General features: G+C 59.9%; 215 protein-coding genes, 6 tRNA genes, 3 rRNA genes, 1 other RNA gene and 1 CRISPR repeat array (2 of these 226 only partly in view). Of the genes, 105 read left to right on the plus strand and 120 right to left on the minus strand.

Translation table 11 applies throughout. The annotated features are described in order from the left end of the window. Window positions 1-146: the 3' end of an aldo/keto reductase gene (locus tag PW792_12445; protein MDE1162741.1), read on the plus strand. The gene continues 847 nt to the left of window position 1, outside the view; the window shows 146 of its 993 coding nt (coding positions 848-993); its start codon lies beyond the left edge, outside the window; its stop codon occupies window positions 144-146. Between the two features lie 80 nt (window positions 147-226). On the opposite strand, the gene PW792_12450 is transcribed toward PW792_12445, so the two are convergent. The 3 genes from PW792_12450 to dprA all read right to left on the minus strand — a co-directional run bounded on the left by PW792_12450 (window position 227) and on the right by dprA (window position 5,112). After that, window positions 227-634: an OsmC family protein gene (locus PW792_12450; GenBank protein MDE1162742.1), complete on the minus strand. Its 408-nt coding sequence runs from the start codon at window positions 632-634 to the stop codon at window positions 227-229. Between the two features lie 8 nt (window positions 635-642). Continuing rightward, entirely contained in the window at window positions 643-3,561 is a 2,919-nt protein-coding gene (gene topA, locus PW792_12455; GenBank protein ID MDE1162743.1) for a type I DNA topoisomerase, read from the minus strand. A gap of 375 nt (window positions 3,562-3,936) precedes the next feature. Next, window positions 3,937-5,112 (minus strand): DNA-processing protein DprA, encoded by a 1,176-nt coding sequence (dprA, locus tag PW792_12460; GenBank protein ID MDE1162744.1) that lies wholly within the window; start codon window positions 5,110-5,112, stop codon window positions 3,937-3,939. A 201-nt stretch (window positions 5,113-5,313) separates the two neighbouring features. Between dprA and PW792_12465 the strand changes: the two genes are divergently transcribed. The 14 genes from PW792_12465 to yacG all read left to right on the plus strand — a co-directional run bounded on the left by PW792_12465 (window position 5,314) and on the right by yacG (window position 16,154). After that, a complete protein-coding gene (locus PW792_12465) occupies window positions 5,314-6,189 on the plus strand; it encodes a menaquinone biosynthesis protein (protein ID MDE1162745.1) in 876 nt (291 codons plus the stop codon). A gap of 57 nt (window positions 6,190-6,246) precedes the next feature. Further along, window positions 6,247-6,930: a membrane-associated protein gene (locus PW792_12470; GenBank protein ID MDE1162746.1), complete on the plus strand. Its 684-nt coding sequence runs from the start codon at window positions 6,247-6,249 to the stop codon at window positions 6,928-6,930. A gap of 65 nt (window positions 6,931-6,995) precedes the next feature. After that, window positions 6,996-7,094: signal recognition particle sRNA small type (ffs, locus tag PW792_12475), an RNA gene on the plus strand. Between the two features lie 128 nt (window positions 7,095-7,222). Beyond that, entirely contained in the window at window positions 7,223-8,239 is a 1,017-nt protein-coding gene (locus PW792_12480; GenBank protein MDE1162747.1) for a ketoacyl-ACP synthase III, read from the plus strand. Window positions 8,240-8,277: 38 nt separating this feature from the next. Beyond that, complete coding sequence (locus tag PW792_12485; protein MDE1162748.1) at window positions 8,278-8,631, plus strand: hypothetical protein; 354 nt, start codon at window positions 8,278-8,280, stop codon at window positions 8,629-8,631. Continuing rightward, entirely contained in the window at window positions 8,628-8,909 is a 282-nt protein-coding gene (locus tag PW792_12490; GenBank protein MDE1162749.1) for a type II toxin-antitoxin system RelE/ParE family toxin, read from the plus strand. Before PW792_12485 ends, PW792_12490 begins: the two co-directional genes overlap by 4 nt. A 16-nt stretch (window positions 8,910-8,925) precedes the next feature. Next, window positions 8,926-9,966 carry a pectinesterase family protein gene (locus PW792_12495; protein ID MDE1162750.1) on the plus strand — a complete coding sequence of 347 codons (1,041 nt, stop codon included), beginning with the start codon at window positions 8,926-8,928 and terminating at the stop codon, window positions 9,964-9,966. Between the two features lie 47 nt (window positions 9,967-10,013). Further along, on the plus strand, window positions 10,014-12,059 hold the full coding sequence (locus PW792_12500; GenBank protein ID MDE1162751.1) for a M13 family metallopeptidase: 2,046 nt from the start codon (window positions 10,014-10,016) through the stop codon (window positions 12,057-12,059). 106 nt (window positions 12,060-12,165) lie between these two features. After that, window positions 12,166-12,507, plus strand: a complete 342-nt coding sequence (locus tag PW792_12505) for a hypothetical protein (protein ID MDE1162752.1) — start codon at window positions 12,166-12,168, stop codon at window positions 12,505-12,507. A gap of 38 nt (window positions 12,508-12,545) precedes the next feature. Continuing rightward, window positions 12,546-12,869 (plus strand): type II toxin-antitoxin system prevent-host-death family antitoxin, encoded by a 324-nt coding sequence (locus PW792_12510; protein ID MDE1162753.1) that lies wholly within the window; start codon window positions 12,546-12,548, stop codon window positions 12,867-12,869. After that, window positions 12,859-13,191 carry a type II toxin-antitoxin system RelE/ParE family toxin gene (locus PW792_12515; GenBank protein ID MDE1162754.1) on the plus strand — a complete coding sequence of 111 codons (333 nt, stop codon included), beginning with the start codon at window positions 12,859-12,861 and terminating at the stop codon, window positions 13,189-13,191. Before PW792_12510 ends, PW792_12515 begins: the two co-directional genes overlap by 11 nt. Before the next feature lie 27 nt (window positions 13,192-13,218). After that, window positions 13,219-14,817, plus strand: a complete 1,599-nt coding sequence (rimO, locus tag PW792_12520) for a 30S ribosomal protein S12 methylthiotransferase RimO (GenBank protein ID MDE1162755.1) — start codon at window positions 13,219-13,221, stop codon at window positions 14,815-14,817. Window positions 14,818-15,134: 317 nt separating this feature from the next. Beyond that, entirely contained in the window at window positions 15,135-15,911 is a 777-nt protein-coding gene (locus PW792_12525) for an SDR family NAD(P)-dependent oxidoreductase (protein MDE1162756.1), read from the plus strand. Window positions 15,912-15,926: 15 nt separating this feature from the next. Further along, window positions 15,927-16,154: a DNA gyrase inhibitor YacG gene (yacG, locus tag PW792_12530; GenBank protein MDE1162757.1), complete on the plus strand. Its 228-nt coding sequence runs from the start codon at window positions 15,927-15,929 to the stop codon at window positions 16,152-16,154. A 57-nt stretch (window positions 16,155-16,211) separates the two neighbouring features. Here the strand turns inward: yacG and dcp are convergent, their stop codons facing one another. Further along, the gene (gene dcp / locus PW792_12535; GenBank protein MDE1162758.1) at window positions 16,212-18,338 is read right to left on the minus strand and encodes a peptidyl-dipeptidase Dcp; all 2,127 of its coding nucleotides are present in this window, start codon (window positions 18,336-18,338) and stop codon (window positions 16,212-16,214) included. Between the two features lie 43 nt (window positions 18,339-18,381). Here dcp and PW792_12540 point away from each other — a divergent pair, with 43 nt between their 5' ends. From PW792_12540 to PW792_12565, 6 genes are read left to right on the plus strand one after another with little or no spacing between them, the layout of a single operon-like run. After that, on the plus strand, window positions 18,382-18,933 hold the full coding sequence (locus PW792_12540) for a phosphatidylglycerophosphatase A (GenBank protein MDE1162759.1): 552 nt from the start codon (window positions 18,382-18,384) through the stop codon (window positions 18,931-18,933). Between the two features lie 42 nt (window positions 18,934-18,975). After that, entirely contained in the window at window positions 18,976-20,055 is a 1,080-nt protein-coding gene (locus tag PW792_12545; protein ID MDE1162760.1) for a gluconolaconase, read from the plus strand. After that, window positions 20,052-20,867, plus strand: coding sequence for a hypothetical protein (locus PW792_12550; protein MDE1162761.1), 816 nt, complete (start codon window positions 20,052-20,054; stop codon window positions 20,865-20,867). The genes PW792_12545 and PW792_12550 overlap by 4 nt, the downstream gene beginning before the upstream one ends. Window positions 20,868-20,907: 40 nt before the next feature. After that, window positions 20,908-22,161, plus strand: a complete 1,254-nt coding sequence (locus PW792_12555) for a competence/damage-inducible protein A (GenBank protein ID MDE1162762.1) — start codon at window positions 20,908-20,910, stop codon at window positions 22,159-22,161. A gap of 56 nt (window positions 22,162-22,217) precedes the next feature. Beyond that, window positions 22,218-22,832 carry a glycerol-3-phosphate 1-O-acyltransferase PlsY gene (plsY, locus tag PW792_12560; GenBank protein MDE1162763.1) on the plus strand — a complete coding sequence of 205 codons (615 nt, stop codon included), beginning with the start codon at window positions 22,218-22,220 and terminating at the stop codon, window positions 22,830-22,832. A gap of 40 nt (window positions 22,833-22,872) precedes the next feature. Further along, the gene (locus PW792_12565; protein ID MDE1162764.1) at window positions 22,873-23,868 is read left to right on the plus strand and encodes an NAD(P)-dependent glycerol-3-phosphate dehydrogenase; all 996 of its coding nucleotides are present in this window, start codon (window positions 22,873-22,875) and stop codon (window positions 23,866-23,868) included. Here PW792_12565 and PW792_12570 read toward each other — a convergent pair whose 3' ends face one another. Further along, a complete protein-coding gene (locus PW792_12570) occupies window positions 23,869-25,047 on the minus strand; it encodes an ATP-grasp domain-containing protein (protein ID MDE1162765.1) in 1,179 nt (392 codons plus the stop codon). Window positions 25,048-25,168: 121 nt separating this feature from the next. Between PW792_12570 and PW792_12575 the strand changes: the two genes are divergently transcribed. The 6 genes from PW792_12575 to PW792_12600 all read left to right on the plus strand — a co-directional run bounded on the left by PW792_12575 (window position 25,169) and on the right by PW792_12600 (window position 31,275). Further along, window positions 25,169-26,383 carry an NAD(P)-binding domain-containing protein gene (locus tag PW792_12575; protein MDE1162766.1) on the plus strand — a complete coding sequence of 405 codons (1,215 nt, stop codon included), beginning with the start codon at window positions 25,169-25,171 and terminating at the stop codon, window positions 26,381-26,383. A 16-nt stretch (window positions 26,384-26,399) separates the two neighbouring features. Beyond that, the gene (locus PW792_12580) at window positions 26,400-26,708 is read left to right on the plus strand and encodes a DUF503 domain-containing protein (GenBank protein ID MDE1162767.1); all 309 of its coding nucleotides are present in this window, start codon (window positions 26,400-26,402) and stop codon (window positions 26,706-26,708) included. A 101-nt stretch (window positions 26,709-26,809) separates the two neighbouring features. Continuing rightward, entirely contained in the window at window positions 26,810-27,238 is a 429-nt protein-coding gene (rbfA, locus tag PW792_12585) for a 30S ribosome-binding factor RbfA (protein ID MDE1162768.1), read from the plus strand. Beyond that, window positions 27,238-28,239 (plus strand): bifunctional oligoribonuclease/PAP phosphatase NrnA, encoded by a 1,002-nt coding sequence (locus PW792_12590; protein MDE1162769.1) that lies wholly within the window; start codon window positions 27,238-27,240, stop codon window positions 28,237-28,239. Before rbfA ends, PW792_12590 begins: the two co-directional genes overlap by 1 nt. Window positions 28,240-28,452: 213 nt before the next feature. Beyond that, window positions 28,453-30,249 (plus strand): glycosyltransferase family 39 protein, encoded by a 1,797-nt coding sequence (locus PW792_12595; protein ID MDE1162770.1) that lies wholly within the window; start codon window positions 28,453-28,455, stop codon window positions 30,247-30,249. A gap of 36 nt (window positions 30,250-30,285) precedes the next feature. Next, window positions 30,286-31,275, plus strand: coding sequence for a GNAT family N-acetyltransferase (locus tag PW792_12600; GenBank protein MDE1162771.1), 990 nt, complete (start codon window positions 30,286-30,288; stop codon window positions 31,273-31,275). Between the two features lie 113 nt (window positions 31,276-31,388). On the opposite strand, the gene guaB is transcribed toward PW792_12600, so the two are convergent. Then, window positions 31,389-32,909, minus strand: a complete 1,521-nt coding sequence (guaB, locus tag PW792_12605; protein ID MDE1162772.1) for an IMP dehydrogenase — start codon at window positions 32,907-32,909, stop codon at window positions 31,389-31,391. Window positions 32,910-33,030: 121 nt separating this feature from the next. Between guaB and PW792_12610 the strand changes: the two genes are divergently transcribed. The 5 genes from PW792_12610 (at window position 33,031) to PW792_12630 (ending at window position 42,134) form a co-directional block, all read left to right on the plus strand. Continuing rightward, entirely contained in the window at window positions 33,031-35,499 is a 2,469-nt protein-coding gene (locus PW792_12610; GenBank protein ID MDE1162773.1) for a prolyl oligopeptidase family serine peptidase, read from the plus strand. 257 nt (window positions 35,500-35,756) lie between these two features. Continuing rightward, on the plus strand, window positions 35,757-36,344 hold the full coding sequence (locus tag PW792_12615) for a ribosome maturation factor RimP (GenBank protein ID MDE1162774.1): 588 nt from the start codon (window positions 35,757-35,759) through the stop codon (window positions 36,342-36,344). A gap of 99 nt (window positions 36,345-36,443) precedes the next feature. Then, on the plus strand, window positions 36,444-38,081 hold the full coding sequence (nusA, locus tag PW792_12620) for a transcription termination factor NusA (GenBank protein ID MDE1162775.1): 1,638 nt from the start codon (window positions 36,444-36,446) through the stop codon (window positions 38,079-38,081). A gap of 206 nt (window positions 38,082-38,287) precedes the next feature. Next, window positions 38,288-41,491 carry a translation initiation factor IF-2 gene (gene infB, locus PW792_12625; GenBank protein ID MDE1162776.1) on the plus strand — a complete coding sequence of 1,068 codons (3,204 nt, stop codon included), beginning with the start codon at window positions 38,288-38,290 and terminating at the stop codon, window positions 41,489-41,491. Window positions 41,492-41,633: 142 nt separating this feature from the next. Next, window positions 41,634-42,134: a hypothetical protein gene (locus tag PW792_12630; GenBank protein ID MDE1162777.1), complete on the plus strand. Its 501-nt coding sequence runs from the start codon at window positions 41,634-41,636 to the stop codon at window positions 42,132-42,134. 239 nt (window positions 42,135-42,373) lie between these two features. On the opposite strand, the gene aqpZ is transcribed toward PW792_12630, so the two are convergent. After that, the gene (gene aqpZ, locus PW792_12635; protein ID MDE1162778.1) at window positions 42,374-43,096 is read right to left on the minus strand and encodes an aquaporin Z; all 723 of its coding nucleotides are present in this window, start codon (window positions 43,094-43,096) and stop codon (window positions 42,374-42,376) included. Window positions 43,097-43,282: 186 nt separating this feature from the next. On the opposite strand from aqpZ, the gene PW792_12640 reads away from it, so the two are divergent. Then, on the plus strand, window positions 43,283-43,987 hold the full coding sequence (locus PW792_12640) for a Crp/Fnr family transcriptional regulator (GenBank protein ID MDE1162779.1): 705 nt from the start codon (window positions 43,283-43,285) through the stop codon (window positions 43,985-43,987). Window positions 43,988-44,046: 59 nt separating this feature from the next. On the opposite strand, the gene PW792_12645 is transcribed toward PW792_12640, so the two are convergent. Beyond that, window positions 44,047-45,705, minus strand: coding sequence for a cbb3-type cytochrome c oxidase subunit I (locus tag PW792_12645; GenBank protein MDE1162780.1), 1,659 nt, complete (start codon window positions 45,703-45,705; stop codon window positions 44,047-44,049). Next, window positions 45,702-45,932, minus strand: a complete 231-nt coding sequence (locus tag PW792_12650; protein ID MDE1162781.1) for a hypothetical protein — start codon at window positions 45,930-45,932, stop codon at window positions 45,702-45,704. The genes PW792_12645 and PW792_12650 overlap by 4 nt, the downstream gene beginning before the upstream one ends. Window positions 45,933-46,050: 118 nt before the next feature. On the opposite strand from PW792_12650, the gene PW792_12655 reads away from it, so the two are divergent. From PW792_12655 to PW792_12665, 3 genes are read left to right on the plus strand one after another with little or no spacing between them, the layout of a single operon-like run. Beyond that, on the plus strand, window positions 46,051-47,226 hold the full coding sequence (locus tag PW792_12655) for a M24 family metallopeptidase (protein MDE1162782.1): 1,176 nt from the start codon (window positions 46,051-46,053) through the stop codon (window positions 47,224-47,226). A 27-nt stretch (window positions 47,227-47,253) separates the two neighbouring features. Next, the gene (locus PW792_12660; GenBank protein MDE1162783.1) at window positions 47,254-47,673 is read left to right on the plus strand and encodes a hypothetical protein; all 420 of its coding nucleotides are present in this window, start codon (window positions 47,254-47,256) and stop codon (window positions 47,671-47,673) included. A 4-nt stretch (window positions 47,674-47,677) separates the two neighbouring features. Continuing rightward, window positions 47,678-47,851 (plus strand): hypothetical protein, encoded by a 174-nt coding sequence (locus PW792_12665; protein ID MDE1162784.1) that lies wholly within the window; start codon window positions 47,678-47,680, stop codon window positions 47,849-47,851. Between the two features lie 73 nt (window positions 47,852-47,924). Here PW792_12665 and PW792_12670 read toward each other — a convergent pair whose 3' ends face one another. The 10 genes from PW792_12670 to PW792_12715 all read right to left on the minus strand — a co-directional run bounded on the left by PW792_12670 (window position 47,925) and on the right by PW792_12715 (window position 57,870). After that, on the minus strand, window positions 47,925-48,818 hold the full coding sequence (locus PW792_12670) for a type II secretion system protein (GenBank protein MDE1162785.1): 894 nt from the start codon (window positions 48,816-48,818) through the stop codon (window positions 47,925-47,927). A gap of 9 nt (window positions 48,819-48,827) precedes the next feature. Beyond that, window positions 48,828-49,508, minus strand: coding sequence for a hypothetical protein (locus PW792_12675; protein ID MDE1162786.1), 681 nt, complete (start codon window positions 49,506-49,508; stop codon window positions 48,828-48,830). Beyond that, the gene (locus PW792_12680; GenBank protein ID MDE1162787.1) at window positions 49,505-50,206 is read right to left on the minus strand and encodes a GspMb/PilO family protein; all 702 of its coding nucleotides are present in this window, start codon (window positions 50,204-50,206) and stop codon (window positions 49,505-49,507) included. Before PW792_12680 ends, PW792_12675 begins: the two co-directional genes overlap by 4 nt. Next, on the minus strand, window positions 50,203-51,084 hold the full coding sequence (locus PW792_12685) for a PilN domain-containing protein (GenBank protein ID MDE1162788.1): 882 nt from the start codon (window positions 51,082-51,084) through the stop codon (window positions 50,203-50,205). The genes PW792_12680 and PW792_12685 overlap by 4 nt, the downstream gene beginning before the upstream one ends. Then, window positions 51,081-52,316 carry a hypothetical protein gene (locus PW792_12690; protein ID MDE1162789.1) on the minus strand — a complete coding sequence of 412 codons (1,236 nt, stop codon included), beginning with the start codon at window positions 52,314-52,316 and terminating at the stop codon, window positions 51,081-51,083. The genes PW792_12685 and PW792_12690 overlap by 4 nt, the downstream gene beginning before the upstream one ends. A 145-nt stretch (window positions 52,317-52,461) precedes the next feature. After that, on the minus strand, window positions 52,462-54,099 hold the full coding sequence (locus PW792_12695) for a GspE/PulE family protein (protein MDE1162790.1): 1,638 nt from the start codon (window positions 54,097-54,099) through the stop codon (window positions 52,462-52,464). A 30-nt stretch (window positions 54,100-54,129) separates the two neighbouring features. Next, complete coding sequence (locus PW792_12700) at window positions 54,130-54,519, minus strand: type II toxin-antitoxin system VapC family toxin (GenBank protein MDE1162791.1); 390 nt, start codon at window positions 54,517-54,519, stop codon at window positions 54,130-54,132. Further along, window positions 54,516-54,776 carry a type II toxin-antitoxin system Phd/YefM family antitoxin gene (locus PW792_12705; protein ID MDE1162792.1) on the minus strand — a complete coding sequence of 87 codons (261 nt, stop codon included), beginning with the start codon at window positions 54,774-54,776 and terminating at the stop codon, window positions 54,516-54,518. Before PW792_12705 ends, PW792_12700 begins: the two co-directional genes overlap by 4 nt. A 45-nt stretch (window positions 54,777-54,821) precedes the next feature. Continuing rightward, window positions 54,822-56,021: a type II secretion system F family protein gene (locus PW792_12710; GenBank protein ID MDE1162793.1), complete on the minus strand. Its 1,200-nt coding sequence runs from the start codon at window positions 56,019-56,021 to the stop codon at window positions 54,822-54,824. A gap of 133 nt (window positions 56,022-56,154) precedes the next feature. After that, on the minus strand, window positions 56,155-57,870 hold the full coding sequence (locus tag PW792_12715; protein ID MDE1162794.1) for a 30S ribosomal protein S1: 1,716 nt from the start codon (window positions 57,868-57,870) through the stop codon (window positions 56,155-56,157). Between the two features lie 184 nt (window positions 57,871-58,054). Between PW792_12715 and PW792_12720 the strand changes: the two genes are divergently transcribed. Then, a complete protein-coding gene (locus tag PW792_12720; protein ID MDE1162795.1) occupies window positions 58,055-59,080 on the plus strand; it encodes a hypothetical protein in 1,026 nt (341 codons plus the stop codon). Between the two features lie 85 nt (window positions 59,081-59,165). On the opposite strand, the gene PW792_12725 is transcribed toward PW792_12720, so the two are convergent. Next, window positions 59,166-59,561, minus strand: a complete 396-nt coding sequence (locus PW792_12725; GenBank protein ID MDE1162796.1) for an iron-sulfur cluster assembly accessory protein — start codon at window positions 59,559-59,561, stop codon at window positions 59,166-59,168. Window positions 59,562-59,702: 141 nt separating this feature from the next. Here PW792_12725 and PW792_12730 point away from each other — a divergent pair, with 141 nt between their 5' ends. The 3 genes from PW792_12730 to PW792_12740 all read left to right on the plus strand — a co-directional run bounded on the left by PW792_12730 (window position 59,703) and on the right by PW792_12740 (window position 60,815). Further along, window positions 59,703-59,873, plus strand: a complete 171-nt coding sequence (locus PW792_12730; GenBank protein MDE1162797.1) for a hypothetical protein — start codon at window positions 59,703-59,705, stop codon at window positions 59,871-59,873. A 183-nt stretch (window positions 59,874-60,056) separates the two neighbouring features. Further along, window positions 60,057-60,341, plus strand: a complete 285-nt coding sequence (locus PW792_12735; GenBank protein MDE1162798.1) for a hypothetical protein — start codon at window positions 60,057-60,059, stop codon at window positions 60,339-60,341. Between the two features lie 195 nt (window positions 60,342-60,536). After that, complete coding sequence (locus PW792_12740; GenBank protein ID MDE1162799.1) at window positions 60,537-60,815, plus strand: hypothetical protein; 279 nt, start codon at window positions 60,537-60,539, stop codon at window positions 60,813-60,815. A gap of 74 nt (window positions 60,816-60,889) precedes the next feature. On the opposite strand, the gene gnd is transcribed toward PW792_12740, so the two are convergent. Beyond that, complete coding sequence (gnd, locus tag PW792_12745; GenBank protein ID MDE1162800.1) at window positions 60,890-62,350, minus strand: decarboxylating NADP(+)-dependent phosphogluconate dehydrogenase; 1,461 nt, start codon at window positions 62,348-62,350, stop codon at window positions 60,890-60,892. A 336-nt stretch (window positions 62,351-62,686) separates the two neighbouring features. Beyond that, entirely contained in the window at window positions 62,687-63,544 is an 858-nt protein-coding gene (locus PW792_12750) for a prephenate dehydratase domain-containing protein (protein MDE1162801.1), read from the minus strand. Window positions 63,545-63,696: 152 nt separating this feature from the next. Between PW792_12750 and PW792_12755 the strand changes: the two genes are divergently transcribed. Then, window positions 63,697-63,846: a lmo0937 family membrane protein gene (locus PW792_12755; GenBank protein ID MDE1162802.1), complete on the plus strand. Its 150-nt coding sequence runs from the start codon at window positions 63,697-63,699 to the stop codon at window positions 63,844-63,846. 105 nt (window positions 63,847-63,951) lie between these two features. Next, a complete protein-coding gene (locus PW792_12760; protein ID MDE1162803.1) occupies window positions 63,952-64,272 on the plus strand; it encodes a CsbD family protein in 321 nt (106 codons plus the stop codon). A gap of 83 nt (window positions 64,273-64,355) precedes the next feature. Here the strand turns inward: PW792_12760 and ubiA are convergent, their stop codons facing one another. From ubiA to PW792_12785, 5 genes are read right to left on the minus strand one after another with little or no spacing between them, the layout of a single operon-like run. Then, on the minus strand, window positions 64,356-65,222 hold the full coding sequence (gene ubiA / locus PW792_12765; protein MDE1162804.1) for a putative 4-hydroxybenzoate polyprenyltransferase: 867 nt from the start codon (window positions 65,220-65,222) through the stop codon (window positions 64,356-64,358). Window positions 65,223-65,253: 31 nt separating this feature from the next. Continuing rightward, complete coding sequence (locus tag PW792_12770; GenBank protein ID MDE1162805.1) at window positions 65,254-66,012, minus strand: BON domain-containing protein; 759 nt, start codon at window positions 66,010-66,012, stop codon at window positions 65,254-65,256. Between the two features lie 36 nt (window positions 66,013-66,048). Continuing rightward, window positions 66,049-70,422 carry a translocation/assembly module TamB domain-containing protein gene (locus PW792_12775; protein MDE1162806.1) on the minus strand — a complete coding sequence of 1,458 codons (4,374 nt, stop codon included), beginning with the start codon at window positions 70,420-70,422 and terminating at the stop codon, window positions 66,049-66,051. After that, the gene (locus PW792_12780) at window positions 70,419-71,195 is read right to left on the minus strand and encodes a peptidylprolyl isomerase (GenBank protein ID MDE1162807.1); all 777 of its coding nucleotides are present in this window, start codon (window positions 71,193-71,195) and stop codon (window positions 70,419-70,421) included. Before PW792_12780 ends, PW792_12775 begins: the two co-directional genes overlap by 4 nt. Before the next feature lie 2 nt (window positions 71,196-71,197). Continuing rightward, a complete protein-coding gene (locus PW792_12785) occupies window positions 71,198-74,473 on the minus strand; it encodes a POTRA domain-containing protein (GenBank protein ID MDE1162808.1) in 3,276 nt (1,091 codons plus the stop codon). Between the two features lie 268 nt (window positions 74,474-74,741). Here PW792_12785 and PW792_12790 point away from each other — a divergent pair, with 268 nt between their 5' ends. The 10 genes from PW792_12790 (at window position 74,742) to ndk (ending at window position 82,799) form a co-directional block, all read left to right on the plus strand. Continuing rightward, complete coding sequence (locus PW792_12790) at window positions 74,742-75,803, plus strand: ThiF family adenylyltransferase (GenBank protein ID MDE1162809.1); 1,062 nt, start codon at window positions 74,742-74,744, stop codon at window positions 75,801-75,803. A 164-nt stretch (window positions 75,804-75,967) separates the two neighbouring features. Continuing rightward, window positions 75,968-76,612: an RNA polymerase sigma factor gene (locus PW792_12795; protein ID MDE1162810.1), complete on the plus strand. Its 645-nt coding sequence runs from the start codon at window positions 75,968-75,970 to the stop codon at window positions 76,610-76,612. After that, on the plus strand, window positions 76,609-76,893 hold the full coding sequence (locus tag PW792_12800; GenBank protein MDE1162811.1) for a hypothetical protein: 285 nt from the start codon (window positions 76,609-76,611) through the stop codon (window positions 76,891-76,893). Before PW792_12795 ends, PW792_12800 begins: the two co-directional genes overlap by 4 nt. A 101-nt stretch (window positions 76,894-76,994) precedes the next feature. Next, window positions 76,995-78,014: an anthranilate phosphoribosyltransferase gene (gene trpD / locus PW792_12805; GenBank protein ID MDE1162812.1), complete on the plus strand. Its 1,020-nt coding sequence runs from the start codon at window positions 76,995-76,997 to the stop codon at window positions 78,012-78,014. A 26-nt stretch (window positions 78,015-78,040) separates the two neighbouring features. Further along, window positions 78,041-78,388 (plus strand): YbjQ family protein, encoded by a 348-nt coding sequence (locus PW792_12810; GenBank protein MDE1162813.1) that lies wholly within the window; start codon window positions 78,041-78,043, stop codon window positions 78,386-78,388. Window position 78,389: 1 nt separating this feature from the next. Next, complete coding sequence (locus tag PW792_12815; GenBank protein MDE1162814.1) at window positions 78,390-78,806, plus strand: VOC family protein; 417 nt, start codon at window positions 78,390-78,392, stop codon at window positions 78,804-78,806. Window positions 78,807-78,909: 103 nt separating this feature from the next. After that, window positions 78,910-80,088, plus strand: a complete 1,179-nt coding sequence (gene sucC, locus PW792_12820) for an ADP-forming succinate--CoA ligase subunit beta (protein ID MDE1162815.1) — start codon at window positions 78,910-78,912, stop codon at window positions 80,086-80,088. After that, a complete protein-coding gene (sucD, locus tag PW792_12825) occupies window positions 80,089-80,979 on the plus strand; it encodes a succinate--CoA ligase subunit alpha (GenBank protein ID MDE1162816.1) in 891 nt (296 codons plus the stop codon). Between the two features lie 158 nt (window positions 80,980-81,137). After that, entirely contained in the window at window positions 81,138-82,265 is a 1,128-nt protein-coding gene (locus tag PW792_12830) for a nucleoside hydrolase (protein ID MDE1162817.1), read from the plus strand. A 117-nt stretch (window positions 82,266-82,382) separates the two neighbouring features. Next, window positions 82,383-82,799, plus strand: a complete 417-nt coding sequence (gene ndk, locus PW792_12835) for a nucleoside-diphosphate kinase (protein MDE1162818.1) — start codon at window positions 82,383-82,385, stop codon at window positions 82,797-82,799. A gap of 70 nt (window positions 82,800-82,869) precedes the next feature. On the opposite strand, the gene PW792_12840 is transcribed toward ndk, so the two are convergent. The 4 genes from PW792_12840 to PW792_12855 form a co-directional block, all read right to left on the minus strand. After that, a complete protein-coding gene (locus PW792_12840) occupies window positions 82,870-84,102 on the minus strand; it encodes an SGNH/GDSL hydrolase family protein (GenBank protein MDE1162819.1) in 1,233 nt (410 codons plus the stop codon). 70 nt (window positions 84,103-84,172) lie between these two features. Further along, on the minus strand, window positions 84,173-84,724 hold the full coding sequence (locus PW792_12845) for a periplasmic heavy metal sensor (GenBank protein ID MDE1162820.1): 552 nt from the start codon (window positions 84,722-84,724) through the stop codon (window positions 84,173-84,175). A 54-nt stretch (window positions 84,725-84,778) separates the two neighbouring features. Continuing rightward, window positions 84,779-85,369, minus strand: coding sequence for a hypothetical protein (locus tag PW792_12850; GenBank protein ID MDE1162821.1), 591 nt, complete (start codon window positions 85,367-85,369; stop codon window positions 84,779-84,781). Continuing rightward, a complete protein-coding gene (locus PW792_12855; GenBank protein ID MDE1162822.1) occupies window positions 85,366-85,950 on the minus strand; it encodes an RNA polymerase sigma factor in 585 nt (194 codons plus the stop codon). Before PW792_12855 ends, PW792_12850 begins: the two co-directional genes overlap by 4 nt. Before the next feature lie 143 nt (window positions 85,951-86,093). Here PW792_12855 and PW792_12860 point away from each other — a divergent pair, with 143 nt between their 5' ends. After that, window positions 86,094-87,230 (plus strand): AI-2E family transporter, encoded by a 1,137-nt coding sequence (locus PW792_12860; protein MDE1162823.1) that lies wholly within the window; start codon window positions 86,094-86,096, stop codon window positions 87,228-87,230. A gap of 27 nt (window positions 87,231-87,257) precedes the next feature. On the opposite strand, the gene PW792_12865 is transcribed toward PW792_12860, so the two are convergent. From PW792_12865 to PW792_12880, 4 genes are all read right to left on the minus strand, one after another. Then, window positions 87,258-87,788, minus strand: a complete 531-nt coding sequence (locus PW792_12865) for a shikimate kinase (GenBank protein ID MDE1162824.1) — start codon at window positions 87,786-87,788, stop codon at window positions 87,258-87,260. Between the two features lie 56 nt (window positions 87,789-87,844). After that, on the minus strand, window positions 87,845-89,821 hold the full coding sequence (locus PW792_12870; GenBank protein MDE1162825.1) for a PAS domain S-box protein: 1,977 nt from the start codon (window positions 89,819-89,821) through the stop codon (window positions 87,845-87,847). 167 nt (window positions 89,822-89,988) lie between these two features. Further along, window positions 89,989-91,863: a DUF1570 domain-containing protein gene (locus PW792_12875; protein ID MDE1162826.1), complete on the minus strand. Its 1,875-nt coding sequence runs from the start codon at window positions 91,861-91,863 to the stop codon at window positions 89,989-89,991. Between the two features lie 42 nt (window positions 91,864-91,905). After that, window positions 91,906-92,511: a thymidine kinase gene (locus PW792_12880; GenBank protein MDE1162827.1), complete on the minus strand. Its 606-nt coding sequence runs from the start codon at window positions 92,509-92,511 to the stop codon at window positions 91,906-91,908. 142 nt (window positions 92,512-92,653) lie between these two features. Here PW792_12880 and PW792_12885 point away from each other — a divergent pair, with 142 nt between their 5' ends. Continuing rightward, window positions 92,654-93,202 (plus strand): superoxide dismutase family protein, encoded by a 549-nt coding sequence (locus PW792_12885; protein MDE1162828.1) that lies wholly within the window; start codon window positions 92,654-92,656, stop codon window positions 93,200-93,202. 26 nt (window positions 93,203-93,228) lie between these two features. Here PW792_12885 and PW792_12890 read toward each other — a convergent pair whose 3' ends face one another. Then, on the minus strand, window positions 93,229-93,459 hold the full coding sequence (locus PW792_12890; GenBank protein ID MDE1162829.1) for a hypothetical protein: 231 nt from the start codon (window positions 93,457-93,459) through the stop codon (window positions 93,229-93,231). 28 nt (window positions 93,460-93,487) lie between these two features. Here PW792_12890 and PW792_12895 point away from each other — a divergent pair, with 28 nt between their 5' ends. The 4 genes from PW792_12895 to PW792_12910 are packed head-to-tail and all read left to right on the plus strand — an operon-like array spanning window position 93,488 to window position 98,070. Beyond that, window positions 93,488-94,138, plus strand: a complete 651-nt coding sequence (locus tag PW792_12895) for a sigma-70 family RNA polymerase sigma factor (protein ID MDE1162830.1) — start codon at window positions 93,488-93,490, stop codon at window positions 94,136-94,138. Between the two features lie 2 nt (window positions 94,139-94,140). After that, window positions 94,141-94,962 (plus strand): anti-sigma factor, encoded by an 822-nt coding sequence (locus PW792_12900; protein MDE1162831.1) that lies wholly within the window; start codon window positions 94,141-94,143, stop codon window positions 94,960-94,962. Window positions 94,963-94,965: 3 nt separating this feature from the next. Next, window positions 94,966-96,420, plus strand: a complete 1,455-nt coding sequence (locus tag PW792_12905) for a hypothetical protein (protein MDE1162832.1) — start codon at window positions 94,966-94,968, stop codon at window positions 96,418-96,420. 3 nt (window positions 96,421-96,423) lie between these two features. Continuing rightward, on the plus strand, window positions 96,424-98,070 hold the full coding sequence (locus PW792_12910) for a DUF4097 family beta strand repeat-containing protein (protein MDE1162833.1): 1,647 nt from the start codon (window positions 96,424-96,426) through the stop codon (window positions 98,068-98,070). Between the two features lie 189 nt (window positions 98,071-98,259). Next, a CRISPR array of direct repeats spans window positions 98,260-99,301; the repeat unit is 33 nt; unit sequence GTTTCAATCCACGCTGCCCGTGAGGGCAGCGAC. Window positions 99,302-99,599: 298 nt separating this feature from the next. Here PW792_12910 and rrf read toward each other — a convergent pair. From rrf to PW792_12940, 6 genes are all read right to left on the minus strand, one after another. Continuing rightward, window positions 99,600-99,716, minus strand: a 5S ribosomal RNA gene (rrf, locus tag PW792_12915). Between the two features lie 164 nt (window positions 99,717-99,880). Beyond that, window positions 99,881-102,822, minus strand: a 23S ribosomal RNA gene (locus PW792_12920). Between the two features lie 342 nt (window positions 102,823-103,164). After that, window positions 103,165-103,240: transfer RNA gene (locus PW792_12925), tRNA-Ala, on the minus strand. Between the two features lie 34 nt (window positions 103,241-103,274). After that, a tRNA-Ile gene (locus PW792_12930) sits at window positions 103,275-103,351 on the minus strand. Between the two features lie 287 nt (window positions 103,352-103,638). Then, window positions 103,639-105,140: ribosomal RNA gene (locus PW792_12935) — 16S ribosomal RNA — on the minus strand. The 16S, 23S and 5S rRNA genes sit together here with 2 tRNA genes alongside, the layout of an rRNA operon. Window positions 105,141-106,074: 934 nt before the next feature. After that, window positions 106,075-106,767, minus strand: a complete 693-nt coding sequence (locus tag PW792_12940) for a MarC family protein (GenBank protein MDE1162834.1) — start codon at window positions 106,765-106,767, stop codon at window positions 106,075-106,077. A 176-nt stretch (window positions 106,768-106,943) separates the two neighbouring features. Between PW792_12940 and PW792_12945 the strand changes: the two genes are divergently transcribed. Both PW792_12945 and PW792_12950 read left to right on the plus strand, forming a co-directional pair. Next, complete coding sequence (locus PW792_12945) at window positions 106,944-107,870, plus strand: branched-chain amino acid transaminase (GenBank protein ID MDE1162835.1); 927 nt, start codon at window positions 106,944-106,946, stop codon at window positions 107,868-107,870. 171 nt (window positions 107,871-108,041) lie between these two features. Continuing rightward, window positions 108,042-108,638, plus strand: coding sequence for an outer membrane beta-barrel protein (locus PW792_12950; GenBank protein MDE1162836.1), 597 nt, complete (start codon window positions 108,042-108,044; stop codon window positions 108,636-108,638). Between the two features lie 74 nt (window positions 108,639-108,712). Here the strand turns inward: PW792_12950 and PW792_12955 are convergent, their stop codons facing one another. Then, window positions 108,713-110,062 (minus strand): NAD(P)/FAD-dependent oxidoreductase, encoded by a 1,350-nt coding sequence (locus PW792_12955; GenBank protein MDE1162837.1) that lies wholly within the window; start codon window positions 110,060-110,062, stop codon window positions 108,713-108,715. Window positions 110,063-110,276: 214 nt separating this feature from the next. Between PW792_12955 and PW792_12960 the strand changes: the two genes are divergently transcribed. The 5 genes from PW792_12960 (at window position 110,277) to PW792_12980 (ending at window position 115,163) form a co-directional block, all read left to right on the plus strand. Continuing rightward, the gene (locus PW792_12960; GenBank protein ID MDE1162838.1) at window positions 110,277-112,115 is read left to right on the plus strand and encodes a phosphoenolpyruvate carboxykinase (GTP); all 1,839 of its coding nucleotides are present in this window, start codon (window positions 110,277-110,279) and stop codon (window positions 112,113-112,115) included. Between the two features lie 207 nt (window positions 112,116-112,322). Beyond that, window positions 112,323-112,937 (plus strand): hypothetical protein, encoded by a 615-nt coding sequence (locus tag PW792_12965; protein MDE1162839.1) that lies wholly within the window; start codon window positions 112,323-112,325, stop codon window positions 112,935-112,937. After that, the gene (locus PW792_12970; GenBank protein ID MDE1162840.1) at window positions 112,927-113,313 is read left to right on the plus strand and encodes a transcriptional regulator; all 387 of its coding nucleotides are present in this window, start codon (window positions 112,927-112,929) and stop codon (window positions 113,311-113,313) included. Before PW792_12965 ends, PW792_12970 begins: the two co-directional genes overlap by 11 nt. A gap of 67 nt (window positions 113,314-113,380) precedes the next feature. Then, window positions 113,381-114,106 carry an inner membrane CreD family protein gene (locus PW792_12975; protein ID MDE1162841.1) on the plus strand — a complete coding sequence of 242 codons (726 nt, stop codon included), beginning with the start codon at window positions 113,381-113,383 and terminating at the stop codon, window positions 114,104-114,106. 91 nt (window positions 114,107-114,197) lie between these two features. Further along, window positions 114,198-115,163 carry an aldo/keto reductase gene (locus PW792_12980; protein ID MDE1162842.1) on the plus strand — a complete coding sequence of 322 codons (966 nt, stop codon included), beginning with the start codon at window positions 114,198-114,200 and terminating at the stop codon, window positions 115,161-115,163. Window positions 115,164-115,227: 64 nt separating this feature from the next. On the opposite strand, the gene PW792_12985 is transcribed toward PW792_12980, so the two are convergent. Both PW792_12985 and PW792_12990 read right to left on the minus strand, forming a co-directional pair. Next, window positions 115,228-116,781, minus strand: coding sequence for a VWA domain-containing protein (locus PW792_12985; GenBank protein ID MDE1162843.1), 1,554 nt, complete (start codon window positions 116,779-116,781; stop codon window positions 115,228-115,230). A 254-nt stretch (window positions 116,782-117,035) separates the two neighbouring features. Further along, window positions 117,036-118,643, minus strand: coding sequence for a VWA domain-containing protein (locus PW792_12990; protein MDE1162844.1), 1,608 nt, complete (start codon window positions 118,641-118,643; stop codon window positions 117,036-117,038). A 137-nt stretch (window positions 118,644-118,780) separates the two neighbouring features. Between PW792_12990 and PW792_12995 the strand changes: the two genes are divergently transcribed. Next, window positions 118,781-119,701 carry a S1/P1 nuclease gene (locus tag PW792_12995; protein ID MDE1162845.1) on the plus strand — a complete coding sequence of 307 codons (921 nt, stop codon included), beginning with the start codon at window positions 118,781-118,783 and terminating at the stop codon, window positions 119,699-119,701. Between the two features lie 151 nt (window positions 119,702-119,852). Here the strand turns inward: PW792_12995 and PW792_13000 are convergent, their stop codons facing one another. The 27 genes from PW792_13000 to PW792_13130 form a co-directional block, all read right to left on the minus strand. Continuing rightward, a complete protein-coding gene (locus PW792_13000; protein MDE1162846.1) occupies window positions 119,853-123,659 on the minus strand; it encodes a carboxypeptidase regulatory-like domain-containing protein in 3,807 nt (1,268 codons plus the stop codon). A 95-nt stretch (window positions 123,660-123,754) separates the two neighbouring features. Further along, a complete protein-coding gene (locus PW792_13005) occupies window positions 123,755-126,343 on the minus strand; it encodes an Ig-like domain repeat protein (GenBank protein MDE1162847.1) in 2,589 nt (862 codons plus the stop codon). A gap of 354 nt (window positions 126,344-126,697) precedes the next feature. Continuing rightward, on the minus strand, window positions 126,698-127,447 hold the full coding sequence (gene map, locus PW792_13010) for a type I methionyl aminopeptidase (protein MDE1162848.1): 750 nt from the start codon (window positions 127,445-127,447) through the stop codon (window positions 126,698-126,700). A 96-nt stretch (window positions 127,448-127,543) separates the two neighbouring features. Further along, the gene (locus tag PW792_13015; protein MDE1162849.1) at window positions 127,544-128,248 is read right to left on the minus strand and encodes an adenylate kinase; all 705 of its coding nucleotides are present in this window, start codon (window positions 128,246-128,248) and stop codon (window positions 127,544-127,546) included. Window positions 128,249-128,332: 84 nt separating this feature from the next. Next, complete coding sequence (gene secY, locus PW792_13020) at window positions 128,333-129,745, minus strand: preprotein translocase subunit SecY (GenBank protein MDE1162850.1); 1,413 nt, start codon at window positions 129,743-129,745, stop codon at window positions 128,333-128,335. Between the two features lie 189 nt (window positions 129,746-129,934). Then, complete coding sequence (gene rplO / locus PW792_13025) at window positions 129,935-130,399, minus strand: 50S ribosomal protein L15 (protein MDE1162851.1); 465 nt, start codon at window positions 130,397-130,399, stop codon at window positions 129,935-129,937. Window positions 130,400-130,559: 160 nt separating this feature from the next. After that, window positions 130,560-130,745 (minus strand): 50S ribosomal protein L30, encoded by a 186-nt coding sequence (gene rpmD, locus PW792_13030; GenBank protein ID MDE1162852.1) that lies wholly within the window; start codon window positions 130,743-130,745, stop codon window positions 130,560-130,562. Between the two features lie 92 nt (window positions 130,746-130,837). Continuing rightward, window positions 130,838-131,344, minus strand: coding sequence for a 30S ribosomal protein S5 (gene rpsE, locus PW792_13035; protein ID MDE1162853.1), 507 nt, complete (start codon window positions 131,342-131,344; stop codon window positions 130,838-130,840). A gap of 97 nt (window positions 131,345-131,441) precedes the next feature. Further along, on the minus strand, window positions 131,442-131,807 hold the full coding sequence (gene rplR / locus PW792_13040; protein ID MDE1162854.1) for a 50S ribosomal protein L18: 366 nt from the start codon (window positions 131,805-131,807) through the stop codon (window positions 131,442-131,444). A 125-nt stretch (window positions 131,808-131,932) separates the two neighbouring features. After that, window positions 131,933-132,472: a 50S ribosomal protein L6 gene (gene rplF, locus PW792_13045; protein MDE1162855.1), complete on the minus strand. Its 540-nt coding sequence runs from the start codon at window positions 132,470-132,472 to the stop codon at window positions 131,933-131,935. A 146-nt stretch (window positions 132,473-132,618) separates the two neighbouring features. Then, on the minus strand, window positions 132,619-133,017 hold the full coding sequence (rpsH, locus tag PW792_13050) for a 30S ribosomal protein S8 (protein ID MDE1162856.1): 399 nt from the start codon (window positions 133,015-133,017) through the stop codon (window positions 132,619-132,621). Between the two features lie 201 nt (window positions 133,018-133,218). Further along, the gene (locus PW792_13055; GenBank protein ID MDE1162857.1) at window positions 133,219-133,404 is read right to left on the minus strand and encodes a type Z 30S ribosomal protein S14; all 186 of its coding nucleotides are present in this window, start codon (window positions 133,402-133,404) and stop codon (window positions 133,219-133,221) included. A 59-nt stretch (window positions 133,405-133,463) separates the two neighbouring features. Continuing rightward, complete coding sequence (rplE, locus tag PW792_13060; protein MDE1162858.1) at window positions 133,464-134,012, minus strand: 50S ribosomal protein L5; 549 nt, start codon at window positions 134,010-134,012, stop codon at window positions 133,464-133,466. Window positions 134,013-134,102: 90 nt separating this feature from the next. After that, a complete protein-coding gene (gene rplX / locus PW792_13065; GenBank protein MDE1162859.1) occupies window positions 134,103-134,438 on the minus strand; it encodes a 50S ribosomal protein L24 in 336 nt (111 codons plus the stop codon). A gap of 118 nt (window positions 134,439-134,556) precedes the next feature. Further along, window positions 134,557-134,928 (minus strand): 50S ribosomal protein L14, encoded by a 372-nt coding sequence (gene rplN / locus PW792_13070; protein MDE1162860.1) that lies wholly within the window; start codon window positions 134,926-134,928, stop codon window positions 134,557-134,559. 45 nt (window positions 134,929-134,973) lie between these two features. After that, complete coding sequence (rpsQ, locus tag PW792_13075; protein MDE1162861.1) at window positions 134,974-135,306, minus strand: 30S ribosomal protein S17; 333 nt, start codon at window positions 135,304-135,306, stop codon at window positions 134,974-134,976. After that, entirely contained in the window at window positions 135,306-135,515 is a 210-nt protein-coding gene (gene rpmC / locus PW792_13080) for a 50S ribosomal protein L29 (protein ID MDE1162862.1), read from the minus strand. Before rpmC ends, rpsQ begins: the two co-directional genes overlap by 1 nt. Window positions 135,516-135,567: 52 nt before the next feature. After that, window positions 135,568-136,002, minus strand: a complete 435-nt coding sequence (rplP, locus tag PW792_13085) for a 50S ribosomal protein L16 (protein ID MDE1162863.1) — start codon at window positions 136,000-136,002, stop codon at window positions 135,568-135,570. Window positions 136,003-136,365: 363 nt separating this feature from the next. Continuing rightward, the gene (gene rpsC, locus PW792_13090; GenBank protein ID MDE1162864.1) at window positions 136,366-137,040 is read right to left on the minus strand and encodes a 30S ribosomal protein S3; all 675 of its coding nucleotides are present in this window, start codon (window positions 137,038-137,040) and stop codon (window positions 136,366-136,368) included. A 103-nt stretch (window positions 137,041-137,143) separates the two neighbouring features. Next, the gene (gene rplV, locus PW792_13095) at window positions 137,144-137,638 is read right to left on the minus strand and encodes a 50S ribosomal protein L22 (protein MDE1162865.1); all 495 of its coding nucleotides are present in this window, start codon (window positions 137,636-137,638) and stop codon (window positions 137,144-137,146) included. An 11-nt stretch (window positions 137,639-137,649) separates the two neighbouring features. Further along, the gene (rpsS, locus tag PW792_13100; GenBank protein ID MDE1162866.1) at window positions 137,650-137,934 is read right to left on the minus strand and encodes a 30S ribosomal protein S19; all 285 of its coding nucleotides are present in this window, start codon (window positions 137,932-137,934) and stop codon (window positions 137,650-137,652) included. A 120-nt stretch (window positions 137,935-138,054) separates the two neighbouring features. Further along, window positions 138,055-138,879, minus strand: coding sequence for a 50S ribosomal protein L2 (gene rplB / locus PW792_13105; GenBank protein ID MDE1162867.1), 825 nt, complete (start codon window positions 138,877-138,879; stop codon window positions 138,055-138,057). Window positions 138,880-138,998: 119 nt separating this feature from the next. Further along, a complete protein-coding gene (locus PW792_13110; protein MDE1162868.1) occupies window positions 138,999-139,295 on the minus strand; it encodes a 50S ribosomal protein L23 in 297 nt (98 codons plus the stop codon). 2 nt (window positions 139,296-139,297) lie between these two features. Next, window positions 139,298-139,951 carry a 50S ribosomal protein L4 gene (gene rplD, locus PW792_13115; GenBank protein ID MDE1162869.1) on the minus strand — a complete coding sequence of 218 codons (654 nt, stop codon included), beginning with the start codon at window positions 139,949-139,951 and terminating at the stop codon, window positions 139,298-139,300. Window positions 139,952-140,126: 175 nt separating this feature from the next. Next, window positions 140,127-140,852, minus strand: coding sequence for a 50S ribosomal protein L3 (rplC, locus tag PW792_13120; protein ID MDE1162870.1), 726 nt, complete (start codon window positions 140,850-140,852; stop codon window positions 140,127-140,129). A 135-nt stretch (window positions 140,853-140,987) separates the two neighbouring features. Next, the gene (gene rpsJ / locus PW792_13125) at window positions 140,988-141,305 is read right to left on the minus strand and encodes a 30S ribosomal protein S10 (protein ID MDE1162871.1); all 318 of its coding nucleotides are present in this window, start codon (window positions 141,303-141,305) and stop codon (window positions 140,988-140,990) included. Between the two features lie 544 nt (window positions 141,306-141,849). After that, the gene (locus PW792_13130) at window positions 141,850-142,731 is read right to left on the minus strand and encodes an oxidoreductase (GenBank protein MDE1162872.1); all 882 of its coding nucleotides are present in this window, start codon (window positions 142,729-142,731) and stop codon (window positions 141,850-141,852) included. Window positions 142,732-142,803: 72 nt separating this feature from the next. On the opposite strand from PW792_13130, the gene PW792_13135 reads away from it, so the two are divergent. Continuing rightward, on the plus strand, window positions 142,804-143,469 hold the full coding sequence (locus PW792_13135) for a TetR/AcrR family transcriptional regulator (protein ID MDE1162873.1): 666 nt from the start codon (window positions 142,804-142,806) through the stop codon (window positions 143,467-143,469). 110 nt (window positions 143,470-143,579) lie between these two features. Here PW792_13135 and PW792_13140 read toward each other — a convergent pair whose 3' ends face one another. Beyond that, window positions 143,580-143,924, minus strand: a complete 345-nt coding sequence (locus PW792_13140) for a helix-turn-helix domain-containing protein (protein ID MDE1162874.1) — start codon at window positions 143,922-143,924, stop codon at window positions 143,580-143,582. A gap of 147 nt (window positions 143,925-144,071) precedes the next feature. Between PW792_13140 and PW792_13145 the strand changes: the two genes are divergently transcribed. After that, on the plus strand, window positions 144,072-144,803 hold the full coding sequence (locus tag PW792_13145) for an SDR family oxidoreductase (protein ID MDE1162875.1): 732 nt from the start codon (window positions 144,072-144,074) through the stop codon (window positions 144,801-144,803). A 392-nt stretch (window positions 144,804-145,195) separates the two neighbouring features. On the opposite strand, the gene tuf is transcribed toward PW792_13145, so the two are convergent. From tuf to PW792_13175, 6 genes are all read right to left on the minus strand, one after another. Next, a complete protein-coding gene (gene tuf / locus PW792_13150) occupies window positions 145,196-146,383 on the minus strand; it encodes an elongation factor Tu (protein MDE1162876.1) in 1,188 nt (395 codons plus the stop codon). Window positions 146,384-146,724: 341 nt separating this feature from the next. Further along, the gene (locus PW792_13155) at window positions 146,725-147,042 is read right to left on the minus strand and encodes a hypothetical protein (GenBank protein ID MDE1162877.1); all 318 of its coding nucleotides are present in this window, start codon (window positions 147,040-147,042) and stop codon (window positions 146,725-146,727) included. 40 nt (window positions 147,043-147,082) lie between these two features. Continuing rightward, window positions 147,083-147,157: transfer RNA gene (locus PW792_13160), tRNA-Gly, on the minus strand. 38 nt (window positions 147,158-147,195) lie between these two features. Beyond that, window positions 147,196-147,270: transfer RNA gene (locus PW792_13165), tRNA-Thr, on the minus strand. Between the two features lie 229 nt (window positions 147,271-147,499). Then, window positions 147,500-147,586, minus strand: a tRNA-Tyr gene (locus PW792_13170). A gap of 92 nt (window positions 147,587-147,678) precedes the next feature. Then, window positions 147,679-147,754 (minus strand) — tRNA-Thr (locus PW792_13175). Between the two features lie 282 nt (window positions 147,755-148,036). On the opposite strand from PW792_13175, the gene PW792_13180 reads away from it, so the two are divergent. After that, window positions 148,037-149,026: a hypothetical protein gene (locus PW792_13180; protein MDE1162878.1), complete on the plus strand. Its 990-nt coding sequence runs from the start codon at window positions 148,037-148,039 to the stop codon at window positions 149,024-149,026. Between the two features lie 331 nt (window positions 149,027-149,357). On the opposite strand, the gene PW792_13185 is transcribed toward PW792_13180, so the two are convergent. Next, complete coding sequence (locus PW792_13185) at window positions 149,358-151,406, minus strand: hypothetical protein (GenBank protein MDE1162879.1); 2,049 nt, start codon at window positions 151,404-151,406, stop codon at window positions 149,358-149,360. Window positions 151,407-151,567: 161 nt separating this feature from the next. Between PW792_13185 and PW792_13190 the strand changes: the two genes are divergently transcribed. Next, window positions 151,568-153,034, plus strand: coding sequence for a PQQ-dependent sugar dehydrogenase (locus tag PW792_13190; protein ID MDE1162880.1), 1,467 nt, complete (start codon window positions 151,568-151,570; stop codon window positions 153,032-153,034). 63 nt (window positions 153,035-153,097) lie between these two features. Here PW792_13190 and PW792_13195 read toward each other — a convergent pair whose 3' ends face one another. The 7 genes from PW792_13195 to PW792_13225 all read right to left on the minus strand — a co-directional run bounded on the left by PW792_13195 (window position 153,098) and on the right by PW792_13225 (window position 159,138). Further along, window positions 153,098-153,481 (minus strand): DUF3037 domain-containing protein, encoded by a 384-nt coding sequence (locus PW792_13195; protein MDE1162881.1) that lies wholly within the window; start codon window positions 153,479-153,481, stop codon window positions 153,098-153,100. Beyond that, the gene (locus PW792_13200) at window positions 153,459-154,235 is read right to left on the minus strand and encodes an aminotransferase class I and II (GenBank protein MDE1162882.1); all 777 of its coding nucleotides are present in this window, start codon (window positions 154,233-154,235) and stop codon (window positions 153,459-153,461) included. Before PW792_13200 ends, PW792_13195 begins: the two co-directional genes overlap by 23 nt. 25 nt (window positions 154,236-154,260) lie before the next feature. Continuing rightward, window positions 154,261-154,959, minus strand: a complete 699-nt coding sequence (locus tag PW792_13205) for a PspA/IM30 family protein (protein ID MDE1162883.1) — start codon at window positions 154,957-154,959, stop codon at window positions 154,261-154,263. A 205-nt stretch (window positions 154,960-155,164) separates the two neighbouring features. Next, window positions 155,165-156,592, minus strand: a complete 1,428-nt coding sequence (locus tag PW792_13210) for an SPFH domain-containing protein (GenBank protein MDE1162884.1) — start codon at window positions 156,590-156,592, stop codon at window positions 155,165-155,167. Window positions 156,593-156,765: 173 nt separating this feature from the next. Beyond that, window positions 156,766-157,377, minus strand: coding sequence for a hypothetical protein (locus PW792_13215; protein MDE1162885.1), 612 nt, complete (start codon window positions 157,375-157,377; stop codon window positions 156,766-156,768). Further along, window positions 157,374-158,006, minus strand: a complete 633-nt coding sequence (locus PW792_13220) for a helix-turn-helix transcriptional regulator (GenBank protein ID MDE1162886.1) — start codon at window positions 158,004-158,006, stop codon at window positions 157,374-157,376. The genes PW792_13215 and PW792_13220 overlap by 4 nt, the downstream gene beginning before the upstream one ends. Before the next feature lie 130 nt (window positions 158,007-158,136). Then, on the minus strand, window positions 158,137-159,138 hold the full coding sequence (locus PW792_13225) for a M23 family metallopeptidase (GenBank protein MDE1162887.1): 1,002 nt from the start codon (window positions 159,136-159,138) through the stop codon (window positions 158,137-158,139). Between the two features lie 283 nt (window positions 159,139-159,421). On the opposite strand from PW792_13225, the gene thiL reads away from it, so the two are divergent. Both thiL and PW792_13235 read left to right on the plus strand, forming a co-directional pair. Then, window positions 159,422-160,378: a thiamine-phosphate kinase gene (gene thiL, locus PW792_13230; GenBank protein ID MDE1162888.1), complete on the plus strand. Its 957-nt coding sequence runs from the start codon at window positions 159,422-159,424 to the stop codon at window positions 160,376-160,378. Beyond that, window positions 160,375-160,959 carry a hypothetical protein gene (locus PW792_13235; GenBank protein MDE1162889.1) on the plus strand — a complete coding sequence of 195 codons (585 nt, stop codon included), beginning with the start codon at window positions 160,375-160,377 and terminating at the stop codon, window positions 160,957-160,959. The genes thiL and PW792_13235 overlap by 4 nt, the downstream gene beginning before the upstream one ends. A 156-nt stretch (window positions 160,960-161,115) precedes the next feature. Here the strand turns inward: PW792_13235 and rsmD are convergent, their stop codons facing one another. After that, window positions 161,116-161,709 carry a 16S rRNA (guanine(966)-N(2))-methyltransferase RsmD gene (gene rsmD, locus PW792_13240; GenBank protein ID MDE1162890.1) on the minus strand — a complete coding sequence of 198 codons (594 nt, stop codon included), beginning with the start codon at window positions 161,707-161,709 and terminating at the stop codon, window positions 161,116-161,118. Between the two features lie 39 nt (window positions 161,710-161,748). Between rsmD and PW792_13245 the strand changes: the two genes are divergently transcribed. Together PW792_13245 and rsmI are read left to right on the plus strand one after the other, a co-directional pair. After that, window positions 161,749-162,852, plus strand: a complete 1,104-nt coding sequence (locus PW792_13245; protein ID MDE1162891.1) for a CBS domain-containing protein — start codon at window positions 161,749-161,751, stop codon at window positions 162,850-162,852. Beyond that, the gene (gene rsmI, locus PW792_13250; protein MDE1162892.1) at window positions 162,849-163,724 is read left to right on the plus strand and encodes a 16S rRNA (cytidine(1402)-2'-O)-methyltransferase; all 876 of its coding nucleotides are present in this window, start codon (window positions 162,849-162,851) and stop codon (window positions 163,722-163,724) included. Before PW792_13245 ends, rsmI begins: the two co-directional genes overlap by 4 nt. Window positions 163,725-163,778: 54 nt before the next feature. Here rsmI and PW792_13255 read toward each other — a convergent pair whose 3' ends face one another. After that, window positions 163,779-164,204: a hypothetical protein gene (locus tag PW792_13255; protein ID MDE1162893.1), complete on the minus strand. Its 426-nt coding sequence runs from the start codon at window positions 164,202-164,204 to the stop codon at window positions 163,779-163,781. 104 nt (window positions 164,205-164,308) lie between these two features. Between PW792_13255 and PW792_13260 the strand changes: the two genes are divergently transcribed. The 4 genes from PW792_13260 (at window position 164,309) to moeB (ending at window position 167,779) form a co-directional block, all read left to right on the plus strand. Continuing rightward, window positions 164,309-165,307 (plus strand): cysteine synthase family protein, encoded by a 999-nt coding sequence (locus PW792_13260; protein MDE1162894.1) that lies wholly within the window; start codon window positions 164,309-164,311, stop codon window positions 165,305-165,307. A 15-nt stretch (window positions 165,308-165,322) separates the two neighbouring features. Next, window positions 165,323-165,772, plus strand: coding sequence for a M67 family metallopeptidase (locus tag PW792_13265; protein MDE1162895.1), 450 nt, complete (start codon window positions 165,323-165,325; stop codon window positions 165,770-165,772). Window positions 165,773-166,115: 343 nt separating this feature from the next. Then, entirely contained in the window at window positions 166,116-166,421 is a 306-nt protein-coding gene (locus tag PW792_13270) for a MoaD/ThiS family protein (protein ID MDE1162896.1), read from the plus strand. A 128-nt stretch (window positions 166,422-166,549) separates the two neighbouring features. Then, a complete protein-coding gene (gene moeB, locus PW792_13275; GenBank protein MDE1162897.1) occupies window positions 166,550-167,779 on the plus strand; it encodes a molybdopterin-synthase adenylyltransferase MoeB in 1,230 nt (409 codons plus the stop codon). Between the two features lie 72 nt (window positions 167,780-167,851). Here moeB and PW792_13280 read toward each other — a convergent pair whose 3' ends face one another. The 3 genes from PW792_13280 to PW792_13290 are packed head-to-tail and all read right to left on the minus strand — an operon-like array spanning window position 167,852 to window position 170,912. Beyond that, a complete protein-coding gene (locus PW792_13280; protein ID MDE1162898.1) occupies window positions 167,852-169,105 on the minus strand; it encodes an ectonucleotide pyrophosphatase/phosphodiesterase in 1,254 nt (417 codons plus the stop codon). Between the two features lie 21 nt (window positions 169,106-169,126). After that, on the minus strand, window positions 169,127-170,407 hold the full coding sequence (locus tag PW792_13285) for a homoserine dehydrogenase (protein MDE1162899.1): 1,281 nt from the start codon (window positions 170,405-170,407) through the stop codon (window positions 169,127-169,129). 22 nt (window positions 170,408-170,429) lie between these two features. After that, a complete protein-coding gene (locus PW792_13290) occupies window positions 170,430-170,912 on the minus strand; it encodes a nucleoside deaminase (GenBank protein ID MDE1162900.1) in 483 nt (160 codons plus the stop codon). 70 nt (window positions 170,913-170,982) lie between these two features. Here PW792_13290 and allB point away from each other — a divergent pair, with 70 nt between their 5' ends. The 8 genes from allB to PW792_13330 all read left to right on the plus strand — a co-directional run bounded on the left by allB (window position 170,983) and on the right by PW792_13330 (window position 178,998). Beyond that, window positions 170,983-172,383 carry an allantoinase AllB gene (allB, locus tag PW792_13295; protein ID MDE1162901.1) on the plus strand — a complete coding sequence of 467 codons (1,401 nt, stop codon included), beginning with the start codon at window positions 170,983-170,985 and terminating at the stop codon, window positions 172,381-172,383. Between the two features lie 10 nt (window positions 172,384-172,393). After that, entirely contained in the window at window positions 172,394-172,960 is a 567-nt protein-coding gene (gene uraD / locus PW792_13300; protein ID MDE1162902.1) for a 2-oxo-4-hydroxy-4-carboxy-5-ureidoimidazoline decarboxylase, read from the plus strand. Between the two features lie 2 nt (window positions 172,961-172,962). Beyond that, a complete protein-coding gene (gene uraH, locus PW792_13305; GenBank protein MDE1162903.1) occupies window positions 172,963-173,298 on the plus strand; it encodes a hydroxyisourate hydrolase in 336 nt (111 codons plus the stop codon). A gap of 6 nt (window positions 173,299-173,304) precedes the next feature. Continuing rightward, on the plus strand, window positions 173,305-174,168 hold the full coding sequence (gene pucL, locus PW792_13310; protein ID MDE1162904.1) for a urate oxidase: 864 nt from the start codon (window positions 173,305-173,307) through the stop codon (window positions 174,166-174,168). A gap of 102 nt (window positions 174,169-174,270) precedes the next feature. Further along, the gene (locus PW792_13315; protein ID MDE1162905.1) at window positions 174,271-175,503 is read left to right on the plus strand and encodes an allantoate amidohydrolase; all 1,233 of its coding nucleotides are present in this window, start codon (window positions 174,271-174,273) and stop codon (window positions 175,501-175,503) included. A 17-nt stretch (window positions 175,504-175,520) separates the two neighbouring features. Continuing rightward, complete coding sequence (gene allE, locus PW792_13320) at window positions 175,521-176,261, plus strand: (S)-ureidoglycine aminohydrolase (protein MDE1162906.1); 741 nt, start codon at window positions 175,521-175,523, stop codon at window positions 176,259-176,261. Between the two features lie 23 nt (window positions 176,262-176,284). After that, window positions 176,285-177,607 (plus strand): M20 family metallo-hydrolase, encoded by a 1,323-nt coding sequence (locus tag PW792_13325; GenBank protein ID MDE1162907.1) that lies wholly within the window; start codon window positions 176,285-176,287, stop codon window positions 177,605-177,607. A gap of 32 nt (window positions 177,608-177,639) precedes the next feature. Beyond that, the gene (locus tag PW792_13330) at window positions 177,640-178,998 is read left to right on the plus strand and encodes an NAD-dependent succinate-semialdehyde dehydrogenase (GenBank protein MDE1162908.1); all 1,359 of its coding nucleotides are present in this window, start codon (window positions 177,640-177,642) and stop codon (window positions 178,996-178,998) included. 67 nt (window positions 178,999-179,065) lie between these two features. Here PW792_13330 and PW792_13335 read toward each other — a convergent pair whose 3' ends face one another. From PW792_13335 to rph, 7 genes are all read right to left on the minus strand, one after another. After that, the gene (locus tag PW792_13335) at window positions 179,066-182,146 is read right to left on the minus strand and encodes a TonB-dependent receptor (GenBank protein MDE1162909.1); all 3,081 of its coding nucleotides are present in this window, start codon (window positions 182,144-182,146) and stop codon (window positions 179,066-179,068) included. A 158-nt stretch (window positions 182,147-182,304) separates the two neighbouring features. Further along, window positions 182,305-183,450, minus strand: a complete 1,146-nt coding sequence (locus PW792_13340; GenBank protein ID MDE1162910.1) for a hypothetical protein — start codon at window positions 183,448-183,450, stop codon at window positions 182,305-182,307. A 294-nt stretch (window positions 183,451-183,744) separates the two neighbouring features. Then, window positions 183,745-185,640 carry a CocE/NonD family hydrolase gene (locus tag PW792_13345; GenBank protein ID MDE1162911.1) on the minus strand — a complete coding sequence of 632 codons (1,896 nt, stop codon included), beginning with the start codon at window positions 185,638-185,640 and terminating at the stop codon, window positions 183,745-183,747. Between the two features lie 62 nt (window positions 185,641-185,702). After that, window positions 185,703-185,933, minus strand: a complete 231-nt coding sequence (locus PW792_13350) for a CDGSH iron-sulfur domain-containing protein (GenBank protein MDE1162912.1) — start codon at window positions 185,931-185,933, stop codon at window positions 185,703-185,705. A gap of 68 nt (window positions 185,934-186,001) precedes the next feature. Continuing rightward, window positions 186,002-186,274: a UBP-type zinc finger domain-containing protein gene (locus PW792_13355; GenBank protein MDE1162913.1), complete on the minus strand. Its 273-nt coding sequence runs from the start codon at window positions 186,272-186,274 to the stop codon at window positions 186,002-186,004. Window positions 186,275-186,304: 30 nt separating this feature from the next. Then, window positions 186,305-186,694, minus strand: a complete 390-nt coding sequence (locus PW792_13360; GenBank protein ID MDE1162914.1) for a hypothetical protein — start codon at window positions 186,692-186,694, stop codon at window positions 186,305-186,307. A gap of 2 nt (window positions 186,695-186,696) precedes the next feature. Beyond that, window positions 186,697-187,437, minus strand: coding sequence for a ribonuclease PH (gene rph, locus PW792_13365; GenBank protein ID MDE1162915.1), 741 nt, complete (start codon window positions 187,435-187,437; stop codon window positions 186,697-186,699). 382 nt (window positions 187,438-187,819) lie between these two features. On the opposite strand from rph, the gene PW792_13370 reads away from it, so the two are divergent. The 4 genes from PW792_13370 to PW792_13385 all read left to right on the plus strand — a co-directional run bounded on the left by PW792_13370 (window position 187,820) and on the right by PW792_13385 (window position 191,853). After that, window positions 187,820-188,599, plus strand: a complete 780-nt coding sequence (locus PW792_13370) for an ATP-binding protein (protein ID MDE1162916.1) — start codon at window positions 187,820-187,822, stop codon at window positions 188,597-188,599. Next, window positions 188,586-190,166 (plus strand): sigma-54 dependent transcriptional regulator, encoded by a 1,581-nt coding sequence (locus tag PW792_13375; protein MDE1162917.1) that lies wholly within the window; start codon window positions 188,586-188,588, stop codon window positions 190,164-190,166. The genes PW792_13370 and PW792_13375 overlap by 14 nt, the downstream gene beginning before the upstream one ends. Window positions 190,167-190,198: 32 nt before the next feature. Next, window positions 190,199-190,687 (plus strand): hypothetical protein, encoded by a 489-nt coding sequence (locus PW792_13380; protein ID MDE1162918.1) that lies wholly within the window; start codon window positions 190,199-190,201, stop codon window positions 190,685-190,687. 176 nt (window positions 190,688-190,863) lie between these two features. Next, entirely contained in the window at window positions 190,864-191,853 is a 990-nt protein-coding gene (locus PW792_13385) for a tagatose 1,6-diphosphate aldolase (GenBank protein ID MDE1162919.1), read from the plus strand. A gap of 66 nt (window positions 191,854-191,919) precedes the next feature. Here the strand turns inward: PW792_13385 and PW792_13390 are convergent, their stop codons facing one another. Further along, window positions 191,920-193,002: a hypothetical protein gene (locus PW792_13390; protein MDE1162920.1), complete on the minus strand. Its 1,083-nt coding sequence runs from the start codon at window positions 193,000-193,002 to the stop codon at window positions 191,920-191,922. A gap of 70 nt (window positions 193,003-193,072) precedes the next feature. Next, complete coding sequence (locus PW792_13395; GenBank protein MDE1162921.1) at window positions 193,073-194,125, minus strand: hypothetical protein; 1,053 nt, start codon at window positions 194,123-194,125, stop codon at window positions 193,073-193,075. Window positions 194,126-194,199: 74 nt separating this feature from the next. On the opposite strand from PW792_13395, the gene PW792_13400 reads away from it, so the two are divergent. After that, window positions 194,200-195,219 carry a glycosyltransferase gene (locus PW792_13400; GenBank protein ID MDE1162922.1) on the plus strand — a complete coding sequence of 340 codons (1,020 nt, stop codon included), beginning with the start codon at window positions 194,200-194,202 and terminating at the stop codon, window positions 195,217-195,219. Here the strand turns inward: PW792_13400 and PW792_13405 are convergent. From PW792_13405 to PW792_13435, 7 genes are all read right to left on the minus strand, one after another. Next, the gene (locus tag PW792_13405; protein MDE1162923.1) at window positions 195,216-196,313 is read right to left on the minus strand and encodes a hypothetical protein; all 1,098 of its coding nucleotides are present in this window, start codon (window positions 196,311-196,313) and stop codon (window positions 195,216-195,218) included. The genes PW792_13400 and PW792_13405 overlap by 4 nt on opposite strands. Then, window positions 196,310-197,257, minus strand: coding sequence for a glycosyltransferase family 2 protein (locus PW792_13410; protein MDE1162924.1), 948 nt, complete (start codon window positions 197,255-197,257; stop codon window positions 196,310-196,312). The genes PW792_13405 and PW792_13410 overlap by 4 nt, the downstream gene beginning before the upstream one ends. Continuing rightward, on the minus strand, window positions 197,254-198,708 hold the full coding sequence (locus PW792_13415) for an O-antigen ligase family protein (GenBank protein MDE1162925.1): 1,455 nt from the start codon (window positions 198,706-198,708) through the stop codon (window positions 197,254-197,256). The genes PW792_13410 and PW792_13415 overlap by 4 nt, the downstream gene beginning before the upstream one ends. Then, window positions 198,705-200,030, minus strand: a complete 1,326-nt coding sequence (locus PW792_13420) for a lipopolysaccharide biosynthesis protein (protein ID MDE1162926.1) — start codon at window positions 200,028-200,030, stop codon at window positions 198,705-198,707. Before PW792_13420 ends, PW792_13415 begins: the two co-directional genes overlap by 4 nt. A 4-nt stretch (window positions 200,031-200,034) precedes the next feature. Then, window positions 200,035-201,288, minus strand: coding sequence for a glycosyltransferase (locus PW792_13425; protein MDE1162927.1), 1,254 nt, complete (start codon window positions 201,286-201,288; stop codon window positions 200,035-200,037). 41 nt (window positions 201,289-201,329) lie between these two features. Next, window positions 201,330-202,064 carry a polysaccharide biosynthesis/export family protein gene (locus PW792_13430; protein ID MDE1162928.1) on the minus strand — a complete coding sequence of 245 codons (735 nt, stop codon included), beginning with the start codon at window positions 202,062-202,064 and terminating at the stop codon, window positions 201,330-201,332. A gap of 85 nt (window positions 202,065-202,149) precedes the next feature. Continuing rightward, a complete protein-coding gene (locus PW792_13435; protein MDE1162929.1) occupies window positions 202,150-204,210 on the minus strand; it encodes a lipopolysaccharide biosynthesis protein in 2,061 nt (686 codons plus the stop codon). Window positions 204,211-204,655: 445 nt separating this feature from the next. Between PW792_13435 and PW792_13440 the strand changes: the two genes are divergently transcribed. The 6 genes from PW792_13440 (at window position 204,656) to PW792_13465 (ending at window position 210,283) form a co-directional block, all read left to right on the plus strand. Continuing rightward, on the plus strand, window positions 204,656-206,125 hold the full coding sequence (locus PW792_13440; GenBank protein ID MDE1162930.1) for a sugar transferase: 1,470 nt from the start codon (window positions 204,656-204,658) through the stop codon (window positions 206,123-206,125). Window positions 206,126-206,211: 86 nt separating this feature from the next. Then, window positions 206,212-207,204, plus strand: a complete 993-nt coding sequence (gene ftsY, locus PW792_13445) for a signal recognition particle-docking protein FtsY (protein MDE1162931.1) — start codon at window positions 206,212-206,214, stop codon at window positions 207,202-207,204. 265 nt (window positions 207,205-207,469) lie between these two features. Beyond that, entirely contained in the window at window positions 207,470-207,694 is a 225-nt protein-coding gene (locus PW792_13450; protein ID MDE1162932.1) for a hypothetical protein, read from the plus strand. Next, on the plus strand, window positions 207,643-208,836 hold the full coding sequence (gene ribD, locus PW792_13455; protein ID MDE1162933.1) for a bifunctional diaminohydroxyphosphoribosylaminopyrimidine deaminase/5-amino-6-(5-phosphoribosylamino)uracil reductase RibD: 1,194 nt from the start codon (window positions 207,643-207,645) through the stop codon (window positions 208,834-208,836). Before PW792_13450 ends, ribD begins: the two co-directional genes overlap by 52 nt. Window positions 208,837-208,880: 44 nt before the next feature. Next, window positions 208,881-209,633, plus strand: a complete 753-nt coding sequence (locus PW792_13460) for a riboflavin synthase (protein ID MDE1162934.1) — start codon at window positions 208,881-208,883, stop codon at window positions 209,631-209,633. A 26-nt stretch (window positions 209,634-209,659) separates the two neighbouring features. Continuing rightward, window positions 209,660-210,283: an HAD family phosphatase gene (locus tag PW792_13465; protein MDE1162935.1), complete on the plus strand. Its 624-nt coding sequence runs from the start codon at window positions 209,660-209,662 to the stop codon at window positions 210,281-210,283. Here PW792_13465 and PW792_13470 read toward each other — a convergent pair. The 4 genes from PW792_13470 to PW792_13485 all read right to left on the minus strand — a co-directional run bounded on the left by PW792_13470 (window position 210,280) and on the right by PW792_13485 (window position 212,810). Beyond that, window positions 210,280-210,696, minus strand: coding sequence for a PIN domain-containing protein (locus tag PW792_13470; protein MDE1162936.1), 417 nt, complete (start codon window positions 210,694-210,696; stop codon window positions 210,280-210,282). The genes PW792_13465 and PW792_13470 overlap by 4 nt on opposite strands. After that, a complete protein-coding gene (locus PW792_13475) occupies window positions 210,693-210,938 on the minus strand; it encodes a hypothetical protein (GenBank protein ID MDE1162937.1) in 246 nt (81 codons plus the stop codon). The genes PW792_13470 and PW792_13475 overlap by 4 nt, the downstream gene beginning before the upstream one ends. A gap of 149 nt (window positions 210,939-211,087) precedes the next feature. Beyond that, on the minus strand, window positions 211,088-212,338 hold the full coding sequence (gene rho / locus PW792_13480; GenBank protein ID MDE1162938.1) for a transcription termination factor Rho: 1,251 nt from the start codon (window positions 212,336-212,338) through the stop codon (window positions 211,088-211,090). A gap of 268 nt (window positions 212,339-212,606) precedes the next feature. Next, on the minus strand, window positions 212,607-212,810 hold the full coding sequence (locus PW792_13485; GenBank protein ID MDE1162939.1) for a DNA-directed RNA polymerase subunit omega: 204 nt from the start codon (window positions 212,808-212,810) through the stop codon (window positions 212,607-212,609). Between the two features lie 504 nt (window positions 212,811-213,314). On the opposite strand from PW792_13485, the gene PW792_13490 reads away from it, so the two are divergent. Then, window positions 213,315-213,746, plus strand: a complete 432-nt coding sequence (locus PW792_13490; protein MDE1162940.1) for a hypothetical protein — start codon at window positions 213,315-213,317, stop codon at window positions 213,744-213,746. A gap of 9 nt (window positions 213,747-213,755) precedes the next feature. Here the strand turns inward: PW792_13490 and PW792_13495 are convergent, their stop codons facing one another. Together PW792_13495 and PW792_13500 are read right to left on the minus strand one after the other, a co-directional pair. Then, window positions 213,756-215,342: a YifB family Mg chelatase-like AAA ATPase gene (locus PW792_13495; GenBank protein MDE1162941.1), complete on the minus strand. Its 1,587-nt coding sequence runs from the start codon at window positions 215,340-215,342 to the stop codon at window positions 213,756-213,758. A 275-nt stretch (window positions 215,343-215,617) separates the two neighbouring features. Beyond that, window positions 215,618-216,562 (minus strand): glycosyltransferase, encoded by a 945-nt coding sequence (locus PW792_13500; GenBank protein ID MDE1162942.1) that lies wholly within the window; start codon window positions 216,560-216,562, stop codon window positions 215,618-215,620. A 248-nt stretch (window positions 216,563-216,810) separates the two neighbouring features. On the opposite strand from PW792_13500, the gene PW792_13505 reads away from it, so the two are divergent. The 4 genes from PW792_13505 to PW792_13520 all read left to right on the plus strand — a co-directional run bounded on the left by PW792_13505 (window position 216,811) and on the right by PW792_13520 (window position 221,704). Continuing rightward, window positions 216,811-217,737 carry a HEAT repeat domain-containing protein gene (locus PW792_13505; GenBank protein ID MDE1162943.1) on the plus strand — a complete coding sequence of 309 codons (927 nt, stop codon included), beginning with the start codon at window positions 216,811-216,813 and terminating at the stop codon, window positions 217,735-217,737. An 83-nt stretch (window positions 217,738-217,820) separates the two neighbouring features. After that, a complete protein-coding gene (locus tag PW792_13510; protein MDE1162944.1) occupies window positions 217,821-219,320 on the plus strand; it encodes an L-serine ammonia-lyase in 1,500 nt (499 codons plus the stop codon). Window positions 219,321-219,392: 72 nt separating this feature from the next. After that, window positions 219,393-220,652 carry a glycosyltransferase family 87 protein gene (locus tag PW792_13515; protein ID MDE1162945.1) on the plus strand — a complete coding sequence of 420 codons (1,260 nt, stop codon included), beginning with the start codon at window positions 219,393-219,395 and terminating at the stop codon, window positions 220,650-220,652. Window positions 220,653-220,966: 314 nt separating this feature from the next. Next, a complete protein-coding gene (locus tag PW792_13520; protein ID MDE1162946.1) occupies window positions 220,967-221,704 on the plus strand; it encodes a 16S rRNA (uracil(1498)-N(3))-methyltransferase in 738 nt (245 codons plus the stop codon). 231 nt (window positions 221,705-221,935) lie between these two features. Here the strand turns inward: PW792_13520 and dnaJ are convergent, their stop codons facing one another. The 5 genes from dnaJ to PW792_13545 all read right to left on the minus strand — a co-directional run bounded on the left by dnaJ (window position 221,936) and on the right by PW792_13545 (window position 226,373). Continuing rightward, on the minus strand, window positions 221,936-223,081 hold the full coding sequence (dnaJ, locus tag PW792_13525; protein ID MDE1162947.1) for a molecular chaperone DnaJ: 1,146 nt from the start codon (window positions 223,079-223,081) through the stop codon (window positions 221,936-221,938). A gap of 107 nt (window positions 223,082-223,188) precedes the next feature. Further along, on the minus strand, window positions 223,189-223,815 hold the full coding sequence (locus PW792_13530) for a nucleotide exchange factor GrpE (GenBank protein ID MDE1162948.1): 627 nt from the start codon (window positions 223,813-223,815) through the stop codon (window positions 223,189-223,191). Between the two features lie 17 nt (window positions 223,816-223,832). After that, window positions 223,833-224,924, minus strand: coding sequence for a heat-inducible transcriptional repressor HrcA (gene hrcA, locus PW792_13535; GenBank protein MDE1162949.1), 1,092 nt, complete (start codon window positions 224,922-224,924; stop codon window positions 223,833-223,835). Window positions 224,925-224,987: 63 nt separating this feature from the next. Beyond that, window positions 224,988-225,818 (minus strand): Mrp/NBP35 family ATP-binding protein, encoded by an 831-nt coding sequence (locus PW792_13540; protein ID MDE1162950.1) that lies wholly within the window; start codon window positions 225,816-225,818, stop codon window positions 224,988-224,990. Window positions 225,819-225,848: 30 nt separating this feature from the next. Continuing rightward, on the minus strand, window positions 225,849-226,373 hold the full coding sequence (locus PW792_13545) for an acyl-CoA thioesterase (GenBank protein MDE1162951.1): 525 nt from the start codon (window positions 226,371-226,373) through the stop codon (window positions 225,849-225,851). 62 nt (window positions 226,374-226,435) lie between these two features. On the opposite strand from PW792_13545, the gene PW792_13550 reads away from it, so the two are divergent. Continuing rightward, window positions 226,436-226,744 carry a tetratricopeptide repeat protein gene (locus PW792_13550; GenBank protein ID MDE1162952.1) on the plus strand — a complete coding sequence of 103 codons (309 nt, stop codon included), beginning with the start codon at window positions 226,436-226,438 and terminating at the stop codon, window positions 226,742-226,744. Here the strand turns inward: PW792_13550 and PW792_13555 are convergent. Further along, window positions 226,741-227,877: a mechanosensitive ion channel gene (locus PW792_13555; protein ID MDE1162953.1), complete on the minus strand. Its 1,137-nt coding sequence runs from the start codon at window positions 227,875-227,877 to the stop codon at window positions 226,741-226,743. The two genes, PW792_13550 and PW792_13555, sit on opposite strands and share 4 nt — an antisense overlap. Window positions 227,878-228,031: 154 nt before the next feature. Here PW792_13555 and PW792_13560 point away from each other — a divergent pair, with 154 nt between their 5' ends. Together PW792_13560 and PW792_13565 are read left to right on the plus strand one after the other, a co-directional pair. After that, complete coding sequence (locus PW792_13560) at window positions 228,032-229,597, plus strand: sigma 54-interacting transcriptional regulator (GenBank protein ID MDE1162954.1); 1,566 nt, start codon at window positions 228,032-228,034, stop codon at window positions 229,595-229,597. A 226-nt stretch (window positions 229,598-229,823) separates the two neighbouring features. Further along, a protein-coding gene (locus tag PW792_13565; protein ID MDE1162955.1) for an aldehyde dehydrogenase family protein crosses the window boundary here: on the plus strand, window positions 229,824-230,686 show its 5' portion. Its footprint extends 661 nt past the window's final position; 863 of the gene's 1,524 nt are visible here — the first part of the coding sequence; it begins with the start codon at window positions 229,824-229,826; its stop codon lies off the right edge, out of view.

Consider the following 230,686-nt stretch of genomic DNA (forward strand, 5'->3'; position numbering starts at 1 on the left):
AGCTCTCGCGGCTGGAGGAGAACACCGGCGCAATCGCTGTCGTGCTCACAGAGTCGGACCTGCGCGAGATCAGCACCGCACTTTCCACCCTGCAGGCCGAAGGCAACCGCTATCCCGAGCACCTCGAGAAGCTCGTCGGACGCTAACGCCTCATCCACAAATGCGAAAGGCGACGGAATCATCCGCCGCCTTTTGCTGTTTCAATCTTCGTTGTTTCAGTCTTTGTCTATGCCCAGCTGATTTCGATCGGCGCATCCACCTCAGGATGCAGGCTCCGATGCACCGGGCAGGTGTGCGCCGCGCGCTCCAGCTTCACGCGGTTCAACTCGTCCACCGGCTTTGTGATCTGCACCTTCACCGCCAGACGGGCGATCTTGCGCGGAGGCGCGGCAGACATTTCCTTCTCCACCGTTGCCGTCGCGCCGTCCATGTCGATACCCAGCGTGCGTGCCTGAATCGCCATCGTCGTCAGGATGCAGCTCGCAAGTCCCGTTGCGACCAGGTCCGTCGGGGAAAAGCTCTCGCCCAACCCCTGATTGTCCTTCGGTGCATCCGTGAAGAGCACCGTACCGGAAGGCTCATGCACGGTCTTGCAGTGCAGTTGGCCTTCGTACTCCAGCGAAATCTTTACCATCGTTTCCTCTACGCCAACGCCACCGGGCGCGTCTTCTCAGGGTCCGGTTTGGCGAGCTCTTCCTTCACCTTCGGCGGACCAATCTTCTTCTCGAACGAGCACTCCGGCGTGGTCTGCACCACCTCGGCCTCACCCTTCTTTGCGCGACGCTTCGGCATCTTCTCCGAGTTGTTCGGGCAGACGAGGAACGTTCCCTCGCTGTTCGACACCTCGACCAGGTACGCCGAGTCGCACTGCGGGCAAGTCTCGTTCACGAGCTTCTGATTGCTCGTGAAGTCGCACTTCGGATAGCGCGTGCAGCCGTAGAACGTATCGCCGCGACGGTTCTTACGCACCGCCACTTCGCTGCCGCACTTCGGGCAAGGCACGTCGAGCAGCTCCTGCTTCACGTACTTGCACTTCGGATAGCCAGAGCACGCAATGAACTCACCGTACTGACCATCACGCTGCAACAGCGGCTTGCCACACTTTGGGCACGGCTCCTCAAGCTGCACCGGAGGCTTCGACTGCACCTTCTGCGTGAGCTTGCGGATGGTCTTGCACGGGGGATCTTCGTTGTAGCCGGGGCAAGCCATGAACGGCCCCCAAGGCCCGTTGCGCAACACCATCGTGCGGCCGCAGTTGTCGCAGGCTTCTTCCTGTTCGTCGGCAGCGTCCGCACCCGGAACCGTGAGGTCGGGCTTAGCCTCGATGTTTTCCTTCGTGAAGTCGCAGCTGTCCGGGTCGACAACAACCTTCTTCCACTGCTTGATCGCTGTCTGCAGCGTAGCGCCCAGCTTGCTGCGGTCGCTGACGTCCACATGCTGCTCGTCGCCGTCCTCATCCAGACCGCGGACGACAACGTCCATCGGGCCAAACTTGTCTTCGACCTTCTGGAGCACCGCCTGAACGTCCTTCTTCATCGCCGCGGCGCTCACCGCTACCGGCTTCTCCTTCGAGAAGTTTGAGCAGGAGAAGAACGATCCAAACTTGCCCCACTTCAACACCAGCGGAGCGCCGCACTTCTCGCAAACTTCGCCAGAAGGCTTCTCCCACGCCTTGATGTCTTCCATGTCGTTCTCGGCCACCTTGAGCTCTTTCTCAAGATGCCCGTAGAAGCCGTTCAGCAGCTCCGTCCACTTCTCCGTGCCAGCTTCCACGGCATCCAACTCGTTCTCGAGCCCGGCCGTGTACTCCACCTTGAAGATATACGGGAAGTTCTTTACCAGCAGGTCCGTCACGACCATGCCAATCTCCGTCGGCACCAGCTTCGCGCGGATCTTTTTGACATAGTCGCGCTCCTGGATGGTGTTGATGATCGACGCGTATGTCGACGGGCGGCCGATACCGTTCTCTTCCAACGTCTTCACGAGCGAAGCTTCGTTGAAGCGTGGTGGCGGCTGCGTAAACTTCTGCTGCGTATCGACCGAGATCTTCCGCAGTGCGGCGCCGTTGTCCAGTGCAGGCAGACGACGGTCCGCCGAGCCTTCTTCGCTCGTCGCATCCTTCGCGGCTTCCGCATCCGCATCGCCGTCGGCTGCGCTTTCTGCGGCCTTCGCTTCAAGCTTTGCCGCAGCCTCGGTCGCACGCGTATCGCGTGCCGCCTTGGCCTTCTTCGTCTCTTCCTCGTACCACAGGAAGCCCGCAAACTTCAGCACCGAACCCGTCGTGCGGAAGTCATAGCTAAGTTCGGCCTTGGCCTGGATATCGACTGTCGTCTGGTCGAAGACAGCAGGAACCATCTGGCTCGTTACGGCACGCTCCCAGATCAGCGAGTAGAGCCGGAACTGCTCGTCGCTCAGGTACTTGCGCACAAACTCCGGCGTGTACGTCACGCTCGTCGGGCGGATGGCTTCGTGCGCATCCTGCGCGTCTTTCTTGGACACATAGACGTTCGGCGTCGCTGGAATGTACTGGTCGCCGAGTTGCTTGCGAACATGCTCACGGATGGCATCAATAGCGTCCGGGCTCATACGCGTCGAGTCAGTACGCATGTAGGTGATCAGACCGACCGTACCTTCGGCGCCGAGCTCGATACCTTCGTACAAACGCTGCGCCACGCCCATCGTGCGACGTACGCCAAAGCCCAACCGGCCTGCGGCCTGCTGCTGCAGTTGCGAGGTCGTAAACGGGGCCTTCGGCTTGCGGCGAACTTCCTTCTTTTCGACGGAACGGACGTTCCACGTTGCGCGCTCAAGCTGCGCCAGAACCTCGTCCACTGCCGCCTTATCGGGCAACGCGTTGGCGATGTACTTGCCCGCTTCCGAGCGGTCTTCCACGCGCACCGGCTGACCGGAAACACCGACCATGCGTGCCGTAAACTCTCCGCCACCAGACTGCGGCGTCAGCACCGCATCTATATTCCAGTACTCGGTTTCGGGGAACGCCGCGATAGCCCGCTCGCGCTCCACGATCAGGCGCAGCGCCACGGTCTGGACGCGGCCAGCGGAGAGCCCACGCTTCACCTTGTCCCAGAGCAGCGGGGAGATCTGATACCCCACCAGACGATCGAGCACACGGCGCGTCTGCTGGGCGTCCACGCGGTTCTCATCGACCTCGCGTGTGTGCTTGAACGCTTCGTTGACGGCCTTCTTCGTAATTTCGTTGAAGGTCACGCGCTTAACCGGCGTGTTCTTCTTTACCGCGGGCAGGAGCTGCATCTTCAGATGCGCAGCAATCGCTTCTCCTTCGCGGTCAGGATCGGGCGCCAGGAAGACGGCGTCAGACTTCGCCGCCAGCTTCTTCAGGCGGTCGACCACCTTCTCTTTGCCCGGCGACACGATCAGCGTCGGCTCAAAGGTGCGGCGCTTCAACTCCACGCCAATGTCGTTCTTTGGCAGGTCCATGATGTGCCCAATCGAGGCTTCCACCACGTAATCACTGCCGAGATATTTGCCGATCGTCTTCGCCTTTGCCGGCGACTCTACGATGACGAGATTCTTTGCCATTGTTCCCCTTCACCACACGCGGCTCACACCGCCTTCGACGTTCCCATCCGCCAGCTGTCACCAGCCATTCGGTACGTCGGTCACACTTCGAAACGCTTCCGTCAGCACTCCCGGGGGAGTATTGCCGCCAACTTCGGCCAATGAATAAGGAAACTAACACGTCGCTCCGACGCCAAGTCAATCTCCCTGCTGAAAACTCTTCAGCCAACGACTCCAGTCCCTCCACTAGACGCACGCCCAGCGAATTCGTTGCATCGTGTACCGATAAACGTTCAGGAATCCCTGCGTTTATTAGCCTTCTGCTCGCTACATTGGTGGCCACGGGACAGGGCAATGGGGGGCGGGTCTCCGATCAAACGACCAAACCACCCCACCCTACATTGACCGCAAATAATTCTTCCCGGGCATCTGCCGTACCCTGCCCGCGAGCTCCAACTCAAACAGTGCGGTAAAAATCTCGCCGCTTGCCAGAGTGCCCGCCAGCGCCTCGATCAGTTCATCCAACTGCACCGGCTCATCCGCGCGCAGACACTCCAGGACGCGCCGCTCATTCTCCCCCAAAGACAGCGCTCCCTCGCGATCGAACAACGACGGCGCCGTGTCTGCCTTCGCAGCAGAAGAGGAGATCTGCCGGTCTTCCAACTCCACCCGCACCTGCGAGGGCAGGTCCTCCCACACATCCTCCCAGGTCGCCGTCAGCTTGGCTCCCTGCTTGATGAGCGTGTTCGGTCCCCACGAGTTCTTGTTCGTCACGTTGCCCGGTACGGCGTACACATCGCGGCCCTGCTCCAGCGCGCAACGCGCCGTAATGCGCGTGCCAGAGTACTCCGCGGCCTCGATCACCAGAACGCCGACGCTCATGCCGCTCAGCGTCCGGTTGCGGATCGGAAAGTTCTGCGGCGCGGGAAAGGTGCCCATTGGGAACTCGCTGAGCAGCGCACCACCGGCGGCCACAATTTCTTCGGCCAGCCGCTTGTTCTCCTTGGGATAGATCACGTCGATCCCTGTTCCCCAGACGGCAACGGTCTTCCCTTTGGCTTCCAGTGCGCCACGATGCGCGGCCGTATCCACGCCACGCGCCATGCCGCTGAAGATAGCCACACCGCGGGCAGCCAGATCGCGACTCAACATCTGCGCCATGCCCTGTCCGTAGGGCGAAGGCTGTCTCGTCCCCACCACGGCAATCCCTGGCGCGTTCAGCACTGCAAGATCGCCCCGCACCCACAACACCGGCGGCGGGTCATAGATCTGCAGAAGCCCGCCGGGATACGCTTCATCCTCGGGACAAACAATCGCTGCGCCAGAGTCGGTCGCCCTGCCGTACTCCGCCAGCGCCGCCGACCGTGCACGGCCGTCGGCTACGAACTGGGCTGCTTTTGCCGTCATCCCGGAGCCTTCGAGCTCGGTCAGAGACATGGCAAAAACTCGTTCCGGCTCCACGGCGCGCTGCATCACGCGCCCAATCCTCGTCGGGCCCATCTCCGGCGACAACGCCAGCGCCAGCCAGGCTAGACGACGCTCCTCCACCACGGCAACACTCACCGCACCCATACGCGCAAACCTCTCAGCAGCGATTCGATGCGGCCAGAGTAACAGAGGGGCGAGGGTTTAGGGCGCAGGGTTTAGGGCGCAGAACTCAGAGAGCGGAGAGTTGCCACACCTTGCCCTTTACGACGAAAACATCAACGCCGCGGCCCTACACCCTAAATCCTGAGCCCTAAACCCTCGCTTCTCCAGGCGTATCCTTAACCCGTGCCGTTACGTGTTGCTGCCATCTCGTTTTTGAATCCTGCTCCGCTCCTGTACAACTTCGAGCACGAGCCCGCCGCCACCGAACTGCATACCCGTTACAAGGTGCGCTACACCGTCCCCTCGGCCTGTGCGCGGTTGCTACATACGGGCGAGGCCGACCTCGGCCTGATCCCCATCGCAGCCCTTACGCCAGAGCTGGTCGTCGTCCCGGGTTGCACCATCGCCTCGCTGCATGATGTTCGCTCGATCCTGCTGCTGGTGAAGAACCCCGACAACCTGCCCGCGCAGGAAGCCCTGCAACGCGTTTGCACCATCGCCGCCGACAGCGCCTCACGCTCCTCGCAGGCCTACACGCATCTGCTCTTCGAACTTTGGAACGCCACCCGGCCGCACTTCGACGAGGCCTCCGCCGAGCCGCTCGCCATGCTCGCGCATCACGACGCCGCGCTACTCATCGGCGACCCCGCCCTCCGGGCCCGCGAGCGTCGTACCGCCATCGACCAGGCCCATGGCCGCGAAAACCTCCTCTGGCTCGATCTTGCCGAGTTGTGGAACGAGCACACCGGCCTGCCCTGGGTCGCCGCCGTCTGGGCCGCCCGACCCGAAGCACTCGAGCCGAACGGCTTCACCCCGGCTTCGCTCACAGCCGACCTGCTGGCCAGCCGCGATGCCGGCATGGCCAACGTCGCTGCGCTCGTCGCCGAATGGGCTCCGCGCCTGGACCTCCCGCACTCCGTCGTCGAGCATTATCTAACCAAAAACATCCACTACGTTCTCGACGATCGCTGCATCGAAACCATCGGGCTCTTCCGCAAACTCGCCGCCGAAAACGGTACGCTTCCCCCGCTGCCGGAGCTGCGCTTTCTTGGTGCCTGACGATTTGCCTCTCAATCTGCGAGTCTTCCAGCCGCTAATTCGCGTCCTAACCAGAACGTGATCCATGCGCCCCAAGCCGCGAGCGCTGCTCTCTTCGGTTTCTTTGCCGAGGCCGGGAGTCCCCTGCTTCGAAAACTCTTCCACTTCGGCCTCGCCGGTCTCTTCCTCGTCTCTGCCGTGGACAGCTCCTTCGTTCCGCTACCGATTCCCGGCGTCACCGACATCATGCTGCTGCTCTACGCCGCTGCCAAAAGCAATCCGATCCTGCTGCTCACGCTCAGCACCGCGGGCTCTGCGCTGGGTGGGTTCGTCTCGCACTCGGTGGGCCAGGCGGGCGGCAAGCAGTTTCTTGAAAAGCACGTCCCTGAGCGCATTCTCGGTCGCGTTACCGGCTGGATGGAGCACAACGCCATCCTCTCCGTCGCGCTGCCCGCGATTCTGCCGCCGCCGGTTCCGCTCGCGCCCTTCGTGCTCGCCGCAGGTGCGGCACACATGTCGCGCAAACGGTTCATGACGGCCTTTACGATCAGCCGCTGCGCCCGGCATGCGATCGCCATCTGGCTTGGCATTTCCTACGGACGCAACGTTCTCCACCTTTGGGACTCCTTCTCAAGCAAGTGGGGAGTCACCATCCTGATCGCCTTCTGGAGCATCACGCTGCTCTTCACCGGCATCGGCATCTACAAGCTCATCAAGACCTCCCGCGCCGTGAGCCCGCAAAGCAACAAAGCCGCCGCTTAGCCTTCTTTGCCCGCTCTACCGCTGGTCCCGACTTTTCCACCCACACCCTGATAGAATCATTCGTGTGCCGGGTCCTACGCGACGCGGTCCCGCCAACCCCGCCAGGTCCGGAAGGAAGCAACGGTAACGGGTCACCACGGGCGCAGTAGGTCAACCCGGCGCATATTTCCATCCCCCTACAACTCATGCTGTGCAAAGCGGTTACGGCCTCTGTGCGCGCCGTCACCTCATGACGAAACGCATATCCGCTACAATCCTCCTTGGCCACCGCGCATTTGGAGGAGTTTTCGTTTTGAGCCTGCAGTTGAAGCCCCGCACTACCGTTCGCGCCAAGATTTCGTCCGTCGGAAACTATGTTCCACCGCGCGTACTGACCAACGCAGACCTTGAAAAGATGGTCGACACCAACGACCAGTGGATCACCGACCGCACCGGCATCAAGGAGCGTCATCTCGTCGACGCTGGCGTCGCCACCTCTGACCTCGCTACCGAGGCCGCCAAGGTCTGCCTCGCCCGCGCTGGCGTCAAGCCGGAAGAGGTCGAGGTCATCATCGTCGCCACGGTCACGCCGGACATGATGTTCCCAGCCACCGCCTGCCTGGTGCAGAACAAGCTTGGAGCTACCGGCGCCTGGGGCTTTGACCTCTCCGCAGCCTGCTCCGGCTTCCCCTACGCGCTGCAGGTCGGCGCAAAGCTGGTCGAGTCCGGAGCGCACAAGAAGGTGCTCGTTATCGGCGCCGACGTGATGAGCTCCATCATCGACTACACCGACCGCACCACCTGCATCATCTTCGGCGACGGCGCTGGCGCCGTGCTGCTCGAGCCCTGCAAAGAAGGTGAGGTCGGCCTTATCGATTTCCACCACGAGATTGACGGCTCCGGCGGCGTTTCGCTGAACATGCCCGCGGGCGGCTCGTTGCACCCGGCCTCGGCCGAAACCGTCGCGAACAAGGACCACTACGTCCACCAGGACGGCCAGGCGGTCTACAAGTTCGCCGTGCGCAAGATGTCGGAGTCGACCGAGAACCTGCTCACCCGCAACGGCCTCACGGGCACGGACCTCGGCTGCTTTATCCCGCACCAGGCCAACAAACGCATCATCATGTCCACGGCCGAACGCCTCGGGATGCCCGAAGACCGCGTCATCATCAACATCGATCGCTTCGGCAACACGACCGCAGGCACCATTCCGCTGGCGATGAACACCGCGCTGGAAGAAGGCCACCTGAAGAAGGGCGACCTCGTTCTGCTGGCCGCCGTCGGCGCAGGCTTCACCGTAGGAGCTACGCTGCTGCGCTGGGAGTTCTAACGCGCGGCAACAGCGAAGAAAAGCCAAGGCACGCTGCCTTGGCTTTTTCTTTGCAGGAGCGGCGTATTTCCCTTTTGCCCAGGCCCAGCAAAAGCATTGCGCTGCCTGACGCCTTCCCCTATCCTCTCGGTATGCCAGAACAGGCGATCACCGTAAACCTCGCAGAAGAAACCCTTTCCGCACTTGCAGACGCGGCGCAGCGGGAAGGACTCTCCGTGGAACAACTCGTGCCGTTAGTCCTGGACTCATACCTCGCTGAGATGTTGTCTCTCCAGGAAGATCTGGCAGAAGCCGACCGCCAAATCGCTGCGGGCAATACCGTCTCACACGAAGAGATGGTCGCGGAGTTCGAGGCCCGATTTGCCGCACGAAAGAGAACCGAAGCGGCGTGATCCGGTGGACGCGGACAGCCATCCGCCATCTCGAGCAAATTCATGACAAGATTGCGGTCGATCAACCTCTAGCAGCAGCAAAACAATGCCGGTTGGTCTACGAGGCCGTGCAGAATCTCGAAGCATTTCCGCTGCTCGGTGAGATCACCACAGCACCACACGATCGACGAGTCTCTGTCTCAGGCACACCCTATCTTGTCTATTACCGAGTGACCCCAGCCGCGATCTATATCCGCGCCGTCTGGCATAGCGCACGTTTACCGCCGTCGCTGCATTAGCCCGCATTGCCAACCCTTGTCTGACAGCTTTACCCTGCTGCACATGCGCTTCCCCGCCATTGTGCTCGCCATCGCTGCCGTTACGCTGCCCGCAGCAGCCCAGGACATTCACGTCCACGTTGATCCGCACGGCGACGGCTCCATCGCCTCCAGCACCGACTACAAGACGATTCAGAACGCGCTGGACCACGCCCCGCAGCCGCCTGCGCCCTATCGCCTCGTCATCGAGATCACTCCCGGCACGTACAACGAGCGCGTCAACGTCACCCGGCTTCGCCCGCGCGTCACCCTCCTCGGCATGGGCAAGCAGCCGCAGGACACCGTCATCACCGCGTCGATGAACGCCAAAGAGGCCGGTGGCACCTACTTCACCGAGACGCTGCAGGTAAACGCAGACGACTTCGCCGCCGACAATCTCACCGTCGCAAACACCGCAGGCAATACCGGCCAGGCCGTTGCCGCGCTCGTCCGCTCCGACCGCGCCGTGTTCAAGCATGTCCGCTTCCTCGGCAACCAGGACACGCTCTTCGCCGACTTCGGACGTCAGTATTACCTCGACAGCTATATCGAAGGCGGCGTTGACTTCATCTTCGGCAACGCAACCGCGGTCTTCGACCACAGCGAGATTCATTCCATCAGCCACGGCTACCTTACCGCGCAGTCGCGCACCGAACCCGACCAAACCACCGGCTACGTCATCACGAACTCAACGGTCACAGCCTCCGCACCTACACCCCAAGGCACCGGACTCTACATGACGCGACAGGGCTTCTTCCTTGGCCGCCCGTGGCGTCCTTACTCCCGCGTCATCGTCATGCATACCGAGCTACCCGCCACGCTGCAACCAGCAGGCTGGTCCAAGTGGAAGACCAACGACCCCACACCCAAAGCCTTTTACGCCGAGTATGAAAACTCCGGCCCCGGCTGGAAGCCCAAAGACCGCGCCTACTGGTCGCACCAACTTACGGCAAAAGAAGCTGCAGCCTTCGAGCCGCAACGCTTCCTCAGCGGCAACGACCGCTGGGCCCCCATCACGGCAGCCGCCCACCTGCCGTAAAACGTTCTCCTGTCCTACAATCCATCGTGGATAGGAGAACCACCCGCATGACGCGTTCCCGCAGCATCTTCCTCGCCGCCACGCTCGCCCTCACCGCCAGCGCAGCGCTCGCCCAGGACGGCATCAAGGTTAACGACATCGATCACGGCGTCAAGCCCGGCGATGACTTCTACCTCTTCGCCAACGGCAACTGGCAGGCTCGCACCGAGATTCCCGCCGACCGTACCAGCGTTGGCAGCTTCACCATCGTCGCGGACAAGACCGACAAGCAGCTCAAGACCATCTTCGAGCAGCTCGCTTCCAGCCAGCCTGCTCCCGGCACCGACGCCCGTCGCGTCGCCGACCTCTACGCCAGCTTCATGGATGAGGCCAGCATTGAGCAGAACGGCAAGAACTCGCCCGCGGTGAAAGAGCGCCTCGCCGCCATCGCCGCCGTCCACGACCGCAACAGCCTCGCCACCATGCTCGGCCGCATGCTGCGCGCCGACGTGGACCCACTGAACAACACCAACTTCCACACCGCGAACCTTTTCGGCATCTGGGTTGCACCTGGCTTCAACGACTCCGAACACTACGCGCCGTACCTGCTGCAGGGCGGTGGACTGCTGCCCACTCGCGACTACTATCTCAGCGACAGCGAGCACATGAAGTCCGTGCGCACGGCGTACAAGATGCACCTCGCGAAGATGTTCGCACTAGCGGGCTTCAGCGAAGCAGACGTCCGTGCAGAGCGTGTGCTCGCGCTCGAAACAGCGCTCGCCAACGTCCAGATCTCACTCGCTGAAAGCGAAGAGATCCACCACGCCAATAACGTCTGGACGGCTGCCGACTTCGCCCGCAAGGCACCCGGCCTGAATTGGCCTGCGTACTTCGCCGCCGCCAAACTCACCCAGCAGAAGAGCTTCTACGTCTGGCAGCCGACAGCTTTCGCTGGTGAAGCCAAGCTCGTAGCCTCGGAGCCACTCGACGCGTGGAAGGACTGGCTCGCGATCCGCGTGATCGAAAGTGAAGCCATCGGCGTCTCTAACGCCATGGCCGAGGAGCGCTTCGCCTTCTTCGGTACTGTGCTCACCGGCGCACCGCAGCAGCGACCGCGCGAGCAGCGCGGCATCGCTCTCGCCAACGCTATGCTCGGCGACGCCGTCGGCCAGATCTACGTCAAGCAGTACTTCTCGCCGGAAGCAAAGGCTCGCGCTCAGGCCATGGTCAAGAACCTGCTCGTGGCTTACCACGCACGCCTCGAGCACCTGGACTGGATGACGCCTTCGACCAAGGCTGAGGCCCTTCGTAAGCTAGACGCACTGCGCGTCGGCATCGGCTACCCCGACCGCTGGCAATCGTATGCTGGTCTCGAGATCAAGCCCAACGACCTCGCCGGCAATCTCTACCGCGCTGCAATCTTCGACTACCACTACAGCCTTTCGCGCATCGGCAAACCCGTCGACCGCAGCGAGTGGTGCATGGAGCCGCAGACCATTAACGCGGTGAACCTTCCGCTGGACAACGGCCTGAACTTCCCTGCCGCGATTCTGCAGCCGCCGTTCTTTGACGCCAGCGCTCCGGACGCCGCCAACTACGGCGCCATCGGCACCGTCATCGGCCACGAGATCTCGCATACCTTCGACAGCGAAGGCGCAGCGTTCGACAGCAAGGGCAAGGTGCGCGACTGGTGGACACCGGCCGACTTCGACCACTTCAAGAAGGCCACGGCCGCGCTCGCCGCACAGTACGACGCGTATGAGCCCTTTCCCGGAGTTCACGTCAATGGCAAGCAGACTCTCGGCGAAAACATCGCCGACCTGGGTGGCGTGGCGGCATCGCTTGACGCCTTCCACGCCGCACTGAAGCTCAAGCCCGAGACCAACGTCGGGCCCTACAACCCCGACCAGCAGTTCTTTCTCGCCTTCGGACAGATCTGGCGCAGCAAGATGCGCGAGGCGACCTATCGCTCACGCATCGTCGGCGACCCTCACGCCCCGGGCAACTACCGGGCCGACATCGTCCGCAACTCCGACCTCTGGTACAAGGAGTTCGAGGTGAAGCCGGGCGACAAGCTCTACCTCGCTCCCGACCAGCGCATTCGCATCTGGTAAGCGCCCGGAAGCTGCACCCAAATCAACAGGCTCCCCATCCAATGGGGAGCCTGTTCAACATCTGGCCGCAACGCTCTACACTTTAAGCTCGACACCCTCTGCTGCTATGCGCCATATTCTCGTCGCTCTCGAACCCGGTACCGAACCACTCGCTCCCCTGCCTCCGGCGGCTTTCCACCGCACGCTGGAGGAGCCGATCTACTGCCCGAAGTGCGAGGCCACGTACTACCTGACCGCGGACTACGACTGGGTCACGTCGCGGCACTTCGACGAAGAATCGCGACGCCACATCTCCATGCTGAAGAAGGCAATCTTTCTCGAACACGGCACGAACCATCGCACCAAGCACTTCGAGACGAACGGGGTGGTGATCGTCCGACACCAGAAGCCGCGCGAAGAGCCGCTAAACATTCTCGAGATGAAGCCCCTGAATCGTCGCCCGATCTAACGCAGCCAGCAGGGAATTCTCTGCGTATAATCTGCTGCATGGCGAAAGCGATCAGCATCGACGTCCGCGACATTCACTCCGTCACCGATTTCCAGCGCAACGCGAAGGCCCATATCAGCCGTCTGCGCAAGACCAAGTCCCCGATGGTGCTCACCGTCAACGGCACGGCGTCGATCGTTGTGCAGGACGCGGAGACGTACCAGGAACAGATGGACCGCCTGGAGCAGCTTGAGGAAGAGCGCCGCTTTGTTGTCGCGGTCAATGAAGGTCTGGCCGATGTAGAAGCAGGCCGCACTATGTCGCTGGAGCAGTTCCGAACCCGGATGGAGAAGCTGAAAACGAGATCCGGCCATGCAGCATAAGCTCCAGTTCACGGAGGGGGCTGCTCAAGACGCGGAAGCGTACCGTGAATACATTCTTTCGCAAAGCAACGACGACGTTGCGGCAGACACATGGGTTTCCGGCCTTCTCGTCGCAGCCGACTCCTTGAAACAGCTACCTCAACGCTGTGCCCTCATCCCGGAGCATAAGAGCTTTCGTTTTGAACTCCGCAGCCTGCTCTACTCCTCGCACCGCATCATCTTTCGTATCGACGGAAACACAGTTCACGTGCTCCGCATCTACCACGCAGCGGCACGCCCTTTGCGGTCGCTGCGCCAGCGCCCATCACCGCCGAAGAAGTAACCGATAATCGTGCTAAAATGAGAGATTGTGAGCCTTTCTTCCACTCTCGCGCCCCAGGCAGACAACCAAAACGATAAACCCCGCCCGAAGGTGGGCTTTATCTCGCTCGGTTGCCCCAAGAACCTCGTCGACAGCGAGGTCATGATGGGCCTGCTGCATCATGGCGGCGCAGAGATTACGCCGCGTGCGGAAGACGCCGACATCCTCGTCGTTAACACCTGCTCCTTCATCGACTCCGCCAAGCAGGAGTCCGTGGACACCATCCTCGAGATGGTGAACCACAAGGTCGGCCAGGGTGGACGCGCGCAGAAGCTCATCGTCGCAGGCTGCCTCGTCGAGCGCTACCGCGACGAAATCCAGAAGAACATTCCCGAAGTCGATGCCGTCGTCGGCACCGGCGAGCTGGAGGCGATCATCGCCGCCGCGGGCCTCAAACGCCCTGCCCCCGCCGAGCTTGCTCCGTCGCCGTTCAACGTGCTAACGACTGCGCAGATTGAGCGTCACGCCTCGGCCGTAAACCAGCATTCGCGTCCCGAAGGCACCGGCGCACAGATTGTGAACGAAGTCGGCAGCCGCCCCGAAGGAGACGCTCGCGAAGCCGCTGGCCGCTTCTCCCGCGAGACCTGGGACGGCGCCACCGCCGCGCTGCCCACCTATCTCTATACCGCCGAAACGCCGCGCATCCTCGCGACGCCTAAGGCCTCGGCCTACATCAAGATCGCCGAAGGCTGCGACCATCCCTGCAGCTTCTGCATCATCCCGCAGCTTCGCGGCAAGTTCCGCTCGCGCTCCATCGAGTCTGTGGTGCGTGAGGCGCAGCAGCTCATCGCGCAGGGCGTTCGCGAGATCACCCTCATCGGCCAGGACACCACCTGCTTCGGCGAGGACATGCCCAAGGACGAAACCACCGGCCGCCGCCCCGAACTCGCCGACCTGCTCGACGCGCTCGCACCGCTCCCCGGCCTCAAGTGGCTGCGCTTCCTCTACGCCTACCCGAACAAGATCACCACGCGCCTGCTCGAAGCCATCGCGCGCCACGATAACGTCGCCAAGTACCTCGACGTCCCGCTGCAGCACGCCTCGGCCTCCGTCCTACGCCGCATGAAGCGCGGCGGCACCGCTGACCGCTTCCTGCAGATCATCGACAAGGCCCGCAGCATCGTCCCTGGCCTCGTGCTCCGCACGAGCTTCATCGTCGGCTTCCCCGGCGAAACCGAAGAGGACTTCGAAGAACTCTGCGCCTTCGTCACGGCAGCGAAGCTCGACTGGCTCGGCGTCTTCAGCTACTCGGACGAAGAAGGCGCTGGCGCTTTCGACCTCGACCAGAAGGTGCCGAAGCGCACCATCGAAGCACGCCGCCGCAAGCTCATGCGCCTGCAGAACAAGATCAGCCGCAAGGCTCGCAAGGCATGGATCGGTCGCGTGGTCGATGTACTGGTCGAAGGCGAAAGCGAAGAGACCGAACTCCTCTGGCAGGGTCGCACACTCGACATGGCCCCGGAGATCGACGGCAAGGTGCTCATCAACGACTTCGGCCCGCACGAAGAGTTGGTTCCCGGCACGTTCTATCGCGCCGAGATCACCGAAGCCCATGATTACGATGTGGTGGCGACGATCCTCGAATAGACTGCTTGGATGACTCGAGTGAAATCGAAGACACTAGCGGTTCTACTGATCGCAATCGTCGACGCCGTGATTCGCCACACAATGAACGTTCGGCTGTTTCGACTTGGACGGGATGCTTACCTCGCGAAGCAAGCGCACTACTTTGACACAGTGCTTACCCATCATCATTGGATCACTTCGTTTCTTATTGCCTTCATTGGGATATCGTTGGTCGCGCTAGCTTACGAGGGCATCCAGTGGCTATTGCCTCGTCCGGACAAGTCATAGCTGCATCTTTCCAACCGTACTCGTCATCTCCTCTACTGAAGGAGAACTTCATGGACCTGCAACTCAAAGGCAAGACCGCGATCGTCACCGGCGGCTCCACTGGCATCGGCCTCGCGATCACCAAAGCCCTCGCCGCCGAAGGCGTGATCGTTACCGTCCCCGGCCGCTCGAAGGACAAGCTCGAAGCCGCGCTCCAGGGCATTCCGCACGTGCAGCCTCTCGTCGCTGACGCTGCCACGGCAGAGGGCTGCGACGCCATCATCGCCGCCGTGCCGAACACCAACATCCTCATCAACAACCTCGGCATCTACGAGGCCAAAGAGTTCGCCAAGATCAGCGACGCCGACTGGCTGAAGCTCTTCGAAGTGAACGTGATGAGCGGCGTGCGTCTCTCGCGCCACTACTTCCCTCTCATGCTCGCGAAGAACGAAGGCCGCATCCTCTTCATCTCCTCCGAGTCCGGCGTGAAGACGCAGTCCGACATGATCCACTACGGCATGACGAAGTCTGCACAGCTCGCCGTCTCGCGCGGCCTCGCCGAAGCCACCAAGGGCACGCGCGTCACCGTCAACAGCATCCTGCCCGGCCCCACGCGCTCCGAAGGCATCGTCGGCTTCCTGCAAGGCCTATTCCCCGGCGAAAACCTCACCGACGCGCAGGCCGAAAAGAAGTTCTTCGACGTCTACCGCAACACCTCGCTGCTGCAGCGCCTCATCGAAAGCGAGGAGGTCGCCAGCCTCGTCGCCTACATCGCCAGCCCGCTTTCCGCTGCGACCAACGGTGCCGCATTGCGTGTCGAAGGTGGCCTCATTAGCACTATGATTTAGCTGGAGTCACGCATCATGTCCAAAGCGCTTTTCTGTCCTACGTGCAAGACAACCGTCCTCGCTGAAAACGAGAACTTCCCTTTCTGTTCCGATCGCTGCCGTTTGATCGACCTGGGCAAGTGGGCGTCGGGTGACTACAAGGTCTCCTCGCCGATCATGGATCCGGACCTGCTTGAAGAGCTCGAACATCAGCAGCTCAAGTCGGAGCTGAACGGCGACCTCGACACAAAGTGGAAGAACTAAAAACAGGAAAGCCCTGAGCGCGATGCTCAGGGCTTTCTTCGTTGTGACGGATGCGAGCTACTGCTTCAGGCCACGCTCTTCGAGCATGGGCTCCACGTCCGGATGGCTGCCGTGCCAGCGGTCGTACATCGTTTGCAGGTCTTCGGTGTTGCCACGCGAAAGAACCATCTTGCGGAAGCGCTCGCCGTTCTCGCGCGTCATGCCGCCGTGCTTCTCGAACCAGTCAAACGCTGCATCGTCGAGCATTTCGCTCCACAGATACGCGTAATAGCCAGCCGAGTAACCGTTCGACCAGATGTGCTGGAAGTAGCTGGAGCGATAGCGCGGCGGCACCTTCGCCATGTTCATGTGCGTACGCGCAAGCGCCTGCTTCTCGAACGCATCGACGTCCGTCACATGCGCGTCCGTGCCGATAGTGTGCCATTGCATGTCGAGCTGCGCTGCAGCCAGAAGCTCACCGAACATATAGCCTTCGTTGAACTTCGAGGCTGCGTCGATCTTCTTCTTCAACTCTGCAGGCATGGGTGCGCCGGTCTTGTAGTTCTTCGCATAATGCGCGAAGACCGTCGGCTCACTCGCCCAATGCTCGTTGAACTGCGAGGGAAACTCAACGAAGTCGCGCGGAACGCTGGTGCCGGAGAGCGAAGGGTATTCGCTATCGGCAAACATGCCGTGCAGCGCGTGGCCGAACTCGTGGAAGAGCGTGCGCACGCCGTCGAAGTCGATCAGCGCAGGCTCGCCAGGGGCAGGCTGCGGCAGGTTCAGCGTGTTCTTCACGACAGGTAGAGTGCCGAGCAGCTTTGACTGTCCGACGAAGCTGCTCATCCATGCGCCACCACGCTTGTTATCACGCGCGAAGTAGTCACCATAGAAGAGCGCGAGCGGCTTGCCGTCCTTATCGAAGACCTCCCAGACGCGAATCTCCGGGCGATAGACGGGGATGTCTTTGCGCTCCTCGAACGTGATGCCGTACATGCGATTCGCGGCGTAGAACACGCCATCTTCGATCACTCGATCGAGCAGGAAGTATGGCTTCACCTCAGAGCTATCGAAGCTGTACTTCGCCTTGCGCACCTGTTCGGAGTAGAACTCCCAGTCCCAGGGCTGAAGCTCGAAGCCACCCTTCTGCTCATCGATCAACGCCTGAATGTCCTTCGCTTCTCCGTCGGCCTTTGCAACCGTCGCCGGGACGAGATCGTTCATGAACTTGAGCGCGTTCGCAGGCGTCTTCGCCATCTGATCCTGCAGGTTCCATGCCGCGAAGTTCGGAAAGCCAAGCAGCTTCGCCTTCTCGGCGCGAAGCTCGGCGAGGCGAAGCACCGTGGCGCGCGTATCGTTCGCGTCGCCATGCTCATTGCGCAGCCAGGAGTTCTCAAAAATCTGCTTGCGCGTGTCGCGGTTGGAAAGCTCGGCGAGGTCCGGCTGCTGCGTCGTATTCTGCAGCGGCACCACGTAGCCATCCACCTTGCGCGTCTTCGCTGCCGTCTGCGCGGCGGAGAGCTGTGCTGGGCTCATGCCCGCGAGTGCGGCCGCATCGGTCGTATGGAAGGCACCGTCCTTCGTGCCTGCAAGCAGCTTCGTTACGAAGCTTGTCGAAAGCGAAGCAAGCTCTTCGTTGATCTTCTTCAGCTTCTCTTTGTCTTCAGGCGAGAGCTTGGCACCGGCCTTGATAAAGCGCTGGTACTGCACCTCGAGCAGGCGTTCGCTCTCGGGGTCGAGATTGAGCGTGGCGCGCTCGTTATAGATCGTCTCCACGCGCGCAAAGAGCTTCGGGTTCAGGTAAATCGAATCGCTCAGTGCAGCCATCTTCGGCGAAGAACGCTTTTCCAACGCCTGCAGTTCGGGGTCGGTGTTCGAACCGGAGAGATCGGAGAAGACAGCCATCACGCGCTGCAGTAGGCGGCCTGTACGCTCCATGGCGACGAGCGTGTTCGCGAAGGTCGGCGCGGCAGGATCGTTCGCAATCTTCTCCATCTCCGCACGCTTCTGCGCGATGCCTGCGTCCATCGCCGGTTCAATGTCGCTATCGTGGATGCGATCAAACGGAGGTGCCTGGAACGGCAGCTTGCTCTCTGCATAGAACGGGTTGTCCGGACCGAACGCCTTCGCGTTGTCCGCTGCCTGAGCGATCACCGTTGCTGATCCCATCGCGATACACACTCCCAGCTTCTTGAGCTTGTTCATTCTCACAGTCTCCACTTTTGCAGGCCTCGATACAATCGTGTTGATGAAAGAGAATGCAATCAAACGAACGCCGTGGGCGTGGACCATTGGCACTTTTTTCGGCGTGGGCAATTTAAAGCCCGGCCCGGGCACGTACGGCTCCGTGGCTGCGATGCTGCTGTGGATGCTTGCGGGGCATTTCCTCGTAGTAAGCAACGAGCACACCGTAAGCGTGGGCAGCACTACGGTCGTGCTTCACACTCACTTTGTGCTGTTTGCGTTGTTGACCGTTCTCGCGATGATTGCTGTCACGCTCATCGGCATTCCGGCCTCAACGATCGTCGCCCGCGAAGCTGGCCGCGAAGACCCTGGCTTTGTGGTCATCGACGAGGTTGCGGGGCAGTTCTTTGCGCTGGTCGCGCTGGCTCCCTCGTGGAAGCACGCGTTTCTCGGCCTCGCCCTGTTTCGCCTCTTCGACATCTGGAAGCCGTGGCCGATTCGCCGATTCGAAGATTTGCCCGAAGGTACCGGCATTATGCTCGACGACGTCGTCGCCGGAGCGATTGCCTTCGTGGTGGCACAACTGCTCGTTCACTTCGTTCCTGCTCTGCGGTAGTTGCACGCAGAGCGTTGCCGCACTAGCCTTGAGAGACAAGCGATGAGCCTTCTGCACCCATCCCGCACTGCACTGATGCCGCACCTCTCCGCCATCTCACCCCACGCGGCCATCCCCGGCGGCGTCTTCGAGGTGCTGGGCGAACACCTGGTGTTGAACACCAACGACGGGCCGCAGATGCCGCTAGCGTACTTCGGCCAGCTTGCGGCGTCGCTCGACATGGTGCGCCCGACGCGCCTGCTGGCCCGCGTGCCTGAAGGCGCGATTTCGTCTGAGTTCACGCTGCGCACCTCGCCTGATGTCAGCAATCATGCGGCGACGTCGAATCCGATCTTCGCCAATATTGGCGTGTCCATGGCCGAGAACCTGCACCTGATCGCGAACCCCTGCGTTGATGCCACGGGGAACGTCTATGCAATGGTTTCCGGTTCACGCGGGCAGAAGGTTCCGGTCAGCATCTATCGCATCGACCGCGATATGCAAATGCGTCCGTTTGCGCGCGACCTGCTGAATGTTTCAGCGCTGGCTATCGGCCCGACCGGAGACCTCTTCGCCAGTTCGCGCTCGGAAGGCACGGTCTACCGCATCACGCCCGAAGGCCATATCAGCATCTTCGCCGAGGGCATGGGTACAGCCACGGGGCTGGCCTTCGATAGCCAGGGAAACCTGTTTGTCGGCGACCGCTCGGGCACGATCTTCAAGATCCATCCTGATGGCGAGATCTTCGTCTTCGCCACGCTGGAGCCTTCTGTCGCGGCCTACCACCTCTGCTTCCAGGCCGATGGCGTTCTGCTGGTGACGGCCCCCACAACGTCGTCACAGCAAAGCATTCACGCAATCGAGCCGGACGGCACGACGAGCGTTTTTTTTCGCGGACTGGGTCGACCGCAAGGCATGGCGCTCGATACAGACGGCAACCTCTACGTTGCGGCTTCACTACAGGGTCAGCGCGGCATTGTGCGCATCACACACTCCAAGCAAGCCGAGCTGTTCATCTCCGGCAACGACCTCGTCGGCATGTGCTTCATGGAAGATGGCTGCGCCGCGTTAGCTACCGCGCACACTCTCTTCTATGTCGATCTTGGTGTCGATGGACGACCGCTGACGCAGTCTTCTCTGTGAAACGCGAACTCCATCGAGAGCCTTCAGACGCGGAACTGGAGCTTGCCGCACAGCGTCGCAAGCTTCGCGCGTTGCAGAGAGTCTTTGCAGAGAGCGAACTAGCTCTTGGCGAAGTGCGCGATCAGTTGATGAGCTTTGAAGGACGCTACATTCGCCAGGTCGGACGCTTGTACAAAGAGCTGGACGAGTGGCACCGCAAGCGCGAAGCGTTGCATAAAAAGCCGGGTAGTGAGGAAGACTTTTCCGACATCGCCGATGAGCCGCTGGAGGCCGAACGCGTGCAGATTGCGCAGACGATTCGCTCTCTCTTTCGCGAGGTCGCCAAGCGACTGCATCCGGACTTTGCTTCCGATGCGGCGGATGAAGTTCGCCGCACACGCCTGATGGCACAAGCCAACGACGCGGCCCGACGTGGCGACCGCGCAGCGTTGGAGCGCATGTTGCGCGGCTTCGAGCTTCCCTTCGCGGCAAACTCCGCAGAAGCGATGGTAGCCGAGCTGGCGTATCTGAAAGCGCAGACGGAAGAGCTCGCGAACTCCATCGCGAAGGCAGATGCTGAACGCGAGAAGCTGACTCACTCCGAGATGGCAGCGTTGCAGCGGCAGTGCATTGCTGCGGCTCTTGAAGGCCGCGACCAGTTGGCCGAAATGGCCGTGCGCGTGAAGGGGCTGATCGGGATCGCCATGCGGCAGTACGAACTGGACCTCGACCGCATCAAGCGGCCGCCGCGCGGCGCCATGGCCGAGTCCCTGCTCACGGCTGAAACAGCCACCACGTTTCGTTTCGTGAACGGCAAACGCCAAAACCGCTAACACATCCCCACGCGGCGGGCGTACCATCCAAGCTGACAATATGCTTGCGGAAATCATCGCGATCGGCAGCGAAATGCTGACGCCGGATCGCCAGGACACGAACTCGCTTTATCTCACGCGCGGCCTTAACGGGCTGGGCGTTTCCGTCGCCTTCAAGACCATCGTCGGCGACAACCGCCAGCACCTGGCCTATGCGATTCGCATCGCGCTGCGCCGGGCAGACGTTGTTCTTCTTTCGGGCGGTCTTGGTCCCACAGAAGACGACCTGACGCGCGAGTGCGCCGCCGAAGCTCTGGGCGTTACGCTGCACCGCGACCCTGACCTCATGGTCGCGCTGACTCGGCGCTACGCTGAACGACGCACAACGATGCCGACCAACAACGAGCGTCAGACCGAGGTGCTCGACGGCGGTGTCGTGCTGCCGAACGCCAACGGCACGGCACCGGGCCAGTGGCTCGACACGACCGTGGAAGGGCATCGCAAGATTCTCATCCTGCTGCCCGGACCACCGAAGGAACTGAAGCCGCTCTTCGACACCGAGTGCGTGCCACGGCTAGCGGCGACGCTGCCGCCGCGCTTTATGGCACGCCGCCAACTGCGCATGGCGCTGATGCCGGAGTCGCAGGTGGACGCCCGCACAGCGCCGATTTACCAGAAGTTCACCGACGTAGAGACGACGATCCTGGCCGGTCACGCGGAGATTCAACTGCACTTCGTCTGCTCGAAGCCAACGCAGGAAGAGGCCGACCGCCGCGTCAACGAAGTGACGGAGCTGGTCGAGCATGAGATGGGCGATGACATCTTCTCCTCGCACGGCGAGTCGCTCGAAGAGATCGCCATCCTGATGCTTGGCCTGCAGGACATGACGCTGTCCGTCGCCGAAAGCTGCACCGGGGGCCTGCTCTCCGAGCGCCTGACCTCGGTGGTCAACGCCTCGCGCAGCTTCTTTGGTGGAGCAATCGTGTACTCCAGCGAGCAGAAGACGCGCCTTTGCGGCGTGCCAGCGGAGCTGATCGAAGAGTACGGAGCGGTCTCCGAACCAGCCGCACGGGCGCTCGCCGAGGGTATTCGACGCGCTACCGGGAGCACGTTCGGGCTATCGATCACCGGCATCGCCGGACCGGGTCTCATGGACGGCCCGGACGCCGGAAAACCCATTGGCCTGGTCTATATCGGACTCTCCGACGAGGAAGATACCCAGGTCAAGCAGGTGCAAATTACCGGCGACCGCGAACGTGTCCGCCTGTGGGCGTCCCAGCACGCGCTGGAGATGCTTCGCAGGCGTTTGCAATAACAGTCTAATAACGCACAGATCACCTCACAGGTGCTTGGTACACTCAAACCGACACGATGGCCTGGATACTCACGATCGTCTACGCTTACCTGCTCGGGTCTATCCCGTTTGGCTACATTCTCGTTCGCTCGTTTCAGGATGAGGACATTCGCCAGTCGGGCTCGGGCAACATCGGAGCGACCAACGTCGCTCGCTCCAACAAGGTGCTTGGCATCGGCACGCTTCTGCTGGACGCCCTGAAGGGCTGGCTCGCCGTTGTGCTGACGCACGTAGTGGTGAAGGCCTTTCACCTCGGCACGCCGAACCCTGCGATGGACCTGGCCGCACTGGCGGGGCTGATGGCGGTCATCGGGCACATGTTCCCGGTGTGGCTTGGCTTCCGCGGCGGCAAAGGCGTGGCGACGGCGCTGGGCGTCTTCCTCGCGCTCTCCTGGCCCTCTGCGCTGGCGGCTGTGGCCGTCTTCATCGTCGCCATGGTGCTCTCCAAGTACGTCTCCGTCGGCTCTATCGTTGCGGCGATTGCTCTGCCGATCTTCGCGTGGCTGCTGACGCCGCACCGCACCGTCTTCTTCCTGCTGTGCTCCATCCTGATGGCTGTACTCGTCGTCTGGAAGCATTCCTCGAACATCGCTCGCCTGCGCGCGGGCACCGAGAGCAAGTTTCTCCGCTAAGCCACCTTTAGCCATTCGCAACGCCTGGAGTCAGCACGACATGAGTCGCATCGCCGTTATCGGAGCCGGAAGCTGGGGAACAGCGCTGGCAGTCTCTCTTGCACGCCGTGGCGGCCATGAGCTGACGCTGTGGGCGCATTCGCCGTCGCACGCAGAAGAACTCGCCGACACGGGAGAAAACACACGATACCTGCCCGGCTTCATCCTGCCGGCAGACATCCGCGTCACCGCGAAGCTGGAAGAAGCCATTCAAGGTGCAGCAACCATCCTCTGCGCGACGCCCTCGCAGGCGCTGCGCTCGGTCATGGAGCAGATCGCTTCGTCGCTCACCAAGGACCAGATTCTCCTCTCTGCCTCCAAGGGCATCGAGGAAAAAACCTTCCTGCGCATGTCGCAGATCATGTCCGAGTACGCACCCGAGAACCCTATCGGCACGCTCGGCGGCCCGTCCTTCGCACAGGAAGTTGCCGCAGCCATGCCGACCGCAATCACCATCGCGACGGACGACACCGTAACCGGCAAGCGTCTGCAGGATGACTTCTCCTCCTCGTCTCTGCGCGTCTATCGCAATGAAGATGTGATCGGTACAGAGCTCGGCGGAGCGTTGAAGAACGTCATCGCACTGTCTGCAGGCGTCGTCACCGGTCTGGAGCTGGGCAATAACGCTGCGGCTGCGCTCATCACGCGCGGCATGGTGGAGATTACCCGGCTCGCCATGGCCTGCGGAGGACGTCGCGAGACACTCAGCGGCCTGAGCGGCATCGGCGATCTCGTGCTTACCTGCACCGGCGGCCTTTCGCGCAACCGCACCGTGGGCATCGAACTGGGCAAGGGCCGCAAGCTGCCGGAGATTCTCGAATCGCTTAACGGCAAGGTGGCTGAAGGCGTTCGCTCCACCACGGCTGCGCTTGGCCTGGCCGCACGCTATGGCGTGGAGATGCCGATCACCGAGCAGATGGCCCTGATCCTGCACCAGGACAAGAGCCCCAAGGACGCCATCCGCGAGCTGATGTCGCGCCCCGGACGCACCGAATAATCACTGCAGATCTTCCGGCAAAACATTCAGCCGCGAGCGTCTCAACATCTCAGCAACCAGCCCCGGCGCCTCCCACGGTACATCGTGGAATGCGCTGCCGTGGACAAACGCTGACGTGGGGTCGCGCATCAACTCCTGCGGAAACAGAGCGATGGTTTTGTCGTTCACACGCACGGGCCGATCCTCGACCACAGCGTTCAGCACACCGCGAACAAACTCCGCGACGAGATCGCTTCCCACACCCAGCGGCAGGTGAACAAGCTGTGTTGGCCGCAGGTTCATCTCCAGGAGCATCTGCTGGCCGGTCACCGGGTCGGGCTTGTAGTCCGCACCGACAAAGCCGCGCAGCTTCAGACGCTCGATCATCCAACCCAGTTCGCGTTCGATCGTCGCATCATGCACCAGCCTCAGAACGCTCGCAGCGCCGCGCAGCGCCCAGCTACGAACGACCTCGAAGACCAGGCAGGCACGCATCTCTCCATCCACGGCCACCGCCATCGCCGTGCGTTCGCCACCGTCTCCGGGAAGACACTTCTGCGCGCTCACCGTGTGTGGCGTGCGCCGGAGACTCGACAGCACATGGTTCCATTCGTCATCGACGAAGCCGCGCTTCAGCGCACGCACCATGCCCGGAGCGTCATGTAATGCCTTCCATGCCCGTTTGGCCTCGGACTCCGTATGAGCAATCCGCACCCCTTGTCCGCCAAAGCTGGCATCGGACTTCAGCACCAGTGGAAGCCCCAGGGTACGCACCGCCTCCGCAACCGTTTCACAACGAGGCAGCGGCATCATCTGCGGAACGGCAATTCCCAGATCGCGAGCCTCTTCCAGCAACGCATAGCGCGACCCCGCAACACGTTGCGCCATGCGGTCTCCAAGGGACCGCGACATCAGGTTTGCCACCTCAGCATCCGTCGAGGCAAGCTCCAGCAGTTGCTCCAGCACAACCTCGTCGCAGGGAATCACCGCGTCGTGCGGTGAAGCTCGTACCGCAGTCAGCAACGACCGCTTCGGCTGCAGTGCACGATATGGCGTGAACTGCTTGATGGCATCGGTTACCAGCGCCGGGTGTCGCGCAGGCCCCACCAGGTCGACGTCACAGCCGAGGGCAGCCAGGCTCAACGCCAGCTTGGCCGTCGACACCCATTCACGGCACGAGGCCAGCAATACTCGAGGCACCAGTTCATTCTCAGCGGGGAGCACACTGAGAAGTCTACGCAGTGGAAGTGCGCTTGCGGTAAGGAAAGCAGCAAAGCTTTTCAACACGCGTACAATTTCTCTATCGAATCCCTCTGGCCGCGTGAACCTCGTTAGCCCTTCCACAACGGTTGCCATTATCGGCGCAGGCCCCTATGGGCTCTCGCTGGCAGCGCATTTGAATGCTGCCGGTGTGCCCTGCCGCATCTTCGGCACGCCCATGAATACGTGGAAGACGCAGATGCCGGAGGAGATGAAGCTGAAGTCTGATGGCTTTGCGTCCAATCTCTTTCCCGGGCATGGTCGCGAGTACACCCTGGAGCAGTTCTGCCGCGAGCAGGAGATTCCCTACCATCCCACGCACCTGCCAGTGGCGCTCAGCACCTTTGTTCGCTACGGAGAAGAGTTCGCGCGCCGGTTTATCCCGCAACTGGAAGAGAAGCAGGTTCTGCTGCTGGCACAGGGCAGCGAGGGCTTCCTCCTCACGCTCGACAGCCAGGAGACGCTAAGTGCTCGCTTTGTCGTCATCGCCACAGGCCTCAGCGTGAATGAGCATATTCCGAAGGAGCTGGCGCCTCTGCAGCCGGAACTCGTCAGCCATACCCGGCAACACCGCCGCTTCGAGAGCTTCCTCGGCAAAGACGTTGCCGTACTGGGTCGTGGAGCCAGCGCCCTGAACGCGGCGGTACTACTGCAGAATGCGGGCGGCCGCCCCGTACTCATTACGCGCAAACGCAAGGTGCACGTCCACACACCGGCCGACGATCAGCCACGAACGCTCTATCAACGGCTACGAAAGCCGTCTTCCCCGCTAGGTCCGTCGCTGCGCTCGTTCCTCGCGTCCCGCTTCCCCCATCTCTTTCGCACACTGCCCGCGGCGCTCCGCCGCTTGCTGGTGTGGAAGCATCTTGGTCCATCCGGAGGAGTTGCGCTTCACGGCCAGCTTCATGGACGCGTAGAGATGTTGCTTGGCTGGCGTGTGCAAGAGGCCAACCGTACCCTCGACGGACGCGCCCAGGTTTCCCTCGAAAACCTGGCCACTGGAGAAATCTGCCGGAAAACCTTTGACCACGTCCTTTGCGGTACGGGTTTTCAACATGAACTTCGCAAACTGCCGTTTTTAGCAGGCGACCTCATTCCACATATCCGCATCGAAGCAGATGGAAGTCCGAAGCTTGACTCACGCTTCCAAAGTTCCATGCCGGGTCTCTTCTTTGCGGGCCCAGCAGCAGCAGCCAGCTTTGGGCCCTTGCTTCGCTTTGCGGCAGGCGCATCTTTCGCAGCAGAACAGATTTCTAAAGCACTGGCACAGCCGTAGAAGACCAGCTAACTTTATGCCCGTTGCCCTGCTCACTCTTGAACTTGCCATCGAACACGCGCATTCGCTCAAGGATCGTCGTCAGGTCGTCCGCTCTCTGAAAGACAAGCTTCGTCACGGTTTTAATGTGTCGATCGCGGAATTGGATGAGGTAACAGCATGGAATCGAGCCACAATCGGGATCGCAGCGGTGTCTTTCTCGGTACGTTATCTGGCGGGGCAGATGACCAAAGTTCAAGACGCCGCCAACCGTCTGGCTGCCGGAATGGGCTGCGAAATACTGGAAAGTTACCTGGAAATGGACGTTCCGTTCGAGTCAGAGTAACCACCCAAAACCGAAGTGTCTAAAGAAACCAGCACCAAAGTGATGCAGACCAGCACCCTTCCCAGTGCTACCCTTTTGAATCGAAGCCGTTAGATTTAGATATGCCTGAACAAAGAGCCCGACAGCACCATCGCGACCGAGTAGCCTCCACCTTTGCCGAAGAAATCACCGCCATGCTGGAGGGTGAGCTTACGGATCCACGGATCGCGCCCTGCCATGTCACCGAGGTTGTCCTTGCGCCGGGTGGCAAAAGCTGCCGCGTCTTTCTCGCCGTTGTAGGCGGAGAAGCGGAAGAGAACTCCACCCTGGACGCCATGATGACGGCCAGAAACTTCATTCGCACCGAGATCCGCGACCGCATGGGTGTTCGCCACGTTCCGGAAATCACGTTCGCGATCGATCGCTCCGAAAAAATCAACGCCCGCATGGACGAGCTGTTTGGACGGATGGAAAAGCGCCGTGCCAAGGTGGCCAAGCAGGCAAAACCAGCACTTCCCCAGGGGAAGGAAGAGGACAGCAAGCGCTCCTGATGGATAGCATTCGCACCCAATCCATAGCCGCCATTCTGGCCGCGCTCGACCAACGCGAGACGTTTCTCGTAACCTCGCATGCGCGTCCGGATGGCGATGCCATCGGGTCTTCCCTCGCCCTGATGCACCTGCTCGACTCCATGGGCAAGACGGTGTACGCCTGCTTTTCCGACCCCATCCCCCATGCGTACGAACGCGTCCCGGGCGTGAAGCGCATCCAGCGCGAACTCCCCTCCGAGCCTGTTGATTGCGCCATTCTGCTGGAGTGCGATGCCGTTCCCCGCACCGGCTACAAGGCACTGCCTGCGCGTTTTGTCATCAACGTGGACCATCACCTTTCCGGCCGTGCCTTCGCCGACCTGAACTGGATTGACCCCGAAGCTCCTGCTGTCGGCGCCATGGTGTACGAGATCGCAGTCGCCTCCGGCAAGCCGATCACCGCTGCCATGGCAACCTGCCTCTACACCGCGGTGCTTACCGATACCGGCGGCTTCCTCTACTCCAGCACCACAGCGTCCACCTTTGCGCTGGCCGAGCATCTCCTGCTAGCCGGAGCAGACGCCCACGGCGTCACCCAGTCCATCTACTTCTCCACACCGCAGAGCAAGATGCGGCTGCTGGGAAAAGTGCTGGAACGCATGAAGATTCAGAACACCGTTGCCTGGAGCTGGGTCACCCAGCAGGACATGAACGACGCCGGGGCCTCGCTTGAGGACTGCGAAGGCATCGTGAATTACCTGATTGGTATGGCCGACGTCTGCGCTGCGGTCTTCCTCCGCGAACAGCCCGAAGGCGGCGATTTCCGCCTCAGTCTGCGCAGTAAGAGCAACGTCGATGTGGCCGAAGTGGCCTCCCGCTTCTCCGGCGGCGGACACCGCAACGCCTCCGGCGGAACGGTGGCAGGGCCCCCTGGATCTGGCCGTCAGCCGCGTGGTCGGAGCCTTGGAGCAGGCCTGCGTTGCGACGGTTGGCTAACTCGTTCGGCATCCACATTTCCCTGATCTGATAGCCTAGGGTCGGCTTTCTTCGGAAATGCCCAACAGCCACCGCACGCACCAGCGGAGTTTTCCGCTGCGGCACGGGGCCGATTGCCAGAACAAATTTTGAGTTTTTACACCCAAACCGCAAGCGATGCCCACAGCGATGCGCCTGGTGGACGACGACCGCTGCTACGCGCAGTCTTTTCGCGATTGAAGCCGGCGTACCTTCGCCGGATGCTGCGTACCTCGCCCGGCCGCACTTTCTCTGAGTTCCTGATCCTGCTGCTGGTAGCGGGTTACTTCCTCTGCTTTGGCCTTGTCCCCTACATCGGTGGAGATCAGCTTGGGCTGGTCGGAGCCGATGAGCCTCGCTACGCCCAGATCGCGCGCGAGATGCTCGAGGCGCACTCCGAAGACTGCCATGAGGTGCACGCGCGGGTCATTCCGAACTCGCTGCGCCCCAGCAAGCTCCACGCCAGCTACGTCTGCCTCGTTGGCGGAACGATTACACCGATCCTCTACGGCAAGCCGTGGCTGGAGAAGCCTGCGCTCTACTACTGGCGCGCGATGGGCTTCTTCAAGGAGTTTGGTGTCTCCGACTGGTCGGCCCGCTTGCCGTCGACCTCTGTCGCAGCCGGTCTGCTCATCCTCGCCTTCCTGCATCTCCGACGATTCCGACCCGGAGGCCACCTCGACGCCGCGCTCATCATGGCCTCCGCCGTCGCCATTGTGGCTTTTGCGAGGGGCGCGTCTACGGACATGCAGTTAGCTGCACCGTTCTGTATAGGAATGCTCGGTTGGTACGCATGGTACGAAACCGGGCGAAAATTCTGGCTCTTCGATCTTTACTTCTTCAGCGCGTTTGCCACGCTGGCGAAGGGCCCGGTCGCACCGTTCATGGCGCTGTGCATCATCTGCCTCTTCCTCGGCCTGCGGCGTGAGTGGTCGGCGCTGCGCCGCACCATCTGGATCCCCGGCATCCTGCTGTATCTGGCGATGGTGCTGCCCTGGTACATCGCGGTCCAACGACGCAACCCCAGCTTCTTCCGTGAGTTCTTCCTGCAGCACAATCTGGAACGCTACACGTCGAACCTGTACCAGCATCACCAGCCGTTCTACTACTATCTGGTCGTGCTGATCCTCGGCCTGATGCCCTGGACCGCGCTCTCGTTCCGCGCTCTCGCCGACAGCTTCTCGAACTCGATCACCGAGTGGAAGGTGCGCAACAACCCGAAGCGCTACGTCGGCCACGTCCGCGCAGGCGATGCCTTCCCCGAGTTCCTGGTCCTCTGGGCGCTCTTCCCCATCGTCTTCTTCTCGTTCTCCGGCTCCAAGCTTCCGGGTTACGTGCTGCCGGCCATCCCGCCGCTGGCGATTCTTACGGGCGATTACCTCTTCCGCATCCGGCGTATTGGCATCCCGGACTGGCTGCTGCACATGCACGCTGCGTTCACGAGCATCCTGACGTTCGTCATCCTGCTCTGCCCGCAGTACATGATCTACCAGCGCATCGTGCCGCAGCCCCGCTACCTGGTCACGGCGCTCGCCGGAGCCCTCTGCGCGTACTCGCTGATCGTGATCGTGACCAAGCGCTACGGTGTGGCCCGCCTGCGCACCGTCACGCTGATCCCGCTGGCACTGCTGCTCTTCTTCCTGCTGTTTGTAAACGGCCGCCTGCTCGACCTGAACTACTCTGCCCGCCCGCTGGCGCAGCAGATCGCCGCGGCCGCACCCAACGAAACCCTCGTTGCGATCCCGGACGTAAGCGGCGCCACCGACGTTGAGCACAAAGATCCTGCGATGATGCCCTTCGGCGTACATCGCGACATCTTCTACGGCCTGGCGTTCTACCGTAATCAGCCCATCATCAGCTACTCGCAGAACGGTATCCCGACGGAGTCGCACGTTCTTGTGCTGCCACTGCGCGAAGTCGTGAACCTGCCCCAGTTGCTGCCGGACCGCGTGTATCAGCCGCTCTTCGTCTTCGAGACGCGGGGGCTGGCTGTGTACCGTGTCTATGCGGCCAACTAGCCTGCGATGCGTCGCCCGTAGATACTGCTAAGACGCATGCCTGAAGCTTCTCAACTCGAAATCCTGGACGTTCGCAGTTTCTCCGGCCCGCAGCTTGCCCCGCTGCTGCGCGATGAAGCCGCACGCTGGCAACGACGCCTGCGCTGGGATTACGTGCAGGCCATCAACCTGCTGCTCGAGTATCTGGACGGCCGCGTGCTACCCGGCTTAGTGGCGCTCCGCAAAGATAACAAGCAACTGCTCGGCTACTGCTTCTGCGTCTACGAAGGCAGCAAGGCCGTGATCGGCGACATCTACGCCTTCGGCGAGAGCGAGGCACGGAACAACCCCGTCTGCGAGACGCTGCTCGAACACATGCTGGAGATGCTGCAGAACACGCCGGGAATCGACCGCATCGAGTCCCAACTGCTGATGTTCCCGGCAGGTTCGTTCCCGCAGCAGTTCCCTGCGCGCGGCTTCCGGTCGTTCCCTCGCCTCTTCCTGCTCGCAGAGCTCAACGCGCCGGAGTTGCTGAAGCCTGCGCCACCGCTGAAGCTCTCCTCTGCGCTGCGACTCGACTCCTGGAAGCCGGAGTTCCAGAAGCAGGCTGCCGAGTTGATCCACCGCGCCTACATCGGGCACGAAGACTCGCAGATCAACGACCAGTACCAGAGCGTCTCTGGCGCAGAGCGTTTTCTGCACAACATCATCCGCTTCCCCGGCTGCGGAAACTTCGACGCGGAAAACTCGCTGGTGCTGCACGACCGCCACACGGGCACGCCGCAGGCGATCCTGCTGTGTTCGCGGATACGCTTTGACACCGCCCACATCACGCAACTTTGCGTCACGCCCTCGCTGCGCGGCTTCGGACTCGGCCATCTGCTGCTGACCCACTGCGCGCAGAACCTCCGTGAGCGCGGCCTCACCCACGCCTCACTGACCGTTACTGAAAGCAACGTAAAGGCGCGCAAGCTGTATGAAAAGCTTGGCTTTGGAATGGTCGAGAGATTCGAAGCGCAGACGTGGAACGCGGAGCAGAGACATTAGGCAGGCGAGACATTAGACAAAAAGAAGACATTAGACCGTAGAGAAAAACCTCATGGAGCGGTTCTTTTCTACGGTCTAATGTCTCCTGGTCTAATGTCTCGCCTGCTCTGTCACTACTCCACGTGGTAGTTCGGGGCTTCGCGCGTGATCACCACATCGTGCACATGCGACTCGCGAAGGCCAGCGCCGGAGATGCGGATGAACCGGGCGTTCTTCTGCAGCTCTTCGATCGTGTTGCAGCCGAGGTAGCCCATGCCTGAGCGCAGGCCGCCGACAAGCTGATAGATCATCGCTTCCAACGGTCCGCGATGCGGGACACGGCCTTCAATGCCTTCGGGAACGAACTTCGCGAGGCGGTTGCCGCCCGGAGGCCCTTCCTTCGCCGTGAGCGAAACACGCTCGCCGGTCTGCATATCGTCCTTGCCCTGAAAGTAACGTTCGCCAGAACCCTGCGCCATCGCGCTGAGCGAGCCCATACCGCGATAGGCCTTGAACGAACGGCCCTGGTACAGGATCGTTTCGCCCGGCGACTCATCCACACCCGCAAAGAGCGAACCCATCATGCAGACGCTCGCGCCCGCGGCAATTGCCTTGGTCACGTCGCCCGAGTACTTGATGCCGCCGTCAGCGATGATCGCCACGCCGTGCTTGGAAGCAGCCTTGTAGGCTTCGGCAATCGCCGTCACCTGGGGCATGCCAGCGCCTGTGACCATGCGCGTTGTGCAGATGGAACCGGGGCCGATGCCGACCTTGATCGCATCCGCACCCGCATCGATCAGCGCCATCGTTCCGTCGTAGGTCGCGACGTTGCCCGCCAGCAGGTCAACGTTCGGGAAGGCCTTCTTCACTTCACGCACAGCTTCGAGCACACGCGAAGAGTGTCCATGCGCCGAGTCAATCGCCAGAGCGTCGACGCGTGCCTCTACGAGGGCCGCAGCACGCTCGAGGAAGTCGCCCGTCGCACCGATAGCCCCGGCAACACGCAGACGGCCCTGCGCGTCCTTCGACGCATTCGGGTACTTCAGCTTCTTCTGAATGTCCTTGACCGTGATCAGGCCCTTGAGTTCGTACGCGTCGTTGACGACGAGCAGCTTCTCAACGCGGTGCTGATGCAGAATGTCTTCGGCCTGCTCCAGCGTCGTTCCAACCGGCACGGTGATTAGGTTTTCCTTCGTCATGACGTCGGCGATAGGAATGTCCGTGCGCGAAACGAAGCGGAGATCGCGATTGGTCAGGATGCCGACAAGCTTGCCGGACTTCGTGACCGGAACGCCCGAGATCTTGTAGCGGCGCATCATCTCGAGCGCGGCCGAGATAAGCTGCTCCGGCTCGATGGTGATCGGGTCGACGATCATGCCCGACTCCGAGCGCTTGACCTTGTCGATCTCAATCGCCTGCTGCTCAATCGTGAGGTTGCGATGTACCACACCCATGCCGCCCTGCTGCGCGATTGCGATCGCCAGGCGCGACTCGGTGACGGTGTCCATAGCTGCGGACATCAAAGGAGTTGTGAGGGTAATGTTCTTTGTGAGCTTCGCCTGCGTGCTCACCTGCGTCGGCACTACATCGGAATAAGCCGGTACCAGGAGGACATCGTCAAACGTAAGAGCTTCAACCACTGGAAATTCGATCATGATTGAAAGTTGATTCTAGGCCTAGACCTGCCGCTTAGCAAACGCTCTGCTCGTGTATCGTGCATCTGAAGCCAAACAATTCAACCGACGTTCATTCTGAACCATTCCGAGAGAGCTGCTCATGAAGACCATGTTGCTTGCGGCTGCCGCCGCCGTCACCACCGTCGCCCTGCCTGCCCAGACGGCCATCAAGTACCAGACGCCGCCCGCGCCGATCGAAAAGCTGGTCAGCGCCAAGCCCCTTCCGGTCGCCTCCACCTCTCCCGACCGCAAACTCCTGCTCATCGAGCAGCCAGCCACCTTCCCGACCATCGCCGAGGTCGCCGAACCGCGCCTGCGACTCGCCGGTCTGCGCTTCAACCCCGACTCCGCCAGCCCCTCGGTCGACAGCTACGTCGTCGGACTCAGCTTTCAACCGCTCGACGGCGGCCCCGCACGCAAAATCAGCGGTTTGCCCACGCCGCTGAAGGTCAGCGACATCCTCTGGGCACCGGACAGCCGCCACATAGCCATCGTTCAACGCAATGAAAAGTCCGCAAGAAGCGCCGCCGGGCTGAAGCTCTGGGTGATCGACGTCACCACCGCGGCCGCTCGTCCGCTGGCTCCGGCGATGCGCCTGAACAATGTGCTCGACAGCACACCGTGCGAGTGGCTGCCGACCAGCGCGGCGCTCGCCTGCAAGATCGTCCCCCTCGAACGCGGCCCCGCCCCCAAGCTAAGCGAAGTCCCCACCGGCCCGCACGTCAGCGAAAACCTCGGCAAGGCCACCCCCGCGCCGACGTACGAAGACATGCTCTCGACGCCGGACGACGAAGACCAATTTGCGTACTACGCGACCGCGCAACTCGCCATCATTCCGCTCACCGGCGCGGCGCATGCCTTGCCCATCAAAGGCATCCTCGACCAGCTTGCTATCTCTCCCGACGGCCGCTTCGCGCTGACCAGTATCGTGCACCGCCCGTTCAGCTACACCGTGCCGTATGAGCGCTTTCCGCTGCTCACCGAGGTCGTCACGCTGAAGACCGGCACGGTCACCAAACTCAACGACCGCCCCGTGATCGACAATCTTCCGATCGTCCGCGACACCGTTGCGCCCGGCCCGCGTGGCTATGAGTGGCGCGCCGACGCCCCCGCCACCATCGTCTTCACCGAAGCCGCCGACGGCGGCGATCCCCGCACCAAAGCCGAGATTCGTGATCGCGTAAAGATGCTCGCAGCACCCTTCACCGGCGAAGCCACGACGCTGCTCGAACTGCCGATGCGCCCCGCAGGTTACCGAGGCGGATCGATCCGCTGGGGCAACGATCACTATGCGGTCGTCTCCGTCAGCCGCTGGGCCGACCGCAAGACCGCGCTGCTGAGCTTCGACCCGTCTTCCACCGGACCGGCGAAGCTGCACACGCTGTACGAAGGCTCCTCGCAGGACCGCTACCACTCGCCGGGTGCGCCGATGCTGGTGCCGAACGCCGCGGGTAAGCGCGTGCTGGCATTCACGCCGGACGGCTCCGCACTCTACTTCGTCTCGCAGGGAGCCACCCCAAAGGGTGACCAGCCGTTCGTCGCCACCCTGCCCCTTAACGGCGGCGAGGAAACGATCCTCACACGCTCGGCCGATCCGTTCTACACCGAGCCCATCACTCTGCTCGGCGGCGACCGCCTGCTCGTTCGCCGGGAGTCGCAGAACGATCCCCCGAATTACTTCGTCACCAACCTGCGCGGACGCGTTGCTCCCATCGCCGTCACGCACTTCCCATCGCCGTACGAAGGCATCGCGCTGCCCACCCGGCAACTGCTCCGCTACAAGCGCAGCGACGGCGTCGACCTGAACGCGGTGCTGTGGACGCCGGCAGGCTACGACAAGAGCCAGGGACCGCTGCCGACGCTCATGGAAGCCTATCCGGCCGAGTTCAAGACCCGCGCGGCCGCCTCGCAGACCTCCGGCTCGACCAACCGCTTCCCGACCTTCGGCTGGGGCTCGCCCGTCTTCTTCACCCAGACCGGCTATGCCGTGCTGCAGAACACCTCGATCCCGATCATCGGCGAAGGCAAGGAGCATCCCAACGACACCTACGTCGAGCAGCTCGTCGCCAGCGCCAAGGCCGCGATCGACTACGCCAGTTCGCTGGGCGTCGTCGACCGTACCCGCGTCGGTGTGATGGGCCACAGCTACGGCGCCTTCATGACAGCCAACCTGCTGGCGCACTCCGACCTCTTCCGCGCAGGCATCGCACGCTCGGGAGCCTACAACCGCTCGCTGACCCCGTATGGCTTTCAGAACGAAGACCGCACCTACTGGCAGGCCCCGAAGGTCTACTACGAAATGTCGCCGTTCTCTTACGCGGACAAGATCAAGACGCCGATCCTGCTCATCCACGGCGAAGCAGACGACAACACCGGCACCTTTCCCATACAGAGCGAGCGTTTCTACGCTGCCCTGAAGGGCCAGGGAGCCACGGTGCGCCTCGTCTTCCTGCCGCTGGAACCGCACCACTACGGGGCCAAAGAAAGTGTCGACCACATGCTGTGGGAGATGAGCCGCTGGCTGGATACATACGTCAAGCCCAAGGAGCCTGTCACCGCAGCGAAGTAAAGCACCGTTAAGGGCAAGGGCGTAGAGCTTTCTGCTCTACGCCCTTTGCCATTCTCCTCAAGCTGTTAGAAAAGCTTGAAATCCCCCGCCGACCGGCCTACACTGGATGGAGCAGACGATTCCGTTCTGCCATTCAGCAGCCGTGAGCGTACCGGCAGATGGCGAACAGGGGTGGGCGAGAGCCCACTTTTTCTTTTGCCCTAAACACGCAGCCAAACTTCGGCCGCCTAACCGCATCACAACCCGAGTCACTCTGTATGGCACTTCCGCTCGAAACAATTCGCGCCACCGCCGAACGCGTCGCCACGTCGCACGGCCTCGATGTCGTTGAGGTCGAGTTCGCGGGCGGCGGCAAGCATCGCACACTCCGCGTCTTTCTGGAAAAAGACGAAGCCGGTCGCGCCACCCTGCGCGCACAGGCCGAAGACCCCGAACAGGCTGCGCTTCTGCCCAAGGGCATTCCGCTGGAGGCGCTCTCAGGCGTCACCCACGAGGACTGCGCCGCCTTCGCTACCGACTTCGGCACGGTGCTCGACGTCGAAGAGCTCATCCCCGGCACGACCGAGTACACGCTCGAAGTCAGCTCCCCGGGTCTGGAACGCAAGCTGCTCAAGCCCGCTGACTGGACCCGCTTTACCGGCCAGATTGTGAAGCTGCAGACGTTCACCCCGGTCGAAAGCAATCGCCACTTCACAGGCCGCCTGACGGCCTTCGAGGGCACCAACATTACGCTCGACCTTGCCGCCGTGAAGCAAAAAGGCAAGGCAAAGAAAACGCTCACCGCGCAGACGGTCACCATCGATCTGCCCAACGTCGAAAAGGCGCATCTGGTCGCCGAAATCTAATGAAAGGCAGACATCGACGAGGAGATAGTAGGCAGAACAAAGCAGCAACACTCGCCTTTCTCTAATATCTCTCCGGCCGAATGTCTAATGTCTCGCACTATGGCAAGCCCTCTTTATCAGTCCATCGAAGTTCTCTCGCGCGAAAAAGGCATCGACCCTCAGATCATCGTTACTGCGGTTGAAGATGCGATTGCGCTGGCAACACGCAAGTTCTACAAAACGACGGAAAATATGCGCGGCGAGTTCGACCGCGAAACCGGCGACATCCGCGCCTACGTCTACAAGACTGTCGTCGAGACACCCGAAGAAGTCGAAGACGCCGACAACCAGCTCACCCTGGAGCAGGCCCGCGAGATCGCGCCCGAAGTCGAAGTCGGCGGCGAACTTCGCTTCTACAAGGACACCTCCCCGCTCGGCCGCATCGCCGCGCAGATGGCCAAGCAGGTCATCTTCCAGAAGGTGCGCGAAGCTGAGCGCGACACAGTGTTCCTTGAGTACGGCGACAAGGCTGGCGAGATTCTGAATGCCACCGTCAAGCGCCTCGAGCCGATGGACGTCATCTTCGATCTCGGCAAGGCGGAGGCCCGCATGCCCAAGCGCGAGCAGTCGCGCCTGGAGCAGTTCGCCATCGGCGAGCGCGTTCGCGTCGTTCTGCTGCGTGTGGACCGCGCTGCAAAGGGCCCGCAGGTCATCGTCTCCCGCGCCGCTCCGGCGCTGGTGCAGAGCCTCTTCCAGTCCGAAGTGCCGGAAATCTACGACGGCACCGTACAGGTCCGTGCCATCGCCCGCGAAGCTGGCGAGCGCACCAAGATCGCCGTCCAGAGCCGCGACAAGGACGTCGACCCGGTCGGCGCCTGCGTCGGCATGAAGGGTATGCGCGTGCAGTCGATCATCCGCGAACTGCGCGGCGAAAAGATCGACATCATCGAGTACTCGGACGAGATCACGACCTTTGCCGAGAAGGCACTGCAGCCCGCGAAGGTTTCGCGCGTTTCAATCACCGATCTGGCGGAAAAGCAGCTTGAAGTGATCGTGGACGACACGCAGCTCTCGCTGGCGATCGGCAAGAAGGGCCAGAACGTCCGTCTCGCAGCCAAGCTGCTGAGCTGGAAGATCGACATCAAGAGCGAAGAAGAGAAGCGTCAGGAAGTCGAGCAGCAGATGCAGGCCATGAGCGGCGGTCCGTCGACGCCGATCGAACAGGTGACCGAGCTCGAGCACGGCATCATGGAGAAGCTCATCGCCGCTGGCATCACGACCGTGGAGTCCGTTGCGGACATGACCGAAGAAGAGCTCGGAGAAGTCCCGGGTATCGGCGAAAAGTCGGTCGAGAAGATCGCGACCGCTGTCCGCCACTACTTCGGCCAGTACGCAGAAGGCGAAGCTCGCCCCGTGCCGGTTCCTGCCGAGCCGACCCTCGAAGCAGGCGAAGAAGCCATCGCCGCCGCGCCCGCATCCAACGTGGGTGAGGACGAGGAGCATTCCATGAGCAAGACGCCTGAAGAGATCCTGGCTGCGGAAGGCGCAGCCGCCGGATCGGTGGAAGAAGTCGACAACCTTTCCACCGAAGAGATTGCCGATGCCGAAGATGAACTTTCGCGCTTCGATGCCAATGATTCAGCCGACGAGCGCGAAGCGCGAATCGAGCTCGACAACGACACGGTCGATCAACTCGTTGATGACGCGCAGGAGTTCTCCAGCGAAAACGTCGACAACGACGGCCCCAACCGTGATTAGTTCCACCAATTCGCGGGCGATTCGCACTTTCGAATCGCCCGCAAAAACATGCACTAACAAATTTGCAACGTTCGCGCGATAATCTAAAGAGGCGGGCGTTGTTTGTTACCAACGCCAACCCAAACTCTTCAACGACAAGGTTTCTTATGACCAGCTAGCGCCGAAGAGTCGGCCTGCGGTGACCCGCCAGGCCAAACAAGGACTGAATGAGCAAAGTTCGCATCAACGATCTGGCCCGTGAGCTTGAAGTCAAGAGCAAGTCGATTCTCGACGCCTTGACCGCCGTGGGCGTTACAGAAAAGAAGACCCACTCCTCTTCCATCGAAGAGGATGAAGCCGAGAAGGTTCGCACCCACCTTACCCGTGGATCGCGTCCTGCCGCCAAACCCGCCGCTCCGACGACGGAAAGAGGCTTCAATCTGGCGAACGTTTCCAAGCCCGGTGACGCCCTGAAGGCGATTCTGGAGCGCAAACAGGCAGCCGAAGCAGCAAAGCATGCACCTCCGCCGCGTCCTGCTGTCGCCGTTGCGCCTCCTGCACCACGTCCCGCAGTGGCTGCGCCTCCGGTGGCTCGCCCCGTTGTGGCCGTAGCTCCCCCGGCAACGCCCGTAGTGGTGAAGGCCGCTGCAGCTCCCATCGCAGCGCCGGTTGCGCCCCCTGCCGTGGTTGCTGCTCCGCCAGCACCGCCCGCAGTGGTTGCCGCACCTCCGGCTCCGGCACCCGTCGTGGCAGCTCCCGCGCCTGTAGCGTCTGCTCCGGCAACGCCCGCAGCGCCAGGTGCCCCGGCACGCCGCATCATTCTTCCGCAGCAGCGCTCGGCTGGCCCGAACATCGTGGCACCGCCCCCTGCTCCCGGCGCAAAGTACGGCATTCCGCGTCCCGCAGTGGCAGCCGCTCCGCCGGCAGCACCTGTCGTGGTGAAGCCCGCTGCAGCTCCGGTAGCACCCGTTGCGGCAGCGGTTCCCGCAGCTGCTCCTGTCGCTACTCCCGCAGCCCCTGCGGTGGAAGCTCCTGCGGCTCCGGCAGCGCCCGTCGTTCCGGCAGCTCCCGTCCGTCGCGTCATTATGCCGCAGACCGGTCCCCGTCCTACCTACACGGCAGCTCCCGGAGCTGCTGCAGCGGTGCGTCGCCCGATCTTCGAGCGTCCGCGTCCGCAGGCAGGCGGCCCTGGCGCTGGCAACTTCGCTCCCGGTCAGCGTCCTCCGCTGGCTCCCGGCGCACGTCGTCCGATGCATCCGACGCGTTCGTTCCCGGGTGGTCCCGGTGGCCCTGGCGGCCCCGGTGGTCGTCCTGGCTTCCCGCCGCGCCCCGGCTTCGGCAACCGTCCCGGATTCGGCCCACGCCCTGGCGTTGGCCCCGGTGGCCTGCTGCCCCCGGCCGATGCGGGTCCGGCACCAGGAGCACGTCCTGGCCGTCCAGCACAGCGTGGTCGCGGTGGCGCACCTCGCTACGAAAAGAACAAGGAAGTCGCTCTCAAGGGCTATCAGCCGCGCTTCGGTGCAGCTCAGATTCCCATGGGCGAAATGCCCATCACCAAGCAGATCACGGTGACCGAAGGCATCTCGGTGAAGGACCTGGCCGAGAAGCTCGACATTCGCGGTAAGGACCTGATCGCCACGCTCCTCATGCGCGGCGTCATGGTCACGGTGAACCAGTCGCTCGACGGCGAGTTGGTCAAGGACGTTGCGCGCCAGTTCGGCGCGGGCGCCACGGTCATCTCGGTCGAAGAGCAGATGGAGAACGAAGCTCTCGAGACGCTCATCGAGAACACCGAAGGCCTTATCGAAATCACGCGCGCCCCGGTCGTCACGATCATGGGACACGTCGATCACGGTAAGACCTCGCTGCTCGACGCGATTCGCTCGACGGACGTGGCAGCTGGTGAAGCCGGCGGCATCACGCAGCACATCGGTGCGTACAAGGTGCACGTCACCAAGCCCGATTCGCCTGCGTTCGGCCGTGAGATCGTCTTCCTCGATACCCCGGGTCACGAAGCGTTTACCCGTATGCGTGCTCGTGGTGCGAAGATCACCGACATCGTCGTTGTGGTCGTCGCTGCCGATGACGGCGTGATGCCCCAGACGCTCGAAGCTATCGATCACGCGCGCGCCGCCAAGGTGCCGATGATTGTGGCCGTGAACAAGATCGATAAGCCGGAAGCAGACCCCTCCAAGGTGATGCAGCAGCTTGCCGCTCGCGGCGTCCAGGCAACCAGCATGGGCGGCGACATCGAGTTCGTCGAAGTTTCGGCAAAGAAGCGCCTGAACCTCGATGGCCTGGAGGAGATGATCTGCCTCGTTGCCGATACGAACGAGCAGAAGGCCACGCCGGACCGCCCCGCGGTCGGTACGGTCATCGAAGCCAAGCTCGATCGTGGTCGCGGCGCAGTCGCTTCCATCCTCGTGCAGAACGGTACGCTCAAGTCGGGTGACAGCTTCATCGTCGGCAACACGTTCGGCAAGATCCGCGCGATGTTTGACGATCGTGGACGTCCCATCAGTGAAGCCGGTCCTTCGACCCCGGTCGAAATCCTCGGCCTCGAGTCGATTCCGGACGCTGGCGATACGTTCCTCGTCATGGCCGATCGTGACCGTGCGAAGGAAATCGCCAAGTACCGCAGCATGAAGGAACGCGAAGCGATGCTCGCCAAGAGCTCGCGAGTCTCCCTCGAAGGCCTTGCCGAACAGATCAAGCAGGCTGGCGTCAAGGACCTCAACCTCATCCTCAAGGGCGACGTGCAGGGCTCGGTGGAAGTACTCGCCGACAGCCTCAGCCGCATGTCCACCGAGAAGGTGCGCGTCAAGGTGCTGCACTCCGGCGTCGGTGCCATCACCGAGTCCGATGTGCTGCTCGCGACGGCGTCGAATGCCATCATCATTGGCTTCAACGTTCGCCCGGAGCGCAAGGCACAGGACCTCGCCGATCAGGAAAAGGTCGAAATTCGTCTGCACTCGATCATCTACGAGTTGCAGGACGAGATGACCAAGGCCATGCTCGGCTTGCTCGATGCGGTCTACAAGGAGAACTACGAAGGCCGCGCTGAAGTGCTCAACGTCTTCAAGATCACGAAGGTTGGTCAGATCGCCGGTTCTATCGTCCGCGACGGCCTCATCAAGCGCGACATGGGCGTACGCGTCCTGCGCGGTGGCGAGGAAGTCTGGAAGGGCAAGTTCGCCTCACTCAAGCGCTTCAAGGACGACGTCTCAGAAGTCCGCTCGGGTGTGGAGTGCGGTATCGATCTCGCTGGCTTCAAGGAGATCAAGGTCGGCGACATCATCGAGGCGTACACCACCGAGAAGATGGCTGCCGAGCTTGGACAGAACGTTGCCGAACTCAAGAAGCAGCAGATGGCCGAACTCGCCAAGGCGAAGGAAGCCGAGAACGAAGCAAAGGCAGCAGCGAACGTATAGTTCACTTCCCTGCTCCAAACGTAAAAGGCCGCGACTCATGTCGCGGCCTTTTACGTTTGGCTAGAGTTACCAGCACATGAAAAAATAACAGACGCCTAAACCGCAGCATCCGGCTACTATAGCCGTAAGTTTTCAGGAGGCCATGTTGCGCATTTTACGTCTCGCTATTCTTACTACGCTGAGTATTGCTCTTGCAGCCAAAGCTCAGGACGCGACACAAACCCCGTTGCGTTTCCTATCGGACCAACCTCTCCCCTTGACGATCACAAACGGCAGCATTCAACCCTTCGGAGATACCTCACAAATTCTTGCAGAAGCAACAGCTCCTAAAGGAAGTGACATTTCTTCAGCTGAGTTCTACCTAGTTCAGTACCATGGCGATCAGGTGCTGGGCGGTGAGGGTTGGGTAGAGTCTAGCCCCACTTTTATTAGTCATCAGACAAAGCTCGCATTTCACAATGGAGACTCCGCCTTCCTCATCGTAGTGAGTGTGAAGACACCAAATCGCACATTCGCTCTATCCAAAAGTGATCTTGGAACGTACATCGCACACACCATTCATGGCGAGATAGCAGAGCAGCCAGCGGTGCTGATTTCAAATGTGTACTCTCCCAATCCGACACAGAGCTTAAGGCACAAGTAATTTCTGTTCGGATGCACTCAACAATGCGAAGGGCGCTTCTGAAGTTCAGGGATATCTTCCTTCAACTGCAACGCCTCGACGCAGAGCTATGGGTTCACATGCAAGGGAAACACCCCATCCCAGCCATCGCCTGAAACAAATTAGTATCTCCTTCCTGCCTTTACATTCAGTATTACTGACAGAAAAAACGAAAACGCCGCGATTGCTCGCAGCGTTTTCGTTTATATCTTCGACAACAACTAGCGCACATCGCCAGCGATATCAGGATCAGCCGGAATCTTCTCCAGCAGCGCATGGTGCACGACACCACCCAGAACGCCGCCAAGGATCGGGGCCACCCAGAACAGCCACAACTGGCTAAGTGCCCAGCCGCCAGCGAAGATCGCAACGCCGGTGCTGCGAGCGGGGTTCACTGAGGTGTTCGTGACCGGGATGCTGATCAGGTGGATCAGCGTCAACCCCAGGCCGATCGCGATCGGAGCAAAGCCCTTCGGGGCGCGGTCATGGGTTGCACCGAGAATAATGACGAGGAAGGCGAAGGTCATAACGACCTCGCACACAAAACCAGCCATCATCGAATAGTGATCCGGCGAGTGAGCGCCGTAGCCGTTCGACGCAAAGCCTGCATGAACGTCGAAGCCAGCCTTTCCGCTCGCGATCACATACAGAATCGCTGCGCCAGCCGTTCCGCCAAGCACCTGAGCGACAACGTACGCGGGAACGTCCTTCCACTGAAAGCGGTTCGCCGACGCCAGGCCAAAAGTGACGGCCGGGTTCAGGTGGCATCCCGAGATATGTCCGATGGCATACGCCATCGTGAGCACGGTCAAACCAAACGCCAGCGCCACGCCAACAAACCCAATCCCAAGCTGGGGATACGCCGCCGCCAGCACAGCGCTCCCGCAGCCACCGAGCACGAGCCAGCCCGTACCCAAAAACTCTGCAAATAATTTCTTTCCCATGGCAATCGCCCTTCTTACAAAAATAGAAATGCGCGCTTCGCCCAGGAGTAGGACAAGACGCGCTTCTGATGTTGGCCCGAGAACTAGCTGGGACAATACACTCTCGGCCCACGAATTGATATCAAAATATCAACCCCAAAGATGCGTTCGGTCAGGGAGTACCATGCAGTCAGGAGCCTTTTTACCTTGCCACTTTCCCGCCGCGACTGTCTGACCTGCATTGCCCGCGGCCCGGATTGCTTCTGCCATCTGCCCACCGAAGCTCTGCGCGATCTACAGACGCTTGGCCGCGTGGTCAGGCTTAGCCGTGGCCAGCAGTTGCTGCACGAAGGCGACCCTGCCGACCAGGTCTACATGGTCTGCGAAGGCCACCTGAAGCTCTACGCCTCCTCTCCTGACGGCAAAGTGCTGCTGCTACGCATGGCACAACCCGGCGACGTACTCGGGCTGGCCTCTGCCCTGCGCAACACCCGGCAAAAGCTTACCGTCGAAGCGCTCGACCAGTGCGAAGTGAAGTCTGTACGCCGCAACGACTTTCTGCGCTTTGCCGAGCGATATCGCGAGGTCGGCCAGAACACAGCCACCGCCGCGGCGAAGGAGTACGAGACCGCGCTCGTCAGCGCACGACGACTGGCGCTCTCCGGCTCGGCAGCCGCAAAACTCGCGAGCCTGCTGGTCGAGCTTGCAGAGCTGAACCTCGGAGCCGAGAAGCAAAAGAGTGTGGAGATTCCCATGCCGCTCACGCACGAGGAGCTTGGCTCCATGTGCGGCATCTCTCGCGAGACGGTTACGCGAACCCTGACGAAGTTTGCAGCCGCAGGTCTCGTCGAACAGGCTGTCGGTCGCATCGTCGTAAAAGACCTCGCTGGTCTTGAAGCCGAATTCAACTAAAACAAAAAGATCTCAGAGAGAATCGAGGGCGCGATCTCGCATCGCGCCCTCGATCTTCGTTAGGAAGCAACGAAGCGAGGATCAGGCTGCGGGGCAACCTCGTAGTCATACGCTTCGTGCTCGATGATTGGAACCACGGCGAAGTTCTCTGTCGGCGGCGGCGAAGTGACCGTCCACTCCAGGCCATACGCTCCCCACGGATTGTTGCCAGCGATCGGCCCCCGGTAGTACGACCAGCCGAGATAGATCATCGTCAGCAGATAGCCGCCCCCCATCACCGTTGCACCAGCGGTCGAGAACACATTCAGCGCCTGCCACTCCGGCGGATACATCGCATAGCGGCGCGGCATCCCCATGTAGCCCAGGATGAACTGCGGGCCGAAGGTGAAGAAGAAGCCGACGAAGATCGTCACCGCCGCGACCTTCGCGGGCAGTTCCGGATACATACGCCCGGTGATCTTGGGCCACCAAAAATGGAGCCCCCCGAGGTAACCCATGATCACCGAGCCGACCATCACGAAATGGAAGTGCGCCACCACGAAGTACGTCTCAGTGAGGTGGACATCCATACCCAGCGAGCCAAGGAAGACGCCCGTGCAGCCACCGATCACAAACAGACCGAGGAAGCACATGGCATAAATCATTGGCGCGGTGAACGTGATGGAACCCTTATAAAGCGTTGCGGTCCAGTTAAAAACCTTGATCGCCGACGGCACGGCAACCAGCATCGTCAGCAACGAAAACACTAGCGCCGAATACTGACTGACGCCCATGATGAACATGTGGTGCTCCCACACGAAGAAGCCGAACAAGCAGATGGCCACCGACGAGAACGCCACCGCGGTATAGCCAAAGATCCGCTTGCGCGTGAAGCACGCAATGATCTCCGACATCACACCCATCGACGGCAGCAGCATCACGTACACCGCCGGGTGCGAGTAGAACCAGAAGAGATGCTGAAACAGCAGCGGATCGCCACCCATCTTCGGGTCGAAGATACCGATGCCGATCAGACGCTCAAGCGCCACCAGCACGATCGCAATCGCCACAACCGGCGTGCCCAGCACCATGATGATCGACGCCGAGTAATTCGCCCAGCAGAAGAGCGGCATCCGGAACCACGTCATACCCGGCGCGCGCATACGGTGGATCGTCACGATAAAGTTCAGGCCGGTAAAGATCGACGAGAAGCCAGCAACAAATGCCGCGAGGCCCGCAGAGATCACGTTCGTGTTGATGAACTTCGTGCTCAGCGGCGCGGTGAACGTCCAGCCCGTATCCACGCCGCCCATGATCACGGTGTACAGAAGGATCAAGCCAGCGGTGAGGAAGCAGTACCAACTCAGCAGGTTGATGCGCGGGAACGCAAGGTCTCGCGCGCCCAGCATCAGCGGTAGAAGGAAGTTACCCAGCACCGCAGGGACAGCAGGGATGAGCACGAAAAAGATCATCACCACGCCATGCATGGTGAAGACCTTGTTGTACGTATCCATCGACATCAGGTCTGCGTTGGGAGTCAGCAGTTCCAGCCGAAGAAAGAACGCCAGCAGTCCGCCGACCACGAAGAAGAACGTGACGCCCATCAGGTAGAGCAACGCGATACGCTTGTGATCCTGCGTCAGAAGCCAGCTTTTGATGCCGCGCGACGCGTTCAGATAATTATGTTCAGGCAGACGATCAAGAGGCTGTTGGACGGGGGCTATCGCAGCTGTACTCACAGAGACACACTCCTTGCATACGCACCGAAGGCAGGCAGCACCGCAGACGCCAGCGCCTGCATGGCCTGCTCAGCCACCGCGAGCACGATCATCGGCGGGCAGGCTTCCGACGTTCCATACCCGGGGCAAGGCGCGTCCTTCGGACACACCACAGCCTTGCGCAGAGCGTTGGGGCAGCCAGGGCAGGAGTTCTTGCAAGCGGACTTTTTCTGCAGGATGGTAAACATCGTTCTTTCCTCGATTGTTCTGAGGATCGCGCCGTTTGCATTCCTGCGCGGTGACGGCCATCACACGCTTTGTCACGGTTATGTCAGCGAGGCAAAAACGCGAGATACTGAGCAGGCTATGGATTTGAATGCTCTGCAGGCTGCGCTCAGGGAACAGAAGCTCGATGGCTGGCTGTTCTACGATCACCACCACCGCGACCCCATCGCCTACCGCATCCTCGGGCTCGACGAAAAGAGCTTCGTCTCGCGGCGCTGGTTCTACTTCGTGCCGGCCTACGGCGAGCCGAAGAAGCTCGTCCATCGCATCGAGTCGGGCAAGCTCGACGCGCTGCCCGGCATGAAGGAGCAGTACTCGTCCTGGCAGGAGCTTGAAGCGAAGCTTGCAGCCCTGCTTGGCGGCTCGCGTACCGTGGCGATGCAGTACTCGCCGCGCAACGCGATCATGTACGTCTCGATGGTCGACGCAGGCACGGTGGAACTCGTGCGCTCCTTCGGCAAGGACGTGCGCTCCTCCGCCGACCTCGTCAGCATCTTCGAAGCTGTCCTCAGCGAAGAGCAGATCGCCACCCACTACGTTGCACAACAAAAGCTCGATAGCATCCTGCAGGCGACATGGAAGCACATCGGCACCGAGGTTCGTGCGGGCCGCGCTATCGGTGAGATGGACGTCGTAAACCTTCTGCTTGCAGGCATGGAGCGCGAAGGCCTCTGGACCGACCATGGTCCCAACTGCTCGGCAGGGCCTAACTCTGCAGACTCGCACTATGAGCCGACCGCTGAAAGCTCGCGACAGATCCAGCGCGGAGACTTCGTCCTCATCGACGTCTGGGCCAAGCTCGCCAGCGACCCGAAATCGGTCTGGTACGACATCACCTGGACCGGCGTCGTCGACCGTGAACCCACCGAGCGCGAGCAGCTGATCTTCAGCACCGTGCGCGACGCGCGCGACGCCGCCATCAACGCCGTCGAGGCTGCGTACGCAGCAGGCACCGCCATCGCAGGCTGGCAGGCCGACGACGCGGCACGTAACGTCATCCGCAACGCTGGCTTCGGGGAGTGGTTCACGCATCGCACCGGCCACAACATCGCAGTGGAACTGCACGGCAACGGAGCACACCTCGACAACCTGGAGACGCACGACGAGCGTCTGCTGCTGCCCAACACCTGCTTCTCCGTCGAGCCCGGCATCTACTTCCCCGGCGAGTTCGGCGTACGCAGCGAGGTGAACATGATGACGCGCCCCGGCAAAGCCGAAGTCACCGGCCCTCGCCAGACAGAACTCGTCCGCATCTGATGCGGCTCAACTGCTAGAATCACACCGATGGCCACTGCGGATTCCAAACAGATCGCCCAGCGTATTCCCGGCGAGAAGTCTTCCCTTCCAACGCTCGCGTTGCTTGCCGGATGGATCGTACCCGGCGCCGGACACCTCGTGGTGGGCAAGCCCATCCGCGCGGCGCTGCTCTTCGTCTCCATCCTCGGCATGTTCCTCACGGGACTCGCGCTGGCGGGCAAGATCTACTCTCCCGGCACGGGCGACATTCTCGACATGCTCTGCTTCGCGGGACAGCTTGGCATGGGCCTGCTCTATGCGCTGGCCAAAGGCCTGGGCTGGGGCGCGACCTCTGCCATCAACACGATGGCCGACTACGGCAGCAAGTTCCTCGTCTGCGCTGGTCTGCTGAACCTGATCGCCGCCGTCGACGCCTACTCGCTGGCTAACGGAAGGAAGGCTTCGTAAACACATGCTGAGCCACTTCTCCGCTGTCCTGCTCTTCGCGCTCTTCACCTCGGTTGTCTTTGGCATCACACAACGTTCGCAGCCCAAGATGATGATCCGCTTCGGCGCTTACTGCTTTATCCTGTTTACCGGCGCGGTCATCCTCGGTAGCTGGATCATGTTCGCGATCAAACGCTAACTCGACTTCGAAGAAAAGCAAAGGGCATGGCTTCTGCCATGCCCTTCGTGCGTCTTCTTCAAAACGCCATGCTCTACGGAGTCGAGCTCGATGAGCCAAAGCTCGATCCAGAGCCAAAACTCGACCCTGATCCAAACGCAGAGCCCGTCGATCCTGTCGCCCCCGTAGATCCAGAGTCCCCTGTCAAACCAGAGCTACTGCCCAGCCCTGTCGCCGACTGCGAACTCATGCCGCCGCCCAGGATGCTGACCTTCTGCTTCAGCAGTTCAATGCGCGGGTCATACCAGAACTCCCACGTCTCGTAGGTGTCCTGCCCGTTCGGCGTCAGAATCGACGATCCGCTGCGCGACGTGCCGACACCGACGATGATGCCGCCCGTCCCGTCGCCAAACATACCTGTTCCCGAACTGCCCGATGCTCCACTGGCTCCAGTAGATCCCGTCGAGCCGGACGTTCCACCGATCGTCGCCTGATCAAAGCCGCCCGCAAGACCGCCCGCGCTGATCGTGGTGGACGAGGTACCGCCCACCGGGGAAGAAATTCCCGCAGCCGACCCCATCCCGCCGCCACCGCCCGCGATGCCCGTAAGCTCCTTGCCAAAGAAGCCCTTGATCGTCGTCTTCTGCTCGCCCTGGTGGATCAGCCGCCAATCGTCTTTGCCCGTCAGCGGATCAACGTACTTCTGCCGCAGGTAGCGCACGTTGTTGGTGTTTTCCAGCACCTTGATCGACGCCGGATAGGTATTGTTCTTGCGGTAATAAAGCTGGATCGCGCGCACGTACTCATTGGCACGGTGCACACTTTCTACTTCCTTATCGCGGCGCAGGTCCTTGGCAATAATCGGTGCAGCCACCGAAAGCGCAATCAAAATCACAGCCGCCATCACGATCACCGCCAGCAGCATGAACCCGGCTTCAGGGTTCGAAGCTGTGGATGCGGTAGCGTGTTGGCGATCGTGATGAGCCATGGCTGACGATTAGTGCTGCAGCGGCAGGGACTGCGTGTTCTTGTTTTGAAGATCTTCCACCTGAGCAGAGTTCGTGCCGATAGAAACGATCTTGTACTTACGGGCCACAATCTCACCCTGATTCGCGAAGTACACATCATCGCCGCCCAGGAAGAACGCGTGCATACTGCCGTCCTCATCCTTCTGCGTGCCAAAGAACTTCAGGTTGATCGGCGGACACGTCGGTGGGCACGTTGGCGGTGGTGGCGGCGGCCCCGGAGGCGGTGCAGGCGGCAGCTTCACGGCCTTCACAGGACGGGCCGCAGGCACGTCCGTTGGCAACTCCACGACCGAGTTCAACGAGAAGATGTTGCGCCCCGACCCGGAGTACGCCAGCGACTCCGTACGCAGCATCGCGACCTCATCCAGAGTCGGATCGAGTCCCGCCGCGCTGCTCGCAAGCTTCGCGGCAGGAACGCCCGCAGCAGCAGCCGTCGAAGAGCTTCCACGAGGATTGCTCGACGTGGACTTCGAAGTTGTCGTGGTGCCGCGCGACGGCGTGGCCGCTACAGTCTGCGGATGCGGCTGTGGAGGCGGCGCCGACGATCCCCCGAAGAGCTCGAAGTACGCATAGCCCACGCAGAGCAACGCGACAGCTCCCAGTGCGCCGGCGGTAATTGTCTTTTTGCGGTTCTCTGCGCCACCCTTCATCGCGCACCTCCCGCACTCTTCTTGACTTCCGGCTTATCCGTCGTCTCCGGCAGTTCCTTGGTCGACTCTTCGACGTTCGGCTGGCGCAGGTACGTCGTCAACCGGATACGCAGGTTCACCTGCCCGGTCTGCTGGCCCGTGATGTTGATGCCGCCGATGACAAAGAACATGTGGTCGCGCTCAAGCGAGTTCAGGAACTGCACCACCGGGCGGTAGTCGCCAGAGATGCTCGCATCCATCTTGACCTCGGTCAGCGCATCGTTCTTGCCCGTCAGCGCAGGCTGTTGTCCGTACTGCACGCGGGTAAGACGCACGCCAGCCTTCTTCGAAAGCACGCCCAGCTCGGAAGCCACCTGTGAGTACGCGTATGGCAGACGGTCGGCATAGAAGCTGTCCGCATCCGCCGTCGACTTTACGACCTTGCTATCGAGCCCGCGAAGCGGCTGCGCAGCGATCTCGGCAGCACGATACTGCGCCTTCTCCCCGGCAAGCGCCTCGGCGTCATGCGACTTCAACGAGCCCCACACCACGAAGAAGTGCACCAGCAGATACAGAACCACGACAGCCAGTGCGGCGATCCCGGCAAAGTGCAGGTTCAACTCCGTCAGCATGGCGCGCGCCTGAGCGGTCAGACGTGGAATACGAGACATCACCGAAGAGCTGTTCGGAGGAGGAAGTGCCGGTACAGTTGAGCTCATCGAGCACCTCCCTGCTGCGGCCCGGGGCCGCCCTGTCCGTTGTACGGCGGAAGCCTCATCCCATTGCGTGGAAAGCGGCCGTCAGGCCCATGGAAGCCGCCGTTTGGCGCGTTGACGTTGGGTTGGCTGGACGGCCGAGGCGGTCCAACGAGAGCCGCTCGCGGTGCCTGCGCCGCAGGACGTGCCGGAGGAACCGCCGCTGCACGCGGCACAGGTACCACCGCTACGGGCGCGGCCACTTCGCCAAGATGCGGCTTCGGATAGCTGTAAGCCTCGTTCGGCGGCAGCGGGTTGTAGTTCGCGAGGATATCGAACTCTACGCCCGCAGGAACCGACGGATTCGCCGGACGGCCGTTCGTTCCAGCTTCCTTCGACTGCGTCGCTTCGCCGTTCAGACGAGGCTGCAGGAATCGCCGCGAACGCTCCAGGTTGCGAACCAGCAGCACGGCGCGGTCACGATCGCCGCCCACGCGAAGCCGGATCACCACGTCGCCTTCCTGCGTTACCTGAGGCTCAATCGCCGTCACCTGCACTCCGGTCGGCAGAACCTGCTCAAGGTCCATCATCACCGCGGTCCAGGAAAAGCTCTTGCGCAGGAAGAGGTTGTTCAGGAAGTGAGCACGGTCAAGCACTTCGGCGTTATCCGGCTGGCGCATCCGAGTTTCAACACGCGTACGTTCCGCCTGCGTCTTCAGCGTCGCCGCATGAACCTTGTCGATCTGTTGCTCCGCCACACTCAGCTTGCCGGAGAAGATATGCACCGCAACGCCCAGCCCCACAGCCACCAGGGCAAGCAGCGCCATGGCAATACGCAGGCGCAGAAAGAACGGGCGCAGTTCAACGTAAGGACGCGTCGCTAGATTGACTTGAATTTTCATCCGCGCAACGCTCCTACCACCCCGGCCATCCAGCCGCGCGGGATGCGCGAGGAAACAGCCTCGGCAGACACAGCTTCCGAAGAAACCAGCTCGCGAACACGCATCCCATTCGCCTCCGCCACGCCCTGCGCCTCCAGCATTCGCTGGAACGAGGACGCAGAAAGCGTACCTCCGCAAAGAATCGTGGAAGGCATCTCCGCCAGGGTGTCCTCAAAGTACGCCGCAGCCACGTTCACAGCCTGCGCCACTTCAAGCGAAAACTCACTCGGCGGCAACGCTTCCCCGGCATGGGACGAGATCGAATCGTCTGTCTCATGATGATGCGATGAAGGCTCAAGATCCGCAAAAACCGGAGGCACCGGCAGCGACGTGATGCCGTCAATATTCTGCACAGCGGACTCTTCCTGATCGAACGGTGCGTAAGGATTGCGACCATGCTCGGGCAGGGCTTCCTGCGCGGCCCACTCGGCCTGAGTATCTTCCAGCGAAACCAGCGGCAACGCCGCGAACTCTGCCGGCAGCGAAGGCTCCAGCAGCTCAGGAGCGATGTTCATCGGAACGCCTGCCGGCTCTATCTGCAGGTCCACCGTGCGATGCAGCAGCAGCAAGCCATCGCGAGTGATCGCCGTCGTTACGCTCAGTGCGCCTACGTTGACGGTCATCGTCGGCGAAGTCTCATCCAGCCCTGCCAGAGACGCCAGCGTGCTCGGCAGCACCGCCCCCGCCTCAAACCCGGCTTCGCGGGCAATATCTTCGTACTCGGCCAGCACGTCGCGCGGAATGGCAACCGCCAGCACGCGCGTAAGCTGCTTGCTGTGGCTCATCACCTGGAACGTCACCATCGCGCTGTCTGCGTCGAACGGCACCAGCTTCTTCAGGCGGAAACGCACCAGCGGCAGCGCCTCGGACAGCTTGCTGGGCAGCGAATCAAAGTCCAGCAACAACACGCGGCACGCGCCGTCCGGGATGATGACAGTGACGTCGGAGGTCCGAGTGTTCGGACGTGCGCCAACCTCTTCCATCACCTTGAGAAAGGCAGCGGCAATGGCCACACGGTCGACCAGGTTGCCCGGCTTGAGCCCCGGCGCCATCGCGCCATGCTCAAGCGGCACAGAAGCGACCGCCGAAACCGGGCCGATCGTGGCATCGGAACGCGCAGCGGTCACACCCTGCGGGGCGATTTCGCACGCCACCCGGGGACGCGTTCCTGAAGCTTTAGGTAAGAAGTTCATCGAAGCTCTGTCTAGTGTACCGGCCAACGCCTGATTTGTAGTGTTTGCTTTCGGTTGGACGCAGCCGCGCGCCAGACGTTATGCGATCCCGCAAAACTGTATTGCGCCGCCGACAAACCCAGCCCGTCGACGGCACACCACAGAACTACCTTCCCGCCTCAACAAACGTGACCTTGTTGATCTCGCGCAGCGTCGTAATACCGTCGCGAACACGCTCCAAAGCCGAGTCACGCAGGAACGCCATGCCCTTCGCTTTGGCCTTCTTTCGAATCTCCGAGCCCGGCCGCTTCTCCAGCAGCATTTCGCGGATCTCGTCGTCCAGTTCCAGCAGCTCATGGATCGCCGACCGGCCACGATATCCCGTGCCGCCGCACTCGATGCAACCCGGACCTTCCTTGAAGTCCACGTCACGCCACTCCTCAGGATTCAGACCATTTTCAATCAGCTCGTCGTCCGTGAAATGTACCGTTTGCACGCAAAATTCGCAGATCTGACGCACCAGTCGCTGCGCCAGAATGCAGTTCAGCGCCGACACAAAGTTGTAAGGCTCAACCCCCATGTTCAGGAATCGGCCCAGCACGTCGACCACATTGTTCGCATGGACCGTAGTGAACACCAGATGCCCCGTCAGCGCTGAGTTGATGGCGATCTGCGCCGTCTCCGCATCACGAATTTCGCCGACCAGAATCTTGTCCGGATCATGACGCAAAATCGAGCGCAGACCACGCGCAAACGTCAGGCCCTTCTTCTCATTCACCGGGATCTGCGTGATGCCGCGAATCTGGTACTCGACCGGGTCTTCGATCGTGATGATCTTGTCTTCTTCGCTCTTGATCTCATTCAGCGCCGCGTACAGCGTTGTCGTTTTGCCCGAACCCGTCGGCCCGGTCACGAGCACCATGCCGTACGGCTCCTTGATGTACCGGCGGAAGCGCGCGAGGTCCTTCTCCGCAAAGCCCACCACGTCCAGCGACAGCTTGGTGAACTTCTCCGACATCGACTCTTTATCCAGCACACGCAACACAGCGTTTTCGCCATGCACGGTCGGCATAATCGACACACGGAAATCGATCAGGCGGCCCTTGTAGCGCACGCGGAAACGACCATCCTGCGGCACGCGGCGCTCAGCAATATCGAGCTCGCTCATGACCTTGATACGCGACAGAATTGTCTGGTGATGCTCGCGTGCAATCGGCGCCATCGCCTGCTGCAGCACGCCATCGATGCGATACTTCACGAGCAGCGAATCATCGTAAGTTTCAAGATGGATATCCGAAGCGCGCCGCTCAAGCGCGGTGAAGATCGTCGTATCCACCAGGCGGATAATCGGCGAGATATCGTCGTCCGCGGCAAGCTTGTCGATCGCCAGCGACTCGTCCGCATTCTCGTTGTCAGAGAGCACGTCGAACGCAAGGCCTTCGCTCGCTTCGTCGAGCACGCGCTGCGACTGCTCGCTCTTCTTCAGAATGTCGGCAATCTGCGAACTCGTGGCCACACGCGTGACCACACGGGTCCCCAGCAGACCGGCGATCTCGTCCAGCACCATCAGCTTCGACGGGTCTGCAACCGCAATCGTCAGCCGCCCTTCGTGCTGCGCCAGCGGCACAAAGTTGTAGCGGAACATGATGTCTACCGGCACGCTCTTGAAGAGTTCGTGCTCGATCTTGAAGTTCTTCAGGTCGACAAACTCGGCATGGTAGCGGCGAGCGAGACGCTGCGCACGCTCCGTCTCCGAAAGCATGTCATTGGCATAGGGCTGAGCGACTGGAGGTGCAGTGGCCATACTCTTTTGGACTCCGTAGAATGCTGGCGGTCACCAGATGCAGGCGACTTCACCGGATTTGCGAATCTTACCGTCTTTTGTGATCAGCGGAAGGCCGTGCACAATCGCCGTGGCAGCAATAATGCGGTCTGCCGGATCTTTTGGGTACTTTTTCGAGAACTGCATCGAACGCCAGGCAATGCCCGGGGTAATCGGCAGCACCTGAAACACCTGCGCGCAGGCCTCCAGAAAGTCTTCTGGAGAAGGATCAACACTCACATCCTTGTCCGCAATAATCTGGGCTAGCTCCCACAAACTCTTATCCGAGATGGCGAGTCCGTCCTCTTGCCTTGCTGCCTCAATAACGCTCACCGCCGTAGCAGAAAGCAGTTCCGGAGCTTGCGCCAGCCAAAGCACGACGTGAGTATCGAGAAGGATCACCGAAGGTGCGAGGCCTCGCGCTTCGCAAACTCTTCAATCTCCTCGTCGGAGAACCGCGGCTTCAGAATGTCGCCCAGAATTTTGATCTTTCCCTTGTAAAAACCGAAGATCGGATCTTTTCCCTGCTGCGGCATCGGAATCATCTTCGCCACAGGTCGCCCCTTTTTCGTCACGATGATCGGCGTACGCTTCTGCTCCACTTCATCGAGCAGGGCGAGAAAATGCGTCTTTGCGGCAGCAGCACCAAGCGTTTTCATGCGCAACCTCCACTTCGTGACCACTTTACCATGGTCACCTGACCACTAGTTTCCGCCGCCCACGCTGTTCAGGCTGAAGATCGGCAGGTAGAGAGCGATAAGAATCACGACGACGACAACACCCATCACGATCAGGATGGCGGGCTCAATCAGGCTCATAATCGCCGCAAGCGAGGTCTGAACATCTTCCTCGAAGAACTCGGCAACCGAGTTCAGCATCTGCGGAAGCGCACCGGTAGACTCACCGACTTCGATCATTTCAATCGCAAGCTCGGGGAAAACGCCTGTATTGGCCAGGCTGAGCGAAAGCCCCTTACCTTCGCGCACCTGCTCCACGGACGTATAAACCGCCTTCTGCACGGAGCGCGAATCGATCGAACGGGCCGCCGTTTCAAGGCTTGGCACCAGCGGCAAACCGCCCTGCAGCAACGTCGAAAGCGTACGCGAGAAGAGGCCGACCTGGTACTTCAGCCACACCTGCCCCAGCAGCGGCAGCTTCACGCGCACCTTGTCGATCGTGTTTGCGCCAGAGTCGGTCTTCGTCCAGCGGACGATGCCGTAAATAATCAGCGCGACAACCGCAGCAATGTAAATGCCGTAATGCTGGGCGTACTGGCCTATCTGCAACAGCAACAGCGTCAGCGAAGGAAGCTTTGTACCAAGCTGATCGTAAAGCTGCGCAAAGCGCGGGACCACGAACGTCACCAGGAAGATGAACAGGCCGATCACCATCACAACAAGAAACGCCGGATAGATCAGCGATGCCTTCAGTTTCTTGCGGAACGACAGCGAAACTCGCTGGAAGTCCAGAAAACGCTGCAGCACTTCTTCCAGATTGCCGGAGCGTTCGCCCGCGAGCAGCGTCACCGTGTACACCAGCGGAAATCCGCCCTGCGCCTCAAAGGCCTGCGAGAGCGACTCACCCGTCTTCACACGGCCGACAACGTCTTCCAACTGCCCGCGGAAGCCCTCGTCCTTCTGCCGCTTGGAGAGCAGGTCCAGCGAACCGAGAATCGGCAGACCGGCGCGGATCAGCGTCAGGAACTGCTGATTGTAGATAAGGAAGACGTCGAGCTTGACCTTCTTCTGCTGCGAGATGCCGAGCGTCGATCGCGGCTTGACCGAGTACACCAGATACCCTGCCTGCGTGAAGCGGGCGCGCAGCTCATCGGCCGTTGCGGCGGCGTGGGTCTGTTCGAGGATGCGGCCGCGGTCATCGGCAAGTCTTACAGTGAATTCAGTCATCAGAGCTCAACGTTCAGGTGTCTTCCATCTTAGACGGGCGAAGGAGCAATCCGCTTCGTCCCGGGTTTCCGAAGTGTAAAAACGTTCTGCCCCGACCAAAGGCCGGGGCAGAATACTTCACTTCCAGAAGAGCCTAAGCAAGCTGCAGCTCGATGCTCTTGGCCGCAACGTCCAGCTTCGTGATCTTGAAACTGCGGATCTGGCCCGCTTCAACCGCCGACGACGCGCTTCCAGCCACAGGCCCACCGGTCTTCCAGCGGTCCTTCAGCATCGAGCCGAGCGCCGAAAGATCCAGCACGCCACCCGTGGGTGCCGCAGCAGCCGGAGCAGCCTGTGTCTTCAACGAAGCGATCGCACGGATGCCCTCGCCCAGCTCCACCACAGCGTTCTCGCCCGAGACGCTGACGACGCGCCCCGAAACGGTATCGCCCACCTGGCGCTCTTCCAGATACTCCGTCAGGCCCGTCGGCTGAAGCTGCTTGATGCTCAGCTTGATCTGGCGCTTTTCCGGATCGATCGCCAGCACAACAGCTTTAACGACCTCGCCCACGCGAACCGCATCCTGCGGGTGGGCAAGGCGCTTGTCGGCGACGATTTCGCTGATGTGGACGAGGCCTTCAACGCCCTCGGCCAGTTCGACAAACGCGCCGAACGTCGCCAGACGCGTCACAGGACCTTCGACCTCTGCGCCCACGGGGAACTTCAGCGGAACTTCCGACCACGGGTCGCCAAGTGCCTGCTTCAGACCCAGCGAGATACGACGCTCCGCGGTATCGATCTTCAGAATCGCCGCCTCGACCGTTTCACCAACCGTCAACAGGTCGCTGGGCTTCTTCACCTTCTTCACCCACGACATCTCAGAGACGTGGATCAGGCCTTCAATGCCCGGCTCCAGCTCCACGAACGCACCAAAGTCTGCCAGGCGCGTCACGGTTCCGGTTACGCGCTCGCCAACGGTGTACTTGCCGGGGACGGCGTCCCACGGCTCAGCCTGCAACTGCTTCAGGCCAAGCGAGATGCGATTGTTCTCCGCATCGATCTTCAACACCTTCAGGGTCAGCTCCTGGCCCACTTCGACCGCGTCCTCGGGCTTCGCAATGCGCGTCCACGAGATATCGCTTACGTGCAGCAGGCCATCCATGCCGCCGATGTCGACAAACGCGCCATAGCTCGCAAGGCTGCGCACCGTGCCCGTGACGATCTCGCCCTCGGACATCGTGGCGAACTTCGCCTGCGCCAGTTCCTTCTGCTCGGCTTCGAGGATCGCGCGGCGATCGACGACGACATCCTGCGCTTCCGTATCCAGCTTGATGATGTTGCAGGCGATCGTCTGCCCAACCAGCTTCTCCAGCTCGGCAGCATCGCGCGTGCCGGTGCGGGAAGCGGGCATAAACGCGCGCACGCCAACATCCACGCTGACGCCGCCCTTCACCACAGCCGTCACCGTTCCGGTGATCGGCGTCTTCTCTTCAAACGCCTTTACGAGCGTCGACCAATCCGTCGGCTGCACCACGCGAACACGCGAAAGCTCGTAGTAGCCCTCAGCATTGCGGCCACGAACGGAGACCAGCATCCGGTCACCCGGATTCACTTCGTCGGCATTGTTCGGGAGCGCCGCACGCGGCAGAACACCTTCCGTTTTGAAGCCGATATCCAGAAAAACACTGTCGGCATCGAGCGTCACAACGGTCGCGTCAATCTGCTTGGAGCCATCGTCAGCCTTGCGCTGGTTCGTGCGCTCAAACTCGGCAAACGCGTCGCCAAAAGACTCCGTTGTCTCTTCGACAGCGGGGGTTGCGGTGGTTTCTTCAACGAAGGGAGCGGTGGGTTCGAGGGTTTCTTCAGCCATGATGTCTCCTCTATTTTGTCATGTCCGCCGAACTCTGTAGGGCACATTCGCGGCGATAAAAACCTCCAAACTGAATGAAAATAGTCGCCATCTCGTCATTTACAAGGTCACCTCATGATGGACGTCCGTATTTCCAGTGGGCATGTATGAATGTGACGGAGTAAACTCGCGCCAAGGACAAGAAATGATCAATCCCCTAAAGAAAAAGCCCATTGTGGGCTTGGCGCTGGTGATCGCATTTGCTCTACTGACCGTCCAAGCCCACGCGGACAAGTGGGCCACTGCCACCTTCCACTCAAACAGGCCTGTTGATCAGATCTTCAAACAGACTGCAATCCTTGCGGATGGCACGAAATGGGGTTTTCGAACGACGTCCCATATCGAATCGACCAATGTACAGGAAGGTACGATTCAGGCCGCTCTAATTGCGGGAGGAGCAAAGTGGGGATGCATGTACATGTCCATTAGAGCAGAAGGAACAGGGACTTTCGGAGAAGCTGTGGTCTCGCTTCGCTCTGATGCTTGGCATAACCCCGGAACTTTCGCTGACGGACTCGTCAAGGCGCTACATAAAAGCTTCCCTGATCTGGAATACGAAGTGAAGCGTGACACAATTCCTAATGATTTTGCCTTTGGCATCTCGCAGGTGTCTTTACCGCTTGTTCCTCCAATCGCACCATTAGGCCAACCTACGCAAAGCTCGGCGACTCAACCGAGCTCAATTCAGTATTCCCTACAAGAGATCGCCAGCAGTCTTTCGCAAGGAACTTCTGTCTTGAACGTCGGAACTACAACAACGAGCCGTGCAGTCAAGCGCTTTCTAAGCGACGCAAACCTAGCGATGAATCGGTTTATGGTTGCCACAGGGAGCGAAGAAGAAAGCCAGTTTAGAAATACGGCAATGGCGGTCAATAAAGCGCGTGACGACGCATATGCAACTCTCACGAACGCTTTGCAACGGGGCATGTTCAATCAAATCACGAACGATTACATGATTACATTCGGAAAGCAGATGGCCGACCACGCGAGTCACGCATCTACCGATCCAGCCACCCAAAGCACTAGGAATCTCCATCAAGCTCTCGACGCTTGGTACGCCAACGGTAAGGACTGGACCAAGATACCGTCGGACGTGTGGAGCAAGCTCCCGGAAAGAGACAAAGGTCGGCTTAAGGACGGCATTGATCCTGAAATGGTAGCCGGACGGTAGTTAATTGATCTTGCAGGTCGCAATGCTCGCTGCAATACAGCAAAGCCCTCGCCGAAGCGAGGGCTTTTGCAAAACTAATCAAAAACTAAACGCTGAAGCTCGAACCGCAACCGCAGGTCGACTTCACCTGGGGGTTCTCGAACTTGAAGCCAGCAGCCTCAAGGGTCTCAACGTAATCCACCGTGCAGCCGTTCAGGTACATCGCGCTCGTCGCGTCGACGAAAACCTTCAGATCGCCTACGTTAACGACCTTGTCCATCATGCCGGCGCCGTTCTCAAAGCTCATCGAGTACTGGAAACCAGAGCAACCGCCGCCGACCACGCCAATGCGCAGACCTGCAGGAATCGGATCCTGGGTTGCCATAATTTCCTTCACCTTGGTGATCGCCGAGTCAGTCAAAACCACCGGGCCCTTGGCCGGTGCACCGGTCACTACTTCGGGAGCGGTCACTACTTCAGGAGTCACAGCTACAGTCGACATAAGGAAAACCTCCAAAAAACCTATCTTTGCCATTCTAGACCTGTGGCAACCGCACAGCAAGCCATTTGGCCGAACATCCTTTATCTGATGCAACGCTCCGCTCAAGGATGCAGCTCCACACAAGCTACACTGGAAATACTTATGGCATTGCTGGAGTTCCTCGCCAACGCGTTTATCAGCACTTTCGGCATCACGCAGCCCACGGAAAAGACACGCCGCCACGCGTCGTACTTTATCCTTGCGCTGCTGGCCCTGGCACTCGTGGCCGTCGGCATCGTCGGAACGCTTTTCTATCACGTGCTGCACAGCTAGACCACTCCACGCGAACGCACAGCCACTTTCATGTGGTGAACATTCCCCTGATCCTGCACGACAACTATTCGGCCAAAGAGTAGTTTGTACCCAGTAGCAGGCCCGCCTTACCTCCCGAGCCCGAAGCTGCTTCTCGGACCCGCCTGGTATCCCGGACCAGAATTCAACTTCTGGGGGAACACCATGCAAACCATGACCGTCTTCACCATCCTGTGGTGCGCTGCCCTCGCCGCCTTCGTCGCTGCGATGGTCTACCGTGCCCATCTCACCCAACACGAAACCGACGAACTCTTTCTGGACGACAACGCCGATCACTCCTTCCGCAAACAGGAGCACGACGACATCGTCCGTCGCGTCAATTTCATCCAGCCGTTCTGCCAGGGGGCCGGTGTGGTGACCGGTGCACTTACGATGCTGCTGGTGGGCGTCGAAGTCGTCCGCGCCCTGCCGTACGTTCACTTCCACTAAGACGCTCTGAATCGTTTCAAAAAGCCCGTTTGCCGCTCTGGCGAACGGGCTTTTTCCGTCCCAATACGACATTCATTTTCCGTGACATTTTTTCAGATACAGGCGTATGCTCACTGCGCTTCACGGCCCAGCCTACCTCACGCGCTGAAAACAAAAGGCGCGCCGGTATCCCGGACCAGAATTCGTTCTGTGGGGATGACTCCGATGCAAACGCTCGCACTCACGCTTTGGGGACTATCAGTGGCAGCCTTTGTTGCGCTGATGGTCTATCGCGCAAACCTTACCAATCACGAAACCGACCAGCTCTTTCTCTCCTCGGATGGCAGCACCGACTTCCGCGAACAGGAACAAACCGACATCGTTCGCCGCGTCGAACGTCTGAAGCCGTACTGCCAGGGCGCTGGAGGCGCTGCGGCCCTCACCACCATCGCTGTCGTTGGTCTCGCTGTCGCCAACGTCGTCCATCAGCTCTAAAACAAAACGCTCACTCAAACGTCGAAGGCCCGCTCCAGTGATGGAGCGGGCCTTCGGCGTTGCAACGATGCAGATTATGCGTTGTAGGTAGAGGAAGCGACGCGACCACCACGGCCGGTCCAGTTCGTGTGGAAGAACTCGCCGCGGGGCTTGTCCGTGCGCTCGTAGGTGTGAGCACCGAAGAAGTCGCGCTGCGCCTGCAGCAGGTTCGCCGGAAGCTTCTCCGAACGGTAACCGTCGTAGAACGCGAGCGCCGTCGAGAACGCCGGCGTGGGAACGCCTGCTTCAATTGCCGCCACCAGCGCTTTGCGCCAGCTTGCCTGGTACTTGTTCAGCACGCCTGCAAACCAGTCATCCATGAGCAGGTTTTCGAGGTTCGGGTTCGCGTCATACGCGTCCTTGATCTTGCCGAGGAAGGCCGAGCGGATGATGCAGCCACCACGCCACATCAGCGCAATGCCACCCATGTTCAGGTTCCAGCCCATCTCCTTGGCCGACTCACGCAGCAGCATGTAGCCCTGCGCGTAGCTGATGAGCTTCGAGCAGAACAGTGCACGACGAACGTTCTCGACGAACTCCGCCTTATCGCCAGATTGCTTTACGGTCTGCGGACCTTCCAGCACCTTCGACGCCTTCACACGCTCGTCCTTGATCGCCGACAGGCAGCGCGCAAAGACGCTCTCGCCGATCAACGTTACGGGCATACCGAGGTCGAGCGCAGAGATTGCCGTCCACTTGCCCGTGCCCTTCTGCCCTGCGGTGTCGAGGATCTTGTCTACGAGCGGCGTGCCGTCCTCATCCTTCTTCGCGAAGATGATCGAAGAGATCTCGATCAGGAAGCTGTCCAGCTCGCCCTTGTTCCACTCGGTGAAGATGTCGGCAAACTCGTCGGCCGTGATGCCGTAGCCATCGCGCAGAAGCTGGTAGGCCTCGCAGATGAGCTGCATGTCGCCGTACTCGATGCCGTTGTGCACCATCTTCACGTAGTGGCCTGCGCCACCTTCGCCAACCCAGTCGCAGCACGGGGTTCCGCCTTCCACCTTGGCGGCAATCGCCTGGAAGATAGGCTTCACCGCGGGCCACGCGGCAGGGTCGCCACCGGGCATGATCGACGGGCCGAAACGAGCACCTTCTTCGCCACCCGAAACGCCGGTGCCGATGTAATGAATGCCCTTCGCCGCAAGTTCCTTCGTGCGACGTTCGGAATCCGTGTAGAGCGAGTTGCCGCCGTCGATGACGATGTCGCCCTTTTCCAAATGCGGCAGAATCTGGTCAATCGTATCGTCGACCACCTTGCCTGCCTTCACCATGATCATCACGCGGCGCGGGCTCTTCAGCTTCGAGCACATCTCTGCAATCGAGTGCGAGCCTTCCACGGCTGTGCCCTTTGCTTCCTGCGCCAGAAACTCATCGACCTTCGAGGTCGTACGGTTGAACACGCACACCTTAAAGCCGTGGTCGTTCATGTTCAGTACGAGGTTCTGTCCCATTACGGCCAGGCCGATCAGGCCAATATCACACGTTGCTTCTGCCATCTTTGTCATCTCCCAAGGACAACGCTCCACGCTCGCACAGGACGAGTCATGAGCGCTGTCAAAGCGTTCAATTTCGGTTCGCCAAACAGGTTGGAATACCGGTATGAGCTGGAAGCCTACCTGTCAGACTGATTGTTGGGCAAGCCCCTGCGACGAAAACATCGAGCCTTCGCCAGCGAGCGACCAACCTACGCGCACGAGGGAATGGATGTAAAGCAGAAAAGACCATGCTGTTATCGATAACCGAATGAATGCATCAAATCTGCTTATGAGGCCGATAAACAGGCATCGCAACGCGATATTTCGGGGTGTTTTCAAGCTGTTGACGAACAGACTTTACGCAGACGCCGCTCGATAACGGCCCATCTCTTTCACCATGCTGCTCACGCGCCGAAGCGACTCGATAGCCGCCTCTGCAATGGCAGGCGAAGCGAAGCGGAAGTCGACGTGGAAGACATACTCCCAGGGCTTGCCGGGGACGGGGCGGGACTCGATCTTGGTGAGGTCGGCTCCGGCTGAGGCGAGGCCTTCGAGGGCCGAGACCAGCGACCCCGGCTTGTGTTCAATCGAGAAGGCAACGGTAGCCTTGTTCGCTTCGCCATCACTAGACGGAGCGTCTGCCGCACGGCGCACCAGGTGGAAGCGCGTGTGGTTTTCGCGATGGTCTTCGATGCCAGGAACCAGGATCTCCGCACCGTAGACCTCTGCCGCCAGCACAGGGGCGACAGCCGCGGTGTCGCGAAGGCCCTGCTCCATCAAATGCTTTACGCTGCCTGCGGTGTCATAGAACGAAGCAGCACGCACGCCCTTCTGCGCGGCGAGAAAGTGGCGGCACTGCGATAGAGCTACGGGGTGCGACAGGATGGTGCGAATCTCTGCAAGCTGCACGCCTGGAGCGGCGATCAGATTGTGCACGATGCGCATGGAGCTTTCGCGGTCGAGGCGCAGCGGGTTCGCCAGCAGCAGGTCATAGTGCTCCGCGACTGAGCCATGCAGGCTGTTCTCGATCGGCAGCACGGCAGCATCCACTTCACCCGCCAGCACCGCGCGCACCACGTCGGCAGAGACCTCACACGGTACGACGTCTACCTGCCCCAGCATGGCGAGCGTAGCCATGTGGCTGTTCGACCCAAACTCTCCCTGAATCGCGATTCGCTGCATCTTGTCCTGCATCATTTCTGTTTGTGTCCTCATAAACCGGCAAGAAATCCCGGTACGGGACAACCTCGCACTCTTTCTCGGCAACTTACCATAGCGAGCGCCGCTGCGCCGAATCGGTGCAAAACTCACGGCTGCCACTGCGACGCAACGCTTCATTTATTGTGCGCGATTTGAGAGGTCACATCATGCTTTGGACAATCACGATCATTCTTTTGGTTCTTTGGCTTTTGGGCTTCGTCGGCTTCCACGTTCTCGGTTCGTGGATTCACCTTCTGCTGATTCTTGCCATCATTGTGCTCATCTTCAACCTCCTGTCAGGTCGACGCGGCATCTAACGAAGTACAGACGTTTCCCGAGCGCGAAATGAATGTTCGCGCTTTCTAACAGTGTTGGGACTTCACTTGGCGTGGAGTCCCGGCATCTCCGAAAGGATAAGGGCCATGAGCATTTCTGAAACGACGTTGAAGGGCAAGTTCGATGAAGTAGCCGGCAAGGTGAAGCAGACCTTCGGCGATGCAATGAACGATCAGGAAACAGCCAACAAGGGCGCGGCTCAGGAAGTAAAAGGTCACGCGGAGCAGTCTTGGGGAGCGGTGAAGGAAGCGGCCAGCGACAAGTCCGCCGAGTTCAAGGCTCGCCACGAACCTGAAGCCCAGCAGCATGCGCACGACATTCGCGAAAAGATTACGTCCACCGCGCAGAACGTGAAGGACAGCGTCGTTCATGCCGTTAAGGGCGACGAGTACAAGAAGACAGCTTAGGCTGCTTCTACTCCTGCTACATTCTGACTTCTTACAAGACAAAAGGCCTGCCAAATCGGCAGGCCATTTGTCTTGCGCTTACCTTAGCGGCGAACAAAGACATCGATCGCCACGCCCAGGAAGAACACCACCGAGATGATTCCGTTGAGCGTGAAGAACGCTGCGTTCATGCGGCGCAGATCGTTCGGCGAAATGATGGCGTGCTCATAGGCCAGCAGAACAATCACCAAAGCATCTCCAACGAGCGCAATCGGCCCAAGCCCAAAGCTATGCCACAGGAGGAAGAGCAGGACAGCCATACCGAGATGCATGACGCGTGCGATCCAGAACGCTCCGCGCAGGCCGAAGGCTGCGGGTACGCTGTTCAAACCAACCTTTACATCATGCTCGTAATCCTGGCAGGCGTAGAGCACATCAAAGCCACCCACCCACAGGAGAACGATGCCCGTAAGCAAAATGATGCGCGGGTCCAGTGAGCCGCGCACAGCGATCCACGCGGCAGCAGGCGCGATGCCCAGTGCCAGACCGAGCACGAGATGCGACCAGCGCGTAATACGCTTCATGTAGCTGTAGGCCAGCACCACCAGCAACGCAACCGGCGATAGCAGCAGCGTCAGGTGATTGAGCATCGCGGCACCAAGAACAAAGAGCGCCGCGGCCACGATTGTGAAGGCAAGCACAAAGCTGCGCGAGAGTTGTCCCGCGGGAATGGCGCGAATCTTTGTCCGCGGATTCAGAGCATCGATGTCAGCATCCGCCCAGCGATTGAAGCCCATCGCCGCCGAACGAGCCATCACCATGCACCAGACAATCCAGACGAGTACATGCCAACTGGGCCAACCGCCAGCCGCCAGAACTGTAGCCGTAAGAGCGAACGGAAGAGCAAAGATCGAGTGCTCCCACTTGATCATCTCCAGCGTCGTGCGCGTATTGCGAAGAACGGATTCCATCGCTACTTATTCTAGTCCTGCCCGGTCTCAGCTACTCCCTCTGACCTGCGACCGCGATCTGATTCTTGACGCTGAAGACACCCGGAACGCTGTTGGCACGGATCCCCGCGACCTCGCGATCCCCCTTCGTGTCGACGACCCCATAGAGCGTCACATGGCCGCCTTCCACCGAAATGCGAATGGGACGGGCCGGGTTCAACGCATAGCGGTTGAGTTGCGGAGCACCGTACACAGCTCTCCCCACGTCAACACGAATACGGTTGTCGTTGGGCGAAAGCTGCTGCACATGAATGTGGTCCACGAGACCACGCACGCCGGGTTCGTCCTTGACGATATTGAGCGCCGAGTCTTTGTCGACCGGTTGCACGACGCTGCCGTCAACCGTGACGACACCGTCCTTCACACCAACGGCGAAGACATTGAACATCTGCGTACCGTAGCCGTTGCGGTCGTAAAGCAGCTTCTGCGAGATCTTCTGAAAGAGCTGCTCATCGGGGACACGAGCACCACCAACGGTGAGATTGTTCGCCACGCCGCTTACGCCATGAACCTTCGCCGCTTTCTTCGCCGCGTCCTCGAGGTCGTAGTAGCGAGCAACCTGTCCGTTGAGCGTGACGACGCCACCCTGCGTGCTGACCTGCACCTCGCCAAATCGCTTATTGCTGAGGGCCTTGTGTACCTGGGTGTCGAGAGCCTGGTCGCTTGCGCTTTGCGCGCGCGAGGTTGCGGCTCCGAAGCCTGTAACGGCAACCATTGCGAGAACGAGAACGTGCTTCCGTAGCGTAGTCATCTGAATACAGCTCTCCAATAGATTGCTCAGCGAAGGCTACTTATACCGCTTGCGAATCTTGTACACAATCGAAAATACGCCGGATTCATCGCGCGTTGCGACCAGAGAGCGGTTCTCGTCGATTTGATACTGCACCTGGATCAACTGCTGCGCGCTCTGATTGACGTTCGTAGCAAACGTCAGCGTGAGCTGCTTTGTCAGCGGCTCTTCGACCGTGATACGTGCCGCGGAGTTACCAAGCGTGCCCACAAACGCAGGATCGATCTTCACCGAGCCTCCACCGAAGAGCTTGTTGACGCGGCTGGAGACGGTCGCGTTCAGCGCTCCGCCGAGTAGAGCACTGGTCGTTGGATCGGCACCGGCCTGTTGCTGCTGCTGCGTATTCAGTGCCGCATCTTCCTGCGTGCGTCCCAACGCGAGCAGGCTGAAAATATCCTGCTGCGTAAGCGGCGGCGAAGAGCGATACGTCGGCGTGAAGTTACTGCTGGTTCCATGAACGCCGATGGTGATGTCGTAATTCTTCACCCGCGTCGAAACATCGAGATCGATCATGGGATCGATACGAACAGGGTTCGAGAAGTAAATGGTGCCGCGCTCAAGCTGATACTTCGTGCCAGCGTAAACAGCAGAACCATCCGTGACGGTGATGCGTCCCAGCACGCTGGGAACAGCGGCCGTGCCGCGCAGGTTGAGATCGACCGAGCCAGCCAGCTTCGCATACGAGTTTTGGAAGTCCAACTGAGGAGAGCTCGTAACATGCACGTCAAACCGTATCTTGTTGAGCGGCGACGTCGGGTCAGGAGGAAGTTGCACTCCGCCCGATCCAGCGAACGCTGCGAAGTCAACATCGGCGCCGACACCGAAGCGCGTAATCAGCACATCGCCGCGCAGCATCAAGCCGTTCGGACCACCTTGCAGGTGCAGCTTTGCGTTCGCCGTTGCACTCAGCCCCGCGTAGCGAACACGCACCGCGTCCGCCTGCGCGGTCATGTCTGCAAAGAAGCCCTTCTGGTACAGGATGGAGCCGCCAAGAGTGATCTTGCCGCCACCACTCATGCCTGTCAGCTGCTGCACATCGAGGCGACCTTCGTTGAAGATCATCGTGCCGTTGAGCTGACTCAGACCGTTCGGAATGCCAACCATCGCGGCGTTTACGTTGTCGAACTTCACCGTGCCCGAGAGCCCAGGCTTCTTCATGCGTCCGTCAGCCGCAACCTGGAACGTCACCTTGCCGGAGGTAATAAAGTCTGCATCGAGCAGATGAACGATACCTACGTTGAGATTGCCGCTTGCCTTCGCGTTGATCAGGCCGCCGTTCGGGTCACTGTCGCCAAACAATGTGGCGCTACCCGAGGCCTGCAGATCGGTATCCGGGCCCACGATGTGGAAGCTGCTCAGCGACACCGCTCCCTTGCTCAGTGAGGCGCGAATCGGTTCTGCAGCTTTCAGCTCCACGCCCTGCACGTTCGCACTGAACTGTGAGAACTCCACAGAGCCAACGAGCATCTTTGGATTCTTCGCTGGGCCTGAAACAGTAACGACGCCATCGATCTTGGACGTGGCCTTGACGCTACCCGGTGAGAACGTGGCGATCACATTCGCCGCATCCAGATTCGTAAGCGTCAGCTTCGCACTTGTCTGGTAATCCCCCAGCAAGGAGGTGGTTCCATTGGCGAGAATTTGCGAGCCTAGAGGGCTAGCCTTCAGGTTGTACGTAACCGTTGAGCCAGAACTGTGCGCCGTCGCGGTCAGATCACCCACCTGCTTGCCTGCGACAGAGACGTTCGCAACCTGCAGATTCGCATCGAGGTTCGGCTCTGTTGCCGTACCGTCCGCCGTCAGCCGGAAGCTCACAACGCCGTCAACACTGGCGTTTGCGTGCTGTACGGTATCGAGCTTCGACAACGTAATCTTGTTGCCAACCAGATAGGCCTTGACGTGGTGCGAGGCGAGGTTATATCCACCAGTGCCAATCACCTGCATGTCATGCGCCTGCACGGTCAGCCGTGTTGCATCTATCTCCTGGCCGTTCAACGCAAAATCAATATCGACCTTCTGGAAGTTCTCTCCGTAAGCCACACCATTGGTAACGTCGACATTGCCCGAGCCATGAAAGTCATTGATGCGGCCGCTCGCATGAGCCGTCACGTTGATCTTGCCGGTTACAGGAACATTGGTCTTCTGCCCCGCGATATCCAGCAGGTCCGCCATCTGCGCATCCGCCAGCTTCACCGAAGCATCCACATCCATCTGGCTATCCCAGTTGTAGTCAACGACACCGCGACGCGAAACAACCTTGTGGGGATACATCTTGCCCGTCACATTGAGAAGCGCAGTCCCGCGACGAATCGTGGAGGACGCAACCGCAAGACCTGAGTTCGGCGAGTACTCCGCATCGGCAACAACGGAGTCAATATGGACATCAGCCTGCGAGCCCATCTTGATAGCCAGATTGTCAGAGTCCAAGTGGCCTTTTACATCGAGGTTGCGAACAGCGCCGCGCGCTGTTCCGTTGAAGTTCAGCGTGCCATGCAGAACGACAGGGATGGCCGCGCTTCCCTTCTTCCCATTCGCTTCCAACCCCAGCGTCCGGAAGAGCTGATCGAACTCTCCTAGATCACGCGCGGCTACATCCACGCGCAGGTTTGTCAAAGGATCCCCTGCACTCACCCCCAGCACGCCATCGGCATCAATCGTCGTCTCAGGCGTCTGCATATTCAGAGCCTTGATGCGCACAACCTCCGTGCCGCCGTCGTAGTGACCATCGACATAGCCACTAAGAGGGATGTTTGACGGATAGCCGCGGCTCTGCCGTCCAGTCGGTTTGAACGCCAGCTTGGCCTCCACTTGCACCGAGTCGGAGATGTTCTTAACAGGACCGCCCCACTCTACGTTCACGGGGCCATTGATCGACGTATCGAAACCGAGATCGCCATAGTGCTCCGGCGCTGTAATCTCCATGATCGTGCGCAGCGAGATATCCGAAACCTCGACCGTGAGATACGCATGGGCATGGTTCACCGGCTTGTTGGTGATCGCAAGCGACTGCACCGGAGGCCTCGCGTTGATGCCCTTCGCCGCCGTGTTCGCTGCTTGAGCGGCTGCTACCGTTGTCGCAGAGGATGCAGGAGCATCGCTTGGGACTTCACCCAGCCAGTTGTTGATCTTAAGATCACCCGCAATGCGACCGCCTCCCGGCAGCGTGGTGGTGATGCTGGTGAAGAGCAGCTGCGTTGGCGTCACGCGTAGTTGCGCTGCCAGGCCCGCGTCGTGCACGCGCACGTTCGGAATGCGGTACGTCACACCCTTTGCCGTCACATCACCGGCAAGCAGGTAGCCCGCCTTGCAATCCGGGTCAGGAGGAAGCATCTTCACATCGGCAGGAAGTGGCTTCTTATTGTGGTGCTGCCAGAAGTGCGGCTTCTGCTGCGCGACCACCGGCTCCACAACGCAGTTGCGGCCATGCACATCGAGGTTCGCGACACCTGCATAGAACCCATCGAGGTTTGCCAGATAGCCAAGCTGCTTCAACTCCACGCCGCCGCTGAGGTCAACCTGCCACTCCGGCTTGGCAAAGTTCTTCAGCTCTGCGCTTGCTTTCAGGTGCGTCTTCTCGCCCGTCTCAAAGTCAAACGAGTCCAGCGACATCATGTCGCGACCAATTTGAGCCGTCAGATGCAGCTTGGAAGAGACCTCCGGCTGCGGCCCCATCTTCGTCCGCAGGTCCGCAAGATCGAGCGTGGCGCCGTAGCGGTCCGTCGCACTGAGGTAGTGAACCTCAGCATTTAATTTCTGCGCGCTCAGGTCGAATGGAATGGCTTTGTCATTGAGAACAGCAAGCCCTTGTGTGACCTCAACCTTTTCAGCTTGCAGATCAAGCAGCGTGTCCTGCACGGGTTCCGTGCTCGTGGAAGGCTTGCGCGGGATAGGCTGATTTGTATTGCCGTCCTTGTCGATGATGAGGTGGAACTTAGGCTGCTCCACCCGAAGAAGGTTCAGACCGACGTGAGACTGAGGCCCTTTGCCCACCGTGTGCGAGAGGAAGGTATTGATCTTCAGGCGGACAAAAATCTTGTTCGCAGAAAGATACGGAAGCTCACCGGCTGCTTCCTTGCCGTGAATCACAAGCCCATCGACTTCGATCGCAAGATGCCAGAGGCTGAAGCCAAGGTGACCAACCTCCACCCGTCCACCTGTGGAGTCTTCAAGGACCGAGCTCACCTCTTTGCCTACCCGGCGCTGAAAGTCGGCGGTGCTGGTATACCAGTTCAACCCCACCAACAGGATCACGAGCAAGGCAACGATGGAAACCGCGCTCCAGGCAATAAACCGCAGCAGTCGGCGTAGCCGTGTCGGAGGCACAGGAGAGGGTGATTCTGTAGTAGTCGGCGTCGTCGTCAAATCGCTCATGGCGCGGTTTCCCCTGGATGCAGCACCACTACCTGGCCTTGCGCACGCAGGCTCTTCAGCCAATCCGAGAGCAGGTTAGACACCTGTTGCTCCAACAGCACTTCTTCAATGCGGTCATGCACCACAGCCAGCGCTGGCGGCGTTCCACCGCGCTTACTGTACTGCGGAACAAACGTCTTCTCGTAATAGCTTTGGATCTCTGTGTCGGTAATGCGAATGCCCTGCTTGAAGCGCTGCTCAATGAAGGCGAGCACCTGCAAACGTTGCTTCCAGCGCATATTGAACACTTCTTCCGTGAAGCCTAGGCCAGCCAGTACTTGCCGCCATTTTGCGTCGGTATCACAGCGTCCGTCCTTGCACGCGGGAACACTCTTCCGCAGGTCAACAAGGCTCTTCTGAAACTCGGAATCGCTCGTGTCATCGTCAGACTGTTGACGCACCTGCTGCAGAATAAGATCGCGATTGATCAGCCGCGTAATAATCCGCTCGCGCGTGAAGTTACCCGCATCGCGCACGGGAGTAATCTCCGCAAACCGTCGTTCTTCATCGACATCCGAGTCGAGCACAAGATCGTTGTTCACAATCGCTACGACGCGGTCAATCGTCGTGCCTGTAGCAGCAGGAGCTTGCGACGCATCCGGGCTCGGAGCCGGTTTCGCTTGAGGCGCGGCAGAACTCTGCGCGATCGCCGGCCAGCTCAGGGCAAGCATCATGGCAACCAGCGGACACCACGCTGGCCTGCAGATCCCGTGCTGGATAGATACAAGTTTCATCGCTAAAACGCCTGACCAATCGAGAAGAAGAAGTTGAAATGTCCGCCATGTCCCACGTAGGGCAACGCATCTGTGTAATCCGTAAATACGGGATAGACCGGAGGATTCAGGTTGTAACTAAAGTCGAGACGGATGGGACCAACAGGCGTCTTGTAACGAACACCAAGCCCAACAGCGTGAGAGTAATAATTGAAGTCGCAGTTACCCGCAAACTGGCCGTAGTAATCCGAGTTTGACTGGTCAGAAGTGCGTGCAGGAGCATCGGCCGGAATGCTCAGATCAGAGCACGTCTTCTTATTGGGCTGCTTGAAGTGCTTGATGCTTGTAAACATGTCTCCGGGGTTGCGGAAGACATTGCCCATGTCATGAAACAGCACGAACGAAACACTCTGCCCCACCAACGGCAACGTCGGCGGCGGCAGTCGAAGCTCAATGTTGTTCACCACCGCTCCTGAACCACCAACCGGATAACCCGTCGTAAGGTCACGAGGCCCAGCCTGGTTGATACCAAAGCCACGGTGCGAGGTTGCGCCACCCGCATAGAGACGCTCCGGCAGCGGGATAGGATTGCAGGTGGCGTTCCGGTTTAACAGGCTGGTTGGATCGCTCGCGTCTCCGCCGCAGTTCGCGATCTGGTTGATCTGCGAAAGATCGCTGACGCCGCTGGAACCACCGAAGAAGTTTTCAAACGCCACACGCGTATTCCGTGCCAGCGTGTACTTATGCTTGCCGAACGTGTAGTAGCTGGAGTGCGAAAGGTCCGTGCGGCTAAAGTTTGTTTCGGCACCAAATGTGGAGTAAGAGAAGAACTCCTGCACCGAGTAGTACACGCCCTTCTGCGCGTCCAGAGGACTCGGATCACGTGTGTCATGGAAGTACGTCAGCCCAGGTCCGCCAACCGTAACGGGCAGCGAAAACTGGCTGACCAGGTTCGGCGTAATTTCCAGACTGTTTTGATTGACGCTCGTACGGCGGTACTGGAAGTCGTAGATAAACGTGTCAGCCTTTTTATACTTCTGCGTTACGCGAAAATCGCCCTGCAACGTCGATGCCTGGAAAGTCGTGATGTTCTGCACGTTTGAGTATCCACCGCTGACCGCAGCAGAGAATGCGGGGTTGCCGAAAAGCTGCGGGTTGTTGAGGCTAAGCGTCGCCACCGTTTCCAGCAGGCCATACGTCGTGTGCAACGTCAGCGACTTCTGCGTTCCAAAGAGATTAATACGCGAGACATCCAGCGAGACACGCGGGCTGACGCCCGCCTGTCCATTCTGCGCCGCTGTGACGCGGCGACCAAGCTGCGAAGGGCCAAAGTCCGGCGTTCCGGTCTGAGCCTCAAAGCCGAAGCCATAGGTCACATCCCACCGTTTGCCTTCGGTGAGTTGAATCAGCACATTCTTTTGCGGCTCACGACCTGTAGGATTTTGCACCGCAGTATTTGCTTCGTTGAACAAGGCAAGGTTGTACAGATTGCGCTGCGTTTGCAGCAAAGCTGCCTGATCCAGAGGCTCTCCCTCACGCAACGTAATCTGCTTCTGCACCAGCGCAGGCTTCGTGTGCACCACGCCTGAGATCAGGATCTTATTAACGAAAGTCTGACGGCCTTCTGTCACGGCCATCGTCACATCCGTAACCGTACTGTCGTCCTTCTCCGGGGTCTGCACGTACTCGATGCGAGCATGGTCGAAGCCATGCGCCAGGTAATAGTTCAGAACAAGATCACGATCGCCCGAAAGCGTAATCAGAGAGAACGGCTGGCCTTCTTCCGTGCTCAGCATGGAGCGAATCGTTTCGAGTCGTGACTCATCAACGCCGCTGACTTTTACTTCGCCAAACTTTTGCTGCTCGCCTTCAACAACAGTGAAAAGGACCTTGATCTCGGCCACCTTCAAGGGCTTGCCATCCGGTCCCTTGTTCGAATCAGAGACCGAAGATGTCACCTTCACACGGGTGAATCCACTCGCACGATAGAGCGCCTCAATCGAGCTCACATCCGAAGCCACGAGCCGCGCCGAGTAGACGCCGGAGCGCCGATACAGATCACCCTTCTTTACGCTCAGGCGCTCCTGAATCGTATCCGTGTTGAAGTACTTGTTGCCACGAATCCGCACATCAAGCACCTTGTGCTTCTCACCCTTGTCCACGACATACTGAACAGTCTCGTTGCGAGTTCCCTTGCCGGTTCGCTTTACGTCGTCGGTTACATCGAAGTAGCCCTGTTGTTGCATGTAATCGCGAAGGTTGAATGCGCCTTCATTCAGCAGATCGATATCAACGGTGCCCTCTTCATAGATTGGAATGAGTAACTTCTTGCGCGAGTTACTCACCTTCGCCCCGGAAATATCGACCTTGACGATCGGGCCCTGATCGGCAAGAAAAGAGAAGTCCAACTGCTTCCGGTTCGAAGCATAGGTCTGCTTCTGAAGGCTGATCGTTCCTTCGAGCCTGTCCTTCTTCTGGTAATAGTTCCGCACACCACTCAGCGCGGTGCTCACCGTCTCACGCGAAATCTTCTGCGTACAGTTGTGGTTGAACAGGTGGTTCAACCAGGTGCAGTTCAGCGAACCACGCTTGCGAAATTCTGCCACCGTGATTCCGGGATCGCTTCCTGTCACGGCCACCGTTCCCACTCGCGCCTGCGGCCCGGTATTGACGGCGAACGAAGCATTTACCTGGTGTCCCACATCATCCGTCGTCGTACGCACGTCCACGCGCGGCTCAAAGTAGCCATTCTCCGCCAGGGACGCCACAATACCGTCAACCGCCGCAGGGATCTGGGCCTCTGTGTATCCCGCGCCGGGGTCAAGCTTGGTCGCAAACGCCTCCAGCGAGGCAAGACGCTCCGCATCGATGCCGTCAATCTCAACCCGGCCGACGTAGTACCGAGGCGTGCCTGAGTAAATCAACTCGAGCCCGCCCGGGGACGTTGTACTGCTCACGCTCAGATCGCGGTAACGGCCCGTGCGAAAGAGCAGCCGCATATCTTCGCGAACTTTCTCCGGATCAAGCGCCACGCCGGACTTCTGCTTCAACCCTGCAAGGAAGCGATCGTTCTCGGCAAACTGCACACCCTCAAAACGAATGGCCGTAACGCGCTCTCCGCGCCGCGTCCAAACCGTCTCCTGCAGCGGGGGAAGCACATTCGTAATACGGTCGGAGTCCTTTGCCTGCGCAGAGACTTCCGGCGCCACAGGAGCATCCACCGAGCCCTGCTGCGCCATGAGAGAACGCCCCAGAACGCCACACATGCCAATAGCAGCAAACAGCGTCAGCCGGCGCATACGTTTCCATGGCCCCTTGCCATCGCGTTGGATTGACCCTGCCTGACCTGCCACGAACACCTGCTCCCTGAGTTCTTTCTACCCGCAACCGCACGACCCGACCCACATCAAACGGGTTTGACGAACAAGCTGCCCTCCGGGCATCACCGTCTCGCGGACGTTACAACAATATTTTGATATGGATGCAGAAACTTTAGGGAACGCTGCCAGCCGCTGGCAACACTCCCGAGAAGAAGCAACCCACCCACATTCCTTATACTCAACCCTGATGGCTATGCCGAACGAACCCGACCTTGCCGAACGGTACTCCCGACAGATTTTATTCCCGGGGATAGGGACTGAGGGTCAGGCCAGACTGCGATCCGCTCACGCAGCGGTCATCGGCGTCGGAGCCACCGGAGCAGCCACCGCCCAGCTTCTGGCTCGCGCAGGCGTTGGGCGCCTCACGCTTGTGGACCGCGACTTCGTGGAGCCCTCCAACCTGCAGCGTCAGGTACTTTTTGACGAAGCCGACGCTCGGCAGGCTCTCCCAAAAGCCGTGGCCGCCCGGCAAAAACTCGCTGGCATCAACTCCGAATGCCTCGTCGAGGCGCACGTCGCGGACCTCGTTCCGGGAAACATCGCCGACCTGCTCGCCGGGGCCAGTCTTGTGCTCGACTGCACCGACAACTTCGAAACCCGGTATCTGATCAACGATTTCGCCGTCAGCAGCGGTGTGCCGTGGATTTATGCCGCGGCCGTCGGGGCCTACGCTGCCACGATGAACATCCTGCCGAAGCAGACAGAGAGCGACACCCCCTACGAGCCCACCGCCTGCCTCGCCTGCATCTTCCCTGCGGCGCCCTCCGGCCCGGTCGAAACCTGCGACACCAGCGGAATTCTCTCCACGGCGGTCAACCTCGCCGCCAGCCTCCAGTCCACCGAGGCCCTGAAGTTCCTCACAGGACAGCCTGAAAAAATGCGCCGAACGCTGGTCTCTTACGACCTGTGGAGCGGTGAATTTTCAGAGGTAAAGGCCACAAAACCACGCACAAGCTGCGAGGTCTGCGGCGAACGAAACTTCCGCTACCTGGCTGGCGAAGCCCGTCCGCACATCACGCTTTGCGGCCGCAACTCGGTACAGATCCACGAACATCACCGTCCGCTCAATCTGTCTGCCCTCGCTGCCCGCCTCTCCCCGCTCGGCGAAGTTCGCAGCAACAGCATGCTCCTCCGCTTCCTCTACGGGGCCTACACCCTGACGGTTTTCCCCGACGGCCGAGCCCTGATCCAGGGCACAACGGATACCGCGCTCGCCCGATCACTGTATGCGCGATTTATCGGCAGCTAGCAACATCGCGCGCCCACCCGGACAACCTTCCCGCCGCAACGCGCCTCCAAACCGAGTGACAACCTTTTATTCACCTCTGCTGTAGGCTGGAGTCTGCATGACCGTCCAGCACAGCAGGAACGTACAGACCGGACGGCGCGATGCAAGTACAAGGCCAAGCAAAGATGTCAAATGCAAAACCGAATCCCGGCTTATTTAAGCGGAATCCACCGATTGCCGGCGAAGCCGAAGCAATTGAAAGTGCCAAGAACGGTGACGCTGAGGCGTTTTCGAAGCTCTATGCGCTGCATAAACGCCGCGTGTACACGCTTTGCCTGCGCATGCTCGGCAACGTCACCGAAGCTGAGGACATGACGCAGGAAGCCTTCCTGCATCTGTACCGCAAGCTCGGCAGCTTCCGCGGCGAATCAGCCTTCTCCACCTGGCTCCACCGCCTCACGGTGAACCTGGTGCTGATGCACCTGCGCAAAAAGGGCCTTCAGCTCGTTTCCCTGGAAGAGACCATCAACCCGAGCGAAGACGACGCCCCAAAGCGCGACTTTGGCTCGAAGGACCTCAACCTCACCGGATCCGTGGATCGCGTCACGCTGGAGCGTGCCGTGGCTTCCCTTCCTCCTGGCTACCGCACGGTCTTCGTTCTCCATGACGTCGAAGGCTTTGAACACAACGAAATCGCAAAGATGCTTGAATGCTCGACCGGAAATTCCAAGTCTCAGCTCCACAAGGCTCGCCTGAAGCTGCGCGAAATGCTTCGCCAGCCGGAACAATTTGCTGCACTTGTCTCGAAGAGCAAGGAGGTTATGCAGTGAACGACCTCAGCACGTTGAACTTCGATGCACTTACCCCCGGAGAGTTTTCCGAGCATCTGCCAGAGTTGATTGCTTCCTCCGAAGGTAGCCTCTTCGACGACTCCCGCCTCACCGGCTTCTTCGCAGAAAATCCTGACGCTGCCGGCCTGGTGCGCGATCTGGAAGCGATCGCCGCAGCAGCCAAGAGCCTCTTCGAACCGGAAGCAGAAGAAGAGCCTTCGGACTCTGTATGGTCGAACATCGCTTCGAAACTCGGCCAGCCCGATCCCAGCGAAGCGTAGATCTCAAACAGTAACCAGCAAGACGGCGGCCCTCGGGTCGCCGTCTTGCTTTTGCCCTGCGCTCGTCTTTCGGCCCCTTCTCCGCTACCCTTGAACTCACTATGAGTTTTCAGTACGAGTTGCGCCGCGTCATCGAAGGCCACGAGCATTTCAGCCTGGACGAGGCCCGCATTCTGATGCGTCGTATCCTCGCGGGCGAGGCTTCCGACATTGAAATCGGCGCCCTGATCGGTGCGCTGGCAGCTCGCGGCGAAACCGCCGAAGAGATCGCCGGATTCGCCCTCGCCCTCCGCGAGCAGGCCCTCACGCTGCCACTCACCGACGACGAGCGCAGCCGCATCGTAGACACCTGCGGAACCGGTGGCGACACCTCCGGCACGTTCAACATCTCCACCGCAGCCGCGCTGGTAGCAGCCGCCGCAGGAGCCTCCGTCGCCAAACATGGCAACCGTGCCGTCACCTCCAAGTGCGGCTCTGCGGACGTGCTCGAAGCGCTGGGCATCCCAACCGAGCTCTCACCCGAGGTCGCTGCAGAGACTCTTCGCCGCCACCGCTTCGTCTTCCTGCATGCACCGTCGCACCATCCCGGCATGAAGGCCGTGATGCCCGTGCGCCGCGCGATCGGCGTCCGTACCGTCTTCAATGCGCTCGGGCCGCTGCTGAACCCCGCTGGGGCCCGCCGACAGGTCATGGGCGTCTACACCGGCCGCCTGGTCGCGCTGGCGGCCGAGGCCATGACACATCTCGGAACCACGCACGCCCTCGTCGTCCACGGCGAAGGCGGGCTGGACGAAATCTCCCTCGCCGGACGCACGGAGGTCGCGCGCGTCCGCTCCAACGAGCCCATCCAGCTCCTCTCCGTCACTCCTGGAGATGCAGGGCTCGAGCGCGCTCCACTTTCTGCGCTCGCAGGCGAAAACGCCGTCACCAATGCAGCAATACTGCGTGAGATCTTCGCAGGAAAGAAGGGTCCTCACCGCGACGTCGTTCTGCTGAACGCTGGTGCAGTGCTCGAAGTCGCGGAGATCGCGAAAGATATTCACGAGGGTGTGGCGATTGCCGCAGAGACAATTGATTCGGGTCGTGTAAAGATTCTCGTCGAGCAGTTAGCAGCACATTGAGCAACACTCCACCGCTAGGAGCCTCCATGTCCGTCCCGACTCTCTCCCCCGCCATGGTCACCACGGCGTTTGAGCTTCCCGGCCATCGCATCGTGCAGAACCTTGGCATCGTGCGTGGCATCGTCGTCCGCTCCCGCTCGGTCTTCGGCACGTTCGGTGCCAGCCTGCAAACGCTGGTCGGAGGCGACATCTCCCTCTTTTCGCAGCTCTGCGAAAAGACCCGGGAAGACGCCTTTCAACGCATGTTGCAGCACGCTGCCGAGCACGGAGCCAACGCCGTCATCGGTATGCGTTACGACGCCAACGAACTCATGCAGGGCGTCACCGAAGTCCTCGCCTACGGCACAGCCGTTCTCGTAGACAGGGAGGCCTGAGATGGCAAAAGTCACCGGCATTGGCGGCGTCTTTCTTCGTAGCCCCAACCCGAAGCAGCTGACAGCGTGGTACGCCGAGCACCTTGGCCTCCACCTGACCGACTACGGCATCATGCTGCAGTACGCGGACGACCTTGCCGTCCAGCCCAAAGACACCAGCATGACCATCTGGTCGGCCTTCCCGGCTGACACCAAGTACTTCGGCGAAGGTCATCAGGGCGTCATGATCAACTACCGCGTCGACGACCTTCCTGCGCTGCTCAAGAAACTCGAGGCCGCAGGGATTTGGATCGATCCAAAGCAACAGAACGAAGAGTACGGACGCTTCGCCTGGATCAAGGATTGCGACGGCAACCGCCTCGAACTCTGGCAGCCACTCGGCGAATCCGCCGAGGACGGAAAGCCGTCCGGACACTGATCTTCGCACAACTAAGTCGATAATCGGGCGCGCTAGCTTGCTCCCGCTTTCCCCCGCCAAATACGATGGCAAACGTTACCGCGAACCAGAACCAGGAGCGCTCATGAAGATTCACGAGTACCAGGCCAAAGAAATTCTCCGCAAACACAGCGTCACCGTGCCTGCGGGCGAAATGGCCACGACCATTGAAGAAGCCGAACGTGCGGCCAAGAACCTGTTCGACGCCGGCAACGCCGTTGTCGTGGTGAAGGCGCAGATTCACGCCGGCGGCCGCGGCAAGGGCGGCGGCGTCAAGCTTGCCAAGAACCTCGACGAGGCTGTTGCTTACTCCAAGCAGATCCTCGGCATGCAGCTCATCACTCACCAGACCGGCCCGCAAGGCCAGAAGGTTCAGCGCCTGCTGATCGAGTCCGGTTCGGCGATCGACCGTGAGCTTTATCTCGGCATCGTGCTCGACCGCGCGTCGGCCAAGGTTGTGTTCATGGCCTCGCAGCACGGCGGCATGGAGATCGAAGAAGTCGCTCACGAGAACCCCGACGCGATCTTCAAGGAGTACATCGACCCCGCTGTCGGCTTTGCTCCGTACCAGGCACGCAAGCTCGCCTTCAAGCTTGGTCTTGCGCCGACGCAGGTTGGCGAAGCAGTCAAGTTTATGACCGGCCTCTACAACGCGTTCATGGAGACCGACTCGTCCCTGATGGAGATCAACCCCTTCATCACCACGAAGGACGGCAAGCTCGCGGCTCTCGACTGCAAGATTAACTTCGACGACAACGCGATGTTCCGCCACAAGGACCTGAAGGAATTGCGCGACATCGCCGAGGAAGATCCGCTCGAAGTGGAAGCCTCGAAGTACGCGCTGAACTACATTAAGCTCGACGGCACCATCGCCTGCATGGTGAACGGCGCTGGCCTCGCGATGGCGACGATGGACATCATCGAGCACTCGGGCGGTTCCGCGGCAAACTTCCTCGACGTTGGCGGCGGCGCCAACCAGGAGCAGATTGAGAACGCCTTCGGCATCCTCCTCTCTGACCCCAACGTGAAGGCGATCTTCATCAACATCTTCGGCGGCATTCTGCGCGTGGATGTGCTCGCGACCGCAGTGGTGGCCGCAGCGAAGAAGCTCAACGTAACGCTGCCCATCGTTCTTCGCCTCGAAGGCACGAACGTTGAAGAAGGCCGCGAGATTTTGAAGAACTCCGGCTTGAAGTTTGAAGTTGGCGCAACGATGAAGGAAGCGGCTGACCTGGTTGTCGCTGCAGCGAAGGGAGTCAACTAAATGTCGGTACTCGTAGACAAGAACACGCGACTCATCGTTCAGGGCATCACCGGTCGTGAAGGCACCTTCCACGCGAAGGGTTGCGCGGAGTACGCCAAGCAGTTCGGCGTTGACCTCGTCGTGGGCGGCGTAACGCCCGGCAAGGGCGGCACGACCCACGAAGGCTGGCCCGTATTCAACACGGTGGAAGAAGCCGTGAAGGAAACCGGTGCGAACGCAACCGTCATCTTCGTTCCGCCACCGTTCGCGGCGGACGGCATCCTTGAAGCTGTCGACGCGCAGATCCCGCTCGTCGTCTGCATCACCGAAGGCATTCCGGTGCTCGACATGGTGAAGGTGTGGGACGTGGCGAAGAACTCGTCCTCGCGCCTCATCGGACCGAACTGCCCCGGCGTCATCTCGCCCGGTAAGGCGAAGATCGGCATCATGCCCGGCCGCATCCACAAGGAAGGCAACGTCGGCATCGTTTCGAAGTCCGGCACGCTGACCTATGAGGCTGTGTACCAGCTCACGCAGCGCGGCATCGGCCAGTCCACCGCTATCGGCATCGGCGGCGACCCGATCATCGGCACCACGCACATCGACGCACTCAAGCTCCTCAACGAGGATCCCGACACCGAAGCGATCATCATGATCGGCGAGATCGGCGGCTCGGCCGAAGAGGCAGCAGCGGAGTACATCAAGCAGCATGTGAAGAAGCCGGTTGTCGGCTTCATCGCAGGCCAGACGGCGCCTCCGGGCCGCCGCATGGGCCACGCTGGCGCGATCATCTCCGGCGGCGAAGGCACAGCTGCCAGCAAGATGGCTGCGATGGAAGCTGCAGGCATCACCGTCGTGAAGACGCCGAGTGAGATCGGCGACGCCATGGCGCGTGTGCTCGGCAAGGCTTAGCTCCGACCAACATCCAACTCAAAGAAAGACATGCCCGATGCAATATCGGGCATGTCTTTTTCTTTTGCAGGAGTCAGTAAAGACCTCCGGGCCATAGAACGCGGCATACTCGTCGCGAATACGCTATCCTCACCCCATATCGACATACGAGGTACGGAATGAAGCGATGGACGCGCCGCGAGGCAATCGGTAGTGGATTACTCGGAGGCCTCAGCCTTCTCGGTTCTCGTGGCCTTCCGGCGCAAACGCAGAAGGAGGCTCACGCTTCCGATCCGCTTCCTGCATCCGCCATCATCCCGCCCAACGGCATCGTCAGGACAGAACCGCGGCTGCGTGGCATCCATCGCGTCATCGTCGACGCCGACCCCGGTAACGACGACGCTCTCGCCATCCTCATGGCGCTCTCCTCCCCGCAGCTTCAGGTCGAAGCCATCACCGTAACCCCGGGCAACATGGGTCCGCGCTACGACCAGCAGGTTCGAAACGCACTCTATGTTGTCGATCTTGCGGGCTATAGCGGCAAGGTCCCTGTGCTGCGCGGCATGTCGCACCCCATCCTGAACCTGCCCTATCCCATCGCGACCTTCATCCACGGCAAGTACGGCCTCGGCGCCGTCGAAGTCACCGAGACGAAGCAGAAGGCTGGTGCCGAACACGCCGTAGATTCCATGCTGCGCCTCACGCGCGAAGCTCCCGGCAAGATCACCATCCTCGCCCTCGGCGGACTCACCAATGTGGCGATGGCCATCCTTCGCGACCCTGAGTTTGCGTCGCGGCTTCAGGGCATCGTTTTCGTCGGCGGGCGCTACGCCTCTCCCGGCATGGCCCCCAGCTACAACGTCCTTGTCGACCCGGAAGCTGCACATATCGTCATGAACTCCGGAGCCCCCATCACACTCGTCGGCTCCGACGTCAACAATCGCGACTCCATCCTCGTCGCCGCTGATTACGATCGTGCCGCCACCTTCAACACCCGCCGCAGCCGCTTCTTCACCGACTCCAACGCACTCCGGCGTCAATACGAAATGAAGTATCGCGGCGCCAAAGGCTCCGTCAACGCCGACCCTCTCGCCGTCGCCATCGCCGCACACCCCGAGGTCGGCCAGCGTTTCATGGACGTGAACGTGCGCGTCGAACTCCAGGGCGAATACACCCGCGGCCAACTCGTCTACGGCGACGACATCTACTCCGGCCACCCCATCCCTCCGGGCAACGTCGACCTCTGCGTACAAGCCGACGCCGAAGCCTTCAAGAAAATGGTCTTCGAGACACTGCAGATTGCCTGACGCATGAAAACCTCTCGTATCCCATTCGCGATACACTCATAACAGTGCGTTCAGCGTGCTCTGATGTAGAGCGAACGCCTCATTCACCGCATTTTGTGCGGTCAGGAGATTTCCCAAGTGTCACAGCGTACTTTCAGCATCATCAAGCCGGACGCGGTCAAGAACGGCCACGCCGCAGCCATCCTCGCAGAGATCTCGAAGGCTGGTTTCAAGCTCGTCGCGATCAAGAAGATCGTCCTCACCAAGGAGCAGGCAGCGGGCTTCTATTACGTTCACGCAGCACGCCCGTTCTTCGGCGAACTCGTCGACTTCATGAGCTCCGGCGTGATCTACCCGATGGTCCTCGAGAAGGACAACGCCATTGCCGATCTGCGCACCCTGATGGGCGCAACCGACCCGGCAAAGGCTGACGAGGGCACCATCCGCAAGATGTTTGCGACCTCGATCGGCGAGAACGCGATCCACGGTTCGGATGCAGAAGACACCGCTGCTTTCGAAATCGGCTACTTCTTCGCAGGCTACGAGCTCAAGTAGTTCTTCCCTGCTTCAAAACACAAAGGCCGCGTCTTCGGACGCGGCCTTTGTGTTTGCTGCGTGTTGCACTTTACTTGAACAACGCCAGATCCACCGCATCAGCCATGCGCTGATAGCCCGCATCGTTCGGATGCAGATGATCGCCGCTGTCATAGGCCGGGTTGAACTGCAGAGGGTGAGCAGGGTCCTGAGTCGCCTTGTCGAAGTCCACAACACCGTCGAACTCCCCGCCCGTGCGGATCCACTCGTTCAGCTTCTCGCGAACCTTCTCGCCTTCCGCTGACTGGTACTTGGCACCGACGTACGGCGTCAGCGTTCCGCCAATGATCTTCAGCCCGTGCGCATGAGCGCGAGCGATCAGCAAGCGGTCAGCGGCAATGAGCTCCTCCGCCGTAACGCTGTCCTTGCGCTTCTGCTCAGCCGTCACCTTGGGGTTGGGATCATAGGCGTGGCCGATGTCGTTGATGCCTTCCATGAAGATCACATAACGGCGACCTGAGCTCGACGGTCCATCCAAATTGAGAATGTCTCGATCGAAGCGGTTGATCGCGCTCGGGCCAGCACGCTCCCGCAGAATGCGGTTGCCGCTGATGCCCTCATTCAGCACGGTGAAGTAGGAGGTTCGCTTTTCCTTGCTCAGGCGAGTGTAGAGGAGATCCGGCCAGCGCTGGTTGGTGTCCGGCGTTGAGTGAGCGCCGTCCGTGATGCTGTCTCCAAAGCAGAGGATCGACGACTGCGTCGCAGTGTCAATGCCGACCTCGGTGAGGAAGAGCCACGGCTTCATTGTCTTCGAGTCGGTCAGCTCATGCGCCGCAGTCTGGTCACCCAGAGCAACGAAGTTTGTGGTGCTGGAAAGGCTGTGTCCGGAGACGTGCGAGATCTCCTGCTTGGGCACGAAAATGCTGACGGCGAGGTCGCTCTTGGCCGGAAAGGCAAAGTGCACTTCATCACTGATGACGCGCTCACCAGGCGGAATGACCACGCTCGACTTACCCTCGAAGGTGACCGGAACGGTCGCGTCCACGGTACTGCCTGTCGTGCGTTGAGCCAACGTAACGGCACCGATCGTCAACGGTTCTTTGCCGAACTCATTGCTCAACGTGACAGCGGTAAATTCAGGCGATCCCGCAGAAACGTGGACGATTTCACGCAGCGTCAAGTCGTACTTGCCTGCATTTCCGGCTGGGTACTCCACGGGCGACGAGGCCCAGGTACCCACCAGCCAGGCGGCTTGCGCATACAACGGCTGAGAAGCAACGAGACCTGTAAACAAGGCAAGGAAGACTACGGCGATTCGCTTCAAGATGAACTCCATCGAGTTTCGATGGGAGCATTCTAGTTCACGCGCATAACGACTCGCTTACAAGTCGTCTCTAGTGCGAAAGTTCTTTGTCCAGCCGCGCCAGTTGCTCGCCACTCAACTCATGCCGAATCTGCAGCAGGATGTGCGCGTTCTGCTTTTCCAACTCAGCGCGAGCCTGCGCGACGCGATCAATCGCCGCAAAGACTTTGGTCTCGTCCTGCAGATCCTGGGAGCTCATCGAGCCGAGAGCCTGCTCTTCATGACGCAGATTGGTATAGGCAGAGATGAGCTGGCTCTTGTTCGCCGCGAAGATATCGTCCATGCGGTGCTGCTGGTCGGTACGAAGGCTCAACGTGTGGGAGATCTTCTTGTCGTCCCACCAGCGTCCCGGAGGCCCGAGCTGCGGGCCCGAGCGCATCGACGAGCCACCCGTAAAGCTGTTGCCGCCGAAGCTACCATGGCCGGAGTTGCTCCCCATCATGCCGCCGTCTGCAGACATGCCTCTTCCACCCGGACCACCGGGGCCGCCCCCATGCGGGCCACCAGGGCCTTGCGCAGAAGCTGCCGTCACAGCGCCGAAAAGGCACAAGAGCAGAGCGAGTTGAGTGAAGCGTCGAAACACGGCGAAGTCCTTCAAGAGATCAAACAGTGGAGCGGGGCCCATGGGGATGTGAAATTAGTCTCGCACGGTATTACTATGCGATGCACGCGTTTCCGACGACTGCGGCTCCATCGCATACGCCGCCAGCGTAGCGTCAGGTGCGCCGAGTTCCCGGTCAATCGCCTGCAACATACGATTATCTCGTTCAATCTGTTCGGCTGAAGCACCAACCGGCGTCATCGCGGTCATGCCGGTATGCGAAACCGCAGCCACAGTGGCCTCAACCGGTGCAGGTGTCGCCACCACGGCTGGAGCGGCCACGGGTGCCACGACCGCAACTGCGGCCGTTTCCGCAGGGGCGTGGTGCGCCCGAGTCACAGGGATCGCAAACCCGAGGGCAAGCGCGCAGGTTCCTGCCATCGCCCAGCCAAACCGGTGGCTCGCACGCGTGGTGTGAGAGTTCATCGCCGGAACCGGCATGGTTGCGGAGCGACGCTCTGCCCAGGCAAGCGACATCTCGCGGAACGCGACCATCGGAGCTTCCGTCGCGGCGACGCGTTCCTGGCAATGCTCGCAGCCTGCAAGATGCGAAGCGGCTGCCGGAGCGAGGTCGCCGATCAGGTGCTCGTCGATCTGTTCGTCGGTAAGGTGAAGAAGATTGTTCATTGCGAAGCTCCTACCTGCGCGCGAACGGACTTCAGCGCGCGATGGAGATGCGTCTTGACGGTATTGACCGGCATACTCAGTGCAGCAGCGATCTCCGCCAGGTCCATCTCCTGGGCAAAACGCATAAGGAAGATTTTGCGCTGGTTGGGCGAAAGCCCCTCAAGGGCGGCCTGGACATGCCCAGCCTGCTCCTTTGCCAGCATACGAGACTCCGGTGACGATTCGCCGGAGGGAAGGAAGTTTGCCGCTTCCGTCACGTCAATGGCCGAGTTACGGGCCTGACGCCAGAATCGGAACTTCTGAAGGCGCTGATGATCGCGCACCAGATTCAGTGCAATCGAGGTCAACCAGGTGTTGACCGAACAGTCACCGCGAAATCTCTCGCGCCCGTTGTACGCCTTCAGGAAGGTGTCCTGGGTGATTGATTCTGCGAGGTCCGCGTCTCCGATCGAGAACGTGACAAAGCGCAGAACCCGCGGCCGGTAGGTGCGGATAAGCGTCTCGATATCATCGAGTTCGCTGGTAACAGGCACAACTTCCGGCAAATCGCTCATGGTGCGGGCGTGGATGGCGAGCTGCATACTCTTGAAGACGAGCCGCTCGCAGTCGTCAGGTTACACTCCAGCAGGTTTTTTCGTATGCCCTAAGAACATTTTGTCCACTCTTCGGCAGCGTTTCTCCACTCTAAATGCATCACAATGAAACGATTACCAGGAGAACCAGATTGTCCAGCCAGGAAGAACAGCCGTCCAGCGCTGCCGAAACGGTAGCCGAAACGGCCGACGCTAACGAGACACCGACCACCCAGCGGGAACGCACCGTTCGCGGGCACATTCTCTTCGCATTCATCGTGCTCATCACGCTTCTGCTGGGCTGGCGTTTGCGCCATGCGTTGGGCATCATCTACGTTTCCGCGCTCTTCGCCGTCGTGCTAATGCCGATCGTGCAGCAGATGATGCGCCTGAAGATCGGCAAATACCGCCCGTCGCGCACCATCGGCGTCGTTCTGCTGATCGCTTCCGTCGGCGTATTGATGACACTCTTCCTGCTCATCGGCCTGCCGCCCGTCATGCACGACATCCAGAGCTTCGCCTCCGACGCGCCCTCGCGCATTCCCGAGCTGGTCGAAAAGCTCCACCACATCCCCTTTGCCAGCAAGATCGGCGTCGATAGTCTTGCTGCAAAGGCCGAAGGCACCGCCGGGACGCTGGCCCAGCACCTGCTCACCAGCATTCCCGAATGGCTGAACAGCTTCCTCGAACTGCTCGAAGCACTGATTCTCTGCGTCTACTTCATGCTGGAAGGCGAGTACGCCTACTTCTACTTCCTGTCGTTCTTCCCCACCGGCTCGCGTGAGCGTCTGGCAAAGACGCTGATGACCGCCGAACTGCGCATGAGCAAATGGCTGCTGGGCCAGGGTGCGCTGATGCTTATCCTCGGCGTCAGCTCAACCATTGTCTTCGCCTGCCTGCATGTGCGTTACTTCTTCCTGCTGGGCATGTTGATGGGGCTGTTCAACATCATCCCCGTCGTCGGCGGCATCATCACCATCGTGCTTGCGGCAGGAGTCGCCGCGCTGGACTCATGGACGAAGATGGCCGGCGTGCTCATTTTCTACGCCATCTACATTCAGATTGAAAACGCCTGGCTGACGCCTCGCATTATGAAAACCAGCGTCGACCTCATGGGTCTTGGCGTCCTCGTGGCGCTCCTTTGCGGAACGACACTCGCTGGGGCAGTGGGAGCCATGGTGGCGGTCCCGACGGCTGCGCTGGTCGTGGTGCTGATGGACGAGTACCTTGTGCAGACCGACCCGGCCGCGCTGCTGCAACAAAAAATGGCGAAGTCGAAGGACGCCTGAGACACCTGCCGCTACCGGTTTGAGCGCCTAGTTGAGCTCAAGCCGCGCGAGCAGGTGAGCAACCGTTGCCGTCGCGCTCAACGAGGCCGTTTCGACGATCTCATGCGCGATGGCGTGGTAATGCTCTGCGCGACGAGCGAAGCGAAGCTCGGCCTCGTCGCGGTTCGCCAGAATCGGCCGCGCGGTCGCCTCAGGGTCAAGAGCCTGCTCCGCGCAACGCTCAAACAACACCTCGAACGGAGCTTTCAGAAACACCACGCAAGTATCGGCGGAAGCTTCCAGCAACTCGCGGTTGGCTTCAATCTCCGGCGCTCCCCCACCTAATGCAATCACCGTGCTGCGCAACGCAAGCAGCTTGCCCAGCACATCGCTCTCAACCCGGCGAAAGTACGCCTCGCCATGCTCGGCAAAGAGCCCGGGAACGGTCTGCCCGCTCACCAGTTCAATTTCCGTATCGAGGTCGACAAAACTCCAGCCAAGCTCTGCAGCAAGCAGACGGCCGATCGTGGATTTGCCCGAGCCCATGAATCCAGCCAGGACGATGCGTTCAAGAGACATAACTCTATCGTCGCGCACGCAGCAGCCTGTAGCAAGTTCACTCGCAGAGATCCAACTCATCCATGCAGAGCGCGGTACACCGCGCGAGCGAGTTCGTCCTTCCGGAACGGCTTCGAAAGAACAGAAACAGCATCTTCCGCAACGCTGTTATGCAGCAGCGCATTCCGCGTATAGCCGGACATATACAGCACACGCAGAAGCGGGCTGCGATGCTGCGCTTCTGTGGCCAGCGCAGCTCCGCTCATGCCTCCCGGCAACACAACGTCCGTCAGCAGCAAGTCAACATGCTGCGCTTCGGCCAGGGTCTTCAGAGCAGAAGCACCATCGCCGGCGCTAACCACTTTGTAGCCAAGCATCCCCAGCAGGCGCTCGACCAGCTTGCGAATCGTGGCATCATCCTCCACCAGCAGGATGGTTTCGCCCGCGCCCTCGGTTGACTCCGAGACTCTCGGAGCGACACTCTCCATCGGCTTCGCATTCCCCTTATCTCGTGGGAGAAACAGCTTCACCGTCGTTCCCAGTCCGAACTCCGAGTAGATCTTCAGATGCCCGCCCGACTGCTTGATGAAGCCATAGACCATCGACAGCCCCAGCCCCGTGCCACGCCCCACAGGCTTGGTGGTAAAGAACGGCTCCAGGATGTGGTCGAGCACGTTGCGCTTCATCCCCGTCCCCGAATCGGAGACGGCAATCTGCACATACTCCCCCGCAATCACCTCGGAGTTCTGCCGTACATACTCTTCATCCAGCACGATGTTCTGCGCCTCGATCGTCAGCCGCCCACCGCTCGGCATGGCATCGCGAGCGTTCACCGCCAGGTTCAACAGCGCATTCTCCAACTGCGAAGAGTCGACGCAAATCGCCCATAGATCAGGCGTCAGATAATGCTCCACCACAATGTTCTCGCCCAGCGATCGGCTGAAGAGCCCCGCCATATCGACGACCATGTGAGCGGTGTCCACAAGTCGCGGCTCCAGCGGCTGCTGCCGTGCAAACGCCAGCAATCGCTGCGTGAGACCTGCGCCACGCTTCACCGACGCCAGCGCATCGGCCACCATCGAGCGAACCTCCGGCCGGTCGGCCGAGTGCTCCGCAATCAACTCCAGATTGCTAAGCACAATGGTTAGCAGGTTGTTGAAGTCGTGCGCCACACCGCCCGTCAACTGGCCGATAGCTTCCATCTTCTGCGACTGCCGAAGCTGCGCTTCCACAGCATTACGCGCAGTCACATCCACCACCGCCACGAGCCGCGCAGAGTCCACGCTCGCACCCAGCGATCGACTGAACGTGTCCACCTCCATCACGTTCCCTTCGCGATCACACTGCGTCCAGTTCTGTAACGTCGCAAACTCCTCGTGACGAAGTTCGTCCATCATCCCGAGAAAACGCTCCTGCTGCTTCGGTGGATGGATTCCCATGATGGACATCGCCAAAAACTCTTCGCGCGAAAACCCATAACGCTTCACGCAGGCATCGTTCACCTCAAGGAAGCGCAGCGTCGCCGGGGAGTACAGATACATCGGCAGCGGGTTGCGCTGGAACAGATAGCGAAAGTCTTCTCTCGAGCGCTCGAGCTTCCCTTCTGCCTCAGCTCGACGCTCCACCTCTGCCTGCAGCGCGCGCGAACGGTCTTCGAGCGCCGTTGTCCGCTCCCCCAGCTCCAGCGTCAGGTTCAGCAGCCGCGACTCAACAGCCTTCCTCGCGCTCAGGTCCAGCAGCGTTAGAACAAACGCCGGCGCTCCCTCTTCCAAGCGAGCCGTCAATCCAATCTCAACGGGAAACACGTGGCCATCGCGATGCAGCGCGCGCAGTCGCCGATCATCTTCCGCAGCACGCGAGTGCAGAGGCCCTTCAAACGCTGACTGCAGCCAGGGATGTCGCGCCCGCTTCCCTGCACCCCTCTTCGGAAACGAAAGCGTATCCAGAGAGACGCCAGCAAGCTCCGCCGCATCGTAGCCAAACAACTTCGACGCATCGCTATTGGCGTAGATCACCATGCCTTCGGCATCCAGCAGCAACATCGCCACAGGCATCAGTCTCGCGTACGAGATCCAATCAGCGGAAGAGCTCTGTGGGAGAGAAGACGAGTTGGCAACACTTTCCTGAGGAGTGAGCACGCTTCCATAGTGAAAGCCTCATGTCGCCTCACGTCATTCCCCGAGCCGAAGATATCAACGGTTACGTGCCAATTCGGGACAAGCTAACGCGTCAACTCGATCGCCACAACCTGCCCCGCATAGTGCTTGTCCTCGACAGGCAGATAATCCACGCGTGCCTTCATGCCGTTGAATAGCTTGCACGGATCCACATCGCCTTCCGGCCGAAAGTTGGTTGTCGTCAGGGTGAGCTTGAACATATCCAGGCTGTAGAAGCTATGCGCTCCGCTGGTTCCGTCCAGTTCAAAAGACAGCCCTGACGGATACAGACAGGCCACGTTGTGCATGACTCCGTGAAGCATCTTATGCGGTCCCGGCTTGGCGGCTGGAGGCAGCACGGGCGCGGCAGCCGTCACAACAACCTCGCCATGTGGAAGCCCATCGGCACCGCCCGAAACTTCTCGAGCAGAAGCACTTTCTACATGCGTGGCCACGGACTCGCGAGCAGCCATGTACTTCTGAATAGCACTCTCACGAGCGTTCAATCGCTCCTGGGCCTCAGGGCTTTTCAGCGCACTCTTCGCCGCTGCCAGAACCGCCAGCGCAGACTGCGGCTGGTGGTCACGCATCAGAACATCGACCGCGTTCAACCGATAGGCCACATCCGTTGGATCAAGCTGCACGGCCTGCACATTGAAACGATGCGCTTCTGCCAGGTCGCCATGATTGATCACGAGCGCGTGGGCCAACGCGTCATACGCTGGAGCAAACGCAGGGTTCAACGCGATCGACTTGCGCAGGCTGGCCTCGGCCTTTGCCATCTCTCCGCTGCCGAACTCCCCACCCAGCGTCGATACGCCATAGAAGTACTGCGCGAACGCATCGTTGGTATCCAGCGCAACGGCTGCCGCAAACTGCTTGTGAGCTTCTTCCTGATCGTTGCGCTGCATCGCCATGGATCCAAGCGTGACGTGCACCTGCGCATTGGAAGGATCTTCGCGCAACACCGTTTCGTCCAGTGCCTGCGCTTCTTTCTCGCGATCGTCATGCGCAAGAACGTCAGCGCGAATCGCATCCACCGCAGCGGCCGAAGGCTGTCGCACGGTGAATGAAGCTTCGTCCACGGGGTAGGATTTTGCCAGACTCATCATCTTGAAATCGCCACCGCTCACATAGCGATCAAGCTGCTTTCCAAGCTGATTGAGGTCGCCAAACGCCTGCTGCGCCGCGGCGATCGGCTCCATCCCTGTCGACAACCCATGCGCATAAGCCTGCAGTCGGTGAGCATGCGTCGCAAAATCCTGCATCAGGATCATGTGCGTCAGCGCCCACGACTCCGCATAGAAGATTGAACCCTTCTGGTCGTCGTGATAGTACGGCGAGGAGTGGTCCACCAGCAGTAATGTCTCAATCGGAATCAACTTCTGCTCACGCAGGTAGAGGATGTCGTCCGCACTTGGCTGCCCCAGTGCGACCGACTTATCGTACATATCCGTGTTCTGGTAGAACTCCGCGAGCCCTTCGTTCAGCCACAGCGGAAGCCACTCCACCTTACGCATCAGGAAGTGCGTGTACTCGTGATAAACAGTCGAGTACTGATGGTGCTCATCCGAGTAGTCCAGACGCAGCAACACATAGCTGCGTGAGTTCGTCGGAAGAAACAGCCCTGCCAACTGCAACTGCCCGGAGCGCAGATAGGCTGCAGGCTCCAGCGCCTCGAAACCCTTGTGGTTCTTCAGCGCGAGGACGGTCACCTCTGCTCCGCGATCACCCGTGGCGTACGGCAGCAGGTCATGGAACATGGCGCGCATGCGCTCGAACTGACCGGCGATGTGCCGTCCCTGCTTCTCGCTCGAGTCGGTAATCACGGTGAAGTGGGGACTACGGACTTCCGTCCAATGAGGCACACTCTCCGCAGCAGCGGAAGCAGTAAGGACGAAGACGCACAGCAGCGTAAACAGCGGTTTCCTGAGATTCATGATGGGTTTTGCCCATGCTACAGGAAGCGCATGAGAAATCAACTACGAACGCGCAACCAGCTCTAACTGCTCGCTTCCGGCTTCATCAATATGCGGCGTGAAGTGTGCACGGCAACGCGCTTCATACATACCGACCGCACCAACAATCACCAGCTCCTGCGAAGCGCTAAGGCGCTGCGTGTGGATCGCAGCCTGACCGCAGACCATGCACACAGCCGAAAGCTTCGTGACCTTGTCTGCCATCGCCATCAGGTTCGGCACAGGGCCAAAGGGTTCGGCTTCAAACGTCATGTCCAGCCCGCCCAGGATGACGCGCTTGCCCAGAGCGATCAGTTCAGTGATTAGCGGAATGATCTCCGGCGAGAGAAACTGCACCTCGTCGATGCCCACCACCTCAACCTCTCCGAGGATAGGAAAGAGCACCGCACGCAGGTCTTCAACGTTACGCACCGTATGCGCTTCATGCGTCTGCTGCGAGTGCGACGCGATCGACGTCCGGTGATACCGCATGTCGATATCGGGCTTGTAGCAAGCCACACGCTGCTTCGCAATCCGCGCTCGTTTCAAGCGGCGAATCAACTCTTCGCTTTTGCCTGAAAACATGGGGCCGGTGATGACTTCGAGCACGCCTGCGTTTGTCGTCTGCATGGTCTTTGCAGTATCTCGCGGTCACGCCGGTGGAAAATCAGGCAACAATTCGCATCCGGGTAGCGCCCAATGGCTGCAAGAAATACGCTTTGCGGCCTGCCCGCACAGCGTATTCTGAAAACGAAACCGGAGGAGGATTTACATGCAATTGAAGACATCGACCTCGCGCGCCTTGCTGACAGCTTTGGCCGTAACCGCCTGTTCGGGCATGGCCGTCGCCCAGCAGAGACCCAAGGCGATCAAGGTCGAGTTCAAGACCTCGACCGGCGCTCCCGCTGGTTATGCCAAGCTGATCCCGATGCCCAACGGCGCCGTCAAGATCAAGCTGGACCTCATGGGACTGCCCGCAGGTGAGCACGGACTTCATCTGCACGAGCACGCCGTCTGCACCGAGCCTGACTTCAAGTCGGCTGGCGGACACTTCAACCCCACCGGCAAGCATCACGGCTTTGAAAACCCGCTCGGCCACCACGCGGGCGACACACCGGAAAACATCAAGGTCGAAGGAAACGGCAAGGTCAAGACCGAGTTCGTTATGTCCGACATCACGCTCGATCCGCTGGCCCCGAACTCCGTGTACGCCAACGGCGGCACCTCCCTCGTGCTGCACGCCGGAGTGGACGACATGAAGTCGGACCCCGCCGGAAACGCCGGCCCACGCATCGCCTGCGCCGTAATCAAGCAGCCCTAACTCGTTGTCAGCACGAAATTTCGCTTTTAGCGAAACGAATGGAACCAGAACGGGCCAGGCTGCGTATGACAAAGCATGGCAGCGATGACCATCACGACAGGCTGGATCGGGCGGGCAAAAGACGCCGCTTCAGCCCCCTGGATGCCCAGGGCCGTGGTCACGCTACCAGCAGCGGAGTCTGAGCCCGTAAAGGTTGGAGAAAGACGGCCGAGCGCCAGCCGATTTGCGGCGCTGCCCGAAGGCCGGAAAACGGGCATTGAAGTTCCTTCTACTGAACAGGTGAGGATGGGGACGCCGGAAGAGCAGCCGAAAGCCAACGCGGAGCGCGCTGCCATGCTGGCCGAACAGGCCGCAATGGCTGAACTCGCCGCTCGCTGCCTGGCCGGTGATGCCGAAGCCTGGGAGAAGCTGGCGCGCAGCCAGCACCGCAGGGTCTACGCCATCTGCTATCGCTTCACGGGATCGCAGACAGATGCAGAAGACCTTACCCAGGAAGCCTTCCTGAAGATGTACCGCAACCTTGGCAGCTTTGACCCCTCCAAGGGCGGCTTCTCCACCTGGCTCACCACCCTCACACGCAATCTTCTGGTCGACAGCTATCGCCGCTCCCGGCTCGAACGTGCCTCCGACTCACTCGACGAGCCGATTGGCGAAGACGAAGACGGCCCCAGCCGAGCCGACCGATTGGCGGATACTCGTATCAGCCAGGAGAAACATGTGGCAGGTTTGGAGCTAAAGGCCCAGATACAACAGGCTCTCCAGCAGCTTTCTCCAGAGCTGCGAGAAGCAGTCATCCTCCGCGACCTGGAGGATATGGACTACAAAGACATTGCCGAAGCTCTTGGCGTTCCCCAGGGAACAGTCAAGAGCCGAATCAGTAGAGGGCGCAGCGAGTTAGCAAGGCTTTTGAAACGGTTAGAAGGGCAGGTGATGTGAGCATGACGGACCAGAACAAATTCGACGATCTTTATAACGAATGCGCCGTGTGGGAAGCCATGTGCCCTGACGCCGTCGACGGTCTGTTGACCGAAGCGGAGCAGGCAGCGTTCGATCGCCACGTCGCAGGCTGCGTGCATTGCTCGGAAGAGTTTGCAGCCGCCCAGCGCGGAGCCGCCTGGATGCAGATGCTCAAGGGAAACGCCCCTGAGCCTCCAGCCGATCTCATGGCCCGCATCCTGGCCGAAACCAGCGGCTCGGCAGAGTCCTATCAGCCAGTGCTGGCCACCGATCCGGTCTTCGTTCCGGAGCCTGATAACGTTTGGACACGTTCTCGCGTCGAGCCTGTACCACAGGGCTGGTTCGCCACACTGAGCGGCAAGGTGACCGACATGTTCCGCCTCGAACGCGGCAACATGGGCTTCCACCCACACTTCGCGATGACGGCTGCGATGGCGTTCTTCTCCGTCGCACTCAGCCTAAACCTGCTCGGCGTTCGGCTCACCGACCTCCGCCACCTCACGCTGAAGCCGGGAACGATCGGTCGCCAGATGGCCGACGCTTCCGCCACCGCTACCCGCTCTTTCCAGAATCTGCGTGTGGTCTATCAGCTGGAGTCACGCGTCTCAGAGTTTCGGGGAGAGGACGACACCCAATCGCAGGAGTTCAGCAGCCCGCAAAAGCACCGCAAGAGCGGCGGCGACAAACAGGAAAGACGTTCTTCGCCGTCCCGCGGAACCAGTGAACTAATGCTTCCCCAGCAGGATGCAGCACCTAAACATAATGCCGCGACAGACACGCGGCTTGCCAAGAAGGAGGCCTAAGCCATGATTGACGAAACCCAAGGAGCAGGCTGGGCCCAGGAACCCAACTCGGCGACCACGCCGCCAACCCCAACCGCAGCAGAAACCGTCGGATACTGCCAGGACTGTGGACGTCCGTTGAGCCGCGAAACCGTTCGTACCGTAGGAAGCGGCGTCTTCTGCGAGCCCTGCCTCGAAGTCCGTCTCGGCAGCACGGGCCGCGCCGGAGCAGCCACAGGAAGCGTTCCCCCAGTGGGCTATGTGCCGCCCATGGGAGCCGTTCCTCCGCCTCCGCCAACCGACCCCTTCGCGTCGATTCCGCCGGTCCCCGGCGAGCCCAGCCCCACACTCGCAGGCCTGCTCGGCTTCATCCCAGGCGTCGGCGCGATGTACAACGGCCAGTACGCCAAGGGCATCGCCCACATCCTCATCTTCACCGTGCTGATGTCGATCGCCAACAACGTATCAGACATTTTCGGCCTGCTTGTTGCTGGCTGGATCTTCTACCAGGTCTTCGACGCCATCCACACGGCACGCGCTCGCCGCGACGGCACGCCGCTACCTAACATGTTTGGCCTGAACGACATCGGCGATCGCGTCGGCATCCACTGGAACGCGATGCAACAGCAGCAGGGCTGGAACACGCAGCAGGGCTCACCCCAGCCGGGTGCGGCGCCGCAGAGCACCGCTCAGCAGGGCGCGGCGCAAACGGCCTGGAACACACCTGCCGCTGCGCCACAACCGACTCAGGCAAACTGGGCAGGGTACGTTCCGCCGACCGCTTTTGGCACAGCCTACGCACCAGCCCCCACGCCGAACTACGCCGCAGAGATGCACGCAGAGATGGCTGAGACTCGCGCTGATGTAGCAGAAACCATGGCCGATGCACGCGCCGCGGTGGCTGAAGGACACTCATACGCGCACTCCGCAGCTACCGGAGCGGCCAACTACGCGCAAACCTACACCGGTGCTGGAACCTCCGTGCCAAACCCCTATCCCAACGCGGTTCCTCCAGTGCCCACGGGGACACGCTTCCCTAGCTCAGCCATCTGGCTCATCGCGCTGGGAATCATCTTCCTTGTGCCGGGAATTCACCTGAACGATCGCTGGCTCACCCCCATCGTGCTCTTCATCGCAGCCGGGCTCACCTTTTACCGCAAGCTCTCGGACGTCTCCGACCTCCGCGCCGCCACCGGTCAGGACAATCCCTGGTACACCGTTCGCTGCATGAGAGGCCCGATCATCCTGCTGCTGCTCGCCATCCTCTTCGCACTGCAGGCGATGAACGTTGCTTCCTTCGAAAAGACCTGGCCGCTGCTGCTGATCGTTGTCGGCATCGCCATCGCCGTAGACCGGTCGTTCCTTTCAAAGAGCGCCACCCAGCAGATGCCGCCCTACTGGCAGCAGCCTCCGGTTGCTCCTCCGGCACCTGCCGCAGCAGCGCCGCAGCCGTCCAATCCCACGAAGGAGGAGTTCTAAACCATGAGCAGCTATCCTCCTCCACCGCCACCGTTTGACCGCGGCGCGGCCCGCGCACAACAACGTGCCTGGAAAGCGCAGCAGCGCGTCATCCTCCAACAGCAACGCGCACAGCAGCGCTGGCAACGCTCCCAGATGAAAGCCCAGATGCGGATGCAGCGTCGCCGCTCGCTGGTCGGACCTCTGATGCTCATCGCCATCGGCGTCGTTGTTCTAATGACACGCTTTGGCTCGCTGCACTGGGGCCAGTTTTTTGAGTGGTACAGCCGCTGGTGGCCCGCAGTGATGATCCTCGCCGGTCTCGTGCTCGTGGCGGAATGGTCCCTGGGGCACAACCGCGAGCAACCCTACAGTACACCCCGCCTCGGCGGCGGCATGGTCGTCCTGCTGATCCTGCTTGTCTCCTTCGGTGCAAGCCTGCGCTGGGTAGGCCCCGGTCGTGAGTGGAGCGAGCGCTTCATGGGCTCGGACTGGGACCACATGATGGGGCAGTCGCATGACTTTGACGACACGCTGACGCAAAGCATCACGCCGCAGCAGACCCTCGTCATTCGCAACCCTCGCGGCAACGTCACGGTTACGGGTTCTTCCGAAGATGGCCAGGTCCATCTCGCACTGCATAAGCAGGTCTACGCCTGGCGCGACTCTGACGCAGAAAGCCGCGCACAGGATCTTCAACCCGGCGTCACCAATACGCCCGGACAGCTTCTGCTCGCGCAAAACGACGTCGAAGGCGGAACGCTGGACATGACCGTCGAAGTCCCCCATGGTACCCCTGTCACCATCGACGCAGGACGTGGCGACGTCTCTATCCAGGAGTTGCATAGCGCCGTCGAGATCACGGCCAGCCGTGGCGCGGTCGACGTCAGCGCAATCACCGGCCCCGTCAGCATCCACACCAGCTATGACGACGCCAGCATCTCCGGCCATAGCATCTCCGGCCCCGTGACGCTGCAGGGCCACGCCGGCGATCTCACCTTCTCCGATATCACCGGTGGCCTTTCGCTTGACGGCGACTTCTTCGGCCGCACTCACGTAGAGCGCGTCAACGGCATCGTTCGCTTCGAAACCAGCCGCACCAAGTTCCAGATGGCACGTCTCGACGGCGATCTCGATCTCGACGGCGGCTCCGACCTGAGTGCAAGCGAGATACTCGGCCCCGTGACACTGAGCACGCGCAACCGCAACATCACGCTCGACCGCGTCGACGGCCGCATCACGGTAAAGAACCGCAATGGCTCCGTGAACGTCACCAACACCACCCCGATCGCGGGCATCGAGATCACCAACGAAAAAGGCTCAATCGATATCGGCGTTCCGCAGCACGCGAGCTTCAACCTCAAGGCCTCAACACGCCGCGGCGACATCGAAAACGACTTTGGCCTGGCGAACTCCGGCCCAGATAGCCAGCCCACGCTGAGCGGCACGGTCGCTGGCGGCGGAGGCCTCATCTCCGTCTCCACCACGGACGGCGACATCACACTTCGCAAAGCGACGGTCGCCCCTTTGCCGCCTGCTCCGCCCGCAGCCCCAAAACTAACGACTGAACCCATTGCGCCTGTTCAGCCCGCTCTTCCGGGAAAGCCCAAAGCCCCGAAGGCCCCGACTCTGCATAAGCCACCGACAGCTCCCATACCAGCACAACCGTAAGCCGCCTTTGTTCAGAACGTGAAAAGCTCTCCACTAAGGAGAGCTTTTTGCATTGCCGAGTAAGTTCGAGTGGTCGCGAACCCAGCTGCGGAAGGTCCACCAACCATCGGGCACTATGCGCCCAGTTCGGGCTTGTACACGGAAGCTGAGCTCCATCAAGCTTGTACCTCACACGGTCGCAGCCGAAAGAGTTCAATCCACGCTGCCCGTGAGGGCAGCGACGGCTCTACACCATGGGGCCAAACAGGGCGTAGCGGTTTCAATCCACGCTGCCCGTGAGGGCAGCGACATCCCGAGATGGTCATAAAGAGTGCAGATGGGGATGTTTCAATCCACGCTGCCCGTGAGGGCAGCGACAAGCAAAAGGTTGCGCAGTTCGTCGGTCCAGGAACGTTTCAATCCACGCTGCCCGTGAGGGCAGCGACACCCGAAAGTACAGGCGGTCGTCGACAAGTTTTGGTTTCAATCCACGCTGCCCGTGAGGGCAGCGACCATCGCCACTCAACTCAACGACCACTGTGCCGAGTTTCAATCCACGCTGCCCGTGAGGGCAGCGACGTGTAAACGCATGGCGCGTGATGTGCTCTTCCTTGTTTCAATCCACGCTGCCCGTGAGGGCAGCGACCGGATCAGTGGCAGACGGCGTCGATGCAGGTAATGTTTCAATCCACGCTGCCCGTGAGGGCAGCGACGATGAGTTGAAAAGCTGGCTCACTCACGCTTGACTGTTTCAATCCACGCTGCCCGTGAGGGCAGCGACTCGTTCATCTCTGCCCATGCCACCCACTCGTCGATGTTTCAATCCACGCTGCCCGTGAGGGCAGCGACGTTGCAGTTGAGTGTTGATCAGTCGATCAAGTTGTTTCAATCCACGCTGCCCGTGAGGGCAGCGACGCGCAGTACGTCGTCATCTCGACCAACGTGCCGCTGTTTCAATCCACGCTGCCCGTGAGGGCAGCGACCAGAAGATCCCGTTAGGGAACGCAATGTCCACCTGTTTCAATCCACGCTGCCCGTGAGGGCAGCGACTGCCAGAGATTGCCCTCGCTGTCGATCACGCCGTTGTTTCAATCCACGCTGCCCGTGAGGGCAGCGACCAACGAGTACGTTGTACCGTTCAACGGCATCTACGTTTCAATCCACGCTGCCCGTGAGGGCAGCGACACGTTGGTGCCGAGATTGTTCATACCTCCACAATGTTTCAATCCACGCTGCCCGTGAGGGCAGCGACGGCACGATGGCTAAGAGCCGCATGCGCTTGTAGTTAGAGTCTCACATTCGCGAACAGGCAAAGGATGTGGGTGAATTTCTCTCTGCGTTTTATGCCTATTGAGCGAACTGATTCAGCACAGGCCGTTTAGCCGACGCGCGAACTCCCCTGAAAAATGCACGTAGCTTCCTATCCGCGCCTGGTTATGTTGCTCGTTCGGGAATGATAGTGAGGAGAAGGGCTCTACAGTTCAGTGTGGCGTGGTGGGGGATTTCAGGCGCAGAAAAGCCCACTCCGAGGAGTGGGCTTTTGATTTTAATGCCGGCGATCACCTAATCTCCCACACACTTACGCGTGCAGTACCATCGGCCCAGCGAGGCTTAACTTCCGTGTTCGAGATGGGAACGGGTGGGACCCTCGCGGTAAACTCACCGGCAAAGTTTTGAAAGAAGTGCGCATCCCGCGCGGTCTTTCACAACTGAATAGATTGAGCAGACATTTACCTAATTTTTTGCGTATTAGCTATATCTCTATAACTACAAAGCTTGTCATTGTTGAATGTCTCAGAGCAGCAGCGTTATGCTGCGCAGAGTAAATTCTATGGACAAGCCGAACGGGCGATTAGTACTGGTAAGCTGCATACATTGCTGCACTTCCACCTCCAGCCTATCAACCTGGTAGTCTTCCAGGGCCCTTCATTTCCCTTACGGGTTGGGAGATCTCATCTTAGAGCGTGCTTCCCGCTTATATGCATTCAGCGGTTATCACAACCGAACTTCGCTACCCAGCCGTGCCATTGGCATGACAACTGGAACACAAGAGGTTCGTCCATCCCGGTCCTCTCGTACTAAGGACAGCCCTCTTCAAATCTCCTACGCCCACAGCAGATAGAGACCGAACTGTCTCGCGACGTTCTGAACCCAGCTCACGTACCGCTTTAATAGGCGAACAGCCTAACCCTTGGAACCTTCTACAGCTCCAGGATGCGATGAGCCGACATCGAGGTGCCAAACCATTGCGTCGATATGAACTCTTGGCAATGATCAGCCTGTTATCCCCGGCGTACCTTTTATCCGTTGAGCGATGGCCCTTCCATACAGAACCACCGGATCACTAAGGCCTGCTTTCGCATCTGCTCGACTTGTAAGTCTCGCAGTTAACCACACTTATGCCTTTGCACTCGACGGTCGATTTCCAAACGACCTGAGTGTAGCTTCGCGCGCCTCCGTTACAATTTAGGAGGCGACCGCCCCAGTCAAACTACCCGTCTTACAGTGTCCTTCCTCCGGATCACGGAGGTAAGTTAGGATCACAACATTCGCAGGGTGGTATCTCACCGTTGGCTCCTCCGAACCCGAAAAGTCCGAGATCAAAGCCTCCCACCTATCCTGCGCAGCAATTGCCGTAACCCACTGTAAAAGTATAGTAAAGGTGCACGGGGTCTTTTCGTCTAGCTGCGGGTAACCGGCATCTTCACCGGTACTACAAGTTCGCCGAGCAACTCGTTAAGACAGTCGAACGATCGTTACTCCATTCGTGCAGGTCGGAACTTACCCGACAAGGAATTTCGCTACCTTAGGACCGTTATAGTTACGGCCGCCGTTCACCGGGGCTTCAATTCGAAGCTTCGCATTGCTGCTAACCTCTCCTTTTAACCTTCCGGCACCGGGCAGGAGTCAGCCCCTATACGTCGTTTTAGACTTTGCAGAGACCTGTGTTTTTGTTAAACAGTCGCCGTTCGCATTTCACTGCGGCCCACCAGAGGTGGGCGACCCTTCTCCCGAAGTTACGGGTCTAATTTGCCGAGTTCCTTAACAAGCCTTCACTCGAGCGCCTTTGGATATTCTCCTCGTCTACCTGTGTCGGTTTGAGGTACGAGTCCCAACGTTTCTCCTTAGAGGTTTTTCTTGGCACCATGAAATCAGCTGCTTACACCCTAACGGGCTTGCTTTGCGCCTCACTGTTAAGACTCTCCGGATTTGCCTAGAGAATCCAGCTTCACGCGCATCGACCGCCATAGCCATATGACGACCAGCTTATCCTTATGCGTCACCCCATCGTAATAACGACTCGTTGGGAGGTCCGGAATATTAACCGGATGTCCATCGCCTACGCCTCTCGGCCTCGGCTTAGGTATTCGCCTAACCCTGAGCAGATTAACTTTACTCAGGAAACCTTAGACTTTCGGCGGGGAGGGTTCGCACCTCCCTTATCGCTACTTATGCCGGCAGGGTCTCTTCTCTACCGTCCACGTATCTTCTCAGTTACGCTTCAATCGTTAGAGAATGCTCTCCTACCACGCACACTAATGTGTGCATCCGCTGCTTCGGTATACTGTTTTAGCCCCGTTGTATTGTCGGCACCGGACCTCTTGACCAGTGAGCTATTACGCTTTCTTTAAAGGATGGCTGCTTCTAAGCCAACCTCCTGGCTGTCTGAGAGTTCCGACTTCCTTTCCCACTTAACAGTAATTTGGGGACCTTAGCAGGCGGTCTGGACTGTTTTCCTCTCGACTGTGAAGCTTAGCCCCCACAGTCTGACTGCCGTGTATGTTGTGATTGGCATTCGAAGTTTGGTTAGACTCAGTAAGCCGGAAAGCCCCCTTATCTATCCATGTCTCTACCACCAATCCAATTCGCACGACGCTAGCCCTAAAGCTATTTCGGAGAGAACGAGCTATAACGGAATTTGATTAGCCTTTCACCCCTACCCTCAGCTCATCCGAGCTTTTTTCAACAAACACCGGTTCGGTCCTCCATTAGGTGTTACCCCAACTTCAACCTGGCCAAGGGTAGATCATCCCGCTTCGCGTCTATTCCTGCCAACTTAACGCCCTATTCAGACTCGCTTTCGCTGCGGCTCGCTCACGCTTAACCTTGCTGACAAGAATAACTAGCCGGCTCATTATGCAATAGGCACGCGGTCAGACATTCCTCCTTACGGAGGCATAGTCCTCCCACTGCTTGTAGGCACACGGTTTCAGGTACTATTTCACTCCCCTCTCGGGGTTCTTTTCGCCTTTCCCTCACGGTACTGGTTCACTATCGGTCAGAAACGAGTATTTAGCCTTACGGGATGGTCCCCGTGGATTCAAGCAGGGTTTCTCGTGCCCCGCCTTACTCAGGTACCAGCTTCGAGTCCAGATCAATTTCGCCTACGCGCCTGTCACGCTCTGTGGGACCGCTTTCCAACGGTCTTCAGCTATCGACTGGATTGGTAACTCTACTATTGCTGGCCCTACAACCCCCGAGATACCGAAATATCACGGGTTTGGGCTGTTCCGAGTTCGCTCGCCACTACTATCGGAATCGAGGTTTCTTTCTACTCCTAGAGGTACTGAGATGGTTCACTTCCCTCCGTTCGCTTGACACTACCTATGTATTCAGTAGTGCATAACATGGGTTTACCATGCTGGGTTTCCCCATTCGGAAATCTCCGGATCAAAACCTGTGTGCGGTTCCCCGAAGCTTATCGCAGCTTGCCACGTCCTTCATCGCCTGTTTCTGCCAAGGCATCCACCGTGCGCCCTTAGTAGCTTGACCATAGAATTTACTCACACACAGCCTTTCAGCCACATGCAAGATACTATGTATATTTAGTCCGCCTTTGTTAGTCACCCCTTCGGAGGATTAGCCCGAAGGAACTAACGAAAATTATCTAAAGACACTCAACTATGATTGAATCAATCAGTTGCTAGCGCTGAACCTACCAACGCATACTGATTGCTCAGCCTTGTAGTTATATTTACCCAATCTATTCAGTTGTCAAAAATCGTCGGGTATCGCAGATGCAACACCTACGCGCTCTGAAGCGCGCCTGAGACAAGCTCAAGAACCAACAGCCGAAGCTGCTCGATCTCAAGTTTGCTGTTTCCTTAGAGAGAATGGTGGAGCTGACCGGGATCGAACCGATGACATCCTGCTTGCAAAGCAGGCGCTCTCCCAACTGAGCTACAGCCCCATTCCTAAATCAGTATACCTGATTCCAAGAGATATGGTGGGCCTGGGTAGATTCGAACTACCGACCTCACCCTTATCAGGGGTGCGCTCTAGCCAACTGAGCTACAGGCCCGGCTCGCTAGACTCGCGTCTTAGCAGCTTACTCTGCAGCCAGGACTCCAAAGAATCACTGGCGCTTGAGCTCTCTCGAAGGTTTTCGAGGACACAGTTGAACGTGCGAACAAGCTACGCTTGTTCTGACCATCGACTTTTGATGATTCGTAGACTAAAAGAAGGTTGAGTTCAGACTCTGACATCCATCCGAAGACTTCTGTCAGGTGCCTGGCCTCGTTATCGACTCAGCTTGCGCTGCCTGCAATCGCAGGACGTCGAGTCACTTACCAGGATGGTCTCTTTTAGAAAGGAGGTGATCCAGCCGCAGGTTCTCCTACGGCTACCTTGTTACGACTTCACCCCAATCATGAATTACACCTTGGGCGGCTGCTCCCTTGCGGTTAGCTCACCGACTTCTAGTGCAACCCACTTTCGTGATGTGACGGGCGGTGTGTACAAGGCCCGGGAACGTATTCACCGCAGCATGCTGATCTGCGATTACTAGCGATTCCAGCTTCATGGAGTCGAGTTGCAGACTCCAATCCGAACTGAGGCCGACTTTTTCCGATTAGCTCCCCCTCACGGGTTTGCAGCGGTTTGTATCGGCCATTGTAGCACGTGTGTAGCCCTGGACATAAAGGCCATGAGGACTTGACGTCATCCCCGCCTTCCTCCCCGTTATCCGAGGCGGTTCCGCTAGAGTGCTCAACTAAATGGTAGCAACTAGAGGTAAGGGTTGCGCTCGTTGCGGGACTTAACCCAACATCTCACGACACGAGCTGACGACAGCCATGCAGCACCTATATACAGACCCATTGCTGGGAGACCCTATTTCTAGGGGTGTCCTGTACATTTCGAGCCCAGGTAAGGTTCTTCGCGTTGCGTCGAATTAAACCACATGCTCCACCGCTTGTGCGGGCCCCCGTCAATTCCTTTGAGTTTCAGCCTTGCGACCGTACTCCCCAGGCGGATTGCTTATCGCGTTAGCTTCGACACAGCAGGATTGGGTACCCGCTACATCAAGCAATCATCGTTTAGGGCTAGGACTACCAGGGTATCTAATCCTGTTTGCTCCCCTAGCTTTCGCGCCTCAGCGTCAGTAATGGTCCAGTGAGCCGCTTTCGCCTCAGGTGTTCCTTCCGATATCTACGCATTTCACCGCTACACCGGAAATTCCACTCACCTCTCCCATACTCAAGCCCGACAGTTTTCGATGCAGGCTATGGGTTGAGCCCATAGATTTCACACCAAACTTGTCAAACCGCCTACGCGCCCTTTACGCCCAATAATTCCGAACAACGCTTGCCCCCCTCGTATTACCGCGGCTGCTGGCACGAAGTTAGCCGGGGCTTCTTCTATAGGTACCGTCATTATCTTCCCTATCGAAAGGAGTTTACATACCAAGATATTTCATCCTCCACGCGGCGTTGCTGCGTCAGGGTTTCCCCCATTGCGCAAAATTCCCCACTGCTGCCTCCCGTAGGAGTCTGGACCGTGTTTCAGTTCCAGTGTGTCCGTGCGCCCTCTCAGGCCGGATACAGATCATCGTCTTGGTGGGCCATTACCCCGCCAACTAACTAATCTGCCGCGAACTCCTCTCCAAGCGCATTGCTGCTTTGACTCGTAAGTGTTATGCGGTATTAGCCTCGGTTTCCCGAAGTTATTCCCCACTCAGAGGTAGATAATTCACGTGTTACTCACCCGTGCGCCACTTTACTCACAGACCGAAGTCCGCTTTCTCGTGCGACTTGCATGTGTTAGGCACGCCGCCAGCGTTGATTCTGAGCCAGGATCAAACTCTCGTTTAATCTTGGTGTGCACAGCCTTTAGGACGGAGGTCCGAAGGTTTCTGTGCGCCTCTACTCGCTCGAAAAGGAGTAGAGGTTAAAACTAGTGAGATTGACTCAACCAAAGTTACGTCATCTCACGACTGGCACGTTCAACCATGTTGTCAAAGATCCTAAGTACTCTCGCCTAAGCGGGCACTTTTGGATCAAGGACGAAGTCGGGCAAAGCCACTGACTCGTGTCCTCGAACTTGATGCGCTGTATTGTTGACAGTGGGAGAGGATTTTAGCGTTTCAGCAGGTCAACTTCACCGCTTCGCCTTACCTCGTCGCTTCGTCTTGCGCGAACTTCTTAAGAGTATCGAACTCTCATTCGCTTGTCAACCGCTTGTTTTTCTCGTCTTTTAACCCATACTCCGGGCCAGCTCCTGCTGGTTTCAACCCGGCCCTCAAGGCCTTCCAACTCGATCTCGCGCTAAAAGCAGCGAAAAAGCAATCAACACACACAACGCTTCTACAACCTAAAGACCATACAGCCACAAAATGACTGCGGAGCACTAAGCCCCTTTTCTAAATTACAGTGCTTGGGTTTGAACGGCTGGCTAAACTTCAGCTCTTACTTTCCGTAAAACGCTTGGACTGCGCTCCGACCGGCTCTCGTCTCGCAAGACTCGAACGCGAAGCTTGGTGCAACTTCCTAAGAGTACAGCAGACTTTCGTTTCTTGCAAGCCCCTGTATTCCTTCGCACCGTCGTTGACTTGATGTCGCCATCGCCTCAACCACTTGAATGACAATAACAGTCAGCACGAGCTGCTGCAAGCTCCAGGCTGTGGACGTCCGTGGAAAACACAGTGAAAACCCTATGAACACTGCATGAAAAATCAGCACGCTTGCTGGATAGCTCTCAAACCCGAGGATGCCCCCTCTATATAGAGAGCCTAAAACGTAGCGTCCATTACATGGAAGGCCGAGACAAAACACCCAAATCTACAAAACCATTCACGAAGTACTGAACAGCGAGCGCCACCAGCAGCATTCCCATAATGCGCACGAGGATACGAATTCCCGTCTCCCCCAGTACCCGGGCCACACGGTCTGCGGCATGGAGAACCGCCCAGCAGATAGCGGCGGTCACAGCAATCGACGCCAGGATCGCGAGAAGCTGCAACTTCGACTGCACCTGCCCCACCAGAACCATCACGGACGTAATCGCTCCCGGCCCGGCGAGCATTGGAACGCCCATCGGAACGATGCCGGCATCATCCTTCACACTGGCAGCGGCGGTCTCGTCCGGAGACTCCTGTGTTGGGGAGCGTTTGGCCTCGAGCATATCCAGGCCAATCAACAGAAGGATGATGCCTCCCGAGATTTCAAACGCTGGGATCGTAATCCCAAACATCTTGAATATGTATGTGCCTGCCAGCGCAAAGCTCGTCAGCACCACAAACGCCGTCAGTGACGCCTTACGCGCCGTACGCTTACGCTTTTCGTCGGTCTGGCCAGCGGTTACGGCCAGAAACGTCGGCAGCGCAGCAAACGGGTCCACCAGAAAGAAGATGGACGACAGCGCCAGCAGCGAAAAGCGCACGAGCGCCGAGCTCTCAAGATGACTGAGCGCGTGTCTGGGCGTAATGGGGTCGAAAATCATCGTTTGATTTCGCTACAAGCTCTCACGGCCTAGGGCCTGTGCGTTTGATTGTGCCACGCACGCAGAGGTTGCAGTTCCTCTCTTCCATCAAATTCCTGCAAGCTATGCCTTCATAAGCACAAACCACTAGTTTCCGCACGTATAATCGTAGCCACGCGAAGGAGCTTTTTGTTTTTATGCCGCTCGAAACGACCGCCAATATCTGGCATAACGGCCAGCTGATTCCCTGGGAAAAAGCGCAGATCCATGTGATGAGCCACGTCATCCACTACGGCTCATCCGTGTTTGAAGGTATCCGGACATACACCCAGCCCAACGGCGCTGGCATATTCCGTCTGCGTGAGCACATGCAGCGCCTCATTCACTCGGCCAAGATCTACCGGATGCCGCTTGCCTACAACGTCGACCAGCTTTGTGATGCGGTCATCGAAGTCGTTGAAGCCAACGGCGTCGCTCCCTGCTACATTCGCCCCATCGCGTTCCGCGGCTACGGTGAAATCGGCGTCAACCCGCTGAAGTCGCCGGTTGAGGTCTACATCGCGAACTTCCCCTGGGGCAAGTACGTTCCGGGTAACGATGGCGCGGACGTCTGCATCTCCAGCTGGAACCGGCTTGCACCAAACACCATGCCGTCGCTCGCCAAGGCTGGCGCGAACTACATGAACTCGCAGCTCATCCGCATGGAAGCCGATATCAACGGCTACGTAGAAGGCATCGCGCTAGACACCAACGGCTACCTCAGCGAAGGCTCTGGCGAGAACCTCTTCGTTATCCGTGGCGGCACGATCTATACCTCGCCGCTGGCAAACTCCGTGCTGAACGGCATCACGCGTGACTCGATCCTCGTGCTCGCCCGCCAGATGGGTATCCCCGTCGTCGAGCAGGCCCTGCCCCGCGAAATGCTCTACATCTGCGACGAGGCCTTCTTCACCGGCACCGCGGCAGAGGTCACGCACCTTCGCTCGGTCGACCGCATCCTCATCGGAGAAGATGGCAAAATCGGCCCGATCACCGAAGCGCTGCACAAGGCGTTCTTCGACATTGTCAACGGCAACGCGCCTGACCGTTACAACTGGCTCACGCCGGTCAAGGTTAAGGCCTAAGCGCTGCAGTTCCAACGAAACACCAAAGCGGAGACCCCAAGGGTCTCCGCTTTTTGCTGCCATTGGTAGAGGAATCGCACGAAAACTCGGCGTTTGCCCTATAGGTGCAATAGACTGGAAGTGCTTCCCGGGTTCGCCCGAAGCTTTTCTCTCGTAAGGATTCTGGCATTGATGAAACTGCGGCACCTCTTTCCAGCCCTGGCGCTGGCCGTTGCAAGCCTCTTCGCTTCTTCCACTGCGCAGGCGCAGGTTGGGATTTACCTGAACCCTGTGGTCACGCACGTCGGAATTTCGACGCCAGATACAGGTACCTACGCGTTTCTCGGTGACAACACCACCTCGCGCTGGTTCGGTGGCGTCGACATCGGCGGCTACTACGACTTCTTCCATGCAGAAAAGTTTGACGCGGGCATCGACATCCGCGACACGATTCAACATGCGAACAATGCCTCGCTGAACCAGTTCACTATCGCTGCCCGCGTGGCGGCAAAGCCTGTGCGCTACGGCTTCCGCCCCTACGGTCAGCTCGCCGTCGGCTCCGGCAGCACCAAAGCCCCGCACAGCAACATCAAGGCAACACGCCTGGCCTGGGCCATCACCGGCGGCGCTGACTACCCGATCGCCAAGCACGTCGACTTCCGCGTCATCGAACTCAGCTACGGCACCGTAACGACCATCTCCAGCGAGACAGAGCGCATCAACGCAAACATATCAGCGGCGAAGCTCGTCACCCTGTCCAGTGGCCTGGTCTTCCGCTTCGGCAAATAGAGTTCAACCCCTGCACGTAACAAAGGGCAGCCACCTCGGCTGCCCTTTCTCTGTGTCCGTAATGTTGCGTCTGGCTATGTGCTCGTCCCAACGTCATCCTTGCGGATGGAACTCTTCGCGGTAAGGTCGTCCCATCCCGGCAACGTCTGCGAGCCAACGATCAGGCGTACACCATCCTGCTTGGCGATGTACGTATATGCCCACTGACGAAATACCGAGAAGCGGTTGCGGAAGCCGATGAGGAAGAAGATGTGCACGACCAGCCAGGTCATCCACGCCATAAAGCCTGACCAGTTCGCCTTGAATGGCCACACGATACGTGCCACCGCAGCCTTGCGCCCGATCGTCGCCATATCGCCTTTGTCGAAGTAGCGGAAAGGCTTCTGACCGGCAGCTTTGCCAGCCACCAGTTGGCCGATGCGTTTCGCCGCATAGCCACCCATCTGCATCGCGGGTTGCGCTACTCCAGGAACCTGCTTGCCGTCTTGCTCAAAGTGAGCAAGATCGCCGCACACAAACACATTCGGCAGCCCCTTCGGGTTCAGGTGCTCATCCACCAGCACCGCGCCGCGACGATCCGTCTCCGCGCCCAACTTCTTGCCCAGATCAGAAGCCTGCACACCCGCAGCCCACAACGTACAGACGCTCTCAATACGCTCTTCGCCCACCATCACGAAGCCTTCGCCAATCTCCGTAACGTGCGCTCCCGTGCGCGTGCGAACACCCAATGCGCTCAACTGCTCTACAGCCTTCTGCTGCAGGTCCTCGGGGTACGCGCCAAGAATATGGGGCGAGCCTTCCAAGATAAGAACCGAAGCCATCCCCGGATCGATGTGCCGAAAGTCCTTCGTCATGTACAGGCGAGCGATGTCCGAAATAGCTCCCGCCAGTTCTACGCCCGTCGGGCCACCGCCGATCACTACAAAGTTCAGCTGAGGATGTGTCCCCGTCTCCAGCATCTGACGCTCTGCCAGCTCAAACGCCAACAGCACACGTCGACGAATCTCTGTCGCGTCCTCGATCGTCTTCAACCCCGGCGCATTGGCAGCCCAGTCATCGCGACCGAAGTAGCTGTGCGTCGAACCCGTCGCCAGCACAAGGTAGTCATACGCAAACTCAGCCCCCGACTTCAGCAGCACACGTTGCGTCGCGGTGTCGAAGCCCGTCACCTCATCCATCGTCACTTCGACGTTCTTGTACTCGCTGAGGATCGAACGAATCGGCTGCGCAATATCACCCGGCGACAGTACAGCCAGCGCCACCTGATACAGCAGCGGCTGAAACGTGTAGTGGTTCTTGCGGTCAATCACCGTTACGTCCACCGGCAACTTACCCAGCGTCTGCGCGGCATTGATTCCACCAAAGCCCGCACCCACGATCACTACTCTGGGGCGGCGGCCCGTCTGCGCCTGTGCTGCACTCATGCAAAAGCCTCCGTCGAATACTTGCTGTCCTTGTTTCAGATGCACGGCACGACATCCCGGCTGCGCGAAGGCAAAAGAACTTCATCACAACGCCAGGCACTGAAACTCCGAATACCGCCCAGCTTAGCCGAATTTCGGACATCTGCGCAACCAAACACAAGACAAGCGAAGAGATCGTGGCGTACAAAGTTTCTCCAGCAGAGGAGCACCATCGATGTCCGCCACGAAATCCGCCACGTCCACCAACGTTCTCACCACCAACAAGCACCTCATCCGCTGGGTAGAAAAGATGGCAGAACTCTGCCAGCCCGAAGCCATCCATTGGATCGACGGCTCTGACGCCGAAAACGAGTACCTTTGCAAGAAGCTGGTAGACGCCCACACCTTCATCAAGCTCGACGAACAGAATTGGCCTGGCTGCTTCTACGCCCGCTCCTCTGCAAACGATGTCGCCCGCGTTGAAGACCGCACCTTCATCTGCTCGCTCTCGAAAGACAACGCCGGCCCCACCAACAACTGGGAAGATCCGTTCGTCATGCGTAAGAAGCTGAAGGGCATCTTCCGGGGCGCGATGAAGGGCCGCATTATGTACGTCCTCGCTTACTCCATGGGGCCCATCGGTTCTGAGATGTCGCAGATCGGCGTGCAGCTCACCGACTCCGCCTACGCCGTCGTCAACATGCGCATCATGGCCCGCGTTGGCAAGCAGGTCTTTGCCGAGATCGACAAAGGTATCAAGCGCGTCGTGCCTTGCATGCACTCCGTCGGCGCTCCTCTCGCACCCGGCCAGCACGATGTGCCGTGGCCGCAAAACGACACCAAGTACATCGTCCACTTCCCCGAGACGCGCGAGATCTGGAGCTACGGCTCCGGCTACGGCGGCAACGCGCTACTTGGCAAGAAATGCTTCGCCCTCCGCATCGCCTCCAACATCGCCCGCGACGAAGGCTGGATGGCCGAGCACATGCTCATCCTCGGCGTCGAATCACCGCAAGGCGAAAAGACCTACGTCGCCGCGGCCTTCCCTTCCGCCTGCGGCAAAACGAACTTCGCCATGATGATTCCGCCCGAAGCCTTCAAAGGCTGGAAGGTCTGGTGTGTCGGCGACGACATCGCCTGGATCAAACCCGACGGCAATGGTCACCTCCGAGCGATCAACCCCGAAGCCGGTTTCTTCGGCGTTGCTCCAGGAACCAGCGCGAAGACGAATCCCAATGCCATGGCTACCCTCGCACGCAACACCATCTTCACCAACGTCGCACTCACCCTGCGCGACGGCACACCCGAAGGCGTCTGGTGGGAAGGCATGACCGACGCGCCACCAACCGACGTGCAGATCGAAGACTGGCGCGGCAACGCATGGACGCCCGCCAGCGCCACACCCGCCGCGCATCCCAACGGACGCTTCACCGCGCCCGCCACCCAATGCCCTGTCTTCGACCACGAAGCCTGGGCCTCCCCCGAAGGCGTCCCGATCTCCGCCATCCTCTTCGGCGGCCGCCGCTCCACCACCATCCCACTCGTCTTCCAAAGCTTCAACTGGTCCAGCGGCGTCTACCTCGGCGCAACGATGGGCTCTGAAACCACCGCCGCCGCGGCAGGCGCCACGGGCAACGTTCGCCGCGACCCTATGGCGATGCTGCCCTTCTGCGGTTACCACATGGGCGACTACTTCCGGCATTGGCTCAAGATGCAGCGCGAACTCACCTCGACGCCCCGCGTCTTCCACGTCAACTGGTTCCGCAAGGGCGCCGACGGCAGTTTCCTCTGGCCCGGCTTCAGCGACAACATGCGCGTACTGCGGTGGATCGTTGACCGCGTCCGCGGCCGCGCCCAGGGGAAGGAAACTCCTATCGGCTGGACACCCTACTTCGACGACATCGACTGGAGCGGCCTCCCCTTCTCCCAAGATCGCTTCGACGAACTTCAACGCGTAGACCGCGAAGCCTGGAAGCGCGAAGTCATCGCCCACGAAGAGCTCTTCCTCGCCCTCCACGACCATCTGCCCCCAGAGATGATCTACGAGCGCGAACTCTTGATCTGTCGCTTGTAGCGTTTTGCGCTCAAGGAGTAGCCGTGCCCCCTCAGACAATGGCCTCTGCGCAAAGACCAATGGCCGCAGGGGCATTCTGGAGTAGCCGTGACCTTCAGGCCACGGAATCAGCTTCTGCATAAAGGGGCTCCAGCCCGGCATCTCCACAAAACCGTTGACACTTTGCAATACAAAGTTTTAACTTTGTATTGCAAAGTGGTGATGCTTATGAACGATCTCGATCGAGCACTTGGAGACATTCGCGATATCCGCCGAAACATGGCGCAGAACACCGTCTTCCGCGGCTATGGGCCGCTGGCGCTCTGCACCACGGCGGCCTTCGCCGTAATCGCCGCACTCCTGCAAGCGCACTTCGTTCCGTTGCCAACAGAACATCCGCGCCTCTACGTCGGCCTCTGGACTTCGACAGGTGTGCTTTCCGCAGCCTGGATCCTCGTGCACGCCGTCACGCGCTCTCGTCGACTGCACTCCGCGCTCGCCGATGACATGATCTCGCTGGCAATTGAGCAGTTCCTTCCCGCTGCCGTCGCAGGCTGCCTGCTCACCATCGTCCTTCTTCTCAACGCTCCACAATCGATCTGGATGCTTCCCGGCCTCTGGCAACTCATCTACAGCCTCGGGGTCTTCGCCTCCTGCCGCTTTCTCCCACGCGCCATGCTTTCGGCTGCTGCATGGTTTCTGCTCAGTGGACTCCTCTGCCTCAGCCTCGGCAACCAACGTGCGCTGCAGCCATGGACGATGGCAAGCGCCTTCGGCATCGGCCAGACGCTCATCGGCCTCGTACTCTACGCAACCGCAAAAGGAGAGGCCCATGACGCCTAACCAGGACGACAATGAAGGACGTTTTGCCTACGAGGGTCTGGACCGCGTCATCCACGAACGCGCTCGCCTCAGCATTCTCACCTCACTGCTCTCCCACGCATCCGGGCTTTCCTTCGTCGAGCTCAAACAGCTCTGCAGCCTCACCGATGGCAACCTCGCTCGCCATCTACAGTTGCTCGAGGCCGAAAGCATGATCAAGATCTCCAAGGATACACAGCGACCCCGCACGCAGACTATTTGCTCCATCACAACTGCAGGACGCAAGCGTTACGTCGAGTACCTGGCCACGCTGGAGCAGGTGGTACGTGATGCAGCAGCCATCCAGAAGCAAGCGCTCAAACAAAGCCGTAAGCTCAAGCTCGCTTCAGAGCAGTAAGCTCTTCGCTTCAATCTGAATTTGCCGTGCCTTCCAACTTTGCAATACAAAGTAAAAGGAGATTTAAATGAACTTTGCCTCTATCCTCCAACCTGACAACAGCGCTTCCAAACACTTCTTCACCAGCTTCAGCACGGGCAGTAAATTCTTTGTCCTTCTCTTTATGGCCATCTTTATGAGCATTCCGGCCTTCTTCGTCGATAGTCTTGCCGATGGCCGCGCCCAGACTCATCATGCAATAACAACCTACGACGACAAAGGCATCGTGCATCCGCCCGCAGCAGTTCTTGGCATCAGGCTTGCTGACTCGTACCGAGGCGTTACTCGTTCATTGAAATACATCACTCTCTTCCTTGGCCTCGTCTTTCTCACGTACTTCATCTTTGAGGTACGCTCAGGCCACAGGGTTCACATTGCGCAGTACGCCCTCGTAGGCGTTGGCCAGACAGCCTTCTACCTTCTTCTCTTGTCGTTCGCCGAGCACCTTGGTTTTGATCTTTCCTTTCTCATTGCAGGCGCGGCTACAGTTCTTCTTTTCTCCTTCAATGCAGAATGGCTCTTCGGCAGTCGCCAACACAGCAAGCAAGCCTTCATCATCTTCGGTCTTCTCTACGCGTTCATATACGTCCTGCTTCGTCTCGACAACTATGCCCTGATGATCGGAGCTCTGGTCAGCTTTGGAGCCGTGGCCGCGACCATGTACCTAACCCGCAACGTCGACTGGTATGAAGGCAGAACGGCGCCCGCCGGAGCAACCCCGAACGCCACATCGCGCCACTCTTTCCTCGACTAAACAATTCCTCGACCAAACAGAATGGCTGCATCGGCACAATCGATGCAGCCGTTCACCGCTCTCCGACATGTCATGGTGCATCCTAATACTCATGGCAAACGAACTCACTACAAGACGACTCGGCAACAGCGACCTGCACCTCACCCGCATCGGCTTCGGCGCATGGGCCATCGGTGGCGACGACTGGGCGCACGGCTGGGGACCACAAGACGACAACGACTCCATAGCCGCACTTCACCACGCCATCGACGTTGGCATCAACTGGATCGACACCGCCGCCGTCTACGGACTCGGCCACTCCGAAGTAATCGTTGGCAAGGCCCTCAAGTCCGCCGGCAGCAAGCCCTACATCTTTACCAAGTGCGCCATGACCTGGGGAGAAGACCGCAAAATCGTTCAGTCCCTGAAGAAGATTCGCCAGGAGTGCGAAGACAGCCTCAAGCGCCTCGACATCGACACCATCGATCTCTACCAGATCCACTGGCCCGTACCCGACGACGAAATCGAAGAAGGCTGGCAGGTCATGGCCGATCTACAGCGCGAAGGCAAGGTTCGCTACATCGGCGTCTCCAACTTCACCGTTGAGCAGATGAAGCGCGCGCAAAAGATTGCCTCCATCACCTCGCAGCAGCCACCTTACTCGGCAATCAACCGCAGCTACGAAGCCGAGAACCTCCCCTTCTGCCTCGAGCACAACATCGGCGTCATCAACTACGCGCCCATGCACAGCGGTCTACTCACCGGAGCCATGTCCCGCGAGCGCGTTGCTACGCTGCCCGACACCGACTTCCGCAAGCGCGCCAAGAACTACCAGGAACCGCAACTCAGCAAGAACCTCGCGCTCGCAGAAAAGATGAAAGAGATCGGCACGCGTCACAACGTCATCGCCGGCGTCATCGCAACCGCGTGGACTCTCCACAACCCCGCCATCACGGCAGCCATCGTTGGCGGCCGCAATGCCAGCCAGATCGACGGCGTCCTCCCTGCAGCGTCGTTCACCCTCACCGAGGCCGAGTACGAGGAGATCAACAGCTTTCTCGCGCAGAACCTCGAATAAGCAACTCTTCCTACGCAAAAAAGCAGGCCCGGCGATCACTCGCCGGGCCTGCTTCCGTCTCGATCTACTTCACCAGAGACACGTCATACGTCCCCATTTTCCCGCTGTTGTTATCACGCACGACGAACCTCAGAGTCATCGCCTTTAGAGCAGGTTGGGCCTCGAAATAGAAGTTCGCAAGTTCTTTTTCATCATGCAGGTTGACGTCAGTTTTCGCTGTCGCGGAGCCGTTATTCGCAACGTGCCCTATAGGCCGACCTCTCTTATTGAGCGAAACCGCCATAACGGTAACATCGGCCTTTGAAGAGCCATCGTCCTGCGGCTGCCAGGCAAGCTCCGGGGCCTGCACCCGAACGATCCAATCATCTTCATTGGCCTCTGCGTCGGTATTGTGATCAACAATCAACGCCAAACCGTTCATCGGCCTTGAGCTCGTTGCCGCCGTGCTCAAGTCATAACTCAGCTCATGTTTCGCGTTATAAGCTGACACCGTCCCACCGTAATACCCCTTACGAGTCGTCACAACAGCATCCGGGCGACGACACACGACACGAATATTGCGATACTTCAGCGCATCATTGCTCTTGTTCGTCGGCGAATAACTCATCGTGTAGTACTGCGCAGAGTAATTAACGCTAATCGCTATCTGGTGAGCGATGTTATTCATGTTGCGGATCGTGCGGCCGCCTGTAACCATGCTCAGGGTATTGAACCCAAGTGAGGTATCCACCGGATCCATCTGTGCCGCCGGTAGTTCTCCCATCAACCCGGCAAAGGCCATCTCCTGGAAATCAGTGATCTCACTCATCCCTGCCGCAGAGCTTGTCGGGTCCACAACATACAACGTCATGCGTGCATCCAGTAACTCGTTGGAGACGTGCCTGACCGTATCGTCTACCTCACGATAGTCATTGTGCGCCAGAGACTCAGGATCAAGCGTAGGGAACCCACCACCAACCCAGATCAGATTCTTACGGCCAGGAATACGCCCATAAACCTGCGTCATCTCCTGGAGTGCACGCAGCGTGGTTTCCAACCGGGTGATTGGCCCGTTATCAGCCTTCCCCTTCAGCTCCAGGTCCCACGAGTACTTCACAGGAGACTTCTTCAACGCATCTTCAAGCTTGCTTCGGTCGCGAGTAAACTCCTGCAGCAGCTTGAAATGATCCTGATACACCACCAGCAAGGTCGTCGGCTGGCCTAGTACTGCTGGCTGCTTCGAGAGATACTCTGCCATCTGGCGTCGCGCAAAAGAGCTATCCGCGAAGTGCGTATTCAATTGATCAAGCACAAGGATGTTAACGGCAGACTGCCCGAAGTTTGCAGGCTTTGCTGGATCAAAGACCTGCGCCTTCGCCTGCTCCGGCGTTTGCTCTTCGGTGGGAAGCTGATGCTCCGAAGGCTTTTCGAAATTACGAATGGTTTGTGGCTGCTTGTTCTCAAAAATCGCAAAATCATCGCGAGTGAGATCTGTGATTGGCTGCCCCTTCTTATCGGTAACAACAACATCCAGCACGACAAGACGAGAAGTAACTTGAATCGTGTTGCCACCTGAAGCAATAGATTGCTGGGCAGAGACAACACCATGTGCCATCACAAGAAGAATGGCAGCCAGCAATGGTACAAAACACACTCTGTATGTACGAGAAAGAGTTGTTGCGATCTTCAAACGAGACCTCAAAGTGCGGAGTCCGAAGCAAACGACTAAGGCAGGCACAACACCAAAAAATCAACGGCATACTTCCCGCTGCATGCGCCGAACTTTCTGATACAGAGTACGACGAGATCACCAGCTTCCAAATAAAAAACGATGCAGGACGCAGCAGAGCCCAGCCGACCGGCTGGGCTCTGCTGCATCCTGCATCGAAACTCTTACTTCTTCGTTATCGCTACATCGAACGACCCCATCTTGCCATTCGTTGCATCACGAACCACAAAACGCAGCATCACAGCCTTCGGCGCAGGCTCCGCCGTAAAGTCGAAGTTTGCGAGCTTCGCTTCATTACGAAGATTCACGCCTGCACGCGCCGTTGCCGATCCATTCTTGGCAACATGCGTCAGCGGCCTGCCCTTCTTATCCAACGAGACAGCCATCACGGTGACATCGGCCTTCGAAGATCCATCCTCCATCGACTGCCACGTCAGCCCTGGTGCCTGAACATGAATAATCCATTCATCATTCAGCACCGCAACAGAAGTGTTTCGCTCTACCGTTATATTCAGCCCGTTCAGCCGCTGCGAACTCGCCGCTGCCGTGCTCAAGTCGTAGCTCAACTCATGCTTGGCGTTGTACGCCGGCACATTGCCGCCATAGTAGCCCTTGCGCGTCGTCACCACAGTGCCAGGCCGCTTGCAAACCACGCGAATCTTGCGGAACTTCAAAGCATTGTCGCTCTTGTTCGTCGGCGAGTAGCTCATCGTGTAGAACTGATCCGCATAGTTCACGCTCACTTCAATCTGGTGCGTGATGTTGTTCATGTTGCGGATCACACGGCCACCCGTCACAGAGCTCAGCGTATCGAACCCCGCAGCGCTATCCACAGGATCGATCGGCGCAGAGCCAAGATCGCCGCTCAACTGAGCGAACGCCATCTGTTGAAAGTCCGTGATCTCCGTCATCGGCGGAGCAGAACTCGTCGGATCAATCGCATACAAAGTCATGCGTGCGTCGAGCATCTCGTTCGTCACATGCTTGATGGTGTCATCCACTTCGCGATAGTCGGTGTTTGTCAACGACTCAGGATCGAGCGAAGGGAAACCAGCGCCCAGCCAGATCAGATTCTTACGCCCCGGAATACGGCCGTATACCTGCGTCATCTCCTGCAACGCACGGATCGAAGTCTCCAGGCGAGTGATCGGCCCATTGTCCGCCTTGCCTTTCATCTCCAGCTCCCACGAGTAACTCACAGGGGCTTTCTTCAGCGACTCTTCCAGCTTGCTACGATCGCGCGTAAATTCCTGCAGCAACTTGAAGTGGTCCTGATACACCATCAGCAGCGTCGTCGGGTGATTCAGCGCTTCAGGCTGCTTTGCCAGATACTCCGCCATCTGACGGTGCGCAAACGAGCTGTCAGCAAAATGCGTATTCAACTGATCAAGAACCAGAATGTCGACCGCCGACTGACCGAACGTCGAAGGCTTCGCCGGATCGAATACCTGCGCCTTAGCCTGCTCCGGAGTCTGCGCATCATCAGGAAGTTGGTGATCCGACGGCTGCTCGAAGTTACGAATCGACTGCGGCTGGTTATCCTCGTAGATATCAAAATCATCACGAGTAAGATCAGGGATCGGCTGACCCTTCTTATCGGTGACGACCACGTCCAACACCACCAGGCGCGACGTGACATGGATTGTGCTTCCGCTCGGTGCAGCAGCCTGCTGCGCCGAAGCCATCCCGGAAGACAACATTAAAAGAATGGCGCCGAGCGCCTGCGCTCTACGCGCTCCAGATAGGTGGGTGCGATTTGTTGCGATCTTCAAAATGAGACCTCTATGTACGGTGTCCAAAGTTTAAATGACGTGCAGAAGTCACTGCGAGTTTCACACAAACGTAGAGTAACGGACTAACATGACAGTACACAGCCGCAAAGTCTATGTCCGCGGCAGGAGATTGCTGAATGAACCGATCGAAACTTCGGCTGCTGGCACGCCAGGCCGCTGTAGCAACATTGATGTTTGCACTCGCAACCGAGCCGACCTGGGCATGGGGCCGTGATGGTCATCGCATCACCGCTCTCGTTGCAGAGTCTTACCTGACGCCTTCGGCCAAAGCCGCCATTGCCGAACTCCTGCACGGTCAACGAATTTCCGACATCGCCTCATGGCCAGATGAAATTCGTTCCAGCCGTCCCGAGACAGGCCCCTGGCACTACATCGACATTCCTCGCTCTGCTGATAAGTTCGATCGTGATCGCGACTGCCCCTTGAACTCCAAGGATCCGAAGAGCCCCTGGCGCGACTGTGTCACCGATCGCATCAACTACTTCGAAGGCCGCCTCGGCGATGATTCGCTCACTGAGGACCAGCGTGCCGAAGCCCTTAAGTTTCTCGTTCACTTCATTGGGGATATTCATCAACCGATGCACGCTATCGGTGACGACCGCGGCGGCAACAGCATCCGCGTCAACTTCCTCGGCTCTCCTCAGTGCGGCAACTACAAGTGCAACCTGCACGGCGTCTGGGACGAGTCAATCCTCGAGCACCGCAATCTTAGCAACGAGAAGTACCGTGACCTCCTTCTTACGGAGATCAAGGACAACAACTGGCTACGTATGAGCGGCGGCGAACCGGTTACCTGGGCCAACGTCTCGCATCACTACGCTGTTCTTGCCTACGCACCGAACGGCGCTCTCCTAGACAGCAAGTACGTCGCAGAAGAGACCAAGGTAATTGATGCTGAACTCGCACTCGGAGGACTCCGTCTGGCTCGAGTCCTGAACCGCATTCTCGGCGACCCAAGCCAGCAGGACCCGACCCGCCAGCAGGCACCCGCTGTAGCCGCGCCTGCCCCGGAAGCAACACCTGCACCAACCAAGTAGTTTCCAAACACATCAAGTAAGCGAACGGGCAGCCTCATAGGCTGCCCGTTCGCTTGCTGGCTACACATCACTGCTTGAGATCAAACACAAACAATCATTGCACAAGAGAGGCGACCCGAAGGCCGCCTCTCTTGTTTACATTCCACGCACTTTAGAAGTGGAGCCGTGCTGCCAACTGAAGCTGACGTGGTGTGTAGGTATAGTTGCTGTTCGAGTTCGTGTAGGTACCGAAGTTCGGCTGAAGTGTCAGTGTGTTTACAACGCTGTCTACCCCAGAGGAGTTAACGCTGCCCGTATAGCTTAGGTTGTAAGCGGTGCTCTGCACACCAGTGACATTTTGATGATTGAAAACATTAAACACTTCAGCAAAGACTTCAAAACGAAGCCGCTCAAGGCCAAGGTGGTTAATATTATTCAGATAGAAGTTCTTACTTACACGAATATCAGCCTTATAGGTATTCGGGCGGTGAAACTGATTCCGCTCAAGCCCATCAATACGACCAGAAGTGCCACCTGCGCCGTTAGCGCTACGAACACCTGAAGCACTTTCTCCTGGATACCCCGAGATATAGGGCGTAAATGCATAGCCGGTTTGCAGCTGCGCAACAGGAGCTAGACGCCAGCCTCCAAGAGCCATATCTCTCCATCCATGGAAGTGAGTGATCGGAGCATAGCTGAAGGCAACTACACCGCGCTGACGAATATCCAGAGAGCTATTGCCATACTCCTTCGATAAATCATTCGGATCAAGAATGTTGAAGTTGGGAACTCCTGTTCCGATGTAGGGGTTTGCGTCTAGGGAATGAGACCAAGTGTAATTGGATAGGAAAGAAAAACCATTCTTGTAACGCTTGTTGATCTGAATAGCAACGGCGTTGTAATTCGTGTTTACGTTTGAAGAGATCTCGAGAACACGATAATAGTCCGGATCAATGCGTGCACCGCGATAGACCTTCACAGGGATTGTGCCACTCTTGAAAGGCGCAGGTAGCCCGCCATGAGGATACGCAACCGCTTTGCTTGCAGGAAAACGTGGTGTGTTATTTACAACGTAATTCGAAAGATAGACGCCAGGAACAAATGTTGTCGAACTTGAGGAATACGGAACATACTGACTAAGGCTAAGATTTACGTCATTCGCGCTATCCAGCTTACGACCGTACGATCCCATGTAGGTAACCGTTGCCACCCAACCCTTGCCCAGATCCTGCTGAACATCGAGATCCGTTTCGTACACCTGCGGATTTTCAAGCTTTGAGTTCAAGAACCCGACACTCGGATGCGAGCTTGCCGTCGTTGTATAGCTGGCGCAAGAATGTGCTTGGGCATAAGTTAGAATGCCAGGGAAAACATTACGGCACGCTGCAGCCACAGATCCATCTGCACTAGGCCCGTAATCAGGATAAACACCAAGGATATTAATCTGAGAGTTTGGACCACCGGAGTTTTGATAGGTCTGAACAATATTGGCATTCACGATACGGCCAAAATACCAGCCATACCCTCCGCGAACCACCGTCTTACTATTTCCGAAGACGTTATAAGCAAAACCAAAACGCGGAGCAATATTGTTCCGGTCATCCGGTTTATTGTACGTATTCGGCATATCCGCTTTGGCAACATTCGACTTCAGGAACGATGCATTTGCGCCGTTTAGGTCCGAATTCGGTGTTGGGTTCATCGGAACGTACTGATACTCATAACGAACGCCAGCCGTCAACGTAAGCTTCGGTGTAATGCGCCAATCGTCGGTAAAGTAGCCTGCATACTCGCGTGTTGTGAGCAGCTCACCCGCGCCAACCGCGTTCACCTTGCCACTAGCATCGGGAACCGTAAAGCCCTGGCTGAAGCTCGAGTACAAACCTACGTTGGTATCGCAATATGCAGTTGAAGAAGTAGCTGCACAAGTGGAGCCGTCCTCATTATGGAAAGCGCCACCACCCGCATAATTATCACCACCCAGATTGATGGTCTTGTGCAAATAATCGCCGATGAAGCTGTAAGCCCAATCGTAGTTATAGGTTCCGTAGCCGTTGTACAGATTGTTGATGTAATCGCCAACCTTGTTATAGTCCAGCCCCCACTTCATCGTGTGCATGCCATGAGAAAGAGTCATGTCGTCCTTCAGTTGCAGACGACGTTCATCCGGCAATGCATAACGGTTGAAGAGTGCTGGTGTACCAGCATCGAATCCGCTGGCATCATAACCATAACCAATACTGAGGTCAGGAGCCGCCGAGTAGCAGGTTCCCTTGGGAGCGGAGCACTCACCTGTTGGCAGAGCATTCTGCAGGCCCAACTCATTGCTAGTCGGACGATTGCCACCAAACTCCGTTTCCATATCGCGACCGTACTGCGCGAGGAACGTATTCACCAGCGAGTTTGTCAGCACAGAGGTGTAACGGAAGATCGTGACATCCGCCTTCACAAAGTCATCGCCAAACGAGCCGCGACCATAGAAGTTAGAGGCCTGGGTCTGTGTTCCGTTCGGAGAATCCCAGCGTACGCGGTTGTACTGCAGGCTAATACGATTGCGGTCATTGATCTGGAAATCAATCTTCGGGAAGTTAATCGTCTGGTTACCAACGCGCGGAGTCAGACCAAAGAAAGACGACAGAACCTGTAGTCCCTGGTTGTAATAAGCTGCTGCTTGCTGATAAGGAAGAGCGGATCCAAGCGTGGTATCAGGAGCTATAGCTGCAGCCAGTGCGCAGGCACCGAAGTTGCCCTGATACGCAGAACCGGTCGGATACTGAGCAGTGTTCGTACCTGTCGGCGACGACAGGTTCCCAGTAATCGTAAAGCCACCCGAGTTGAAGCTGCCGTTCGAATACGCTGCAATTGGAGCACCAAAATCATAAGTGCCATAGGTATTGCTTGAACGGATGCAGCTCTCGGCAGAGCCAAGGTTCGGCGAAGCCAGGGCGAACATGTCATACGGATCAGAGGTGCGAGCAACACCCGGGAAGTTACGCTTCTGCTGATCGAACGCGTAGAACCAGAACAGGCGATCACGCCAAAGGGCACCACCGATGCCGAAGCCATACTGCTTGCGCCAGTCCTTCGGTTGAATCGTCTGCGGATTGATGCCTGTCGAGGAATTGAAGTTATAGAGCTGGGTGTACGCGTTTGTCGCGCCACCTAAGCCGTTGTCACGGTCATAGAAATAGGCCGAGCCATGGAGCTGATTACTGCCCGACTTCGTAACCGTATTGATCACGCCGCCTGCCGCACGCCCATACTCTGCCGAGTAGTTTGAGGTGTTCACCTGGAACTCCTGCAGCGAACCCTGGGTGACGGTATAGGCCGAGCGCGTACGTCCACGGGCTTCAGAGAAGTACGCCTGGTTATCATCCGCACCATCTACCGTGCTGTTGTTCAGCAGGTAGCTGATACCACGGAAGCTCAAAAGACCAAAGCCATCAGAGCTCGATACAACACCTGGGGTCAGCAAGGCAAAGTCAGACCAACGGCGACCATTGATCGGAAGATTCTCGATCGCGTGCTGGTCAATTGTGGTCGAAATGTCGGCACCTGTCGTCTTGATTGCCGCAGTGTCAGCCGAAACTTCCACCTTGTCCGTAACCGAACCTGCGAGCAACTTCGGCGCGACCATAGCGACGCCACCAACCGTGACAACGATATCCTTCGTTACAGACGTCTGAAAGCCATCCGAAGTAAAGGTCACGCTGTAAGTGCCAGGCTGAAGCTCCGGAACGCGGAACTCACCGGAGCTATTGGTTTTCACTGTACGGCTGAAACCAGTATCTGCACTTATTACGGTGACAGACGTTCCCGGCAGCAAAGCGCCGCTGACGTCTGTGACAGCACCAGCGATGGCACCGCTAGATGCGGACTGAGCGTAGGCCTTGGCCTCAAATGAAAAAGTCGATAGGGGCGTCAGCACCAGAGCAAACGCGAGAACTGACTTGGCGACGGAGCGATATGAAACGTGCATCCAGCAAATCTCCTGAACCTGTGACAGATACGACAAAGCAAAATCGGAAAATTCATTGCCGGGACAGATGATATTTCTGTCCCGGCAACCAAGGACTACTTGACTGTGAGGGTTACCGTGGTGGTTTGTGTACCCAATGAAACCGTCGGTGAACCTGCAGCCGTAACCGTCACCGTGTATGTGCCTGACGTTGTGGGGACCGATTTATCCGAGATCTTGCTGGAGCAGGCGGTAAGTCCGCTGGTAGCAATCAGCATCGCTAGAAGCATCGCTACCGTACCAAATCCAGCACCGAGCTTCCGACGACGCAGACCCACTAGAAGCGCAAGCCCTGCACCAACCAGCATCATCCACGAACGACGTCCACCCAAGCTGCTCAGTGTTGTAGGGTTCGGCGAAGTAATGATACCGAGAGACACGTTATAAGAAGTGGCGCAACGTGTCGCAGCAACTACCGCCGGGCTAAACACACAGGAAGCTCCAGCAGGCAGACCGGAACAAACAAGGCTGATGTTGCCCGAGTAAGAGGTTGTACTCAGCACAAGACCATACAAAGCGGTCTGACCCGCAGTTACGGTGCTTTGCGCTGTGATGTTTGGATCCGCTGCAACACTAAAGCTTGTATCGGCAGTCGAGAAAGCAAGTGCCGTAACCGATGTCGAAGTGTTGAACGACGTATCACCAGCGTACGTTGCGGTGAAGGAGTAAGAGCCAGCTGGGAAGGTCTGCGAGATCGTAGCCGTATTCGACGAGCTCAACTGTACCGGCGAGCCAAAGGCAACTTTGTTGTTATAGAACTGAACAGTGCCCGTTGCCGTACCTGCAGCACTTACTGTGGCTGTGATCGTCAGTGTGGTCGAGCTCGAGTACGCTGAGCTCGTGCTGCAAGTATCGCCACCAGTAACCGCCAGCGTGGTAGTGGTGGTGGGACTGGCTACATAAATGCCCGAAAGTGGGAATACCGTGGACTTACCAGCCGCACTGGTTACCGTAAGCGCTCCCGTAAACGTCTGCGGAGTCGTCGGAAGTGTTGCAGTCACGGGAACCGGGCAGTCCTTTGTGTTGTCAGAGTTCGTAACGCATGTTCCCGGTGTTCCGACAGCAAAGTTAGCCGAGCCTGTCGAAATGACATACGGTGTGCTCGTCGCTGGACCATCATTCACACCAAAGTGAATCGTCAGCGTATTCGTCGTCGCGTTCGACGTAAGAACTCCGAACTGAGCTCCGGTAGAGATTTCACGAACCAGGTTCGTTTCCGTGTCACCCGCGTAAACATTGCCGTAGGTGTCAACGGTCAAGCCATAAACACCGGGGCCCGGCAGGGTTGTGGAGGCGTAGGTCGTACCGCTCAAACCAAAGGTGGTCTGGGTTGCAGGGCAACCATCGCCATAAGTATCAGTGGCTGTAGCGCAAACAGTTCCTGCACCAGCGATCACATACTGTGAAAGCGTATCCGCATCGACACGAAGAATTGCACCGAGCGAGGCGTCAGAGAAATACACGTTGCTGTTTGCATCGGTCGCGACACCGAACGGGCTTCCAATAACGGTTGTACCTGCAGTCGTACGCGCTGCTGCACTTCCAGTACTATCCGCGATGCCTGCGAAATCCGTCAGTAACCCCGTTGAGCTGACCTTGCCGATGTAGTTGTAATACTCGTTGGCAAAGTAGACATTCCCTTTAGCATCGGGTGCCGCAGCGTATGGGTTATCAATGTAGGTGGCAGTTGCCTGAACGTTGAAAGTTGTCGTTCCATAGCTGCAACCATTCGTCGTTGCCGGAGCATTCGGACAGTCGCTTCCTGCGCTGGACGAGGATCCCAGAATCTTACCAATAGTTCCGCCGGGGATGCTGATTCCCTGCAGGGTCACTGCCGTGGAAGAAGGGTTGTAGACCAGTACAGCCTCTTTATACTCGTCCATCACGTACAGATTGCCTGCGGCATCGAAGGACAGGCTGTACGGCGCATAGAGATAGCTGGTTGTCGGCGTAATGCAGGTAGTCGTTGCAGTCGTTGTGCAGGTCGACGGATTAGCCGCATAGCCCTTGGCATTGCTGGCCTGACCAAGTACCAGGCTGATGGTTCCCGTCGTCGGAATCTTGCCATTCGTGGCCGCAATGCGGCGAACATGCGCGCCGCCCGTGGTACTTGTCGCGAAGTCCGCTTCGGAGAAATAGAGATCGCCATTCGAGGCAAACGCCAGCCCCATCGGCTTAAGCAACTTCACCGCAGTACCGAGGCAGCCGTCACCCAGTGCATCCGTGGAGGCGAGCGAACCGCATGCCGCACCAACGGCAGGGGTCGTGGTTGCACCACCCGCAACCGCCGTCACAATGTGCGTCGTCGCATCCACGCGGCGAATCAAGCCATTGCTGTAATCGCTGAAAAACACGTTACCATCAGCATCCGCAATCGCATACCGCGAACCTGGAGTTGCAGCTGCCGTCCCAAGGATAATCTCGGTAGCTAGGCAGCCATCACCGTACGTATCGGTCGGCGTCTTTCCAGACACTGGACACAAGCCACCGCTGAGCGCCGCTCCGCCGCCTGCGACCAGAACGGACTTAACCGGCAAAAGCTGTGGTGCCGTCTGGGCAAATGCACCGGCAGCGCCGCCAGTAAGAGACGCCATTGCCGTTACAAGAAAAGAAAGCTTTACTGCTGCATGTCGGAAGAATTGCACGAAAGGATCGCTCCTGGTTCAAAAGCAACGCATCGGAACGATGGACGTTCCGTATCACTCATGGTGGTCGGGTTTCCGAAAAGACAAATTACGGGACAGGAATGCCCCGGACGTCTCCTCGTGAAACGCGAAAAGCTTGGTAGATGTCCCCAAGATTAGCACGCACTCGCGCTTAGCGAACATTTTCTTATCAAGACAAAAAAGAAAGTTCCGGGCTAACTTCAGCCCAGAACTTTGAAATATCGACTCAACCTCTGAAAACACAAGGCTTGACTCTAGGCAATCGTTAAAGTACACCGCATGTCAGGTGCCTTCAGTTGCCAAATTTTCACACTCCAGCTTCGAAAAACGCAGCTACAGCGTCAAAATAACGGGGCCATCTTTTGTAATTGCCACCGTATGTTCGAAGTGTGCGCTCATGCTGCCGTCGGTCGTAATCGCGGTCCAGCCGTCTTCGAGCACCTTCACCTCGGCCGTTCCGGCATTGATCATCGGTTCAATCGCCAGCACCATTCCAGCCTTCAGACGCGGGCCCTTCCCTGCTTCGCCATAGTTCGGAACCTGGGGATCTTCGTGCATGTTCTTGCCAATGCCATGCCCGACAAACTCGCGCACGACGCCATAGCCTTCGGCCTCGCACATTGCCTGCACCGCATGGCCAATGTCGAACAGGCGACCACCAACAACGGCCTTATCGATCGCCGCATAGAGCGACGCTTCCGTCACTCGCAGCAGCTTCTCCGTCGCCGGTGAAATCGTGCCCACAGCATGTGTCACCGCTGCATCCGAGTAATAGCCATCCACAATCACACCACAATCGACGGAGACGATATCGCCTTCCTTCAGCTTGCCGCGGTCGCTCGGGATTCCATGAATCACTTCGTGGTTCACCGAAGTGCAGAGGATCGCCGGAAAGCCGCCATATCCCTTGAACGCCGACTTTACGCCCAGTTCCTTGACCTTGGCTTCCGCAGCACGCTCCAGATCCATTGTCGTCGCGCCCGGCTTTACCGCAGCTTTTACAGCGTCATGTACCTTGCGCAGGGCAATGCCCGAAATACGCATCTTTTCAATTTCAGCAGTCGTCTTGATTTGAATCGCCATCGGATTCCTACGTCTTTCCCAGCTATCGGCGAGCCGTTCGAGGTTAATGAAAAAGTTTGCGCGGCGACCGCGCCCAGCTATGCGCATATCCGCGACCTAAGCCGGATCAGGATGATGACGCAGCTTCAACAGTGCAGCACGAATCTCGTTCGTCACCACATCCACCGGCTGATCGCCATTGACCTCAGCGAAACGTCCGCCATGCGTACGGTAGTACTCAATCACCGCAGCCGTCTTGGCCTCAAACGCCTTCATGCGCTCGTAAAATACCTCTTCGGTATCGTCCTTGCGCTGCTCCAGCTTTTCGCCCGTCACATCACAGATGCCCTCAACCTTGGGGGGATTCGTGTAGATGTTATAGATCGCACCCGACGGCGCAATACGGCGGCCAGTAATGCGCTCCAACAGCACACGCTCCGGAACCATGATGTTGACCGCAACCACCGGCAGCATGTACGCGACAAGCTGGCCATCCAGCCACTCGGCCTGCGTAATCGTGCGCGGATAGCCGTCGAGAATGTAGCCATGCTCGGTATCGGGCTTCTTGAAGCGGTCCGCAACCATATCGTTGACCAGGTCATCCGGCACAAGCTGTCCCTTGGACATCAACTCATCGGCCAGCATTCCAAGCTCTGTCTGGTTCTTGCGATGCTCGCGCAGCAGGTCGCCCGTCGAAATCTGCGGAATGCCAAACTCTTCCATCAGCAGTTTGGCCTGCGTTCCCTTCCCTACACCTGGAGCGCCAAGAAGCAGCATTGGGCCAGGAAGAAAATCGCTCGCGTTCGGTAGTGGCTTACTCATAAAACTATTCGTCCTCAAAAACTAAGGGTCCAGAACGGATTGCGTTCTGAACCCTGGACCGTGGGTCCTGAACCCGATGGTCGGTTACCAGCTACGACGGCCTTTGATACGTCCGGACTTCGGCGCAAAACCTTCGTAGTGCTGCATGATCAACTGCGCTTCAATCTGCTGAACCGTATCCATCGCCACACCCACTACGATCAGCAGCGACGTGCCGCCAAAGTAGAAGTTGAGACCGAGACCGTTCGTCGTCCACGCCGGCAGCGAGTCGAAGATGTGTCCGACCAGCGGCAGGTGGTTGAAGTGGATGCCCGAGATCAGGAACATCGGCAGAATCGAAATCACGATCAGGTAGATAGCGCCCACCAGCGTGATGCGCGTCAGCACATCGTTGATGTAGTCGCTCGTACGCTTACCAGGACGTACACCCGGGATAAACGAACCATACTTGCGCATGTTGTCCGCAATATCGTCCGGGCGGAAGATGATCGAGATGTAGAAGTACGCGAAGAAGATGATCGCAACGATGTAGAGCACGACATACCAGGGCTCTGCGGGCTGCAACTGGCGCAGAATCCAGCCCATTACCTTCGTATCGCGCAGCGGGCCCGAGCCGAAGAGGGAGATGTTCTGCATCAGCAACGGTGCCGACAGGATCGACGCCGCAAAGATCACCGGCATCACGCCGCCGGAGTTCACCTTCAGCGGCAGGTACGAGGTCGATGCCTGCGAGGTCATACGACCTGTCGTCATCTTCGCAGCCTGAATCGTAATGCGGCGCTCCGAGCGCTCCACGTAGATGATGAACGCAACCACCAGGATCATCATGACCACGAGCACTACCATGACGATCGGCGTAGCCGCTCCCCAGGTATTGGTCTTGAACTTGACGTAGAGGTCCTGAATGCCCTTCGGCAGACCCACCACGATACCCGTGAAGATCAGCAGCGACATACCGTTGCCGATACCACGCTCCGTGATCTGCTCACCGAGCCACATGATGAACGCCGTACCGCAGGTCAGGGTTACGATGCAAAGCGGCACAAAGCCAGCCTTCGGAATCGTCACCATGGACTGGCCGGTCTGTGTGCTCGTCAGCGTCAGCGCGATGAAGAAGCTCTGAACGATCGCGAGAGCCACCGTGACGTAGCGTGTCCACTGGGTGATCTTCTTGGTACCGGCCTCGCCTTCCTTCTGCAGCTTGTTCAACGGCTCATAGATCACCGTAAGCAGCTGGAAGATAATCGACGCGGTAATGTACGGCATAATGCCAAGCGCGAAGATCGTCAGCTTGCGCAGGTTGCCGCCATTGAACAGGTCAAGCAGGCCAAGCGCCGAGCCGGAGTTCTGGTTAAAGAACTGCGAGAGCATGTCCGCGTTGATGCCAGGAGTCGGAATGTGCGCGCCGAGACGGTACACAGCAAGCAGGCCAAGCGTAAAGAAAATGCGCTTGCGCAGATCGGGAATGCGGAAGACGTTCTGGAGCTTTTCAAGCATCGAGGTGAGGAGCCTTACGAGAGCCAGACGTTTGTGCAGTGGGCAATGGGTGCGTTTGCTGCAGGTACGCCTGGTTGGGAATCTTGCGTTTGATTCTACGCGAGAAACGCGCTGCGGGGTTCCGCAACGCGTATCTCGTGTGCAAAAAAGGTAAGCCGGAGCGTTCTAGCCCCGGCCCAGATCCTTTGGTTAGGCTGCCGGAGCTTCCTGGCCGATCACGATAGCCTTACCACCGGCTGCTTCGATCGCCTTGGCCGCAGCCGCAGAGAACTTGTGCGCGTGAACCGTAACTGCGGTGGTCAGCTCGCCGTTTGCGAGAACCTTCACCAGCTTGTTGCGGCCCTTCACGATACCGCGCTCCTGCAGCGCTTCGAACGTCAGTTCGCTAACGCCCAGCTCGGCGATCTTGTCCAGACCAAGTACCAGGTACTCGGTGCGGAAGATGTTCGTGAAGCCACGCTTCGGCAGACGGCGGTGCAGCGGCATCTGGCCGCCTTCGAAACCGCGCATCAGCGACGAGCCCGAGCGCGATCCCTGGCCCTTGTGACCACGGGTCGAGGTCTTACCCATACCCGAGCCCATACCACGGCCGACGCGCTTCTTGTTGGAGTTCGCACCCTTCGGTGCAGAGAGGTTCGAAAGATTCTTTGCCATTGTTATCCTCGCTATCGCCGGAAGAACTTCTAGTCTTCGCCCTCAGCTTCTAACCAGGGGTGAAAACCGATGAGCCCGACCGACTCGCATGTTGTGGCCACTTTTTCAAGTGGCGAAGGGGATAGCTGCCAGCACGAAACCGACAGCTATACGCAAGTACTTAGTCGACGATACGAACAAGGTGAGGAATCTTCTTCACCATGCCGCGGATCGACGGAGTGTCTTCGCGCTCAACGATCTGGTTCAGCTTCGTAAAGCCGAGACCCTTCACGACGGCCTTGTGCTTCACCGGCGTGCAGATCTGCGAGCGGAAGTACTGGATCTTGATTGTGCTGGTCGCTGCCATTGTTCTTCTCCAAATGTCTCTAGGCACAGAGCCCAGAGGCCAGAAAACTTTCGTCGTTACTGGGCCCTGTACTCCGGGCCCGAATCCTGCTCTTAGAGCTCGTCTACCGACTTGCCGCGCAGTGCAGCAACTTCGTTGCGGTCGCGCAGCTGCTCAAGAGCATCGAAGGTCGCCTTGATGACGTTGTGCGGGTTCTTCGTTCCGAGCGACTTCGTCAGCACGTTCTGAACACCAGCAGCGGTCATCACAGCGCGAACCGTCTTGCCTGCGATCACACCGGTACCTTCAGGAGCCGGCTTCAGCAGAACCTCGCCTGCGCCGAAGTGGCCGAGCGTCTGGTGCGGGATCGAGTAATCGGTCAGGTTCACCTTGATCAGGTTCTTCTTCGCCGACTCGATGCCCTTGCGGATCGCCTGCGGAACTTCCTTCGCCTTACCCGAGCCGTAGCCCACAACACCTTCAGCCGGATCGCCAACGATCACGAGTGCTGCGAACGACATGTTCTTACCGCCCTTGACCACCTTGGTCACGCGGTTAATCGAAACGACTTCGTCCTTCAGGTTCAGGCGGTTTGCGTCAATGCGCTTTTTGAATGCCATATTAGGTCTCTTCTCTCTTTATGTTTTGTCCCCGGCACACCGGTCCGGAGCTTTCCTGTTTCGACTTGGCCCTGGACTTTACGCCCCGGGCCGAATCTTAGAAGTCGAGGCCAGCTTCACGAGCAGCATCGGCCAGAGCCTTGATGCGACCGTGATACAGGTAACCGCCGCGGTCGAATACGACCTTCTTCACGCCAGCAGCCTGAGCGCGCTCTGCGATCAGCTTGCCAACAGCCTTTGCAGACTCGATGTTGCCACCTGCGGTCTGCTCCGTGCCCTTCTTGGCCACCGTCGATGCCGAAGCGAGCGTTACGCCGTTCGCATCGTCGATGAGCTGCGTGTAGATGTGGTTCAGCGAGCGGTACACGTTCAGGCGCGGACGCTCTGCGGTGCCGGAAATCTTGCTGCGGATACGCGTGTGAACGCGCTGGCGGATCTCATTACGCTTGGGAATGTTGATCATTGAAATTTTCCTTTCCTAAAGACGTCGTCAGCCTCTGACGACGTTCGGTGAGCTTGTCATGGTTAGGGTTAAGATCCAGAGAAAGAACTTGTCTGCTCTCTGGACCCTACCCCCTATACCCTGTCTTACTTGGCGCCGGTCTTTCCGACCTTCTTCTTCAGCTTCTCGTCAGAGTAGCGAACGCCCTTGTTCTTGTACGGATCAGGCTTACGCAGCGAACGCATATCGGCAGCAACCTGGCCAACCTTTTGGCGGTCGATACCTTCAACCGTCACATGTGTCTGCTTCGGATCGATCGTCACCGAGATGCCCGTGGGCAGCGGAAACTCGATCGGGTGGGAGTAGCCGAGCGTGAACACAACCATGCCCGCACCCTTCATTTCCACGCGGTAACCGATACCGACAACGTCCAGTTCCTTCTTCCAGCCAGTCGACACGCCTTCAATTGCATTGAAGACCAGTGCGCGGGTCAGGCCATGGAAAGGCTTCTGCTTGTCGTTCTCGCGAACAACGTTCAGAACGCCGTCCTTCTCTTCGAACGTGATACCAGCCGGGACGAGCGCGCTCACCTTGCCCTTGGGGCCTTCAGCGAGGAACGAACCTTCGCTCACGGTGTACTTCACGCCCTTCGGCAGGGTGATCGGCTTCAAACCAATACGTGACATTTTCTAATCCTTTGGGTGGCTTGCGAGTCGCTCAGAATCATCCGAGTTCCACTGCAGCCGGTACAACAAGGGTCAGGAGCATAGCTCCACACCCGAAATACTTCACAAAAGCTGGGCCCCGGACACGACGTCCCGGGCCCTGTCTTTTACCAGACTTCGCAGAGCAACTCGCCGCCGACGTTTTCACGACGAGCCTGACGGCCGGTCATGACGCCCTTTGGCGTGGTCAGGATGGCGATACCGAGACCGCCCTGTACGCGGCGAATCTCGTCACGGCCAACGTATACGCGGCAGCCGGGCTTGGATACACGCTGCAGGTCGCGGATAGCGGCTTCGTTGTTTGCACCGTACTTCAGGTACACACGAAGAACCTTCTGGCCGTTCTCTTCTGCAGGCTTGTAGTTTGCGATGTAGCCCTCTTCCTTGAGGATGCGTGCAATCTCTGCCTTCAGCTTCGACGCAGGAACGTCAAGCTTCTGGTGGCGTGCGCCATGAGCGTTGCGGATACGGGTCAGGAAGTCTGCTACGGGATCAGTCAGGTTCATCTTCAGTTTCCTTCTTCCCCGTTAGCTTCGGGTCGTTTGCGACCGGAAGAACCTGCGGGAATGGTTGTGGTAATTCGCAGCAAGTGCGTCTCACCGTTCTTCGTTGCCGGGCTTGGCTAGGGCGCGATCTAGGCGCGCCCCGGGCTCCGGCCGAAGGGCGACTCATCGGAGTCGCTCTTCGCAATCTTTACAATAGGCCGTTTACCAGCTCGACTTCACAACACCCGGGATCTCGCCCTTGTGTGCCAGCGAACGGAAGCACAGACGGCAGATACCGAACTTGCGCAGGAAGGCGCGAGGACGGCCGCAGAGCTGGCAGCGGTTGTGCTGGCGTGACTTGAACTTCGGCTTCTTTGCGTCTTTGACGCGCTTTGCAGTAGTAGCCATTTCTCTTATTCCTTTGGCTTTCGCCGTTTGGACCCTAAACCCCGGTCCATAAACCCTGTTTAGTTGCCCTGGCGGAACGGCATGCCGAACGCCTTGAGCAGCGTGCGAGCGCCGTTGTCGTCCTTCGCCGACGTCACGATCGTGACGTTCATACCCTTGGTCTTGTCAACCTTCGAGTAATCGATTTCCGGGAAGATCAGCTGATCGCGAAGACCGAGCGTGTAGTTGCCACGGCCGTCGAAGCTCTTCGAGCTGACGCCACGGAAGTCGCGCACGCGGGGCAGAGCTACCGAAACCAGACGGTCCAGGAACTCGTACATCGCATCGCCACGCAGCGTAACCATCGCTCCGATGGGCATGCCTTCGCGCAGCTTGAACGCAGCGATCGACTTCTTCGCCTTCGTAACCACCGGCTTCTGGCCGGCGATGGAAGCGAGATCGGCCACAAGCGGGTCGAGCATCTTGCTGTTCTGCGTTGCTTCGCCGAGACCCATGTTGATAACGATCTTCTCGAGGCGCGGAACCTGCATCACGTTCTCAAGGCCGAGTTCCTTCTGAACCGAAGCCTTGATCTCGCTCGTGTATTTGTCTTTCAGACGTGTTGCCATTGTCTTTATCTCTCTTTCTCACGGTTTCGGAGTGGATACCGGTTCGTGAGGTGTTCAATTTCGAGGCCCCGAAGGGCCACGTTCCTTCAACTACTTCGCTGTTTCGACCGTCTGTCCGTTGGACTTGGTCACGCGAACCTTCTTGCCGTCAACGATCTTGTAGCCAACACGGCTGACATTGCCAGCTGCGTCAAGCAACATCACGTTGGAGATGTTGACCGTGGGGTTCAACTCCTGGATGCCGCCCTGCTCGCCCGTCTGCTGGTTCGGCTTGACGTGCTTCTTGATCATGCGGAGCTTATCGCCCTGGATACCTTCAAGAAGAACGCGGTTCTTATCGGTGATGACACGCAGTACGCGCGCCTTCTTGCCCTTGTTGTTACCCGCGATCACCAGAACCTGGTCGTTACGCTGAATCTTTGCCATTGCGTTAGTACTCTCTTTCGATTTGCCTCGGCAGTCTTGCCTCCGAAGAGGCGCGGAGCCGGAGTCCGCTAACAACGCTACGAGATGCGTGCCCGAAAGCAACGCATCTCATTCGCGCTTAGATTACTTCCGGAGCCAGCGAGACGATCTTGAGGAACTTCTTCTCGCGGAGCTCACGAGCAACCGGACCAAATACGCGCGTGCCAACCGGCTCCATCGCGTCGTTGATCACCACAGCCGCGTTCTCATCGAAGCGGATGTAGGTGCCGTCCTTGCGGCGGTATTCCTTGTGCGTGCGCACAATAACCGCCTTGACGACCTTGCCCTTCTTCACAGTACCGTCCGGCGAAGCTTCCTTCACCGCAGCGGTTACAACATCGCCCAGGCCGGCCTTCTTACCGAGACCGCCGCCGAGCGGCAGAATCACCTGGAGCTTGCGCGCGCCGGAATTGTCGGCAACGGCGAGCATGGTGCGCATTTGAACTGCCATGGTATTTCTCCTTGCGCTGCGAGCCTTAGGGCCCGCGCTATCTCGTTACTTCGTGGCCGACTCAGCCGCGACAGGCTTCTCTTCCGCAAGCGTCGAAAGCGACGAGCGGCGGATGATTTCTTCAAGTGACCAGCGCTTCAGCTTCGACAGCGGACGGGTCTCGCGAATGCGAACCATGTCGCCCACGCGGGCCGAGTTCTGCTCGTCATGCGCGTAGAACTTCTTGTTCGACTTCATCACGCGCTTGTACTTCGGGTGGGCCTTGCGCATTTCGATCTCAACTACGATCGTCTTCTGCATTTTGGTCGAAACAACCAGACCGACCTTTTCGGTGCGGTGCGAGATTGCTTCCGGGGTGCTCACAGTGGTTTCAGCCATTACTTGCCTGCCTTGCTGGCCGCGAGCTCGCGCTGGCGGACGATGGTCTTGATGCGTGCGATGTCGAGCTTCAGCGAGCGGATCTTGCCGACGCCTTCCTGCTTGCCCAGGCCCTTCGCGAAGCGGATGCGGAAAAGCTGCTCAGCAACCTTCGTGCTCTCAGCCTTCAACTCCTCGTCGCTCAGTCCGCGGATCTTTTCGAGTTCCATGTTCGTTTCCTCTTAGGGGCGCGCTCCAATGCAGGAGCAGCGCGAAATGTCGTTACTTGGCGGAGACTTCCTGGCTCACGCCGGGACGAATGATGAACGTCGTCTTGAGCGGAAGCTTGTTCGTTGCCAGGCGCATCGCTTCGCGTGCGACGTCAACAGGAACGCCTTCCATCTCGAACATGATCTTGCCAGGGCGAACAACAGCTACCCAGTGATCAGGAGCGCCCTTACCCTTACCCATACGGGTTTCGGCCGGCTTGCGGGTGATGGGCTTGTCCGGGAAAATACGCAGCCAGACCTTACCACCACGCTTGATGAAGCGGGTCATTGCGATACGAGCGGCTTCGATCTGACGGTCGGTGATGTAGCCGCACTCGACAACCTTGAGGCCGAAATCGCCGAAGGCCAGGTCAGAGCCACGCCACGCCTTGCCGGTCATACGGCCGCGCTGTTGCTTGCGATACTTAACGCGCTTTGGTGAAAGCATTTCTTAATCCTTTATCTTGATCGGCAAGCCAAAAGGCCGCCGGAACTTACCAGGCCAAAGCCCGGGAGCCCGCCCATACAGCAGCGAACCCAGCAAATGGTGCGACAAAAGCCGCAGAACAGCCGAGGAGCTTCGAGCAGAACCCTTGAAATGCGAGGGGAATGCATGGAGTGGAATCGAGAAACCATCCAAGTCTGAAAGCTCGACCGAGGTCTCTGCCGCAGAACAGCTCCGGGCAGACTCAGGGCCAAACCTGACTAGTGTAACAAAGATTGGCACCTTCACCAAACTTTTTTGCTACAAAAGCGAAGAGTGTAGAGCATATTTCTACGCCCTACACTCTCTTGCTCTACTTCGCGATCGTTAGAATACGCCAGCAGCGCCAACGGTTTCAGCCGGCTTGCGCTTCTTCTGCTCGTAGATGTCGCCACGGTAGATCCACGTTTTCACGCCGATGATGCCGTAGGTCGTCTTTGCTTCCGAGAAGCCGTAGTCGATGTCAGCACGCAGCGTGTGCAGCGGCAGACGTCCCTGCAGATACCACTCCGAACGCGCAATTTCGTTGCCGTTCAGACGGCCCGACACGCGGACCTTGATACCCTTGCAGCCAAAACGCAGAGCCGAATCAACGCTCTTACGCATCGCGCGGCGGAACGAAACGCGCTTCTCGAGCTGGAGAGCAATATTCTCCGAGACGAGCTGTGCGTCGAGCTCCGGCTTGTTCACTTCCAGAATGTCGATGAAGACTTCGCGCGAGGTGCGCTTCTGGATGTCAGCCTTGAGCTTGTCGATTTCAGCGCCCTTGCGGCCGATGATGATGCCCGGACGAGCCGTGCGGATGATGAGGCGGAGCTTGTTGCCCGGGCGCTCGACTTCAACGCTCGAAACACCAGCCTGCTTCAGCTTTTCGCGAAGCTCAGCCTTCAGCTTTACGTCCTCAACGAGGAGCTTGTCATAACCGCGCTCTACAAACCAGCGCGACTTCCAGGGCTTGTTGACGCCCAGGCGGAATCCATAAGGATGGACTTTCTGTCCCATAATTTCCTTCTTTTCTCACCCTCTCCGGTTGAGCCGGGAGAGTGGACTACACGGATTTTGTGGGCTGCGGATCGCTCCTCAGCCCACTCACCAGAACTACGAGTTATTCAGCAGCTGCCGTCTTCTTGGCAGCCTTCTTTGCGGCCTTCTTCGCAGGCTTCGCCGGCGCAGCAACTTCCGCAGCAGGTGCTGCAGGAGCCTTCTTCACAACCACTTCAGCGGCCTTCTTCTCGGCCACGGTGATGATGATGTGCGCAATGCGGCGCTGGTAGCGGAACGCACGACCCATCGGGGCAGGGCGGATACGCTTCATGCGCGGACCTTCGTTCGCCACAGCCGTCTTTACGATCAGGTTGTCCAGATCGATGTTCAGGCCGCGCTCGTCGGAGAGGTGCTGTGCGTTGGCGATCGCCGAGCGGAGAACCTTCTCCACCACAGGAGCGATGCGCTTGTTGGTGAACGCGACCGTATTGATCGCAGCTTCCACGCGCTGTCCCTTGATCAGATCAAGAACCAGCTTAGCCTTCTGCGGGCTTACCCGCTGAAACTTGGCCTCGGCGCGGAACTCGGGAGCGGTATTTGCAGTCTTCTTAGCCATTGCTCTCTCCCTTACTTGCCCTTCGCCGTGTCGCCGCCCTTGGCCACGTGGCCCTTGAACGTACGAGTTGCCGAGAATTCGCCGAGCTTGTGCCCGACCATGTTTTCCGTGCAATACACGGGGATGAACTTGCGTCCGTTGTGAACCGCAATCGTGTGTCCAACCATGTCCGGGTGGATCGTCGAGCGGCGTGACCACGTGCGGATGACCTTACGGTCGCCTGCTGCGTTCATCACGTTAACCTTCGTCATCAGGTGCTCGTCGATAAACGGGCCCTTCTTCGTAGAACGTGCCATAGTGATTTCCTTTTCAGTACTCGGTACAACGAATCACAGGAGAGGAGTCTGCGACTTGGTGTAGCTCTTCTGTTCGCAGGCCTGACCTGCATCAGGCCCACGCCTCTCAGAGCGCCGTTACTACTTCTTGCGACGCGAAACGATGAATACGTCGGTGCGCTTGTTGTTACGCGTCTTGTAACCACGCGTCGGCTGGCCCCACGGCGTCACTGGGTGACGTCCGCCCGAGGTCTTACCTTCACCACCACCGTGCGGGTGATCGACCGGGTTCATCGACACACCACGGTTGGCAGGACGGATGCCCTTCCAACGGTTACGACCGGCCTTACCGATCGTGACGTTCTCGTGGTCCGTGTTGCCTACCTGACCAATGGTGGCCATGCAGTCAACCAGAACACGACGGGTTTCGCCCGAAGGAAGCTTCAGAAGAGCGTAATCGCCTTCCTTCGCTACCAGGTTCACCTGTGCGCCTGCCGAACGTGCCATCTGCGCGCCCTTACCAGGACGAAGCTCGATGTTGTGCACGATCGTACCGGTCGGGATGTTGCGCAGCGGCAGTGCGTTGCCGACAAGGATGTCAGCCTCGGGGCCGCTCATCACCATCTGGCCGACCTTCAGGCCGACAGGCTGGATGATGTAGCGCTTCTCGCCGTCCGCATAGCTGATCAGAGCGATGCGCGAGCTGCGGTTTGGATCATATTCGACCGTCGCAACCTTGCCGGGGATACCGAACTTATCGCGCTTGAAGTCGATGAGGCGAAGCTGCTGCTTGTGACCACCACCCTGGTGGCGGACAACCAGCTTGCCCATGTTGTTACGACCGCCGGTGCGCTGCTTCGGTGCCAGCAACGGCTTATACGGCTTGTCGGTCGTGATGTCGTCATTTACCAGCTTCGTCTGGAAACGAAGCGTAGGTGTAATCGGTCGAAAGCTCTTAATCGGCATTTCTAATCCCTTGAATTTCTCCGCGCCTCTAATTTGGAGTTCGTCACTCCGGCGCGATAGTTACTGCATCAGGTTCAGGGTGAGGTGGCGTCTAGCCCCCTGCACCCGTCACCTTGTTCTTACTGGAGTTCCGCGGTAAAGTCGGGAACCGTCTCGCCGGCCTTCAGCTTCACATAAGCCTTCTTCCAGTCAGGAAGATAGCCAGAGAAACGGCCACGGCGGCGTTCCTTGCCTTCAACGTTCGCGGTGCGGATCGACGCAACCTTCACGTTGAAGAGCTTCTCTACAGCCTGCTTCACTTCGGTCTTCGTTGCGGTTGTCGCAACTTCGAACACGAGCGAGCCTTCAGTCTCGCGCGTCACCAGGGCCTTCTCGGTGATCAGCGGACGACGGATTACGTTATATACGGTAGGCATGTTTACTTAGCCTCCTTCTTGCTGATGTTCTTCTTCAGCGTCTCCTGCAGAGCTTCGAACGCAGCCTTCGAGAAGATTGCGTTCTCATAGCGAAGCAGGTCATACGGGTGAACTTCCGAGCTCAGAACCAGATCCACGCCCGAAAGATTGCGGGAGCCGAGGTAGAACTTCTCTTCAATCTGCTGCGAAGACTCAACCAGCAGAGCGGTCTTCTTCGCTTCCAGCTTGTCGAGGGCCTGGCGGTACAGCTTCGTCTTGGCTTCCGCCAGTTCAAAGCTGTCAACGATCGTCAGCTTGCCATCGTTCAGCTTCTGTGCGAGAGCCGAGCGCAGAGCGCCGAGCAGCTTCTTGCGCGGGAACGCGTACTCATACGAGCGCGGCTGAGGTCCGTGGACCGTACCACCACCACGCCAGAGCGGGGTGCGGATCGATCCGACACGAGCGCGGCCCGTGCCCTTCTGCTTCCAAAGCTTCTTACCGGCGCCCGAAACGCTCGAACGAACCTTCGTCGAGTGCGTACCCTGACGCAGCGAAGCGCGGTAGTGCTTTACAGCCTCCCACAGGAGAGCTTCATTAACCTCGCCGGCGAAAAGAGGATCGAGTTCAAACTCGCCTACCTTCGCGCCTTCGAGATTGACAACATTGATGTTTGCCATCTCACTTCTTCTTTCCGTGCTCGTGATCGGTGCCACGAGCCCTGACTGTTATCACGGTGTGTTCCCGGTCTCTTCCCCGCACACCTTTTTAGTACTTCGGTAAGCCGGGGATCTCTCCCCGGCTTACCTCCATCTTCCAAACCCTGGGCCCTTGAATCTAGGCCCCGGAGTTCAGTTACTTCTTCTTTGCTGAAGCCTTCTTGGAAGCCTTCAGAGCGTCCTTCGTAGCCGCACCAGCAAACCCACGACGCTCACGCGGCGGAGCTACCGACTTCGACACGAGGATGTAACCATCCTTCGCACCCGGGACCGCGCCGTCTACCAGGAGGAGGTTGTCCTCGAGGTCGATGCCGCGAACACGCAGGTTGCGGACCGTCACCTGATCGTTACCGAAGCGGCCCGGCATGCGCTGGCCCGGGAAAACACGCGACGGGAACGACGATGCGCCGATCGAACCCTGAATCTGGAACATGTGACCATGCGACTTGGGTCCACCGCCGAAGCCGTGGCGACGCACAACACCAGCAAAACCGCGACCCTTCGAGTGACCGATCACATCGACGAAACGCGTCTCCGAGAAGATCTCTACCGTCAGACGATCGCCAGCCTTGGGGGCTTCCTGACCTTCTTCAACGGGCTCGATCTGCACTTCGCGGATCTCGCGAACCGGAGCCACATCTGCCTTGGCAAAGTGGCCGGTCATGGCCTTGTTCACTCTGTTTGCCTTCACGAACTCGACAAGACCGATCTGGGCAGCTTCGTAGCCGTCCTTCTGCTGAGTCTTGACCTGCGTGATGACGCACGGGCCGACCTTCAGAACCGTAACGGGGTGTACAACACCCGCGTCATCGAATACCTGGGTCATGCCAATCTTCTTACCGAGAATTCCTGCTACTGACATTTCAATCTCCTCATCATGCCCGCGGTTGAGCCGCCGCACTGTAGGTTTCTACAGGGCCGGAACGTTCCTTCCAGCCCTCGCAAAACTTGTTTTGATTCCGGAGTTCCGGGCCGAAGCCCTGAACCTTCGCAACCGTTACTTGGTGACGGTCTTGATCTCTACGTCCACACCAGCGGGCAGATCGAGCTTCATCAGAGCGTCCACGGTCTGCTGTGTGGGCTCGAGAATGTCGATCAGACGCTTGTGTGTGCGGATCTCGAACGCTTCACGCGACTTCTTGTCGACGTGCGGCGAACGGAGAACGCAATACTTGTTCTTCATGGTGGGCAGGGGAATCGGTCCTGCAACCTGTGCGCCTGTGCGCTTTGCGGTCTCTACGATTTCGCCGGTGGACGTATCGAGGACGCGGTAATCATAAGCCTTCAGGCGGATACGAATGCGCTGTTGCGCCATGTGGGTGCTTCTTTCTGACTTTGCAAGCAAAGATCGGCTGGGAGTGGTTTGCAGGCGATCGACATCTAGACCGTCCAGCAACCCTCATTTTGTCGTAGTGACATAGGGCTCCATAGACACACGAAGCCCAACCAATCAAGAATACGGGCAATCGGTGGAAAACGCAAGAAATTCCTTCAAGCCTCTCCGCCAGCCCCCTGCAACCACCACCCTGCAGCTCCCCCCAGCACCCCTTATCATCCCGAATGCAGTGAGGGCCCTGCTTACGCAGAGCCACCCACTTCCGCACGCCACAATCCCTTCGCGAACTTCGCGCCTAACTTGGCGTACTTAGCGTTGAAGCTCTGCCCTCAGCCGGCGGGTTTCTACCACCCTGGCCCTCTCTCCGTGCCGTTCTCCGCGACCTCTGCGTTCTGCCTCTGCGTTCTGCCTTTGCTTTTGGAGTAGAGGTGGGCTTTAGCCCCGGCCCCGGCCCGCCCCCTACTTCCTACTCCCTACTCCCTACTCCCTACTCCCTACCAAAGCCCACACAAGAAAAAGCCGCTCACGCCGCCACATCCCCAGCGATCGTATCCAGCTCCTGCACCGCATCCTCCGGCAACACCAACTCGGCGGCCTTCAGATTCTCCTCCAAATGCGCCACCTTCGACGTGCCCGAGATCAGCAGCAAGTTTGGCGAACGCTGCAACAGCCACGCCTGCGCCACCTGCATCGGCGAAGCTCCCAGCCTCTCCGCCACACTCGTCAGCTTGCCCGACTGCAGCGGCGTAAACCCACCCAGCGGGAAGAACGGCACATACGGAATCCCCTGCTTCGCCAGGTCAGCGATCAACGCATCGTCCGCACGATTGGCCAGGTTGTACATGTTCTGCACACACACCACCGGCGCTATCGCCTGCGCATCCGCCAGCTGCTTCGCATTCACATTGCTCACGCCGATATGCTTCACCAGCCCCTTGCGCTGCATCTCCGCAATGACCTCCACGGACGACCGAATGTCGAACGCAGGATCAGCTGCGGCCATTCCCAGACCACGCACGTTCACGATATCCAACGCGTCCAGCTTCAGGCTCCGCAGGTTGTCATGAACGCTGCCCTCCAGCAACTCCCGGCTGTGGTCCTGGAACCACTCGCCCTGCCCCCCGCGATACGCGCCCACCTTCGTCACAATCACCAGGTTCTTCGCATAAGGATGCAACGCCTCCTGCACGATCCAGTTCGCATAATGCGGGCCATAGAAGTCACCCGTATCGATATGGTCGACACCAGCCTCCACCGCTCGCCGCACCACCCGCACGCACTCCTCGCGGTCCATCGGAGGACCAAACACATGCGGTCCGGCAAGCTGCATCGCACCAAAGCCCACCCGGCGCACGGTCAGCCCCGTACCCGGAAACGAAAACACACCACCCAGCTTTTCAGACATCAGAAAATCTCCTCAGCAGACTCGCTGCTATGTATCGTTAGATGAAGAAAGCTTCACATTTGGAGTTCGCATTTGCCAGCCCTTCTCGCCCCTATCGAAAAGCAGCGTAAACAGCCCACGCAAGCCCGTTCAGCCGTCACCGTAGACGCGATCCTCCAGGCCTGCCTTCAGGTTTTAACCGCTGTCGGCAAAGAGAAACTCACCACGACTCTGGTCGCCCACCGCGCCGGGGTCTCTGTCGGCACACTCTACCAGTACTTCCCCAACAAGCGTTCGCTGCTGCAGGCCGTCCTGCGCAAACACCTCACCCACGTCACCGAACTCTTCGAGCACGCCTGCGACACCCAGCACGGCAAGCCGCTCTGCGAGATGATCACCACCATCGCGACCACCTTCTTCCGCGCCAAGATGCAGGACCCCAAAGCCGGCCTCGCGCTCTACTCCGTCAGCTCCGACGTCGACGGCCTCCGCATCACGGAAGACCTCCGCATCCGCCAGGAAGCAGCCTTCACCCGCGTCCTCACCAGCTCACCAGAAAAGCTCACCGTCGACCCCGCCGTCGCTGGCTTCGCCTTCCAATCCACGATGATCGGCGTCGCCCGCCGCATTCTTGAGGCCCGCATCCCCGCCCGCGAACACGCCGCCCTCCACGCAGAGATGATCACCATGCTCTGCGCCTACGCCGCCACCATCAGCCGCCCTGCAGCAACAGAACAGCAGCCTTCAAACCGCAAATAGGCGCACAAAAGATACACAACTCACCACAGATCACACACACACCGCTTGTCTTCCCTAACGCAGTGAGCGACCTGCTTATCGCGCAGGCACCCCACACTGACAACTGACAACTACCCCCGCGCCGCATCCGCCAGCTGAATAGTATGCGCACTCACAATCGCCGTAATCAGCCCCGGATACCGGGCCTCCACCTCAGCGCACCGTGACGTATTGTGCATCTCCACCCCGCGCCGTTCGCTGCGGATCAACCCCGCCTCGCGCAGCACTTTGAAATGCTGCGACAGCGTCGACTTCGGAATCGCCTTGTCCAGCACATGCAGAAACATCGAGCAAGTCTGCGAACACTCCTGCCCCACAATGTCCGCATAAATCGCTACCCGCGTCGGGTCTGACAACGCATGAAGGATGGCCTCTACAGGCACATCGGCAATCGCGGGATGGAATAAAGGACGCATTGTCGTACTCCCATCTTAGAATGCAACGCTCTCTGCAAAGATTCTTAGTTCTAATTTACCGAACTATTGAATCATCCTCTTCCCCCACTCATCCCATTGCCTGTAACGAAGCGCAGAACACCAGCACTTCGACAAAGGAGATTCACCATGGGAAAGCTTGAAGGAAAAGTCGCCGTCATCACCGCTGCCACATCCGGCATGGCACTCGCTACCGCAAAGCGCTTCGTCGCAGAAGGCGCCTACGTCTTCATCACCGGCCGCCGTCAGGACGCACTCGACAAAGCCGTCGCCGAGATCGGCCTCAACGTCACCGGCGTCCAGGGCGACGCCTCCAACCTCGACGACCTCGACCGCCTCTACGACGTCGTCAAGAGTGAAAAGGGCCACATCGACATCCTCTTCGCCAGCGCCGGTCGCGGTGAGTTCGCCCCCATCGGTCAGATCACCGAACAGCACTTCGACGAGACCTTCGACCTCAACGTCCGCGGCACGCTCTTCACCGTGCAGAAGGCTCTTCCCCTCTTCACCGACGGCGGCTCCATTCTGCTGAACGCTTCCATCGTCAGCATCAAGGGCTTCCCTGCCTTCGGTGTCTACGCGGCAAGCAAGGCGGCTGTCCGCTCCTTCGCCCGCACCTGGGTCAACGACCTCAAGGACCGCAAGATCCGCGTAAACGTCATCAGCCCCGGCCCCATCGACACCCCGGCCCTTGACCCACTTGGAGCCGATGCCAAGGAAGGCTTCAAGTCCCTGATCCCCCGCGGCACGATGGGCACATCAGAAGAGATCGCCGGAGCAGCCTTGTTCCTCGCCTCCGAGGACTCCAGCTTCGTCAACGGCGTAGAACTCTTCGTCGACGGCGGCGTAGCCCAGATCTAAATCCACTTCGAACTAAACAGCACAGCGGCGGCACGACATCGTGCCGCCGCTACCTTTTCCAACAATCCTCCACCGCTCCCAAATCACCGCCACAACAGATGTCCCCCGCCGTTTACAGCCCCCTCCACTCCCACATTTCCCCTTACACAACGCCATCTCCATCCTGAACGCAGTGAGGATCCTATCTGCCGCAAGCCGAGCCACCACGTCTCCGCGCGCCCCGGTCCCCTTCGCGAACTTCGCGTTAGGCCTTTGCCTTCCCGACTCCCGACTCCCGACCCGAGTCGAGGTGGGCTTCAGCTCCGGCCTTCCACCCAACGCAGAACGGCCACCGATTCCTCGGTGGCCGTTCTTGTCGTTCTGGACCCTGGGCCCTAAGCCCTGGACCCTCGTTACTTGATGATTTCCGAGATCGCGCCTGCACCAACGGTGCGGCCACCCTCACGGATAGCGAAACGCAGACCCTTTTCCATCGCAACCGGCGTGTGAAGCGTGATCTCCAGCGAGATGTTATCGCCAGGCATCACCATCTCCGTACCTTCCGGCAGCTTCGCCGATCCGGTCACGTCCGTCGTACGGAAGTAGAACTGGGGACGGTAGCCGTTGAAGAACGGGGTATGACGACCGCCTTCTTCCTTCGACAACACGTACACTTCGCCCGTGAACACCGTGTGAGGAGTGATCGAACCCGGCTTGGCAAGAACCATGCCGCGCTCAACGTCGTCCTTCGCCGTGCCGCGGAGCAGCAGACCTGCGTTGTCGCCGGCAAGACCTTCGTCAAGCTGCTTCTTGAACATCTCAACGCCGGTAACCGTCGTCGCCTGCGTGTCGCGGAAGCCAACGATCTGTGCGGGTTCGCCAACCTTGATCTTGCCGCGCTCGATACGACCCGTGACCACCGTGCCACGACCCGAGATCGAGAAGATATCTTCGATCGGCATCAGGAACGGCAGGTCGACCAGACGGTCAGGCTGAGGAACGTTGTCGTCCACTGCCTGCATCAGCTCGTCGATCTTCGCTTCCCACTGTGCTTCGCCGTTCAGCGCGCCCAGGGCCGAACCACGAACCACGGGAACGTCGTCGCCCGGGAACTCGTACTTCGACAGAAGCTCACGAACTTCCATCTCGACCAGGTCGATCAGTTCTTCGTCTTCCACCGCATCGCACTTGTTCAGGAACACAACGATGTACGGTACGCCTACCTGGCGAGCGAGCAGAACGTGCTCCTTCGTCTGGGGCATCGGGCCGTCGGTCGCTGCAACCACGAGGATCGCGCCGTCCATCTGCGCTGCGCCCGTGATCATGTTCTTGATGTAATCCGCGTGGCCCGGGCAATCAACGTGAGCATAGTGACGGTTCGCCGTCTCATACTCCACGTGAGACGTCGAGATCGTGATACCGCGCTCGCGCTCTTCCGGTGCGTTATCGATCTGATCGAACGACTTGAACGCGTTCTTCGGGTTGTGCTTCGACAACACCTTCGTAATCGCCGCAGTCAACGTCGTCTTGCCGTGATCGATGTGACCGATCGTGCCTACGTTTACGTGCGGTTTGCTACGGTCAAATTTTTCCTTCGCCATGAGTCCTTCTCCGTCCTTCTTAGTTCAAACTTCTCCGAGCCTCTCGACCCGAATCCTGTCTCCGTCTCAAACGGAGTAGCGGCGGGCACTGCCCGCCACCCAAAAATCATCCCCAAAGCCGCGCCAAACTCAACGCTTCCCTTCGGAGTAGAGGGACCTTTCACAGCCGCCTCAACACAGAAACCTATCAGAGTAGCGGCATCTCTTGACGACCCCGGAATGAACCCGTCGGAGTCGAGATACCTTGTGAGCCACCCGGTATGAAGGCCTTTGGAGGTAGAGGCAGGCTTCAGCCCACCGTCCGCGCACAAACAGGAATGAGGGGCTTTAGCCCCGGCATCCTAGTAATACGCGTAAATCTTGAAATACTTATCGCGCAGGTCCATCGAGACCTTCTCCAGCGACGCAAGATACAGTTCGCGGATCATGCCCTGGTCGCCATCGCCCAGCTTCGCATACGCTGCTGCCGCATTCGGCCCCAGCTTGCCAGCCTTCAGCACATGCTCAAACTCGCGAATGCGCAGTTTGCTGCTGTCCAGCGACTTGAGAAACTTCTCCACACCATTCGGCGCATAGTTCGCGTCAATGGCACTCTTGACTACACCAAACGTCGTCGGATCGGCGACGGGGATCACTGCCTGCTGAAACGTTGTGCTCAACGACTTTTCCTAGGTTGGGGGGATGTCGGTGCGGGATTGCTGGAGCGGGAGACGGGAATCGAACCCGCGACCAACAGCTTGGAAGGCTGTGACTCTACCACTGAGTTACTCCCGCCCTACGAGATTTGAGTTTACGCTCAAACCTCTGAATTCTGGAGCTGATGGAGAGGATTGAACTCTCGACCTCTCCCTTACCAAGGGAGTGCTCTGCCACTGAGCTACATCAGCTTCCCGTACAACTCTATCGCGTTCGCCACCGACCGAGTACCACCCGGAGGGCAAAAAATGCGATTAGCAGCCATGTAAGCTGCTGATACTTCCCTGGCTCCATCGTGCGCCAGACAAGCAATGCCAGCAGCCCAAGAACCGCCAGCGAAACGACCATACGGCCGTTGGAAGCAGGAGCCATATCCATTCGGCTTTGCCTCCGAACACTCTCCGAAGAGAGATAAAAAAATGGTGCACAGGGAAGGATTCGAACCTTCGTAGCGACAAGCGCGGCAGATTTACAGTCTGCTGCCATTAACCACTCGGCCACCTGTGCCCAGGTTTACTACAGAGTTGTCTGGGGGAGCCTTGCTGGTTACGGCAGGAACTTCCAAACCCTCTTCCCTTGCTGCGTGGTGTTTTTGAAACTGGAGCTGGCGAAGGGATTTGAACCCCCGACCGCCTGATTACAAATCAGGTGCTCTACCAGCTGAGCTACGCCAGCCCACACAGCAAAGTGCGCTGCTCACACTGCCGCAGCGCTGAATATGAATCTATCACAAACCAGGCTCTTCGCGAGTGTGGGAAAGCTCACGAAAACATCCCTTCTCACCGCCACTCCTTATCCGCCGCGAAACCCTCTGCACCCTCCGCGTGCTTTTCTCGCGCACTCAGCGTCGAAGCTCTCCCTCCCCTCGCCACAAACTCCGCTCTAGGACTCCCCACCCGGCATCCCCGGTGCTACCATCATGCCAACCGCACCTCAACACCTGCGGCCCTAGACGCCTTGAAGCATCCCACACGCAACCGCGGACTCATCATCACGCTGGCCCTGCTGGCGCTGCTCTCTGTCGTAGGCCTCGTCCTCTACCTGCGAGCCAAAGCTCCCCCCGACGCTGCGCGCCTCCTCCCGGAATCAGACGCCATCGTCTTCTTCCAGCTCAAGACACTCCGCGCCGCCACGCACTTCGACCGCCAGCCCATCACCCGCTCGGCCGACTTCGCCCGCTTCATCGCCGCCACCGGCATCGAGCCCGAGCGCGACATCGACTCCGCCGCCTTCGCCCTGCACCGTATGCCCGATCCCCACGGCCCCAACGGCCCGGTCGCCTACTCTGAAGTCTTCACCGGCCACTTCGACGGCCAGCGCCTCACCAGCTACCTCGCCTCCATCGCCACCGCTCGCGAAACCTACGACGACCACGAGATCTTTTCCATCCCTATCGACGGCCGCACGCTCCGCGTCGCGCAACTCGGCTACGACACCATCGCCGCCAGCAACATGCCCACCACTGAGCAGATCCACTCCATGCTCGACCGCTGGCGCGCCTCCGGCATCGGCACCCCCGGCTCTTCGCTCCTCGCCCGCCGTTACCACGACGTCCCTCTGCTTTCACAAGCCTGGGGCATCGGCCGCATCGGCCTCCCCTTCGCCCAGGACGGCAAGATCACCCTCTTCGGCCTCGAACTCCCCATCTCTTCCGACACCGAACTCGTCGCCAGCCTCCGCTTCCAGGGCAAAGTCCAGCTTCGCGTCGAAGACTTCGCTCACTCCGACGACGAAGCCCGCACCACAGCCGACGCCATGAACACCATGCTGAACCTGGCCCGCGGCCTTACCGGAGCGACTCCCCAGCAGGACGCCCCCGCCGTCGCCGTCCGCGACCTGCTCAACACCTCCACCGTCGAGCAAAAAGGTAGCCAGGCCACTCTCACCGCCACCGCAAGCCTCGAGCAACTGAAGGCCCTGGCAAACGTCTCGACCGCTGCCCAATAGCCTTCGGCAGACAGTCACCACGACCGTTCTCGCAACCGCACCCCTTCGCGTACTTCGCGCCTAGCCTTAGCGCACTTCGCGTTAAGGCTCTGCTCCCTCCATCCCACCCTTAGCTCTAGATTTCGCCCTTCGCCTTGGAGTAGAGGTGGGCTTCAGCCCACCGTCAAACCCTCAAACATGAAGGGCTTTAGCCCCGGCCATTGCTACCCACAGCATCCTCTGTATCTGCATTCAGAGCCGTCCCTCCTTCAACCATAGGCAAACGCTTCTCCAGCCCCAAACGCGAGCCAAAGAAGCGTTTCTCCCAAGCCAACAATCAGCCTGCAAACTTCTATGGCTTTTCGTTCGACGCCACGTGGATGGGCAAAGCAGGCGCTGCGGCATCGGCTGAATTACGCACCTCGACATCAGCCTGCGCCGCATAGGTATCAGGTAGCGTAACTCCGATCAACGTCCCAGTTGTGCCATCCGTCGTCGCCAAAACGCCAGCCGGAGTTCCCGCAATCCAGATAGCCGTTTTCTTGTCGATGAAACCGGCTCCCGTAATGGTCACATTTGCAGAGGCATTTTTTAATATCGCCTGCCCGGAAGTCGCTGGCGAAATCGTTGCTGTTTTGATCGTTGGATCATAAGCAACCGTCACGTCGTAGCTGCTTGAAACAGTTCCTTTTGTAACTTTGAATGTGAGCTTGTCTCCGGGGGCAATCGGCTTTAAAACAGTCAGCGTGCCGCTCACTGCAGAAGCACCAACATTCGCAGCGTTGAACTTCGCAACATCAGACGGCGACACCGCGACGGAGACCTGCTCTCCGTTCCATAGGTCACTACCGTTGATCGTTACGGCAAGCTCCGTACCAACCGTCGCAAGCCCCACCGGCTTATCGATCTTCACAGTGCTCACCGTTGGTGTGCTTTGATCGAGCTCTGAAACAAACGCTCCGTCAACACACACATCCACGGCCTGCGGATCGATCACATAGGCCAGCGTTTCGTTCGGGACGAACACCGCAAACGCTCGCGAACGACCTTTCTCGATCACAACATTAGCCTGGAACGCGCTGTCACTCAGCCGATTGAGCTGTGTTGCCTGGTGATTTGGAAGAATCTTGGAATAGCCCTGCGCAAACGGCCCGTTAAACGCCGCAACCGCAGGCCCCATCACATCCGCAAACGGCGTCAGAGCGGTCACACCGCCCGCCACAGATCCGATGCCCTCGATGATGTTGTACGCCATATTCCGAGGGTCCAGATCCGCTCCCTGCTCCGGGATACCGCGCATCAGGGAGAGATCCCGCGTCGACGCCCTGTACTGCAGGTTGGAGCTACTGCTGCTGCCAGCCGCATCCTTCCAGTCCAATGTAATGTCATGCACTAAATAAAAGTGATCGGCATCGAGGTTTGCCACCGTCACCTGATAAGTCCGGTAGTGATTGCCTATGCGATACCCAAAATCATCCTTCGACTCGAAGCCTTCCATCAGGGATCGCGTCACACGCAGCTTTTGAACTCCCAACTGCCCCGAGGCCGAACCTGTAACCGGAGAGCAAGCCGAAAGCGACTGAGAGGCGCTCAAGGAAGCCGCAGTCACAACAGCCCCTCCTCCGCCACTATCCTTCGCACTGACGCTTCCCGAGGCCCCAGTTGCCCCGGTGCTGCCACTTGCCCCCGAAGGGGCAACGATACCCACAGGAACAGTAGCGTCAGGCACCATAGCATTGATCAGGGGAAGAGTCAGCGCATGAATGTCGCTGGCACTGTAGAGTTCTGTTGTCTTCCCCGTCGGATCCACCAGCTTATATGTCGGAGTCTTGAGGGAAGGCATCTTTATCTTCGCTCCGGCTGCACCCACCGGCTTCTTTTCGCTTCCGTTACTACTCCCGCGTCCAGTAGCTGCCGACGCTCCTGTGGCGCCGCGAGCGCCTGTGGCTCCTGTGGCTCCAGTGGCTCCTGTGGCGCCGGTTGCCCCTGTGGATCCGGTCGCCCCTGTGGCTCCTTTGACCCCGGTAGGGCCAGTAGACGCAGTTGCTGGAGTGTCACTCGGCGGCTTTGCTGCAGCAGTCCCCGTTGCATCGTTCCAGCTGGAACTGAAACTGCGCATCATGCGCTGCAGCATCAACTCGTCCTGAAGACAACCGACGGCTTCACGAATCTTCTTCTTCTTGCCAGACTTCATCGCATCGCTCAGCTTGCAGGAAGTCATCACATCTTTGGCAGTGACTTTATCCTCTGCGGGTTCGGGCGTTGGAGTCTGTGCGTTGATTGCCGTAACGACTGGCGGTGTAACAGCGGGTTGAGATGCTTGGGAGGAAAGGGCAAAGGCAGCCGCTCCGGGCTGCCCAACGAGGATCGCGCACAACGCAGCATAGGCCGCTATCCGCATGGGAATGTCCTTGAAATGAAATAAGTTATCGGGCCGGAGTAAGGTAAAACAGGAAGTGAAATGAGTCTGACATGACATCAAAACCGCAACAAGTAAAAACTCACTCTCGGCATAAGTTTTTAGCCTCGCATCACGATGCCTTCAATTCGCGTCCAACCCACATGCGACTTCTTCAGGCAACAGCTTCCGCCGCCCTCTTCGTTGCTGCTGCATCTGCCTTTGCCCAGCAGCCCGTCCTCACTGGCCAATCCGCCTTCACCAACTGGGACCAGCAGCACCCCGGCGTTCGCCACAAGATCACCCTCGCCGACCTCCCCGCGCCGCACCCCGAAGAGAGCGTGCAGAACACCGCACACCTCGTCCCGCGTCCTGCCGGAGCCATGCCCATCGCCCCCGCAGGCTTCACCGTCACGCTCTACGCCGGCGGCGACAACGGCCCCATGCAGCGCGCCGACAACACCGAGCACATGAAGCGCGCCTCCGGCACCTTCACCATGCCGCGCCTCATGCGCACCGCGCCCAACGGCGACATCTTCCTCGCCGACTCCGGCGACGGCACGCTCTTCCTCCTCCGTGGCCTCAGCCCCGACGGTCACGCCGCCACCGTCACTCCCTTCGTCACCGGCCTCGACCACCCCTTCGGCATCGCCTTCTACCCCGCCTCCAACCCGCAGTGGATCTACGTCGGCAACGCCACCACCATCCAGCGCATTCCCTACCACTCCGGCGACACCAAAGCCACCGGCGTTCCGCAGACCATCGTCCCCGACATCCCCGGCTACGCCCAGCTCACCGGCGGCGGCCACTGGACCCGCGACGTCGTCTTCACCGCCGACGGCAAACACATGCTCGTATCCGTTGGCTCCGGCTCCAATATCAACAACCCCGACACCGACTACGAACGCTCCGGCGGCAAGCGTGAGGCCCTCGAACTCCACCGTGCCGACATCCTCGAGTACACCCCCGAGGGCAAGTTCGAAAAGGTCTACGCCTCCGGCATTCGCAACTGCGTCGGCGAAGCCATCAATCCCGCCAACAATGAGCTCTGGTGCTCCACCAACGAGCGCGACGAACTCGGCAACCACCTCGTCCCCGACTACGTCACCAGCGTTCCCGAAGGCAGCTTCTTCGGCTGGCCCTGGTACTACATGGGCGGCCATCAGGACCCACGCCTCCCGCAGCCCTGCGCCAACGGCACCGGACCCAATCCGCAGCGCTCCACCTCGCTCACCGAAGCCGAAGCCAAGTCCTGCAAACACGTCGACCTCAGCCGGAAAGTCCGCACCCCTGACGTCCTCGTCCAGCCCCACATGGCTTCGCTCGAGATGACCTTCTACCCATCCACACATGCGCCGCAGGCCTTCCCGCGCAGCTTCCACGGCGGTATCTTCGCCGCCGAACACGGCTCCTGGAACCGCGCCCAGCGCGCCGGCTACGAAGTCATCTTCATCCCCACCACCGCCAACGGCAAAACCACCGGCGAGTACGACGACTTCCTCACCGGCTTCGTCACCAAAGACGGCAAAGTCTGGGGCCGCCCCGTCGGCGTCACCGTCGGCCAGGACGGCGCACTCTATGTCTCCGATGACGGCTCCCGCAGCGTCTGGCGAGTAGCCCCCACCAGGTAAGCCTACCGCCAAAAACAAAAAGGCCGCGTCTCCACGACGCGGCCTTTCTACACACCACAGGGTTCACGAAATCAGATCGCCCGCAAGCTTCGCCAGCGTCAACGCGGCATCGTCCGTCACGCCCGTCCGTACCGGCGAGATCTGAATCATCGTACTGCGCGGCGACGTCAGCCATTGAAACCGTTCACTCTGCGAAAGCTTCGCGATCGGCCCACCATCCGCATCGCCGTTGCAGATCTTCTCCACCGCATCCAGATGGTTGCGAATCGCGGCGATGGGCGTCCCCGGCCACAGCGCCATCAGCTTCTCTTCGCTCAGCTCCATCTTCAGCCCCAGAAACTTCTTCTGAGCAGAAAACAGAATCACGCCCGCATTCACAAACTCATCGCGCTCCACACGGGGCACAACACGAATCACCGCGTAGTTATAGGCTTTGCGCTCGGACACGGACAATCTCCTCTTCAAAGATAGCCGAATGCTTCAGCCGTTCTGCAAAGTACGCGCGATACCCCGCGCGCTGCTCTTCCACGGAAACACCGTCGTCCTCTGGCAAAAACTCTTCCGGCACCGCCGCCACCAGCTCCGCAAAAAATTCCGCAGTCAGTCGCTCATGCGCCCACGTCGACGCGCCTGCGATCTCACCCGCGCAAGGCAGCAGAATGTGGTCTCGAATCGCCGCAAACGCATCCACCGCTTTGCTCTGCGCAGAAGGCCAATGAAAGTGAAAGATCATCGAAGCGCCATGGTCGATCAGCCATAGCTTATGGTCCTTCATCAACAGGTTCGCGTTCCGCGGAGTCCTGTCCACATTGCGTACAAACGCATCCAGCCACACCACGCGCGACGCTTCCTCCGCACTCACGCGATCACCCGCGACCGGATCAAACACCGTGGACTGCGGCAGATACTCCAGCCCGAAGTTCACCCCGGCCGAGCGTTGAAACAGCTCCCGCACCTCCGGGTCCGGCTCCGTCTTCCCAAACACCGCGTCCAGCGTCACCGCTGTCAGACGAGGCACCCGCAACTCCAGCCTGCGCGCAATCTCGCCCGTCAGAAACTCGGCGGCAAGCACACGCGGTCCCTGTCCGGCACCGCGCAGCTTCACCACATAGCGCCTGGCATCTTCTGTTTCCAGCAGCGCAGGCATCGACCCGCCTTCGCGCATCGACAGCATGTAACGAATCGCACTCGTACGTGGCAACGACAACATTCGCCTAGTGTAGCCGTTACCCTGCCTGCAGCATCCGCGCCTGCTTCTGCTTCAACTCACCCAGCAGCCGCTCCACCTTCTCATCCCGCTCCAACACCTCAAAGCGGTCCTCCAGCGAAGCCGGGTTCAACGCCTCGCCATGCAGCAGCTCCTTGCTCGCCGCATTCGAAGCCTCCACACTCTGCAGCCGCGCCTTAAGCCTCTGCAGCGGAGACGTTCTCGCACCCGCCGCCTTCGCCACCTCTTCCTGCGCCGCATTCGCCTTGCTCATCATCCGAGCCCTCCGTGCCTGCGCCGCCACCATCTCGCACTGCGCTTCCGTCTGCTTCAGCTTCGCTTCGAGCTTCCCATACGTCACGCGCAATGCATCCGCCTCAGCCGTCTGCTCGTCATACTGCCGCGCAAACCCTTCCGCCATCTGCGTATGCGACAACGACCGCTCCAACGCCGCACGAGCCAGGTCTTCCTGCTCCTTGCTCAACGCCAGCTCCGCCTTCGCATGCCAACCGGCAGAGATCTCCTCCTGCTCCTTGCGCTTCTTGTTCAACAGGTGCTGGTCCGCGATCGCAATCGCCACCTGCGTCTTCACCTGGAGCAACTGGTTCTCCATATCGAGCACCAACTGGCGCAGCATCTTCTCCGGGTCTTCTGCGCGATCGATCAGATCATTCACATTCGCGCGCATCAACATCGCCACTCTCTCCATCAACGCCATCTCATCACGCCTTTCTCACAACCTCGCCGAACTTCATTCACCCGGGAATCGAAGGGGCATGGCTTCAGCCATGCCATCAACCATCCGCAAATCAAGGGGCTTCAGCCCCTGAGGTACGTTTGGAAGACGATCGAACGATCACATCTCCCAGCCAATCTCAAAAAGCCAACCGCCGGAGTCCAAAGGACCCCGGCGGCCAACTCTCTTACTTCTCTTCACCATCAATGGTCGGCCCGCTGTTCGGACGCACAGCCATCTGCTTCACGTTCGCCATCAGGTCGCTCATCTTCATACCGCTCAGGGCCTCAAACAACGCAGGCACCTGGGCGGCAATCTCGGTGATCTCTCCCGTCAGCTTATGCGCGCCCACCGTCTTGCCATCGCCCGTAGACACAATCGTGATCTTGTCCACATTCGACAGCGGTTCAGCCATCGCCCGCACCACATCCGCCATGTTCGTCAGCAGCTTGTCGACCACCGCAGCCTGCGACCACTCCTGGTACGCCTCGGCCTTGATGTTCATCGCCTTCGCCTCTGCCTCACCCTTCTGGAAGATGATCGAAGCCTCCGCTTCACCCTGCGTGCGGATCGCCTGCGCCCGTCCTTCGGCCTCAGCAATCACACGCGCGCGCTCTGCGTTCGCCATGTTGTTGATGCGTTGCGCTTCAATCTCCGAACGCTTCAACACCGTCGCCGTCAGCTCAGCCTGGTTACGCATAATCTCGGCCTCCTGCACCTTGACCTGCGCTTCCTTCTCGACCTGCTGTACTTTCACCTGCTCGGCGATCACCTTCTGCTGCATCACATTCGTCTGCAGCTCATAAGCCTTATCGGCCTGCGCTTCCTGGCGACGCGCAATCTCCATGAACTGCGCCTTCTGCACATCCAGGTCACGCTGCGCCTCTGCCTGCTTGGCCAGCGACTGCGTCTCTGCCAGCACGCGTTCCTGGTCCGCAGCAGACTTCGCGACAGCAGCTTCACGCAACGCAATCGCGCGACGAATCGCCGTGTCACGTTCGGCTTCTGCAGACGCAATCTCCGCGTCACGACGAATGCGAGCTACATCCGGACGTCCCATGTTGGTGATGTACTCGTTCTTATCGCGAACCTCGCGAATCGTGAACGAAACCACCTCCAGGCCCATCTTGCTCAGGTCCTCCGAACAGGTCGCGCGCATACGCTCGCCCACCATCTCCGGCTCCTTCACAATCTGTTCGACCGTAAGCTGACCGATGATGCCGCGGAGATGACCTTCCATCACCAGGCGAATCAAGCCTTCACGCTCCATCGGAGTCTTCGTCAGAAACTGTTCGGCAGACGTCATAATGCTCGTCTCATCCGAGCGCACCTTGATCTGCGCCACAGCTTCCACCGTCACCGCAACACCCTGCTTCGTGTACAGGTCCTGCTGCGGGGCCACGTCAAAACTCATCAGCTCAAGAGAAAGAATGCGGGCGTGCTCGACCACTGGAAACACCAGCGCTCCATGCCCTGTAATCACCTTCTTGCCACGAAAACCATAGCGGATCAACGCTTCGTTTGGACCAGCTTTGCGGAACATGGACGCCATTACGCCCATCAGTCCAAACACCACCAGAACACACGCACCAACCACAATCATGGTCGTATTCATTTACTTCTGCCTCTCAACAGAGAACAACATCTTGCAGGTTATGGAAGCGCAGCCTGTATCCAGCCACTACCTCCGGTTCACGTCAAGCAAGCGGCAATCCAACTCACCGCCCGCACCAAAACTCAAACTAACTACTCCCTACCGACAACTGACAACTGAAAACTGACAACCAATCACCCTCTCCCCTCCACCCCCTGCACCTCCCCACCCATCAATCCATCCTCAAACTCACTCCAACGCCGCACCTGTGCGACACCGCGAGCAAAGCTCATCACCACAACTTCCGCGCCCCGATCAATCGCATGGCCATCCAGCGCTCTCACCGCCACCGACCGCCGCGATCCGTTCTGCGCGTAGAGCATCTCGCCCACGCCACCTTCACGAATCGGCTGCGACAGCTTCCCGAGCACACCGACAATCTCCGTATCCGCGGCCTCCAGCGTGCGCTCTGCTTTCATCAGCACACCGGTCAGAAACCACAGCAGCAGCCCCGCACCAGCCAGCCCGGAAAGCATCGCTAACGTCAGCACAATCGCCGGACCAAACGTATGCGCCCGATGCATCAGATAGCCCGCTCCGCCGAACCAGCAAAGGAAGCCCGTGATCGTGAACGCATTCACCGGCGAAAGCCCATGCCGATGGCCAGCACCATGCGCATGTCCATGGCCAATATGCCAGTGACCAACGTGCAGATGCATCGCTCCCGTCATCACCGACAACACGCTCAACAACAGCCCGATCACAAAGCAAGTCAGATAAAGCGAGTTCCAATCAATATGGCTCAACGTTGAACTCCTTTCTTCACGGCACTCTTCTTCACTGCACGCGTAGTAGCTGCACTCGTAGTGGCTGTGCTCTTCGCGGCAACTCGCTTCTCCGCAAGCCTCTTCGACACACGTTTTTCTCCGTGCACCTCTGCGGCCTCCGCGCTCTCCGTGTTCGCCTTTGCTCCCGGATGCAACACCTCCAGCAAGCGGTCCGCGAGCCCATCGGTGGCGAGAATGCACTCCAGCAGCAACAGGCACCGCCGCGAATCTTCATGCCGCGCAATCTCCAGCAGCGACCGGCGAACCTCGGGGTCTTTGCGGAAGCGTTCAGCCCCGCCAATCAACCACAGGTCGAGCGTGTCCTCCTGCAACCGCACATCGCTCATCAGCTCTGCATGGTAGCCGTCAGGATCATCGACCAGGTAGCCGGGATGCACCTTGAAGAACTTCGCCAGCAGCAGTCGTGTGTTGTTGGTCAGGTGCGGACGCGATCCACTTTCGATCTGCGAGAGGTAGCTCTGGCTCAACGCCTGGCCCGTCTCCGACCCAATCGCCTTCACCAACTCGCCCTGCGTCATCGCACGGCCCAGCCCTCGAAGGCTTCCTTCCACTTCCCGAAGGTAGCGAATTTTGTCAGCCAGCTTCATGGCTCTATCCGGCTCCATTGCGGATTGCAATCAATATATCGCAATTTGCGATAATGGTCAAGAGCCCGAAAAATGCGCCTTGCGAAAGGCGCATTTAATCGTTTCAAAGTGCTCAATTCCGTTCCGGTTTTTACCCGCCCGTGGAGCCCGTTCCACCAAGCTGAGCCATCGTCGTTCGCAGGTATTTATGCGGGTTTACGGCCGTTCCGCGCACCTGTACCTCGTAATGCAGGTGATTGCCCGTCGTCCGTCCGGAGTGCCCCACAAAGCCGATGACCTGGCCCTTTACGACCGTTTCACCGGCCGTAACATTCCATCCCGAAAGATGGCCATAGACCGTCACAATCCCGTTTCCGTGGTCAATTTCGATCTCGCGGCCATAACCATTGCCCATGCTGGCTTTGATGACCCTGCCAGGTGCCGGAGCATGGACCGGCGTACCCTGCGGCGAGCCGATATCCACACCCTTGTGGAACTCACCCGTACCGCCGCCAATCACCGGATCTTCGCGCTCGCCAAAGCCGGAAGTGATCGGCCCCATGATCGGCCACATGTCAGGAATCGTGCCCAGGCCAGCGATATCAATCGCGCCTAAACCGCTCAAAGCACTACGGATACCGAGGTTCGGGTCAATCGAGCTGGGAGCCAGAAGACCGCTGGCAGCGGTCTTCTTCAGCGCATAAAACGTGTCCAGCGACTTGTAATAGCTATCGTCGGTAAAGCTCGCTGTATCGTCCTTCAGCGCCGCACTTTCCACAGCATTCGCAGCGCTTTTCGTCGGCGTACGGAAGCCGTGCCGAAGCGGAAGCGTCAGCTTTCCAGCGGTCAGGCCATAGATCGCCGAAACCTCGCTGGCCAGCGAGCCAAGGCTCGCAACCTGCACATCTTTTTCGTGGTTCTGCTTTTCCAGATGCGCATAATCACTGCGGCTCATCGCCAGCTCATTGCGTAAGTGGTTGATTGTCTCGGCTTTAGCCAGCATCCGGGTGTAGGAACCGGCCATACCCGCGATCGTGAACATGCCCATGATCGTCGCTGTCAGAAAGACGTAGACGTACCGCATGGGGATGTTGACCTCATCGGCCGATCCATCCTCATTCCGCGTGACGTAGACAAAATACCGTTTGCGCAAACCGTTCCTGTTCCCTGCCCGCGCCGCATAAAAGCGGTGCAAAAGGCGACTTTTCTTTGTTCTGCCCGGTAAAACACTCTCCCGGCAGAGTCGAGCCTTGAGCGCAGCGGAACGCAGCGCCATGTACCACTAGAGTAACCTGTCGTCACCCGGATAACCAAGCCGCAGCTCCCCTTGAACGCTCTCAAAACAGAGCATTGGTATTCTGTGCGCGATGCCTCCGCGATCCGGATCGACGAGCACTCATCACCGCAGGACGCCGCCCCCCAGCGGCGAACTTGCTTTGATTCAACGCATTCGCCTGCGCGCTGGGGCCAAACCGTCGAAAACGCTACGGCTCGGCATCGGCGACGACTGCGCGATTCTCGCGCCCACGCCGGGTGCGGAAGTTGTTGTTACTACAGACTTTTCCCTCGAAAACCGCCACTTTACCCGCTCCCACCACAGCCCCAAAGCCATCGGCCATCGCATTCTGGCGCGCGGCCTCAGCGACCTCGCCGCGATGGGCGCAACGCCGATGGTGGCGTTCCTTTCTCTCGCTCTCCCGCGCTCGCTGGCCACCGATTCCCGCTGGCTGGACGGTCTGCTCGAAGGTTTCTCGGCACTGGCAAAACGCACGAAAACCCCCTTGGCTGGCGGCGATACGTCGGAGTCTCCGGGGGATTTCGCCCTGGCGGACATCGTGCTTCTCGGGCAAGCGAAGGCTGGAACCGCGATGCGACGGACAGGCGCGCGGGTCGGCGATTCGCTTTACGTCACCGGCTCTTTGGGCGGGGCTGCCGCAGAGCTGAAGGATGTGCTCGCGGGAAAGAAGATATCTTCGCGAGGCCTGCATCCGCACCTCTTTCCCGAGCCCCGGCTGGCAGCGGGCAAGGCCCTGCGCGAGCGAGGGTTGGCGACCGCGTGCATGGACTTATCTGACGGCGTTTCTACCGATCTGGCGCACCTTTGCGAAGCCTCTGGCGTAGGGGCCGAGGTCGAACTCGCGCTGCTTCCACTGCATCCGCTTGCGCTGCGCAAGGCCCAGCCCCTGCAACTGGCGCTGCATGGTGGCGAGGATTACGAACTTCTCTTTACGGCGCGGCCGGGAACGAAGCTTCCGGCGAAGCTTGGCGGCGTGCCTGTGACGCGCATCGGACGAATCGTTCGAGTGCGTAAAGATCAACCGCTTGTGAGCTCCGTTGGAACGGACGGCAAGCGAGAACCGCTGCTTCGCGGCGGATGGGAGCACCTGCGATGAGTACGCCTGAGGTCCACCTGGACTTCCCTGCAACGTGGAGCGCGAAAGTTCTGCAACGGCCACCGATGATCGCCCCGGCGCGGCAGTTTATCTATCCCCAGTTTGTGCCGGGTGAAGAAGAAGCCATGGCTCGCGGCGCGTTGTTTGCCGAGGTTCGACCGGCGAGCGGAGGACTATTTCTGGCGCAGTGTGCGTTGGGGTTTCATTCCCCCGACCTGCCGAGCGGGCTCTGGGCCTGCCCCCATGCCGATGAGTTGCTGGCGGTTGCGGGAGGCTATGCCTACCTGGTGAATACGCTTGCGCCGGAGCGTTGCGTATTTCTGGAGCAGAGGCCGGTAACAGCCGTGATTGCGGCTCCGGACGCGGGACTCATCCTGCTGGCGGGGTTCCACAATGTGGTCGCGCTGGGGGCTGAGGGCGTGGCGTGGAAGAGCAAACGGCTGTCGTGGGAGGGCGTCACGCTAGGCCAGGTGCGCGAGGGCAAACTGCACGGCACGGGATGGCACATGATGGAGGACCGCGATGTGCCGTTCGTGATGGACCTTGGCAGCGGTGAGCATAGCGGTGGTGGGTTTGATTGAGCTTCGCGGGCTGAGATTCGCGGCTGAGATTCGCAGCTCGGTGAGAGAAAGCTTCGACGCAGAGTTCGCGAAGGACGCTAAGGGTACGCGAAGGAAGGCTTTGAGTGCAGAAGGCGCAGAGGGTGTTGCGGGGAGGCGAAGATCTCTGCGCGGCGCTTACTCTGCGGGTGTGTCGGCGACGCGGTAGAAGCTGAGGGCGGCGTCCCCTTGTTCGAGGACGCGCGTGCGTTCGAGCACGCCGATGCGTTCAGGCAAAGGGGCTTTCTTGCGGTGCTCGGCGACGACGACGGCCTCAGAGTTCAGCACCTGGGCGTGGAGGCGGGAGAGCGTGCGCAGCGTGCTCTCGTACTCGTCGGCAGCTTCGTAGGGTGGGTCGAGGAAGACGATGTCTGCACCCTGCGTACGGCCAAGTTTGGCAGAAGTTTTTGCCATGCCTTCGAGAGTGCGCGTTACGCCTTTGGACTCCACCTGAACGCCGGTGACGAGCTTCAACGAAGAGAGATTTTTGCGGATGGCCGCAATGGCAGGCGGAGCGTTTTCTGCGAAGAGGCAGGAGGCCGCGCCGCGGCTGAGGGCCTCGATGCCTACGGAGCCGGAGCCCGCGTAGAGATCGAGGACATGGGCGCCGTCGATGCGAGGGGCAAGGACGTTGAACAGGGTTTCGCGCAGACGGTCGCTGGTGGGGCGGGTGTCCATGCCACGCGGGGCGTCGAGCGGACGCGAACGGAATTGACCGGCAATCACTCTCATCAGACCTGAGCATATCGTGCGGCCTACAATGAAAGGTGCATGATTCGTTTCTCTATCCCGCTGGGCCGCTTCTTTGGCGTTGATGTGCGGTTGCACGTCTCTTTCGTTCTTCTGCTGGCTCTTGCCACGGGCTTTTCCGCCGTGGTGACCGGCTCGACGATGCGCGGCTTCGGCCTGTGGCTGGCGCTGTGCGCGGCGATCGTGGTGCGCGAGGTGGCCCGTGGCGTGACGACGGCGTATCTCGGAATGGACCTGCGCGCGCTGCTGCTCTTCCCGATGGGCGGCATCATGGCGCTGACGCCTTCGCGCACGGAGCCGAAACTGACCGCAGTGGCTGTTGCAGGGCCTGTGGCGAACGTCTTCTGTGGGCTGCTGATGCTGGGAACGTCGTACGCGTTTCTGTCCGGGCTGCAGCTGTTTGCTCAGCCGTGGCTGAGCTTTGCCCACATCCTGCGGTCGTTTGTGTGGATGCAGTTTGTGATCGCCATTGTGGGTCTGTTGCCGAGTGCGCTGCCCAACCGCAAGCTCTTTGGCAAGCGCGAGACGGCGCCTGCGGCTGCGGTACCGGCAGGCTCGATGCCTCCGTTCCACCTGGGGTCCATGGTGGCGCTTGCCGTCGCACTGGCAGGGTTGGCGACGCTGAATCCGTGGCTGATTGCGCTGGGTGGATTGTTCTTCCTGGGCGCGCAGATCAACCTGTCACAGCAACCGGCAAACACGCAGGAGGCAAGCTCGATCCGCGTACGCGAGGTGATGCTGACGGACCTGATTCTGCTGTCGAGTTCGGACACGCTGGGCGACGTGCTGACGCGCACGGTGCATACGATGCAGGAAGTGTTCCCGGTCGTGCGTGGCGATCGCCTGGTGGGCTCGGTGAGCCGCGGAACGGTGGTCGAGCACATGCGGGTGAACGGCGATGGCTATCTGCAGGGCGTGATGATGCGGTCGCTGCACAGTGCGTCTCCCGATGAGAGCCTGAGCGAGGCGCTGCAGCGTTCGGCTGCGCTGGGCGCGAGCGAGTTCCTTCCGGTGGTGGAAGAAGATGGCCGCCTGATGGGCATTCTGACGCCCCAGAGCCTGACGCGTGCGGTGCAGTTGGTGAAGGCGCAGGCAGCTCCGGCAACGAACTCGGGGCAGGCATGATGGTTGCGGAGAAGAAGCCGCTGGCACCGGGGCTGTATCTGGTCGCAACGCCGATTGGAAACCTTGAAGACATTACGCTGCGGGCGCTGAGTGTGCTGGCTTCGGCCGACCGCATTGCGTGCGAAGACACGCGGCAGACGTCGAAGCTGCTGTCGCACTTCGGCATCTCGACGCCGACGGTGAGCTACCACGACTTCAACGAACTTTCGCGGGCGACACAGCTTGTGGAGCAGTTGAAGCAGGGTGCGCGCATCGCGGTGGTGAGCGATGCGGGTACGCCGGGCATTGCTGATCCCGGAGCGGTGCTAGCTGCGGATGCGATGGCTGCCGGGATTGCAGTGATTCCGATCCCCGGAGCGAATGCGGCGGTGAATGCGCTGATTGCCAGCGGGCTTTCGGCCGAGAAGTTTGCGTTCAACGGTTTTTTGCCTTCGAAAGAAGGTGCACGGAAGACGCAGCTTGAGGCGTTACGAGCGGTGCTGGTAAAGGACGAATCGCCAGCAACGCAGATCTTCTACGAGACGCCGCATCGCATTCTGGAAGCGCTGGCGGATGTGATCGCCGTGTTTGGTGCAGAGCATCGTGTGGCGCTGGCCCGCGAGCTGACGAAGCTGCATGAGGAGTTTGTGCGCGGTACGGCAGGAGCGGTGCTGGCGGAGCTGCAGGCAAGGCCTGCGGTGCGCGGCGAGATGGTGTTGCTGCTCGACGGCAAGGTGGCTGCAGCAGCGCAGACGGCGATGACTCTGGCGGCGGAGGTGGCTGCGCTGGTGGCTGGCGGAGCGAGCGAGAAGGATGCGCTGAAGCAGGCGGCGAAGGCCCGCGGGCTGGGCAAGAGCGAAGCGTATCGCGAGTGGCAGCGGACGAAGCGTTAAAACGACGAACGGCGAGCCCAGGGCTCGCCGTTCGCTTTGGTGCAGAAACAAATTTTAGACGTGTTCGCGGCCGCGGAGACGGTCGTACATGTACACGTCGCTGGTGGTTCCCATCGCTTCGTTGTAGAGCACGAGCGCACCAGCGGCTTCCTTCAGCTCTTCGTTGAAGAGGTGGATGGCTCGGAGCTGATCTGCCGTGGCCGGAATTTCGAGCTTCGACGTCTTCAGGAACTTCTGGTAGCCGCGATCGAGCAGACTTGCGATCTCGCCGCCGAGCAGCCAGCCGCCCTTGGAGAGTAGGCGGACGGGTGAGTCCTTCGCCGTGGCGGGAGCGATCTCTGCCGCACAGCCGTATTTCGAGACGCGGCGAGCGCCTGCGGAACGGTTTGCACCTTCTGTCGCGGGTGCGACATCAAACTTTTCATTGCCAAGAGCGGCAAGAACTTCGTCGAACGTGGGCTGCTTAATTGCCTTCGCCATCTGCGGAATCTTCCTTATGAACTCTGTGGGCGCGCGATAAACGCTGCGCACCGATCAGCTACACTCAACTAACTGTCGCACACTTGCGCCGAACGCTTCAAACGATGACTGATTCTGCTTCCAAGCCGCTTGGCACCGCCCTTCTCGATCGCGTGGGCAACACTCCGCTGATTCGCCTTGACCGCCTGACCGCACACCTGCCCGGAACGCTGATTCTGGGCAAAGCCGAGTGGGCCAACCCAGGGGGCAGCGTGAAAGATCGCGCCGCTTCTGCGATTGTGGCCGACGCGCAGGCCAAAGGCCTGCTGACGCCGGGAAAGCATCTGCTCGATGCCACCAGCGGCAACACGGGCATCGCCTACGCGATGCTGGGTGCGGCGCAGGGCTTCCCGGTAACGCTGTGTGTGCCCGCAAACGTGAGCTCCGAACGCAAACACATTCTCGCGGCCTATGGCGCGAACATCGTGTGGACCGACCCGGCAGATGGCTCGGATGGGGCGATTCGCATGGCGCGGAAGCTCTTTGCGGAGCAGCCGGAGAAGTACTTCTACGCCGACCAGTATGGCAATGAGAACAACTGGCGTGCGCATTACAACACCACCGCGAACGAGATCTGGGAGCAGACGGAAGGGCGCGTGACGCACTTCGTCGCAGGGCTCGGGACGTCGGGCACGTTTGTGGGCACGACGCGCCGCCTGAAAGAGTTGAACCCGGCGATCCAGTGCTACTCGATGCAGCCGGATTCTCCGTTCAATGGGCTGGAAGGCCTGAAGCACATGGAGACGGCGATCGTTCCGCCGATCTATGACGACAAGCTGGCCGATCGCGATATCGCGATGCCGACCGAGCGTGCCTATGCGATGGCCAAGCGACTGGGCCGGACGCAGGGGTTGCTGGTTGGCGTTTCCGCAGCGGCGGCGGTGGCGGTCTGCGTCGATGTGGCGGAGGAAGAGTCCAAGGCAGGGCGTGAGGCTGTGATCGTGGTGATTCTGCCGGATTCGGCGGACAAGTATCTCAGCGAACGTTTCTGGTCGGAAGCGGCCGAAGACGAAGCCGCACCCGATATGGTCGACGGCGATCGCTATGTGGGCCAGCGGACCTAGATTTTTACTTTACCGATGCAAGGAATAGACGTGAGTTTTCTGATCTCTCAAGCTCTCTACAGCGACCTTCGCAAGCATGGCGAAGAGACGTATCCGCACGAATGCTGCGGCATCATCCTCGGCAAGGGCGATGTGAACGGCACGCATGTTCACAAGCTGATCCGCGCGGGGAATACGCGCGTGGATTCGGCGCATAACCGCTACAACATCGCTCCCGGAGAGCTGATGAAGGCGCAGCGGGAGGCGCGGCAGTCGGGGCTGGACATCGTCGGCTTCTACCACTCGCACCCGGACCATCCGGCGCAGTGGTCGCAAACGGATTACGCCGAAGCGCACTGGTTTGGCTGCGCGTATGTGATTACGGCGGTCGACCACGGACACGCGACCACGACGAACAGCTTCCTGCTGTCGGGGACGTGCGAGGAAGATAAGCGGTTCGAGAACCAGCCGATTGCGTTTGAGTAGGGTTTGAGGCCTTCCGGAGAGATTTTTCACCGGGGAGGTGAAAACTTGAACGCAAAGGACGCAAAGTTTAAGCGCGATGTACACGAAGGGGCCAGCTGATCAGCTGGCCCCTCTTGCTTTGCCTATTTTCGGGCGTTTGCGGCTGGGGGAAGAAAGTCTGGAACGCAGAGTGCGCGGAGGACGACGCGTAGAGAACGCAGAGAGAGTTGCGGCTGAGAGGCTTTGCGAGCGACGAGCAGGTCTGTCGCGGCTCTCGGGGTGAGAAATCATGGATGAGGAGCCGCAGGATGCGGATTGGTTGCATCCGAGACAGAGGCTCGCGCATCTCGTAGAATGGAACGACATGAAGATTCACATCCCCACACCGCTACGTGCGTACACCGAGAAGCAGGAAACTGTTTCGGTCGGCGGCACGACCGTGGCCGAAGGGCTTGAGGAGCTGACGAAGGCCTATCCGGCCATGCGTGCACACCTCTTCACTCCCGAAGGCAAGCTGCGGAGCTTCGTCAATGTTTATCTTGAAGACGAAGACGTCCGCTATCTCCCGGAGAAGGAAGCAACTGCTGTTGCTGCCGAAGCCGAACTCACGATTATCCCCTCCATCGCTGGCGGCTGTTGTAGCCTGCCCGCTGAAGGCTGTTGTCGCTAGCTCCCAGTAGCCGCGAGAACCCTCAGCAACCCCGCTTCCCTCTGTTCACCATTCATCGCCTGCGCGCACTGAGACAAACGCTTTTACGGCGTTCGGATCAGAGCGAATCGCCCCACAAAAGGAACGCCATGCCAGCCACGTTTGAAGCACCGACGACCGCCGAGCTGCCGAAGCTCTCTAACGAAGAAATCGCCCGCTACTCGCGGCACCTGATCCTGCCGGAAGTGGGCATGGAAGGCCAGCAGAAGCTGAAGGCCGCGAAGGTGCTCTGCGTGGGTACGGGTGGCCTGGGTGCGCCGCTGGCGCTGTACCTGGCCGCGGCCGGTATCGGCACGATCGGCCTGGTGGACTTTGACGTGGTCGATGAGTCGAACCTGCAGCGCCAGATCATCCACTCGCAGTCGACCGTCGGCAAGCTGAAGGTCGACTCGGCGGAGATCATGCTGAAGGGGTTGAACAAGAACGTCAACGTCATCAAGCACAATACGATGCTGACCTCGCACAACGCGCTCGAAATCTTCAAGGATTACGACGTGATCGCGGACGGCACGGACAACTTCCAGACACGGTACCTGGTGAACGATGCCTGCGTACTGACCGGCAAGCCGAACGCTTATGGCTCGATCTTCCGCTTCGAGGGACAGGCTTCTGTCTTCGCTACGGAAGAAGGCCCGTGCTATCGCTGCCTGTATCCCGAACCGCCGCCTCCGGGGCTGGTTCCGAGCTGCGCGGAAGGTGGCGTGCTCGGCATCCTGCCGGGTCTTGTCGGCGTCATTCAGGCGACGGAAGTGATCAAGCTGGTGCTCGGCATCGGCGAGCCGCTGGTTGGCCGTTTGCTGCTGGTGGACGCGCTGAACATGGGCTTCCGGACACTGAAGCTGCGCAAGAACCCCGAGTGCCCGGCCTGCGGCACGCGTGAGATCAAGGAACTGATCGACTATGACCAGTTCTGCGGAATCGCACCGCCAACCTCGACCGGACCGCTTGAGGTTTCCTCGCATGGCTCTGTCGACCAGGGCGCGAACGTCGTCGACGGCATTCCGCAGGTGACGGTGGAAGAGTACAAGGCGCGTCTGGACAAGGGCGACAAGCCGTTCCTGCTGGATGTGCGTGAGACGCACGAGTACCAGATCTGCAACCTGGGCGCGCCGCTGATTCCGGTAGGCCAGGTAGGTTCGCGACTGAACGAAATTCCGGTTGGCAAGGATGTAGAGATTCTCGTCCATTGCAAGTCGGGCGGGCGTTCGCAGAAGGCGGCGCTGGAGCTGAAGGCTGCAGGCTTCACGAACGTGAAGAACCTTGCGGGCGGTATTACGGCATGGGCGGATCGCATCGATCCCAGCGTGCCAAAGTACTAAGTTGTTTTGCAGTAAAAGCGGCAGCCGGAAACGGCTGCCGCTTTTTTGTGTCTGCGCCTTTCGGAGATTCGGTCAGTGCTTCAAGGCGGGTTTCAGCGGCTTGAGACTGCCGTCGGTCTTGCCGGGCTTCAGGTTGAGTATCTTTGCGACGAAGTCGTAGACGTCGACGTTATCGAAGCTCGGCAGCTTGATGCCGGGCTGTACGTCGGGGCCTTCGGCGTAGAAGATCGCCTTCATCTCAGGCGTCGCGTGCGCGTTGAAGCCGTGGCTGCCGATGTACCCGTGGCCGTGGTTGGAGGGATGCCACGAGACGCTGTACGGAGCGTTGGGGATGACGACAGGGTCACCTTCGCGCGGGTTGGTGCGGAAGTGCAGCTCCTTCGGCGTGTTTTTGCGGCGATAGACGCGGAAGCGAGGGTCGTTCTTCGCCGCGAGCTGCTTGTAGATGCGCTGCGTCTCGGCCTCGGACGAAGGGTAGATGTAGGGGCCGGAGGTGCGGACGTTCTTGATGTCGACGAGGGTATCGAGCACGACGGGCGTGGGGTCGAGCTTGATCATGCCGTGGTCGGCGGTGACGATGAGATCGACGGGGAGGCCGGTGGCTTTGAGCTTTTCGCGGAGCTCGCCGATGAGTTCGTCGACGTGATGGACGGCCTCTTTGGCTTCGGGAGAGTCCGGGCCGAAGTGGTGCCCGGCGTCGTCGGTGTTGGAGTAGTAGAGCGTGAGGAAGTGCGGGCGCTCGGCCTCGGGGAGTTGCAGCCACTGGATGATCTGCGCGACGCGTTTGTAGTCGTCCAGCTTGCCGTCGAAGTGCAGGTAGAAGGACGGGCGCTTTCCGCCGATCTCAGCCTCAGAGCCCGGCCAGAAGAAGCAGGCGGAGCGCATTCCCTGCTCTTCTGCGAGCACCCAGAGTGGAGTGCCGCTGTACCAACTGCCGTCGCTGTTGGTTTTGGAGTCGGCGAAGAGGTAGCGCTGCTTGCGGGTGGGGTCCCAGAACTCCATACCGACGATACCGTGGTGCTCGGGGCGGAGACCGGTGACGAGCGTGTAGTGGTTCGGGAAGGTCACCGAGGGGTAGGACGGCAACATGCCGTCGGGCGTGCTGGCGCCGTCGGCAGCCATCTCGTCGAGATGCGGCGCGCCGTGCTCGCGGGCGTAGTCGTAGCGGAAGCCGTCGAGCGAGACCATGACGACGTAGTGCTTTGCCAGTGTCGCGGCGGCGTTTGGTGGGTTTTCCACGTGAACGACCGGCGTGACGTCCTGCGCAAAAACGGCACTGCTCGCCATCCCGGTGAGCAGTGCGATGGCGAGCAATGAGCGATGCATGAAGGCTCCTGAAGAGGGCTGTTAGTCGGTTTGGTGATCGTCGCTGACGAGGAGCTGCATGGCCAGGGGTGGCTCGATGGAGAAGTCAAGTTTCGACATCTCGTCGACAGCGGCTTCGATCTTGGAACGCAGGCAGGGCTCCGTGGTGACGACGAACGGAAGGCGGTCGGCGGGGTACCCACGATGCTGCAGCAGCGAATCAATATTGATGCCGTGCGCCGCGAGCACGCCGGCGATGGCAGCCACGATGCCGGGCTTGTCGCTGACGATGAAGCGCAGGTAGTATGGCGCGATAACGTCGCCGCTGACGGGGAGCTTCTGCGCCGGGAAGAGCACCTGACCGGCACCAGCCGAGACGCTGAGCACATCGCTCATGACTGCGACAGCGGTGGGGTGACCGCCTGCTCCGTGGCCGCTGAAGACGACGTCGCCGCCGAACTGGCCGCTGGTGACGACCATGTTCTGCGTGTCGTGCGACCAGGCGATGGGGAGCTTGGTGGGGATGAGCATGGGGCCGACGCGGGCGTAGACCTTTTCGCCGTCGCGCTCTGCGCGGGAGACCTGGCGAATAGTGCAGCCGAGCTCCTTGGCGTAGGCGAAGTCGATGGCGGAGACGGTGGAGATGGTCTGCGCGGGGACGTCGTCCGGGTTGAGCTCGGCGCGGAGAGCGAGGCGCGAGAGCACGCAGAGCTTGGCGCGAGCGTCGAAGCCGTCGACGTCCGCAGAGGGGTTGGCCTCGGCGTAGCCAAGTTGCTGCGCGGTCTTGAGGACGTCGGCGTACTCGGCTCCGGCTTCCATCGCGCTTAGGATGAAGTTGCAGGTGCCGTTGAGGATGCCGGAGATGCGTGTGATGCGGTCGCCGCCCAGCCCGGCAACGAGGCCGGGGATGACCGGAACGCCGCCAGCGACGGCTGCGTTGTAACGAAGCTGCACGTTGCTCTCCGCAGCGAGCGCGATGAGCGTTTCGCCGCGATAGGCGATGAGCTGCTTGTTCGCGGTGACGACGTGCTTGCCTGCGCGAACGGCAGCGGAAAGCCACTGCTCGATGGGCTCGAGGCCGCCGATGAGTTCAACGACGACGTCGACGTCGTCTGCGGTGATGACTTCGGCAGCGTCAGAGGTCCATTTTGCGTCAGACGGAACGAACCTGGCGCGCTCGTGCGAACGCTTGCGTTCGACGTCGCGGTTGAAGACGCGCGTGATGCGGATGTCTGCTCCGCTCGCTGCGAGCACCTCGGCAAACGAGCTGCCGACTGTGCCAAACCCCAACAGACCTACGCGTAGCGATTTCGTTGCGTGCATTTCGTACTCCACCTTTTAGTACTTAGTACTCCACCTTGAACGGGCTCTTGTCCCAGGCAGCAAAACTCTCCCAGGCTTCTTCGGGCAAAAGACGATGCATCGGCACTTCGCGCTCTTCGATAGGAAGGCGAAGCTGCTCGTAGAACGCAGCGTCGTCGAAGCCGATCTTTGCAGCTTCGGCAGCGCCGTTGCCGTAGTAAATTTTGCCGATGCGCGACCAGAGAATCGCGGCCAGGCACATGGGGCAAGGCTCGCAGCTGGTGTAGATCTCGCAGCCCTGGAGGTCGAAGGTTGCCAGCAAGGTGCAGGCGTTGCGGATCGCGGTGACTTCGGCGTGCGCGGTCGGATCGTTGGAAGAGGTGACGCAGTTTGCGCCGGTGGCCACAACTTCGCCGTTTTTGACGATGACTGCACCGAACGGGCCGCCACGGCCACTGGTTACGTTTTCTGTGGCCAGATCGATGGCCTGCTGCATGAAACGAGAGTCTGGGTGAGGCTGGCTCATGGCGTGCAATATCCAATCCGGCCTTCCGGATGTGTCAACGGCGCAGTCTGGAAGGCATAATCAAGACTAAATGGTACACGCTATCCGCAGTCGTCGTGTCGTTACGCCCGAGGGCGTTCGTGATGCCGTCGTCGTTCTTGACGGCGAGTGCATTGTTGCCGTGAAGGCCGCTGAAGAGCTTGCGCCGGATGTGCCGGTGGAAGACCTTGGCGATGTCGCGCTGCTGCCCGGGCTGATCGATGCGCATACGCACATCAACGAGCCGGGACGCACAGAGTGGGAAGGCTTTGTGACCGCTACACGCGCAGCCGCAGCAGGTGGGTTCACCACCGTTGTCGACATGCCGCTGAACTGCCTGCCAGAGACGATTGATGTTGATGCGCTGGAAACGAAGCGTGAAGCGGCGAAAGGGAAATGCCTGATCGACTATGCGTTGTGGGGCGGTGCCGTAGATGGCAACCAGCTTTCGATTGAACCGCTGGCGCTCGATGGCGTGCCGGGCTTCAAGTGCTTTCTGATTTATCCCGGCTGCGATGGCTTTACGTCAATTGATCGCGTGAACCTGGAGCAGGCGTTGCCACACATTGCGAAGACAGGCCTGCCTCTGCTGGTCCATGCAGAGCTGGCGGCGCCGATTGACGCGGCGGTGGCAGAGTTGAACGCGAGCGGAGCGAACTGGCGCGAGTACAAGACGTATCTTGCGTCACGACCCGATGCGGCCGAGTTGCAGGCGATTGAGATGCTGCTGGAGCTTTGCCGCCAGTACAAGTTCAAGCTGCACATCGTGCACCTGGCTACAGCGGAGGCTTTGCCCATGCTGGTAGCCGCCAGGCAGGAAGGTCTGCCCGTGACGGTGGAGACTTGCCCGCATTATCTGCACATCAGCGCCGAGCAGATCGCCGATGGAGCGACGCAGTTCAAGTGCGCGCCGCCGATCCGGTCGGACGCGAACCGCGAGAAGCTTTGGCAGGCGCTAGTCGACGGCACGCTGGATTTGATCGCCACGGACCACTCGCCGTGCCCGCCGGAGATGAAGCGATTGACGGTGACAGAACCGGGGCAGGAAGCCGGTCGCTTCGACGAAGCGTGGGGAGGCATCGCTTCCCTTTCGACGGCTCTGCCAGTGCTTTGGACGGAGTGCGCGAAGCGTGGGTTGACGCTGGAGCAGCTGGCAAAGTGGACGTCGCTGGGCCCGGCGCAGCTTGCAGGGTTGGCGACGGAGGTTGGCTCGATTGAGCCGGGCAAGCACGCAAACTTTGTCGCGCTGGATACGGAGGCGAGCTTCGTCCTGCGCGAGGAGGACCTGCATTATCGGCACAAAGTATCGCCGTATCTAGGCGAAACGTTGCAGGGCGTGGTGCGCGCGACGTGGCTGCGCGGCGAAAAAATCTACACCAACGAGAGCGGTGAAGCTGTGTTCGCCGACACAAACAAGGGGCGCGAGTACGCGCTATCCTGTGCACTCAACTAAGCTGGAACGCATGGCGCTGAACTTTACCCCATCCTCGAACCCGATTCTCGAAGCCTGGAACCGCACAGAGCAAGATACGGCCATGCATACGATCCTGCCATGCAACGGCTCACAAGCGTGGGCCATTGGCGTGGTGAATGAGTATCCGTACGACACACCGGAAGAGCTTTTTGCTTCCGCCGATAAGGTCTGGTGGTCGCTGAGCGAGAAGGACTGGCAGGAGGCGTTCGACTCGCATCCTCGCATTGGCGAAGCGAAGGCCAAGGCTGCGACGGAGAAGTCGCTGACGTGGAGCGAAGGCGAACAGGCTGCAGCGAACCCGGATGCTGCGGTCAAGGCGAAGCTTGCGGAGGCGAACAAGGAGTACGAGCAGAAGTTCGGCCGCATCTTCATCGTTTGCGCCACGGGCAAGTCTGCCGCAGAGATGCTGGCAATTCTGGAAGCCCGCATGAGCAACGATGCGAACACGGAGCTGAAGGAAGCCGCGGAGCAGCAGCGGCAGATTACACAGCTTCGCTTGCGCAAGTGGCTCGAGCTTCCGCTGAATTACGGCACAATGTCGAAAGGAGCCAAGTAACGATGGGTCTTTCGACGCACATTCTGGATACCAACCTGGGACGTCCTGCAGCCAACGTTTCGTTGACGCTTTCGATCCTGCATAACGATTCGTGGAATGAGATCGGGCGAGGCTTTACCGATATCGACGGCCGTTGCAAGACACTGCTGGGCGATGCTCCGCTGGAAGTGGCGGTGTACAAGGTGCGCTTTGCGACGAGCGAGTACTTCGCCGCGCAGCATATGTCGGGCCTTTATCCCTTTGTTGAAATCGTCTTCACGGTCCGGCAGCCGGACCAGCATTACCACATACCGCTGCTGTTGAGCGCTAACGGATACTCCACCTACCGAGGAAGCTGACGAAACATGGCAATCGCAAAACTCTCCGACAATCGTTACGGCAAATCGCTGGTGCGCGTGATGCGCGTGACCAAGCATGAAGATCATCACGACCTCGATGAGTGGACAGTTCAGATTCTGCTCACGGGTGACTTCGAGACCGCGCATACCGAAGGCGATAACGTAAATATTCTGCCAACGGACACGATGAAGAACACGTGCTACTTCGTGGCGAGCGAGTCCAAGGCCGAGTCCATCGAAGAGTACGCGATGGCGCTGGTGGACTACATCCTGACGCGCCAGTCGCACATCTCCGGCGCGGAAGTGATTGTGAAGTCGCACCTGTGGAAGCGCATGAAGGTGAACGGCGAAGAGTATCCGACGGCGTTCCTGCGCGGATCCAACGAGGTGCAGACGACGCGCGTTTCGCGCACGCAGGGCGGCACGTTTGAGATCGTCAGCGGACTCGATGGCCTGAACGTGCTGAAGACAACGCAGAGCGGCTTTGTCGGCTATATCAAGGACCATCTGACGACGCTGCCGGAGACGACCGATCGCCTCTTCGGCACGGTGGTGAAGGCCGAGTGGCCGTATACGGCGAAGGCCATTGCCGAAGGCATCGACTTCAACAAAGTGCGCGAGCATCTGCGCGAGGTGATGGTGTCGACATTTGCCAAGCATGACTCGCTGAGCGTGCAGCAGACGCTGTTCCAGATGGGTGAGGACGCGCTGGCGCACACGGACATCATCGACTCGGTGTACATGCTGATGCCGAACAAGCACAACCTGCTGATCGACCTGAAGCGCTTCGGGCTCGACAACCCGAACCACATCTTCGTACCGACGGATGAACCGCACGGCACGATTGAAGCGACGATCGTTCGCGGATAAATAACACGGATAAATGGCGCGGATAAATCGCAAGCAACTGCAGGCAGATGGCTCCCCGTGTGGGAGCCATCTGTCGTTTGCGCGCAGTAGAATGTGTTGCACATGATGACTCACGAAGAACGCGCTGCCCGCATCATCAGCCGCTGCCGCGAGCTGGCCCGCATCACCGATGTCGAGGGCGAGACGACCCGGCTGTTTCTTTCGCCAAAGACGCGCGATGCGCACACGCTGCTCTCGTGGTGGATGCGCGAGGCGGGTCTCGAGGCCCGGGTGGACGATATCGGCAACGTTCGCGCGGTGCGTGCGGGTGAGTCAACGGATGCTCCGACGCTGGTGCTTTACTCGCACATCGACACCGTGCCGAACGCAGGTGCGTTCGACGGGCCGCTGGGCGTGATTCTTGCGTTGGAAGCGGTTGCCGCCGTAGGGGGCACAGCGCTTCCGTTTGCGATTGAACTGGTGGCGTTCAGCGAAGAAGAGGGCGTGCGCTTTGCGTTTCCGTTCCTCTCGTCACGGGCGGCTACAGGGCAGCTAGCCGCAGAGCATCTGGCTCGCACAGACAAAGATGGCGTGAGCGTGAGCGAGGCTCTGCTGGCGTTCGGGCTTGATCCCGCACAGATTGCCGAGAGTGCACCGTTTGCCGCGAATGCGTTTGCGGCTCTCGAAGTTCACATTGAACAAGGGCCTGTGCTGGAGGCCGAGAACGCGTCGCTGGCGGTGGTGGAAGCAATCGTTGGCCAGTCGCGGCTGCAGTTGACGTTTGAAGGCGCGGCCAACCATGCGGGCACGACGCCCATGGCGCTGCGCCACGATGCGCTGGTGGCTGCGGCAAAGTTCATCGTGGAGGTAGAAACCTATGCGAGCAACTACAAGCAGCTTGTGGCCACGGTGGGTCACGTTGAAGCGTTGCCGGGAGCGATGAACGTTGTGCCAGGCACAGTGCATTGCACGCTGGATGTGCGGCATCCGAAGGATGATTCCCGTCATGCAGCGGTGGCGCATCTGCTGACCAAGGCGCAGGCTGCGGGCGAGCTGCATGGCGTGAAGGTGAATGCGACGCTGCTGAGCGAGCAGCGCGCAGTGCCGATGGATGCAGCGCTGACGCAGAAGCTGCACAACGCTGCCGAACGCTCCGGGCACGATGCCCTGCAGCTGTTCTCGGGCGCAGGACACGACAGCATGATCGTTGCGACGAAGCTGCCGACGACGATGTTGTTTGTGCGTTCGCCGGGCGGTGTGAGCCATAATCCTGCGGAAGATGTGCGGCAGGAAGATGTGGCTGCGGCACTTGAAACGGTCGTCAACTTCCTGATGCACCTGCATCCGCACGCCTGAGGCTATACTTTTCCCCTATGCATCATCTTGGACACACGACCAGCTCGAACAAGCGCGATCATCTGCTGCTTTCGCCCGACACCTTCATCCGCACGCCGATGCCGGGCATCACGGGTGGCTTTGCCATCGTGCATGTCGCGCCGCAGGCCGGCGCAGCATTCACGCAGATGACGGTGGAGCTGGAGCCGAACGGAACGTTAAGCGAAGGCCCGACGCAGCGCCTGGTGTACGTGCTGGAAGGCAAACTGACGCTGCAGGAGCCGAGCCAGCGCAAGCTGCATCAGCTGACGGCGGGGTCGTACGCGTATCTGCCGACGGAGCATCCACACACGATTACAGCGAAGACCAAGGCAAGGCTGGCGGTGATCGACAAGCCGTTTCTGCCGCTGGAGACGGAGCCGAATCCGGAGTTCTTCGTGGGCCGCGAGCAGGATGTAAAGCCGACGGCGTTGAACGGCGATCCTGACCTGGAAGTCCGCGCGCTGCTGCCGGACTCTGCACGCTTCGACTTTGCCTGCAACACCATGACGTATCAGCCGGGCGCGTCGCTGGCGCAGGTTGAGATCCACTACATGGAGCATGGGCTGCTGATGCTTGAAGGTGGCGGGATTTATCGGCTAGGGGATAGCTGGTACCCGACGCAGGCCGGCGACTTTATCTGGATGGGGCCGTACTGCCCGCAGTGGTTCGGCGCGATTGGCAAGAAGCCCGCGAAGTACCTCATCTACAAAGATTTCAACCGCCACACGCTGGCGTAGACACTGCGAGCTTTCTTCTAACGATGAACCTGACGATCAATACCGACCGCCTTCTCGCTGAGCTGCATCACCTTGCGACGATCACCGACTGCCCGCCGACGACAGACACCTCGCTGCCCGAGCCGACACAGGCCGTGACGCGCATCGTGTTTACGCCGCGCGATCTGGAAGCCCGTGCCTGGCTGAAGAAACTGGCGGCCGATGCAGGTTTTACCGTGCGTGAAGATGCTGTCGGCAACACGTTTCTGCGCTGGGAAGGCTCCGAGCCTGCTCTGGGCGCGGTGGGAACGGGGTCGCATACGGACGCGATTCCCCATGCCGGGATGTATGACGGCACGGTGGGCGTGCTGGGTGGGCTGGAAGCGATGCGCGCGTTGAAGGAGTCGGGCTTTGTGCCGCGACGCTCGCTGGAGACGCTGATGTTTACCAGCGAAGAGCCAACGCGTTTTGGCATCGGCTGCCTGGGTTCGAGGTTGCTCGGCGGCGTGCTTGATCCCGCTGCGGCCGATGCGTTCCCCGATCGCCTGGGCGAGACCCAGCCGGACGCCGAGAAAGGCCTGACGCTGGCGGACGTTCGCCTGCAGGCAGGCTTCAGAGGGTCGCTGGAGAGCGTGAAGCTGCCCGAGGGCTACTACGACTCGTGGGTGGAGCTGCACATTGAGCAGGGGCCGCTGCTGGAGCGCGATGGCGTACAGCTTGGCGTGGTGACAAACATTGCAGCGCCGGCGAGCTACCGCTACACCGTCGAAGGATTTGGCGGACACGCCGGAGCACTGCTGATGCCGGACCGGCGCGATGCGCTGACGGCTTCGGCAGAGTTGATTCTGGCGGTCGAGCGGTTTACGCGTGAGGCCAATGCTGCGGCGAAGGCCGAGGGTAAGTCGGGCGTGGATTCGGTAGCGACGGTCGGCAAGGTCGACATCTTTCCGGGTGCGGTGAACTCGGTTCCCTCGCGAGCGCAGTGGATGCTGGATATTCGCGATACGGACGTGGCTCGCCGCAACGGCACGATGCAGCGCCTGCGAGGCGAGATCGCACGCGTCGAAGCGGAGCGCGGCGTGAAGATTACAGAAGAGACGATCAACGCCGATGAGCCGTCGCACAGTGGCGCGAAGATTCTGGATGCGCTGGAAGCGGCCTGCGCGGCCGAAAACGCGAGTTTCCAGAAGATGGTTTCGCGGGCGTATCACGACTCCAACTTCATGGCCCGTGTAGCGCCGATTGCGATGCTCTTTATCCCGTGCCGCAACGGAGTTTCGCATCGTCCGGACGAGTATTCGACGCCAGAACAGATTGCGCTGGGCACTCGTGTGCTCGCGCGCACGATGGCCAAACTTGCCAGTTAGGCTGTACGCGCTACACTTGGTTGCAGTTACCCATGCCTATTGAGAGCCGCAATCCCGCAAACGGACAGTTGCTTCGCAGCTTTGACCCGCTGAACGCTGAACAGATCGAAGCCAAACTTGCACTGGCGGCGGAAGCAGCAAAGCGTACCGAGCGAATGGAAGACCGCGTCTTCTGGATGAAGCGTCTGGCGGTGCTGCTGGAGCAGGACCGCGACGATCTGGCCGCCATGATGACCGCCGAGATGGGCAAAACCATCGTTTCGGCGCAGCAGGAAGTGGAGAAGTGCGCGGCGTGCTGCCGCTTCTACGCCGAACACGCTGCCGGCTTTCTTGCACCGGAACACATCGCCACCGAACGCTCGGCGAGCTACGTGCGCTGGGACCCGCTGGGCGTGGTGCTGGCCGTGATGCCGTGGAATTTCCCTCTGTGGCAGGTCTTCCGCTTTCTGGCCCCGGCGTTGATGGCCGGGAACGTTGGGCTGCTGAAGCATGCGAGCAACGTGCCGCAGTGTGCGCTGGCGATTGAAGCGTTGGTACGCCGTGCTGGTTTCCCGCGCGGCTGCTTCCAGACGCTACTGGTCGAAGCCCGGCAGGTGGAGATGGTGCTGGCCGATGCCCGCATTGCGGCGGTGACTGTGACCGGCTCAGAGGCTGCTGGACGCGCCGTAGCGGCGCAGGCAGGCTGGCTGATCAAGAAGACGGTGCTGGAGCTTGGCGGCTCCGATCCGTTCATCGTGATGTCTTCGGCTGATCTCGACGAAGCCGTGATGAACGCCGTGAAGGCGCGCACGATCAATAACGGACAGTCGTGCATTGCGGCGAAGCGCTTTCTGATCCACGAGAGCGTTTATGACGCGTTCGTGAAGCGGTTTGTCGAGGCGTTTGACAAGCTGCGCGTGGGCGACCCGATGCGCGAAGAAACAGACATTGGTCCGCTGGCGACAGCGACGATCGCCGAAGAGCTTCATGCGCAGGTGAGTGCAGCGATTGCGGTAGGCGGGCGTGTGCTGACCGGCGGCGAGCGCATGATCGGCGTCGGAAGCTTCTTTGAGCCGACGGTAATTTCGGAGATTCCACGCACGGCGACGGTGGCACGCGAAGAGACCTTTGGGCCGCTGGCGTTCCTCTTCAAGATCACGTCCGCAGAAGACGCTATTGCACTGGCGAACGATACGCCGTTCGGGCTGGGAGCAAGCTGCTGGACGAAGGATGTGCGCGAGCAGGAAGCGTTTGCCGTGGGCATCCAGGCCGGTTCCGTGTTCTTCAACCTGCCCGTGGCGAGCGATCCTCGCCTGCCGTTTGGCGGGGTGAAGCGTTCGGGCTATGGCCGCGAACTGGCTGCGGCCGGAATGCGCGAGTTCCTGAATGCAAAGACGGTCGTAAAGGCCTAAGCAAGAGCACAACGACGAAGGGCGCGATCAGAGGATCGCGCCCTTCGTCGTTGCTGGAGAGGAAGCGTTAGAAGGTAAACGCTGCCTGGAGTGAGACACGCATCAGCGCATTGTTGGTGGTGTACGGCTGCCCCTGAAGCTGGGTGCTCGTACCGAAATATGGCGAGGTAAGCACGCCGCTGGGCGTGGCGTAGTCGTGATTATTGAAGAGGTTCTGCACGTTCACGCCGACGGTCAGGTTATAGAGCTGACCGGTGCTGGCTCCGCCGCCGCCGAAGAAGCCGGGGCCACCGCCGTGACCACCGCCACCACCGTGGCCGCCATGACCGCCGCCACCAGGACCACCCTGTCCCGGTCCCCCCTGCTGGCCTTGCTGCTCCTGCTGCTTGTTACGCGAACCGCCGAAGCCGAAGGTCTTGGTTGCGCGCAGGTTCATCACGAACTGTGCGGGGCCGGAGCAGGCGTACGTCGGAACAAGCTGCGAGAAGCTGGCAGCGTTCGCGGCCGAGTGCGAGAGGAACGAACCGCAGCCGGGAATGCTGACCGAGTTAGCCGTGCCGTTCGGAACCAGCAGCGGCCGGTCGTTGAACTGGCCGTCGAGGTTCACATCGCGACCTTCAGTGATGTTGAAGGGGCTGCCGCTCTGAGCGATCATGAACGGCGAGATCAGGATGTACTTCGGCAGCGTGATGGAGCCGCCGACGAAGGCACGCGAGCGGATGTCAAAGCTGGTGCGGCCAAGGTCGGCATTGATGTTGCCGGGAGTGGAGACGAACGAACCCGCGCCAGAGGTGTTGCCGTTGGCAAAGCTCATCGAGTAGAAGCCGAAGAGAGAAAGCCACTTGGCGGTCTGCACGCGACCGTTCACCATCAACTGGTTCTGGTGAAACTGCCCGCCGGAGAAGAACTGGTTGTTGACCGCCGTGGTGTTCGAGCAGGTACCGCCCGAGAGGCCGCAGAGGGAGTTCTGCAGCGCAAGCTGGTGGACGCCAAGCGTATGGATGTAGTTCACGCTCATGGTGCCGATGCGGCCAAGCTGGCGATCCGCGCCGAGAGCAAACTGCTCGACGTACGGTGCACGCAGGTTGCCAGCGGTGGAGTACATGGTGGCACCCGTGGTGCCTGTGGCCGCGCAGTTGGTGCTGGAGATCGGCAGGGCTGCCGTGCAGTTCGTCGGGTTACGCAGCGTGGTGACGATCTGATTGACGCCGTTCTGCTGAATCGTGGTCAGGACATCTCCCTGCGAGAAGCGGTCGAAGAAGATGCCGAAGCCACCGCGGATGACGGTTTTGGGTGTCTTCTTGGGACCACCGATGCCGTATGCGAACGCAATACGCGGAGCAAAGTCGTGATGCTCCTGCAGGTGGTTCTGCGCTTCGAAGCGGAAGCCGTAGGTGACGGTCAGATTGTTAATCGGCTTCCAGTCGGTCTCGGCGTAAACGCCAACGTCCGCCAGCGTGAAGCTGGTGTTTGGCGTGTTGATCACCGTGCGCGAGAACTGGCTGGGCGTGCCGGTAGCGTAGCTGTTGTCCGTGCCGCTGCCGGTAGCCGTCAAGCTGGCGTAGGTGAACGAGCCGTTGGTGTTCGCGGTGGTGTCCGTAGCCTCGCGCGTGGTGCGCAGGCGGCCGCCGAGACGGATGAAGTTCTTCTTCGTCTGGATGGAGGTGTAGTTCTGCACCTCCATGTGGTCCTGATGGTCGGAGGTGAACTGCGAGCTGTAACCACCGCTGCTGAAGGCACCCTGAACGCTGACGGAAGCCGCGTTCGAGAGCGGAATCGTATTCGTGCGGGCACGCTCCCACTCAAAGCGGGTCTCGTTGATGATGCGCGGGCTGATGGTCTGGGTGTCGCTGACCTGGATCTGATTTTCCTGCGCGAAGGAGTTGTAACCGGTCGTCGGCAGGGCAAGGCCGGTGACGCCCTGGTTGATCTTGTCGTTCTCGTAGAACTGGTAGCGCAGGGTCAGGACGTTGTTCTGTCCGATAGCGATATCGATGCGCGGCGTGAGGTCTGTACGCGCCTGCGGCTGCAGCGTGGAGAGGAAGAGCTGCCGCGAGGTGCAGGTAATGTCGCCAGGGACGCAGGGTGTCGTCGAGGCAGCCGTCGCGCCAAGAATCGTGGCGTTGGTGATGCCGAGGTCCTGAATGGCGCGGTGGGAGCCGCCGATTGAGAACGACGACCACTTATTGATAGGCCCGGTGATCGAGCCGAACATGAAGATCGTGTGGTACGGAGCCTGGTAGGTCGTAGACGGAATGAGCGGGTTGCCGGTGTTGAACTGCGAGGCGTTGCCGTTCATCTGGAAGGAGCCGTGGAACTTGTCCGTACCTGGCTTGGTGAAGACTTCGATACGACCGAAGCCGAGCCGGTCATACTGCGCCGAGAACGGGTTCTGATTAATGCGGATCTCGCGGATCGAGGACTTCGGCGGAAGCTGGCCGCCGGTGAAACCGTCGACATAGATCTGGCCGCCGTTCGGTCCAGCCGAAGGACCGGCGAGAGCGGTGAGTTCGCTGGAAAGCTCGTCAGGATCATCAGAAAGCGCGTCGAGGTCCTTGCCCGAGAGGACGAGTGAGCTGGCGTTGCTGTCCGAGTCCACGCTGACCTGCGCGGCGCTGGCTTCGACGTTGACCACCTGCGTAGCCTGACCGACGGCGAGCTTGGCATCGAGGGTCATGGAAGTAACCGCCGCGATCTTCAGCCCTGTCACCGAGTAGGAAGAGAAGCCCTTCATCGAGACGACAAGCGTGTACGAACCAGGCGTGACCGAGAGCGAGTACGAACCGTCGCCGGAGCTGGTAGCCTTGCGGGCCGCACCCTTGGTCGGCGTCAGCATCACGGTTGCGCCGGGGATCGGGTAGCCGTCAGGATCCGTAATGGTGCCGTGGATCTTGGTGCCGCTAACCTGCGCCACGATCGTGCTGGTGCTGGCGTCCTGCGCGGGTGAGTTGATGGTTTCGCCAGGCGCGGGCATCTGCTGCACAGCGGCAGGCGTCGGGGTGGGAACGACAGCGGCCGGTGGAGGCGCGGGGGCGGTGGTGCTGGTGGGCGACTGCGGGGTCGGGTTCTGCGCGGCGCTATACGCCGGCGCGAGCAGTGAAGCGGCGGAACACACGACTGCGCTCAACCATTGGCTACGCAATGACATTCTTTCTCCTAAAAGTGCTACAGCGGACCCATCGGCCCAATCGTGACCGTTCATCGGTCAAACAGTTCTGACTTTCTACTATGGAAGACGAACGATACGGAAAAAAGGCGCAGACATTCTGCTCGGCCGTGCGCCTTTCTTCCATTGTCTCTTATGAACTACTGCGATCCTGCTCCACCTTCGGCACCGCCGCCGCTTTCGCCACCACTGAGGCTCCAGGGAGAAAGTGTCATCGTGTCGCCGCTGGGAGCGGTCAAAATGGCTTCGACGCCGGCCAGCAACGTTACCGCAGTCGAGGTCGTGGAGTCAGCAGTCGCCTGCGTGGAGACGATCATGACCGCTTCGCCGGTCTTCAGGCCGCTGAGGGTTTCTGTCGGCAGGCGCTGCATCATGCCGCTGAGGCCGGAACCTTCGCGCTGCGAGCGCATGTGGGCTTCGCCGTCAGCGTGAGTTGCAGCCGCCGCGTGCTCTCCTCCCTCGCTGCCGCCCTTCAGACGTGCGGCGATTCCCTTCGCCATCATCGGCGGCAGGCGGCGGACGTCGCTGCTGGAGGTGACAGCCACCGTGACGACCTTCTTGGTCGCAAGATCCTTCAGCGTGACGGTACCGGCCGATGGGTCGATCGCCGTGATAAGCCCGGAGTAGTTGTGGAAGGTGCCGGCGACGATGGCGTCGGCGGTCAGCGAGGAGCCGTCAGGCGACTTGGTTCCACGGGCGCGGAGTTGGTCGCCGGGGTGAATGTCCGCGAGGTGGCTAAGAGTGGCATCCGCAAAGCGAACCGAGGTGCCGGAGTAGCGGCGGACGACGGTGGAAGCGGTGGTCTGGACGGCAATCATCTTCTGCCCGCTGGAGACCTGGAGCGCGCCGGTGGCGGGGTCAACCGACTTCACGATGCCGCCGATGCCCTGCGTCCATGCGGCTTCTTCGCTGGCGTGCGACTGCTCGATGGCAGCGGACTTCATCACGATAACGCGTGTCGCCGTCAGTGCCGTGGGCTGGTCGCCCGCCGTGCCTGTTACGAGTGCGCGGTCGCCCGTGCTGATGTCCGCAACAGTACCCGAGGTGGCCGACTTCAGATTCGTGCTGCCGGGAGCGACGAGGAGAACCTTGATGCCTTCCGGCACAGTCACGGTGACGTCACCCGAAGCCGAAGTGACGACCAGGCTACCCGTGCCGATCGACTTCACGGTTCCGGATGTCCGGGGAGCGGCAGGTGCGGCCGTTTGCGCTGCAGCAGCAGTCACCGTCAGGCAGGGAGCCGCGATCAGCGCGATCGCCAGCACGGAAGAAGAAACTCGCATCATGTTCAAAAAACTCCTCATTCACCGGGGTGCGCCCGCCTCATAGCGCAAGCCATCCGGTTAGCGCCACGGGGAAAGTCTATGGCGTGATCTGCACTAGAGTAACGTCCACGAAGGAAAAAAGTTGCATCGGGATAAGAGGTTTTGAGCTCGTGAATGCTGGTTTCGTGGAGGAGGGCGGGTGAGGAAAGCAGGTGGATAGGAAGTAGAAAGTAGGGGGGTAGGAAAACGATGCCGCTGAAAGCTAAGTGCTTTCAGCGGCATCAGGTTTGCGAAGAAAGAAAGATTAGGGGAGTGCTACGGTAGCGGCGAGCCGTCCGGAACGTTGACGTCGAGGTGCGAAGGATAGCGCGCCGAGCCGAAGATGGAGATCGTCTCCTTCTGGTAGGCCGAAGCGGGAGCCGTCATGATGTTCTCGACCCACGTCTGGGGGTTGCGGTCGTAGAGCGGGAACCAGGTGGACTGGACCTCAACACGCATCTTGTGGCCCTTCAGAAAGGTGTGGTCGACGCCGTGCAGGCTCCACTTGTACTCGGCCACCTCGCCGGGCTTGACCGGCTCAGGATGCTCGAAACTCTTGCGGTAACGGCCGCGCAGAATCTCGTCTGCCACCATCAGCTCATACTTGCCGTCCGGGTAAATGTCGATCAGCTTTACGATCCAGTCGCTGTCGCTGCCGGTCGTGGCTGCGAAGAGGTCGGCAACGACGTCACCGGTAACGGTCACGTCTTTCTCCAGCACCGGTGTATCGAAGTTGGCGAGGTCGTCGCGGCCAGAGACGAAGCTCTGGTCTTCCGCCAGCCAGGGGCGCCAGACGGAGCTCTCGCCGTATGTCGACTGCACCGGGCGATGGCGATACGGCACAGGGTTCGCCGGGTCGCTGACGTACATCGCGGCCTTGCTCTGCGGCGAGTTCTCCTTCACCGCAGACGGTGCTGCTGCGCTGAGCGTGTGCGACGCTTCGAGGTAGAGCTTCGCCGGGTGGAAGCCGTTGACAGGAGGCCAGACAGCGTAACGATGCCACTGGTTTTCCCCCGTGCGGAAGCTGGCCGTGTCTTCAAGGTCGAAGCCCTTGCGGTCCTTCAGATAGAACTCAAAGAACGGCGCTTCGATCTGGCTGCGGTACTGCTGGCCGGTCGGCTGCCCTGCGTCCAGCTTGCCGAAGGGGCTGGTGAGCACCTGGCCGGGGCCACGCGCCCAGCCTCCGTGGTTCCACGGTCCAAGCACGAGGAAGACCTTATGCTTGCTGTCGCCGGGCTTCTCGTTACGGCGAAGAACCTGGTACTCGGCCTGCGGGCCGAACATATCTTCCTGGTCCCAGAAGCCGCCGACCTGCAGCACGGCAACTTCGGGCGCGCGAAGCTTGCGAAGCTCGCTCTTGTCCTGCCAGAGCTTTGTGTACGTCGGGTTGGTGAGGAAGAGCTGCGCGGTCGGCAGATTGGTCATGCCTGCGCTGGCAGCGGCTCCGGCGAAGTTCGTGTGGTTGAGGAAGAAGTCGTACTGGTCTTCCTTCGAGTCCGGTCGCTTATCCGTCTTCTGCGCCTCAAGCTCCTGCACGTAGTCGAAGCCGTAGCTTTCGCGGAAGGCGCCGTTATGGAAGAAATCGTCGCCGAGCCAGACGTCACCCATCGGGGCCTGCGGGCTGACGGCCTTCACGGCCGGGTTCGCGTTCAGGCCCACCATCATCGCGGTGAAGCCCGGGTAGCTGATGCCCAGTGCGCCGACGCGGCCGTTGTTGTTTGGCAGGTTCTTCAGCAGCCAGTTGATGGTGTCGTTCGTGTCAGTGGTTTCGTCGATGTCCGTCTTCGTCTTGTGCTCGACGATGGGTCGCATCATCACGAATGTGCCGCCGGAGCCGTAGCGTCCGCGAATGTCCTGAAAGACCCAGATGTAGCCGCTGGCGGCGAGTTCGGGTTTGCCACCGGTGATCGTGATCGGCTCATAGCCGTTGACGCCGTAAGGCGTGCGCGAGAGCAGGATTGGAAGCTTCGGGCCGCTGTGCTCACTGCCCTTCGGCCGCAGGATGACGGTGTGCAGTTCGACGCCATCGCGGGCAGGAATCATGACCTCCGAGCGGACGTACTCGGGCATGGTGACGCCGGGCGGTGGCGGATTGCGCTGCGCCTGTGATGGGCTCGCGATGGCGAGTACGGTGACAGAAAGAACGACAGCGCGAACCGCGCGAAGCATCATCAAAACGTGGCTCCTCAGGAAAAGCAAAGGCCCCGAATGCTCGGGGCCTTGCGTGTTTCGGTTTACTGTCCGGTCAGGTTGCCTTCAGGACGCGTGTTGCACTGCCATCCCTGGCGAGCATGAGCGCCGTCGCAGAACGGACGCTTCTCGCTGAGGCCGCAGCGGCAGAGGCTGATCGCGGGCTTGCCCGTAAGGTCCCACTCCTGCCCGTCGGCATCCTTCAGCACTATGTGACCTTCGACGCGCAGTGGTCCGTTCGGACGCACCGTAATGTGAACTGCTTCATCTGCCATGTTGCTTGTCCCCCTCATGTGACGCGCTCAGAATAGCAGCGGCTATGGTGGATGTTTTGACGCCGTTCCTACTCCAGCCCGACCATGACTTCGTCGATGTAGCACCAGCCCCACTGCTCACCCGGCTCCACGGAACGGATGACCGGATGCTTCGAGGTGTGAAAGTGCTTGGTGGCGTGCTTGTTTTTGGAAGCGTCGCAGCAACCAACGTGGCCGCAGTCCAGGCACTCCCGCAGGTGCACCCAGCTATCGTCCATGGCGATGCACTCGGCGCAGCCTTTGCCGTAGGCTGCGCTGGTGGTGTCCTCAATCTCGACCGAATCGAAGTGATGGCAGTTCATCGTTGCCTCCTTGTACCGCTGGCGCTTCCTTTAGTTGGAGCTCTCTCCAACTACCTTGAACACAACATGCGTGCCGTCGTTGAAGCGCAGCTCATAGCCCCGCGAGAACCAGCCGCCCTTCGACTCTGTTCCCCGCAGTTCGCGAGCACGATAGTCGCCGGGATGCAGCAGGCCGCTCGCAACCGCGCGCAGCTCATACCGCGAGCCGTCGGCCAGCACATCGAGGTGGAGGTCCGTCGCACCTGCCTGATCGTCCGTCGATCCCGGGGCCGTGACCAGCCACGAGCGCGTGACGTGGATGACGAGCGGATAATCCAGCTCGACCTGCCCCGAAGACGAGTAGCGGCCCTTCTGCGAGACCGCCGCCGAAGGCACAAGAAGCCCCGCAATCAATCCCGCTGATAACAAAATTTTCTTCATCCCTAAACCGCCTTCGCCAGACATTCCAGTTGCGCCGCCAGCAGTTGCTGGATGCCACCCTCGGCCACTCGCAGCATCTCGTCGAGCTGTGCGCGGCTATAAGGTTCCCGTTCAGCCGTTGCCTGCGTCTCGACAAAGCCGCCTGCGGCCGTCATCACCACGTTCATGTCCACCTCGGCGCGAGCGTCTTCCTCGTACGCCAGGTCCAGCAGGACACGGCCGTCGACGATGCCGACGCTGGTCGCGGCAACCATCTCGCGCAGCGGCGAAGCCTTCAACGTCCCCGCAGCGACGAGCTTGTTCAGCGCAATCGCCAGCGCGGTTGCCGCGCCCGTGATCGCCGCCGTACGGGTGCCTCCGTCAGCCTGCAGCACATCGCAGTCGAGGATGATCATGCGCTCGCCGAGCGCCTTCAGGTCCATGACCGAGCGCAGCGAACGACCGATCAATCGCTGAATCTCATGCGTGCGACCGCCGATCTTGCCGCGCTCCGACTCGCGCGGAGTGCGCGTGAGCGTGGCGCGGGGAAGCATCGAGTACTCGGCCGTCACCCAGCCCTTGCCGGAGTTGCGCAGCCAGCCCGGGACCGTCGGCTCCACCGTTGCGTTGCACAACACGCGCGTGTGCCCAACCTCAATCAATACCGACCCTTCAGCCGTCGCGACGAAACCCGGGGTCATCTTCAGCGGGCGAGCGTCCTGCGCTCCACGGTCACCGCTGCGAAACAGTTCATCAATTGCCATCCCTGAATCGTAGCCCACGCGAGAGAATTGCGTGATTTCGGGAAGAGGTTACTTCCGGCGAAATAACATTTGTATTTTGATATCAAAACAGGAATTTCGCACCAAAACGGGAATATCAGCTATGTTGTCTTTTGCTGAGATTCTGTACTCTTCAAGAGCCGGAGGCTCCCATTTCGGGAATTTCGCTTTTAGCGACGTTCGCTCAAGAAACAGCCTCTACCGTATCTTTATCAACGACTTAATGGAAATCTCCCACTTTGGCACGCAACGTGTTCTTATGTAACCGCACAAAGTAACGTAAGACAACAACTCGGAGACGTTTATGCAGGCGCACTCGCTGAGCAACAGAGCCGCAAGCACTCATTCCCTTCTTCCTGTCTCAATGCAGGAGAGACAGGGTTTCCTCACAACGTCTGGCCCCCTCGCAGAAGGTGCCGGACTGGCGCACGATGCCGGGAATCTTCTCGGTGCGCTGACCCTTTATTGCGATCTTCTCGATCGGCCCGGAGTTCTTCGGCCGGAGCACCAGCATTACAGCCGCGAACTGCGCCTGTTGGCCGAACGGTCCTCAACGCTCATCGGTCGCCTGATTCAGAACAATCTCGAGTCGCTGGCACACGAGGCGTTCCCTGCTCCGACCGCAGATCCGGGCGAAGCGCTGCTGTCGCTGGAGCCTGTGCTTAGAAGAATGGCCGCGCCGGTAGCATCGTTGACGCTGACAACGCAGCGAAGCCTGCGCAAGCCGGCGACGCTGACCATTGAGTCCCTCGAACGGGTGGCCATCAACCTGGTGAGCAATGCCGTCAACGCTCTTGTCTCTGCAGGCCGTCACGACGGCCACATTGCCGTAACGCTGGCCGCGTCCCCCACCCGGCTGACCATGACGGTAGCCGACAATGGGCCGGGGATGAACCTGCTCTGCGCAGCGCAGGCTGTCTCTCCTTTTTGCGAAGAGGCGCCCAGCACATTGCGGCGGCACGGCCTTGGGCTGCACATTGTGCATGAGCTGGCGGAGGACTCCGGTGCCAGCTTTGAGATACACGCTCGCCGCAACCAGAGTACGGCGATCACGCTGAGCTGGCCGCTGACTCAGCAACCACTGGCACGTCATGCGCCTGCAAACAAGCTTTCGAAGGGGGCAGCCGCGCATGTCAGACGGTAAGCTTCCCCTTGCACGAACGGGCACAGCACAAGCAGGTATAGCCGAAAACGAACTTACCGCCGACAGCCTTCGCAACGAAGCCAGCCGACAGTATCCGACCGGTGACGCCGGACGATTTGACCAGCATGCCGACCGCCCGACACTGGCCGTGCTCGTCGTCGACGACGATGCGCCGGTGCGCCACGCGTGTGCCGAGATCGCCCGCTCGATGGGCTTCCTTGTGACAGAGGCCTGTGATGTTGACGAGGCACGCGAAAAGCTCGCCAGCGGACAGACCGATCTGCTGTTGCTCGACCTGCGCCTGCCTGGCGGCGGTGGCCTTGCTCTGCTGGAGACGGTTCGCTCCACCCACCCCGGCACGACCGTGGTCGTAATGACAGCGTTTGCCACGGTGAAGTCTGCGGTCGAGGCCATGCGCATCGGCGCCAGCGATTACCTGACCAAGCCGTTCACGCTCGATGAACTCTCTGCCGTGCTTGAGGCAGCGGCGCAGCGACGTTCGTTCGACCACGAAAGCCGTGCGCTGCGTGAGCAGTTGCGTACCGGCAAAGGCATGGGCTCCCTTGTGGGCCGGTCACCAGCCATGGAGAAGCTGTACCGCATCCTGAGCAAGGTCGCCTACACGTCGCATCCGGTTCTGATTCTGGGCGAGTCGGGTACGGGCAAAGAACTGATCGCACGCCTGATCCACAGCAACGGGCCGAGCGCGTCGAAGCCGTTTATTCCGGTGGACTGCGGCTCGCTGGTGCCGACGCTCATTGAGAGCGAGCTCTTCGGGCACGTGAAGGGAGCATTTACCGGGGCGAATCGCGCGAAAACCGGGTTGCTGGTGGCGGCCGATCATGGCACCGTCTTCCTGGACGAGATTGGCGAGCTTCCGCTGGATCTGCAGGCAAAGCTGCTGCGCGCGCTGCAGGAACGCGAGGTGCGTCCGGTGGGCGCAACCCACTCGCTGCCGATCAGCGCACGCATCGTGGCGGCGACGAACCGCGACCTGACCCAGATGGTCGAACAAGGGAAGTTCCGAAAAGATCTTTACTTCCGTCTGAACGTAGTCAACATTCGCGTCCCGCCGCTGCGCGAACGCAAGACCGATATTCCGCTGCTGGCCGCGCATGTGCTGGAACGGATGCACCGCGAGAACGGCATTCGGTACACGTTCTCCGACGACACGCTGCGGCTGCTGATGGAGTACGACTGGCCCGGCAATGTGCGCGAGTTGGAGCACGCCATTGAACGCGCCTGTGCTCTTTCCAGCGGGCCTGTGCTGCACATGGGCGACTTTCCGACGCAGCTACAGGACCACCGCTTCCACATTATTCGAGGCGCCGGGAGCCGAGACGCAACCGCTCCGGGCCATGCTGGCCCTGCGGGTTCCTATGCGCTGGACGATGATCCGCCGCCGGTGCAGTCGATCGCGGAGATGGAGAAGCAGGCGATTCTCAACACCATTCGGCAGCTCAAGGGCGACAAGCTGATGGCCGCCAAGCTGCTCGGGATCGGCAAGACAACGCTGTATCGCAAGCTCAAGGAGTACGGCCTGGGCGATGAAACCAGCCTCGGCTAGGGCCCCGTTCCCAGAAAGGACAAGGAAACGCTATGCCACAGCCCATTCTGATTATTGCGCCTGAAACGACGGCACAGCGCGCAGCGGAAGCCCTCCGCACCGAGCTGGACAAGAAGCTCGAGCTTGCCCCTAACCGGCGCTCCGGACTGGCGCTGCTGCGTCGAAACGAGTACTCGCTGGTGCTGCTGGATGAGACGCTGGCAGCGGCTGATCCTGACGCCGCGGACACGATCTACCAGAACGCCGGGGCAGCGAGCGTGCTGGAGCTGAACTTTGCCATCACGGGAACGCCGCGCATCGTGCGGCAGGTACGCTCAACGCTGACACGGCGATCGCATGATCAACAGCAGGCGCGCCAGGCGGCGGTGCTCGCGCTGCAGAACGAGCTGAGCGCTTTGCTGGCAGGGCTTTTGCTGGAGTCGCAGCTCGCGCTTCGCGACGCCACCGCGACGCAAGCCCCGAAACTGCGCCATCTGGTAGAGCTGGCAGGAGATCTCCGGGACCGCCTGCGTGCGCAGTAAAAGAGGGGACGCCAACACAGCCGCGCACTGCTAACGATCACAGAGTGGAGCTCTGGCTATCGCACAGGCGTTCGATGATCGCACCGTCTCTCAGACGCGGGCAACGGTGGCTGTGTACAATCACGGCGTATGATGCGGCTCTTGTCAGACCGCCTCTCAACCCCCGAGGAGATTGCATGATCACATTGACACCCGGAAAACTTGCAGGTCTGAAGGCTGTTTCTGATGCGCGTGGCGTTATCGCCGCTGCAGCCATGGACCAGCGTGGATCGCTGCAGAAGTCGCTCGCCAAGGAGCGTGGCGGTGAAGCCACCGGTCACGATCTGGAAGTCTTCAAGACGAACGTGACGGACGTTCTGACCAAGCACGCTTCGGCAATTCTGCTTGATCCCGAGTTTGGCCTGCCCGCAGCGCAGCACCTGAACGGCAAGGGCCTGCTGCTGGCTTATGAGAAGACTGGCTACGACGCCAACACGGCTGGCCGCCTGCCCGATCTGCTCGACGTATGGAGCGTGCAGCGGTTGAAGGAAGCTGGCGCAGACTGCATCAAGATCCTGCTCTACTACACACCCTTCGACACGAAGGAAGTGAACGAGTTCAAGCACGCGTGGATTGAGCGCATTGGCGCAGAGTGCAAGGCATCCGACATCCCGTTCTTCCTCGAGTTCGTCGGCTATGACGCCGAGGGCGGCGATGAGAAGACCGTCGCGTACGCTCGCAAGAAGCCGTCCATCGTCACCGGCGCGATGAAGGAGTTTTCCAAACCGCGCTACGCTGTCGATGTCCTCAAGGTCGAAGTGCCGATCGTGATGGAGTTCGTGCAGGGCACGAAGGCATTCAAGGGCGAAGCCGCTTACACGCGTGAAGAAGCTCTGGAGCACTTCCGCGCTGCAGCTACCGTTACCGAACTGCCGTTCATCTATCTTTCGGCTGGCGTGTCGAACCCCGTCTTCATCGAGACCCTGGAACTGGCAGGCGAGTCCGGCGTGAAGTACAATGGCGTGCTCTGCGGTCGTGCGACGTGGAAGGAAGGCATTCCGATCTACGCGAAGGAAGGCGAAGCCGCATTCCGCAACTGGCTGGAGACAGTCGGCGTGGAGAACATCGAGAACGTCAACCGCGCGCTGCAGACAGCAACGCCCTGGACAGAGAAGGTCAACGCCTAAGCCGGTTCGAGCTTAGACACAAAGAAGCCCGCCATGACGGCGGGCTTCTTTGTGTCTGCACTGCGCTTATTGGATATACCAGAGCCCGTAGAGGCCGGAGTCTGCGTCGTAGAGCACATCATAGTGATACAGCGCACGAAGCCCCGTGTTGACGAAGGTTCCGTTCGACGGCGTAGCGTAATCCACCACGGTCGGCGTGGCTCCACCGGTGCCTCCTACCGTGATGATGTAGTCGTGGGTGCCGATATAAATCGTCATCGACGTGCCCGCCGTGACGCTGCCGCTAGTCGGCAACGAGGAATCCTCGACGATCATGTTTCGCAGCCCCGTATCGACGAGGACGCTGCCCGTTAGCTCCGTACCCGTACCGATCTTGAAGCCACCCGTCGGTGTCTCCCAGTCGTTGTGCGTCCCGGCTACGGGAGTGCCTGCGCTCGTCAGCTGCTGCGTGGTGAAGCTATCGCCGACGGTTGCAGCCGTCAGCCCCAGGTAGAGGCCGGCACGCTTGATCAGATAGCCACGACGCATCGTTCCAGCGACCATCTCCGTGACGTTGAGAGCGGGGTTATACGGTGGCGACTTGTACAGCGTATTGCCCCGGCCAAAGCCGATGCCAAGCATGTGAGGAATCGCGCCGGTGCAGCTTGCGGAGTTCACGCCTGTTCCCAGGCAGGTGCCTTCCGTCACAGCGAGCACAGGAAGCGTGGCAGTCGCTGGAACGTTATCGCCATCTTCGTTCACTGCATCCGGAAAGCTGACCGTCACGGTCGACCATGTGCCCGTAAGCTTCAACCCGCTGGAGGAGTAGGTGATGCTTCCTGCCGTACCCGAAGGCAGATCGGGCACCTCACTGGCCGGAACGATCATGCCGACGGAACCGGTATCGACGGTGTAAGAAGCCTCTGTGCCGCCGTTAGCCTCTGCATTCACCTTCAACGTGCTGGTGAGGTCAGAGAAGTCCGGCGAACCCACCCACGGCACCTTGTAGTACTCGGAGTAGTCGCTGTAGTACGTGCTTGCCACCAAAGGGGTAGCCACTTTGGGACTGGCAGCACTGCCCGCCGCAAGAGGACCTGCGGCACAACCAACCATCGCCAACAAGAACAAAACGCCGCCAAACTGCGCGGCCCGAAACCACTGCTTCTGCATTCAGTATGTCCTCCGTGCGGCGAGTGTAAGTCGTCGCACGAGAGAACGCACATTACGAAAGACTGCAGACCTACTCGGGACGAAGTCCCGAGTAGCCGCCATCGGCGTCGAAGAGGTAGTCGTAGTGCCCCAGCGCACGCAGTCCAGTGTTGAGATAGGTGCCGTGTGAAGCCGAAGCATAGCTCGCGCTCGTCGGCGTCTGCACACCACCATCGCCCAGGGCAAAGGTGTAGCTCTGCTGCGCGATGGTGACAACCATCTTCGTGCCGGAGCTAAGCGTTCCGCTCTGCGGCATGTTGACGTTCTCCACAATCATGTTCAACAGACCGGTATCCAACAGCACGGTGCCCGTGACAGCCGCGCTGGAGCCAACCTGAAAGCCACCGCTCACGGTCGTCCAGTCGTTCTTGCTGCCGGAAGCTGGTGTGCCTGCGCTGGTCAACGCGGCCATCGCGTAGCCAGACGAACTCACCGAGGTGATCCCCAGCGTGATGCCGTCGCGAGCAATGGTGTAGCCTCGCCGCATTGTTCCTGCGGTCATTTCAGCTAACGTAAGAAAGGCGTTGTACGGGGGCGAGGTCTCCGTCGTAGTGCCGCGACCATAACCAACGCCGAGCATGTGCGGAATGGTGCCTGTGCAGTTGCCCGAGTTCACACCCGATCCCGTGCAGGTACCGCTGGTAACCGCCAGCACCGGCACTGTCGCGGTGGCCACCTTGCCGGAGAGCGACCCGCTCCCGGTGGCCTGAGGGAAGACTACCGGCATCGTCACCCAGACACCCGTCAGCTTGAGTCCGCTCGACGAATAGGTAAGACTGCCAGACGGCGATCCCGAAGGAATGTTCGGCACCTCAGAGGCAGGAACCACAACGCCCACGGAGCCCGTATCCACCGTGAAGTTGGAGATCGTGCCACCGTTCACCTGGGCCTGCACCTTCAACGTGCTGGTAAGGTTCGCGAAGTTCGGCGTCACGGAGTACGGAATCGTGTAGGTCTGCGTGTAGGACGCATAGCGGTCCGCGTCTGCACTGAGAGAAGAGGTCGAGCTGGGAGTAGACGACGAGCAGCCGGAAAGCGCTGCAAGGGCGGCGACAATTGCAAGCCGTGCAGGGAGATTCTTCATAAGTTGGGAGCCTTGTTCACGATGATACGTGAGCAAAAACAAGTACTTCGCAGTAGAGCGCGAAGGATATGCTGTTGGCAGCGATATCCGCACACATTATGCTTTCTGAACCTTCTCGCCCCAGCATCAGCTTCGTGATCGCGACCTGCTCGCGGTCGGCGCAGATGCGTGGTGCGCTGCAATCGCTCTTCGCGCAGACAGGCCTTGAGGCACTTTCGCTGGAGATGGTTGTGGTGGACGACCAATCTACCGACGACACGCTGAGCGTGTTGCAGGAGCTAGCCGCAACGGCCCCCTTCCCTTTGCACATTTTGCATGGCGCAAAGAGCGGCGTAGCTGCGGCACGAAACCTCGCGGCCTCGCACGCACAGGGTGAGTGGCTGGTGAGCTTCGACGATGATGAATTAGCAGAGCCCGACTGGCTCGCAAAGCTCTACGCCGCAGCGCTGGCGAACAACGTCGATGCTGTGGGCGGGGACACGATCCTGAGCCTTCCCAACGGGCTGCAAAGCAGCGACTACGGCCCGCGCGCGCGACGGTTGCTGGGAGAGACCGCTCCAGGAGGAAGCTCACGCGCGTACCCCGTGGAGATACTCCCCGCGACCAACAACGTGATGCTCCGGCGTTCGCTCTTCGAAGAGTTGAACGGATACGACACGCGCTTTGTCGAAGGCGGCGAAGACACGGACTTCTTCTATCGCGCGAGGCTCGCAGGCAAAGTGCTCTGGCTGGAACCAGCCGCCGTGGTGCACCACCTGATCCCTGAGCGACGCACCACACCGCACGCGATCGCGCTCACCGCAAAGCGGATCGGCGTGGCAGAGTCACGCATGTTCCGGCTGCGCGGGCAACGGTGGAACCCCTACATCGTGGCTTGCAAACGCATCAGCGTCACACTGTTTCGCGATCTTCCGACGCTGGCGCTTGCGAAGCTGCAACGTAATGCACGCGCGGCAAGCGAAGCGCACTTGAGCCTTGCCTACACCGGCGGTCTGTTGCGTTCGCTACTGGGCTCGAATGAAAAATTCGCCGCCAGCATGGACTTCCGCATACGCCATGGCGAGCGCAGCGACGCGACGAAGAAGCCTCTTTAGCGAGGCGTCTTCACGCGCAGCAACTGCAACGTAGCGGCACGATCACGAGCGTTCGCAAAGAGAGCATGTCCTTCGATCTGATCGCGGTAGAAACCCATCACCACATCGTTGTCTTCGATACGGCCATCGCCCCAGTCAGCCCACTGCGGAAAGCGTGACCACTCCCAATCGATGTAACAAAACGCCTTGATGCCAGGCGAAGAGCGCAACAGCCCAAAGTACGACGCAAACCAGGCATCCACGCTTAGCTGACCGCCACGCACGCCAGCGTTGCGCGGCGTCGACTCTGCAATCATCACCGGAAAGCGGGCCTTATCGGCCGCGCGAAGAAACTCCGCCGTCAGCGGTGAACCGATCTCTTCAGGCTTGAAGAGATTGATCGCCCACCAATCAACAACATCGTCGCCCGGGTAATACTCGCGCCAGCGCGACGCGGCCAGCGCCACATCTTCACCACCGCGCTGACGGTCTAACTCTGCTCGCGCCGACCAGTTCCACACAACGGCGATCATCGGCGAGCAGGCATGAAGCTGTTGCGCGACGTTGCGAAACGCTGAACGATACGTGGACGCGTCATAGCCGTTCCAAGGCGCGTTGAACTCATAGCCGATGCGCACAAAGACCGGTCGTTGCAGCGATTGCAGACCTGCGCACAACGCCTGCAGACGCCCATCATCCATGCCGCGAGCCGTCTCCATTTCATAATGCTTGCTGGCCGAACCGCGATTCAGCGCAAGGCCGATCTGCGGCACAAGAGACTCGCGATGGCTATCAAGGTCGCGGTGCAACTGCGTGAAGAACTGGCCCAGATCGTCGCGCAGGTCAACGTACTTCATCGTGAGCATGGGCTTCGCAGGAGCAACGGCAGCCGTGTAATTGTTGAACGACTCTTCGTCGCTCTGGCCACCGCCATGCAGCAGAACGTTCTCCGCGGGCTCCAACCTGCGACCGTAAAATTTCCTTGCAACAAGCTTGGCGGTGGAGAGTTGATCACGCGTGGCGGCAGCGTCTGCGTGGCGACCGTGTGATCGCCACATCCATGCGACGCAAAGCAGCAAGGCGATGGCAAACAGCATGGAGGCAGCGCGCTTCACGCGTTCACAGCCTCAGCATCCGCACGCAGCGAACGCTTCCACGCAGCCTGCAGCAGGGCGTTCGGCAGCATTGCGATGCCGAGGAAGAAAGCCCACTCCAGCAAACCCGGCTTCGAGCGACGCATCGCCGCGTAGACCGTTCGTATGCCCTGCCAGTCCCCTGCCCGCTTGGCTTTCAACGCAACCTTGGTCGCAAGGAACGACGCGGCCGTGCGGCCGTCGATCCACTCGCGATAACGTTCCACCCAACGTAACGAATCCTGCCAGTTGGTGCGCCGCGAACGCGATAGGTTGTCCATCGCGATGTTGTAAATCACCAGCGGCTCCCAGACAAACTCCACACGAGCGCCAGCAAGATGCCAGGCTTCCAGAAACCACGCCCAGTCTTCATGCTCGGGGTGCGAGGTGAACGGCACAGCCTCCAATATGGAGCGATGCACCATCAACGCCTGCAGGGTCAGCACACCGGGGCGCTTCATCAGACCGGGGCGAAGCAAAATGTAATCGGCCACATCTTCGTCCGGCCCGATAGGCCGTGCGGGCTGCACATCTTCACGACCATCGTGCCGATACACCAGGCAGCACGCAATCATGCGCTGCGGTTGCGTGGCATCCGCCAGACGCATCTGGTGTTCAATCTTCGCAGGCAGCATGATGTCGTCGTCGTCGAGAAACGCCAGCCACTCGCCACGACTGGCGCGTACGCCTGCGTTGCGGGCCTCCGCGGGCCCACGATTCTGCGCCAGCTCCATGTAACGAAGGCGAGCATCCATGCCTTCTACAGCAGCACGCGCCTCGGCGTCAGGACCATCGGAGACGATCAGGACTTCAATCAGCGGATACGTCTGGGCAAGCGCACTCTCTGCCGCGATGCGCAGATCGGCAGCACGCTTGTAGGTCGGGATCACGATACTCACGAGCCCCGGCTCACTCGCAGCGTTCATGCTTTTCTCCCTTCGAGAATGTTTACGGCATCGTTCCGCATATCCGCAGGCAGCCTCTGTACGTCAGCAGGGGTAAGGCCGCCGAGGATCGCATGTGGAGCGAGAAAGCGATCGCTCTCCGCTTCGCTTCCCGGCACCAGGCTCATCTTCGCCACGCAGGCGTAAGCCAGCAGCGTCGGCAGATAAGGATCAACCGGCGCTGACTCCGATAGACTTTGCAACACGATCCACGTCAGCAGCACGGCCGCAAACAGAGATGTTTCCGTATGGTCATGACGATAACGCTTCCAGGCAATCCAGCACGCGCTCCACATCACACCGACGTAGAGCGCCACACCGATCAGTCCCAGGGAAAGCGTCTGGTCGAGGTAGCTGTTGTGCGCGTGCGGCACCGACCATCCCTGATCGGCAGAGATGCGCGCGATACGCGCCGCGCTCCAGAAGCCGTCATAGCCAAAGCCCAGCAGCGGACGCTGCGCCACGCTCCCCGCAAGCTCCTGCCACAGTGGGCCACGGTTGGAGAGGTTAGAGGTGTTCTGCGTATCGTTGCGGCCCATCATGAAGACGGTCTGCAACGCGTCCGTGCCGTTCTTCATCACCAGCACCGAGGCGCCTGCAACACCAAGCATCAACGCTGCGATCAGTACCATCGCACGCGTCTCTGTTTTCCAGCGCAGGCGCGCGTAACGCAGCAGCATGATGCCGAACAGAAGCATCGCGAGAATGGTGCTCATGCGGGCGCGCGTCATAAACAGCAAGACAAAGGCCGTGCCAAACGCAAACCAAAGACGCTTCGCCCACTCAGGCTTGTACGCCAGCAGCGTGACGATGCAGAAGAGCAGAACACAAAGGCTCATCGCCTGATAGTTTGCCGTGGTTACACCCTGGAAGCGATAGTCAGGATCTCGCGGTGCAAAGATGCGCTGCAGGATAGCGTCGCTGTAGAACGCAATCAGCGCGACGGCACCCGTGGCACACATGCCGAGCAGCGCCATCTCGATTAGCGAGAAGACACGCGCCATCATATAGGCAAACAAAATATTGAAGAGGAAGACGACAAGGCGCTTGGTCGAAAGACCAGGCGAATCGCTCCAGCCCACGCTCATCACGGCCCAGACCACATACGCGGTGGCAAAGTAAATCAACTGCCCGCCGATGCGACCACGCTTCGGCAACCGCCACAGCAGGAAGAGCGAGATCAACGCGACGATCGGCATCGCTATCTGTCGGCTGAGGTTGCCTGTCTCTGCCACGCTGGCCGTTGCAGCAGCACGGTCAATGGAGTGCTCCGGCACGAACGGCAAAACGTACGGCACGGAGTACCAGAAGCAGATCGCCAGCACGAGCCCGCACAGCATCTTCACCAGACGCACACGAAACGTCGCGCGGCCAATCTCCGCGCGAAGGCGCTCGCTGCCCGCCGCGGCCATCCAGCCCGTCGCTACGCTCACGCTGTCCTCGTTTCGCGACGATAGAAGAACTGCCGCACGAAGAGCACTACCACGCTACCCACAAGCAGCGCGGCTGCCGCGCCGGGCAGTTGGTACGAGCGCACCAGCCAAAGAATCACCCCAGCCTGCGTCACCATGCCGACCAGGTTTGCATAGAACGTAAGGCGCGCGCGATTCATTGCGGTGAGCCCATAGCTCTGCGCCATCGTCATCGCAAAGGCGACAAAGTTCAACGACAGCACGGCGAGAATCACGCGAGAGTTTGCAGGAGCGCCCTTGAAGATCGCCTCTGCCACGAACGGGCCCACGGCGATGATGCCCACCGCAAACAGGATGGAGCCGATCAGCAGCAGGCGATTGAACCGCGAGACCAGGCGAGTGAGGGCTGGCTTGCCGCCATTGTGATACGAACGCGCAAGCATCGGCGCCATCGTATTCTGCAGGCTCGTCAGCGCGACGCGAGGTATGTTCACCACGCTCTCGCACTTGGTATACGCCCCCACGCTGACTCCGCCGAGCAGCGAGCCGATCACCCACGGGTTGCACTGCGAGCTGATCATGAAGACCATATTCGAGCCCAGCAGCCAACGCCCCAAACGGAAGTTATGCGCGAAGTCGTTGCGCGTGTCGCGCAGCCGCACAACGAAGCTCGCCCACTCCGTAATCAGCCAGTAGATCGAGACGATCAGGCAACCGGCCGACAGCACCACGAGCGTATTCGGCACCGTCAACCGATGCGTCTTGTAAAGCGCCTCGACGCCTACAATCTGCAAGGCGACGGTCGCAAGGTCTGTCCAGAACGCAGCCTTGAAGCGCATGTAGCAGAAGTACATTCTGCGGTTGAACTCGCGAAAGAGGATCGCAATGCTCGTCACCGCCAGCGGAGCGAAGGTATCGCGATAGAGCAGCCGCGAACCATGCTGCGACCACGCGCCCAGCCCCCACAGCAGCAGCGCTGCCAGCACGCAGGCAAGCACCTGCTGCATCACCAGGCTGCCCAGAAAGCTGCGCTTGCGTTCGTCTTCCGTCCCCGGCAGATTGAACGTAAACGGAGCCCAGAGAAAGACGTTGCTCAGTTGAATGAGCACGTCCATGCTGCGCTGCGTCAGGATGTAAATGCCGAACTCGCGCTGTGCGGCGTGGCGGCTCAGCAGCGCAGCCACCACCATGTTGCCAAAGCTGTAGACGACCTGGTCGGCCAGCGCATAGCCCATGCGATCACTCGCCATGCGGACAGCACGATGCCATAAGCCGAGCGGACGTGCCGCAGCCAGTACCTCGTCGGCCTCAAGGCCGATGCCCCCTTCTGGCAATGTCGTCATGCGCTCATGGTCTCACGCGGGCCAGTTCGCGGTACACCGCATTGATGCGATCACCGTTTGCGGACCACAAAAACTTCCGCGCCTGCGCCGTTGTTTCGCGGCTCAGCGCGAGCAGACGCTCGCCTTCCTGCGCCAGCGAGTCAATCGTCTGCGCCCACTGCTGGATAGAACGCGTAGGCGTAGTCACAGCGATCTTCACACCACAAGCGTTGCTCACCATATCTCCCGCGCCTTGATGGTCGAAACACACAACAGGTACACCTGCGGCCAGAGCCTCAAGCACCACGTTGCCGCTGGTGTCACGCAGGCTGGTGAAACAGAAGAGCTCAGCCTTTTGCATTGCAGCGACCGCTTCAGGAAACGGGAGGCGCCCGCAAAACGTTACTCGGTCCGCCAGACCGAGCGTTGCCGCTTCACTCTCCCACAGCGGACGCATGGGCCCGTCACCGAGCACGGTGAGCTGAAACGGTTGCTTCACACAGACCAACGCACGCAGAAGCACGGGCAAAGCCTTGCGCGTTTGCAGTTCACCGCTCCAGAGAATCTTCAACGGTCCGGAAGCACCGGCAGCCCGCTGCTCGAAGCGCGTACGGTCCGGCTCGTTCACTTCCGCCAAACCTGTTTCGAGCAGGCACTCGATCTCCCGCCCCCAGGCCTTGCGATAATCCTGCGCGTTGGTCGAGTTCGAGGCAAAGACGATGCTCGCCTTGTGCGCCGCAGCCCGCACACGAGGCTTCAGCCGCAGCGAAAGATGGTTCACCCCGGCCCGCACAAGCTCCTTCGCCGCTTCCTTCGCAGGAAGCATCGGCAGAAACGCCAGGGGGAAGTTCTGCGACCCGCCAACCGGCCCCCAGACAAACGGTGCCTCGAGCTGCCACGCATAGCTCGGTTCGCGGAAGGTATTCACCGTGACCTGATGCACAACATCGAAGCCGTGCTCGCGGTGCAGGCTCTCAGCAAGGGGAAATGCAAGCTGCTGCCAATGCTGGTAAGCACCATAGTGATACGCGAACATTCCGGCGTGCGGGTCACGAGCGCGCAGCTTCGCATCCGGCTCCGGTGTGTAGAAGTGGACGTTCTCCGGCAGCAAACCTTCGCCGCGAGCACGTTCCAGAGCGTGAAAATTTTCTTCGCCGGTGATGACGTGCGTCTCCGCAACGCGGGCAGCCTGCAGCAGACGTCCCCAGCCCACAGCCCACTCCGAGCCTCGGTACGGGCTGCATTCATACGCCATTAGCAGCACTTTCAACGTGCTCACACTCACTCCTGCTCAGCTTGTTTGAATGGGTAGGGCTGTCGCTAAAAGACTGCGACGTTGTTCAACGGCTGCAGATACACACCAAGATTGATCGTCTTGATGACACGCCCCAGCCCTTCGAGATGATCGTGCGTCACAAGGATCGCATCGTCCGGCTGCAGCACCATATCGTTCTTTGCGCGCGTCACCGGGTCATACTTGCTCAGCTTCAGGATGTGGACTTCGCTGGTCTCCGCATTGATGCGTCGGAAGAGCACCACGCGGCCCATCGCCGCAATCTCCTTCGGTCCGCCCGCAGCCATAATCGCCTGCAGTACGGTCGTCGGCTTGCGAAGGTCCTGACGGCCAGGAGTGTTGACCTCGCCCGCAACAGTGACGTGCGGCCGATCGAAGTCCTTGAGCGAAATCGTCACCTCGGGGCTCACAAGCTTCGCGGACGAATCGAGCGTTACCTTGCGCTCCAGCTCCGGCAGCGTTAACCCTGCAACAGCGATGTCGCCGGTGCTCTTCAGAGAAACATGCCCATCGGGACCAACGACAACCTCATCGTTGAACTCCGGCGTGAAGCGGAAGAGCACGTCGATCGTGTCGCCCTCGTGAACGGTGTAGGCCTTCATCGCGCTCGTTGCGGTAATGCTGGCATCCTTCATCGCTGGCTGCGGTGCATTGTGCGGCCCCGTCAGCGAGCTGCCCGCGCCGTGGATCTGGGCCAGCAGCGGCAGGCTCAAAAAGCCAAAGCTGCCAACTATCGCGCGGAGGAGGAGAACACGTTTCACCCCTCAAGCATCGCTCACAGAACGAAACGCGGGAAGAACCTAGCTCGGCACATCTGTCATGAAAGTTGCATGGCGCAGCAACGGGCTACCAGAGCAGGCGATGCATCCAGCGCGGTACCGGATAGGTACGACGCGTCAACACCCAGCCCAGCAGCGGTGCGCCGGCATCGGTCAGCGCCGCGCTCAGGGCCTCGATGTTCTGCTTACGGGCGTGCCCTGCGGCCACTACGGCAACGTAGCCGTCCACACCACGCGCCAGCTCCGACGCCAGCGTAGAGGCCTGCTGGCTCGGGCAGTCGAGAAAGACAAAGTCGAAGTTCTTGCGGGCCTCGACCAGCAGCGGCCGCAGACGTGTGGAGAAGAGCCCATGCACGTTGCTGGAGCGCAATGGAACGACCGCTTCCTGCCTGGCTTCCGCGTCCTCGCCCAGGTCCAGCACCCAGTGCATCCGCTCCGCGTCATACTTCATCGCGAAGCCGACATCTTCCTTCGCTTCAAACTTGCGCAGAAGCGGCTCCACGTCCAGCACAGCTACGCGAACCGAGGCCTGCCGCGCCGCCTCGTGCGCCAGATGGCCCACCAGATAACTGACGCCTTCCCCACGCAGCGGAGCCACAAATGCAACGCAGTACCCAGCGGCCCCGATAGCCTTCGCAGCTGCCTGATGCCCGCTACCGGATGCGCCCTCCGAAGCTTCCAGCGCCTGACGAATCGCCAGCAGAATGCGGCGATACTCCAGCCTGTTGCCTTCCCCGTCGCCAAGATCTTCTGCCAGCGTCGCAATCGTACGCGTGCCGGTGCGAGCATCCAGTTGCGAAGGCGTGTACACCTGCTCGCTGGCCGTATCGAGGTAGAGCGCGAGCAGAATGCCGAGCATCGCAGCAAAGGCCGTCCCCGCCAGAATGTAGAGCACCGGCTTCGGGCGTACCGGAACGTTCGAAGCCATGGGAAGCTCAGCCAGCGAGACGTTGAACATCTTCGCCCGGTCCAGCGCCTCGGAGATTCTGGCTTCGTCCCGACGCTGCGCATAGAGCGCGTAATCGTTCTGCGCCTGTGCCAGTTGGCGCTTCAACTCGTTGTACTCGGCGGTAGACTGCTCAAGCTCCGACAAGCGAACCTTCGCGTCCTTTAGCTGCACGGTCAGCTCAGCCACCTGCGCCGACTGTGCGCTGGACTCACCCACCGAAGTCGCAACCGCCTCGCTCAACTGCTGATAGACCGGGTTCACGTCGGTCGCGGTCTCCCCTGCGGGGTTGGATCCGGCAGTGGTGATCGCCTTCTGCGTCGTCGCAATCTTCTCGTTGATCTCTACGACCTGGCGGTCGGTCGGCGGATAACGCTTCGTCAACTCCGTGCGACGGTTTTCAAGGTCGACCAGCGAAGTATTTAGCCGCTCCTGCGAGTACTGGTTCGTGATCGTGCGCTCGATCGTCCGGGAACGCGCCGGGGTCAGGCTCAACTCGCGTTTGTTCGCCGCCGCCTTGCTGCGCAAACCGGCCCACTGGGCCTGCGCGCCGAGCAACTGGTTCTGCAACCCGCTGATGCGGTCCACCTGCAGCTTCTTCTGGTCGTCCAGATCAGCAATGCCATGCGCGACCTCAAACTGTGTCAGCTTGTTTTGATCGTCCGAAAGCTGCTCGTTCTTGGCCTGCACTTGACGCTCGAAGAAGCCAGCCGCACCGCTGGAGATACCGGTTCCGGCCCGCTGCTCAAAGTAGGCGCTCAGCACGCGCTTCAGCGTCGCCGTGGCCTCCTGCGGAGTCTTGCCGACGAACGAAACATTGATCAGGTTGGTCTGGTGAACGGCGTCGACGGTCAGATGATGCGAGAGGGCCTGAGAGGCCTGCTCCTCATCCTTGCTCTGCGGCGTGACCACGCTCTGGCCCAGCGCCCGACGGGCAACACCCTGACTCTCCAGCAGATCGACCTCGCTGTTGATCTCTTCGGGCGAAACCTGGTTGGCAGCAACGAGCCTGTCAGTCGGCGTTGTGGTCAGCGGTCCCATCGCGCGGACAGGCTGCACCATCAGCTTGGCCTCTGACTTATAGCGTTTCGGAATCAGGAAGCTGGCAACAGCAACGAGAAGCACCACCGTAAAAACGACGCGCCAAAACACCCGCTTCCGACGGAAAACGGCTTCTGTCACGAGTTGTCGCATCTTGGGCGGCGCGAAACCGTTCATCTCAGGCTGTCCGTCGCTCTCCCACGTAAAGTTTTTTTCGAGGCCGCTTTTACCGCCAAGTGTACCAAGACAGTTATTGGTAGAGACTGTTCCAACCCGAAAAACCGAGGAAAACCGGACAAAATCCCGGTGGAACATCGCCTAAACCAGGCCATTTCTTGCTTGAACGAAAGTAACCACCTCCGTAACATGGCTTTAGAGACAAAGCCGCAATCTACCACCTTTGCGTGATTACATGACGCGCCTGGTTGATTACCTCGGTGTACATCCTCGTGTTGTCCTTGTATCGGCCCCCGATCATCCTTCTGCGGTTTACTCTGCAATTAACGCCGCGGACACTTTGAGGAGTTTCATGTTCCTTCAAACGCCCACTTCTGAGCTCGGTGTTTCTCTTCCTGGACATTCTCCAATGCCCTCAATTCCCGTTAGCCGCAGCAACGCAACGACCGGAGCAACGACCCCTCTGGTACGCAGGATGTGTGCGTCGCCTGTCCGCATGGCGGATCTGGCGGCCTTGCTGCTTGCGCTGGGCGTCACATTCTTCAGCAGCATTCTTCCCGCCGGGCGAAACTTCTCCGAAGTGCTCGCTTTGCGCGTCCCGCTGCAGACGCTCCTGCTCTGCGCGGCTCTGCTCGCGACCTGGCGGCTAACGTTCTGGGTCTGTGGCCTGCACCAGCCCCGGCTGAATCGCACGCCCGGCAGCTTTCTGTGGCGCGTCCCGGTAACGGTTGCGGTCTGCGCTCTGCCTCTGCTTCCTGTATTGGTGCTCACCCACGGCTCGATCCCCGAAGTTCTGCGCTCTGCCTTTGTCTTCTGGTTCACCGGCACCACGCTCTTCTTTGCCACTCGCGCGGCGTATTACAGCTACGACGCCTACGTCAGCCCCAGCTTTCGCCAGCAGCGTAACGTTCTGGTCATCGGCACCGGCCCGCGGGCACGCGCCATGACGCTCGCGCTCTCCAACCACTCGGAGTATCGCTACATGCTCGCGGGTTTTGTGGACTCTGAACCGCAAAACGACTGCGGCGACCTCGGCCCTGTTCTCGGCACCGTCCAGGAGCTGGAGCAACTGCTCATGCGCCAGCCCATCGACGAAGTGCTGATTGCGCTGCCCATGAAGAGCCGCTTCTCTGAAATTCAGGACGTGATGAGCGCCTGCGGCTCCGCCGGCGTGCAGACACAGTACTCGCTCGACCTCTTCAACACCGCCATCGCCAAGCACCACGGCATCGACGAAAGCACCGGCGCGCGCGTGGTGGAGATGGTGCACAACGACCAACGCCTCTACCTGAAGAGCGCTCTCGACCGCATCTTCGCCTTCCTCGGCGTTGTGCTGCTTTCGCCTGTCTTCCTCGCCATCGCCGTCGCCATCAAGCTCGAAAGCAAGGGCCCGGTCTTCTTCGTGCAGAAGCGCTGGGGACGCAACAAGCGCACCTTTGGCATGTTCAAGTTCCGCTCCATGGTCGTCGATGCGGAAGCCCGCATGGCCGAACTGGAGAAGCACAACGAGCTCGGCGGCCCGATGTTCAAGATGAAGAACGACCCGCGCGTCACCCGCGTTGGCAACTTCATCCGCAAAACCTCCCTGGACGAGCTGCCGCAGCTGCTCAACGTGCTGCTGGGCGATATGAGCCTGGTTGGTCCGCGTCCGCTGCCGACGCGCGACGTCGAACGCTTCTCCGACCCCTGGGCGATGCGCCGCTTCTCCGTGAAACCCGGCATCACCGGCCTCTGGCAGGTCTCGGGTCGCTCCAACACGGACTTTGACCAGACGATTCAGCTCGACCTGCGCTATATCGACCGCTGGAGCCTCCTGCTGGACGCGAAGATCCTCTTCCGCACCTTCGCCGCCGTCGTCAAACGCAGCGGAGCCTACTAAGCTCCACTTCACCTCAGAAACAGCTCCGCCCGGCGAATCAGCCGGGCGTTCTTGCAAACGCTCGCAACCCGCTACACTAAAGACCCATGGCTTTCTCGTTTTTCAAGCGCAAAGATGAGCCGGAAGCGCCCTCCGCCGCTCCCGAAGAAACAGCAGCAGAGCAACCTCGCGGTTTATTCGACCGCATGCGCGCCGCGGTTACGCGTACACGCGAATCGCTCTCGTCCAGTGTTGGCGCAGTCGTCGCCCTCACCCGCGAAGTCGATGACATCGCGCTCGACGACCTGGAGTTCGGCCTGCTCGCCTCCGACATCGGCGCGCCGACAACCAACGAGATCATCGCCAACTTGCGCGACCGCGCCCTGCGTGGCGGCATCGCCTCCGGTTCGGAGCTGAAGCAGCTTCTGAAGGCAGAAATTCTCCGCATCCTCAGCAACGTCGCCAAGCCGGTCTACGCCCCGTCCAACCCGCCCGAAGTCATCATGATGGTGGGCGTGAACGGCACCGGCAAAACGACCACCTCCGGCAAGCTGGCCGCACATTACACCCGCGAAGGCCGCTCCGTACTGCTCTGCGCCGCGGACACCTTCCGCGCCGCCGCCATTGAGCAGCTGGAAGTCTGGGGCCAGCGTTCAGGTGTGGACCTCATCAAGACCAAGCAGGGTGGCGACCCATCAGCCGCACTCTTTGACGCAGCCACCGCCGCCAAGGCCCGTGGGACCAATGTTCTGCTCGTCGATACGGCAGGCCGCCTGCATACCAAGAGCGACCTGATGAAGGAGCTCGACAAGATGGTTCGCACCGCTGACAGAATCATCCCCGGAGCCCCGCACCAGACCCTTCTGGTCATCGACGCCACCACCGGCCAGAACGGCCTGCAGCAGGCGCGCCTTTTCACCGAGGCGGCCAAGGTCACCGGCATTGTCCTGACGAAGCTCGACGGCACCGCCAAGGGCGGCATCGTCGTGGCCATCGCACATGAGCTTGGGCTCCCCGTACGCTACGTTGGCACCGGCGAAAAGCTCGACGACCTGTTGGAGTTCGACCCAGTCGCCTTCACCGACTCGCTGCTCGGCTAAGCCGCCCTCCCAAGGGCGGCAACACTCGTATTCGGCAAGACTTTGTGCGGGCCTTTGTGCGGGTCAAACTTCGCCGCAATATTGTTATGCTGTCGAATACTTTTCTGCAACCCCAAAAAAAGAATCTTTCCAAACCTTTGGGGCATCCCCAAAACCGCATGGTTCCATCTATTCTCCTTGTGTGCAGCATTACAGATCACTCGGTGCTCTGAAGTCCTGCATAGCGTTGCCGATAGAGCTGACAGCCCTATTGCTGGAGTCCACCATGCACTTCCTAACAGCGTTCTTTGCGTTCTTCTTCTCGTTCGGCCATGCCCAGTCGCTGGCTCGCACGCAGGTTCACGACGCGTTTATCCCGCCCACCGAGTATGCCGCCGGCCTGCAGTATGCCGTTCCTTCGCGACATGATCTGCTCAACGGGACGTATGCTGGAACAGCATGCCCTGGCTGCCAGATGACGACCGTTTCCTACACCGTGCGCTCGAACTAGCACGCGACGCCTCTGCGTTCGCGTCCCCTAACCCCGCCGTCGGCTGTGTGCTGACTACCGCAACCGGGGACGTTCTGGGCGAAGGTGCTCACCTCTACGATCTCCGCGACCACGCAGAGATCGTCGCGCTGAAAGACGTCGCGGTTCGAGGCCACTCCCCCTACGGCGCGACCGCCTACGTCACACTGGAACCCTGCTCCATCCACGGCCGCACAGGCCCCTGTGCAGACGCCCTCCTCGCAGCAGGCATCTCCCGCTGCGTTGTGGCGACAGCCGATCCTAACCCTTCCGTTCATGGCCGTGGCCTGGCAAAGCTCCGCTCTGCTGGCATCGCGGTAGAAGTCGTTCCTGCGAGCAGCGAAATTGCCCAACAGGCTCGGCGGCTCAATGACGCGTTCGCCTTCTCCATCGTGCAGGGTCGTCCCTTCGTCACCCTCAAAGCTGCGCTCTCCGTCGATGGCAAGCTCGCACCGCCTCCCTCTCAACGCTCCGCCGAAGCCGCGCCACACTGGCTGACGGGCCCCGCTGCGCGGGCGGATGTGCAGCAACTCCGCCACACGCAGGACGCCATCCTGACCGGCATCGGCACCGTGCTGGTAGACGATCCCTCCCTGACCGACCGCACCGGCCAGCCTCGGCGCCGCCCCTTGCTGCGCGTGGTTCTGGACTCCCATCTCCGTACGCCGCCCACGGCCGCGCTCTTCCGCGAAGCCACGATTCTCCGCAAGCAGAAGCCCGAGTACGGCGACACACCCAACACCTCTGACCTGCTCCTCTTTGGCACGGCAGGAGCGGACTCGGCGGCGCTCACCGCAACCGGGGCGGACGTCGAGCTTCTGCCCGAGCTTTCACCACTCGCCGTGCTGAAGGCGCTGCACCGGCGCAACATCCGCTCTGTGCTGCTCGAAGCTGGCAGCAGACTCAACGCTGCGTTCCTCCGCGCAGGGCTGGTCGATAAACTGGTGCTCTACTTCGCGGAAAGCGAACTCGGGCCAGACGCTCTTCCCTTCGCGGTAGGTGGGCCTTCTCCCTTCGCCATCCAGGAACGCCTCTCCAACGCCACCCGCGCGACCTTCCCGCACGGCGACAGCGAAGACATCCGGATCACCGGCTATCTTCATGACCCGTGGGCCGCGGTTTGACCACCCCGCAACCATTGCCGTTCGCGACCATCTAAACTAGTCCTATGTTTACCGGCCTGATCGAAACCACCGGCACCGTGCTTGCACTGACGCCCATCGAAGGCGGCGCGATGCGTCTGCTTGTCGCCGCCCCTGCGCTCGCGGGGCGTTGGAAACAAGGCGACTCCATCGCGGTTAACGGAACCTGCCTAACGGCCATCGATGTGCAGGAAGCGGATGCAAAGCACCCCGGCCGCTTCGCTGCGGACCTCGCCGAAGAGACGATCCGCCGCACCACGCTAACGAGCCTTACCCCCGGCGGCCTGGTGAACCTCGAACTCCCCACGCCCGCAGGTTCGCCGCTCGGCGGTCACGTCGTGCAAGGGCACGTCGATGGCACAGGCAAGCTGATTTCACTCGAGCCGTTGCAGCCGAACCTTGATCGTACCGACTGGCGGCTGACGATCGAAGCACCCGCGCAGTTAGCAGCCAGCATCGTGCAGCAGGGCTCCATCACCATCGACGGCATCTCGCTGACGGTCGCAAAGCTGCACCCTGTAAACGCTGACGGCAGCGTCCTGTTGGAGGTCGCGATCATCCCGCACACGTACAAATCGACGAACCTGCGCTCGCTGCTCTCCGGCACGGAGGTGAACCTCGAAACCGATGTGCTCGCCCGGTATGCCGAACGCCGCGCCGGCCTCTCGGCCGCAACGCCTGCTCCTGGCTGGAATGCAAACGAAACACCCACGATTCTCCCCGCACCAGTTGAACCCGGCGGCCTCACCGTCGAGTCGCTGATTGCGCGCGGCTACTAACTCTCACTACGACTGGACACTCACTCTTGACCACGAAACTCACCATTCCCCACGGCGAATTTGACGCTTACCTCTTTGACTGCGACGGCACCATCGTCGACTCCATGCCGCTGCACTACGTGGCCTGGAACAAGATGCTCGCCACCTATAACTGCCCGTTCCCCGAAGACCAGTTCTACTCGCTTGGCGGCCTGCCGGTGGAGACGATCCTGCACCTGCTCAACGAGCAGCACGGCCTCTCCATGCCCGTGAAGGAAGTCGCCCATGAGAAGGAACTGATGTACCAGGAAATGGTGCACACCATCGATGGCATTCCCATGGTCATCGACCACATCCACGACAAGCACGGCAAGATTCCGTTCGCCGTCGTCAGCGGATCGCCGCGTAAGTCGGTCGTGGACTCGCTCAAAGCGCTTGGTCTTTTAGACAAGTTCGAGGTGCTGGTCTGCGCGGGCGAGTACACGAAGGGCAAGCCCGATCCGGAACCGTTTCTGAAGGCCGCCGAGATGCTCGGCGTCGACCCGAAGCGCTGCCTCGTCTTCGAAGACGCGCAGCCGGGTATCGAGTCCGCCAAAGCCGCCGGAATGCAGTGGGTACGCGTTCCGCTACCCAGCGAACGCCTTGCCGCAGCAGAAGCTGCAGCGCGCTAAAGAAACGGATTCACAATACGTAACCCATCGAAGACCTGCCCATGCTGCAGGTCTTCGGTGTATAGAACATCCGCTCCGCCAGCGATGGCCGCTTCAATGATCAACGCATCGTAGAAGCTGATGCGATTGGCAAAGTGCCGCCGGACCGCTGCAAGAATCAGGGTTGCCGTTGTCTCAACGGAAGGGATCCTCGACAGCTGCCGTAACAGTTGAAGGATGACTTCTTCTGAAAGCTGACCACGTAGCCGCCGCGTACAAACGTTCGCAAACTCTTTCAGAACCTGCGGCGAGACAATGCACTCACCATCAGCACTCAAACTCTGAGCAAGGTCACGAGCAATGGAATGCTTTCGCGGATCAGCAAAGTCCGCGAAAGCATCGATCACGATATTCGCGTCGAGGAAGGCCGTCATCCGCGGGCGTTGCGTTCCTCGCGTGAAGGCATTCCGCCTTCCAGATAAGCCGGGTTTGCGTCCGAGATTTCAATCATTCTGCGAACAGCATCGAACTGTTCTGACCGCCCGCTTTTTTCGCGAGAGCCCAGTTCTTCCAGCTTCCGCAACAACTGCGATTCGACATCCGTCCCAGCGCTCTTCGCGGCGGCCTCTGCGCGAGCCAGCAGATCCGCATCCACCTGTAGCGTCAACGTAGCCATCAGAAGCCTCCTGCGAGACAGCATACACCGCGCCCTTCCCACAAACGCGACAAAGGGCCCGAGCCTCCGCGCTCGCGCCCTTTGTCTTCCAGCCGAGCCCGCGATCTCTCGCTGACTCTGTTCGCCTGCCCGTTTCTCCGGAGAGAAATCTAGAGCGACGACATGTTGTGCAGGAACTCCTGGTTGTTCCGGGTCTTGCCCAGCTTGTCGGAAAGCAGTTCCATCGCTTCGACAGCCGAAAGAGGATTCAGCACCTTGCGCAGAATCCACGTACGCTGCAGGTCTTCCTTCGGAATCAGCAGCTCTTCCTTACGCGTGCCCGAGCGCTGGATGTCGATCGCCGGGAACACACGCTTGTCGACAAGCTTGCGGTCCAGAATAACTTCCATGTTGCCCGTGCCCTTGAACTCTTCGAAGATCACTTCGTCCATGCGCGAGCCGGTATCCACCAGCGCCGACGCAATGATCGTGAGCGAGCCGCCCTCTTCAATGTTGCGGGCCGCGCCGAAGAAGCGCTTGGGGCGCTGCAACGCGTTCGAATCCACACCGCCGGAGAGCACCTTGCCCGACGGAGGAACAATCGTGTTGTACGCACGCGCCAGACGCGTGATCGAGTCCAGCAGGATGACCACGTCGCGCTTGTGCTCGACCAGGCGCTTGGCCTTTTCGATCACCATCTCCGCAACCTGTACGTGACGTGCCGCCGGTTCATCGAAGGTCGAGGAGATGACCTCACCCTTCACCGAACGCTGCATGTCCGTCACTTCTTCCGGGCGCTCGTCGATGAGCAGCACGATCAGCGTGACTTCAGGATGGTTCGCCGTGATGGAGTTCGCGATCGACTGCATCAGCACCGTCTTACCGGTACGCGGCGGAGCAACAATCAGACCACGCTGCCCCTTGCCGATCGGGCAAAGCAGGTCGGTGACACGGCCCGAGATGTTCTCGCGCACGGTCTCCATCTTGATGCGTTCCTGCGGGTAGAGCGGCGTCAGGTTGTCGAACAGAATTTTGTTGCGGGTCTCTTCGGGCGACTCGAAGTTGATCGCCTCAATCTTGACCAGCGCAAAGTACTTTTCGCCCTCATGCGGGCTGCGGACGTTGCCGCTGATCGTATCGCCGGTCTTCAGATCGAACTTGCGGATCTGGCTGGGCGAAACGTAGATGTCGTCGGGGCCGGGCAGGTAGTTGTAATCCGGCGAGCGCAGGAAGCCATAGCCGTCGGGCAGAATCTCCAGCACGCCTTCGGCGAAGATGTGGCCTTCCTTCTCGCTCTGCGCCTGCAGAATCTTGAAGATCAGGTCCTGCTTACGGAGTCCGCTGGCGCCGGGAATGTCCAGGCCACGCGCAAGTTTGCCTAGTTCGGCAATGCTTTTTTCTTTCAACTCTGAAATTGTCATCGGTTCTCGTTACTTCTATCGGAATTTTGCAGATGGGACTTGAGACAGGCGGGAAACGCGATACAGCGAAGTTGCGTCTTCGGGTACAGCAGAAACCGCGCAGAAGGCGGTCCGGTGTTGCAGGGGATGATGCAGAAACAACGTCAGACTGCGGGAGTGTTGCACACAGCGTAGCAGAAGGCACGCCGGTGGAAATTAGTTTTTTTGAGCTTCGCTTCCCTCCGCTGGAACAGGGAGGAGCGGCGGGAAGCGACTCAAAAGGGGAAACTTAGGCTACCGAAGTAAGCTCAGCGACCTCGACCTGCGTGTTCATCGGAACGGTGTCTTTGAAACGATCCAGAACTTCGTTGGTCGTGTCCTGCAGACGGGTATTGGGCTTGTGCAGCTTGCGGGTTGCCTTCGAAGCCAGTTGGCAAAGCTTGTAACGGTTCTGAACGTGCGTCATCGCACCAAAGATCAAATCGGAACGCATGGAAATGCTCCTTCATTGGGATTTTCGGACTTTGTCTGGTCAATCACCCACTGCGATCCCGCAGCAAAGTGTCACTCCTGACGTCCGTTTGCGCGAGTAGAGGGTAGTGCCGGGCTAAATGGTCAGCGCCGCTCGCTTACGGCTGACCAGCCCTTTTTGAGTCCTGAACCATTAGACGCACGCTCTGGCCGTTGAGGTGCACCTAATCGGGCCTTAACCGCTAAACAACACAAAACACAAAAGAAACTCTGCGGTTTGTACCGTGGATTCGAAGCAATTTAGCTGCTTTGGGGAGGAATCCGGCAGCGCACGACTGCCTCGCGGAACGTCTTGCATCGGGCAAACTCCAAGGCCAAGCTGGAGTCCTGCAATCCCCGATCCATATGCACCATATCGTGTGAAATCCTGGGGGTCAATAACTATTTTAGACAGTTTTGAAACGTTTTACAGGAATCGAACGGTGGGAACGTTTTCTGATATCAAACCCCAACGAGGATTCTTTCCATGCCCACATCGGCACCTACGTCCCCCTATCGTGATCACCCCACTGCGGCGGAGTTGCAACGTGCCCTGCGTGAGGCTCCTGTGCTCGCCCGGGACGAAACCGCCTCGGCACACTTTCTTGGCCTGCCTGTGGTCTGGCGAACGCGATTCTTCGACGCGATCGAGTGCGGCCGGGGACCGATCAAGCAGCTGAGCTTCACCCAGCGCGGCCTCCACAGTCATGCTCGCTCGGATAATCCGATCTACTGCTTTCTTGACCTCACTCAGGATGATGGCTTCCGTGAGCTTCGGCGCGGACGCCGGGTGGACCTCTATGGACGGATCGCCAGTATCGACGTCACGCTGGGAACGACGCTGGAGCTTGATCGCTACGTTGTCCTGCAAGAGACGCTGCTCGACCGCTGGGTGGAGAAAATGGACAGCAGAGGCTGAGCATGGGGCTCAGGCCCAGTAGCTGCGGTCGAGGGTGCGGTACTGGATGGCCTCGGCGATGTGTTTGACGGCGATGCTGGGAACCCCGTCGAGGTCGGCGATGGTGCGGGCGACCTTGAGGATGCGGTCGTGGGCGCGGGCGCTAAGCCCCTGCTGCTGCATGGCGCGCTCCAGCATTCGCTCGGCATCGCTTTCCAGCTCGCAGTGCGTCCGGATTTCTCCGGTCGACATCTGCGAGTTGGAGAAGACTTTGCGGGCTTTCGGGTTGGCACTTCTCTGCCCCAGACCGAAGCGTTCGTGCTGACGCTCGCGGGCGGCGAGGACGCGGGCACGGATTTCGGTCGAGCCTTCAGCAGCCTGCCCACCACGAAGCTCCTTGTACTGCACGGCCGGAACCTCAATATGGATGTCAATGCGGTCGAGCAGCGGGCCGCTGACTTTGCTGACGTAACGCTGGATCATGGGTGGCGAGCACATGCACTGGCGTCCCTTGTCGTTGAAGTAGCCGCAGGGGCAGGGGTTCATGGCAGCGGCCATCATGAAGCGCGCCGGAAAGGTGAGGCTCATGGCGGCGCGGGCGATGGTGACGTTGCCGTCTTCGAGCGGCTGGCGGAGAACCTCCAGCACGTTGCGGGGGAACTCCGGGAGCTCGTCGAGGAAGAGGACACCGTTGTGCGCGAGGGAGACTTCGCCGGGACGCGGGTTCATGCCGCCGCCGATGAGACCGGCGTCCGAGATGGTGTGGTGCGGGGAGCGGAAGGGGCGATGCGTGACGAGGCCGTCGTCGCGGTTCAGAACGCCGGCGACGGAGTGAATCTTGGTGGTCTCGAGAGCTTCTTCAAAACGCAGCGGCGCGAGGATCGAGGGCAGGCGCTTGGCGAGCATGGTTTTGCCGGAGCCGGGCGGGCCGATCATCAGGATATTGTGGCCGCCAGCAGCGGCGACTTCGAGGGCACGCTTGGCGACGTGCTGGCCGCGCACGTCCTTGAAGTCAGGTACGCCTTCTTCAGCGTGAGCGAGCATGGAACGCGAGTCCACCTGAAGAGGCTGCGCGGTGGTCGAGAGGTTTCCCTGGGCGAGATGGTTGAGCAGTTCGCGGACTTCGAGCAGCGAGCGCACGGGCCAGACGTTGACGCCTTCGACGACGGCGGCCTCGCGAGCATTGGCTGCGGGGAGGATGAGGTTTTTGACGCCCGCGGCGCGAACGGCCATCGCGACCGGCAGCATTCCCTGCACGGCACGCACGGCTCCATCGAGACCGAGTTCTCCGACAAGGACGAAGTCGCTGAGTTCGGTGGCAGAAAGCGCGCCGTAGGCTCCGAGGATGCCGACGGCGATGGGGAGATCGAAGCCCGAGCCTTCCTTTTTAAGGTCCGCAGGGGCGAGGTTGATGGTGGTCTTTGTGGCGGGGAGTTCAAAGCCGGAGTTCTTGATCGCGGCCTTGACGCGGTCGCGACTCTCGCGGACGGCGGCGTCGGGGAGACCGACTACGGCGAAGATGTCTTTGTCGAGCTTGATGCCGAGGTAGTCGATTTCGACGTCGATGAGATGCGCGTCGATTCCATAGACCGCTGCGCTTCGGGTCTTGAACAACATTGCCACCGCCTGGTGTTGCCATTGAGGCCGTAAAGTTTGGCCAGTCTAGCATCATCCGTTGGCGGCTGAACACAGCCCGGGGATTTCTTCTTCGCCACAAAGACGCGGGGGGATTCCGGGCCATCGGAGGCAAGGACAAAGAACCAGAGCGTCCGTAACAGCAACCTGAAAACAGTCTGTACAGGAAACGGATCCAGGCACGTTTTGCGATGAGTTCTGTCAGGTGGCTATTTGCTCTTATAGAGAGCGTAGCCACCAACAGGAGTTGTCCGAAGCTACTTCCGTTCCTGCCCTGCACTTCGAAGCGAAGTGCTAATACCGGCTTCCGATTGCTGAAGCGGATAGGGCAAGCGTCGGTGAGGAAGGGTTAGAAGACTTTTCACCCAGCCACTTACAACTACCTTTAGAGAAGGTCGCGGGGCTGGTGGCCGCTGCTTGCCGTGGGTTCTTTCAATCTGAGCCAGGAGATTCTCAAGAGAAGGCTTCAACTGGTCGCCTAACTCTTTGGGCAGGTAGCTCTGTAGAAACGTGAGCATGTGGACACAGGCTTTCTCCCAAGCCTCGCCCTGGTTATGGCCTGCGTTCGTCGAATGAATGCGGTAGTACCCCAGCGGCCTGTTTTGAAACTTGACCCTGCCTGAAGCGCTTTCGAGCATCGCCCAGCACCAATCTGTTGCCAGATCGCCAGCCTTGGGAATCGGCGGCGCCGCAAGCAGTACGCGGCGAGCGAGCAAGGAGAAACTGATGGTATAAACGCAACCCTGCTTGAAGTAAGCGAAGCTCTCCGGGAAATCAAGAGAACGCTTTGGCCCACCCGTACCGCGAACTCGCAACGGCTTCAGATTTGCATCCGTCTCATAGCAGGCACCCGCAATGATGGACACATTACTCTCACCTTCAAGCTGCTTATGCATGGTCTCCAGGAACTCTGGATGCATTGCATCGTCAGAAGAAAGAAAGCAGACATAATCGCTGGTGGCCTGTTCGAGCAAGAATCGATAGTGGCCACCCAAGGTTGTACGCTCTGGGGGCCGCGTAATTTTGACGCGCGGAAAGCCTCGATATTCTTCGATAATTTCGAAGCTTCGATCTGGAGACTGGTCATCCGAGATAATGATTTCGTCAGCAGGAACGGTCTGTGCGAGAACTGATTCAATTGTCGTCCGGATGAATTTCTCCGAGCGATAGCAGGGAATGCAAATTGAAATGGTGGGCGGCATCCGCTCTATACATTCTCCGTTTTTTTCTTGAAGTATTCGCACCCGACACCAGTATTCTTTGGCGTATATCCGTTTCACGGCCGCTGCACTTCGGACTTAGCAGTCTTGATAGAGCTAATGATACGACAGCGTACACGATCTCAGAGTAGCCTACCAGTCCGAGGTGGGCTGAGTTGAAGCCTGAGCATCTTTATCAAACAGCAAGGCGTCCAAGATTCCATATTGCGATATTAGGAGTTCGCGCAAACATGCACGCACGTTGGCATAGCACTCTTCTCTGCACGCTTCTGGTCGTTCCCACTATCACCTTTGCCGCGACTCCGGCTGCGGCTTCCAAACAGGAGAAGAAAGATCAGTCCTCTGCGACAGCGCTGCCGCCGCCAGAGACGCAAGAGCAGAAGCTGGAACGGGCCTGGCAGTTGATCCGCGACAACGTGAAGGAAGAGAAGCATCTGGAGGCACAGACGCAGGCGCTCTCCGCACTTGCCGACCTGGGGGCAGATCCGAAGGCTAATGCGCTGATCGCAGAAGCGATGAAAGACCCGGATCTCGATGTACGGTCGGCGGCGATCGTCGCGGCGGGCAAGACGAAGAGCCGGGCGCTGGTGGCTCCGGTGGAGAAACTGCTGGATGACCCGGAACCACAGGTGGCCTACACGGCTGCAACGGTGCTTTGGAAAGAGTTCAATGACCATAGCGGCGAAGACATTCTGGACTCGATTGTTTCGGGTGGACGCAAGGCTGGCCCGACGCTGATGCATGGAGCAGAGCACCAGATGTCGCGCACACTGCACAGCCCTTCCGCACTGGCGCAGCTTGGTGTGACGCAGGGTGCGGGATTTCTGCTGGGGCCGTTCGGCTTCTCGATCACGGCGATTCAGTACATGCGCAAGAACGGGTCGGATGAAGCTCGCGTGCAGTCGCTGATGCTGCTGGCGGATGAGAAGACCCAGGGCGTGCGCGATGATCTGATGGATGCGCTGACGGACAAGGACCCGGGGATGCGTGCGACAGGCGCTCGTATGCTGGGCAACTATCGCGACAAGCGGTATGCAACGGCGATCGGTCCGCTGATTGACGACGACAAGCTGCCTGTTCGGTTGACTGCTTCGGCGGCTTACATCAAGTCGCTGGGTGGTGGAGTGCCAGTGCATTCGCATCTGCGTCACAAGTAACCCACAACGATGGTGGCGCTCGCGGCCTACAATAAGCCGCGAGCGCCTTTTCTTTTGGGTGCTTCCCTTTTGGCACAAACCTGATGCAGACAAGCCTCTTCGAACTTTTCAAAATTGGTATCGGTCCTTCGTCCTCCCACACGGTGGGTCCGATGCGCGCGGCGGTGCGCTTTGGGCGCGAGCTTGAAGCAGAGCATCTGCTGGAGAGCGTGGCGAAGGTTTCAGCCGATCTTTATGGCTCGCTCGCGTTGACGGGAGTTGGCCATGCGACGGACCGCGCGGTGTTGCTCGGGTTGCTGGGCGAATCGCCGGATACGGTTCCTCTGGACAGCATCGACGCGATGCTGGCGCGGGTGCGCGAAGAGCGTCGCCTGCTGCTGATGGGGCGGCACGATGTGGCGTTTGCTCCGGCGGAGGATTTGCTGCTGCACCGCGACCAGATGTATCCCAACCCAGACGAACCTGCGCACCCGAACGGGATGCGCTTCCGCGCCTTCGATGCAGCGGGTGCGTTGTTGCGGGAGGAGATTTTTTACTCGATCGGCGGTGGCTTCATCTTGTCGGCCGAGGAGTTTGCGAACCAGTCGTCGAAGGCCGAGCGGGATGTGCCGTATCCGTTCTCTTCTGCTGCCGAGTTGCTACGCGTGGCTGCGGCCAACAAGCTGACGATTGCAGAGCTGGTCCATGCGAATGAGGTGGCGCTGCTCTCTGACCCGAGCATCACGCGCCGGGTGGATCGTATTGTTTCGCCGGAGCGGCCAGGCAACGAGGGTGCGCCGGACATTCATGTGCTGACGCCGAGTGAACAGATCAATGCCGCGGTGCTGACGCTGTGGCAGGCGATGGCGGATTCGATTGAACGCGGCGTTCGCACGGAAGGCATTCTGCCGGGCGGATTGAACGTTCGGCGGCGAGCGCCGGGGCTGGCTGCGCGGCTGGCTCGCATGGAGAGCGAAGGCAAAGTACGTGATCCGCTGGCCCCGCTGGACTCTGTGACGCTGGTGGCGATGGCGGTGAACGAAGAGAACGCTGCGGGTGGTCGCGTGGTGACGGCTCCGACGAACGGAGCGGCAGGTGTGATCCCGGCGATTGCGCACTACTATCTGCACCATGCGAGCGAAGGCCAGAGCGAAGAGGAAAAGCGCGCAGGGCTGCTGCGGTACTTCTTTACGGCGGCGGCGATTGGGATTCTCTACAAAGAGAATGCGTCGATCTCCGGCGCAGAGGTGGGCTGCCAGGGTGAGGTCGGTGTGGCGTGCTCGATGGCTGCGGGTGGACTGGTGGCAGCGCTTGGCGGCAACAATGCCGAGGTGGAGAACGCCGCAGAGATTGCGATGGAACATAACCTCGGCATGACGTGCGATCCGATTGGCGGGCTCGTGCAGATCCCGTGCATCGAACGCAATGGTATGGGCGCGGTGAAGTCAGTGAATGCGGCGCGGCTGGCGATGCATGATGCGGGGCCGCATAAACTTTCCCTCGATCAGGTGATCGATACGATGTATCGCACGGGCATGGATATGCAGTCGCGATACAAAGAGACGTCGCTTGCGGGGCTTGCGCTGAATATCATCGAGTGCTAACAAGGCACGCCCCTATAATCCAGCCATATGCCCAGTTCAGCAGCGCAACCAGCATTTGACCGCTCACGCTCCATGCGGCTTCTTCTTTTTGTTCTTGGTTCGTTGTTTACAGCGAATGTCGTGCAGTGGGCCATTTGCCGAGCGCTGCACCTGGGAAACCCTGGCAACATCCACCGCGATCTGACGAACCTGATCCATCTGCACCAGTGGACAGACTCCTGGCTGCCGATGATGAAGTCGCTGGACTACTTCCAGCAGTTCCCGCACAAGCCACTGTACTTTGCTCCGCTGTACGACACGCTGATTTACTCGCTGGTAAGCCTGCTGCCGATGGTGGCCCTGCGCAAGATCGGCGTTACCGACCCGACGATGCTGCATCTGCTTGCGCTTGGCAGTCTGCTCGCGATCGTGGGGATTGCCGTGTGCTGCCTCTGGATGGGGAAGCGGCTGCTTGAGCGCCGCGGCGAAACGCTGCGCTGGCCGGCGATGGTTGCGGTATGCCTCTCAGTGCTGTGCTGCTATCCGTTGCTCAAGGGATTCTCGCTGGGCAATGCGCAGACGTACCTATCGTTTGGCTTTGCGTTGCTGCTTGTGCTGTGGACGACGGGACACGAACGCGCGAGCGGCGTTACGGCCTGCGTGCTTACCTGCGTCAAGCCGCAGTATGTGCTCATCCTGATCTGGATGCTGGTGCGCAAACGCTGGAATGCTGCCATCGCGTTCCTCGTAACCGGCGCGGTGCTCTTCGCGATTGCGGTTGCGGTCTTCGGACTGCACAACAACCTCGACTATGTGAAGGTGCTTTCGTCGCTGAGCCACAAGGCACAGTCGCACTATGGCAACCAGTCAATGTTCGGCACGATCAATCGCATGATCTTCAACGGTGAGAATCTGGGCTATACGCCGTATGTGTATACGCCATACATCCCCTGGGTTTATCGGGTAACTGTCGCCACGGCGCTTGCGCTGCTGGGCGCTGCGTTGTTCTTTCCCTGGGGCAAGTTGAAAGGATCGACGGCGGACCTTGCAGCGATCGGGCTGGTTTCTGTTGCGTCCTCGCCGATGGCGTGGGAGCACCACTACGGCATCGTGGTGGGCATCTTTGCGTGGCTATGGTTTGCGTATGGCTCACAACAGGAGCGTCGCCCATGGCTGACAGGACTGGCTTCGTTCCTCATGCTGAATCAGCTTACGTCGATGAACTACCTGTGGCATCTTCGTGGATGGAACGTGCTGCAGAGCTACATCTACATCGGTGCACTGCTGCTGCTTGGCATCCTGATGACGCTTGCACGGCGAGTGACGAACGGACAGAGCGACGCGTTGCTCTAGCGCTTCGCACGTGTGCCGCAATGGCACTCGCAAAAAACTGTTGAGGCTCTTCCACTTTTTGCTTGACTCTGTCTCACGCAAACTCTATACCTTCGATAGTTGCTTCATCACAGATGAACGCGACGTCGGTGTTCACATCGACCATTGGGAGCGCAGGCAAACGCAACCAGGCAAAGCAATACCAAAAGGCAACACATTCAGGGAGCGCACATGATGCGCTCCCTGAAGTGTTTCTGGACAGTGTTCATGCGGGTTTGCGCGGATGCTGTGGAATGCGTTGGCATCTCGCAGCGAAGTTCTCGTATCTTCTTTCTATGACTCGCCGCCGCTTTATCGCAGACACCTTCACCGACACGACCGCAACCCTTACCGGCGAACAGGCACATCATCTTGCTCGCGTTCTGCGTGCGCAGGTGGGACAGCAATATGATGTTGTCGCCGACGGATTTCTGCATCGTGCGACGATCACGCAGGTGAGCGAAGAGGACGTGACGTTCGAACTCGGCGAACAGCTTGAGACAGATGCAGCGCTGCCGGTGCATCTGCTGCTTGCGGTGATCAAGTTCGATCATTACGAGTGGGGGATGGAGAAGCTGACGGAGCTTGGTGCGGCACGCATTACGCCTGTGCTGGCACGACGCACGGAGAAGCATCTGGCGCAGTCGGCGGCGAAGCGCGTGGAGCGATGGCGACGCATTGTGCTGGAGTCGGCGAAGCAGTCGCGCCGTTCTGATCTGGTGGAGATTGATGAACCAATGCCGCTTGCGCAGGCGATGAAGCTGGTGTCGGCGCCGCACAAGTTGTTGCTCGCAGAGACAGAGCAGGAGAACTCGCTGACTGCGGCGTTGCAGCATCCGCAGATGCAGGATGGGCCGAGTGCCGAGCACAATCATCAGCTTGCGTTTGCCGTGGGGCCGGAGGGTGGATGGACGCAGGAGGAGATGCAGCTCTTTGCGGCGAATGAGTGGAAGCCGATTACGCTGGGGCCGAGGATTCTGCGAGCAGAGACGGCGGCGATTGCGGCGATGAGTGTTTGCAATGCGTTGCTGTAGAGCGGATTGTTTGCGCCTCAGGGGCTGAAGCCCCTTCGCATTGCAGTGGTTCAATGGCACGGCTGAAGCCGTGCCCCTTCGTGTGCGTGGAGAGCTGTGAATATCGGCGCTCTAGAAGGGGCCTGAGGTTGATGAGCGCGGCGAGACGTGGTTCGGGAAACGATGTTGCACAGGCAGCACAAAGGCCGGCGAGTGATCGCCGGCCTTTGTGCTGCCTGTGTGCGGTTGGGCTTAGGAGAAGATTTCCTTCATCTTGCCGAAGATGCCGCGGGCGTGTGGCTTGTTGTCGACTGCGAGCGTGCCGTCGAGCTGCTTGAGCAGAGCCTTCTGCTCCTTCGTGAGCTTTGAAGGAGTTTGTACGCGAACTTCGACGATGAGGTCGCCCTTGCCGTGTGCGTTGAGGTGTGGGACGCCCTTGCCGCGCAGACGGAACTCCTTGCCGCTCTGCGTGCCTTCGGGAACCTTGATCGTCTCGGCGCCGTGAAGGGTTTCGATTTCGAGTTCGGTACCGAGGGCGGCCTGCGGGAAGCTGATGGGCATGACGCAGTGGAGGTCGTCGCCGTCGCGCTCGAAGAACGAGTGCGGCTTCACGTCGAGCAGGATATAGAGGTCGCCGTTGGGGCCGCCGAAGCGCCCGGCGTCGCCTTCTCCGCTGTAGCGGATGCGGGTGTCGCCTTCGACGCCTGCGGGGACCTTCACCTGGATGGTGTGGTCCTTCTGCGTGCGACCGTCGCCACGGCAGGTCTTGCAGGGGTTCTTGACGACCTGGCCGGTGCCGGAGCAGACGGGGCAGGTGCGGGCGACGGAGAAGAAGCCCTGCTGCGAACGAACCTGTCCGCGACCGCCGCACTGCTGGCAGGTCTCGGGCTGCTTGCCGTTCTCAGCGCCGGAGCCCTTGCAGTCGACGCAGAGGTCGGCGCGGCGAACCTTGACTTCGCGCTCGGTGCCGAAGACGGCCTGCTCGAAGGTCAGCTCCATTTCGAAGCTGATGTCGCGACCGCGTTGCGCGCGCGAGGCGCGACCACGGCCACCCATGTTGAACATCTCGCCGAAGAGATCGCCGAAGATGTCTCCGAGATCGCCCTGCTGGAAGCCCTGTCCGAAGGGGCTGCCGCCGCCGAAGCCACCGGGGCCACCGTTGCCGACGCCTGCGTGGCCGTAGCGATCGTAGGCAGCGCGCTTGTCGGCGTCGCTGAGGACGGAGTAGGCTTCGCTGCATTCCTTGAACTTGTCTTCGGCATCCTTGTTGTCCGGGTTGCGGTCAGGATGCCACTTCATCGCGAGCTTGCGATAGGCGGTCTTGATTTCTCCGTCTGACGCTGTGCGCTCGATTTCCAGAATCTCGTAGTAATCAGCTTTCATCTCTGATGTCGCCATCTTTCGTCTTTCCCTGGTCGCCTTGCGCCTCAGGGGCTAAAACCCCTGGATGTAACTTGCGTGATGGCACGGCTGAAGCCGTGCCGTGCCGTTCGTGCCTGCGCTGGTTACGCTTCGCGCTGGGCGCTGTTGGTGGCGATCTTGACCAGCGCAGGGCGGAGGAGCTTGTCGCGAAGCTTGTAGCCACGGCGGATCTCTTCGAGAACCTGATGGTCGGGCACGTCGGCGCGCTCTTCGGAGCCGAGTGCTTCGTGGACGCGGGGATCGAACTCTGCGCCAACGGTTTCTACAGCCGTGACGTTCAGGTTGCGGAGTGCATCTTCCATCTGCTTCAGAATCAGTTCCACGCCCATGCGGAGCTGGTCGGCCGAACCGCCGGACTTCAGCGCGAGCTGGAAGTTGTCCATTACGCCGAGGAAGGGTTCGACGGAAGCCTGCACGGCGTAGTCACGAGCGTCCTGCTTCTCTTTGACCTCGCGCTTGCGGGCGTTGTCGAACTCAGCCTGCAGGCGTGCGAGACGGTCCTTCAAGGCGTCGCGTTCGCCGCGTGCCTGCTCGAGTTCGGCGGTTGCACCCATCTCGACGATTTCGCCTTCGAGCGGGGCTGCTGCTGCCTCTTCTGCTTCGACTGCGGGCATATCGTTCAACTCGTTCATCTCATCCTGTGTCTTCATTGTGGTGTCCTTTTCTGTTGTCCGCGCATGAGCGGCGAACCACTCTTTGATTGGGTTCATCGTGTGCGCCTTCGTTTCTAAAATCGTGGAGCCTCGGAGTCACGTCCGAGGTCGAGCACGCGATCGAAGAGACCGGCGATGTAGCCGACCGCGTTCATCGTGCTCTGGTAATGCATACGCTTGGAGCCGAGTACACCCACAGTGGCGAGGCTGTCGCCTGCGACGCGAGCGGGTGCGGCGATGAGAACGAGCCCGGCCATCTCCGGCGCGGTGCGTTCGAGGTCGAAGACGACGCGCACAGTCTCCTGCTGCGAGTCGACGTAAGCGTTGAGCAGCTCGATGAGCCGCTCCTTGGCTTCGAGCGCGGCGAGCATGGCGCGAAGGTGCTCGCGGTCTTCGCCCTGGCCAACGAGGTTGGCGACGCCTTCAATGAAGACCGTCGGCGCGCTCTCAACCGAGGGCATGGCGCGGGACCAGAGCTCCTGCGCGGCGGTGAGCATCTGCTGATACGCCGAGCGCTCGGTCTCGACGAGGCGGGCGAGGTCCGCACGCACGGCGTCCAGCGACCAGCCACGGAAGTGCTGGTTCAGGAAGTTGGAGGCGGCTTCAAGCTCGTTGATGCCGAGGTCACGTTCGACGACGAGCATGCGATCACGCACCATGCCGCCGCGCGTGACGAGCACGGCGAGAACACGACGATCGCCGAGGCGTGAGAAGTGAACATGCTCGAGCAGGTCGGTTGCGGGGCGGACGCCCATCGCGACGCCGACGCCGCTGGAGAGCATGGCCAGCACCTGCGAGCTGCGTTCGAGGAGGGCTTCTCCGCCGGCGACGCCAGCGAGGCTGAGGTCGATGCGGGACTCCACCTCGGCACGCGACAGGCCGGGCAGGCTGCCTGCTGTGCCACGGCCGAGCGCTTCGACGTACATGCGAAACGCGGCGGCAGACGGTACGCGGCCCGCTGAGGTGTGCGGCTGCTCGAGAAGGCCTGCGTCAAAGAGCGAGACCATCTCGTTGCGGATGGTCGCAGGGCTGGCCGCGACGGACGCAATGAGGCTGGAACGCGCGACCGCGCCAGAGCTGACCGGTTCTCCCGTGGCGATGTAGCTTTCCACGATCGCCATCAGGATGTCGCGCTGCCTTGCCGTCAATGTGCCTGCGTTCGCCATGACCCTCTGATTAGAGTGAGGCGAGGCTGCAAACGTCGCAGCACCGCCCCTGCCCTTACTTTTCTACAGAATTTCCAGTACGCCGTCGCTCTTGGCGGCAGCCTCTTCGGCACGCTCCGCGATCTTCGCCGCGATGAGCCGGAACTCCTGCCCACGCGCGGAGCTTTCGCCCGCGAGTGCTGCCGGAAGACCGCGGTCGCCGGACTCGCGTACCTGCGGGTCGAGGTCGACGGAGCCGAGGAAGTTGAGGCCGAACTGCTTGGCGGTCTGCTCCGTGGAACCAGCGCCGAAGACGTCGAGGACGGTGCCGTCGGGCAGCGTCATCTGGCTCATGTTCTCGACCATGCCGAGGACTTCGACGTTCACCTGGTGGAACATTTCGAGCGCCTTGCGGGCGTCTTCCAGGGCGACGGAGGAACCCGTGCTGACGACGACTGCGCCGGTGAGCGGAACGGTCTGGACGAGCGAGATGACGACGTCACCGGTGCCGGGAGGCAGATCGATGAGGAGGAAGTCGAGCTCGCCCCACTCCACCTGCTGGAGGAACTGGCGGATGACGCCGTGGAGCATTGGTCCGCGCATCACCATGGGCTTATCGCCGGGGGAGATGAGGCCGATGGACATGAACTTGACGCCGTGCGCGGTGAGCGGCTCGATGCGGCTGCCGGGCAGTACGGTCGGCTGGCGCGAGAGACCGAGCATCGTCGGCACATTCGGGCCGTAGATGTCCGCGTCGATGAGGCCGACCTTGTAACCAAGCTTGGCGAGGCTGACGGCGGTGTTCACCGCGACGGTGGTTTTGCCGACGCCGCCTTTACCGGAGCCTATGGCAACAACATATTCCACGCCCGGCAACGGCTGAGGCTGAGGCATTCCCTGTCCACTGTTTCCCATAACTAAACTCTCTTTCTTTCTGCTCGCGGCCTAAACGTGCCACTCGGGCGGCAAGGTGGCGCGAAGTTCTTTCTTACGGAGCATTTCGCCGGCGCGCATTTCACGGCGGGCGGCGGCGTCCTCAAAGCGACGCTTCTGATGCTCGGTTTCGGGTACGACCTGAGGCACGGCCAGCTTCTTGCCGAACATGTCCACGGCGACATAGGTGAGGTAGGCGGTGGCGACGTGGCGCATCCTGCCGTTGCCGAGTACGTCTTCGACCATGGCCTTCACGCCGACTTCCATGCTGGTCTTGAAGGCGCGGTTGACGCTGGCCTTCAGGATGAGCAGTTCGCCAACTTTGACCGGTGAGACGAAGTCGAGGTGATCCATGCTGGCGGTGACGGTGACGGCGCGCGAGTGGCGCACGCTGGCAACAGCGCCGACGAGGTCGATGAACTGCATGAGGCGGCCACCGAAGAGATTGCCCAACGGGTTGACGTCATTGGGGAAGATGATTTCGCTGCGCTCGGCCTGTGACTCGGCGACCGTGCGCGAAACTGCGGTTTCGCTCATGGTTTTTATTCTAAATCGGCGGTCAAATTCAGGCTGTTGCGCAGGCTATCTACAATAGAGAGATGGACCGTATTGCCGCGCTGACCGAAATCGTGAACATGAACCCCGCCGACAGCTTTGCCCGCTATGGACTCGCCATGGCGCTGGCCGCCGAAGGGCGCAATGACGAGGCGCTGGCCGCGTATGTGGCGACGACGGAGCAGAACCCGGACTATGTTCCGGCGTACCAGATGTCTGCGCAGCTTCTGCTGAAGCTGGGGCAGACGGATGAGGCGAAGGCTCGGGTCGAGGCCGGGTTGGCCGCTGCCGCGCGCACGGGCAACGCCCATGCGCAGAGCGAGCTTGGCGCGATGCTGGATGAGTTGAGCTAGACCTTCTGACTGAAGCCCGTTTGGCCCGAGATTTCGCCTGGAAGTTGAGGAGCGTGGGCTGAGCCCTCTTTCAGTACGAAATCGCTGGTGGGCAGGATGCGTGTCGTCGGGAAGGCTTCGGGGTACTTTTCGCGGATGAAGTGAATCATCTTCTCGCGGACGTCGCAGCGCAGGTCGAAGTTCTTGCCGGAGTCGGTGGAGCTCATGAGGCAGCGGACCTCCATGGTGCGTTCGGAGAGGTTTGTTACCTGCAGGCCGAGCACCTTGCCGTCCCAGAGCGGATGCGGCTTGACGATGCGGTCGAGTTCGGCGCGAAGGTCGTCGACCGGAACAGCGTAATCGACATAGAGAAACGATGTGCCCATGATGTCTGAGCTTTCGCGCGTCCAGTTCACGAACGAGTTTTCGATGAACCAGCTGAGCGGCACGATCAGACGGCGCAGATCCCAGATTTTGATGACGACGTAGGTGGTGGTGATCTCTTCGATCTTGCCCCACTCGCCCTGCACGACGACGACGTCATCGAGGCGGATGGGTTCGCTGAGGGCGATCTGCATGCCAGCGAGGAAGTTCGAGGCACTCGACTTGGCGGCGGTGGCGAGCAGCAAAGAAGCGACTCCGGCGGAGGCCAGAAGGCCCGAGCCGTACTGCCAGATACGCGGGTCGTTGAACGTCCAGAGCAGAGCGCCCGCGGTGAGCACGATCACCATGCCGATGGCCATGCGGCGGAAGACGTGGAACTGCGTATGCACACGGCGCGCACGCATATTGTTCTCAGCGTTGAGGTCGTACTTGCGGAGGAAGAGGCCCTCCCCCACGTAGACGCAGCCGACCGCGAACCAACCGAGGCTGGCGACGATCGCCATCAGAAGCCAGTGGTGAACGGTGGTATCAACTTTATCTGACAGCCCGGGGATGAGCGGCAGGGTGACGGAGACGCAAGTAAGCAGAAAGATCGCTCGAGCCGGACGTCCGAGGTTTTTCTGGATGCCGAGCCCCAGGCCTACGGTCTGGGCTTCTTTCCGCCGTAGCAGGCGGAAGAGAACATAGTGCACTACGTTGGCCAGCACGATGGCCGCGCAGAAGACAAACACCACCAGATACCAGCGGTGCGGGGAGTGAATTCCTAGCATTCACAACTCCTCTTCTTTATTCGGTTATGGCTTCCGAGAGCGCGCCCGTACCCACTGCACGAGCCGCAAAGTGTCGCTTCACGGTTAGAAGCCTTTACGGGGCGAACAGCTGCCTGAACCTTCTGCCAAAGTTGGGACATCTATACTTTTAGCTATGTCGCAGACTGCCTTTCCTTCCACACTCGGCCAACTGAAGCTCGATCCTCGATTTACGCCCGAACGCGTCAACCGCAGCGTAAAGGACGAGCTTCGCGACAACCTGATTGTGCGTCTGCGCGAGACTGCGCCGGGCGGCAAAAAGGCTGGTGAATCACTTTTCCCCGGCATCGTCGGCTATGACGACACGGTCGTTCCGCAAGTGGTGAACGCGCTGCTGTCGCGCCACAACTTCATTCTGCTGGGACTGCGTGGGCAGGCGAAGTCGCGCATTCTGCGCTCGCTGACGACGCTGCTCGATGCGCAGGTGCCGTATGTTGCAGGCAGTGAGCTGCGCGATAACCCGTACCAGCCGCTGAGCAAGTTCTCGCGCGACCTGATTGCTTCGCTGGGCGACGATACGCCGATCGCATGGATGACGCCGAACGACCGCTACATTGAAAAGCTGGCCACTCCGGACGTGACGGTTGCCGATCTGATCGGTGACGTGGACCCGATCAAGGCGGCGCGCAGCGGCCATGAGCTGGGCAGCGAGCTAACGATGCACTACGGCCTTCTGCCGCGTGCGAACCGCGGCATCTTCGCGATCAATGAAGTGCCCGATCTCGCCGGCAAGATTCAGGTTTCGCTCTTCAACATCATGCAGGAAGGCGACGTCCAGATTAAGGGCTACCCGGTTCGCCTGGAGCTTGATGTGGCGATCGTGTTCTCCGCCAACCCGGAGGATTACACGGCGCGCGGCAAGATTGTGACGCCGCTGAAGGACCGTATCGGCTCGGAGATCCGCACGCACTATCCTGAGTCGCTCGATGAGGCGATCTCGATCACCGAGCAGGAGGCGTGGACGGCACGCACCTATGCGCCGGGCGAAGAGGCGATCTCGAACATCGAGATTCCGTTCTACATCCGCCAGATCGTGGAAGGCATTGCGTTCTCCGCACGCGACGACAAGAAGGTCGACAAGCGGTCGGGTGTTTCGCAGCGTCTACCAATCTCTGTGATGGAGCTGGTGGTGTCGAATGCGGAGCGCCGTGCGCTGCTGCATGGCGAGTCGCTGGTGGTGCCGCGAGTGGGCGACATCTTCGCTGCGCTGCCGGGCATTACGGGCAAGATCGAGTTGGAGTACGAAGGCGAGATGAAGGGCGCGGATCAGGTGATCCGAGATATCATCCGCCAGTCTGTCGCGGCGACGTATGACAGCTACTTCACGGACATGAACACGCAGCAGATTGAGCAGTGGTTCAACCTGGGTGGGCAAATCGAGTTGAACGACAAGCAGTCTGCAGCTTCGGTGCATAAGTCGATGCAGGAGATTCAGGGGCTGTTCGATAAGCTGGGTCCGCTGAAGCTGAAGCAGCGTTCGCCGAGCGAACACCTTGTGTCCGCTGCGGAGTTCCTACTGGAAGGGCTGACGGCGCACAAGAAGATTTCGCGCTCGGAGGGCCGTACGTTTACAGCGGGCGAGAAGAAGCGTCGGAACGAGGATGCGTCGCAAGCTGCAGAGCGGCTGCGCGAACGCGAGCAGGAGAAGGCGTTCAACCGGACGCGCCGGGGCTTCAACTAGACCGTTTCCACCACGGAACAAAAACGCAAAGAGGCGGCCCAGGGCTGCCTCTTTTGCGTTTCAAGATGCTCTATTTCCAGACGACGATCAAAAGAGAGCTTCGACAGAATCTTTACATTCCTCTCGCGGACAAGTGTTGTTTTGCAGGCGTATATTCGTGGCGCACGCCGGGAAACGAGCCGGTTTCGCGACGCGCATACGTTTGGCAAAGGAGCACGTCAGCATCATGGCAACCGCATCGATTCCCTCCCCCGCACAAAGCATTCCCGGACTTCGCGAGCGCTACGACAACTACATCGGTGGTCGTTGGGCTGCGCCAAAAGCTGGTCGGTACTTCGATAACGTCACGCCGGTCACCGGCGAAGTTCTCTGCCAGATTGCACGCTCCGACGCGCAGGACATAGAACTGGCACTGGATGCAGCCCACGCCGCCGCACCCGCATGGGGACGCACCTCTGTCGCAGACCGTGCGCGTACGCTGGAGCGGATCGCCCAGCGCATGGAAGACAATCTAGAGCTGATTGCGACCGTCGAAACCTGGGACAATGGCAAGCCGATTCGCGAGACGATGGCGGCCGATATCCCGCTAGCGATTGACCACTTCCGCTATTTCGCGGGCTGCATTCGCGCACAGGAAGGCGGCATCTCCGAGATCGACAACGATACGGTCGCGTATCACTTCCATGAACCGCTGGGCGTGGTCGGCCAGATCATTCCGTGGAACTTTCCGATTCTGATGGCGACGTGGAAGCTTGCACCTGCGCTGGCTGCAGGCAACGCCGTTGTGCTGAAGCCAGCAGAGCAGACGCCGCTTTCGATCCTTGTGCTGATGGGGCTGATTGAAGACATTCTGCCTGCGGGAGTGCTGAACATTGTGAACGGTTTTGGCCTGGAAGCAGGCAAGCCGCTCGCCTCCAATCCGCGCATTCGCAAGATCGCATTCACCGGCGAAACGACGACGGGCAGACTGATCATGCAGTATGCCTCGCAGAACATTATCCCCGTAACGCTGGAGCTTGGCGGCAAAAGCCCGAACATCTTCTTCGCCGACGTGTTGAATGAAGATGATGCGTTCTTCGACAAAGCGCT

The organism is Acidobacteriaceae bacterium, from assembly GCA_028283655.1.
GTDB lineage: Bacteria > Acidobacteriota > Terriglobia > Terriglobales > Acidobacteriaceae > Granulicella.

Excerpts from the sequence above, each read along its gene's own strand:
- PW792_12450 (MDE1162742.1), bottom strand. The coding sequence starts at position 634 with ATGGTAAAGATTTCGCTGGAGTACGAAGGCCAACTGCACTGCAAGACC.
- topA (MDE1162743.1), bottom strand. The coding sequence starts at position 3,561 with ATGGCAAAGAATCTCGTCATCGTAGAGTCGCCGGCAAAGGCGAAGACG.
- dprA (MDE1162744.1), bottom strand. The coding sequence starts at position 5,112 with ATGGGTGCGGTGAGTGTTGCCGTGGTGGAGGAGCGTCGTCTAGCCTGG.
- PW792_12500 (MDE1162751.1), top strand. The coding sequence starts at position 10,014 with ATGACGCGTTCCCGCAGCATCTTCCTCGCCGCCACGCTCGCCCTCACC.
- PW792_12505 (MDE1162752.1), top strand. The coding sequence starts at position 12,166 with ATGCGCCATATTCTCGTCGCTCTCGAACCCGGTACCGAACCACTCGCT.
- PW792_12510 (MDE1162753.1), top strand. The coding sequence starts at position 12,546 with ATGGCGAAAGCGATCAGCATCGACGTCCGCGACATTCACTCCGTCACC.
- PW792_12515 (MDE1162754.1), top strand. The coding sequence starts at position 12,859 with ATGCAGCATAAGCTCCAGTTCACGGAGGGGGCTGCTCAAGACGCGGAA.
- PW792_12525 (MDE1162756.1), top strand. The coding sequence starts at position 15,135 with ATGGACCTGCAACTCAAAGGCAAGACCGCGATCGTCACCGGCGGCTCC.
- yacG (MDE1162757.1), top strand. The coding sequence starts at position 15,927 with ATGTCCAAAGCGCTTTTCTGTCCTACGTGCAAGACAACCGTCCTCGCT.
- dcp (MDE1162758.1), bottom strand. The coding sequence starts at position 18,338 with ATGAACAAGCTCAAGAAGCTGGGAGTGTGTATCGCGATGGGATCAGCA.
- PW792_12540 (MDE1162759.1), top strand. The coding sequence starts at position 18,382 with ATGAAAGAGAATGCAATCAAACGAACGCCGTGGGCGTGGACCATTGGC.
- PW792_12545 (MDE1162760.1), top strand. The coding sequence starts at position 18,976 with ATGAGCCTTCTGCACCCATCCCGCACTGCACTGATGCCGCACCTCTCC.
- PW792_12555 (MDE1162762.1), top strand. The coding sequence starts at position 20,908 with ATGCTTGCGGAAATCATCGCGATCGGCAGCGAAATGCTGACGCCGGAT.
- plsY (MDE1162763.1), top strand. The coding sequence starts at position 22,218 with ATGGCCTGGATACTCACGATCGTCTACGCTTACCTGCTCGGGTCTATC.
- PW792_12565 (MDE1162764.1), top strand. The coding sequence starts at position 22,873 with ATGAGTCGCATCGCCGTTATCGGAGCCGGAAGCTGGGGAACAGCGCTG.
- PW792_12580 (MDE1162767.1), top strand. The coding sequence starts at position 26,400 with ATGCCCGTTGCCCTGCTCACTCTTGAACTTGCCATCGAACACGCGCAT.
- rbfA (MDE1162768.1), top strand. The coding sequence starts at position 26,810 with ATGCCTGAACAAAGAGCCCGACAGCACCATCGCGACCGAGTAGCCTCC.
- PW792_12590 (MDE1162769.1), top strand. The coding sequence starts at position 27,238 with ATGGATAGCATTCGCACCCAATCCATAGCCGCCATTCTGGCCGCGCTC.
- PW792_12595 (MDE1162770.1), top strand. The coding sequence starts at position 28,453 with ATGCTGCGTACCTCGCCCGGCCGCACTTTCTCTGAGTTCCTGATCCTG.
- PW792_12600 (MDE1162771.1), top strand. The coding sequence starts at position 30,286 with ATGCCTGAAGCTTCTCAACTCGAAATCCTGGACGTTCGCAGTTTCTCC.
- guaB (MDE1162772.1), bottom strand. The coding sequence starts at position 32,909 with ATGATCGAATTTCCAGTGGTTGAAGCTCTTACGTTTGACGATGTCCTC.
- PW792_12610 (MDE1162773.1), top strand. The coding sequence starts at position 33,031 with ATGAAGACCATGTTGCTTGCGGCTGCCGCCGCCGTCACCACCGTCGCC.
- PW792_12615 (MDE1162774.1), top strand. The coding sequence starts at position 35,757 with ATGGCACTTCCGCTCGAAACAATTCGCGCCACCGCCGAACGCGTCGCC.
- nusA (MDE1162775.1), top strand. The coding sequence starts at position 36,444 with ATGGCAAGCCCTCTTTATCAGTCCATCGAAGTTCTCTCGCGCGAAAAA.
- infB (MDE1162776.1), top strand. The coding sequence starts at position 38,288 with ATGAGCAAAGTTCGCATCAACGATCTGGCCCGTGAGCTTGAAGTCAAG.
- PW792_12630 (MDE1162777.1), top strand. The coding sequence starts at position 41,634 with ATGTTGCGCATTTTACGTCTCGCTATTCTTACTACGCTGAGTATTGCT.
- aqpZ (MDE1162778.1), bottom strand. The coding sequence starts at position 43,096 with ATGGGAAAGAAATTATTTGCAGAGTTTTTGGGTACGGGCTGGCTCGTG.
- PW792_12650 (MDE1162781.1), bottom strand. The coding sequence starts at position 45,932 with ATGTTTACCATCCTGCAGAAAAAGTCCGCTTGCAAGAACTCCTGCCCT.
- PW792_12655 (MDE1162782.1), top strand. The coding sequence starts at position 46,051 with ATGGATTTGAATGCTCTGCAGGCTGCGCTCAGGGAACAGAAGCTCGAT.
- PW792_12660 (MDE1162783.1), top strand. The coding sequence starts at position 47,254 with ATGGCCACTGCGGATTCCAAACAGATCGCCCAGCGTATTCCCGGCGAG.
- PW792_12665 (MDE1162784.1), top strand. The coding sequence starts at position 47,678 with ATGCTGAGCCACTTCTCCGCTGTCCTGCTCTTCGCGCTCTTCACCTCG.
- PW792_12670 (MDE1162785.1), bottom strand. The coding sequence starts at position 48,818 with ATGGCTCATCACGATCGCCAACACGCTACCGCATCCACAGCTTCGAAC.
- PW792_12675 (MDE1162786.1), bottom strand. The coding sequence starts at position 49,508 with ATGAAGGGTGGCGCAGAGAACCGCAAAAAGACAATTACCGCCGGCGCA.
- PW792_12680 (MDE1162787.1), bottom strand. The coding sequence starts at position 50,206 with ATGAGCTCAACTGTACCGGCACTTCCTCCTCCGAACAGCTCTTCGGTG.
- PW792_12685 (MDE1162788.1), bottom strand. The coding sequence starts at position 51,084 with ATGAAAATTCAAGTCAATCTAGCGACGCGTCCTTACGTTGAACTGCGC.
- PW792_12690 (MDE1162789.1), bottom strand. The coding sequence starts at position 52,316 with ATGAACTTCTTACCTAAAGCTTCAGGAACGCGTCCCCGGGTGGCGTGC.
- PW792_12695 (MDE1162790.1), bottom strand. The coding sequence starts at position 54,099 with ATGGCCACTGCACCTCCAGTCGCTCAGCCCTATGCCAATGACATGCTT.
- PW792_12705 (MDE1162792.1), bottom strand. The coding sequence starts at position 54,776 with ATGAAAACGCTTGGTGCTGCTGCCGCAAAGACGCATTTTCTCGCCCTG.
- PW792_12710 (MDE1162793.1), bottom strand. The coding sequence starts at position 56,021 with ATGACTGAATTCACTGTAAGACTTGCCGATGACCGCGGCCGCATCCTC.
- PW792_12715 (MDE1162794.1), bottom strand. The coding sequence starts at position 57,870 with ATGGCTGAAGAAACCCTCGAACCCACCGCTCCCTTCGTTGAAGAAACC.
- PW792_12720 (MDE1162795.1), top strand. The coding sequence starts at position 58,055 with ATGATCAATCCCCTAAAGAAAAAGCCCATTGTGGGCTTGGCGCTGGTG.
- PW792_12725 (MDE1162796.1), bottom strand. The coding sequence starts at position 59,561 with ATGTCGACTGTAGCTGTGACTCCTGAAGTAGTGACCGCTCCCGAAGTA.
- PW792_12730 (MDE1162797.1), top strand. The coding sequence starts at position 59,703 with ATGGCATTGCTGGAGTTCCTCGCCAACGCGTTTATCAGCACTTTCGGC.
- PW792_12735 (MDE1162798.1), top strand. The coding sequence starts at position 60,057 with ATGCAAACCATGACCGTCTTCACCATCCTGTGGTGCGCTGCCCTCGCC.
- PW792_12740 (MDE1162799.1), top strand. The coding sequence starts at position 60,537 with ATGACTCCGATGCAAACGCTCGCACTCACGCTTTGGGGACTATCAGTG.
- gnd (MDE1162800.1), bottom strand. The coding sequence starts at position 62,350 with ATGGCAGAAGCAACGTGTGATATTGGCCTGATCGGCCTGGCCGTAATG.
- PW792_12750 (MDE1162801.1), bottom strand. The coding sequence starts at position 63,544 with ATGAGGACACAAACAGAAATGATGCAGGACAAGATGCAGCGAATCGCG.
- PW792_12755 (MDE1162802.1), top strand. The coding sequence starts at position 63,697 with ATGCTTTGGACAATCACGATCATTCTTTTGGTTCTTTGGCTTTTGGGC.
- PW792_12760 (MDE1162803.1), top strand. The coding sequence starts at position 63,952 with ATGAGCATTTCTGAAACGACGTTGAAGGGCAAGTTCGATGAAGTAGCC.
- ubiA (MDE1162804.1), bottom strand. The coding sequence starts at position 65,222 with ATGGAATCCGTTCTTCGCAATACGCGCACGACGCTGGAGATGATCAAG.
- PW792_12770 (MDE1162805.1), bottom strand. The coding sequence starts at position 66,012 with ATGACTACGCTACGGAAGCACGTTCTCGTTCTCGCAATGGTTGCCGTT.
- PW792_12775 (MDE1162806.1), bottom strand. The coding sequence starts at position 70,422 with ATGAGCGATTTGACGACGACGCCGACTACTACAGAATCACCCTCTCCT.
- PW792_12780 (MDE1162807.1), bottom strand. The coding sequence starts at position 71,195 with ATGAAACTTGTATCTATCCAGCACGGGATCTGCAGGCCAGCGTGGTGT.
- PW792_12785 (MDE1162808.1), bottom strand. The coding sequence starts at position 74,473 with ATGCGCCGGCTGACGCTGTTTGCTGCTATTGGCATGTGTGGCGTTCTG.
- PW792_12790 (MDE1162809.1), top strand. The coding sequence starts at position 74,742 with ATGGCTATGCCGAACGAACCCGACCTTGCCGAACGGTACTCCCGACAG.
- PW792_12795 (MDE1162810.1), top strand. The coding sequence starts at position 75,968 with ATGTCAAATGCAAAACCGAATCCCGGCTTATTTAAGCGGAATCCACCG.
- trpD (MDE1162812.1), top strand. The coding sequence starts at position 76,995 with ATGAGTTTTCAGTACGAGTTGCGCCGCGTCATCGAAGGCCACGAGCAT.
- PW792_12810 (MDE1162813.1), top strand. The coding sequence starts at position 78,041 with ATGTCCGTCCCGACTCTCTCCCCCGCCATGGTCACCACGGCGTTTGAG.
- PW792_12815 (MDE1162814.1), top strand. The coding sequence starts at position 78,390 with ATGGCAAAAGTCACCGGCATTGGCGGCGTCTTTCTTCGTAGCCCCAAC.
- sucC (MDE1162815.1), top strand. The coding sequence starts at position 78,910 with ATGAAGATTCACGAGTACCAGGCCAAAGAAATTCTCCGCAAACACAGC.
- sucD (MDE1162816.1), top strand. The coding sequence starts at position 80,089 with ATGTCGGTACTCGTAGACAAGAACACGCGACTCATCGTTCAGGGCATC.
- PW792_12830 (MDE1162817.1), top strand. The coding sequence starts at position 81,138 with ATGAAGCGATGGACGCGCCGCGAGGCAATCGGTAGTGGATTACTCGGA.
- PW792_12850 (MDE1162821.1), bottom strand. The coding sequence starts at position 85,369 with ATGAACAATCTTCTTCACCTTACCGACGAACAGATCGACGAGCACCTG.
- PW792_12855 (MDE1162822.1), bottom strand. The coding sequence starts at position 85,950 with ATGCAGCTCGCCATCCACGCCCGCACCATGAGCGATTTGCCGGAAGTT.
- PW792_12865 (MDE1162824.1), bottom strand. The coding sequence starts at position 87,788 with ATGTCTCTTGAACGCATCGTCCTGGCTGGATTCATGGGCTCGGGCAAA.
- PW792_12870 (MDE1162825.1), bottom strand. The coding sequence starts at position 89,821 with ATGCCTGTGGCGATGTTGCTGCTGGATGCCGAAGGCATGGTGATCTAC.
- PW792_12875 (MDE1162826.1), bottom strand. The coding sequence starts at position 91,863 with ATGAATCTCAGGAAACCGCTGTTTACGCTGCTGTGCGTCTTCGTCCTT.
- PW792_12880 (MDE1162827.1), bottom strand. The coding sequence starts at position 92,511 with ATGCAGACGACAAACGCAGGCGTGCTCGAAGTCATCACCGGCCCCATG.
- PW792_12885 (MDE1162828.1), top strand. The coding sequence starts at position 92,654 with ATGCAATTGAAGACATCGACCTCGCGCGCCTTGCTGACAGCTTTGGCC.
- PW792_12890 (MDE1162829.1), bottom strand. The coding sequence starts at position 93,459 with ATGCCCGTTTTCCGGCCTTCGGGCAGCGCCGCAAATCGGCTGGCGCTC.
- PW792_12895 (MDE1162830.1), top strand. The coding sequence starts at position 93,488 with ATGGGGACGCCGGAAGAGCAGCCGAAAGCCAACGCGGAGCGCGCTGCC.
- PW792_12900 (MDE1162831.1), top strand. The coding sequence starts at position 94,141 with ATGACGGACCAGAACAAATTCGACGATCTTTATAACGAATGCGCCGTG.
- PW792_12905 (MDE1162832.1), top strand. The coding sequence starts at position 94,966 with ATGATTGACGAAACCCAAGGAGCAGGCTGGGCCCAGGAACCCAACTCG.
- PW792_12910 (MDE1162833.1), top strand. The coding sequence starts at position 96,424 with ATGAGCAGCTATCCTCCTCCACCGCCACCGTTTGACCGCGGCGCGGCC.
- PW792_12940 (MDE1162834.1), bottom strand. The coding sequence starts at position 106,767 with ATGATTTTCGACCCCATTACGCCCAGACACGCGCTCAGTCATCTTGAG.
- PW792_12945 (MDE1162835.1), top strand. The coding sequence starts at position 106,944 with ATGCCGCTCGAAACGACCGCCAATATCTGGCATAACGGCCAGCTGATT.
- PW792_12950 (MDE1162836.1), top strand. The coding sequence starts at position 108,042 with ATGAAACTGCGGCACCTCTTTCCAGCCCTGGCGCTGGCCGTTGCAAGC.
- PW792_12955 (MDE1162837.1), bottom strand. The coding sequence starts at position 110,062 with ATGAGTGCAGCACAGGCGCAGACGGGCCGCCGCCCCAGAGTAGTGATC.
- PW792_12960 (MDE1162838.1), top strand. The coding sequence starts at position 110,277 with ATGTCCGCCACGAAATCCGCCACGTCCACCAACGTTCTCACCACCAAC.
- PW792_12965 (MDE1162839.1), top strand. The coding sequence starts at position 112,323 with ATGAACGATCTCGATCGAGCACTTGGAGACATTCGCGATATCCGCCGA.
- PW792_12970 (MDE1162840.1), top strand. The coding sequence starts at position 112,927 with ATGACGCCTAACCAGGACGACAATGAAGGACGTTTTGCCTACGAGGGT.
- PW792_12975 (MDE1162841.1), top strand. The coding sequence starts at position 113,381 with ATGAACTTTGCCTCTATCCTCCAACCTGACAACAGCGCTTCCAAACAC.
- PW792_12980 (MDE1162842.1), top strand. The coding sequence starts at position 114,198 with ATGGCAAACGAACTCACTACAAGACGACTCGGCAACAGCGACCTGCAC.
- PW792_12995 (MDE1162845.1), top strand. The coding sequence starts at position 118,781 with ATGAACCGATCGAAACTTCGGCTGCTGGCACGCCAGGCCGCTGTAGCA.
- PW792_13000 (MDE1162846.1), bottom strand. The coding sequence starts at position 123,659 with ATGCACGTTTCATATCGCTCCGTCGCCAAGTCAGTTCTCGCGTTTGCT.
- map (MDE1162848.1), bottom strand. The coding sequence starts at position 127,447 with ATGGCGATTCAAATCAAGACGACTGCTGAAATTGAAAAGATGCGTATT.
- PW792_13015 (MDE1162849.1), bottom strand. The coding sequence starts at position 128,248 with ATGAGTAAGCCACTACCGAACGCGAGCGATTTTCTTCCTGGCCCAATG.
- secY (MDE1162850.1), bottom strand. The coding sequence starts at position 129,745 with ATGCTTGAAAAGCTCCAGAACGTCTTCCGCATTCCCGATCTGCGCAAG.
- rplO (MDE1162851.1), bottom strand. The coding sequence starts at position 130,399 with ATGGCAAAGAATCTTTCGAACCTCTCTGCACCGAAGGGTGCGAACTCC.
- rpmD (MDE1162852.1), bottom strand. The coding sequence starts at position 130,745 with ATGGCAGCGACCAGCACAATCAAGATCCAGTACTTCCGCTCGCAGATC.
- rpsE (MDE1162853.1), bottom strand. The coding sequence starts at position 131,344 with ATGGCATTCAAAAAGCGCATTGACGCAAACCGCCTGAACCTGAAGGAC.
- rplR (MDE1162854.1), bottom strand. The coding sequence starts at position 131,807 with ATGATCAACATTCCCAAGCGTAATGAGATCCGCCAGCGCGTTCACACG.
- rplF (MDE1162855.1), bottom strand. The coding sequence starts at position 132,472 with ATGTCACGTATTGGTTTGAAGCCGATCACCCTGCCGAAGGGCGTGAAG.
- rpsH (MDE1162856.1), bottom strand. The coding sequence starts at position 133,017 with ATGAACCTGACTGATCCCGTAGCAGACTTCCTGACCCGTATCCGCAAC.
- PW792_13055 (MDE1162857.1), bottom strand. The coding sequence starts at position 133,404 with ATGGCTACTACTGCAAAGCGCGTCAAAGACGCAAAGAAGCCGAAGTTC.
- rplE (MDE1162858.1), bottom strand. The coding sequence starts at position 134,012 with ATGGCAACACGTCTGAAAGACAAATACACGAGCGAGATCAAGGCTTCG.
- rplX (MDE1162859.1), bottom strand. The coding sequence starts at position 134,438 with ATGGCAAAGATTCAGCGTAACGACCAGGTTCTGGTGATCGCGGGTAAC.
- rplN (MDE1162860.1), bottom strand. The coding sequence starts at position 134,928 with ATGGCAGTTCAAATGCGCACCATGCTCGCCGTTGCCGACAATTCCGGC.
- rpsQ (MDE1162861.1), bottom strand. The coding sequence starts at position 135,306 with ATGGCTGAAACCACTGTGAGCACCCCGGAAGCAATCTCGCACCGCACC.
- rpmC (MDE1162862.1), bottom strand. The coding sequence starts at position 135,515 with ATGGAACTCGAAAAGATCCGCGGACTGAGCGACGAGGAGTTGAAGGCT.
- rplP (MDE1162863.1), bottom strand. The coding sequence starts at position 136,002 with ATGCTTTCACCAAAGCGCGTTAAGTATCGCAAGCAACAGCGCGGCCGT.
- rpsC (MDE1162864.1), bottom strand. The coding sequence starts at position 137,040 with ATGGGACAGAAAGTCCATCCTTATGGATTCCGCCTGGGCGTCAACAAG.
- rplV (MDE1162865.1), bottom strand. The coding sequence starts at position 137,638 with ATGGCTAAGAAGACTGCAAATACCGCTCCCGAGTTCCGCGCCGAGGCC.
- rpsS (MDE1162866.1), bottom strand. The coding sequence starts at position 137,934 with ATGGCACGTTCTACGAAGAAGGGCCCGTTTATCGACGAGCACCTGATG.
- rplB (MDE1162867.1), bottom strand. The coding sequence starts at position 138,879 with ATGCCGATTAAGAGCTTTCGACCGATTACACCTACGCTTCGTTTCCAG.
- PW792_13110 (MDE1162868.1), bottom strand. The coding sequence starts at position 139,295 with ATGCCTACCGTATATAACGTAATCCGTCGTCCGCTGATCACCGAGAAG.
- rplD (MDE1162869.1), bottom strand. The coding sequence starts at position 139,951 with ATGGCAAACATCAATGTTGTCAATCTCGAAGGCGCGAAGGTAGGCGAG.
- rplC (MDE1162870.1), bottom strand. The coding sequence starts at position 140,852 with ATGTCAGTAGCAGGAATTCTCGGTAAGAAGATTGGCATGACCCAGGTA.
- rpsJ (MDE1162871.1), bottom strand. The coding sequence starts at position 141,305 with ATGGCGCAACAGCGCATTCGTATCCGCCTGAAGGCTTATGATTACCGC.
- PW792_13130 (MDE1162872.1), bottom strand. The coding sequence starts at position 142,731 with ATGTCTGAAAAGCTGGGTGGTGTGTTTTCGTTTCCGGGTACGGGGCTG.
- PW792_13140 (MDE1162874.1), bottom strand. The coding sequence starts at position 143,924 with ATGCGTCCTTTATTCCATCCCGCGATTGCCGATGTGCCTGTAGAGGCC.
- PW792_13145 (MDE1162875.1), top strand. The coding sequence starts at position 144,072 with ATGGGAAAGCTTGAAGGAAAAGTCGCCGTCATCACCGCTGCCACATCC.
- tuf (MDE1162876.1), bottom strand. The coding sequence starts at position 146,383 with ATGGCGAAGGAAAAATTTGACCGTAGCAAACCGCACGTAAACGTAGGC.
- PW792_13185 (MDE1162879.1), bottom strand. The coding sequence starts at position 151,406 with ATGCGGATAGCGGCCTATGCTGCGTTGTGCGCGATCCTCGTTGGGCAG.
- PW792_13190 (MDE1162880.1), top strand. The coding sequence starts at position 151,568 with ATGCGACTTCTTCAGGCAACAGCTTCCGCCGCCCTCTTCGTTGCTGCT.
- PW792_13205 (MDE1162883.1), bottom strand. The coding sequence starts at position 154,959 with ATGGCGTTGATGGAGAGAGTGGCGATGTTGATGCGCGCGAATGTGAAT.
- PW792_13210 (MDE1162884.1), bottom strand. The coding sequence starts at position 156,592 with ATGAATACGACCATGATTGTGGTTGGTGCGTGTGTTCTGGTGGTGTTT.
- PW792_13220 (MDE1162886.1), bottom strand. The coding sequence starts at position 158,006 with ATGAAGCTGGCTGACAAAATTCGCTACCTTCGGGAAGTGGAAGGAAGC.
- PW792_13235 (MDE1162889.1), top strand. The coding sequence starts at position 160,375 with ATGAGTACGCCTGAGGTCCACCTGGACTTCCCTGCAACGTGGAGCGCG.
- rsmD (MDE1162890.1), bottom strand. The coding sequence starts at position 161,709 with ATGAGAGTGATTGCCGGTCAATTCCGTTCGCGTCCGCTCGACGCCCCG.
- PW792_13245 (MDE1162891.1), top strand. The coding sequence starts at position 161,749 with ATGATTCGTTTCTCTATCCCGCTGGGCCGCTTCTTTGGCGTTGATGTG.
- rsmI (MDE1162892.1), top strand. The coding sequence starts at position 162,849 with ATGATGGTTGCGGAGAAGAAGCCGCTGGCACCGGGGCTGTATCTGGTC.
- PW792_13255 (MDE1162893.1), bottom strand. The coding sequence starts at position 164,204 with ATGGCGAAGGCAATTAAGCAGCCCACGTTCGACGAAGTTCTTGCCGCT.
- PW792_13260 (MDE1162894.1), top strand. The coding sequence starts at position 164,309 with ATGACTGATTCTGCTTCCAAGCCGCTTGGCACCGCCCTTCTCGATCGC.
- PW792_13265 (MDE1162895.1), top strand. The coding sequence starts at position 165,323 with ATGCAAGGAATAGACGTGAGTTTTCTGATCTCTCAAGCTCTCTACAGC.
- PW792_13270 (MDE1162896.1), top strand. The coding sequence starts at position 166,116 with ATGAAGATTCACATCCCCACACCGCTACGTGCGTACACCGAGAAGCAG.
- moeB (MDE1162897.1), top strand. The coding sequence starts at position 166,550 with ATGCCAGCCACGTTTGAAGCACCGACGACCGCCGAGCTGCCGAAGCTC.
- PW792_13280 (MDE1162898.1), bottom strand. The coding sequence starts at position 169,105 with ATGCATCGCTCATTGCTCGCCATCGCACTGCTCACCGGGATGGCGAGC.
- PW792_13285 (MDE1162899.1), bottom strand. The coding sequence starts at position 170,407 with ATGCACGCAACGAAATCGCTACGCGTAGGTCTGTTGGGGTTTGGCACA.
- PW792_13290 (MDE1162900.1), bottom strand. The coding sequence starts at position 170,912 with ATGAGCCAGCCTCACCCAGACTCTCGTTTCATGCAGCAGGCCATCGAT.
- allB (MDE1162901.1), top strand. The coding sequence starts at position 170,983 with ATGGTACACGCTATCCGCAGTCGTCGTGTCGTTACGCCCGAGGGCGTT.
- uraD (MDE1162902.1), top strand. The coding sequence starts at position 172,394 with ATGGCGCTGAACTTTACCCCATCCTCGAACCCGATTCTCGAAGCCTGG.
- uraH (MDE1162903.1), top strand. The coding sequence starts at position 172,963 with ATGGGTCTTTCGACGCACATTCTGGATACCAACCTGGGACGTCCTGCA.
- pucL (MDE1162904.1), top strand. The coding sequence starts at position 173,305 with ATGGCAATCGCAAAACTCTCCGACAATCGTTACGGCAAATCGCTGGTG.
- PW792_13315 (MDE1162905.1), top strand. The coding sequence starts at position 174,271 with ATGATGACTCACGAAGAACGCGCTGCCCGCATCATCAGCCGCTGCCGC.
- allE (MDE1162906.1), top strand. The coding sequence starts at position 175,521 with ATGCATCATCTTGGACACACGACCAGCTCGAACAAGCGCGATCATCTG.
- PW792_13325 (MDE1162907.1), top strand. The coding sequence starts at position 176,285 with ATGAACCTGACGATCAATACCGACCGCCTTCTCGCTGAGCTGCATCAC.
- PW792_13330 (MDE1162908.1), top strand. The coding sequence starts at position 177,640 with ATGCCTATTGAGAGCCGCAATCCCGCAAACGGACAGTTGCTTCGCAGC.
- PW792_13335 (MDE1162909.1), bottom strand. The coding sequence starts at position 182,146 with ATGTCATTGCGTAGCCAATGGTTGAGCGCAGTCGTGTGTTCCGCCGCT.
- PW792_13340 (MDE1162910.1), bottom strand. The coding sequence starts at position 183,450 with ATGATGCGAGTTTCTTCTTCCGTGCTGGCGATCGCGCTGATCGCGGCT.
- PW792_13345 (MDE1162911.1), bottom strand. The coding sequence starts at position 185,640 with ATGATGCTTCGCGCGGTTCGCGCTGTCGTTCTTTCTGTCACCGTACTC.
- PW792_13350 (MDE1162912.1), bottom strand. The coding sequence starts at position 185,933 with ATGGCAGATGAAGCAGTTCACATTACGGTGCGTCCGAACGGACCACTG.
- PW792_13355 (MDE1162913.1), bottom strand. The coding sequence starts at position 186,274 with ATGAACTGCCATCACTTCGATTCGGTCGAGATTGAGGACACCACCAGC.
- PW792_13360 (MDE1162914.1), bottom strand. The coding sequence starts at position 186,694 with ATGAAGAAAATTTTGTTATCAGCGGGATTGATTGCGGGGCTTCTTGTG.
- rph (MDE1162915.1), bottom strand. The coding sequence starts at position 187,437 with ATGGCAATTGATGAACTGTTTCGCAGCGGTGACCGTGGAGCGCAGGAC.
- PW792_13370 (MDE1162916.1), top strand. The coding sequence starts at position 187,820 with ATGCAGGAGAGACAGGGTTTCCTCACAACGTCTGGCCCCCTCGCAGAA.
- PW792_13375 (MDE1162917.1), top strand. The coding sequence starts at position 188,586 with ATGTCAGACGGTAAGCTTCCCCTTGCACGAACGGGCACAGCACAAGCA.
- PW792_13380 (MDE1162918.1), top strand. The coding sequence starts at position 190,199 with ATGCCACAGCCCATTCTGATTATTGCGCCTGAAACGACGGCACAGCGC.
- PW792_13385 (MDE1162919.1), top strand. The coding sequence starts at position 190,864 with ATGATCACATTGACACCCGGAAAACTTGCAGGTCTGAAGGCTGTTTCT.
- PW792_13390 (MDE1162920.1), bottom strand. The coding sequence starts at position 193,002 with ATGCAGAAGCAGTGGTTTCGGGCCGCGCAGTTTGGCGGCGTTTTGTTC.
- PW792_13395 (MDE1162921.1), bottom strand. The coding sequence starts at position 194,125 with ATGAAGAATCTCCCTGCACGGCTTGCAATTGTCGCCGCCCTTGCAGCG.
- PW792_13410 (MDE1162924.1), bottom strand. The coding sequence starts at position 197,257 with ATGAACGCTGCGAGTGAGCCGGGGCTCGTGAGTATCGTGATCCCGACC.
- PW792_13420 (MDE1162926.1), bottom strand. The coding sequence starts at position 200,030 with ATGACGACATTGCCAGAAGGGGGCATCGGCCTTGAGGCCGACGAGGTA.
- PW792_13440 (MDE1162930.1), top strand. The coding sequence starts at position 204,656 with ATGCCCTCAATTCCCGTTAGCCGCAGCAACGCAACGACCGGAGCAACG.
- ftsY (MDE1162931.1), top strand. The coding sequence starts at position 206,212 with ATGGCTTTCTCGTTTTTCAAGCGCAAAGATGAGCCGGAAGCGCCCTCC.
- PW792_13450 (MDE1162932.1), top strand. The coding sequence starts at position 207,470 with ATGCACTTCCTAACAGCGTTCTTTGCGTTCTTCTTCTCGTTCGGCCAT.
- ribD (MDE1162933.1), top strand. The coding sequence starts at position 207,643 with ATGCCCTGGCTGCCAGATGACGACCGTTTCCTACACCGTGCGCTCGAA.
- PW792_13460 (MDE1162934.1), top strand. The coding sequence starts at position 208,881 with ATGTTTACCGGCCTGATCGAAACCACCGGCACCGTGCTTGCACTGACG.
- PW792_13470 (MDE1162936.1), bottom strand. The coding sequence starts at position 210,696 with ATGACGGCCTTCCTCGACGCGAATATCGTGATCGATGCTTTCGCGGAC.
- PW792_13475 (MDE1162937.1), bottom strand. The coding sequence starts at position 210,938 with ATGGCTACGTTGACGCTACAGGTGGATGCGGATCTGCTGGCTCGCGCA.
- rho (MDE1162938.1), bottom strand. The coding sequence starts at position 212,338 with ATGACAATTTCAGAGTTGAAAGAAAAAAGCATTGCCGAACTAGGCAAA.
- PW792_13485 (MDE1162939.1), bottom strand. The coding sequence starts at position 212,810 with ATGCGTTCCGATTTGATCTTTGGTGCGATGACGCACGTTCAGAACCGT.
- PW792_13490 (MDE1162940.1), top strand. The coding sequence starts at position 213,315 with ATGCCCACATCGGCACCTACGTCCCCCTATCGTGATCACCCCACTGCG.
- PW792_13495 (MDE1162941.1), bottom strand. The coding sequence starts at position 215,342 with ATGTTGTTCAAGACCCGAAGCGCAGCGGTCTATGGAATCGACGCGCAT.
- PW792_13500 (MDE1162942.1), bottom strand. The coding sequence starts at position 216,562 with ATGCCGCCCACCATTTCAATTTGCATTCCCTGCTATCGCTCGGAGAAA.
- PW792_13505 (MDE1162943.1), top strand. The coding sequence starts at position 216,811 with ATGCACGCACGTTGGCATAGCACTCTTCTCTGCACGCTTCTGGTCGTT.
- PW792_13510 (MDE1162944.1), top strand. The coding sequence starts at position 217,821 with ATGCAGACAAGCCTCTTCGAACTTTTCAAAATTGGTATCGGTCCTTCG.
- PW792_13515 (MDE1162945.1), top strand. The coding sequence starts at position 219,393 with ATGCGGCTTCTTCTTTTTGTTCTTGGTTCGTTGTTTACAGCGAATGTC.
- PW792_13520 (MDE1162946.1), top strand. The coding sequence starts at position 220,967 with ATGACTCGCCGCCGCTTTATCGCAGACACCTTCACCGACACGACCGCA.
- dnaJ (MDE1162947.1), bottom strand. The coding sequence starts at position 223,081 with ATGGCGACATCAGAGATGAAAGCTGATTACTACGAGATTCTGGAAATC.
- PW792_13530 (MDE1162948.1), bottom strand. The coding sequence starts at position 223,815 with ATGAACCCAATCAAAGAGTGGTTCGCCGCTCATGCGCGGACAACAGAA.
- hrcA (MDE1162949.1), bottom strand. The coding sequence starts at position 224,924 with ATGGCGAACGCAGGCACATTGACGGCAAGGCAGCGCGACATCCTGATG.
- PW792_13540 (MDE1162950.1), bottom strand. The coding sequence starts at position 225,818 with ATGGGAAACAGTGGACAGGGAATGCCTCAGCCTCAGCCGTTGCCGGGC.
- PW792_13545 (MDE1162951.1), bottom strand. The coding sequence starts at position 226,373 with ATGAGCGAAACCGCAGTTTCGCGCACGGTCGCCGAGTCACAGGCCGAG.
- PW792_13550 (MDE1162952.1), top strand. The coding sequence starts at position 226,436 with ATGGACCGTATTGCCGCGCTGACCGAAATCGTGAACATGAACCCCGCC.
- PW792_13555 (MDE1162953.1), bottom strand. The coding sequence starts at position 227,877 with ATGCTAGGAATTCACTCCCCGCACCGCTGGTATCTGGTGGTGTTTGTC.
- PW792_13560 (MDE1162954.1), top strand. The coding sequence starts at position 228,032 with ATGTCGCAGACTGCCTTTCCTTCCACACTCGGCCAACTGAAGCTCGAT.